Source organism: Pseudomonas sp. CCC3.1 (genome assembly GCF_034347405.1).
GTDB lineage: Bacteria > Pseudomonadota > Gammaproteobacteria > Pseudomonadales > Pseudomonadaceae > Aquipseudomonas.
In genome coordinates this window covers 3904948-4135633 of sequence record NZ_CP133778.1, presented here as the reverse complement: position 1 = coordinate 4135633, position 230686 = coordinate 3904948, and the positions used below count along the sequence as shown (strand labels likewise).

Below are 230686 nucleotides of genomic sequence, written 5' to 3'. Positions count from 1 at the left end.
GAGTAGGTCAGCAGGTAAGTCAACGATGACGTCTCCACTTCCATCTGTAGGATTTTGACATTTCACGTTCCAGCGCTGAGCTTCGATCATAATATTTTCCACGATTTGGTCTTGGTAGGAACGATTCATTATGCTCGCGATGCCTAAGCCGGTTGAAGCGTGATAATCACTGCCGTCTGCTTTTGGCCGATTTTCTGCCTCTCCCGAAGTGCTGCAACATACGCTTTGGTCAGCGCCATTACCCATCAGCATTTTCCAGAAAGCGAAAGCTGCCATCACTCCGTTTCGATGAGTCAAAACAAGCGTCCTGCTCGAAGTTGGCTCAGCATTGGTCACCACTCAGATCTCTCTTGAATTTGAGGCAAATGACCTTAATATGATCTTATCTTGCCATCATCGTTTTCAATCATGGATGTTTCTCGGGGATAGGTCGAAATGGCAGAACCAGAAGACGCTAAGCCCGCGATTGGGCGCTTTAACACGAATGATGAGACGAAGCGGATCGTATGGACACAGACCGCTGGTCATTGCGAACTGTGCGGCACAGATCTAACGTTCGACTATCGTGCCGGCAAGCCAATGAAATGGGGCGAAGTGGCGCATATCCTACCCGCCAGTCCCAAGGGGCCTCGGGGACGCGCGGATCATGATGCTGAGGCGCACACGAACGATACTGCTAACCTGATGCTCCTGTGCCCAGGCTGTCATGACAAAATTGATCGTGACGCAGACGGTTATCCTGAAAATGATTTGAGTGGTTTACACCAAGCATACCTAGAGCGCATCCGAATCGCCGCAACGACCCCTGATGGTGGCAGAGCGATTCCTCTCATTGTTCAGAGTCAGCATTTCCAGACGATCAACGATATTCCCGTTCGCGATCTATTGACTGCGATGTCTGCGGAGGGATTAACCGCCTTCGATCAAGGCATCAAAATTGCCTTCCCTGCGCCCGGACCGCGCGGCAGGGACGCTGCCTATTGGCAGAACGTCAAAGACAGCATCCAGTATGAGCTGGAGCAGCAACTCAAGCGTCGGGGCGGCACCTATGGCGACTCGCCCGCGCTAGCAGTAGTAGGCTTGGCCGATATCCCAGCTTTGATGATGTTGGGCCAGAGCATCGGCGATCGTTCCAAACGCTTAATCTTCTCTTTTCACCGCGAGCATCTTTTGCGCTGGCCCGATCAGTGTGCTGAGCCGCCCAGTTTTCTGTTCACGCCTCCACCCAACGGCGATGGTCCACTGGCGTTGGTGCTCTCCATTTCTGCACAAGTTCCAGTTCGCGACGTGACCGACGCTCTACCCGGTGCATGTATTGCAGAGCTGTCGATCCCTGAACCAAGCTACGCGATGGTACAGAACCGTCGGGTGATTCATGCCTTTCGCGACGCACTCCAAATACGACTGAGTCAGCTTGATGCTCTGACTCCTGATCCTATCCACGTCTTCGCTGCCATTCCTGCGGCACTGGCCATCGAGTTTGGCGCGTTGCTCACAACGCAGCATCAACATACGTACCTGATCTTCGATCGGGACAAAGAAAACCAAGATCGGTTTACGCAAACACTGCAATTGGGCTCGGTGGCCCAGGAGGCTATGTAAATGCTTTTGAGCAACGAACAGACCAAGCGCAGCAGTTGGGAATATTTTCTGCTTCGCGCCGCGCGGGAAATCTCGCTGTCGGAGGCGCAGTACGAAAAAATCAACGACCGCTACTCCCAACTGGAAAAAATCCTTTCGGCTTCTGACAATCCGTTGCTCGCTGAGGCCCATATCTTCGTTCAGGGCTCAATGCGGCTGAAAACCACCATCAAGCCAATTCCCGGCGCGCCTGCGGATCTGGACACCATTGATGCGGACGCGATTATCTGGCTCCCTCACGCTCAAGGCGCTGGTGCGAAGGAAGTTCTAGAGGCGATTGAACAGCGTTTTAGAGAAGGCTCCCGCGTTCAGGAGGAAGTTAAGCAACTACGTCGTGGTATTCGGATCGTTTATGCCGACGAAAATCCAGGTTTCCACATTGATGTCACACCTGCCCGCGCGATCAACGGAAATGGCGAAGCAAACGGCGAGGGTAAGCTGGAGGTTCCGGATCGGATCACAGGGTGGAAAGCAAGCAGCCCTATTCCTTACTCGAATTGGTTGCAGGTTGCTTCGGCCCAGAAAATCTCTATGGAAAGCTTGGCAATTGCCAAAAGCCAGCGAATGCTTGATGCCGCGACACAAGATCCTTTGCCGCATTATCAGGACTACATCGATCTAGATCCCCTGCGTGCGACCATAAAGCTGCTTAAGCGGCATCGCGATGAATGGGCCATCAAAACAAGGAGCGCTGATACTCGCCCCATATCTGCTGTTATCACCACTTTGGCCACTCACGCGTACCTAGATGTCGTGAAGGAGTCCCAGTCGAAGCCTTTGGCACCGCTCGATGCAATTTTGGAAATCGTTCGCAGAATGCCGCAGCACATCGCGCAAAGAGGTAGCGATTTCTTTGTCTGCAACCCTGCCGATAATGGCGAAAACTTTGCAGAGAAGTGGAATCGACCGGGTGAGGGGCAAGGCTATCGTCAATCATTTGCCAAGTGGCATGCGGACGCCAGTGCATCTGTGTCATTGGGTTTGGAAAGTTTTGAATCCAACGATTCCTTTGCCGAGGCAGTGAAAAAGAATTTCGGTATTGCACCGGCACTCATTACGGTAGTGAACAATGAGATCCCTGCGAATTGGACGATGCCCGGCCGACCGGATGGCACTACTCGAAACTCTGCTTCGATGGGTTCGCTCTTCGGAGGGGCCAGCGGTGGCGGAACCTCTCAGTCGAGCGTAAAGCCAGTTGGACGCCTTGGCTGATCCTATTAAGACGCCATTGCAGCGCGGAATCGCGGCACTGCGAAACACCCTAGGTCAGGATGCGGCCGATGCATTGCTCCAGCCCGCACCCATGCGGGCTGACGAAGCGGCGTGCTTTCACTTCCCCTTGCCCATCGATTACACGGGGCAGGAGCGGCGACTGCGTATAGGTTTCCCCTCCAACTTTCCCCGTGGGCTCTTGCGGCTGAACGTCGAACCTTCTCCATGGCTGGTTTGGCCGCATGCCACCAAGTCGGGGCTTTGTCTTCATGGCTTTCAGGAGCGCCCCATTATGGGCTCCCCGGAGGTCGTGGTAGAGGACAGCCTTGCGCGCTTGGCCCAGATCGTTTCGTTGTCCAAAATGGGATCAAGCCAGACAACGCGCGATATCGAATTTCAGAATGAGATCACTACCTACTGGTCTTTTCAGCACGGTCAGTCATTCCAGAACCTCTTACTTTTGGATCGACCTCAGACCGCCTCGCAGTTGTTTGCTCTCAGCGATCCGCGCCGGGCTGTGCCATCCGGTCAGGAAACGGTTTGGCTAGCATCGAACATAGCTGCACTCAAAGGGCATTACCGACGGGTTGTCGGGCGCTCCGCTGTCATTCGCGCGGCCGAAACTCCCGGTTTTTACGTCAAGCTTCAGACTTATCCGGATATCCGCACCCCGGATCCAGAAGATTTATTGCTGTGGCTAACGCCACACCTTCAACCAGACGATGCCGAGCAATTGCTGGCATGGTTTGAGCTGCATGGAACGTTGGCGAGTCGATGGATTGTCCTGGAGCTTCCTGGGGGGACGGATGCTCCAACTTATTGCCTCAATGTGCGCTCGCTTGGCGTACAGCAAGAGCGGGGGGCAAAGTTTGGCTTGCGCACAGCGCGCCGCCGGCCAGCCATAGCAAATGCACATCCTCCGGCACTCGTCCGCGCAACTGCCCTAGACGTGCTTGATCGTGCGTCCATTCTGTCCCGCGATATAAGCGGCACAGCAAAGCACCTTGAAAATGCTCGGGTCGTTTGTGTTGGCGTTGGCTCGTTAGGCAGTGCGGTGGCAATACAGTTGGCACGCTCCGGTGTCGGCCACCTTACCCTCATCGATCCTGACACTTTGGTGTCAGCCAATCTGGGTAGGCACGTTCTGGGAGCGGATAGCCTAGGGAGGCTGAAAGCCTCAGCGTTGAGGGACAAGATTCTGTTAGATCTTCCGACTACAGAATGCACCGCTTATTCGACTTTTGCAGAAGTAGTGATGAGCAGCAAACCAGAAGTGTTCGATAACGCAGATCTTGTCGTGATTACGACAGCAGACTGGCAGTCGGAGGTCACTGTATGGCGAGCCAAATCCAGCGGCGTTTCTTGGGGACTTTTACAAGCCTGGAGCGAACCTTATACCCAGGTGGGCCACGCACTATTCGCACCAGCCGGTATCTTTGATGGCCGTCATTTATTCACGGACATCGGCGATTTTCTTCATAAGTTTACAGAGTGGCCGGGAGGAGGTGTGGTTCCACTGCCCGCGTGTGGGGAGAGCTTTATTCCAGGCGGGTCGCTGGGTATGACCAATATTGCCTCTATGGTGTCGCACACGGCTTTACGCGCATTGACCGGCAACATCGGCACTGCATCTTGGGTCAGCAGCATCTACAGGCCTGAAGATGTGCCGAGCCTAGGAGGCCAATACCATGGGCCCAAGCTGCCAGAGGGGGCGCAGCAACTCTTACTCGAGCGCGGATGGCCGGAACATAGGGATGAAACTGTATGACGGATATCGCTTGGCGCTGGAGATGGGCGGAGGTGGATTCCGAGCTATTGGTGTCGCAAGCTGTCGCGGACATCTTGGATAGTCATCGGCAGGGCCTTTTTGGCGTGGAGCGAGGGGGACAGTTATTCGTCAGCCCGGTTAATCCGAAAGGGTTGCTGCTGGCCTTGGCCACGTTGCCTCATTGCGCCGATCGGTCAGGCTGGTCTTGGCTAGAGTTGGATGCGGAGCGGTGCCGTCAGGAGATCCAAGCTGCCAACGAACAAGGGTTACGTCTGGTGGGCTATTGGCATACGCATCCCCAATCTGTCCCGGTGATTTCTCCGGCAGACATAGGAAGTTTTTTCAGATTTGCTGCGCGTTATACGCAGGATCTGCCGCACCCAATAGCCATTATCGTTGGCAAGTCCGAAAAACCAGAAGGCATCAAGGCGTGGTCGTTCAGGGGCGGCAGATATGTTGAGGCAACTTGGCTTAGATAAGCTTCAAGTCGGTGCCGTGGGAGGCACGTCAGCGGTTACCTTTACCCGCAAGCATTAGCGCGAAGAGCTCTGCCTGAAAGCGAGCATCATCCAAGGCGTTATGGTTCGGTTCGCTGAGTGGCTTCAGCGCAGCGGTCATCTTGGATGATTTTGTTTCCTGCCAGCTGCAACCTACAGCTCCCATGAAGTAGGCCTTCATGTCGATAGCGGTAAATCCAAAGGGGTTGGTTTCCAAGTATTTGTGGAAGTAGTAGTTGACGAATGACCAGTCAAACGGTGCATTGAGTCCTACGAAAATGACCTTCTGTCCCGTTTGGCAGCATGATTTCAGCCATTCACCAAATGTCAGCATCGCCTGTTGCGGAGTGAGTCCTTCGCGCTCCAGCTTCTCCAGACTCAGCCCCGATACTGCCAGTGCTTCTGGGTCGTGTTTTGGACTGTCAGGTCGTAGTTCAAGATAGATGGACGTGGCAGGTTGATCTACAAGGCAAGCTCCAATGGAAAGCAGACTGTATTCGCCTGGTATAGGTCCAGAAGTCTCGACGTCGACGGAAACATAAAGCTCATCAGGGTTCATGTTATTTCCTTTTCGTGTAATTGCCAGATCAAGCTCGTAACCATGTGACGGTGGAAAGGCGGCAAAGCCATTGACCCATTTCGCTGTTATCCGGCGTTCGAGCAGCGGCAGTGCATGCCTCCCGGGGAATTGTACGTTCCTTTGGTCAGCTCTGCGTCCGAGCATAATGATGTGTGTCATTCTCATAATGTCGGATGAGGGCTCGGAAGATTATGAGCGAGCGTTGGGCAGTCAAGTGCCAGAATACTGAGGACGGCACTGGCGACATCATCCGCTAGTTAGCAGGGTATGGACAGTTGGCGAAACCACCGAAATTAGTGCTTTGTAGCGCTATTTAACTGTGTCCATGGCGACGAGATATTTTTTAAAAATTAGGGCATCAGTGTCCATTCAGAAAGTGTTCGACGCGTCACCTGAAGGATTTGAGAACAAATGCGAGTTTTCAGAAAACAACGCTACTAAACGTGGCGATTGGGGAATTACGCTTCATTTGACCACCTTTTTGCATTGCAAATGATTGGGCTGTATCAGAACAACAACGCTACGAGCGCAGTTGATGTAGTACGTCATCCAATCCTTCACGGCCACGGTTGATCCAATCGGGAAAGGCAACGGAGCCCCTTTTGATGGTGCATCACCCTGAAACGCTGCCCAAAACTCATCTTTGCTGTTTTGATAGCAATGCTTAGACGTTGGGCAGCATGAGCTAAAAGGCTTTCGGTAGAGTAAGTGGAGGGGGGTATGGTCGAGGTCATTGGAGTCGGTCACCGGTCGTATGCGAAAGGTGAAATAAAGCGCCAGAAATTCAAACGATCCTATTCATAGGCCTTTGCGTCTCCTAAAAACGCTTACTACGACCCTCAGGAAAAGCGCCAAATGCTCTAATAGCGCAGGGAAGCTATGCATTGATATTTCTCCTTCATTTGAGTGTCTATTGGGGAATTGCACCGTACCTGACCACCTGTTTGCATCAGCACTGACCAGTCGTTTGCATTGGATGTGACCAGCCGTTTGCATTGGACTTGACCAAAAGCTTCTATCAGACTGTAGGTACGCATCGGTGTTAAGGGGGGTATGAAATAGTCGGTCGATTGTCGGAATGCCCAGCCTGAGATCATTTAAAACAACTTTACGGGCGGCATTACCTGTCGCGTGCCGTCGAGTATGCACTTCCAACCCCATGTCCTGAGCGCGGACATCTTCTTGAACTCTTCAATCAGGTCAACCGTGATGTCACCAACATCCGTCCTCAGCGCAAATTGCGGGCGCATAGCATGCATAACGTCCACCCCCATATCCCCGCCAAGCAGTTTGAGCATGACTTTTGCGCGTGGCTTCCACGGCAGGCATTTACCGCGCCGTTGCGGATGCTGGTAAACCATCGTGTTTAGATGGGCTGACGCGTGGATGTAGTCAGTGCTAGTCATACATACCTGCAAGTGACCAGGCGCTCCCAGAGGTAGCACGTTCATAGCAAGCCAATCGATCAGGCCGACGGCAACACCTCGTGCCTGTAGCTCCATCGCTAGCATTAGAAGGACTCTGTGCAGAGAGCTCGTCGCTTTCATCGCGAAGGCTCGCTTACCCAGATGATCCGCTTCTATTACCAAAGCCATCAGTGCTGACAGGGAATCAAGACTCGCTCTACGTTCGAGTTTTTCGAGCAAAAGCTGAGTAGTTGGTTCGCGTCGTGGACTGTCCCAAAAAATGTCGCTGCCATCGCCGAACAGTACCAGCTGGATCTCTGTGCTTAGCGACCTGAAGTAGTCGTCGCAATCAATTCTTTCTTTCTTGATGACCTGCCTCATCAACGCCCACAGCGGATGATGCAAATCCCGTGTCGATCCTGGTGCCAATAGCTCAACCCTGTTCAAGGTCTTGGCCTTGGGCGTAATTAGATTTTGTTCATACCTCGACCACTTGCTTCGGTAATGCCGGATCGTGCCGTTGGTATTTCTTCGAAATGACTCTGGTTCAAAATGAAGCTCTAGAGCGTAGGAAGTTTTGAGCCCTGTTCTCTGCCTCAACCCTTCAAACCAATAACTGAGAGAGAGCATTTCGACGGTATTGCTCCTGGGATTACTATTTTCCGGAATGTCCTCGCGCAAGCTATCTGCGAAGTCCGAATAGATTTGTTCAATTCTTTTAAAATCAGACATTTGAAAATCCTTGGCTGACTTCTGTACCGTAAAAAATGTAGAAGTCTTACGGCTGGAGCGCAAGGAGACGGTTTATTACTATTAACTGTGACCGAACCGGACATTAAGTGCGATGCGTGAACCCGACCAGATCCAAATCCTAGCGTCCGAGTTAGAGCTCGACCTCAAGCATCGGTATGGCCTGATGGTGGGTGGAAGCGCGCTGTGGAGAGAACTGGGGTAGCATTGAATTCAAAGCGTCTCGTGGAATAGACCGAAACACCGTCATGACCTTAGGAGAGTGCGAATGGCTAGCGCGACGTCAGAACGAGATCATCACCGGCGCTACAGGAACGGGAAAAACCTGGCTCGCCTGCGCACTTGGCAACCAGGCTTGTCGTCTCGGACGACCAACGCTGTATCGCACCGCCACCAAGCTTTTTGAAGAAATATCGTTTTCTTATGCCGACCACACCATGCCGAAGCTGCGCCGACAATTGATACGCGCGGAGTTGCTGATTATCGATGATCTAGGTATCGGGGGCATCGATGATCAGTTAGGCCCGTTTCTCCTGGACGTAATCGACCAGCAGTCACAAAACGGATCATTGTTGATCACTAGCCAGTATCCAAAAGAGAAGTGGTACGACTTGTTCTACGACCCAACGATTGCCGATGCGATTCTTGACCGAATCGTCCACAAGTCTCACGTCATCGAATTAAAAGGAGAATCGATGCAGCGGGGTAAAAAGCCTAAACGCAATTAGGAAATTCCTGCACGAGTCTCGGATGGTCAACGGGCGTGCAACTGGTCAGATCGGATGCAGATAGTTGGTCAAATGAAATGCAATCGCTGGTTTTTATAAGACTTCTTTCAAATGTAGTCGAGTCCATTTGCCGGGCTGCGTCTGATCGAGACTTAGCTGCTAACTTTTCTATCACAACGGTTAGGGCCACCTTGAACACTACCAACGGAGAGTTCTATAGGCTCGCCTTCGCGCTGCTATCCGAACTGATAGAACCATTGGCAAGCTCCTTGCTGGCGATCAGCTTTGAGCAAAAGCGTCCACTCACCGGGTGAATGAGGTATGCGTTTCCCTCACTGCGGATACTTGTCAATTTTTCGTCTTGTCGAGGCTCATGGGGTGCCTTAATGCAGAGGATGTAGGGGAAGAGAGTCTTGAATCTTCCCAATGTAACCGGTCAGCCAAATCACCTGGCGGAGAAGCTGTTATCGCTGCTACGATGCGGAAACATTGTCATTGTGATGGGTAATCCGCCAGAACGACTTCATCTCCAGATTTCTTCAGGCCCATGATTTGATAGGCGCTTCGACGTCCGCCTGATTCCATTCCCGGCGACCCCACAGGCATTCCGGGCGCAGCAGCGCCGATCAGATCCGAGCGTTTGGTGAGTTCTGCAATCTGCTCCACTGGCACGTGACCGTCAACAAACCTGCCGTTTACCACACCTGTGTGGCATGACCCGAGGTTGGCAGGTACACCCAGTTTTTCTTTCACGGCACTCATGTTTTCTTCTTCATGATCCCTCACGGTGTAACCTTTATCCTTTAAATAAGAAATCCACTTGGTGCAGCAACTACAGTTCGGATCTCGATACACATCTATCGATTTTCCGGCATCGGCCCGCAGTTCGGCAGAGAAACCTATCGCCATAGCAATCGATGCAGCAAGGCCGGCATTTTTGAAGAGGTTGAGGGGCATGGCGATTGTGACTCTTGGGGAGGTGAAGGGCATTTTTAAAAGCTTTGGCGGTGACGTTGGCAAAAATCAGATGTCACTGCAAATCTAGTATGTAACTAGATATAAAGGGGTCTAACCTAAGATTTTACAACGTATTCATCCTTTGTCCTGAAATTTCAGGGAGCCGCACGTGCCCGCTTTGGCCAGACCGTCTTAGGAAAAATAAGGCTGAACGTCGTGATGGTTCCTAGCATGCTTTCAACCGCGACACGCCCCCCATGCAGGCTCATGATCGAGCGGACGATCGCGAGTCCCAACCCTGTCCCCCCTTGCTGACGAGCACGGCTGGCATGAACCCGGTAGAAACGATCAAAAACGCGAGGCAGGTGAACTGCTTCAATGCCCTCACCTAAATTGCGTACGTCAAGGCACACTTCGTCCCCGCGCATGTCCAGGGAAATAGTGATGGCGCTGCCGGGGACGCCGTGTCTAATGGCGTTGGACAGCAAGTTTGAGATGGCTCGCTGAATCATGAGCCGATCTCCTTGGGTCTGTGCTGTGCCCTCAACCAATAACTCCATATCTTTCTCGTCGGCTGCCAGTGAGAACAGTTCAGCAACCTTTTCGGCCTCTTCTTTCAAATCAATGGTGGTAAAGGCAATCGGTGCCTGCGGTTGGCTGACACTTGCGAGGAAAAGCATCTGAGACACCATGCGCGACAGTCGCTCAAGTTCTTCTGTACAGGATTCAAGAACCCGTTTGTACTCTGCTGGCGGGCGCTCCCTAGATAAGGTGACTTGCGCTTTGCCCATGAGGTTGTTCATTGGAGATCGAAGTTCGTGGGCCAAGTCGTCTGAAAACTGGGCGAGCTGTTGCACATCTCCATCCAGCCGGTGAAGCATGAAATTGACGGCATGGGCCAAGTCCCGCAACTCATCCGGCAGATTGGTCACTTTCATTCGATGGGAAAGATCCCTCGCGGATACGCGCTCAGCCACCTTGCGAAAAGCTCGGAGTGGTTTTAATCCACGATGGACAATTAACCAAGCGCACCCGCCCACCAGCAGCAGGATAAAAGGTAACGCGATGATCGTGGATTTGACGTAAGCGTTGAGGAGTGCGGCATCGCTCTTTCTATCAAGCGACAGCATGACCAGGACGGTTTGATCGTTTTTAAGCCTTACCAGTTTATGAGCCATCAAAACCTCAAACCCCTCGGGCGATTTGAATTGCTCAAAATCAGGAGAACCTAAGCTCGCTATGACCCGTGGAAGCTCCAGGTTTTCGTTGTTTCCAAGGTTCAATAAACGCCTTCGAGGAACGCTTGAATCCAGGATAGTCAGGGTAAAGTTATCGTGCCCGATGATCTGATCGCGAAGATTATGTGGATGCAGCACGATATCGGCTGCAGTGATCGAACTCTCAGCCAAGCTGTGTTCGATCTGCTGAAGCTTTTCCCCTAGCCCGTCCTTCGCGCGTAGATCAAGCTGATGTGCGATGGTGGCATAGGCAAACGCCGCCATTACCAGCACCAAGAAAGCGCTCATTGCCGTGACCGTTAACCCTAACCTCATGGACAGGCGTGTCGGCCTCATTCGCGAGCTTCCAGTACATAGCCGACACCACGTAGGGTGTGGATCAGCTTGTGCTCGAAGGGGTCGTCAATCTTTGCGCGAAGCCGTCGAATCGAAACCTCAACCACATTGGTGTCGCAATCGAAATTCATGTCCCACACAAGTGAGATGATTTGGGTACGCGACATTACCTCTCCGCTATGACGCATCAGCAGGTGAAGGAGAGCAAATTCCTTCGTCGTCAGATCGATTCGTTGGGTGCCTCGAAAGGCTCTATGGCGCCCCTGATCCAACTCAAGATCGCCGACGCGTAACACTTCTGGTAAGCCAGTTTGCTCACTGCGGCGCATGAGGGTGCGAACCCGTGCAAGGAGCTCAGGAAACTCAAAAGGCTTTACCAGATAATCGTCTGCGCCCATCTCCAATCCCCTAACTTTCTCATCAAGGCGACCTCTGGCGGTGACCATCATCACTCTCGTATTATTGGTCTTCCGGAGTTGTGACAGTACTTCCCAGCCCTCCATTTCGGGCAAGTTAACATCCAGTATCACAATGTCATATGCTTGATGTTGTGCCAGGTGTAGCCCATCTAGACCCGTGTTTGCAATATCGACAATATAGCCGCTCTCCGTTAAACCTTGGTGCATGTACTCGGCAGTTTTCGGCTCGTCCTCTACAACAAGGATTCGCATATCATTGATTCCCGTCTTAATGTCGGTTACTTAAATACGCTGTTATTTTCATATATATGCGCTATTTGAATTAGTTTTCACAGTCCGTTCATCTCAGAGTATTCTCAACGCTGTAGTAGCTACAGGGTCAAGCTTTTCTCGATAAATACCAAGCTCATAGCCCTTATGGCGACGATTTGTCGCAGTGTTTTTCTGGGTCTGATTGCCTAAAAAAAGCAAGTTCTAAGTTATTGCAATTTATGTCGGACTGAATCGCCCCTAGTTTCGTAGACACCTCCAAGCCTTAAAATGAGGCCCATTAGGAGGTGCCATGAGCAACCAGCGTTATCCCGAAGAATTCAAAATCCAGGCGGTCAAGCAAGTGACCGAAAAGCAGCTTCCTGTCTCGGAGGTGGCTGCACGATTGGGTGTGTCCGTGCACAGCCTCTATGCCTGGGTTAAGCGCTACACCAAGCCCCAGGAACAGCGCGTCGAGGAGGATGATCAGAGCGCTGAGGTTCGTCGTCTACGTGCCGAGCTGAAACGGGTGACGGAGGAGCGAGACATCTTAAAAAAGGCCGCCGCGTACTTTGCCAAGGAGTGCGGCTGAAGTACGCCTTTATTAAGCAGCAAGCGGGTCATTACGCGATTCGACGCCTTTGCCTGACACTCAAGGTTCATCCCAGCGGCTATTACGCGTGGCTATCAGAACCAAAATCTGCGCGGGCCAAGGACGATCAGCGACTGCTTGGGTTGATCAAACACTCCTGGCTGGAAAGCGGTGGTGTTTATGGCTATCGCAAGATCCATGATGACCTGCGAGAGGTTGGAGAGAGCTGTGGCCGTCACCGGGTGGCTAGGTTGATGCGCCTTGAAGGGCTACGTTCTCAGACTGGGTATCGACGAAGGCCGGGGAAATATGGCGGTAAACCAGCCGTTGCCTCACCGAACTTACTGAAGCGCCAATTCGATGTCAGAGAACCCAACAAAGTCTGGGTCACAGACATTACCTACATCCGAACATATGAAGGCTGGCTGTATTTGGCCGTGGTGCTCGATCTGTTTTCACGCCAGATCATTGGTTGGTCAATGAAGTCGCAGATGACCAGCGACGTCGCCATTGATGCACTGCTGATGGCGGTTTGGAGACGCAAGCCGAAGCAAGAGGTGATGATCCACTCGGATCAAGGAAGTCAGTACAGTAGCTCAGACTGGCGAAGCTTCTTGAAAGCTAACAACCTGGTAGCCAGCATGAGTCGTCGAGGTAACTGCCACGACAATGCTGTGGCGGAGAGCTTTTTCCAGTTGCTAAAGCGGGAACGGATCAAGCGTAAAATCTACACTACACGCCAGGATGCTCGGGATGATGTGTTCGATTACATCGAGATGTTTTACAACCCAAAACGACGCCACAGTTTCAACAATCAGCTGTCACCGGTAGAGTTTGAAAAGCGTTACGCAGCGAGCCTGGAGAGTGTCTAGGAAACCCGGGGCGATTCACTCATAACGACACGATGACCGCGTAATTACAATCCCGACAGAATCCCGCCTAGACCTTTTGATTTCGCCTGAGTCGCCTTATGATCAAAATCAGTAGCAATCTACCACTTGAAACGTAGCCACCGTTTAGCATGGCGCTTAAAACTCAGCATTCGTAAAGTCGTTATTTTATCCTATACCTGACCAAAATATGATTTTTTCTAAAAGTCGGCGAACAGAATACTTAATTAAGCTATATTTAGGAAACACGTAGCTCCATAGCAGGGCAAGTGTGCGTCCTCTACGTTACGGAAGGAGAAGTATGTGGCATCTAATCACTCTCATGGCGCTGCAGCGCTAAGTGAAGGTCACCAGAAAAAGCTAGTCATGGCACTGGCCTTGACAGGCAGCTTCATGATTGCTGAAGTGATCGGAGCATGGATTACTGGCAGCTTAGCATTGCTGTCCGACGCGTCGCATATGCTTACAGATACTGCCGCCCTGATGATTTCGTTGATTGCGCTTCAAATAGCCAAGCGGCCAGCAGATCAGAAACGAACTTTTGGCTATGCTCGCCTGGAAATTTTAGCATCTACATTCAACGCCCTATTGCTCTTCATGGTGGCTATTTACATTTTGTACGAAGCTTATCAACGCTTCCTAATACCTTCTGAGATCGCAACCGGCGCGATGATGTGGATCGCTATTGGGGGCCTTGTTGTAAATCTGATATCGATGCGCTTGCTCTCCTCAGCGAGTAATGAAAGTCTGAATGTCAAGGGAGCCTATCTCGAAGTTTGGAGCGACATGCTTGGGTCATTGGGCGTGATAATTGCCGCACTTATAATCCGGTTTACGGGTTGGAGTTGGATCGATACGGTCGTCGCCGTAGCGATCGGAGTATGGGTGCTGCCGCGCACTTGGCAGCTAATGCGCGAGAGTTTGGGAATCCTTATGGAAGGGGTTCCTGGCGGCCTCAACATTAAGGAGATCGAGTCGACGATTCTACGTGTCGATGGTGTCACAGACGTTCATGATCTACATGTTTGGGCTGTAAGTAGCGGTCGCAACGTACTGACGTCGCACGTTGTAGTTCGCGACTCAGTAGATCGAGATGCTGCGCTAGCAGATGTAATCAATGCGGTAAGTCATGCGTTCGACATTCACCATTGCACAATTCAAATGGAGAATACGGACTTCCATAAGGACACTCCAATTCCTCCACACTAGTCAACCTAGAAAAATTAAATCGTAGGATTAATATTGAAGGCGTCAGCACCAAAAATTTAGATTAATTTTGGCTCATTACTTAGCGTCGAGAGACAGGTCAATTAAAAATTATTTTATTGTCACGTTGCGTTAGCAACAATGCCACCAGCTGAAGGTTACAAAACTAAAATATTGGCACGTTAACCAGGAATATAATTTTTACTCGGATCGATTGATGCCAAATCACAATGGAACTGACCAAAAAAATATCCAGCGGCTCTCGAGCAGAATAGTCTGGTGCATCCGCCAGTCGTGGCAGTGCTCAACTACCTGATTCATCAAAGCTATGCTGCACCAATAATTTAAATCGCCACAACTTTCAGTGGCCTTGCGATCAAATTAAAAATTTGTAATTTTTCGCCAAAACCCACTATTTCGCGTTAATATTCGAGCATCCTGAGTTGATCACGGCGTATTGATATAGGTAGAAATCACCACATGCCAAGCACGCAGAGAAACTTTAAACTGGCCTTAAATCACGATCAGGGAGAGCTCGGCCCCCTCCTTACTCACACCTTGAGATAAGTTATGCGCGTACTAGTTGTGGAAGACGAGATTAAAACCGCGGAATATATTCAGCAGGGTCTATCCGAAAGCGGGTACGTCGTAGACATTGTACACAATGGTGTTGATGCTCTTCACTTGTTCAATACGATTGTTTATTCGCTCGTACTCCTAGATGTGAACCTCCCGGGCATCGATGGTTGGGACCTCTTGGAAACTATCAGAAAAACTAGCCGGGTTCGCATCATCATGCTGACTGCCCGCGGACGCATTAATGACAAGCTTAGGGGCTTGGATGGTGGTGCAGATGATTATCTCGTCAAGCCCTTTGAGTTCCCCGAATTGCTTGCTCGCATCCGGTCACTGCAAAGGCGTGGCGATGAGCTTGTCGAGAAGAGCACACTTATAGTTGCGGATTTGGAATTGGATTCCTTGCGCCATAGAGTATGCCGAGGAGCGACACGCATTGATCTCACCACAAAGGAATTTGCTCTCCTGCACCTACTAATGAGCAGAACAGGCGAAGCGCTTGCCCGTTCGCAAATAATCTCGTTGGTCTGGGACGTAAATTTTGACTGCGATACTAACGTCATTGATGTCGCCATCCGGAGATTGCGCTCAAAAATTGATGATCCATTTGAGACCAAGCTCATACACACACTTCGAGGCGTCGGATACGTGTTGGAGGAGCGTACATGAGGCCTTTCAGCCTCGCTGTGAAGGTGGGATTCAAAGTTGGACTGATGAGTGCGGCGTTGCTGCTTCTTTTCGCCACCTTCGGTTATCTGATGGTGAGCCAAGCTCTTGAGAGAAACGCCCGAACCGACCTCGAAGTGAAAATGGCAGGCATGGCTCACAACCTTTCCGCAATCACTGCTATTTCTGGTGTAAATGCAGACGCCCACCAGCTTGTTGACTTGGTCATGGGGCATAACAATCTTTACGTCAGCATCTTCGAATCGACACAAACTCTAACTCCATTGCTCTCGATAGGCTCGAAGCAAGTCAACATGGAAGTGCACAAATTCCAGCCTACCGAACAGGCGGAGCAGCGAGAGTGGCGCGACTCGACGGGCCGCCCGCTAATGAGCGCCTCACGAGTCATGCGCTTAGGCGATGGAACCGAAGTTAGTGTATTCATGACCATGGACCAGTCATCTAACCATGCCCTTCTTGATGCGTTGCTCACCTGGGCATTAATGGTGTCGCCTCTTATTCTCATGCTGATCTTGGCAATTGGGTGGTGGACTGTACGCAGAGGACTGCTCCCCCTCACCAAGTTCCTGAAGGTCGCCTCAAGGATTTCCACCGAGAGCCTTGAGCATCGCCTTCCAACAAAGGGGATGCCGGCAGAACTTAAGAATCTCGCCGATGGAATTAACATCATGCTGATGCGTTTAGACGACGGAGTTCAGCAGCTTTCGCAGTTCTCTGACGACCTTGCTCACGAACTGCGGGCACCACTGTCTAACCTGATGGGTAAAGCTCAGGTCGCGTTAACTCGGGAACGATCCCTCCCTGAGTATAGAGAGGTCCTAGAGTCGTGCACTGAAGAGCTACATCGCATGAGCCGGATGGTTTCCGACATGCTATTCCTAGCCCAAGTCAGCCACCCAGCGTCAATGGTAGAGTTCGAAAGCGTATCTCTAATCGACGAAACTCAGCGGGTCTGCGATCTGTTCAGCATTTCGGCCGAAGAAGGTGAGATACAGCTCCAGATCGCAGGAAGTGGAGACGTGGTGCATGGTAATCAGATAATGATTCAGCGAGCCGTCTCGAACCTGGTCTCGAACGCGATCCGCTACTGCCCTCGTGGTCGGACGGTTTACGTGAAGGTTCAACGTGGTGCTGACGGCGCTACATTGAGTGTTGGCAATCCGGGACGTGGGATCGCCAAGGAACACCACGCGCATTTGTTCGAGCGATTTTACCGGGTGGACAAAAGTCGAGCACGAAGCGAGGGTGGCACCGGTCTTGGCTTAGCTATCGTTCAGTCAATCATGATTTTGCATCAGGGTTCGGCAAGCGTGGAAGTTACGGATCAGAATTTCACTTGGTTTCACCTTAACTTCCCCGAAGTTCAAATGAAACAACAAGAAATGAAGCCAGCTTAGCTCCGTGTAACGAAGAAGGCCCGGTTATAGATGGGCCCCCTTCGCTCTAGGTGCAGGCGCGAATGCCTGAGACGTAGCCGACGCGTGGGTGCTCAAGGACTCACTGACGTTATGCGAGAAAAAACTCTATCGCCAGAATCCTCACATGGCGCGTAGAAAACCGGCGGGTCTCTGAACTTCAGACCGAATAATTCGCAACCGTTGCTTTTGCATAGCGCTCAACGATCAGAGACCCCGCTACACTCTGCAGAATTTGAAATGCTTCGAACTGTAAGTCGATCTCGACGGCATGAGGCCGCACCTTCTCTCTTGCACCTTCCCCCGGAATATGCGGCGGAGATCGTAAATTCATCGAAAAAAATCAATTGATCTCCCCCGCGACCGCGTCGCGCGCCCTAATGTAAAATGAAAGCTCACTTAGCTGTAAATTGAGTCTTGATGCATGGGCGAAAATCAAAGACTTCTGCCACTCAGGGCTCTAAAACGAACATGATTAGCTCCTTGGCAAGCAAGAAAAGCCTCCAGTGTTAATGCACCGGATATCAAAATTGAAAATTAATAAAAGCCCCAGCTCTTCATCGTCTTTTGTTATCGCCTGGAAGACTTAAACCTTCTCGCCAAGCGTAAAATTACGAAATTGTAATTATTAACTCATCTTGCCGTTAGCTTCGTAATCCTAGACTAGTAACCAACAAAGGATGCTATCAAGGCAGACCTAGTGAATATCGAGGCTTCAATGAAATTCGTAAAATACTTCTCTATTGGCAGCCTGCTAATTGGGCTTACAGGTTTCGCGTTTGCTGAAGATGGTTTCGAGCGAACTAAGCAGTTCAAGGAAAACTTCCGAGCCGAACAGGCTCGCTTGTGGGGCCCTGACTCCTCGGAGCAAGGTAAACAGAAAGTTGCTCAAGAAAAGCAGGAAGAGCGTCAGGAGCAAGCCGACAACTAATAGGCGGTTAGATGTAAAATGACGATTTGTATCGACGAAAAGCCAGATTAATATCTGGCTTTTTCTTACATTTAGTGTTAGCTATTCCAGCGGTGATAGACGGAACTACTCAGATACAGAGATCATCTCTAAGACTTATTGTTCTTATAAATCTGAAATAACGTCACGCTTTGAGTATGTCCTTCATCGGATGATCATTTTCGATTAGAGCCCGCTACGCCATCTGCTGCAAAATCTTCACTATCTTGGCCCAGTATTCTCCCAACGACAAAGAAGCAGTAGGCTTGCGTTCGTTTCGGTAACTCTTACGCAACCTAGGCCTGTAGGCAGATCAGCATTGCTGTCGCGCAAACGCCTGGAAAGATAGAAAAAGCTGTTGCGAGGCCACTCATCAGGATCTTTGATGTTTTCGGACATTCCCCTACTATAAAACTCAGAAGAATACGAACGACGGCCAGGATAGATCAGGGCACCCGATTGAGCCGACTGTGCTTTGAACCAGGCGTCAACCACATCTCGCTGGTTTTGAGGGCGTTCGTCTAGTACTCCAGCGTAAATGATACCTGCGCCCACAATTGGCAGCAGGAAAGCGCTCGCTGCAGCAGCCCGGCTGGTATAAAGGCCGACTTCACTGATTCGCCCTGCAAGAAGCAGCGCCCAGGCGGGTAGAGCCGGGAGCAGATAGGTCCAGAGAATGTTGCCAGAGAACGTGAAGAAGAGAGGCGTGGCCAATGCCCAGAGCCACATATAAGCCTCGAAACGCCGCATCGATGCTCTTCTGCGAATCATTAGAGGCAGGAAAAATGCCCAAGGCAACAGCGACAGACCGAGCTGGATCCAGATGGTGCCATATGGCTTGGCATGTGCACTGCCATATAGGTCCCCAGCCCAATCACTAATTACATATCGGCTCCAGTGTTCACCAACAAAAAAATATTCCATGAACCCAGGCGTCTTTATTTCGGCCGCGACATACCAAGGCACAGAAATACCGAGCATGAGAATAATCCCGGTTACCCACGGAAGCATCATCATCCGATTCCATTCTTTGTGGATGACGATCCAGGCGAATGCCGGCATGCCCATCAACACCAGTGTCAGTGGTCCCTTAGCGAGTAAGCCCAAGCCCAGACCTAAGAACATCAGATAGGCATCCGCTTTGCCTGCACACTTCATCCAACGCCAAAAACCATAGCTAGCAAGCAGTATAGAGAACGACAGAACAGGGTCAGTCAGTACAACACCACTGGATACCAGGCCCAGTGTTGTGCTTGAGAAGATGATGGCTCCCCAAATGCCAGCCCTGCGCGACATCTCCTGGGTCGCGAGCTTAATGATGATAAAGCAGCTTGCTAGGTGAAGTAGCCAAGCTGGAAATCGGGCAGCGAATTCGTTGATACCGAATAACTTCATGCTCGCTGCCTGAGTCCAGAAAGACAGTGGCGGCTTACCCCAAAACGGTACTCCATAATCGAACATTGGGGTAATCCAGTCATTCAGTTCGACCATCTTGCGTGCCATTTCGGCATAGCGTGCTTCGGACGTATCCATCAGGGGATATGCTCCCAGCCCCAGAAGACGTAAAAGCAGAATCGAGATTAGGATCCACAGAAGTATCCGCTCGTTTTTCAAGTTCAGCATTTCTTACTCTCGATCGAGGAAACCGGAGGGTGAATAGTCACGGGGGTTGCTTTGTTATTGCTCTTCAAAAAATAAAGCGGTCGGCGTTTGACTTCCGCGAGCGTCACACCCAAGTACTCGCCCACCATGGCAACCCCCAAGCACATAAATGAAGTCATTCCGAGCAGCAAGTGATGGATGTCGAAGGAGCCTGCCACGAGCGCTGCGAGCAGGAAACAGATACTGGAGACGAAGAAGCCGAAGCTAATGAGGCTGAATATACGCAGCGGCTTTCGAGAGAAACTGAGAACACTTTCAATGGCTAGATTGAACAGCCCAGCGGCGTTCCATTTGGTATTACCCGCATGACGAAAAGTGCGATTGTAGGGTAGCTCTATGGTACGAAAACCCACCCAGCCGATCAGGCTCTTAAGAATTCTGGAGCGTTCGTCTAGCGCTCTCAATGCAGCCAATGGCGCAGGGCCAATCAGACGGAAGTCACTGACATCCGCCGGGAGATCAACTTTCTCCACCAGTCGCTGCATGATCCAGTAGTAACTGCGCGCACTCATGCGCTTTAGCAAGGAATCGCCGGTTCGCAAGTCGCGTTGCATGTTCACAACGTCGTAACCCATCTGCCAGTGGTGCACCATGCTCGTAATGAGTTCAGGCGGGTCCTGCAGGTCCACGTCAATAAAGATCAATGCGCTACCGCGCGCGTGGTCGATGCCTGCACTTAACGCAGCCTCTTTGCCGAAGTTTCGGCTCAGGAACAGGCAGCGTACATCAGATCCATCCTGATAGTGGCGAAGTAAGTCTGCAGTACGGTCATTGCTTCCGTCGTCGATATAAAGAATCTCGCACGAGACAGGCAAACACCTTACGACGCGGGTGATGCGCTTGTGAAATTCGGGAATGGTTTGCTCTTCTTGAAAGCAGGGCACCACAATGGTTAACAAAGGATCAGGGCGTTCGGAAAGCCGATGTAATGTCTGCATGATTGAATGTCCAGAAACGGTGTGCGATGAATCCGAGCGCAGTTAGGATTAACGTCACCAATATCTGGGATATAAACGGTGACAGGTCAATTTTAATTAAGACCCACATGCCCATTCCATTACCGAGGTTTGTCGCCAACGAAATCAGCAAAAACCTAATGGGTTGAAGCTTACAATCTCCCTTCGCTATAAAGCAGAGCCTTTTATTACCAACATAGCTAACAAACGCGCCTAAGACGCCTCCGCTAACGCTGGCCAACACTGGATCAGCAAACCCGCTCGCGACCAGTGCAAGGAAAACAGAGTAATGCACTCCCGTTGCAATAGATCCGACCCCTAGATAACGAATAAATAACGCTACAATAGGCAAGTTTTTATTTTCCATCTGCGAAGCTTAAGGAGTTCAAAGTGAAAAAAAATTGAAAATTACATGTGATTTCAGAGCTGAATAACTTCAACATGACTCGAAAATTACAATTTTGAAAAAAACGGACAATCCATATCACAAGTATAGATACCCCACATTACCCTGCTGCGAGTTGAATGGGTGACCACATAGTAAGTTTGTCTGTCGCAGAGATTATTTAGTGCAGAGAGACTGGGAATCACAATTGTACGCTTCTAGGCTTTCCCACATACCACAAGCTTCCAATTTACTCCACAGGTCGAAGTCTTAGAAATACACTGCCCCAATCATTCGGCCTCGCCAATTTTAGCCGTCTTAATATCAAAATATTCAACAGGTTAAGTACCAAAAGCTCACTCTGAGCAAGCTGCGATCAGGTTAACCTAGGGAAAGTTACTATTGCTGAGCCATCAGGAGGGTCAACCAGATGTTATGAGCTCGATCGTTCTGAATGCAGGTGTTCCAACCAAGTATATTGGCTATAACGTATTAAGGCTTGAGGGCGAGTAGCACCATCGGTGCAACAATGTTTGCCTAGTACCACTCCAGGCGCCTTAAAAAACGCCAGGCATTGCCTGGCGCTTATTAAATGCCTAGCCATTCAAAAAATTCAGCTTTTGTTATTCGGGCATTGCGAGAATACAGAATAGCGAATCGTCTTGAGTTCACCCTGGGGGTCTTCGTAGCTCATCAATCGTGAATAAATCTGGCAAGTACGAGGGTCCTGGGATTGACGTACGAATTTCTCTACATCAATCTTCATACCGTATTTATAGTCGACAATCTCTGGCATAGGCTTGTTATTTTTTTTCGCGTAGGCAGCCACGGCACTTTGGTGCTCCTGGATGTATTCCATCTGCTTCTTCTCGGAAAAAGTAGTGGCTTGCGAAGTCATAGAGCAAAAAACAAGTGCAGCTGCAACAATAAGCTTTTTCATAAGTTTCTCTCGATATCAATGTCACTGGAAGCAACCTTATCAATTCATAGGCATCACCGGCATGACGGAAAACTTACAATTTTGAAAGGTGAAATATCGACCCTATAAAAACGAAAAAGCCCACAACTGTTGTTGTGGGCTTTTGTTTATCGGCTATCAGCTTTCTGCTTCATCGCCGTCATCATCCTTGCGGTGTGCCCATTGATACAGAGCAGGCAACACCAGCAAGGTAAGTGCGGTGGAGGACAAGATACCGCCGATCACCACTGTAGCCAGCGGCCGCTGAACCTCTGCACCGGTACCGGTTGCCAGTGCCATAGGTATGAATCCCAGGGATGCAACAAGGGCAGTCATCAGCACTGGCCGTAATCGAGTCAATGCGCCTTCATCAACTGCGTGACGTAGGGTACGCCCTTCCTCACGTAGTCCGCGGATAAAGGAAATCATTACCAAACCGTTCAACACAGCTACACCGGAAAGCGCAATGAATCCGACCCCTGCCGAGATCGACAGCGGGATATCCCGCAGCCAAAGCGCGACTACGCCACCCGTGAGTGCGAATGGGATCCCGGTGAAGACCAGCATGCCATCCTTGAGGTTGTTGAACATCAAGAACAACAACGTCATGACCAACAGCAAAGCTACCGGAACAACTACCTGCAGACGTTTGGCTGCTGACTGCAGTTGCTCGAACTGACCACCCCACGTGGTCCAGTAGCCAGCGGGAATCTCCACGCCGGTTGCCAGAGCACTGCTCGCTTCTTCAACAAACGAACCCAGGTCACGCCCCCGAACGTTTGCGCTGACCACAACAACACGCTTACCGTTCTCTCGGCTTATCTGGTTCGGACCTAGCTGCAGATCCAGGCTAGCCACTTGGGACAGCGGAATGAAGCCGATTTGATTCGCCCCTTGTGCCGCATTCGGCGGCACGGGAATCAGCAAGCCGGACAACCCCGCTACATCTGTACGCAGTGTTTCAGATAGACGTACCACCATATCGAAGCGGCGATCGCCCTCATAAAGCGTGCCGGCCTGACGACCACCTACTGCGATTGCAATCGCATCTTGCACTGCGCCGATGTTCAGGCTGTAACGTGCTGCCTTCTCCCGATCAATATTGATGGTAAGTACAGGCAGGCCTGTAGTCTGCTCTACCTTCACCTCCGAAGACCCCTGGACACCCTTTAATGCAGTGGCTATCTTCGCTGCTGTTCGATTTAGAACGTCCATGTCATCGCCGAACACCTTGACGGCCACGTCACTGCGGACACCCGAAATGAGTTCGTTGAAGCGCAGTTGAATAGGTTGGGACAACTCATAGTTGCTGCCAGGCACACTTGCTGCAGCTTTCTGAACTTCAGCAATTAGCTCTTCACGCGATCGATTGGGATCTGGCCACTGGTCTTTCGGCTTCAGCATCACGTAAGCGTCTGAGATATTCGGCGGCATTGGATCGGAAGCAATTTCCGCTGTGCCGGTACGGGCAAACATTCGCTCGACCTCAGGCACCTGCTCAATGACGGCTTTTTCCAAGCGCTGCTGCATGTCTACGGACTGAGTCAAGCTAGTCCCCGGTACTCGTAAAGCCTGCAGCGCAAAATCCCCTTCACTCAGACTCGGAATGAACTCACTGCCCATTCGGCTCGCGAGCACACCACTTAGAACGACCAAGGCTAGGGCGGCGGAAAATGCGATGCTTCTATGCTTAAGCACCCACTGCAGAACGGGAGCGTAACGCTGCCGTGCAATACGCATCACCATCCCCTCTTCTTCCTTGACCTTGCCTGTGACGAACATGGCAATTGCCGCAGGAACAAAGGTTACGGAGAGAATCATCGCGCCGACAAGTGCCATCACCACGGTAAATGCCATGGGGTGGAACATTTTTCCTTCGACACCGGTGAGTGCAAAGATCGGCAAATACACAACCATGATAATCAGCTGACCGAAGATCAAGGGGCGGCGAGCTTCCCGTGCAGCTGCAAAAACCTCGTGAAAGCGCTCGGCTTTGGTGAGCATCCGCCCATGCTTGTTTTGTGCATGAGCCAGCCGCCTGATTGCGTTCTCGACAATCACTACCGCCCCATCAACAATGATGCCAAAGTCGAGTGCGCCAAGGCTCATCAAGTTGGCACTGACCTTGTTGTTGAACATGCCTGTAAACGTGAACAACATGGACAACGGGATCACCATGGCAGTGATCAGTGCCGCACGGATGTTACCGAGGAACAGGAACAAGATAACGATTACAAGAATCGCCCCTTCAATCAGGTTCCTCTTCACTGTCGATATGGCTTTTTCAACCAAATTGGTACGGTCGTAGACGGTAACGGCAACAACGCCCTTGGGTAGGGTACGGTTAATGTCAGCCAGTTTGGCTGCAACAGCTTGAGATACTGTCCGGCTGTTTTCGCCGATCAGCATGAACACCGTACCCAATACAACCTCTCGACCGTTCTCAGTAGCAGCTCCAGAGCGCAGCTCTTTCCCGATGCTGACTTCAGCGACATTGCTGACTCGAATCGGCACGCCATCGACACTGGTAATCACAATATTGGCGATATCTTCGATACTGCCTACCTGGCCGGGTGCGCGGATGAGCAACTGCTCACCGCTGCGCTCGACGTAACCGGCGCCAACGTTGGCGTTGTTGCTTTCCAACGCAGCGACCAGATCATTAAGAGTCAGCTTGTAAGTGGCCAGACGTTTCGGATCCGGAGCAATCAGGTACTGCTTGGCATAGCCACCAATGGTGTTGATCTCGGCCACACCCCGGACGTTGCGCAATTGTGGCTTGATTATCCAATCCTGGATCACGCGCAAATCAGTTGGTGTATAGGCCGTACCATCCTCTTTGACAGCGCCTTTCTCAGTCTCGACAGTCCACAGGAAGATCTCGCCGAGACCCGTTGATACAGGCCCCATCACTGCGTCTACGCCATCCGGCAACTGCTCCTTCGCTACCTGCAGTCGCTCGTTGACCTGTTGCCTAGCGAAGAAGATGTCGGTGCCGTCTTCAAAAATGACGGTGACCTGAGATAGTCCAGAGCGAGAAAGGGAACGAGTCTGCTGAAGGCCCGGCAAGCCAGCCATTGCCGTTTCAACTGGAAAGGTAATTCGCTGTTCGGTTTCCAACGGAGAGTAACCAGGAGCAGCAGTGTTGACCTGAACCTGTACGTTGGTAATATCTGGTACTGCATCAATAGGCAGCTTTTGATAGCTGTAGACACCGATACCGGCCATGATCAGCACGGCTATCATTACAACGATGCGCTGCTCAATGGCGAATCTTATGAGACGTTCAAACATGTGGAATGATCCTGTCAGTTCGCATCAGTGACTGTGCTCGGCACTAGCCTTGCCGAGCTCGGACTTGAGCGTGAAGCTGCCACTGGCTGCCACTTGGGCGCCGGATTGGAGGCCTTCGGTTATTTCCACATAGCCACCTGCACGGCGACCAAGCGTTACCGTGCGAGTGTCAAATCCCTCAGTGGTCCTGACGAATACCGCAGGCTTTTCCTCAACGGTCTGCACTGCGGATTCTGGAACGGCTACGGCCACCCGATCAGTCTGTGAAGTGACCGCGATGCTTACGAAAAGGCCTGGTCGCCAGGCTCCATTAGGATTGGTCAGCGTGACGCGAACGGTCGCTGCACGGTTCTGCTCACCCAGGAGGCTGCCTACATAACCAACCTTGCCGTCCACCTCAGCCTTCATGTCAGGCGAAGAAACCTTTACCGCACGGCCTGTCACAACCTTCCCCAAATCGCCCGGAGGAACTGCGAAGGTTGCCCACACCTGATTGAGGTCTGAAAGAATGAAAGCGTTGGTTGCCTCGCTGACAACCTCACCGACGGTCAGGTGCTTCTCCACGACAACTGCGTCGAAGGGCGCGCGAAGCTCGTAGCGGTTACCGCCGGCAGAATTGACCGATGCCCCGATAGCTCCGACCTTTTGCTTAGCATTGGCCAAGGATATATCTGCCTCTTGCAACCCTTGACGAGCCTGGAGGTAATCCTGTTCGGCGGAGATTTTGTCCTGCCACAACTGTTTCTCGCGGTCAAAGGTCAAACGTGCCAGTTCTACACGTCGTTGAGCGGCTTGTTGCTCACTGCGTAGATCGGAGATCTGTTGACTCGCAATCACCGCAAGGACTTGCCCCTTCTTAACCGACTCTCCGAGGTTGGCCTGAACGCTTTCTACAACGCCAGGTACGCGAGGCACGACATGCGCTGTATGGTCCTCGTCAAACCGTATCTCGCCAGGAAAAGTCACGACAGTGCTAAGTTCACGGGGAGCCGCAGCTTCGAGGACGACACCGGCAGCCTTGATCTGCTCAGCGCTAAGCGTCATCTTGCCTTCTTCCTCCTCTCCCTTTTCGCTGTCGCTGTGGCCCTCCTCACCGTGGCCATCATCCCCCCCCTCTTCAGCGGGTGCTGCGGCAATCTTCTTATGCTCATGGCCGTCCTCAGCGCCGTGTTCGGCATTACTGGCTGGCGGCTGCTCAGAACTAGAGTTCCAGGCGAAGCTGCCAAATCCAAGGGCTGCCACAGCGGCTACCGCCAGTGCGATCTTACGTTTGTTGTCCATTGTTACTCCTGCTGATCGTAGGTAGCGGCTTATTCAAAGACGCGTACCGAGGAAAATGTCTAGGCGTTCAGCGAAAACTGGCATTCGATCCGACGTCGCCATAAACCCTTTCCACCTGCGCACGCGCATTGGTTGCAGCCGCCAACGAGTCGAGGTACTGGCCACGAGCGACTATCAAGGTGCGCTGCGCATCCAGCACTTCGATGAAGCCGAATTTGCCCATCTCAAATCCACGCGTTGCGGTATCCACGGCCAGTTGAGCTGAAGGCAGAATCGTCTTGTCGTAAGACTCGACCTCTTGCATGGCGGTAGCCCACTGGTTAACTGCGGTTTGGGTTTCGGAGCGTAGCCTTAGCTCTACAGCGTTTCGTTGGTCTCGGGCCTGATCTGCGCGGCGAGAAGCGGAAAGAATGTTGCCCTGATTACGATCAAAGAGCGGCAAAGGCATCGACAGCCCCACGAGGTTGACCCGCTCGCGAACAGACCGGTCATATTGGCTACCCACACTCACAGTGAGATTCGGGATACGTTGGGCCTTTTCCGACCCGAGTGAGGCATCGCTCTTGTCTATTTGAGCAAGCGCCTGTCGCATCTCTGCAGTTTGATCAAGCTTCGCCAATAATTCTGCGGCCTGCGGCGGAATGCCGGGAGATAGGTTTGGCGAGTCCAGACGATCAAATGCAGTAGCCGAGCTGCCTATTACCTGGGCCAATTGCTGGTAAGCCGTTGACTTCGCTGTTTCAGCGCGCCTTACCTGTAACTTGGCTTCAGCCAACTGCACCTGGGCGCGCGTAGCCTCCACCGGTGAGGACTTACCGGCGCGCACCCGACCATCGACTATGCGCAGACCGCGTTCGGTGAGCTCCAAAGATTGTTTTGCCAGGTTCAAGCCTGTCTGAGCCCTTAAGGCGGCGTAGAAAAACTGGACAACATCCGCACGAAGACTATTGACTCGTCGGTCCAGCTCTAGCTGCGCGACGGTTTGACCGTAGGTGGCAACTTCGATACGAGCACTTCGTTTGCCACCCAACTCTAAAGGCTGACTAAGGGTGACTGTGGTCGTGCTTGTATTACGACGGGTGTCTTCCACGTCATACGAAATTTCAGGATTAGGGATGAGTCCCGCTTGCTTGCGAACTCCTTCCGAGATGCCGATTTCCTGACGCGCAGCTGCAAGATCGGGGTTAGCATCCATTGCAGTGGAAAGCGCTTCGGCCAGGCTAATACTCTGAGCAAATGCGGCTGGCACGATCGCTCCTGAAAGGAGCGTACAGAATGCAATGGCTCTCAAGGGAAAGACAAAGACAGAGGTTTTAGATAAAACGTTGTGATTATACCAGGGCACTTTATGGTCCTCGTGCACAAACTTTGATAAAGCTTGGCGAGAACGTATTTACAGCCGCCAAGCTCCACTGGATCAGGTGATGGCACTCTAATCAGCGATCGCTATCAGTGGGGTGGCTGTAAAATTACAATTTCGTTAGAAAGTACGTTCGACATTAAAATTTCCCGCCCAGTTGCGCGCGGGACAAGCTATTGAGTAAATCAGTCCGCAGCTACAAAACGTCCTTAAATACGACAGATAACAATTAGATTGCCAAATTGTAATTTTTCTATCACCAATCCGTTATCTTTGATCTGCAACTATCATGTCAGGTCCTACGCAGGTGCCCGGCCGGGCCACAAAAAAAATATAGCCGTGTCGGTAAATCAAAATAAAAGCTGCCGTAATCAAAGGGGCATCAAATGAAAATTAAAGTACCGTTGTGTGTGTTGGCAGCTTCTGCTTTTTCCATAAGCTATACAGCTATAGCAAACGCGGAAGATAAGTCATCAGAAGGTTTTATTGACGGTAGCAGCCTCACTGTTTTAAACCGAAACTTCTATTTCAATCGTGATAATCGCAGCTCTTCTGCGCCAACGTTCAATAGCGGCAAGGGAAACACCAACGGATATTCTGAAGCTTGGGCGCATGCGATAATTTCTAAATTCAACTCGGGCTTCACCCAAGGCACCGTCGGCTTTGGTTTAGATGCCTTCGCTATGATCGGCCTCAAGCTCGATACAGGCGATGGCCGTAACGGCGGCCGAAGCTCCTTCGATGTGTTGCCAGTTGATGGAAAGGGCCAGGCCCGTGATGAATACACGAAGGTTGGGGGGGCTGCCAAAGTCCGCCTGTTCGATACCGTAGTGAAATTGGGTGATGTCTTCCCAGCGACACCAGTCGTTGCATCAGGAGACGCACGTCTACTGCCAGAAAGCTTCCGCGGTGTAACGGTTGAAAACACCAGCATGCAAGGCCTCACCCTGCAGGGTGGCAGACTACACGCGATGAGCCAACCAGTATCCAGCGACCTGAACGATAACTTCGTGACCTTCTATGGCGGCCCAGTCAACTCGCCTTGGATCGGTTACGGTGGCGGCGATTACAAGGTCAACGACAGTGTTACTGTAAGTCTCTATGCCAGCCAGCTAAAAGATGTATGGAATCAATACTACGCCGGGACAAGCGTCTCCTACCCGCTTAGCAATGATTTGACCCTGATCAGCGGCTTTAATTACTATAAAGCTGTTGACGAAGGCAAGAAGCGTTTGGGTGAGTTCGATAATAATATCTGGAGCGCCAAGCTCGGCGTCAGGTATGGTGCACACACCCTCGCACTGTCGCATCAGCGTAACAATGGCGATGACGATTTCGACTATTTACGTCAATCAGACTCGATATTCGTCGACAACTCAATTCAGTACAGCGATTTCAACTCGCCAAAAGAACGCTCTTGGATGCTGCGCTACGACCTAAACATGACCGACTACGGTATTCCAGGCCTTTCGTTCATGACTCGCTATGCCAAAGGCTCTGGCGCGGACTACTCTAATGCCAATCAGTTTTACATGCGTACCGATGACAATGGCAATCCGCTCACCAATCAAAAACGTTGGGAGCGTGACATTGAGGTTAAATACGTAGTGCAAACAGGAGCTGCCAAAGACCTTTCTTTGAGATTGCGCCAAGCAAATACACGAGCAACTGCTTTCGAATCGGATTTGGATGAAGTGCGCCTGATCGTTGAATACCCACTTTCGGTACTATAAGCTATTGCGTTGCTCTGCTACTCCTCCAGCCGAAACTTCTGAAAAGCAAATCGCTAGTTCAACGAATTCACCTTGAGTTGCTTAAATGCTCCTTTGGTAAAAGGTGAATATTTTACGCCCTTCGGGGCGTTTTTTTTTACTAAAATTCCAATACCTGTTCAAGGATGTGCATGGCATCCCGATGGAGTTCATGGCTGCACCAGTGGCCCACGTCCTCAACGTGAGAGTCGACCCCATCATCTGAACGGAACAGAGCGACCACGACAAATAGAACAACCCAATATTTCATAAGGTAAATTCACCTAATGGGGGAGGGTCCGCAATTGACAAACCCAGATGGCGACACATTAAACTGCGAGGTTATCAAGCGTATTGCTTAACAATTACAAGTCCGTTATTTAAGCCACGGACAGTTAGTTTTGATTTACCATTCCCCCCAATGATGACTGCGCACTTGCGTGGTTAAAACTGCTGAGTAATATCGAGACAAAATCCAATGCGAATTCTGGTAATTGAGGATGAAGTAAAAACTGCTGAATATGTACGCCAGGGCCTCACTGAGTGCGGATATGTAGTGGATTGCGTACATACCGGCTCTGACGGGCTATTTCTGGCCAAGCAGCACATGTACGAACTCATTATTCTAGATATCAATCTTCCAGAGATGGATGGCTGGCAAGTTCTAGAACTATTACGACGGAAAGATTGCTCTTCGCGTATTATGATGCTCACTGCCCGCAGCCGACTAATCGATAAAGTCAGAGGTTTGGAGAATGGAGCTGATGACTACCTAATTAAACCCTTCGAATTCCCCGAATTGCTTGCTCGAGTTCGCGCATTGATGCGTAGGTCGGATAGTGCTGCATCTGTAGAAATCATTCGCGTAGCTGACCTTGAGTTGGATCAAAGCCGCCACAGAGCGTTCAGAGATGGTCAGCGTATAGACTTAACAACAAAGGAGTTTGCTCTGCTGCACTATCTAATGCGGAATACGGGCATTGTTCTGAGCCGCACACAAATCATATCCCAAGTGTGGGATATGAATTTTGACTGCGACACTAATGTCGTTGAGGTTTCCATAAGAAGACTTAGAGCCAAGATGGACGACCCTTTTGAGAGTAAGTTAATTCACACACTTAGAGGCGTGGGATATGTTCTAGAAAAACGCTAGATTTACATTATTAAAAATAATGAACGTGCGAATAATATTTGATGCCTTCAAATAATGCCCCGTTCAAAATCTTTGGTAGCAATATAAAGCGCTCAAATTCAGACTATTAAAAGTGTTCGTTCAGGAGGGTGTTTTTAGCAGAGCAGTCAGGAAAGCCTTAAATTTTAATATGTCGCCAAATTCATGCTCCCAAGTGGCGCTCCGCAGATTTACTACTTTGAGATTGACATCATCGAAATGGCGCCGCCATAGGGCAATTACTTGTCGAATACTGCAGAGAAAATCTTACTGCCGCCTTGTTGTTGGTCTTGTAAAGACCTGTAAGCCTTCAGCCACTTCCCGGCCTCCCGCTCAGCTCTTGTTCTCTCGAACAGCATCTGGGCGTGAGACTCAAGTGCTAACTCAAAGCGCTTCTTAAGATCAATGTTTTCTTGTTTTATCTCTTCAATTTTTTTGGCAGCCTCACCACGTTGAGGCAATTTTCTTTTTCCATTTTTTAAAACTATATCCCTCACTTAATAATATTTAGTATTTGATCGAGCTATGAGGGATCGAGACCTACCAGTCTCGTCGTCTACGGCGGACAACGTGAATTCTACCTTGGCTTTGCGCTGCATTTCTAAATTTTTATGATTACGGGGCACGTTGTTTACCAGCCTCTCAAAAGCCTTGCTTATAATATCAAACTCGTCAATAGAGCGTTTTCGAAAATTAGTCATTGATATTAAATTGCCGCCTATTCCGACTAATTACCCAAAGACAAAATCCTTATAGTTTTTCGCCTGTTCAGCCTGTTTACGGATAACAGCGAATGAAGATTCACTCTTAGGCATATCCGAAGTCAAGAAATTCGAATATTCTGAATATCGATATTTCCAGAATGATAAATGGCTTCTGTTAATAATAAAACATTGACATCCTAAACATACGCTAAGCTGCTGAGCTTTATAATTAGGTGCTCTACCTATCGGGGGCCTTCTTCCGCATACCCGATGTCACTGCATCTGCGAATCATCTAGAGGAAGACCAGTGGCGTGCGGTGCGAACCAGATAACCAATCCTTTTTCAAACAAAAAAGTGTCTAACATCAGCCCATCCTTGGGCCTTATTTTGACCCTTTTGCTATCGTGGATACCACATAAAGCGTTAACCAAAGTAGGAGAAAATCCTCTTCTAACAACAAACTTTGACTGGCGGGAGGAGGCCGCCATAACAACCACTGTCGAGTCCGCGACTAGACAATAGGCGCGTCCAGGAAAGTAAAATCCAACCTAATCTGTTGCCGCTGACCGAAAACTGACCCATTGGGTCAGTTTTCAATCGGCGCCAACATACGACAATTTCGCGGGCATCCGACAGAGCTTCGGCGGCACGTTTGAAATCTGACATCAGAAAGCTCCTCGGTAAGGAGCCACGAGACTTAAGCGAACTTGGGTCTGATCGTCGACTTGCGCCTCAGGTAGAGGGGAGCGTACATCTGGTGACTGGCTGATTTGGGAGCCGGCACTGATATCCTAGGGCGGTGATTTTCCAAGCGCTTTTTCGAGAACCACACCTGTGATGTCTTTTTTTTGCGAAGGTCCAGCTCTCCCATTTTGTAAACACCGCGAGAGGTGCGATATACAACAGCACTTTCTTGAGTTGCTATGCCTTGGAAGCAAATAATTTGGTCCAGGTCCTCCAAACTCCATCTGCCGGAACGGGTCAGGGCTGGTGGGCACAGCATCTGCACGTGACTGATGACAACGTCAGGAGCAGCATTCATATAGTACTGAAGTTCATACGCACAGCTGACCATCGCAGCGCGATCACTCATCTCTGTCTGGGCTGAGGTAATGGTGATAAGAAATCCCACCCCCTCTAGTTCACAGTGTGTCCTAGTGAAAACTTTACGTTCTGCAGGGTCAAGTATGTATATCAATTGCCAACCCATTCCCGATTCAGTCCGTGCCGCTCGTACACTCACAGTGGAAAAATATTCGGTATCGCAGGACTCATCTCGACTGCGTTGTGAGTGTTTGAGGATTTGTAGAACGTTCCTGGAAGGATGAGGATTCCAAGCTTACGCGCTATATATGCATTTTATACCCCCACGATGTGATGCGTCAAAGCATGGCTTTATTCTCTCTTTTGTGAGTACACGGAAGAGAGATGGATTATTTGGAGGCTTTGGGGCAGGTCATAAGGGAAGTCCGGGTTGCTGCTGGGCTCAGTCGAGAGGGCTGTGCACAAGTCCTAAATCGAGATCATCTTGCCAAGGTCGAACAAGGACGCCTGGCCATTTCTGTTCTCAAACTCTATTCTTTATGCGAATGCCTAGGCATCTCCCTCAGCCTTGTGCTTATGGCTGTGGAGGCGCGCATGGTTGGTATCGACCTTGAAGCCTATCGGCATCAGCAAGAACGTGATTTAAACCGACTTGTCGGAGCTGGCCTGCTGAGTAGTGTTATCAATCATGGTGCGAGCCGCGGGGTACGTGGAAAGCGGGCAGAAGATAATCGTTTGGCCATCCAGACTTTGCAAACCGAAGGATTAGCAAAAATGGAGATCGTTCGTAGACTGGGTGTCAGTCGCGCCACAGTCGACCGTTATTGGCTGAAGCGATAAGCGACCAAACACTCCCGAGGGGGTTGTAATTTTAAAAATATTCCAAACATTCCCATTACGCTGGAGCTTAGTTTGCATAAGCTCCAAACGCTTACTAAACGGTCAATCACGTTCGAAGGCTCTGACCTATTTCATCCTTCAGTACCAGTGGCTTCAGAAAGCTCGCTCAAAGCGCCCACATTGTTTTTGAAAGCTGCTGCAAACACTGAGCGATTTTTAGCCATGTAGATGCTCACATCCTCTGCGTGTTTCTCAGATAGCCCCGGTACATGCTTCATCAGTGTGTCCGTCAGCAGCTCCGCCAGCTCAAGCATTTGATCATGCGCATCAGCGAGTTTGCGATCCACAAAAGTAGTCTCCAGGTCTCGGGTACTGCGATAAAGAGTCTCAACTGCCATTTTGGCCTCGTCGTCTGTCTGTCCAGCGTGTATGAGAAAGCATTTGTTCAAATCAAATGCTGGCCGATGAATCTTGCGAACTGTTGCGCTAAAGCCCTACGAGCTAACTAGGCAGGGTGGCAAAAGCGAAAACTAGGCAGGATAATTGGTTTCGAAGGACAATATTTCTCCATCTGGATACTTAAGCTGCTGATACTACGACAGTTTTAGATGCAGCTACCCCGACCAATGGCCTATCTAGGCAGTCCGCTAGTCCGCAAAACAATGTACAAACGCTCCAGATCTCGGCTGCTGCGGTATACCACTTCGACGGCCATTTACCACCTCATATGCCTTCACGATAAGTTATCTTGCGATTACTGTATTTATATACAGCGAAAAGCATAAGCCAATCGCCGGGCTTTGAATAGCGACTTTTTTACTCTAGTGCACGTGACGTGTCTAATAGCGGCTGGCCACCTTCTCACTGGCGATGGGTGGCCTTTTTTCTGCATGCAGAAAGCGTCACGTTCATCGCGGATGATCCGTTTTAATCGATTCAAGGAGCTGCATCGTGAGAGTAAACAAGGCTGAGAAGCTACGTCGCCGGGTACATGAACTGGCCGAATCGATGGGCAATCTGTTCGTTGAAACCTTCCACTACCTGGCGTTGTTCGCCATAGGTGCCGTCACGGCCTGGGCGGCGGTGATGGAATTTCTGCAGATGGTGGAGAAGGGCAACATCTCCATCGATGACATCTTGCTGCTGTTTATCTACCTCGAACTGGGCGCGATGGTCGGGATTTATTTCAAGACCAACCACATGCCCGTGCGTTTCCTGATTTACGTGGCGATCACGGCATTGACCCGCTTGCTGATTTCCAATGTGTCGCACCACAATCCGCCGGACATGGGTGTGGTCTATCTGACGGGGGCGATTCTGCTGTTGGCGTTTGCGATTCTGGTAGTGCGGTATGCGTCGTCGCAGTTTCCGTCTGTGAAAATCGAGAACCCGCACCGCAAGACCGGCGCCGGTTCTGGCGAACACCCTGAAGTGGAGAAGGGCGAGTTGTAATCCCGCACTTTGTGGACAGAAAAGGGGCGAGCTTACCGACGTAAGCCTGCCCCTTTTTAGTGCGCAGGATTATTTCATCGACCATTTCACCGTGAACATGACGTTGCGAGGGTCGCCAAAGATGTTGGCCCCGGCCGGGTTGCTGATGCTCTGGTAGTAACGTTTGTCGAAGACGTTGTTCATGTTGGCCTGCAATTTAACGTTGTCGCTCAGGCGGTAGTAGGTCATGAGGTCTGCAATGCTGTACCCGCCTTGTTTGACGTCGAAGCGTGTGTAGGTGCTGCTTTGGGTGCGGAAGGCACCACCTACGGTCCACTTTTCCAGGTCGCCGGGCAGTTGATAGCTGGTTGAGACCTTGAACAGGTTGTACGGGCTGTCACTGTCGAAACGATCGCCTTTTTGCGCTGTGCCGCTGGGTTGCATGTATTCGGCGGCGGCATAGGTATAGCCTGCTGAGGCCTGCCAGCCTTGGGCCAACTCTCCCGAAAGCTCCATTTCAAGCCCGCGTGTACGAACTTCGCCACTGGCTTCATAACAGCCGTTGAGGTCGGCGCAGGGCACCGATTGCGGCAGGTTTTCCTGGTTTAACTGGAACAACGCGAAGCTGGCGTTCAATGCGCCCTCGAAATACTGCGCCTTGATCCCGGCTTCGTAGTTGGTCCCGGTGACGGGCGGGAGCAGGCTCTGTGAGACGTTTTTATATTCCTGCGGCTGAAAGATGCGGGTCCAACTGGCGTACACCGAGTAGGTGTCGTTGAGGTCGAAAATCAGCCCGGCATAGGGCGTGACTTCACGGGTAGCCTTGTAATCGGCGCCGAAGCCATAAAGGCCGACTGCGGTATTTTGCTGATATTCGTACCAGTCAAGGCGCGACCCAAGGATCAGTTTAAGGTCGTCGCGCAGGTTGAAGCGCAACGCAGCGTAGGTGCTGGATTGATCGACCTTGCCTTTGCGTGACCAGTCGTAGGTGATCTGCGGTTTTGGTACGTCCTGGTAATGGAAGTTGAGCGGGTCGACCACGTAGTTGTAGTCGTCGCCGGGGCCGCCGCCAGGGCCGTCGTCGGTGTCTTCTCTGCGGTAGCTGGCGCCAATCACCAGTTCGTGTGTGGCCCCAAACAGGCTGAATGGGCCGCTGGCATAGCCGTCGATGCTTTTTTGCGTGTGCTCATAACTGTAGCGACCGACGTTGAGTTGCAAGTTGTCGGTGTTGTCCAAGCGGTAGAAACTGCTGCCGAGCATTTCCAGATTGCTCTTGAGCCACGTGGTGTTGACCTTGAGTTTCCAATCGTTGTCGAAACGATGCTCGATCTCTGCAAACACGCTTTTGTTCGCTTTGTCCCAATAGGTCCAGTCGGGGCTGAAACGCGCTGAGCGATGCAGGGGTAAAAAGCTGCCACTGATATGCGTTGGCAAGCCGTTCCAGTCAGCGCCGGGGTTGTCTTCGCGATTGTAGTAACCACCCAGCGTCAGCGTGGTGGCGTCTGACAGGTCGAATTCGGTGATGCCGTAGAGCAATTGGCGTTTGCTGCTGTAGGCATCAATAAAGCTGTCTTTGTCTTGATAGGCCGCGACCACACGGCCGCGAATGCTGCCGGATTCATTGAGCTTGCCGCTGGCGTCAATCTCGCTCCGGTAGTTGTCCCAGGTGCCCGCACCTACGGTAAACGAGACTTGTGGTGCAACGGTCGGGCGTTTGCGTACCAGGTTCAGGGTGCCGGATGGGTTCCCTGAACCGACCATCAGGCCTGATGCGCCGCGCACCACCTCTACCCGGTCAAACATGGCGAGTGTGGCGGTGCCCAAGGTGTCGCTGTCATAACCGATGGGCAGGCCATCAATCATGATGTTGTCGATAGCTGAGCCGCGTGAGTAGAACTCGGGGCGCTCGCCGCCAGTTTTGCGTAAGGTCAGGCCGGGGGTGTAGTTAGAAATATCCTCCAATGTCTGCATGTTCTGATCGTCCATGCGTTGGCGAGTGACCACGGTGACAGATTGCGGAGTTTCACGGGCCGAGGTTTGAAACTTGGTGGCACTGCTCATGGTGCCGGTGGTGTAGGAACCGGTGTTTTCAGTGGTCTCGCCCAAGCCTTGAGCGAGGACGCTGGTGGCGCCCAATTGCAGGATGCCGCTCGCGGGCATTTTTTCCAGGGTGAGGGTGCCGTTAGGCGTCACCCGCAATTGCAGGCTGCTGCCCGCCAACGCCTGATACACCGCGGCTTCGGCACTCAATTCTCCACGCACCGCAGCGCTGGTTTTGCCTCGGACCAAGGCGGGGTCTGCGACGACGCCGCGGCCACTTTGGCGAGCGATCTGGCGCAGTGTTTGCTCCAGAGCACCGGGAGCAATGTCGTAGTGCTGCACAGATTCAGCGGCAGTGGACGTGACGGCAAACAGCGCTGTGCTACTGGCGCAAAACGTCAGTGCAACGGCCATGGCCAGGTTCGTGGGCCGCAGGAATATCGGACGCATGGTGAAGGAGTTCCTCGCTGAAATGGATGGGCATTTCCTGGTATGTCCAGCGAGATGAAAAATGTCCTCACTCGGTCTGCTGTTTTTGTCGATTTATTTACGGCACATCAATCAGCGTGACGGGGCCGAAGCGGGAAACGCTGATCGGCAGCACTTGCGCCAGTGATTGCAGGGCCCGGTCACTGTGATCGAGCGGGAATACGCCGAACACCCGCAGTCGGGCCGCCGCTGTCGAGACCCTGATCAGGCCGTAGCGATAAGGGCGCAAGGCTTCGATCACTGCGCCCAGCGATTCATCTTCGACTTCCAGCAGGCCGTTGACCCAGGCATCAAGACGCGACGAGTCATCGGGCAGCGGAAAAAGGGCCGTGTCTGAGAAGCGCAGCGCGTGGCCATCGGTAATCACGACATGCTGGCCACTCAATGTGCGTACTTGCACGCTGTGTTGCTGCACGCCAACCAGGCTGAATTGATCCGTTTGCCGCACGCTAAAGCGGGTGCCCAGTGCGCGGACGCTACCTTGGTCAGTCCACACCTCGAGTGGGCGACTCGGGTCGGCGGCCACTTGGATACTCAATTCGCCGTGTTTGAGGCGCACACGGCGCAGGTCCGTACTGAAATTAATGTCGACCGTGGTGCGGGCGTTCAATGTCAACTGACTGCCATCACTGAGGGTGATGTGTTTGCGTTCGCCGGTGCCGGTGGAGACATCGCTGAACAAACTGTCGAGTGGCATGCGCCGCTGAAGCACGAGAGTACTGCTTAAGCCGAGTAACAGCATCAGTGCCGAGCCATTGCGCAATAGTCTGCGGCGCTCTAGGGAAATGCCCGATGAACGCAGAACGCGTGTGGCAGCGCCTGCACTTCCCGGCGCTTCACGCTCAGCTTGAGCCACTTGGTTGAAGGGTGAAGACAAAGCATGGTTGAGTGATTCCCATGCTTGCCGATGGCCGGGATCAGCGCCAAGCCAGCGCTCAAACGCGCTCTTATCGCTGGGTTGGGCATTGCCGGAATCGAGGAAGACCATCCAGTCGATGGCTTCTTTTACCGTTGAGGGCAGCCCGGTGTGAGCCCGGTCGGTCAACGCTCCAGCCCCATCTGCACCACGTAACATTGCGTCAGCGCGCGTTTTATCCAGCGTTCAACACTGGCGGCGGAGGTCTTGAGTTGCACGGCTATTTGCTGGTGGGTCAAACCTTCCAGACGATTAAGCAAGAACGCATGTCGCACCCTGATCGGCAAGCCGTCGAGCATGGCGTCTATCGCTTCAAGCGCTTCTCGCAGCAACGCAAACTCTTCTTCTGACGGCGTGACGTTGTCAGGCAAGCTGGCGAGTGCATCGAGGTAGGCGCGCTCCAGTTCGTTACGGCGCCAGAAGGTATACAGCACGCGTTTGGCGATCAGGCACAAGAATGCACGAGGCTCGTTGATCTGCTCCACTTGGTTGGATTTCAAGGTCCGCAGAAACGTATCGTGGGTCAGGTCAGCGGCATCGGCCTGACAGTCCAGGCGTCTGCGTAACCAACTCTGAAGCCAGTGATGGTTTTCGGCATACAGAAGATGGAAGGGGTCCTGCAAGGGACCGCGCAGATCTGACATGCGACTAATACACTAATGGTAATTGTTCGCATTCTTGTCTTTTGTGGTCTTTTTTGCAATAGCCGCTCGATGGGCTAATCGCGGCCCACAAAAAAGGGCGGGCTTACCGAAGTAAGTCCGCCCCTTTTTAGTGTGCCTTGGGCGCTGAATCAGCTATTGAGTGCAGCCTGTTCTTTTTCCAGAAACTCTTCTTCGAGCAAGGCGTCGGCACTGGTTTTGTGCTCCTTCTCTCCGAACCCCTCAACGGGCAGTTTAGCGGTGTGTTTGCCACGCAGCTTGCCGAACAAATGCTCCAGAGCGTGCTCCAGTTTGGTCGCAGCGCCTTCAACGGCGAGTGTCAGTTCATTAGCGTCGTTGGATACCAGAATCGGTTGGTGACCTTTTGGACGAGCCTCCATTTTGCAGCGTTTGTCTTTTGGACCGGACTTGCCGCCATTCTCATCGGTGACATGCACGATGACTCGAGTCAGGTCTAACAAGTAACGCTCGAGCGTAACTTCAACTGTAGCTGTCACCCAATTCTGGGTGCGTGCGTCAACAGCGATGTTTTTATCGGAAAAGACTTCAGTTTGCATAATGCTTCCCTTATCTAGCGTGCTCGTGTGAGTTCTGACGGCCTCGCGACTCAAAGGTTCATCGTCAGCGCTCACCTACAGTGTTTGAGCCGATGAGCAAATATTTCAAGCACTATTTTCAGGAAAAATCATCCGCCCTGATCGGCGTCAGTCTTTGGCAAGGACAAAAGCCCGCGTGTGCGGGCCATGGCCGAGTTATATCAAAATGCAACAGAGGTCTGGACATACAAGGTGCGAGGCTCGCCCACGTATTTACCCTTGTTGTTGTCGTCAAACGAGCGGGTGTAGTACTCGTGGTTGAGGATGTTTTTGACCCCGACAGCGACGTTCAAGTCAGACAATTGATGGCCAAAATCGTAGCCAACGCGGGTGTTGAACAGCATGTAGCCGGGGATCAGGCCGGTGCTGCCGTCAGCGCTTTCGGCGCGGGTGTTGGCGTTGTCAGCGAACTGGTTGCTCTGGAAGGTGCTGTCCAGATTGGCCTTCCATGGGCCTTGAGTGTAAGCAACGCCAAGGCTGCCTTTGTTTTTCGAGGAGAACGGCACACGATTGCCTTTGTTCGGCCCATCTTCGCGGATGGTCGCGTCAACATAGGCGTAGGTGGCGTATACGTCGAAACCGGCCAGAACCGGGCTCAAACCTTCCAGCGCATAGTTGACGCTGGCTTCAATGCCTTGATGGCGGGTTTTGCCCCGGGCGATCACGGTGTCGGTGGTCTGGTTGCTGTCGTATTGATTGTTAAAGTTGATCAAAAATGCGCCGATCTCCGCGCGCAGGTTGCCATTGTCGTAACGCGTGCCGAGTTCCCAGGTGCGGGCTTTTTCAGGTTTTACTTCGCCACCGGTGACCCGGTTAGGCATCTGGCTGTATTGCACGCTGCCGAACGAGCCTTCGGTGTTGGCGTAAATATTCCAGCTGTCAGTGACGTGGTACATCACGTTGAGTGCTGGCAACGGCGTGTTGTAGTCGCCTTTGTATTTCACGTGGGTCAGCAGGTTGGTTTGCTGCTGTTCGATCATTTCGTAGCGAATGCCGGGGGTGAATGTCCACTTGCCGATGTCAATTTTGTCGTCGATGAAGAAGGCATGTGCTTCAGTGGCGCCACGGGTGTCACGGTCGTTGCGGCTGCTGGTGGTTGGCAGTTGGTTGTCCGCGATTGGCGTACGGTAGCGCAACTCGTGCCCGGCTTCGTTGATGTAGCGATACCCCACGCCCACTTCGTGCACGCTGTTGCCCAAGTCGAAGCCTTGGGCCAGACGCGTTTCAACGCCGCGTACCCAGTATTCGCGCGGTGACAGCGAGAGGAAGGTGCCCTGATCCAGGTAACCGCTACGCAGGGTTTTGGTGAAGAAACTGTTTACCGTGAACTCGCGACGGTCTTCCTGGTAGCGATAACCAAAATTGACCAACGTACGGCGACCCCAGAACTTGTCGTTCGGGCGGGTCGATTGATACGGGTCGGCCTTGTAGGCCGCTGTGCTCAGGCCTCCGGGCATTTGGGCTTCGCCATCGTAGTACTGGGCCATGGCGTTAAAACTGTTGGCCTCGTCGAGTTGATAGTTGCCCTTGAGGATCAGGTCATCGATGCGCGTGTCGCTGTGCTCGCGCCAGTCGCTACCGCGGGTGCCGGAGTACAGCAGAGCGCCACCCAGGCCATTGTCGGCGGTGCCGCCAGCCAGCAGGTTGGCGGTTTTCTTGAAGCCATCTTGCGTTGAAGACGGGCTGGTTTCGGTTTGTACGCCCAGTTTGACTGTCGGTTCAACGGGAATCGCACGAGTCACAAAGTTGACGATGCCGCCCACGTTTTGCGGGCCATAACGCACCGCACCACCGCCGCGCACCACATCCACCGCGTCCATGTTGCCCATGCTCACCGGGGCAAAAGACAGCTGAGGCTGACCATACGGGGCGAACGGCACCGGGATGCCGTCCATCAACACCGTCGAACGCGTGGCCAGACGCGGGTTGAGTCCGCGTATGCCGAAGTTGAGGGCCATGTCATGGCTGCCGGTGCCATTGTTCTCCGGCGCGTTGACTCCGGGGATGCGGTTGAGCACCTCGCGGGCAGACGTAGCGCCCTGGCGTTCGAACTCTTCGCGGCGGATCACGTCACGTGCGCCCGGGTGTTCGAACACATTGATTTGCTCGGCATCGCCCAGCCAGTCACCGACCACACTGGAGGCGCCCAACTCGATACTTTGCGGGGCGTCGGCGGCGGGTGCCGGTTGCAGGCTGAATGCTCCTTCACCTTCCGCGCGGGCTTGCAGGCCGGTGCCTTCGAGCAACGTTTGCAGGCCTTGCTCGGGGTTGAAGTGACCTTCCAGGCCGTGGCTTTGAATGCCACTGGCAGCAGCCGAGCTGAACGAAATCAGCACGCCGGCTTCACGTCCGAACTGATTCAGCGCGTTCTCCAGTGAAGAGGGCGCGATGTGATAGCTCTTGGTATCCGTCTGGGCGACGGCGTTGAAACTTAAACTGGCACCCAGTAACAAACTGGCCAAAGACGTGAGACGGAACGGCTGAGCGGGCATGAAAAGGTCCTGAGAAGGGAGAGAATCGAAGTGGCTTACCTTCTCTGTCACGCCAGATTTGAAAACAGCTCACGTTCTCTGAAATAAACACAATCTTTGTAGGAGCGAGCTTGCCTCGCGATCTTTTAAAAGATCAAAAGATCGCGAGGCAAGCTCGCTCCTACAGGGGGTTACGCCCGCGCTTCTACTGTCACCCAGTACCGGGTGAAGCGTTTGATTCGCACCGGCAAGCTGACTTCAAGCATGTTTAGAATTCGCTCGCTGTCGTTCACTGGGTACGTGCCGGAGATCAGCAGCTCAGCGACTGTCGGGTCGCAATTGAGCTGGCCACGGCGATAGCGTCCCAGCTCGGCCAGAAAATCATCAAGGCGCATGTGTGCGGCCACCAGCATGCCGTCAGTCCAGGCACTGCTATTGGCGTCCAGCGCATGCGCAGGGTTCCAGGCCAGGCGATTGAAGCTCAATTGTTGATGGGCCTGCACCCACAGCGGGCTCCCGGTATGGGTCGCGGGTGTGAGCGCGACTCGGCCATCAAACACCGCCAGTTCTGTGCGGTTGTTAAATTGGCGCACGTTCAAGCGCGCGCCCTGCGGCTGCAACATACCGTCTGCGGTGAGCACCTGCATGGGGCGGGTATCTTGCGCAGCGGTCAGGTGCATCTCGCCTTCGAGCAAGCGAATGACCCGCTGCTGGGCGTCAAACGTCACATCAACCGAGCTTGCGGTGTTGAGCTGGATTTGGCTGCCATCCTGCAACTGCACTTTACGTCGCTGGCCCATCGGGCTGCTGTAATCGGCCAACAACGGGGTGATCGGCAGTTGATCGCGCAGGCCGTAAGTCAGTGCAGAGCCCGCACCCAACAACAGCAGCACCTTGAGGGCGTGACGCCGGCTGCTGCTTTTCGGCGCGTTCAGTGCGGCATGGGCCAAAGGCGATGACAAACCGCGCAAGCGCTGATTAACCCGCTGAATGTGCTCCCACGCTCGCTGGTGTTCGCTGTGGGCCTGTAGCCAATGCTCCCACGCTTGCTGACGACGCGGGCTGAGCGCGCCGTCCTGCATTTCGACCAACCAGCTCACGGCTTGCTCGGCAACGCCCGGCGCAATATCTGGCGGGTTATTAAACGCGCCGTTCACAGGGCGAAGTAGCAGCGCAGGGCTGCCTTGTTCAAATGGCGTTTGACCGTGGCAATCGAAATGCCCAATTGTGCGCCGATTTCGGCGTAGCTCAGGCCATCGACCTGTGCCAGCAAAAAGGCCCGCTTGACCGGGGAGGGCAGGCCGTCGAGCAATTGGTCCAGCTCCATCAGGGTTTGCAGGATGATGGCCTTGTCTTCTTCGGACGGCACCAGCGGCTCGGGCAGATCAGCCAGTGCCTGCACGTACGCACGTTCCAGATCCTGGCGCCGATAGTGGTTAAACAGCACGCGTTTGGCGACGACGGTCAAGAACGCCCTGGGCTCGGCAATGGTGGGCGTCTCGCGGCCGGTCAACAGTCGCATGAAGGTGTCTTGAGCCAGATCGGCAGCACTCTGCGGGCAGCCCAGCTTGCTCCGCAACCAGCCCGTGAGCCAGCTGTGATGGTCTAGATACAGAACCTCGACGGTGTTTGGCTGCGGCAACGACCACTCCAGCTGCGTTGAGAACGCTTTAGAGAACAAGAATTGTTCGCATTGTAAGGGTGAGTGATTGCATTGAGCAATCGCCGCTGATCAAAGGATTCAGCACAACCCGTCATCTCGTTTTGCTTATGAGAATATTTATCATTAATATCCTGTTACTTTTCTGACTGACGCATCGACGCCCATGACCCCTCCCGAATACAAGGATGGCCCTGGCAGTGAATCGCGCCATGGACGTGCGCATTTTCTGCAGGTGTTTTTATCCCAGCGCCCGCAAATGGAAGCGTTGGTGAGCCGTCGCGTGGGCTGTCGGGCCACGGCGGCTGATCTGGTTCAGGATTTATTTCTGCGGTTCTGGCGGCGGCCCCTGGTCCAGGTCGAGGAGCTGGGCACTTACTTATTGCGCTGTGCGGGCAATATTGCGATTGACCACTTGCGCAGCGAAGGCACCCGAGATCGGGTCAACCAATATTGGCAGTCCGAACCTGATGCTCAATGCAGCGAGCCTCAGGCAGCACTGGAGGCGGGTAATGATTTGCGTCAGGTAGAAGCGGCCTTGCGTCGCCTGCCTGAGCGCACGCGGCATATCTTTTTGCTCAATCGCATTCACGGTCGTACCTATGCCGACATCGCCAAGGTCATGGGCGTGTCCCAAAGTGCTGTCGAAAAACATATGATGCGCGCCCTAGAGGCCTGCAAGGCCAGCTTGCGTGAGCCGCCAGGGACAGCATTGTGACCCATCATTCGACTATTCAGGTGACACCCGAGCAGGAGCGCACGGCGCTGCAATGGCTGAGCGTGCTGCACGATCAGCCAGACAGTGGTGACCAGGCCACCTTCAGCCGCTGGCTGCAAGCCGACCCTGCCCATGCGCAGGCTTACGCCCAGGCGCAAGTGGTGTGGGAATTGAGCGAAGTGGCTGGCAGCACCTTGGCCGACGAAGACGCGCTGGTGTTGCAGCGCTACCTCTCGCAGATGAACGTGAGCCGTCGCAGTCGCATCGCGCGCTGGTCCAGCGGGTTGGCAGTGGCGGCGTGTCTGCTGCTGACGGTCGGCGTGTTTGCGGGCTGGCAACCGATGCGCTGGGTGAATGACCTGGGTGCCGATTACGTCAGTGCGCCGGGGCAAGTGCGCACGTTGACCCTGGCCGATAAATCCGAAGTCACGCTGGGTGCGGACAGCGCCATCGCGGTCAATTTCAACGGCATTGAGCGCCATGTCGAGTTGCGCCGTGGCGTGGCGTTCTTTCATGTCACCCACACGGGTCAGCCGTTTGTGGTGGATGCCGACGGCGGCGAAGCGCGGGTACTGGGCACTGAATTTGAAGTCCGCTTGCAGCCGGGCGGCGCGCAGGTCACGGTGTTGTCCGGACGGGTCGGGGTCAAGGCTGACAAAGATGCGCCGCAGCAGATTCTCACCGCCGATCAACAAGTGGCCTACTCCTCTGGCGTGGCAGAGACCGTGCAGCGCGTCGACAGCCTCGCACAGTTGGGTTGGCGCACAGGCTGGCTGACGTACTACAAAACGCCGCTGGTTGACGTTGTGGCCGACCTCAAGCGCTATTACCCAGGCCAGATTGTGTTGTTGAACACTCAATTGGGGGATCGGCGCATCAGCGGCAGTTTCCCCAGCCAGGACCCGCAAGCGGTCATCAACTCACTGCAAGGCGTACTGGGGTTTGAGCAGCACAGCCTGTTGGGGCGGGTGATTGTTCTGCGTTAGTTTTTTTGCTCTCAGGGGCTTTAAATTTTCAAATAAAAATTATTTTTCAATCTCAGGTGAGGTAAACCACGCGCTCATCCGTGTAGTGCTTGAAAATGCGAAAAATTCGCATTCCGTACAGGTCACACACAGGTCATGAGCATGAAGTCCAGGGCAAAGTCGGCGGCAGGCGGTTTGGTAAAGCAGTGGTTGGGCGCGTCGGCGCTGATGATGGCGGGCCTGGCGCTAAGCCCGCTGAGCGTGGCGTTGGCTGAAGGTTCTGCCCAGCAGCAATCAGTGGCCCTGTTTGACTTCAATATGCCGGCTAAAGCGTTGCCTCAAGCACTCAACGATTTCAGCCGGGTGACGGGTTTGAGCGTGGTCTACACCGACGAAGCGCCCTTTGGCCTGCAAGCCCCGGCGGTCAAGGGCCGTATGAGTGCTGACCAAGCCTTGCAGCAATTATTGGCGCAGTCGGGTTTTAACATCCGCCGCATCGACGGTAAAACCTTTGCTCTCGAACCCCAACCGACCGAGGGTGCCTTGAACCTGGGCGCCACCAGCATTACGTCGCAGCTGCAAAACGACACCACCTATCAACCACCGGCCACGACTTCCGTGATGCGCGGCACAGGCTCGTCGATGGAAGTCCCGCAAACCATCAACGTGGTGCCCGCGCAGGTGATTCGCGATCAGGCACCGCGCAATCTGGATGATGCGCTGAACAATATCAGCGGCATTACGCAGGGCAACACGCTGGGCAGCACCCAGGACTCGGTCATGAAGCGCGGTTTTGGTGACAACCGCGATGGTTCGATCATGCGTGATGGCATGCCGATCGTGCAGGGGCGGGCGCTCAATGCCACGGCTGAGCGAGTCGAAGTGCTCAAAGGCCCGGCCTCGTTGCTGTACGGTATTCAAGACCCTGGTGGCGTGGTCAACGTGGTCAGCAAAAAGCCCCAATTGCAGCAGTACAACGCGCTGACTGTTCGTGGCTCGAGTTATGGCTCAGGCAAGAACGGCAGCGGCGGCAGCCTCGACAGCACCGGCCCGATTGGGGATTCGGGGCTGGCTTACCGGATGATCATCGACCACGAAGACGAAGATTACTGGCGCAACTTTGGCGTGCATCGCGAGACGATGGTGGCCCCGTCGCTGGCCTGGTATGGCGACAACACCCAAGTCTTGCTGGCGTACGAACACCGTGAATTTCTGTCGCCGTTTGACCGCGGCACCGCGATCAACCCCGCGACCAATCATCCGTTGGACATCCCGGCCACGCGCCGTCTGGACGAGCCGTTCAACAACATGGAAGGGCGTTCGGACCTGTACCGCTTTGAAGTCGATCATGACCTCAACGACGACTGGAAAGCCCACTTCGGGTATAGCTGGAACCGCGAAACCTACGACGCCAGCCAAGTGCGCGTCACAGCCGTTAACTCGGATGGTACGTTGACTCGCAAAATGGACGGCACCAAAGGCGCCCTCACCACCGACCGTTTCTCTACTGTCAGCCTGCAAGGCAAGGTTCAGGCGGCGGGAATGCAACACGACCTCGTATTCGGTTTTGATGACGAATACCGCAAAATTTACCGCGCCGAGTTGATTCGTCAGAACAGCACGTCCACGTTCAGCTACCTCAACCCGGTGTACGGCAATGAAGTGGCCGGCACGACTGTCAGCGCCAGCGACAGCAACCAGACCGATCTACTGCGCAGCGACTCATTGTTTGCCCAAGACTCCATCCACCTCACCGATCAATGGATTCTGGTGGCGGGTGCGCGGTTTCAGAAATACGACCAACTGGCCGGTAAAGGTATTCCGTTCACCGCTAACACCGACACCAATGGCGTGAAATGGGTACCGCGTGCCGGTCTGGTGTACCGCTACACCGATGAGCTGTCGTTCTACGGCAGCTACACCGAGTCGTTCAAGCCAAACTCCAGCATCGCCCCGCTGGATGGCGGCATGGTGCTGGATTCGGCCATTGCCCCTGAGCAGTCCAAAGCCTGGGAATTGGGCGCCAAGCTTGATATTCCGGGGCGCATCACTGGCACGGTGGCGTTGTACGACATTAAAAAGCGCAACGTGCTGGTGTCGACCACTGTGGGCGAAGACACCGTGTACTCGACGGCGGGTCAGGTTCGTTCACGCGGACTTGAGCTGGATGTCAGCGGTCAGTTGAGCGACAACTGGAGCCTGATCGGCAGCTATGCCTACACCGATGCCGAAGTGACCAAAGACACCACCTACCAAGGCATGCGCTTGCAGAACGTGGCCAAAAACAGTGGCTCGGTCTCGGCGGTGTATGACTTCGGCAATATCATCGGCGGTGACAAACTGCGCGTCGGCGCGGGCGCACGTTATGTGGGCGAACGGGCAGGTGATGCCCTGAACGATTTCGACCTGCCGGCCTACACCGTGGCGGATGCCTTTGCCACCTACGACACCCACATCGAAGGGCAGAAGGTCAAATTCCAGTTCAACGTGAAAAACCTGTTTGACCGCACCTACTACACCTCGGCGGCCAGCCGAACCTTCGTCTCGATAGGCGATTCGCGCCAGTTCACGTTCTCCAGCACCTTGGAGTTTTAACGTAGCGTCGGTGCTGTTACATAAGGAGGGGATATTAATATCCTCTCTTTAAAAACGGTATTTTAATGGGGGAGGTTTAGTCGGTTTTTGTGAGTAAATATTTAATGTGTGCAAATTGTTTCGTGAGTTGGATATTCAATTCCGGTGCGTCTAAGGTGACTATTTATGGAGTGATGATTAATTTATAAGGAAATTTATCTGTGTTGGATGAAAGTGATTTGGATGAAAAGTCTGCTGACGATTTTGTGAGAGTTCGTATGAATAAGTCTGCTCGCCTGTCAACGGGTTGGTCTTTTTCTAAGCAGAGTCAATATAAGTATATTGGTGGCCCCAGTGTGATTGTGGACGCGGGAAAACTGAAGCTAATACAGTACTTTAAATGGGTCGGACAGACGATTCACAATGATATTGTTGTCTGTGACGGTTCGGCGCTAGAGGGCAAGCATAGCCGTCTTTTACGCAACGCTACGGGGATGCCTAATTCCAGTTTTGCGGCAGCGAAGTATGGAGACACCCTATACCTTTTTTATGTGAACGATGATTATCAGCTCAGAGGCCTTGAAGTATATGGGGTCAACGACTGGGGCGTTATACCAGATCTGAAAATTGCGGCTAATGATCGTCCCGCTCTTGCTGTGTTTAATGATGCTCTTTTTATGATTTTTCAAGGTAATACAGAGGGTGAGGTCTGGTATAAGATTTTCGATAGCAATGGTTGGGGTAATCACATAAGAATTACCGGAATTCAAATGAGTTTTTCACCCAGCTTGGCTGTTTTCGAAAATAAACTGTACTGCGCATTTCGTGGGTTTAATGATAGTTGGATCTGGACAATGGTCTATGAAAACGGTCAGTGGTCGCCCCATCAAAAAACTAGCATGACGGCAGAAGGTCCTCCTTCTCTGTGTGTCCATAATGGCACCTTGTATTGCGCCTATGTGGCAGCTGGTACGGACAAACTATGCATTTCACACCGGCAGCTAGGTGAGTGGGTTGGACATGATATTTTGGTAGGACAACGCTCTTCGCATGAGCCTGCACTGGTCAGTTTTAATAATAAATTGCACTATTTTTATTTGAATAATCGAGTTATGAACTGCACGACCCATTCGGGTATTTAAGTGGCACGTTAACAGTGATTGGCTCGCACCAGAATGATGGGCCATTGCAAGTACTGTTGTTTTCAGGCGCTGTACGGCATGTATCTGCGCTCAGTTATGCGGCGTTGAAAACAGCCTCGCCTAATCTTCGCTCGAAAACAATTCGTACAGACCCTAACGTAACGCCAATCGGTATTCCCCCGGCGTGGCGCCCATGGCTTGCTTGAACCGATTGGTGAAATGGCTGGCGCTGGCAAAACCACACGTCAGGGCAATGTCCCCCAGCGCCAGTGAACCGCTGCGCAGCAACTCACGGGCCCGGCTCATTCGCCGGGCCAGCACGTATTGGTGAGGCGGTACGCCGAAGCTTTCACGAAACATCCGCGCAAAGTGATACGGCGACAGCGCGCATTGCGCGGCCAGTTGCCCGATGCTGATCGGCTCGGCCAGCGAGTGTTCGATATGCTCGACCAATTGGCGACGTTGCCAGGCCGCCAAGCCGCCTTTGAGTTGTAGCCCGTCGCGCATGCCCACCTGACTCAACAGCGCATGGTCAAGCACGGCGCTGGCCAGGCTGCTGGTCAGCAAACGCTCGCCCGGTTCGCTCCAGTTCATGTTGATCAACTGATGAAAGCGCAGGCTTTGCTGCTCGTCGTCTTGAAACGTGATCTCGCGCAGTTGCAGGGTGCGGGGTTCGCGGTCGAGCAACGTGATGCAGCCCAGTGCGAATTGCTCCTGACTGACATACACGTGGGCCAGCCGGATTTCACCGTTAATGATCCACGAGGACTCATGCTCGGCTGGCAGCACGCAGAGTTTGCCGGGTGCGCCCCTGGCCCCCGGTTTTTCGCGGCGAAAGGTACCGGTGCCGCCCGAGATGTAGCACGACAAGGTGTGGTGAGTCGGCGCCTCGTAGAAACGCGCGTCATGATGGTTGCTCCACAACGCCGCAGCCATGCCGTCACCCAGTTCGGCGCAGTGCTCCAGTCGGGCGTTGGGCGAGCTGCCCATGGCTTGAAAGACTTGCAGGTTGTGCAGTGTGTGCATGATCAGATCTCCAACGTTTTGCATCCTACTCCGTCGCGCGCCGCCTGCCAGCCCCGTTCAAACAAAAGCGCAAGAATCTGCAAGTGCAGCCATGCGCCAGCCCGCACACTGAACGTCATTGACTGGAGTGCGCCATGAACCTGTTTTTATATGCGTTAACGGTACTGATCTGGGGTACCACCTGGATTGCCCTCAAACTGCAACTGGGCGTTGTTGCGATTCCGGTGTCGATTGTTTATCGCTTCGGCCTGGCGGCGTTGGTGCTGTTTGCCTTGTTGTTGCTCAGTCGTCGACTGCAAGTCATGAACCGGCGCGGCCACCTGATTTGTCTGGCTCAGGGCCTGTGCCTGTTCTGCGTGAACTTCATGTGCTTTTTAACCGCCAGCCAGTGGGTGCCCACGGGGCTGATCGCGGTGGTGTTTTCCACCGCCACACTATGGAACGCCCTGAATGCGCGGGTGTTCTTCAAACAGAAAATCGCCCGAAACGTGATCGCCGGGGGCGGCTTGGGGCTGCTCGGGTTGGCACTGCTGTTCTGGCCTGAATTGAGCGGGCACACCGCAACCCCTGAAACCCTGCTGGGATTGGGGTTGGCCCTGATCGGCACGATGTGTTTCTCGGCGGGGAACATGTTGTCTAGCCTGCAACAAAAAGCCGGGCTCAAACCACTGACCACCAATGCCTGGGGCATGTTGTATGGCGCGAGCATGCTGGCGTTGTACTGCGCGTTTAACGGCATCCCGTTCAACATGGAATGGAACACGCGCTACATCGGTTCGTTGCTGTACCTGGTGATTCCGGGTTCGGTGATTGGCTTTACCGCGTACCTGACCCTGGTCGGGCGCATGGGCCCGGAGCGCGCGGCGTATTGCACCGTGTTGTTCCCGCTGGTGGCGCTTAACGTGTCTGCTTTTGTTGAGGGATACCAGTGGACGGCACCCGCCTTGGCCGGATTGGTGCTGGTGATGCTGGGCAACGTACTGGTGTTTCGTAAGCCCAAGCCCGTGCCGATGACGGCCAAACTGGCTTGAGCAAATCCTGTAGCTGCTGCCGAAGGCTGCGATGGGTTGCGCAGCGACCCTGTTGTTGAAGGTCCTTCGGCCCTTATCGCAGCCTGCGGCAGCGGCTACAGATTTCGACTGGTTTAGCCTTTGTAGACCTGAGGATTGACCAGATCTTGCGGGCGCTCACCGAGCAAGGCGCTGCGCAGGTTGTCCAGCGCACGATTGGCCATGGCCTCGCGGGTTTCGTGGGTCGCCGAACCAATGTGTGGCAAGGTCACGGCGTTTTTCAACGCAAACAACGGTGACTCGGCCAGCGGTTCCTTCTCGTACACATCCAGGCCAGCGCCGCGAATCGTGTTGTTTTGCAACGCTTCAATCAGCGCCGCTTCGTCCACCACCGGACCCCGCGAGATGTTGACCAAAATCGCGCTTTTCTTCATCAGGTTCAGTTCGCGATGGCTGATCAGGTGTTTGGTTTTCTCGCTCAACGGCACCACCAGGCACACAAAGTCCGCCTCGGCCAGCAACTGATCCAGCGTGCGGAACTGCGCGCCCAGTTCTTGCTCAAGTTCAGTCTTGCGGCTGTTGCCGCTGTACAGAATCGGCATGTTGAAACCCAGACGGCCACGACGGGCGACGGCGGCACCAATGTTGCCCATGCCAACAATGCCCAGGGTTTTGCCATGCACATCGGTGCCAAACAACGCAGGCCCCACGCTGGCCTTCCATTCCCCGGCTTTGGTCCAGGCATCAAGCTCAGCAACGCGGCGGGCACTGCTCATGATCAGCGTAAAGCCCAGGTCGGCGGTGCTTTCAGTCAGTACGTCGGGGGTGTTGGTGAGCATGATCCCGCGCTCGTTGAAGTAGTCGACGTCGTAGTTGTCGTAACCCACCGACACGCTGGACACCACTTCGAGGTGTTCGGCGTTTTCCAACTGCTGGCGACCCAATTTGCGGCCTACGCCGATCAAACCATGGGCGTGGGGCAGCGCCTCATCGAACTGGGCGTTGATGTCGCCCAGCTTGGGGTCCGGCACGATGACGTTGAAGTCCTGTTGCAGGCGCTTGACCATTTCTGGTGTGACGCGGCTAAAGGCTAGTACGGTTTTCTTTGCAGTAGAAAGGCTCATCGGAACAAGGCTCGTCGGCTGTCGGGAATGTAAGCACGCTAACATTCATTACCAACTTTTGCAGCGCCCTAGCGTTTTCAGAGTGCACTGAAGCGCTGCGCCAGGCCCTGCTCGGCAAATTGCTCGATGATGAAATCGACAAATGCGCGGGTCTTGCCGGGCAGTAATTTGTGTTCGGCGTAGTAGATCGAAATGATCCCATCGTCGACATACCAGTCAGGCAGCACGCGCACCAGTTCGCCGCTGCGCAGGTAGGGCACGGCGAACGGCATGCTCACCAGTGCGACCCCCAGGCCTTGGGACGCGGCGACGCAGGCGGCTTGCGAGTCGCTCATGGTCATTCGCGCTTTGAGGCTCAAGGGCGCGTGTTCACGGGTGCGGCTGGTCAATTGCCACGTGCGTACACGACCGGTTTGCGGGGAGCGGATCAAGATGCCATCACCGTGCTCCAGGTCTGCGGGCGTCAGGAGGGCCGGGTGTTGTGAAAGGTAATCGCCAGAGGCCACTAACACGCGATGGGCGGGCGTGAGCCTGCGTGCGACGACGCCCTGCGGCAGCTCGAAGCCGCCGCCAATGGCGGCATCAAACCCTTGGCCGATCAGGTCCACCTGGCGGTTATCAAAGTGCCAGTCGGGCGTGATCGACGGGTAACGGCGCAAAAACTCGCCCAGCAGCGGCACGACATACATCACCCCAGTGAGCACGCCCATGCTGACTTTGAGCGTGCCGACGGGGCGACCTTCGGCGCTGGCCAAGTTGGCTACCGCGTTCTGAATCGTCGTCAGGCTGGGTCCTACTTCGGCCAAAAACACCTTGCCGGCTTCAGTCAGGGTCAGGCGGCGGGTGCTTCGCTGGAACAAGCGAACACCGACCCGAGCCTCAAGCTTGGCCACGCTTTTACCTACGGCGGCAGGGGTCAGGCCCAGTCGCCGGGCGGCTTGCGCAAAGCTGCCGACTTCGGCGCTACGAACGAAGCATTCGATACTGCTAAAGCTTTCCATGAGGGCCACTCACAACTTTTAGTTGACACAGACTATAGCAATCACGGTCTACCCGGCTGGGTGGCCGAGGTCGATACTCGCTCCATCGACAAGGCAATCTCGCCTGACAACATTGGAGCAACTCATGAGCACAGCAAACCTTCACGGCAAAGTCGCTTTGATTCAGGGCGGCTCACGCGGCATCGGTGCCGCCATCGTCAAACGTCTGGCGGCACAAGGCGCGAGCGTTGCCTTTACCTTTGTCAGTTCGGCCAACAAAGCCCAAGACCTGCAAAACAGCCTGATTGCCAGCGGCAGTAAAGCCTTGGCCATTCAGGCTGACAGCGCCGATGCCCAAGCAATTCGTGACGCTGTTGATGCCACCGTCAACGCGTTCGGGCGTCTGGATATTCTGGTCAACAACGCGGGCGTACTGGCCGTTGGGCCACTGGAAGATTTCAGCCTGGAAGACTTTGATCGCACCTTGGCTATCAATGTGCGCAGCGTATTCGTGGCCACCCAGGCGGCGGCTAAATACATGACCGAAGGCGGGCGCATCATCAACATCGGCAGCACCAATGCCGAGCGCATGCCATTTGCTGGCGGCGGGCCATATGCCATGAGCAAATCGGCGCTGGTGGGCCTGACCAAAGGCCTGGCTCGCGACTTGGGCCCGCGGGGCATCACCATCAACAACGTACAGCCGGGCCCGGTGGACACGGACATGAACCCGGCGTCGGGCGATTTTGCCGACAGCCTGATCCCATTGATGGCCATCGGCCGATATGGCAAAGCAGAAGAAATCGCCAGCTTTGTCGCTTACCTGGCCGGGCCGGAAGCGGGCTACATCACCGGGGCCAGCCTGACGGCGGATGGCGGCTTTAGCGCCTGATGACCTGTGAGTGCGATCTCGTAGCAGTTGCCGAGCTTGCGAGGCTACGTCCGGCTGCGCAGCAGTCGTAAAGTCAGGCACTGCCGGGTGTCAGTTAAACCCTGCACTTAGGGTTTTACGACTGCTTCGCAATCGGACGTAGCCTCGCAAGCTCGGCAACTGCTACGAAATCGGCTTGCAGCACACCCTAGAGTCTGCGCGATTGTTTTTCAGCTATACGTCGCCAATTCCGCCTGATGAGCCGCCAACAGTTCTGGCAGGGAGCTGCGCAAGTACTCGACCCAGGTTTTGATCTTGGCATCCAGGTACTGGCGCGACGGGTAGATGGCGTACAGGTTCAGTTCTTGCGAACGGTAGGTGGGCAACATGCGCACCAATGTGCCGTTGCGCAGGCCGTCGATGGCGGCATACAGCGGCAGCACGCCGACGCCCATGCCGCTGGTGATCGCGGTGCGCATCGCATCCGCCGAGTTGACTAAAAACGGCGATGAGTTGATCAAGACCATTTCCTGGCCCTCAGGCCCTTCAAATACCCATTTATCCAGGGCAATCACCGGGCTTACCAGGCGCAGGCAGGCATGGTTGAGCAGGTCGCTGGGCTTGGTCGCGCAGCCGTGGGCTTTCACGTAGTCGGGCGAGGCGCAGACGATGCTGTAGGTAATGCCCAGACGCTGTGACACAAAGCCCGAGTCCGGCAGTTCGGAGGCCAGCACGATAGAAACGTCGTAGCCCTCGTTAAGCAAATCCGGCACGCGGTTGGCCAAGGTCAGGTCGAAGGTCACGTCCGGGTGGGTCTTGCGATAACAGGCAATGGCGTCGATCACAAAGTGATGCCCGATGCCGGTCATGGTGTGGACTTTGAGCTGGCCTGCCGGGCGCGAGTGCGCATCGCTGGCTTCGGCCTCGGCTTCTTCCACATAAGCCAGAATTTGCTCACAACGCTGCAAGTAACGTTTGCCGGCTTCGGTCAGGGCAATACGTCGGGTGGTGCGGTTGAGCAAGCGGGTTTGCAGGTGCGCCTCAAGGTTGGAGACCGCGCGCGAGACGTTAGCGGTGGTGGTGTCCAGCATGGCAGCGGCAGCCGTGAAACTTCCGGCTTCGGCTACGCAACTGAAGGCGCGCATGTTTTGCAAAGTGTCCATGGAGTGCTCTCAAGGGGCGGTATAGGGGACAACAACAAAGGGGCAGCAGTAAATTGTGACACGAAGTTTCAGCGTTTACAGGCAGGTTTGCATTCGACCAACGGATTATCCCAAGAACGGTAATAAAGATTCACAGTAATGCCAGCTTATCGTTGCGCTTGCCAAGCCATAGACTTCTCTATCTCAAGCCTTCCCCCCTATGTCAGGAATTTGCAGCAGTGCAGCGTCGCATCAGCAGAGAGCTTAAAGCCCTCAGTGTTCTGGCTTTATCGTTGGCATTAAATGGTTGTATCGGTTTTGGTGGCATTGCACCCAAAGGTGAAATGCTCAATGCCAATGCGTTGGCCACTGACGAGGCGATTAAAAGCGCCGCGCAAGACGCAAACTGGCCAAAGGCCCAGTGGTGGCACGCTTATGGCGATCCACAACTGGACAGTTGGATCAATCTGGCTGTTCAGGGTAGCCCAACCATGGCCATTGCCGCCGCCCGTGTTCGTCAGGCCAAGGCCATGGCGGGTGTCGCGGAGTCTGCCGAATCGCTGCAGGTTAATGGCACTTCGACGCTTAAACGCCATCGCTGGCCATCGGACCAATTCTATGGCCCCGGTGATCTGGACAGCGCTAACACGTGGGACAACAACGCCCAGTTAGGCTTCAGCTTTGCCCTCGACCTGTGGGGTCGCGAAAGCAACACCACCGAGCAGGCGGTGGATATGGCGCACATGAGCGTCGCGCAAGCGCGTCAGGCGCAACTTGAATTGCAGAACAACGTGATTCGCACCTATATCCAGTTGTCGCTGCATTACGCGCAACTCGACATCATCGAATCGACCCTGCACCAGCAAGAGCAAATTCGTGATTTGGCCCAGCGTCGACTGGACGGTGGCATCGGCACCCATCTTGAAGTCAGCCAAGCGCAAGCCCCGCTGCCCGAAACCCATCGCCAGATCGACGCACTGGAAGAAGAAATCGCCCTGACACGTAACCAGCTGGCTGCGCTGGCGGGTAAAGGTCCGGGGGAGGGTGCGCGTCTCAAGCGTCCAACGCTGGCGCTGAACACGGCACTCAAATTGCCCTCAACCCTGCCAGCCCAACTGCTCGGCCAGCGTCCAGACGTGGTCGCCAGTCGTTGGGAAGTCGCCGCTCAAGCGCGTGGCATAGACGTCGCCCATGCGGGTTTTTACCCGAATGTCGATTTGGTCGGCAGCATCGGCTTCATGGCCACTGGCGGGACGGCGCTGGGCTTTTTGACTGCGCAAAAAATGAGCTACAACGTGGGGCCGGCGATTTCCTTGCCGATCTTTGATGGCGGTCGCCTGCGTTCAGAGTTGGGCGCGGCCTCGGGTGGCTATGACCTGGCAGTGGCCAAGTACAACCAGACGCTGGTGGATGCGCTCAAAAGCATCTCTGACCAACTGATCAAGCGTGAGTCGATGGACAAGCAGCACGTGTTCGCTGCCGAGTCGGTGGCGGCTGCGCAGAAAACCTACGACATCGCCATGATCGCCTACCAGCGTGGCTTGACCGACTACCTCAACGTGCTCAATGCGCAAACCTTGCTATTGCGTCAGCAAAACGTGCAGCAGCAGGTCGAGGCGGCGCGACTGAGTGCTCACGCTGAGTTGGTAACGGCGCTGGGTGGCGGCCTGGAAGCGGGCAGCGATGTGCCCAAAGACGACCGTTATGTGCCGAACAAACCGCCAGCGGTCATGAGCCTTTTTGACCACTGATGGATAGCTCCTACGTAGAGTTTCAGCCCATTTTGAGAGCCTGTAGATGAACCATTTACCTGCCCCGGTACGCTGGCTGTATTCGCTGGAATGGCGCCGAGGCTTTTTTGACTGGGCGCGCAGCGATGGCGTGACCTGGGTTCATATTTTCAAAGTATTGATCGCAGCGTTCCTGACCTTATGGCTCGCCATGCGCCTGGAACTGCCGCAACCGCGCACGGCGATGATCACCGTGTTCATCGTGATGCAGCCACAAAGTGGCCAGGTATTCGCCAAAAGCTTTTATCGGTTTTTGGGCACCCTGACGGGCTCGGCGGTGATGGTGGCGCTGATTGCGCTGTTTGCCCAAAACACCGTGCTGTTTCTGGGGTCACTGGCGATTTGGGTCGGCATCTGCTCGGCCGGTGCCGCCCGCTGCCGAAACTTTCGCGCGTATGGCTTCGTTCTGGCCGGTTACACCGCCGCGATGGTCGGCCTGCCTGCACTGGCACACCCGGACGGCGCGTTCATGGCCGCCGTGTGGCGGGTGCTGGAAATCTCGCTGGGTATCTTGTGTTCCACCGTGGTCAGCGCCGCCATCTTGCCGAAAACGGCGGGGGCAGCGATGCACGACGCACTGTACAAACGCTTTGGCGTGTTTGCAGGCTTTGTTGCAGAAGGCCTGCGCGGGCAGTCGACACAAGAAGCCTATGAAGCCAGCAACGTGCGCTTTATTGGCGAGAGCGTGGGCCTGGAAGGCATGCGCAGCGTGACCGTCTTCGAAGACCCGCACATGCGTCGTCGCAGTGGTCGCCTGAGCCGCCTCAACAGCGAGTTCATGGCCGTGACCACGCGTTTCAACGCCTTGCATCAACTGCTTGCGCGGCTGCGCACGCGGGGCGTGGAACCTGTCATCTCGCTGGTTGAGCCAGAGATGCAATTGCTGGCGCAACTGCTCGATCCGTACAACGGGCGCTCCCTGACCGATAAAGACGCCGTTGTATTGGCCGAGCAACTGGCCGCGTTCAAGGATCGTCTGCCAGGGCATGTGCGTGCGCTGCGCGTCAGTTTTCTCGAAAGCCAGCCCAGCGACACGGATTTCCTGGACTTCAACACCGCCTTTGAACTGCTGTTCCGCTTTGTGGACGATTTGCACAACTACGCGCTGACCCATGCGTCGCTGGCCGACCACACGCACGAACGTGAGCGTTGGGACCAACCCTTTATCTCGCAGACCAACTGGTGGTCGGCGGCGGCCTCAGGGATTCGGGCGGCGTTTATCCTGGTGGTACTGGGTACCTACTGGGTGATGACGGCCTGGCCGAGCGGCGCCACCATGACTTTGATCGCGGCAGCCACGGTCGGCCTGTCGGCGGCCACGCCCAATCCCAAACGCATGGCGTTTCAAATGGCCTGCGGGACGTTCATCGGGGCGATCGTGGGCTTTGTCGAAATGTTCTTCGTGCTACCGCACATCGACGGCTTCCCGTTGCTGTGCCTGGTGTTGACCCCAGTCATCGTCTTTGGCTCGTTCCTGACCTCGCGGGCCAACTACGTGGGGGTTGGCCTGGGCTTGCTGATCTTTTTCAGCACCGGTTCGGTGCCCGACAACCTGACTATTTACAACCCGTACCAGTTCATCAACGACTACATCGCCATGGTGCTGGGCATGCTGGTGTGCGCGGCGGCGGGGGCAATCATCCTGCCGCCCAACAGCCGCTGGCTGTGGAGCCGTCTGGAACAAGACTTGCGTGAACAAGTGGTGTACGCCATCAGCGGCAAGTTGCGTGGTTTGAGCTCTAGCCTCGAAAGCCGTACCCGTGACCTCATGCACCAGGCGTATGGCTTGGCCACGGGGCAGCCCAAAGTGCAGCGTGAACTGTTGCGCTGGATGTTCGTGGTGCTGGAAGTGGGGCACGCGATCATCGAATTGCGCAAAGAACAGGCGATTTTGCCGGTGCACCCGGCGTATGCCGAATCCCAGCCGTGGCGTCAGGCCATTCGGGTGATGGGCCGCTCGCTGGTGCGCTTGTTTATCGCCCCCAGCGAAAACAACCTCGAACGTGCGTTGATCGCCGTCGATCACGCTATCAGCCGAGTCCAGGCCACCGATGAACCCTTTGCCCGCAACTTCGACACCTCGGCGTTGGTACGGGTGCAAAGCTACCTGCACTTTATTCGTTCTTCACTGCTCGACCCGCAATCGCCGCTGGCGGCTTACGCCCAGCCGCAAGGACTTGAAAATGCCTCGTGAAATCGCCTTCCACGGCGTCTACATGCCCACCATGACCCTGATGTTCTTTATCGCGGCGGGGTTGGCGTGGGGCTTTGACCGACTGTTTTCCGGCTACGACCTGTACCGCTTCTTCTGGCACCCGGCGCTGTTGCGCTTGAGCCTGTTTGCCTGTCTTTTTGGCGCCATGGCGCTCACTGTTTACCGTTGAGACTGATCCGATGAAAAAGTTCTTCAGCCTGCTCGCCACCTTGCTGGTTTTGGCCCTTGCGATAGGGATCGGCCGCACCCTTTGGGAGCATTACATGAACACCCCGTGGACCCGTGATGGCCGGGTACGGGCTGACATCATCAACGTTGCTGCTGACGTGAACGGCTACGTGGTCAACGTGCCGGTCAAAGACAACCAATTGGTGAAAAAGGGCGATGTGCTGCTCGAAATCGACCCTGAGCACTACGTCATTGCCGTGAAACAAGCCGAATCGCTGGTGGCTTCACGCAAGTCCACCTGGGAAATGCGCAAAGTAAACGCCCGTCGCCGGGCCGACATGGACAACCTGGTGATCTCACGTGAAAACCGTGATGACGCGAGCAACATTGCCGACTCGGCACTGGCTGATTACCAGCACGCACAGGCCCAACTGGACGCAGCCAAACTCAACCTCAAACGTACCAAAGTGCTGGCCACGGTCGACGGCTACGTGACCAACCTCAACGTGCATCCGGGTGACTATGCGCGGGTTGGTGATCCGAAAATGGCCGTGATCGACATGAACTCGTTCTGGGTGTACGGCTTCTTCGAAGAAACCAAACTGCCGCACGTCCGTGTGGGTGACAAAGCAGAGCTGCAAATGATGAGCGGTGAAGTCTTGAAAGGCCACGTAGAAAGCATCTCGCGCGGTATCTACGACCGCGACAACCCCGAGAGCCGCGAACTGGTGGCAGACGTCAACCCGACATTCAACTGGGTGCGTTTGGCCCAGCGGGTACCCGTGCGTATCCACATCGATGAAATCCCTGAGGGTTACTTGTTGGCGGCAGGCACCACCTGCACCGTGATCGTGCAGCAGGACGATAAGTAATTCTGTAGCCGCTGCCGAAGGCTGCGATCTGGCGCGAAGCGGCAGCGCTTCTAAGGTTTCGCGTACATATCCATTTGATTTATTACGGCTTTTTACGGGTTTCGCCCTTACGGCGAGTTCCTTTTGGCAAACAGCCCCAAAAGGAACCAAAAGGTCCTTGCCCTACCATACGGCCGAGCTCGCTTAGGCTCGCCCGGTGCCCTCACTCCGGCACTGTTATGGGGGCACGCTGCGACGGGCCATCCTTGGCCCGGCGCAGCTCTCCCGGCATCCATGCCGGTCGACCCCCATAACAGCACCTGCGTTCAGCCTCCTGTGAGGGGCCTTTGAGTTGTTCATGCCATCGCGTGGCGGCAGACGTAATTTTCAGGTCAAAAGCGTAGCCAGCGTTCGCCGCGAACTGCTTGTGATCTGGCTTTTGATCTTGATCTACCTGCGACTTCGGGAGGCCGAGTGCAGGTTTCGCGTAGTGGGTTGACCGGCATGGATGCCGGGAGAGCCGTGTTGGGCCATGGATGGCCCGTCACGGCGTGCTCACGGAGCTAACCTGCGCGAGGGAACCTTCGCGAAGCGAAGGCCGTACGTGGGAGCAAGGCCTTTTTGGGAACTTTTGTGGCTGCTTGACAAAAGTGCCTCGCCGTAAGGGCGAAACCCGTAAAAAGCCGTAATAAATCAAATGGATATGTACGCGAAACCTTAAAAGCGCTGCCGCTACGCGGCAGATCGCAGCCTGCGGCAGCGGCTACATACCCCGCACGTATCAGCGCATCAGCAAAACGTCTCATGCAAATGACGCCACACCACCTTCCCATGGGCATCACGCTCAAACACCACCGTAGCCCGACGATCATTCTTCGGCGCATCAGGCCGCTCTTGCAACTCGCGATAACTGACCACCGCACCGTGCTCATACAAGGCAAGCCCCTCGAACTCGCTGAGCGTAATCTTCAACCCCGGGCGCATCCCCCGCAGTGGCTCAAACAACCTCTCCAAACCCTCCAGATCCAACACTGAACCACTGGGCGTAATCATCGAAAATTGCGCTGAAAAACGCCTCAGCAACGTTGGCAAAACACCAGGATTTTCCCCGCTAAACCAACGCTCAATCTCGGCAAGCGTTTCAGTCACAAGGCCAAAGTAGCTTGAATAAGCAGTCATCACAGTTTCCATATCAGGGCGCCAGCCAGGCCAGCACGCGTGGGGTATCGAAGCGTAATACGGGGACAAGCGGCACCCGCGTCAAAAGCATAGGGCAAAGGCGTGTTGCCCATGCGCAGCATGCCACGCGATCAACAGCGTACAAGCCCTTGAGCAAACCGGACAGGGTGTTGCGATCTTGCCGGACTGGCTAATTGAAGACGACTTGCAGGCAGGCAGATGGGTGCACCTGTAACTGACTCGCCAAAGGGTTTATGCCTTATATCCAGGTACACGGCACTTACCGCTTAAAGTTCGGGTGTTTATCGAGTTTATGAAGGTGTATGGCTAAATAGTTAGCACCCTCTACTAAAGTTATAACTACATTGTTTTTCTGATTTTATTAAAAAATATATAAGCGGTGGCGGTGTGCGTTGTATGTGCGTTAAATGATAACGCTATGTGTGTTGCATTATCATAGGATGGTTTTCTATGTGATGTCCGTGTTAATTCTGTGTGTATCACATGCCCATCAAATGTGTAGGTTAACAAGGTGCTCTTCAGGGCGATCCCCTGCGTTTTGATATTGTCAGCCGTGAGGCTAATATTGGTCCTGCCTGTTGGCGATGCAGCGGGTATGCATGAACTTGGAAGTTGTCCACCTGACCGTTGTATTTAACTCGCGCTGTATAGGTGTGTGCCATGGTTAACGAATGGATTCGTAGAGTGTTTTTAGTGTTGTCTTCATACGAGAGATCATACTCGTGTCGCCTGAATGCCACGGTTTCAGGCCCTGTGGCGGCTTTACTGCCCGTATTTTCCCTTTGGTCTTTACAGGCCTTCTCAGCATTCAGCTCAGCACCTAACAGGCCAATAGCGGCACTGTGCAGTGACCAGACACGACACCTGGAACTGCGTGAAGAAACCGGTGTGGGTTGAGTTAATAAGCACTTGGCAATCTTGCTAAAACAATAATCCCTTTTAATTCTCGGCCGTTAATACGGCCGTTGAGGCGTCTTGCGCTCTTTTTTATATCGCGCACACAAGGCCCTTCAAACTGTCGAATAGAGTAGGTGTGAGATGAGCAATATAGTGATTGTCGATAAGGCAACGGGCGTGAAGTCAGAGCAGGCCTTGGGCTCTGTCAGTCTTAAAGGGACGAGCATTGTAAAACTGCCCTTTGGGCCTGACAGTGTTCAGTCGTTTCAACAGTCTGGAAACAACCTGATCATCACGCTCAAGTCGGGAGAGACGGTCACTGTTCAGAACTTCTTTGTGGTGGGCAGCGACGGTTCCGCTAACCAGCTTGTGATGGAGGGCAGTAACGGCGCCTTGCTGTTGGGCCAATATTCATCCCCGTATTCGGGTTTTACATTCAGCCAAATTTCCAGCCTCGACGATTTGACCTTGGCGGCTGCTGCTGGCGGCAGTAACTCCATCCCGAGTTGGGTCCTGTGGGGGCTCGGCCTCCTGGCCGTGGGTGGCGCAGCTGCTGCAATCGGTGGCGGCGGTGGCGGTGGTGGTCATCACTCAGATGGTGGCGACACAACAGCCCCGGGTGCCCCGACCAACCTTGCCGTGAGCAACGACGGCCTGTCAGTCATCGGCCGAGGCGAGGCGGGTGCCAGAGTCACCGTCAAAGATGCGGCTGGCAATGTGGTCGGCACAGGCACCGTGGGCTCTGACGGTAACTTTCAGGTTCCTCTGAACACGCCGAAAACCAACGGCGAAACCCTCGATGTCACCTTGACCGATGCCGCAGGCAACCAATCGCCACCTGGCAGCGTCGTTGCCGGTGATACCACGGCCCCCGACGCGCCCAGCGATCTGGCCGTTAGCACTGACGGCCTGACCGTCAGCGGCAAGGGCGAGCCGGGCTCGACCGTGACCATCAAAGATTCAGCGGGCAATGTGATCGGTACAGGCACCGTGGGTGCTGACGGCACATTCAGCGTTACCCTCGACGCCCCGCAAAAAAATGGTGAAACCCTCGATGTCACCTTGACCGATGCGGCTGGCAACGTATCACCGGTCAGCAGCGTGGACGCAGGTGACACAACAGCCCCCGATGCGCCTACCAACCTCGCCCTGTCGAGCTCGGACGGCGTGACCTTTAGCGGCAAAGGCGAGCCTGGCACCCAGGTCAAAGTCAAAGACGCTTTGGGCAACGTGATCGGGACCGGCACTGTGGGTGAGGACGGTAATTTCAGCGTTACCCTGAACGCACCTCGCACCGCAGGCGACCAGCTAAACACGACCCTGACCGATGCCGCGCAGAATGAATCCCTTCCGGGCAGTTTTATCGTCATTGGCCCAGTGGAGGAAGAAGACATCACCCCTCCAGAACCGCCCACAGACCTTGCCGTCAGCAATAACGGCCTGCTGCTCAGCGGCAAAGGCGAGCCTAATGCCAGCGTGGAAGTCAAAGACATCAATGGCAACGTAATTGGTACGGGCACCGTGGGTGCCGACGGCACCTTCGAAGTCAGCCTTGATCCACCTCAGGTCAACGGCGAAGTTCTTGAAGTTACATTGACCGATGCTGCCAACAACGTCTCCGACCCGGCGAGCGTAACGGCGCCCGATATCGACGAAACTGACGCTGACGCTGACGCTGACGCCGATGCCGATGCCGATGCTGATGCTGATGCCGACGCAGATGCCGATGCTGATGCTGACGCTGACGCTGATGCTGATGCTGATGCTGATGCTGACGCTGATGCTGATGCTGACGCCGACGCTGACGCTGACGCTGACGCTGACGCTGACGCTGACGCTGACGCTGATGCCGATGCCGACGCCGACGCTGATGCTGATGCTGACGCTGACGCCGATGCCGATGCCGATGCCGATGCCGACGCCGATGCTGACGCCGACGCTGACGCCGACGCCGACGCTGATGCGGACGCCGATGCTGACGCCGACGCCGACGCCGACGCCGATGCCGATGCCGATGCCGATGCTGATGCTGACGCCGATGCCGATGCTGATGCTGATGCTGACGCCGATGCCGATGCCGATGCCGATGCCGATGCCGATGCTGACGCAGATGCCGATGCGGACGCTGATGCTGATGCTGATGCTGATGCTGATGCCGACGCGGATGCTGATGCTGATGCTGATGCTGATGCTGATGCTGATGCTGATGCCGACGCGGATGCGGATGCCGACGCCGATGCTGACGCCGACGCGGATGCCGATGCTGACGCCGATGCTGACGCCGACGCCGATGCGGATGCCGATGCTGACGCCGATGCCGATGCCGATGCCGATGCTGATGCCGACGCCGACGCCGACGCCGATGCGGACGCTGATGCTGATGCCGATGCCGATGCTGACGCTGACGCTGACGCCGATGCCGATGCCGATGCCGATGCCGATGCCGATGCCGATGCCGACGCGGATGCCGACGCGGATGCCGACGCCGATGCTGACGCCGATGCCGATGCCGATGCCGATGCCGATGCCGACGCGGATGCCGATGCCGACGCCGACGCCGACGCCGACGCTGACGCGGATGCCGATGCCGATGCCGATGCCGATGCTGATGCCGACGCCGACGCCGACGCCGATGCGGATGCTGACGCCGACGCAGATGCCGATGCCGATGCCGACGCGGATGCTGACGCAGATGCCGATGCCGATGCCGATGCCGACGCTGATGCCGACGCGGATGCCGACGCTGACGCTGACGCTGACGCTGACGCGGATGCCGATGCCGATGCTGATGCCGACGCCGATGCTGATGCCGATGCCGATGCCGATGCCGATGCCGATGCGGATGCGGATGCGGATGCGGATGCGGATGCTGATGCCGACGCCGACGCCGACGCCGACGCCGATGCCGATGCTGATGCGGACGCCGATGCCGATGCCGACGCGGATGCCGATGCTGACGCCGACGCCGACGCCGACGCCGACGCCGACGCCGATGCTGATGCTGATGCTGATGCTGATGCCGACGCCGACGCTGATGCGGACGCCGATGCTGACGCCGACGCCGACGCCGACGCCGATGCCGATGCCGATGCCGATGCTGATGCTGACGCCGATGCCGATGCCGATGCCGATGCTGACGCAGATGCCGACGCCGATGCTGATGCTGATGCCGACGCCGACGCCGACGCCGACGCCGACGCCGATGCGGACGCTGATGCTGATGCCGATGCCGATGCTGACGCTGACGCTGACGCTGACGCTGACGCTGACGCTGACGCTGACGCTGACGCTGACGCTGACGCTGACGCTGATGCCGACGCTGACGCTGACGCGGATGCTGACGCCGACGCCGACGCCGACGCCGACGCCGACGCCGACGCTGATGCGGACGCCGACGCTGATGCGGACGCCGACGCCGACGCCGACGCCGATGCCGACGCGGATGCTGACGCAGATGCTGACGCCGATGCCGATGCCGATGCCGATGCCGATGCCGATGCGGATGCTGATGCCGATGCCGATGCCGATGCCGATGCCGATGCCGACGCGGATGCTGATGCCGACGCCGACGCCGACGCCGACGCGGACGCGGATGCCGATGCTGACGCAGATGCCGACGCCGATGCCGATGCCGATGCCGATGCTGACGCCGATGCTGATGCTGATGCTGATGCTGATGCTGATGCTGATGCTGATGCCGACGCTGATGCGGACGCCGATGCTGACGCCGACGCCGACGCCGACGCCGACGCCGACGCCGATGCCGATGCTGATGCTGACGCTGACGCCGATGCCGATGCCGATGCCGATGCCGATGCCGATGCTGACGCCGATGCCGACGCCGATGCTGATGCTGATGCCGACGCCGACGCCGATGCGGACGCTGATGCTGATGCTGATGCCGATGCCGATGCCGATGCTGACGCTGACGCTGACGCTGACGCTGACGCTGATGCCGACGCTGACGCTGACGCGGATGCTGACGCCGACGCCGACGCCGACGCCGACGCCGACGCCGACGCTGATGCGGACGCCGACGCTGATGCGGACGCCGACGCCGACGCCGACGCCGATGCCGACGCGGATGCTGACGCAGATGCTGACGCCGATGCCGATGCCGATGCCGATGCGGATGCTGATGCCGATGCCGATGCCGACGCCGACGCCGACGCCGACGCCGACGCTGACGCTGACGCTGACGCCGATGCCGATGCCGATGCCGATGCCGACGCCGACGCTGATGCGGATGCGGATGCTGACGCGGATGCCGATGCTGATGCGGATGCGGACGCCGATGCCGATGCCGATGCGGATGCTGATGCGGATGCTGATGCGGATGCGGATGCTGATGCGGATGCTGACGCTGACGCTGACGCTGACGCTGACGCTGACGCTGACGCTGACGCTGACGCTGACGCTGACGCCGATGCTGACGCCGATGCCGATGCCGATGCTGATGCCGACGCCGATGCGGACGCCGATGCCGATGCCGATGCGGATGCTGATGCTGATGCTGATGCTGATGCGGATGCTGATGCGGATGCGGATGCTGATGCCGATGCCGATGCGGACGCTGATGCTGACGCCGACGCCGACGCCGACGCCGACGCCGACGCGGATGCCGATGCTGATGCTGATGCTGATGCTGATGCTGATGCTGATGCTGATGCTGATGCCGACGCAGATGCCGATGCGGACGCTGATGCTGATGCTGATGCTGATGCCGATGCTGACGCCGACGCCGACGCCGACGCCGACGCTGATGCCGATGCCGATGCGGACGCTGATGCGGATGCGGATGCTGACGCCGATGCCGATGCCGATGCCGATGCGGATGCGGATGCGGATGCGGATGCTGACGCGGATGCCGATGCCGATGCCGATGCCGATGCGGACGCTGATGCCGATGCCGATGCCGACGCAGATGCTGATGCCGACGCTGATGCGGATGCCGATGCCGACGCCGATGCGGATGCGGATGCTGACGCGGATGCCGATGCCGATGCCGACGCTGATGCCGACGCTGATGCCGATGCCGATGCCGATGCGGATGCTGATGCCGACGCCGATGCCGATGCCGACTCGGACCCAGTCGCTTACGACGATCTTGTTAAGGTCGATATAACGCTCAAGCCAGTAACCTCGACTGAGCCGTTACTCGATATGAGGGTGTTTACGCTGTTGGAGGTCATCGGCCTCCCTATCATCAGCCAACCTACTAAAGCGCAGACGTTCACTGTCGAGAGTGGTTCTAGCGGCACTTTGAATCTGAACTTCACTGAAGGTAATTTGGTTTCGCTCTTCAAGGGCGGGATTAGCGCGACGCTTGAAGTCAGCGATGGCAAAGGTGGGTGGATTGGGGTTGAGCAAGGCAAGATTGGCGCAGGCTTGCTTGATCTGTTGGGGCTGTTTGGTTCAAGTGGTTCAGCGCAGATCAAAGACCTGCCAGCCGGTGAGTATCGTTTTACGCTCAAACTTGATCCGAGCCTGGTCTCAGTGGGGACCTCGGCAGCAGTGACATTGAACTTGACCAATGACAGCTTGACCGAGTTCACCGGTGAAGCGGGGGGGCCAATCGTGGGCAATGTCGTGACTGACATTGGTGTTGGTGGTGAAACCGACAATCCGGGTACGGGTGGGCCGGTCAAGGTTCAGGTCCAGGTCAATGGTGAGTTTGTCGATGCCGGTGCTGAAGGGGCAGGTACTGTGTTGCAAGGTCTCTACGGCACGCTGACCATCGATGTTAACGGCGGCTACACGTACGTTTCGAACGGCAATCCTGCGGGCATCGGCAAGGTAGATGCCTTTGAATATCAACTGATCAATGCAGAAGGCGGGACATCCAAGGCAAACCTGTATGTGCGCATCGACAGCCCAGGCTCGACTATTGTCTGGAACGACGATAATCCTGCAGAGCCAGGGGTGATTACGCCAGTTGCTAACGATGACGTGGGCTCAGCACAGATCCACCTGGTCCCTCTGGTCGGGGCGCAGGAGTCCTTGGCTGACGTGGTCTACGCGGCACCTTTTATTGGCCAAACAACGCATGTCGGTACCACTCACACGGTGGCTGCGAACACCACGGCAACCTTTGTGCTCAACAACGTCTCCACGGGCGCGCTACTGAGTGGCACAACGTATGTGTTGCAGAAGTTGGTCGGAACCCAATGGGTGGATCAGACCCCCGCTGCGGGGACGACTCATACCTACTCAGGCATGAGTGCTGGTGATTATCGCGTTAAGGGGCAGACATTTGCCGTGTTGGGAGGAGGCTCAGTAACGATTACTGAAAAAGTGACCACCACCTTCCTGAACCAGCTGGTTCCGGGTGAGAAAGTACCTGCCACCGGCAACGTACTGACTGACACCAGCTTGTCCGGCTCGGACACACTCGGTTCTCCGTTAACGGTGCTCAGTGTCAAAGATGCGGGCGGTTCGTATGTGGCGGCGCAGGTGGCAGGTACTGCAATCGCTGGCATCTACGGTACGTTGCTGCTGTTTGCTGATGGCAAATACATCTACACACTGAATGCCAATCTGACAGAGGACAAGGTGGGCCAGGTGGATCACTTCACCTACAAACTCACCTCCCCGAGCGGTGATAGCGACACGGCTGAGCTGTATATCCGCCTTGAATCTCCAGAGCGTCCATTGTTCTGGGACGATTCAAATCCGGGAGCCCCTGGCTCGTCGACACCGGTGGTGGCTGCACTGTCCGTCGAAGAACATTCAACGGCTGTAGATGACAGTGCCGCTACCGATGGCCATGCCACGGGTGATCACAGCGACCATACGGTCGTTGCCGATACCGAGTTCACCCACGTCGACAACGTCGCGGGTGTGGATGGGTTGCTGTGGGAGGGTGGTGATGCCGCCATCAACCTCACGGACCTGATCGGCAAGGTCAGCGGGATCGACACCATCGACCTGAACACTGTCAGTGCGGTTGATCTGACCTTGAGCCTCGAAGATTTGGTCTCCCTCACGGGGCCTGAGTCGGAGCGGCTGATGATCCAGGGCGATGATCAGGACAGTGTTCATCTGACCGGCAATTGGTCATCGGGTGTGAGCCAGGTAGAGAACGGTCTGGAGTATGTGATCTACACCAGCCAGGAAGATCCGACTCATCAACTGTGGATCCAGAACGGGATCAGTGTGGTGTAACGCGGCAGTGCACGACCGGGCCGCAAGGCCCGGTTTCCTTCACACACGGCATTGCGATGGTGGATCGTTACGGGGTTGAGTAACGGTTCATCGTTGTATGCATCGCCAAGTGAATAGCGTGCAGGTGAATTCCCCAACGCTGTTTCGCAGAGTGAGCTCTTCAGGGGCTTAACACTCTTCAGGGGGTTGAAGTGGGGCAAAACAGACTGGTCAAACAGTTATCGGTAATGGTTTTGGCTGTTGCAGTCAGCGCGCCATCGATTGAGAAGGTTATGGCCGCCGTATTTTCAGACGACGCCGAACGCGTCGATATCATCAGCTCAAATGATTTGGGCAAGCATTTACCCGGTGGGCCAATGGGCGTCAGCGCCCCGGTTGCACCGCAGCATGTGATACCGAATGCCATCGACATGACACGGGCTATTCAGTTAGCCGTGGAGTGGCACCCAGCCATCTCCGAGGCCATCGGTAAGCTTTATCAGCAAAACCAGAACGTGATCATTGCCCGCTCCGGTTATTACCCGCAGATCAGCGGCGGGCTCAGTTCGGGCTACGACAGTGGCCTGACCGGCAATGGCGAAAGCCAGTCCTTCAGTTTGTCGATGTCGCAGATGCTGTATGACTTCGGCAAGGTGTCCAGCTCAGTAGACAGCGCCCTGGCACGCGTCAGCGCCAGCCAGGCGGGGATTTTGCTGTCGATTGATCAAGTCACGCGCGAAACCTCATTCACAGTGATCGAGTTGCAACGCTCGCAACGTTTGGTTGCCTTGGCTCACGATCAGGTCGAAGGGGTGTCGTCCATTGCGGGGCTTGCGAAAAAACGCAGTGAAATGGGCGCCAGCACCCGTTCCGATTTGATCCAGGCACGGGCACGGGTCGAGGCCGCAGTGGCCACGCAATTGCAATACATGGCGCAATTCGATCGCTGGCGCAGTGCACTGAGCAGTCTGCTTGGCGCGCAATCGTCGGTGAGCGTCACTCCCGGTTTTCCCCAGAGCCTTGAGCATGCCTGTCAGGGCGCGGTCCCGGATCAGGCCATTACCCCGTCGTTGCTGATTGCTCAGGCGCAACAAGTCGATGCGCTGGCACAGATTGCTCAGGCGCGGGCCGAAGCGTTACCGACGTTGTCGCTGGATCCCTCGGTGACGCACTACCTGGACAACAACGACAGCAACGTTGAGGGCGGACGCGACCGGATGCGTTACGGGGTGTTCGTCAATATGAAAATGCCGATCTATCAGGGGGGCGCAATCAACGCCCGTAAATCGGCCGCCGAACAGGCGCTGCGCACGGCGCAAGCCGCCAATGACGCCGCTCGCCTCTCTGTGCGCCAGGGCCTGCTGGAAGCCCGCGACCAGATATCGAGCCTTACGCAGCGCCTGTCCACCCTGGACTTTCGTGAGCGCAGCATCTCCGAAACCCGTGATTTATACCGACAGCAGTACCTCGAACTGGGCACGCGACCTTTGCTCGACTTGCTCAATGCCGAGCAAGAAATTCATCAGGCGCGCATGGACCGGGAAAACACCGCCTCGGACCTGCGTCGCCTGAACATCGACTGCCTCTACAACACCGGCGGATTGCGCACAGCTTTCCACATTGAAAACAGTGCCATACAAGGTGTGGAGATTCGGCCATGAATGATGCCGTAAAACTCGAAGATGACCTGCAAGAGGCCGCGCACGAGCCCTTGAAACCCTCGGCTGATCTGGATTATGACGTGTGGCTCGACGCCATTTTGAGGGTGGCCCGGCATTACCGGCTGGAGTGCTCGGCACAGAGTGTGCGGCTCGCCGTGCAATGGACAGACGGCGTCACTGTGGAGGAAGTGGTGCGTCAAATGGCTCGCCAGGCCGGCTTAAGTTGTGTGATGGCCGACTTCACCTCGTCGACACTGATGCAACGGCAAATGCCGCTGGTGCTGCAATTCGATGACGGTCAGGTGGGCGTGCTGCAAACCTTGGGCGACGGCGATGACGTGGGCATCGCTTACAGCGGTGATGGCGGGTTGCAAAGCCGTATCTCTCGCCAGGAGCTGATCGATCATGCGCGCAAAACCCTGATTCTTCGCCCGATGCGCGCCGTGCGCGATGCGCGCGTTGACGACTACATCAAGTCGTATGAGAAAAACTGGTTCACAAGCATCGTCCTGCGTGACTTGCGCCCTTATAGCTACGTGATGTTGGCGTCGCTGGTCACCAGCGTGCTGGGGCTGGCCGGGGTGTTGTTCTCCATGCAAGTCTACGACCGGGTGATTCCGGCCGAGTCGATGCCCACTCTGTATGTATTGTTTGGCGGCGTGATGTTGGCGCTGCTGTTTGATTTCATCATGCGCATTACCCGCGTGCGGATTACCGACATGCTCGGCAAACGTGCCGACATGCGCGTCTCCGACCTGGTGTTCGGGCACGCGATTCGCCTGCGTAACAGCGCACGCCCCAAGTCCACCGGGTCGTTTATTTCACAGCTCAAAGAGCTTGAACAAGTGCGCGACCTCATTACCTCCAGCACGGCGACGGCCTTGGCTGACTTGCCATTTTTTCTGCTGTTTCTGGTGATTTTCTGGTTTATCGCGGGGCCTTTGGTGGCCGTGCCGCTGGTCGCTGTGGTGTTGATGGTGTTGCCGGGCCTGATGTCGCAAAAAAAGCTGGCCCACCTGGCGAACCTGTCGATGCGTGAAAGCTCGTTGCGCAGTGCCATGCTGGTCGAAACCGTGCAGGGGCTGGATGACATCAAGTCGCTGCAAGCCGAGCAGCGCTTTCAGCAACAGTGGAACCAATACAACGCGAGCTGCGCCGATGCCAACTTGCGCTTGCGCATGCTCACCAACTCGCTGATGTCGTGGAGCAACACAGTGCAAGGCTCGGTGTTTGCGGTGGTTGTGGTGTGCGGCGCGCCGATGGTGATGGCCAGCGACATGACCACCGGTAGTCTGGTGGCGGCCTCGATCTTGTCCTCGCGCATGATGGCGCCCATGTCGCAGCTCACCCAAGTGTTGACCCGCTGGCAGCAGGCCAAAGTGGCGCTGCAAAGCCTGAACCGGATCATGGCATTGCCGGTCGACCATGCCGAAGGCAGCAAACGTGTGCACTTGCCGGTCGTGCGCGGCGATTACGTGCTCAATCAGGCGGCCTTTCAGTATTCCGAAGATTCCAGCGCCCCGGCGTTGGTAGTGGCCGACCTGAAAATCAAACCGGGTGAACGCATCGCCGTGCTCGGGCGCAATGGCGCGGGCAAATCGACTTTGCTCCAGGCCCTGGCGGGGATGATGGACCTGCAAGCGGGCAGCATCAGTCTGGACGGCGTTTCGCTGCCGCACATCGACCCGGCAGACGTTCGTCGGGACGTTGGACTGCTGACCCAGAACTCCCGTTTGTTTCACGGCACCCTGCGCGACAACCTGATCATGGGCGCCCCGCACGCCTCTGACACCGAAATCCTGCACGCGCTGGCGCTCACCGGCGCTGCGGATTTTGTCAGCAAATTTCCCAACGGGATGGACCACTTGATCCTTGAAGGCGGCCTCGGGCTGTCGGGGGGGCAGCGTCAATCGTTGTTGCTGTCGCGCCTGATCATTCGCCAGCCGCATATCGTGCTGCTGGACGAACCCACGGCCTCGTTGGACGAAGCCACCGAGCGTGCCTTGATCCAGAACCTCGACAAATGGGCCGCCCAGCGCACGCTGATCATCGCGACCCACCGGATGAGCGTCTTGAGCCTGGTCAACCGGATCATTGTTGTCGACAACGGCCGGATCGTGGTCGACGACAGCAAGGAAAACGCAATTGCTCGGCTATCCAAGCCTGCGCGAGCGTCTTAATGAACAGGCTAATCGCGGATACCGCTGTGTGTGAGGACACGTCCCATGGATAACCACAATCAACCGCCGCCGACCCCAGAGCGCAAGCCGGGCGGGCGCAAAAAAATCCCGCTGCTGGCCCGTGAAGACGAGAGCACGCTGCCTTATCACGATGGCGTGGACGACAACACCGTGGTGCGTTCGACGCGGGTCGTCTGGTGCGTATTTGCCCTGCTGGCCGCGTTTGGCGTATGGGCTTACGTGTTCGAAATCGATGAGGTTTCGACCGGCAGCGGCAAAGTCATCCCGACCTCACGCGAACAAATCATCCAGTCTCTGGAGGGCGGTATCGTCACCGCGTTGAACGTGAGCGAGGGCGACATCGTCAAGAGCGGGCAAACCCTGGCCAAACTCGACCCGACCAAAACCGAATCGAACTTCGATGAAAGTGCCGCCAAATACCGGGCCTCCCTGGCCAGCGTGGCGCGACTGCAAGCCGAAGTGAACAGCAAGCCGCTGGCCTTTCCTGAAGAACTTGCCGCTTACCCGGCGCTGATCCGGGCCGAAACCGACCTCTACACAACGCGCCGCAAAGGGTTGGAAGAATCCCTGGCGGGCGTGCGCTCCTCTTTGGCACTGGTGCGCAGCGAACTCGACATCACCGAAAACCTGGCAAAAGTCGGTGCGGCGAGCAACGTCGAAGTCCTGCGTCTGAAACGTCAAAAGGCCGAACTGGAACTGAAACTGACCCAGTCGCGTTCCGAATACATGGTGCATGCCGGAGAAGAACTAGCCAAAGCCAACGCCGACGTCGAGACCCTCTCATCCGTCATGCGCGGGCGCTCAGACTCCGTCACCCGCCTGACCTTGAAGTCCCCGGTACGCGGCATTGTCAAAGGCATCGAAGTCACCACCATTGGCGGCATCATCCCGCCCAACGGACGACTCATGCAAATCGTGCCATTAGACGAACAACTCCTCATCGAAGCGCGCATCTCCCCGCGCGACATCGCCTTCATCCACCCGGACCAAGTCGCCAAAGTCAAAATCACCGCCTACGACTACGCCATCTACGGCGGCATGGACGGCAAAGTCGTCACCATCTCCCCCGACACCATCCAGGACGAAGCCAAACCGGAAGTCTTCTACTACCGCGTCTTCATCCGCACCGACGCCGACGTACTCAAAAACAAAGCCGGAAAAACCTTCTCCATCGTCCCCGGCATGATCGCCTCCGTCGACATCAAAACCGGTCGAAAAACAGTACTCGACTACCTCGTCAAACCCATGAACCGAGCAAAAGAAGCACTGCGTGAAAGATAGCTTTTGATCTGGCTTGTGATCTGGTTGTTGATCTGGTTGTTGATCTGGTTGTTGATCTGGCTGTTGACCTTGACCTACCTGCGACTTCGGGAGGCCGGAACGAGGGAGCCTTAAAAGCGCTGCCGCTGCGCGGCAGATCGCAGCCTTCGGCAGCGACTACACGTACATTTCAATACCCCCGGGAGGGTAAAAAAATGCGCCAACCAACCACTTGGCTATTGCTGCTAAGCCTACTCTTCAGCGCAACAGCAAAAGGCCTCGAACCAGATCCCCTCACCACCCCCTTGCCCTGGAACACCCCGGCAAACAAAGCCACCTGCACCGACCCGACATCCGCCCTGTGGGTCACCTTCGCCCAAGGCCAGGCATGCATCCGCTACTTCGCCGGAGCCCCGCTGAACCATGTACCCGTCGTCATCGTAATGTTCCATGGCGACCGCAACATCGAAATGCACCGCTCCCCTGAAACCATCCGCGACAACACCTTGGCCGCCAACGATCAACAAGCCGTCGCACTGAGCAAACGCGCAGGCATCCCCGTTGTCATTGTGGCGCGACCGGGCACCTACGGCTCCAGCGGCAACCACGGGCAGCGCCGCCAAATTCAAGAGTTCACCGCCCTCAACGCCGCGCTCGATGCTTTACGCCAGCGCTACGGTATCGGCCAATTTGTATTGCTGGGCCACAGTGGCGGCGCAACTGTCGCTGCGGCCTTACTCACCTTGGGGCGTACGGACGTGAAATGCGCCGTGATGACCTCCGGTGCATTCGCCCTGGTACAGCGCGCTCAGATGATTCGTCAAAGCAAAGGCCTGCCCTCAAGACCTGGGCGCGACACCAACGGGCTGTTGCACCCCTACGACCCGGGACAACACGTCGACGGCATTGTCGCGGCCCCTGCACGGCAGTTGTTTGTGATTGGCAACACTGAAGATCAAGTCGCACCGTTTGTGCTTCAGGAAGGTTTTTACACATCGCTGATTCGTGCGGGCCACACAGCCAAACTGGTCAAAGCCGACGCCGTGGGCCCTGCGTTCCACCAATTACGCAACGACATTGGCCTAAAAACAGCCGCGGCCTGCGCCCAATAAGCGACTGTTATCCCAACTGTAGGAGCGAGCTTGCCTCGCGATCTTTTAAACGTTCAAAAGATCGTGAGACAAGTTCGCGCTTTCAACCCGTCGCCAACTCCGGTTGCCCAGCCGCCTTCAACCATTCACTCACTTGCGAAAGGCCGGTCCCGCCTGAGCTTTTGACCAAGACCCAATCCCCTGGAAAAAACCATTGTTCGGGTGTGCGCATCAACGCCTCATTCAGTGCCTTAGCGTTTTCGAACCACTGGACCGGCAGCTCATTGCGCAATGCCATGTAAAGCCCATGCATCAACGGGCCGCACAGCACAACGTGGCGGGGCGCGGCCATGCGCAGCGGCTGCGCCAGCTCCAGGTGATAGCGCTGGGCATCGGGGCCGAGTTCCAGCATGTCTCCCAGCACCAGCACGCGATGCCTTGAGGCAACGGGCAAGTCAGCGATCGATTGCAAGGCCGCACGCATGGAGCCGGGGTTAGCGTTGTAGGCGTCGTTGATGAGCTGGAAATGGCCGCCGGGGCACTTGAACGACAGGATATTGCCGCGTCCTTCTACCGGTTCGAACGTCTTGAGCGCGGCCAGCGCCTGTTGTGGCTCCAGGCCTGCGGCGAACAGCGACGCCAACACGGCCAGAGCGTTCAGCACCATGTGTCGGCCCCGCGCGCGCAGGGCGAAACTGAGGATGTGCGAGCCGCGTTGCGCCCTCACATTCACCTGATCGGCCTCGCTGTTCCACTCAAGCAGGCGCAGGTCGGCGTCGGGGTGTTCGCCAAAGCTGATCACCTGCAAATGAGCGGCCTGTGCGGCCTGGGCAAACACCTCGTAATACGGCATGTCGCGGCAGAGCACCGCTTGCCCGCCAGGCGCCATGGAGCGGAAGATCGCACTTTTTTTGCGCGCCAGATTTTCCAGTGTCCCGTGGTATTCCAAGTGCGCTGGGGCTATCCCGGTGACGATGGCGATGTGTGGGCGAACCAGTTCTGAGTTGATGGGCATGCGCCCGACGGCCATTTCCAGCACCCAAAACCTGGCCGGGTCGGTCATGCTGGCCATGTTCCAGGCAATGCCGTGGGGCAGGTTGGCATTGCCTTCGGTTTCACCCACCGGACCCCAGTGTTTCAAGGCGTGGGCAAGCATGGCGACCACGGTGGTTTTGCCGAAGCTGCCGGTGACACCGAAGACCTGACCCGCAAACTGCTGCCGTGCATGGCGGCCCATTTGCAGCATGGCTTCAAGGGTGTCGGCGACTTGCAGCACCGGCAAACCGCTGTCCAGATAAGGCGTGGGGTCTACGCAGAGAAAGGCCGATGGACGCCGATCAGGGCTTGCTTGCGCCCAGCGTCGTGCCGATTGCGCCTCGTTTGGACCTACCTTGGAAGGATGCCGGCTGAGCATGCGTTGTGGTTTGAAAAACGGCATTGAGGGTGCCAAACCGCTTGCGACCCAATCTGGCGCAGGCGGTCTGGCCCACGTCCCCTGCGTGACCTGCGCCAGGGTGGCCGCATTCCACAGGCTGGCGCCGTCAGTCTCTGATGGCGCTTCGCACTGTACCGGCAGGCTGACCTGCGGCGCGCCGTCCAACAGGTAGCGGTGATAGGCAACCAACCCGGACAGGTAGTGTTCTACGTCGTCGATGCGCACGCGAAACGCGTGGTGGCGAATGAAGAACGCGCCAGTGATACGGGCCGGATTGCGGAAGTACATGGCCAGTTCGGGCCAGAAATAACCGTTGAGCAAATAGCGGGCGCGGTGGTGCAAGGCCCGGTAGAACGCGTGCAGATCGACATCCTTGAGCAAATGTTGCAACGCGGGTTGCTGCGCGATGCGCTCCAGCATTTGCTGGGCGGCCATCATCAGTTCGAGCAGCGTCGGAAAGGTGGTGATCCGCTGCTGGACGAAACCCAGGTAGCCCAAGATGTTGTTCAACCCGAAACGGAAATACTTTTCGTCAGGGCGAAAGCGGGTCAATTCGTTTACACAGTAGCTGAGCCAGTGATCATGCTCGCGCCAGTGTTCCTTGAGGATGAAGTGATCGAAGGCTTTTTCGACCACGTCGAGCCAGCGCTCATTGCCGCTCAGGGCATAAAGGCGAATCAAGCCGAATGCGGCTTCGCCATCGTAATAAATAATCCGGAACGCTTCTTTGAGGCTCAAGTCGTGGGCGTTCAACACATGCACGAACGCGCCACTGGTGGCGTCCTGCATCCAGGCCATGCCGTTGGCCAGGGCTTCCAGCAGGGGCAGGTAGTGGCGGGTTGCAGTCACTTCGCTGTACTTGACCAGCGCCAACAGGCACACGGCATTGCCGCCCAGCTTGATCTCATTGCCTTCATCCACCAAAAAGGCGGCCTGGCTGCCGTCTGGCAGTACGTAGTGCTTGATCAGCGTGTGGGTCAGGTAGTCCAGCGATCGCAGGATGGCAGCTTTCAGTGTGTCGTCGCCTGTCAGCGCCCACGCCTCGATCATTGAGTAGGTGGTACTGGCGTGACGCAGCGTGTTGTAGGCATTGATAGGGCGGTCAAAGCACGGGAAGTAGCCGTAGATAAACTGCCCGCTGTCTTGCACCTGGCGACTTAGATAACCCGAAGACGTCACGATTTTTGCCCGCACCTCGTCGGGTTCCAGGGCTGCCAGCGTACGCCAGCCCGTTTCGGGGCCTGTGCTGTTGAGCGGGTGGGCGACGGCGTCTTCTGCGCAGAAAACCCCAGCAGTATCAAATAGATAGACGTTGGTCTCAGGGTGCACCTGGGCATTGGCGAGCGCACTCAGGGCGTTGCTGCCGACAAACCGGCGTTTGGCGTAAATGGAAAAATTGCCGCTGTTAAATGTGGCGTGCACAACGTTGTTGCCGCCATACAGGATGGCGTTGGCGTTCAGTTCCTGCTCGGTGAGGGCGACTTGCAGGGCGCTGTCAAAGGCAATGCCGCGCCTGAAATAATTGCGTTTGTAGCGTTTCAGGCGTTCGTTCAGCGCTTCCCATGTGATGGGGCTCACGTTGATGGCTCGTTCGACGCGCAACCAGCACTGTATTGCTTCACTGCCTTGCCGGGCGCAGAGAAGCCGGTGTTTTTTCTGGATCTCCAGCGTGCCCGCGTTCCAGGCAGTTTCAAAGCTCTGCGCACTGACATGCACGACGTGGGCACGTTGTGTGGTGTCACTGATTGAAAAAAACAGTGTGCAGGGCTGAGCCGTGTCCTCAGAGGCCACCGGTCCATGTGAGTCTTGGCTCAGATGAGCATGGCAAGCGAGCAGTTGCTGATTTAAAGACATAGTCGATCCATCAATGATAAACACTGAAAAAAACCTTAACGCTGCATGTGCCCGTATAAAACATTCGCGTTCCACGTGAAAGCGCGCTGTTTATAGGTGGCAACTAGTCTGAAAGTATTAATGCTATATATCTAACTATTAAGTTAGGCAGGTGCACTTTCTTTCACGCGCAGTTTAGATGGCGCGCTGGATTCGTTTTCATAGTCGTGAAGATGATCTCTTATCAGCTTGCGGATGACTTGAGAAATAGTAAGGTCGGTTTCCTCAGACAGATTTTCCAGTTTTTGCTTGGTCTCTGAGTCAATGAGTATGGTGAGGCGCGTTGTTTTGGTTGGCATTTTCTTATCCCTTAATCGGACACGGTCTCAACTGCCGTGTGCAGTACATCTGAAATATAGCCGCTCTTTTAATGCAATGATGACTATTTAATATCACTTTTAAAATCGTGATTCAAATGTATTGTTCGCGTAAGTGGTATGCCAAAAAAGAATATGCGTAATGGCATGTCTGCCGCAGCGCTGTCATTGGGAGGATTTAACAAGCGAGGTATTGAACGGGTGGGTGGCCTGTCTTGCATGATGAACAGACAGGCTTTGTTATTCAGGCGGGGCGATCCAGGCCAAATCGCTTCATCAGGATTTTTTGCAGCAGGGCCCTTGGCAGCAAGGCGGCCAGCAGCGGCATAGCGCGACTGCCGTTGCCGTATCTCAACAGCCGTGGCGTGTTGCGACGTTTTACTGCATTGAGTACCGCAGCGGCAAATGCGGTGGCGGGCGTGGGGTTGTCTTGCGAGGCTTTGGCGCGTGCACGAATACCTTCTCGCATCGGCCACCAGGCAGAGTTTTCGCCAATCAGTTGTTCTGCCTGAGCACTGGCATGTTTAGCGAATGAGGTGTCGATGGCGCCGGGCTGAACCTCCATGACGCGAATCGCAAAGGGTGCCAGTTCCATGCGCATCGCTTCGGTCAGCGCATGAACCGCTGCTTTCGAGGCGCAGTAGGCGCCTGCAAAGGGCGTTACCAACACCCCGGACACGCTGCCGATATTCACCACCAACCCGTGATTGCTGCGCAGAGGTTCAAACAGTGCTTGGGTGATGCCGACCACTGAAAACACGTTGGTTGAAAATTGCTGTGCGAGGCCCTCAACGCCGCCGTCGAGCAGCGGCCCCATTGCGCCATAACCGGCATTATTAATCAGTACATCCAACCCTTTGTCATGCTGCTTGAGACGAGCACTCAGCCGATCCACACCCAGGCTGTCATTAACGTCCAGTTGAACAGCGACGAAACCAGCAGCCTTGAGCAGAGCCACATCAGCCGGCTGACGGGCTGTTGCCCACACCTCGTAACCGGCTTGTTTGAAGGCATTGGCCAGCGCACGGCCAATGCCACTGGAACAACCGGTAATGAGAGCGATGGGCATAACAGATCCTTGAGCAGTTTTTAAAAAACTGAAAATACGTGTTCGTTACGCACTCTACAAGCCAAGGGTTACATTTGAAAATAACTCGGCCCGAGTCGTGTTTATGTTTCAGCTATTGTTGTTTTTAATTCTTAAAAAGGAGTGTTGAGATGAGTCATGTTATTAAACGGATGTTTCAAATTAATGTGCCAGACATAAAGCCTGGAGAAAATTTTGAAGTGCGTGTGGGTATCGAAACGACGGGAGACTATGAAACAGAAGAGGCCAAGCTTGAGATAATTTTGGCGCCGGGCACCCGAGTTAAAAATATTGTCACGCCCTATCTTCGTTACGGTTTTAGATTGCACGAGAATCAGCGTGATGGTTTTACGTATTTTTATGGCCAACACCGAGAAGACTCCTGGAAGCCCATCACCTATGTAAGGCTGGTTGCCGACGAGGACTTGAAAAACGCTGGGCTCAGGCCCATTGGCGAATTTACTTATTACACCTGGCAAGGAATAAAAGGCGTAAGCATCCCGATTATTGCCAACGTGATAACAACTTCCGAAGTGGCCGTGCCGGTAAATAGCAAGGTGGTGGCGACGTGGAAAGATTTAACAACGGGAGGGTGGGTGTACAGTTACGAGATTGATTTTGACATTGCACTTGAGCATGCGCCGATTGAGACATGGGAGGTTTCATGTGTGCTTCCCAAGGGGACTCAACTGTATAAAAAGCCTTGGGCAGAAACGACGTTCGATCAAACGAGCGGTTTGTTTAAAATGTTTAAACCGGCTGTCAAACAGTTAAAAGAGGAGGGATCGACCATTTCAATTGCATTTCAATTGCTGTATCCCGCCGCGCTGGGGCAACACCCTTCGTTAGAAACGTTAAATGCCCTGAAGGGCAGTTACACCCACACGCGTTAGGGTTTCTGTCAGTTTGAAAAATTGCCTTGCAGGTGCTCAGCCCTGAACTCCAGGTTTTGTGCACGATAGCCGCTGCGCAGAGGCGGCATCGGCAAGCAGTCTTGCCAGGATGCGCCAGCTTGCAGCTCGCCGGGCCCACGATAGCGGGGAGCGCTGTATTGGTTATCGGCCAGGTTAACCGTGTCCCCCGGAGCATAGGCCGCGATTCGCCAACCGAGTTCGGTCAATGGCACTTTATTGTGGTTTGTCAGGGTCAATTGCAGTGGGCGGTCTGCGGGGCAGTGTGCGGGGTCATAGACGATCCGCAACTCCAGACGCGCCAACTGCTCGGCCTCACGCTTGTCCAGCCAGGCCACCGATGCGGCCACTATCGCCAGCCCGATCACGGCTGCCAACGACACCGGCAACGCCTTGCCCGGGTAGCGCAGCAACAGCACGAGCCAAGCGATGATCAGTAAAACGCCGATAAACATGGACATGCCTCTACTCGGGAGCCTCATCGCGCAAGAAAACCAGCAGATCGGGCTTGGACTGTTCGGCGCTGTAGCGGTAGCCCTGCGCGTCAAACTGCTTAAGGTCCGCGGGGTTGTTGATGCGTTCCTTGATCACAAAACGGCTCATCATGCCGCGTGCTTTTTTGGCGTAGAAGCTGATGATTTTGTGCTGACCGTTTTTCATGTCCTTGAATTCAGTATTGATGATGCGGGCGTTCAGTGCGGACTTTTTTACCGCCGAAAAATACTCATTGGACGCCAGATTCAGCAACACGTCATCGCCTTGCTCAGCCAGGGCTTCATTCAACCATTCACTGATCCGTGTGCCCCAGAATGCGTACAAATCCTTGCCACGGGCATTGGCCAGCTTGGTGCCCATTTCCAGACGATACGGCTGCATCAAGTCCAGCGGGCGCAACAGGCCATATAAGCCGGAGAGCATGCGCAGATGCGTTTGGGCGTAGTCAAAGTCAGCTTCGCTGAAATCCACGGCATTCAGGCCGGTGTACACATCGCCTTTGAACGCCAGCAGTGCCTGCTTGGCATTGTCGGGGGTGAAGTCCGGTGTCCAGCTGCCGAAACGGGCGGCATTAAGGCCCGAGAGCTTGTCGGACAGGTGCATCAGCTCGCCAATCTGTTGCGGGCTTAACTCGCGCAATTGCTCTATCAGCACCTGGGAGTGGTCCAGGTATTGCGGCAGCGTGAAACGCGCAGTGGCCGGCGGCGTCTCGTAGTCGAGGGTTTTAGCGGGTGAAATCACCATCAGCATGAGGTCGTCTCCTTTAAGCGTCGTGGGATTCTAGGCGCTGGCGCGATTTGACTCCACCTATGGTGGTGATAGGACTGTGGGCGCGGGCTTGGCTACGGCAAATCAGAGCGGTCCCGTTGCTTTCATCGCTGGCAAGCCAGCTCCCGTAGTGTGCGGGTATAGTGCCGTCAGTTATTACAAGGAGAAGGATCTGTGCGCATTGCTCTTTTTCTGTCGGCCTGGCTGGTGTGTCTGGGAGCCGTGGCCGCGCCCAATGCCCCGGCGACGCTGGACCGCAGCACCTGGCCCGAGCAATTGATCAGCCCCGCTCTATTCGATGTCGCTTCGCGCGCCGAAATCCTCACGTTTGCCCATGCTTTGCTGGCCACGGAGGGGCTGGATGAATACGCCCTCAAGCAGCGCCTTGGTCTCAAGATCATCAACATGGGCGCCATCGATACCGTTCGTCAGCGCCTGTGGCAGCGTCTGTTGGTCAATTACAACCTTGCCCAGCAAAGCTGCGATCAAGACGCCTCGTTCTGCTATTACGTCGACGACATGAGCAGCTTGCGTGAACAAGCGGGCAAGTTCGAGATCGCGGACGACTCTTTCTATGTGAAGTGGGCTGAGCCGAGCGCTGCGTTTCATCGTCGTTACCTGGATGAGCAATTGCGTCTGGCGGCGCTTTCGCCGCAAATCAGCAGTGAAATCGAGCTGCTGAACGATCAGGAGTTCAACGGCGATGACATGAAAGACCGGCTGTTTATGCTGACCTTTGACAGCGGCCCGTCGGCAACAGGCACCACCACCGATTGGCTCACCGATTACCTGCGCAAGCAGTCTATGAGCGCGACCTTTTTTGTCTTGGGTAACAGTCTGCAAGCGCGGCTCGATAAAAGCTCCGAGCAGGCGGTGAAGGCGTTGTACAAGGGGCAATGTGTGGGCATGCAGGGCTGGGAATACCGCGCGCACAGCCATTGGAAAAACTGGGAAGACTCGGTGCTGCGCAGCACCGCCTTGGTCAAACAGGTCGTGCCGGACAACTCTGTGCTTTTGTTCAGACCGCCCTATGGGCAGCGTCGGGCAGACAGCGGGGCGTTTTTCAAGTCTCAGGGGTTGCAGGTGGCATTGTGGAACATTGATTCGCAAGACCTCGTCGCCAGCCTGAGCGCCGAGCAGTCGGCGCACCGGGTATTAAGCCTGATGCTGCTGTGGCGCCATGGCGTGATTGCGTTTCATGATACTCAGGACAAAGTACGTACGGCTTTGCCCTGGCTGTTAAAGGCCACGGCGCAGAGTGGTTTGGGGTGGGAGGATTGTGCGGCGTTGGGCACTCAGTAAGCAGAGCGCCCGCCCGGATGCGGACGGACGCTTTCAGCGTGGCGCTTACAGCAGGCGCAAGGCTAATTCGGAGCCTGCGCGCAGGTATTCAACTTGCGACACGACAGCATCTTTGACGATGGCTTCACCGGTATCGGTCAGCTTGGCATTTTTCGCATCTATAACGGACAACTGTAAAAGCTGCATGGCGACATCCATCGCTTTTTGAAAGGCAGTGATGTTGTTGTGCTGGCCAAACTCTCGAATGACTGTCTCCATGCGAGCATCGGCGTTGTCGCGAATCTGCCGGTATTCAGTAACAGAAACACTGCCATCCTTGTAAATCTCGAGCAGCATTTGTTCCAGGCTTTTTGAGATAGGGGTCATACGGCTTCCTCTGGCTTGAGCATTAAGTGGACGCAGGTCGTATTGGCCAGTGCGTAACGGAAGCTTAGTGCTGCCAAAAAGAATGCAGGGTAGGTACCGTCCTTGCTGAAAGTAAGATGGGTCCGACCTTCATGGGTGAGGTTTCGAGGCGATTTTTATGCGCCTGCACCTTGAGTTGGGGGGGTATCAAAAGGCATAGCGTTGTGTCAGGTAACTTCTGAGCCTAGTGGCAATTTGGCGTGTCGCCAAGGCTATTCGTCAGTCAGAAAAATAAATCAGCCAAACTGCAAAAAATCTTTTTTTTGTCACACGTTTTGGAGTATTACGAAGACAGACCGCCGAAACCTGCGACACAGGTGGCGTCTTCCAAGACCCATCGGGCAGGGCACTCATCTGACAGAAAAAGATGGGTTCGGCAGTCACTTCGAGGCGCAGCACTGTTGTGGTATTGCGTCGAATGGCTCCCACAAAGGTGACCGAGTATGGATGATCACGGACGCACTCCTTCTTCCAACCAGCCAATCCTTTATGTACTCGATACCAATGTTCTGATTCACGATCCAAACGCTTTGCTTAACTTCGAGGAACACCACGTCACCATCCCGATGACGGTGCTCGAAGAACTCGACAAGCTCAAAACCGGCAAGCTACTGGTGGCAGCGGAGTGCCGCCAGGCGATTCGTTTGATTGATCAGACTTTGGGCGCGGCATCGCCAGAAGACGTTGAAAAGGGCGTGCCGATCCAGCGCGGAAAAAGTGGGCCCAAGGGCTTTCTCTCAATCCTGATGAACAAGCGCAGAGAGCCTAACGCGCTGCTGCCCGAAAACCTCAACGACAACATCATCATCAATCAACTGATTGATCTGCACGCCCGCGACCCGAGCTTGCACGTGGTGCTGGTGACCAAAGACATCAACATGCGGCTCAAAGCACGAGCCTGCGGCGTTGAGTCCGAGGACTACAGCACTGACCAACTGGTTGACGACGTGTCGATGCTGTCACGCGGCTACCACACCATGACCGGTTCGTTCTGGGACCGCGTCAGCAAGGTCGAAACCCGGCAGGGGCATGGCCGCACCTGGCATCAGGTGCAAATGAACGAAAACCTGCCAACGGTGCACATCAACGAATTCATCATCGATGAACAGGGGTTTGTCGGCTGGGTCAAAGAGGTGCGCAAGGACCACCTGCTGATTCTCGACATGCATCAGGAGCCTTTGCTGCATCAGGAAGCCTGGGGGTTAAAACCACGGGACATTTATCAAGGGCTGGCGCTGTTCGCCTTGCTCGATCCGGATATTCATCTGGTCAACCTGTCGGGTGCGGCGGGTTCGGGCAAAACCATTCTGGCGCTGGCCGCTGCCATTGAACAAACCATGGTCAGCAAGCGCTACCGGCGGATCATCTGTACCCGCAGCGTGCAAGGGCTGGACCAGGAAATCGGCTTCTTGCCCGGCACCGAAGCCGAGAAGATGGAGCCTTGGCTGGGGGCGATCACCGACAACCTCGAAGCCCTGCACATGGAGGACGAAAACACCCACGGCAGCGTTGATTACATCCTTAGCAAAGTGCCATTGCAGTTCAAGTCGCTGAACTACATCCGGGGACGTAGCTTCCAGCAAAGCCTGATCTTGATTGATGAGTGTCAGAACCTCACGCCGCACCAGATGAAAACCATCATCACCCGTGCGGGCGCAGGCTCTAAAGTGGTGTGCCTGGGCAACCTGGCACAAATTGATACGCCTTACCTGTCGGCTACCAGTTCGGGGCTGACCTACCTGACGGAGCGTTTCAAAGACTTCCCCAACGGCGTGCACATCGCCCTGCAAGGCGTGCCTCGTTCGATCCTGGCCGAGTACGCGGAATCGCATCTTTAAGTCTCTTCACATGACCCTGACCCGGGCGGCCTTGAGCCGCCCGGTGACCTTCGCGCACGTGGGCAAAATTGACCCTCGGGTTTACACTGGCGGCTCCTGTCTGGAGAACTCCCTGTGCTGACCCATTTAGATTCCCAAGGCCGCGCCAACATGGTCGATGTCACCGATAAAGCGGTCACATCCCGTGAGGCGGTGGCACAAGCTTTGGTACGCATGCGTGCTGAAACCCTTGACATGATCGTCAATGGCGGCCACCCCAAGGGTGACGTGTTCGCCGTGGCACGGATCGCCGGGATTCAGGCCGCGAAAAAAACCTCGGACTTAATCCCGCTGTGCCATCCGCTGATGCTCACCAGCGTCAAACTGGAACTCAGCGCCCAAGGCACCGACGCGGTCTTGATCGTCGCGCGCTGCAAACTGTCCGGCCAGACCGGCGTCGAGATGGAAGCCCTGACCGCCGCCAGCGTTGCGGCCCTGACTATTTACGACATGTGCAAGGCGGTCGACCGCGGTATGACCATCGAAAGCGTGCGCGTGTTGGAAAAACTCGGGGGCAAGAGCGGGCACTTTCAGGTAGACGCGTCATGAATATCACCGTGCTGTTCTTTGCCCGTTATCGTGAAGCGTTGAACTTGGACAGCCTTTTGGTGGAAGGGCAGTTCACCTCCGTTAATCAGTTGCGTCAGGACTTGTTGCGAGGTGGCGAGGAATGGCAGGTGCTGGCCGAGCCCAATCTGATGTGTGCGCGCAATCAAGCGCTGTGCAAACTCGACGAGCCGCTGACCGACGGCGACGAGGTCGCGTTTTTCCCACCGGTGACCGGAGGCTGACCATGGCGATTCGGGTGCAAGTGGCCGCCTTTGATCCGGGCGCTGAAGTCAACGCGCTGCACGCAGCCAACCTGGGCGTGGGCGCGGTCGTGAGTTTTGTGGGTTACGTGCGCGACTTTAATGACGGACGCGAAGTAGCGGGCATGTTTTTGGAGCACGCTGCGGGCATGACCGAAAAAGCCTTGGACAAAATCGTGGTCGAAGCGCAGCAGCGCTGGCCATTACTGAACCTAGAAGTGCTGCACCGGGTCGGTGCGCTGGAGCCCGGCGAGCCGATCGTGTTTGTCGGTGTGGCCAGCGCCCATCGACAGGCGGCATTCGACGCCTGTGCCTTTGTGATGGACTACTTGAAAACCCGCGCCCCGTTCTGGAAGAAAGAACAGACCGCAGATGGCCCGCGTTGGGTGGAAGGGCGGGCCAGCGATGAGGCTGCGGCGGATCGTTGGGCCTAACGAGTACCCTGTACGAAATGTATCTGCGCTCGGTTATGCGGCGCTGAAAACAGGCTTAAAGACCTTACTACCCTGTAGTCGTTGCCGTAGGCTGCGATGGGTTGCGAAGCGACCCTGTTTTTAAACGACAAAGCACAAACCGATACATTTCTCCGACATATTTCAGAAGCCTCCTACAGAATCGGTTCCTGTTCATCCGTTAGCGTTCCTCTCTTTATTTCAGGGAGGATTCACGGATGTCCACATTGGCCCGTCACAACCACTTTAGCCTCTCGATCAACGGTGCCAATCAAGACCTTCAGGTGCTGGCGTTCACTGGCCATGAAGCAATCAGCAGGCCGTTTGCCTTTGACCTTGAACTGGTCAGCGACCGCTCTGATCTCGACCTGGAAACGCTGCTGCATCAGCCCGCTTTTCTGGCATTCGATGCGCAGGGCAATGGCGTCCACGGGCAGATCTCGAGCATAGGCCTCAGCAGCCCTGGCACGCGCCTGACCCGCTACCGTTTGACGCTGGAGCCGCAGTTGGCCTATTTGGCCCATCGCACCAACCAGCGCATTTTCCAGCGCCTGACCGTGCAGCAAATCATCGAAGAGATCCTGGAAGAGCACGGCATTCTCGGCAATGCCTACACCTTCAATTCGTTCTCGTCTTACGCGCCACGGGAATACTGCGTGCAGTACGGCGAGTCTGATCTGCGCTTTATCCAGCGCCTGTGTTTTGAAGAAGGTTTCCACTTCTGCTTTCGACATTCGCCTGACGGCCACCATTTGGTGTTTGGCGATAAACAGCAAGCATTTACCTCGCTCAAACGCCCGACGCCGTACGTGCAAGGTGCAGGCATGGTGGCCGAAGAACCGTCGATCAACCGCTTTGAACTGCGCCTGCAAGCCCGGACCAATCGCACGGCTCGCCGCGATTATGACTTTCAAAATGCCAGCCGCATGCTGGAGGTCGTTAGCCGCTCAGACCTCAACGAGCGCGCACTTGAAAACTACACCTACCCCGGTCTCTTTACCGAAACTGCGCAAGGTCAGCAGCAAAGCCAGCGCGCGCTGGAGCATCACCAAACCGGCTATCGCCAGGCGCGTGGTTGCAGCAATCAGCCGACCCTGAGCACGGGTCACGTTTTGGCAATGACCGAGCATGCCAACGCGACGTTCAACACGGGCTGGCTACTGACTGAAGTCACCCACACAGGCAAACAGCCCCAAGTGCTGGAAGAACAGGGCGGCAGCACGCAACCGACCGCATCTGATGGCTTTACCCAAGGCTATCGCAACACCTTTCTCGCAATCCCCGAAGACGTGACCTACCGCCCGCAGGAAGTCTTCGCCAAACCGCGCATCCTCGGCAGCCAAACCGCTCGCGTCACCGGACCCGTGGGTGAAGACATCCATTGCGATGAGTTCGGCCGGGTCCGGGTTAAATTTCATTGGGACCGCAGCGCCATCAATGACGACCAGAGCAGTTGCTGGCTGCGCGTCTCATCGAGTTGGGCGGGCGACAGCCATGGCGGCGTGACCATCCCCCGCGTGGGCATGGAAGTGCTGGTGGCCTACCTCAATGGCGACCCGGACCAACCAGTTATTTACGGTTGCCTGGCCAACAGCCTCAACCCGACGCCTATTCAACTGCCAGCCAACAAAACCCAAAGCGTACTGCGCAGCCGCAGCACCCCCGGTGGCAACGGCTACAACGAACTGCGCATCGAAGACCGCACAGGCCAGGAGCAGATCTACCTCCACGCCCAGCGCGACCTGCAACAACACATCAAAAACGACAGCCGCTTGCAAGTCGATGGCAAACGCGAAGAAACCATCACAGGTAATAGCGTCTCGGTGCTCAACGCTGAAGAACAACGCACCGTCAGCAGCGATCGCAAAGTCCAGATCAACGCCAACGACCACCTGGTCGTCGCAGTCAGCAGCCACACCCTGGTGGGCGGCGCGCTAATAGCCGAAGCGGGGATGCAAGTTCATATCAAAGCGGGCGCGCGGGTGAACCTGCAAGCCGGGGCCAACATCACCCTTAAGGCGGGCGGGCAACACCTGCTCATTGGCGCGGCGGGGATCTACGCCAGTTGCCCGATCCTGCTCGGCGGTTTGCCTTTGCCGGGCATGCCAGCGGTGCCGTTGTTGCCGGGGGAAGTGGCGGCCATGCAGAGCTTACCGATGCAACCTTCAACGCAAATGCTGGCTTTGATTGAAGGCAAATCCTCGTGCCCGCAGTGCGAAGCGCTCGCGCAAAGCCATGATCAGGAGAGTGCTCATGCTGACGTTTGAAACATTGCCCAATGACCTGCCTTGGCAGGGAAATGCCTATTTGCTGCTCGACGGAGTGAGCGTGAACAACCTGCTGGCCAAGACCTGCGAATGGTTTGGTACGCCGGATCTGCAATTGCTGTACGCCAATACCCTGCTGGCACCTTGCAGCGAAGTGTCGCCTTGCCTGATCACCCTCAATGGGCCGAATACCCGAGGCCTTAGCCATTACTTCGCCCATGCCGCCCAAGAATGGGGCTATTTGATTTTCAGCGAGGCGAGTGCCTTCGAGGTTATGGCTCATTTGCGCGTATTGCTCGACGCTCAATACCAGCCTCAAGGCCAAAAAGTGTGGTTGCGAGTGGCCGACCCGGCAGTGATGCAGGCTGTTTTGAGCTATGCCGCAACGACGCAAAAGGCTGAGGTATTCGGCCCGATTGACCACGTGGTTCTGCCAGATGTGATCAACAACACGTGGCAACACCACACCCGCCTTGGCGATGTACAGCGCCCGTTGCCTCAACAACCGTATGTCTTGTGCGAGGCTCAGCAAGCCATGCTCGATGAAGTGAGTTTTCGCAGCACCCTCAAGGTGCTTGAAAGTCATGTGCGGGAAAAATTCCCAGGTTATGGGGCGCAATGGTCAATCGAGGCCCGCTGGCAGTGGATGCGTGAGCGTGCGAGCCAGGCTTACGCATCAGGTTTCACCAGCCATCAGGACATTTGTCTCTACACCAACGTCTTCCTGTTACTGGGCGACGACGCGCTACAGCAGCACAGCGATATCGCCAGCTTGATCAATCAGTCCTCAACGTTTACGCCTTCACAGCGCATCGAAAAAGCGGCCGAACTGGCGTACTCGCGCAGTGCTGCGTTCAAGGGGAGTCTCGTATGAGCAACCCAAACCACATCGACCTGAGCCGCAGCGACGCCAAGTCAGCCTTGGGCGTTTGCCCGTTACGCCAAGCCAAAGTACAGCTGTTACCGCTGCGCTATGGATTGGTCGAGCGGCTTGACCCAGCGGCTGTGCTGGCGATGCCCTACCAACCCACTTCACACCCGCTGGGTATTCGCTTGCTGCGTGACGGTTGGTTGTACGTGATTGACAACACCAGCGGCTATTTGCACGAGTACCGCGTCCAGAAAGGCGAGGTTACTCAGTTTGTATGGCAGGGCACTGAAGCCAGCCAGGACCAGCGTCAAGGCATGGACACGCAAAAAACCTTGCTGTTCTCGCGTTCAGCCACCTTGCATATTACTTATAGCGAAGTGCAATGGACGGCCTACAAATGCTCAAAAATGATCGGCAGTTGTGATGAGCGTGATCACTTTATGCAAGTTGTCGACCTGAGCAAGGCTGATTGCGTCAAAGGCGGGCCGCATCTGCTCACCGAGGCGCAAGCCAAACAGTGGCTGGCCGAAGTCGCCGAGCCTTCTACACAGGAAGTAGCCATCGAAGGCATGCACCCAGCAGAAACGCAGGACTATGAGTGGGAAGACCAGCCGCAGTTCCAAAAGACCCACATGGCGGCGGTCAAACGCCACATGCTCGCGGCCTATGAACACGACCATTTGTATCTGGTGTTTAACGACACGTTAGGCGTGATGCGAGACTTGGCCCAGGAACAAGACACGGTCGTGGGTTGGATCGATGAATGGGTGGCCAAGGAGAAGCAGGAACTTAAATACCTGGTGGGCAGCTACATCGAAACCCTGATGGTGCTTAACGACCAAAGCGCGCCAAGTGCAGGTGTCAGCGCCAAGCTGTTTGAAAAAACCACAGAGCAGCAACGTGAGTCGATCTACGACTACTTGAATGCGCGCAACACGCTTAAAGGCATGCCAAGCAGCGCCAGCCCGGAAAAAGCCTCCTACCCAGGGCACGGCTTCGACGCCAGCAACCGGCTTGCACGACAATCAATGAACGATAAAAAACACGCCATGCACGAAGCGCTTGGCGAGCCGCTGTACGACGAACTGAAAGACGACATCGAAGCCCTGCAAGACCACGGCGACGCAGCGCTGCAAGGTCGAGGCCTAGGCTCACGGGGTATCCATGACTTGGTGCGGCATCAGGAAATGACCGCCTACCTTGAAGCCGAGCGGGTGCATATCAAGCGCTGGACTGCGCGTTTGGATCGCCTCACAGCCGATCGCACGCAGTTATTTACCCAGGGCGAGTTGCACCGCAGCTTGTGGTACTTCGACCCCCAGCGCGAAGACCAACTGCAGGCCGCACTGGTCGCTGAACACAACTGCGTACGCGACCTGTGCCGAACCGATGAAAGCCTGCAAGCGGTGGGCGAGTATTTTCACGCGCACCCGTATTACATCTTGCCCGCGTTTGGCAGTCGGCTGGACTGGACGTTTATCAACAGCAAAGCGGGTGATGTGATCAAGTGGCTGGATGACAACCGTAACGCCCAGGAAACCATTGCCACTGCCCAAGGGCGCTTGGTTGAGGTGCAAAAACTGCTGGGGCGACATTGGGCAAACAGCCTGGCGCTGAGCCCGCAGGCAATGATCAACAGCCAATTGGTGCAAGCCGCTTACTCCCCGGCAGCAGCCCTGCGCACAGAGCAATGGCTGGTCATACTGCAAAGCAATCTAAATAGCCCGACCCTCAACGCTCACTTGAATGAACTCAACACCTACAGCAACCGAGCGCATCGCTTGGCGGGGTTGATTGCGCTTGAGCATGAGGGCGCCATTTTACGCGTGGCCAGTGCACAGGAAGTACAGCAATTCAGTACCCGCGTTGCCAATCTGAATGTACTGCTGAAGAACGAAGACACGTACAAGCACAACGCCAAAGTGTCGATTAAAGACAGCAAGCGCCGCATGCTCAGTGACGAACAGCGGCAGACAGCTCGCTATAACGCAGATCGCTACCACCAATTACAGATGAATACCCAAAAAGAGCGTTGGGCGTTGGTCAAGAAAATTCAAAGCAGCCTTACTGTGACTGCCAGTGAGTCGGCAGGGTTTATTGGGGTGAAACTTAAACTTGCTCCGCAGCAGCAAGCTTATTTGAACGAAGAGATAGACCGGTTGCGCTCAGGGATTAAAGGTGGATATGGCGAAGGGCGTGCGGGTGTAACAGCGTTTAAGGGAGGGTTGTTGCCGTTAGCGTTAATGCTGTGGCAAGCGCAGACATTGGGGGAGGCTTGGAGGGAGTGGGATCGACATACATCGGAGGGTACAGTTGGATTTAAAGAACGGGTTATTTTCTTTGGTGCTATAGGAGGTGCTGCCTCGTCTGCGTTATCTGTTTATCAGGGTGTGCATATTTCTCTTGTCGATAAAGCATTTAAGGTTGTTCATCTGAGTAGTGGGAATGCCAATGGGATGTTGCTGGCTGTAAAGCTTGGGAAGTTGGGGCTGGGGCTTGGAGTGCTTATTGCACCTTTGGCTTTTTTCGGGGCAGTAGGTACGTCGTTAAGCAATATTAATAAGTGGGTGACAGCTATCCGTACTGGGAGTTCTGGAGAGAGGGCTGGTGCATTTATAGCCTTGGCAGGAGATACAGGTAATACCGCAGTGGTAGGAATGGCTTGGATTAATATGGCCGCGGAGTTGCGTTTGGTTTTTGAGTCACTTGATAAAGGGGCGCGGGCGTTAAATACAGCCTGGGCTTTGGGAGGGGCTCGTTTTTTGAGTTACTCCGCAAAACTGACACCGTGGGGCTTGGGTCTTATGGCTCTGAGCTTAGGCGGGGAGGCTATTTATAACTACAACAATCTCGATGATCACCAGCGTTGGTTAATGAAGTGCTGCTGGGGGAATGATGAGCAAGGATGGGATTGGCCACTGCATGCTCAATACTTAGCAGAGGCAACGCTGCGTCCTGTAATCACTGATGAAGGTATCACTCAATATCCTGATGAGTTGGACAGGTCTCGGACTTTGATGTTGATTTTTCCAGGTGTGACTAGGCAACGTTTGGCTGAGCACCCTATTAGATTTACTGCACAATTTAAGCGTGATAGTACCGCCGCCATTCTCGATGTGGGCGAAGTGGTACTTAATCGTTTACGCCTGGTTCGGAATAACCCCCTTACCTTGCAGTTGAATTTACCTTATGACTGGTGTGGTACTCAGTCATTAATGCTGATGCGTCTCTCGGTGCAGCCCGAGTTGGCAGTTAGCCCTCTCAAGTCTGAAGAGTTATTTCTGCACTACCGTATTCCTCTGGATGTTGGGAATATTAATCTACCAATCAAAGGTGTGGAAGGTGTTGCACATATTGGAAGCATGGACGGGTATGAACTGAAGTCGGAGCATTTTAATGAATGAACCAAAGTACAACCGACTACCTCATGCCGGAGATTTTGAGATTGAAAGCGGAAAGGAGGCTTTTTACCTATCACCTAAACCGTTACCGACGGGGTCTGCCGCATTTACAGGTCAGCGAATGCATCGCGAGGTTAATGATGTGTTCTTGGATTTTGCTCATGGTGTTAGCGGCTTGGAATTTGCTGTGCGAGCCTCGGTTGGATCGATTGTTTTCATGGCGATTTTCTTTGCTTTATGTAATTTGTTTGCGGCAGGAACATCCTTTTATTATGGATGGCCATTCTGGAGTAATCTTATTGAAAATATAAAAAATCCCATAATGTGGGGTTTTACGGCCGTACATATACTCATCGCAGGAATGCCCCTATACAAAACCATCCACCAAATAACCTCCGTCCCTCCTGTCCGCTTCAACCGCCAACGTCGCGAAGTGGCCTATGTTCGCCAAAAAGGTGAATCTCCGCTAATTGTCCCATGGGAAGAAGTGATCGCCTGTGTCACGGCTGGCACTGTAGTTAACCAATACGCCGTTATGCACAACTATTCGCTGATGATAGGGCTGCGCGACAGTTGCAGTGGCGAAGTTGTGTGGTTGACCCTTAACGTGGGCCATTTAAGTTTGGCGGTCAGCGAGTGGGAGGCGTTGCGGGTATATATGGAAGAAGGGCCACAGGCTTTGCCGGAACCTTTATTAATGGACGAAGAGTTTCAAGAGGGCACCGTGGCGTACTTTCATATGTGCCGCGGAGTCTACCGGGAAATGCATTCGTGGCCGGTGTATGCGTTTGGCTTTTTAACCATTCAGTTTTGCAGCGGCTGGACCTTGCCGTGCCGGTTTTCGGAGTGGATTTACACTCGCCCGAAAGCCGCTTTCTCTGACTCCATTCGCGAATGGTCAAAACCCTTGCCCGCTGAACAACACGCCAAACCCAGTGCCGAACTGCTGCAACAAAGCGCTGAACTGCGCCAGGCCTTGAGTGAAGGCCAGAGTTTGTTTGATTACTACAACGTTAAGTTTTCAGAGCCAGAAATCGCCGCGGGCATTGAGTCTCCTTAGGGATACCCGCCTACCTAAATAAAAGTAAAGTATTTAATAAATAAGAGGTTGTCATGGGTGGTAGTTCGTCGGGGTTGATTGAAGGTTGTTGCGGGTTTATAGATTTCACCTGTGGATGTTGCGGGCTTATTTGGCAATCCACGTATACAGAAGTTTATAAGATTTTGGATGGCGAGCATGTGTCATGTGATAAATGTAAAAACAACGTGCGGCCCAACACTAATGAGAATAGGCGGATAAAATATGCACTATTCAGGCATTCATTTATTTGGTGTTTTTGGGTGGTGTGTGGGTTGGTTTGGTTGTTAGTGGTTGGCGCTATATTTGAATGGGTGAGCTATATGGCGGGGTTCGTTGTTCTATCAATCAGCATTTTTCTGGTGTGGTGTACAAAGGTGAGCTACGAAGGAGGGAAAGTGTTTGATATAACGCTAGACGTTTTTTGAAAGAGTAGGGCGCCTTGGGTAAGAGGTTGGAGTTTATTTGATATATCTATCGAAGTATCCTACGTGATTTATAGATAGAGACTGCATTTTTGCTTGTTTGGTTCGTATTTACTTGCTGGCTTAAATTAGGGTATGGAAATTGTATGGATCCTGTACGCGAGAGTGGGCAATGTCAGTTGGGTCAGAGCGTGTCGTCGGAGGGCGGTGAAGAATTGTACGTTGTATCTATTACCAAATTTTTATTGTTGTATGTGATGACCCTTGGCGGGTACATGATGTATTGGTCGTATCGGAACTGGAAGTTTTATAGCTGTGTTTCTGAAACAGATATCATGCCGGTCATGCGTGGGATTTTTTGGCCATTTTTTGTTTTTTCACTGCTTGCGCGTATTAAGGATGCGTCGAGTGTGAAAGGGGATCAATGTCATTGGTCTCCTGAGGTCAGAGGGCTGTTGATTTTTTCGCTTGTGTTGGTGTCGTGGACGTTAGGTTTTATTCTGAATGAGCCAGACGATAATATAGTTGCATTTGTGACGGGTGCGATAGTTATTACCGTAGGTGCCTATTTGTTTGTGGGTGTTCAGCGTGTGGTTAATCAATTAACTAATGATCCGCAAGGCAGTGGCAATAGCGAAGTTACAGGGGTGAACATGATCTGGATAATTATCGGAGGTGTATATTGGGTCGCTATGACTTGGGGTACATTTGCTGTAGGAATCTGAGTTGCTAACTATACTCAGGGAAGTAACGTGATCTGTTTCTGAATTTGGCTATCCGGCTCTTTCAGTTAGATCCGGTTTTCCGACTTTACGATCGCTTCGCAATCGGACGTAGCCTCGCGGAACTCGGCAACTGCTACAGGTTCTGTAGCCGCTGCCGAAGGCTGCGATAAGGGCCGCAGGGCCCTTCAAAATTAAACAGTCTCACCCGAATCAAACGGCTTGCGCACCGCTCTCACCACCGGGCGCAGCAGTTCAGTCGGTGGTGTTTCGCAGCTGATTTTACGGCCCAGCAAGGTTTCGATGGACGGCAACTGGTACGAGTCGTCTTCACCGGCAAAGCTGATGGACACACCACTCGCGCCTGCGCGGCCTGTACGGCCAATGCGGTGCACGTAGTCATCGGGCACTTCGGGCAGGGTGAAGTTGATCACGTGGCTGATGCCGTCGATGTGGATGCCGCGCCCGGCAACGTCGGTCGCGACCAGTACGCGTATCTTGCCTTCGCGGAAGCCTTCGAGGGTTTTGATGCGTTTGTGCTGCGGTACGTCGCCCGACAGTTGGGCGGCGTTGATGCCGTCTCGCACCAGGCGCTCTTCGATGCGGCGTACTTCGTCTTTGCGGTTGGCGAATACGATGACGCGTTCCCAGCCGTTGTCGTTTACCAGGTTGAACAGCAATTTGTATTTGTCAGCACCCGCGACCGCATACACGTGTTGCTCAACCAGTTCGTTGGCAACGTTCTGCGCTTCGATTTCGACGATGGCCGGGTCGGTGGTCCATTGTTTGGCCAGGTTCATCACGTCTTCGGTGAAGGTCGCGGAGAACAGCAGCGTTTGACGCTCTGCTTTTGGCGGGGTCTGACGAATGATCTGACGCACTTGCGGGATGAAGCCCATGTCGAGCATGCGGTCAGCTTCGTCCAGCACCATCACTTCGACCATGTCCAGGTGCACGTCGCCACGCTGGTTGAAGTCCAGCAGACGGCCTGGTGTGGCCACTAGAATGTCGCAATGACGCGCTTCCAGTTGTTTGAGCTGTTTGTCGAAGTCCATGCCGCCTACAAACGTCATGACGTTGAGGTCGGTGTACTTGGTCAGGTCGGCAGCGTCTTTGGCAATCTGCACCACCAGTTCGCGGGTTGGCGCGATGATCAGTGCCCGCGGCTCGCCCATGTAGCGCTCTTTGGGCGGCGGGGTCTGGGTCAACTGGCTGATGATCGAGATCAGGAACGCAGCGGTTTTGCCGGTGCCGGTTTGGGCGCGGCCAATGGCGTCGCGTCCGCTCAGGGTATAGCCCAGCACTTGTGCCTGAATCGGCGTGCAATACGGGAAACCCAGGTCCTGGATGGCGTGCATCAGTTCAGGAGTGAGCTTGAAATCGTGAAAGCGGGTTTTGCCTTCTTGCGGCTCAACCACAAAATCTTCGAGTTTCCAGGGAATGACTGGCGGTTTGGGGGCCGCTTCACGCCGTGGTTTTGCAGCTTTTGGTTTTTCGATCCGCGCAGGTTCTGGCGCGGGCGAGGCTGCGGGCGAGGTCACCGCGGCTTGCGCAGGAGCAGAACGGCCAGGCTGTTGCGCGTCGGTTCGCGGGCTGGGGCTGCTGGGAGGTGTCATGGACGCTGGCGCGAGCGGCTCAGCCTCGCTTTTACCGAATATTTTTTTGAGTGCTTTGAGCACGGTCATCTCATCAGTTGGTTTAGGAGTGTACGCCGGGCAGTGTAATGCAAGTCGCGTGCTCGGCGTAGTTAACGGCGGGATGTTTCGTTTTTAGCGCAGGCGCTCGGTCAGCCAAGCACCGATGTCACGGATTTCCTCAGGTAACACTTCGTGCCCCATTGGGTATTCCTGCCATGTAACGCGCACATCCAAACGCTTCAAGTGCTCATACGCGGTACGGCCCATAGCGTTTTGCACGACATCGTCATATTGGCCATGCAGACAATAGGCCGGTGTCCGCTCCTGACTGGCGGACAATTGCATTTCATTACTGAAGGTTGGAGCGTAGGTGGAGAGGGCAAGTACGCCACCCAATGCTCCCTTCCATTTTAGATAGGCGGTATGGAGCACCACGGCGCCGCCTTGGGAAAAACCGGCGAGAAAAATTCGGCTGGCGTCTATTCCGGCGCTCCTCTGTTTTTCGATCAGCTCAATGACCGTTTTTGCCGACTCGTTCAGCTCCTCCTCACTGATCGAACGGGCCGGGCTCATGGCCTTGATGTCGTACCAGCTGGGCATGGCATATCCGCCATTAATGGTCACTGCCCGGGTCGGTGCCTGAGGCAAAACAAAGCGTGTGGTGAGTAGCGTTTCTTGAAGTGCTTCGGCCACCGGGAGGAAGTCATAACGATCGGCGCCCAAGCCGTGAAGCCAGATAACACAAGCGTCTGCGGTCTTTTTGGGTTGAATGATCAGAGGTTCGGTCATGGGTGCTCCATCGTTGGGCGTTCGTGTTGAGTGCGCGCGCGATAAGGGTGCGCGTTCGTTTGAAAGTTACAGAAGATGTCGCCTGCTTGAACGTTTCTGCCCGAAAACTCCGCTTAATCGCTTAATTCGCCGCAGTGGTACGGGCTTTGCTATGTGGACAGGGACGTTAGCAGGTTCACCTTCGGCGGTAACACTAACAGGCAACTGTCGGATGGGGGACAGCAAAATCAGACAGATGAAGTTAGACAAGGAATTCAACAGCTCACGTGAGCGCTTCGGTTTGAGGAGTCGTGCGATACACCTATCGCTCAAGGCTTATGCCGCTTGACCCAACAAAAAGCCAACACGGGTCAACAGTGCCTCACAAGGGGGCGGCGGGTCTTGTTCAAACACAAAAAAAGCAGCACTGGAGGTTTGAATGAAGCAGTTGAAATCCACCCTGGCCCTGGCCACCGCAGCAGTCGTTTTGAGCGTTACAGGTTTTGCTCATGCCGGCGCGACATTGGATGGCGTAAAAAAGAAGGGTTTTGTGCAGTGTGGCGTCAGTGATGGCTTACCGGGTTTTTCGGTTCCTGACAAAGACGGCAAAATTCTGGGGATCGATGCTGATGTTTGCCGCGCCGTAGCCGCTGCTGTGTTTGGCGACGCGACCAAGGTCAAGTTCAGCCAGTTGAACGCCAAAGAGCGTTTTACCGCGCTGCAATCGGGCGAAGTTGACGTGCTGTCGCGCAACACCACCTGGACCAGCTCTCGCGATGCGGGCATGGGCCTGGTGTTTGCTGGCGTGACGTATTACGACGGCGTTGGCTTTTTGGTCAACAACAAACTGGGCGTTAAAAGCGCCAAGGAACTGGATGGCGCGACCATCTGCATTCAGGCCGGGACGACCACCGAACTCAACGTCTCGGACTACTTCCGCGCTAATAATCTGAAATACACCCCGATCACGTTCGATACCTCTGATGAAAGCGCCAAGTCGCTGGAAAGCGGGCGTTGCGACGTGCTGACCTCCGACAAATCGCAGCTTTATGCACAGCGCAGCAAGCTGGCCAGCCCGAACGACTACGTGGTGTTGCCGGAAACCATCTCTAAAGAACCGCTGGGTCCAGTGGTGCGCAAGGGCGATGAAGACTGGTTCAGCATCGTCAAGTGGACGCTGTTCGCCATGCTCAACGCTGAAGAGGCGGGCATTACCTCTAAAAACGTTGTGGCTGAAGCCAAATCGACCAAAAACCCTGACGTTGCCCGTTTGCTGGGTGCTGATGGTGAATACGGTAAAGACCTGAAACTGCCGAAGGACTGGGTCGTTCAGATCGTCAGCCAAGTCGGTAACTACGGCGAAGTCTTCGAGAAAAACCTCGGAAAGAACACCCCGCTGGCCATCGATCGTGGCCTGAACGCCCTGTGGAACAACGGCGGCATTCAATACGCACCCCCTGTTCGCTGATAGCCCTGTCACCCGGTGGGCCAACCACCGGGTGAAGTTTTGATTCTTTTTTTCAGGGGCACTTCATGCAGACTAAAGTCGGCGCACCCAAGCAGAGGCTGAGCCTCAGCGATCCACGTGTGCGTGCGTGGTTATTTCAGATCATCACCGTCGGGTTGGTGGTCTTTATGGGTTGGTATCTGTTCAACAATACTCAGACCAACCTGCAACACCGAGGCATTACGTCCGGTTTTGACTTTCTTGATCGCAGTGCAGGTTTTGGTATTGCGCAGCATTTGATTGATTACACCGAGTCCGACAGCTATGCGCGGGTCTTTGTGATCGGGCTACTGAACACCTTGCTGGTGTCGGTCATCGGTATCGTACTGGCGACCATTCTGGGTTTTATCATCGGTGTCGCTCGGCTTTCGTCGAACTGGATGATCAACAAGCTGGCGACGGTGTATGTCGAGATTTTTCGCAACATCCCGCCACTGCTGCAAATCCTGTTCTGGTACTTCGCGGTCTTTCTGACCATGCCGGGGCCACGCAACAGTCACAACTTCGGCAACACCTTTTATATGAGCAGCCGTGGCCTGAACATGCCGGCTGCCATTGGCACCGACGCCTTCTGGCCGTTTGTGATCAGTGTGGTGCTGGCGATTGTCGCGGTGGTGGTGATGGCGCGCTGGGCCAACAAACGCTTTGAGGCGACCGGCGTACCGTTTCATAAATTCTGGGCCGGGCTGGGCTTGCTGCTGGTGATTCCTGGGGCATGCGCGCTGATTTTTGGCGCGCCGGTGCATTGGGAAATGCCAGAGCTCAAGGGTTTCAACTTTGTCGGTGGCTGGGTGCTGATCCCGGAACTGCTGGCGCTGACCATTGCACTGACGGTGTATACGGCGGCGTTTATTTCCGAAATCGTGCGCTCGGGCATCAAGTCGGTCAGCCACGGCCAGACCGAAGCGGCCCGCTCACTGGGGCTGCGCCCTGGGCCGACGCTGCGCAAGGTCATCATCCCGCAAGCACTGCGGGTGATTATCCCGCCGCTGACCAGCCAATACCTCAACCTGGTGAAAAACTCGTCGCTGGCGGCGGGCATCGGGTATCCGGAAATGGTTTCACTGTTTGCCGGCACGGTACTGAACCAGACCGGGCAAGCGATTGAAGTCATCGCCATCACCATGAGCGTTTACCTGGCGATCAGCATCAGCATTTCGCTGCTGATGAACTGGTACAACACGCGCATTGCGCTGATCGAGCGATGAGGACGCGACTATGACGACTCATGTTTTCAAACCTGACATGCCGCCGCCGGGTAACCGCGTCGGTATCGTCGCCTGGGCTCGGGCCAATCTGTTTTCCAGTTGGCTCAATACTTTGCTGACGCTGTTTGCCTTTTATCTGGTCTGGCTGATTGTGCCGCCACTGCTGAGCTGGGCGATATTTGACGCCAACTGGGTGGGCAGCACTCGGGCCGACTGCACCAAGGATGGCGCCTGCTGGGTGTTCATCCAACAACGTTTCGGTCAGTTCATGTACGGCTATTACCCGCGTGATTTGCGCTGGCGGGTCGATCTGACGGTGTGGCTGGCAGTCATTGGCATCGCGCCGCTGTTTATTGCGCGCTTCAAGCACAAGGCCATTTACGGACTGAGCTTTTTGGTGGTGTACCCGATTCTGGCGTACAGCCTGTTGCATGGCGGCTACTGGGGCCTGAGCAACGTCGCGACCAGCCAATGGGGCGGCTTGATGCTGACGCTGGTGATTGCCACCGTGGGCATTGCGGGCGCATTGCCGCTGGGTATCTTGCTGGCGCTGGGGCGACGTTCGGACATGCCGGCGATTCGCGTGGTGTGCGTGACCTTCATTGAGTTCTGGCGCGGCGTGCCGTTGATCACGGTGCTGTTTATGTCGTCGGTGATGCTGCCGTTGTTTCTGCCCGAGGGCATGAACTTCGACAAGCTGCTGCGGGCCTTGATCGGGGTGATTCTGTTCCAGTCGGCGTATGTGGCTGAAGTGGTGCGCGGCGGTTTGCAGGCCATTCCCAAAGGCCAGTACGAAGCGGCTGCCGCGATGGGCCTGGGTTACTGGCGCAGCATGGGGCTGGTGATCTTGCCGCAAGCCTTGAAGCTGGTGATCCCCGGCATCGTGAACACCTTTATTGCCCTGTTCAAGGACACGAGCCTGGTGATCATCATCGGCCTGTTCGACCTGCTCAACAGCGTCAAGCAAGCGGCTGCGGACCCGACATGGCTCGGCATGGCGACCGAAGGCTATGTGTTTGCGGCCTTGGTGTTCTGGATTTTCTGTTTTGGTATGTCCCGCTACTCCATACATCTGGAGCGCAAGCTGGACACTGGCCACAAGCGTTAGTAGGAGTTCGACATGAGTGAAGCAATCAAAAAGCCTGCTAGCCCTGAAGGCATTATTCAGATGCAGGGCGTTAACAAGTGGTATGGCCAGTTCCACGTGCTCAAGGACATCAACCTGAACGTGCAGCCCGGCGAGCGGATTGTGTTGTGCGGGCCTTCGGGCTCGGGTAAGTCGACCACTATTCGTTGCCTTAATCGCCTCGAAGAGCACCAGCAAGGGCGCATTGTGGTCGATGGTGTGGAGTTGACCAACGACATCAAACAGATCGAAACCGTGCGCCGCGAAGTCGGCATGGTGTTTCAGCACTTCAACCTGTTTCCGCATCTGACCATTTTGCAAAACTGCACGTTGGCACCGATGTGGGTGCGCAAGATGCCCAAGCGCCAGGCCGAAGAAATTGCCATGCACTATTTGGAACGCGTGCGTATTCCGGAGCAGGCACACAAGTTTCCGGGGCAGTTGTCCGGTGGTCAGCAACAGCGTGTGGCGATAGCCCGGGCGCTGTGCATGAAACCCAAAATCATGCTGTTCGACGAACCGACCTCAGCGCTTGATCCGGAAATGGTCAAAGAAGTGCTCGACACCATGATTGGTTTGGCCGAAGACGGCATGACCATGCTCTGCGTGACTCACGAGATGGGCTTTGCCCGTACGGTGGCTAATCGGGTGATCTTTATGGACAAGGGTGAAATCGTCGAGCAAGCGGCACCGAATGACTTCTTCGACAACCCGCAAAATGATCGGACCAAACTGTTCCTGAATCAGATTTTGCATTGATTTAATCGGACGCAGACCATCTATGCCCTTATAGGTGCGTAATGCCAGTCAGTTAAGCGAACGCTGTTTTGAATGCAGCGAGAAACCTGTGGGAGTCTGGCTTGCCAGCGATGCAGGCGATGCGGTTTGTCTGCTGCACCTCGTCGATCCAATCGCTGGCAAGCCAGGCTCCCACAGGGGATGTGCGTTAACTGACAGGCATTAGGGATTTTTGCGTCGAATGCGCTCCATCTCGTCCGCCATGACTCGCTTGGCATCCTCTATCAGTTCATCACCCGCTTGGGCATAACGCTCAGCGCTGGGTGCATCGAATTCGACCTCAGCACATTCGCTGCATGCATGGCCCGACAGGTTCTGCACGCTGCGGGTCAACTGTTTGAAACTCACACTAAAATCGCGTCCCTTGAACGGGTGAATGGCGTTGGGCGCGCCGCAGGTGTAGCAATCATGTTTGCTCATCAATCTTTTTCCTTGAAGGCAATCACTGGCGGCCCTCCACGGCACCGAGTCGGCGTACGTCATCCTGAATGAACGGGAGGGTGTAGTGATAAGGGGCTACTTAGCTATTTAAGTTGGCCCTTTAATCTGTAGTTGATTGCTCTTGCGCAAGGCGCTGACTAACATGTCGGAAAATTCATCCTATGATTGGATGAAAAGGCGAATTCTATGACAGACGTTTCTCCGCTGATAAAACGCTCGCTGGTCGATCAGGCCCTTGAGCAACTGCGTGCCCGCATCAACAGCGGTACTTGGGAGGTGGGCCAGCGCCTGCCGACCGAACCCGAGCTGGCGACGCAACTGAACATCAGCCGTAACACGGTGCGTGAAGCCATGCGGGTGTTGGCGTTTGCCGGCTTGATTGATATTCGCCAGGGCGATGGCAGTTATCTGCGCGGGCGTATCGATCCGATGGACACGCTGCGTGCACTGTCATCCTGTTCTCTGGAGCAGGGCCGCGAGATGCGCCATATCCTGGAAGTCGAAGCCGTTGGCCTGGCCGCCCTGCGTCGCACCGATGAAGACTTGCGGCTCCTGCATCAAGCGCTCGACGTCAGTGGTCAGCATTACCACGGCGAACTCGATACCTATATTTGCTGTGACTTGCTGTTTCATCAGCGCTTGATTGATGCCGCGCATAACCCGGCCTTGAGCGAGTTATATCGCTACAGCGCCAGTGTTTTTACCCATCATTTGCGCAACACCCTGGATGTTCAGCCGCGGCGTCAGCAGGTGTTTGATCTGCACGTCCAATTGCTGGAAGCCGTCGAACAACAAGACCCGCAACGGGCTATGGCGCTTTGCCGGACGTTGATCAATGAACCTTGAGCCGGAGAAGGCCATGCACCATCCCTCGACCGAAGCTGTTCGCCATTTGGATGAACTGGACGAACTGCTGATCGACGCTGAAGTTGACGACGAGCAGGTGCCACAGACTCCACCGGTCGTGCTGCGTCCGTGGTTGCTGCTGTTGGGGCTGGTGCTGGTGGCCCTGAACCTGCGTCCGGCATTGTCGAGCGTGGCGCCGTTACTCGGCGAAGTATCGGACCGCTTGGGATTATCAGCCGCGCAAGCCGGTTTACTGACCACATTGCCAGTGCTGTGCCTGGGGGTGTTTGCACCGTTGGCGCCGATTCTGGCTCGACGCTTCGGGACTGAGCGGGTGGTACTCGGGATTCTCCTGACGCTGGGCGGTGGGATTGTGTTGCGCAGTTGCCTGGGCGAAGTCGGGCTGTTTGCCGGGAGCATTTTGGCGGGCGCCAGTATTGGGGTGATCGGCGTATTGGTGCCGGGCATTATCAAGCGTGATTTTGCCGGGCATGCCGGAACCATGACGGGTGTCTACACCATGGCGTTGTGTCTGGGGGCTGCACTGGCGGCGGGCGCAACGGTGCCGTTGAGCCATTACCTGGGTGACAGTTGGGCATTAGGTCTGGGGTTTTGGGCATTGCCTGCCGTACTGGCGGTCATTTTCTGGCTGCCGCAGGTGGGCAAGCGTCATGGCGCACACAACGTGGCCTACCGGGTGCGTGGCCTGCTGCGTGATCCGCTGGCCTGGCAAGTGACCTTCTACATGGGGTTGCAATCTTCGTTGTCCTACATCGTTTTCGGTTGGTTGCCTTCAATCCTGATTGGCCGGGGCCTGACCCCGACCCAAGCCGGGCTGGTGATGTCGGGCTCGGTGATTGTGCAGTTGGCCACGGCGCTGAGTGCGCCCTGGCTGGCGACGCGCGGCAAAGATCAACGACTGGCAATTGTGCTGGTCATGGGCATGACGTTGGCAGGCCTGTTTGGTTGTCTGTATGCCCCGCTGGAGGGCTTGTGGGGCTGGGCGATTGTGTTGGGTCTCGGGCAGGGCGGGGCTTTCAGCCTGGCGTTAACTTTGATTGTGCTGCGTTCGCGCGATGCCCATGTGGCCGCCAACCTGTCGGGCATGGCTCAAGGCATTGGTTACACCGTGGCCTCGCTGGGCCCTCTGGCCGTGGGTGTGGTGCATGAAGTGACCGGCGGTTGGAATGCGCTGGGCTGGATTTTTGCGGTGATTGGTCTGTGTGCCATCGTTGCCGGTCTTGGGGCCGGGCGGGCGCTGTATGTGAATGTGCAGAGCGAGAAGATTTAAAGCACATAGTGTTTCGGCTCATTGCAGATTATCGTGCACGGATCAATAACCGCACGGACCTCGCCATGAGCCAAGACCATCAAGCGTTGATTACTCGCTTCTACCAGGCTTTTCAGCAATTGGATGCACACGCCATGGGCGAGTGTTACACCGACGACGTCGTGTTCAGCGATCCGGTATTTGGCGAACTGCGTGGTCATGAAGCCACCGATATGTGGCGCATGCTGACGTCACGGGCCAAGGATTTCAGCCTGACGTTTGATCAGGTTCAGGCCGACACCCAACGCGGCAGTGCGCATTGGGTGGCGACCTATTTGTTCAGCCAGACCGGTAATGTCGTGATCAACGACATTCAGGCCCGCTTTGTGTTTCGCGACGGCAAAATTTGCGAGCACCACGACCACTTCGACCTGTGGCGCTGGTCGCGTCAGGCATTGGGCACTAAAGGTTTATTACTGGGGTGGACACCGCTGGTGCAAAACGCCATTCGGGCTCAGGCGAAAAAAGGCCTCAAAGCCTTTCAGGCGGGGCGTTAAGGATTAAGTGTGACAAGGTTGAGCGAATCCTCAGAGGCCACGGCTCAAGTGGCCAAACCCTGGTTTGTGTATTTGGTGCGTGCGGCCAATGGCTCGCTCTATTGCGGGATCAGCGATGACCCGGTGCGACGTTTTGCCAAGCATCAAACCGGCAAGGGCGCGCGTTTCTTCGCCTCAAGCCCAGCCGTAGCCCTGGTGTATATCGAGTCCTGGCCGGATAAAGGCGAAGCGCTGCGTCAGGAAAGGCTGATTAAAAAGCTTAAAAAAAGCGCTAAAGAGTGTCTGGTGCAAAGCCAGATGGCGCACTTAGAAGTGAGCTGACCGGGTTTTCAAGTGCGCTATGCTGCCCGCTCACTTACGTCTGGCGGATTACTGAATGTCTGAGTTGATACTTCATCATTACGCAACGTCCCCTTTTGCCCATAAAGCTCGCCTGCTGCTGGGCTTCAAGGGGCTTTCGTGGCACTCAGTACACATCCCGGCGATGATGCCAAAACCTGATTTGCTGGCCTTGACCGGTGGTTATCGCAAAACACCGGTGCTGCAAGTGGGAGCGGACATTTATTGCGACACGGCGTTGATTGCCCGGCGCCTGGAGCAAGAAAAATCGGCGCCGGTGTTGTTTCCTCTCGACAAACAACTGGTGGTCAGTGCGTTTGCGGCGTGGGCTGATTCGGTGGTGTTTCAGCATGCCGTGAGTTTGGTGTTTCAGCCTGAATCAGTGGCTGTGCGTTTTGCCAGACTGCCGCCAGAAGGGGTCAAGGCGTTCATGGCGGATCGCGCGGGCTTGTTCAGCGGTGGCAGTGCGACCCGTTTGCCGCTGGAGCAAGCCAAGTTGCAATGGCCAGTGATCATGGCGCGACTTGAGCAGCAATTGCAGCACGCACAGGGTGACTACCTGTTTGGTGAACCTTCGATTGCCGACTTTGCACTGGCACACCCGCTGTGGTTCCTGAAAGCCACGCCGGTCACGGCGCCACTGGTTGATGCGTATCCGGCGGTGGCGGCCTGGTTGGCACGGGTGCTGGATGTGGGGCAGGGCGCACCGATCGACATGACCCCCGAGCAGGCGCTGGACGTTGCCAAAAAGGCTGAGCCCGTTGATTTACCTGAATTCGATCAACATTGCGGGTTGATTCAAGGTCAGCGTGTGAGCGTTGCTGCGACCGACTACGGCGTCGATCCGGTGGAAGGTGAGTTGGTGCACGTGGGCGCCGAAGCCGTAGTCGTGCGCCGGGAAGACCCGCGAGTGGGCGCTGTGCATGTGCACTTTCCACGTATCGGGTTTCGCATTGACGCGGTGGGCCAAATAACACCGTAGGAACTGCCGCAGCCTACGGGTGATGTTGTTCACTCAAGCGCTGCACACAACTCAACTGTAGGAGCGAGCTTGCCTCGCGATCTTTTAAACGATCAAAAGATCGCGAGGCAAGCTCGCTCCTACGGGGTCCGCTTTTGCTTAAATGAACAGCATTGCCAGCCTGCGGGGGTTATTTCAACGCCGCCAAGATCGCATCCGGGTTGAAATCCCTGAGCAATGTGCCGTTTACGTCCAGTATCGGAATCCCGCGGCCACCCAGCGCCTCATAGGCCTGACGGGCGGCAGCATCCTTGTCGATATCAAATTCCTTGAACGGGATGCCTTTCTGGTCCAGAAAACGCCGCGTGGCCTTGCAGTAGCCGCACCACTCGGTGGCATACAGCACCACCCGGGCGCTGGCTCGGGTTTGCTCTGACACGGCGCCTGAGGGGTTAAGCACCCGCTCGATCTTGCCCCAGTTCTGAAAGACGACCACAACCACCAGCACAAACAGGACTTTCTTCAGGATGCCGTTCAGCATTATTTGTTGCGCTTGAGCTGGTCGAGCAATTGGGTCGGCAGGCCTTTGATGACGAGCGTACCGGCTTCTTCGTCAAACTCCACCTTGGAGCCCAGCAGGTGGGCTTCAAAGCTGATAGACAAGCCTTCAGCGCGCCCTGTGAAGCGGCGGAACTGGTTCAGGGTGCGTTTGTCAGCCGGGATCTCAGGCGACAGGCCGTAGTCTTTGTTGCGGATGTGGTCGTAAAACGCTTTTGGGCGTTCTTCGTCGATCAGTTCGGACAATTCTTCCAGACCCATCGGTTCACCGATCTTGGCCTGACTGCTGGCGTAATCGACCAAGGTCTTGGTTTTCTCGCGGGCAGATTCTTCGGGCAGGTCTTCGCTTTCAACAAAATCACTGAAGGCCTTGAGCAGCGTGCGGGTTTCGCCGGGGCCGTCGACGCCTTCCTGGCAGCCGATAAAGTCGCGGAAGTACTCCGAGACCTTTTTGCCGTTCTTGCCTTTGATAAACGAAATGTACTGCTTGGATTGCTTGTTGTTCTGCCACTCGGAGAGGTTGATGCGCGCGGCCAGGTGCAATTGGCCCAGATCCAGGTGGCGCGAAGGCGTTACGTCCAGTTCCGAGTTGACCGCTACGCCGTCGCTGTGGTGCAGCAGCGCGATGGCCAGGTAGTCAGTCATGCCTTGCTGGTAATGCGCGAACAGCACGTGACCGCCCACCGACAGGTTGGATTCTTCCATCAGTTTTTGCAGGTGTTCAACGGCGACACGGCTGAAGGCGGTGAAATCGGTGCCGCCGTCCAGGTACTCCTTGAGCCAGCCGCTGAAAGGATGCGCGCCGGACTCGGCGTGGAAAAAGCCCCAGGCTTTACCTTGTTTGGCGTTATAGCTTTCGTTCAGGTCTGCGAGCATGTTCTCGATGGCTTGAGACTCGGCCAATTCGCAGTCTCGGGCGTGGAGAACAGCGGGCGTACCGTCGGGTTTTTTATCAATCAAGTGGACGATGCAATGACGGATCGGCATGGGCTTCTCGGCGAAAAATGAGCGGGGAGGGCGCGCGCCCGGAAAAGCGCCAAGTGTACCGCACCTGAGCGCCTGAGCAGTCTTCGTACCGGGTTTAGGGCGATGAGGGGCGGGGTAGAGGGATTTTTTACACGTTTAAGGCGATAAACCTGACCAAATGGCTAGGTAGAGGCGGATATTTAGCCGTCTCTGTGCTAGTTTTGCCCGGTCTTGCGCTGGGTAACGGCGTAAAGCATGCATTCAGCCTGTGTCAGGTCGAACCAAACTCCGTTTTAGCACTCTACATCCGCGATTCGTCGTGAAAGCAAACGGGCGTGCCAGACCCTCGATTTCTGGCTCGATAGCTGACCTTGCACGTTGCAAACCAAATGAATTTGATAGGGAAGGAATATCTCAATGGCTATTACTAAAGACCAACTGATCGCTGATCTGGCTGAAACTGTAGACGCACCGAAAACTACCACGCGTGCTCTGCTGGACCAACTGGGTCAAATCGTTGCTGATCAGCTGGAAAATGGCGGCGAAATCACTCTGCCAGGTATTGGCAAACTGAAAGTGACCGAGCGTCCTGCCCGTACTGGCCGTAACCCTTCGACTGGCGCTGCCATCGAAATCGCTGCCAAAAAAGTTATCAAGCTCGTTGTGGCTAAAGGCCTGACTGACGCTGTTAACAAGTAAGAACGCATTAAAAAAACCGCGCTTCGGAGTGATCCGAAGCGCGGTTTTTTTTATGCGCGAAAATCCTTTGTAGGAGCGAGCTTACCTCGCGATCTTTTGATCTTCTAAAAGATCGCGAGGCAAGCTCGCTCCTACAGTGGGGAAGGATTACTTCCAGTTTTTCTCGCGCCACATCTGCTGCTGGTCTTTGTCGTGGAAGGTCCAGGCCACAAAGCGGCTTTGCTTGTTGCCCTGAGACATTTCGACGACCTGGCTTTCGCGCGCACCGGCTTTTTTCAGCGCTGTTTGAATGGCCGGCAAGTTGGAGGCCTTGGACACCAGCACGCTGAACCACAGCACCTGACGGCCTACCTGCACGCTTTCACGTATCAGTTGGGTCACGAAGCGTTGCTCGCCGCCTTCGCACCACAGTTCGGCCGCCTGGCCACCAAAATTCAGAACCGGCAGTTTGCGCTTGGGGTCAGCCTTGCCCAGTGCACGCCATTTGCGCTCGCTGCCGCGTGTGGCTTCGTCCAGCGAAGCGTGGAACGGCGGGTTGCACATCGTCAGGTCGAATCGCTCGCTGCTCTCCAGGATGTCCAGCAGGATCTTCTGGGGATTAGGTTGCAGGCGCAGGCTGATGGCTTTGTTCAAGCTGTTGGACTGCACAATCGCCTTGGCGGCTTTAACCGCTGTCGGGTCGACTTCAGTGCCGAGGAACTGCCAGCGGTATTCGCTGTGGCCGATCAGCGGGTAGACGCAGTTGGCGCCCATGCCGATGTCCAGCACGCGCACGCTGGAGCCGCGCGGAATCTCGCCATCGTTCATGTTGGCCAGCAAGTCCGCCAGGAAGTGCACGTAATCGGCGCGGCCCGGCACTGGCGGGCACAGGTAGTCAGCCGGAATGTCCCAGTGCGCAATCCCGTAGAACGCCTTGAGCAGGGCGCGGTTGAACACGCGCACGGCACTTGGGTTGGCGAAGTCGATGCTCTCTTTGCCGTACGGGTTGATGATCACAAACTCAGCCAGTTCCGGGCAGACCGAAATCAGTTGAGGAAAGTCGTAACGGCCCTGATGGCGGTTGCGCGGGTGCAGGCTAGGCTTGACGCGCGGCTCGACCGGGGTGCTCTCGCTGGCAGTCTTGGGCTTGTGGCGTGTGGCTTTGGAAGTACGTGGGGTTGTCATGTTCAATTCATTCCACAAAAGCAATCGCGGGCAAGGCCGCCCCAGCAGGGTTAAACCCTGCGGGAGCGTCCTTGCCCGCGATCAGGTGCGCAGCGTTTTTACAGGCTGGAAATCCGCGCGTGCTGGTCAGCCAATTTGCTCAAGGCCTGTTCGGCCTCGGCCAATTTGGCGCGTTCCTTGTCGATGACTTCAGCCGGGGCCTTGTCAACGAAAGCGGCGTTCGACAGTTTTCCGCCTACGCGGGCCACTTCGCCGTGCAAACGCTGGATTTCCTTGTCCAGGCGCGCCAACTCTGCATCTTTGTCGATCAGGCCCGCCATGGGCACCAGCACTTCCATCTCGCCAACCAGAGCGGTAGCAGACAGTGGTGCTTCGGCGCCGTCTTGCAGCACGGTGATCGATTCGAGTTTAGCCAGCTTTTTCAGCAAGGCATCGTTCTCGGTCAAACGGCGCTGGTCTTCGCTGCTGACGTTTTTCAGGTACAGCTGCAACGGTTTGCCCGGGCCGATGTTCATTTCGCCACGGATGTTGCGCGTGCCGAGCATCAAGCCCTTGAGCCATTCGATGTCGTCTTCGGCGGCCTGGTCGATGCGCGCTTCGTTCGCCACTGGCCACGGTTGCAGCATGATGGTCTTGCCTTCAACACCGGCCAGCGGCGCGATGCGCTGCCAGATTTCTTCGGTGATGAACGGCATGAACGGGTGCGCCAGGCGCAAGGCCACTTCCAGAACCCGAACCAGCGTGCGACGAGTGCCACGCTGACGTTCAACCGGTGCGTTTTCGTCCCACAGCACAGGCTTGGACAGTTCCAGGTACCAATCGCAATACTGGTTCCAGATGAACTCGTACAGGGCTTGTGCGGCCAGGTCGAAGCGGAACTGGTCGAGGTGACGGGTCACTTCGGCTTCGGTGCGTTGCAACTGCGAGATGATCCAGCGATCAGCCAACGACAGTTCGTAGGCTTCGCCGTTCTGGCCGCAGTCTTCGCCCTTGTCCAGCACGTAGCGTGCGGCGTTCCAGATCTTGTTGCAGAAGTTGCGATAGCCTTCAACGCGGCCCATGTCGAACTTGATGTCGCGGCCGGTGGAGGCCAGCGAGCAGAACGTGAAGCGCAGGGCGTCGGTGCCGTAGCTGGCGATGCCGTCTGCGAACTCGTCACGGGTCTGCTTCTCGATCTTCTTCAGCAGTTTTGGCTGCATCAGGCCGCTGGTGCGTTTGGCCACCAGGTCTTCGAGTTCGATACCGTCGATGATGTCCAGCGGGTCCAGGACGTTGCCCTTGGACTTGGACATTTTCTGGCCCTGACCATCACGTACCAGGCCGTGCACATACACGGTCTTGAACGGAACTTGCGGGGTGCCGTCTTCGTTCTTCACCAAATGCATGGTGAGCATGATCATCCGGGCAACCCAGAAGAAAATGATGTCGAAGCCGGTTACCAGCACGTCAGTGGAGTGGAAGGTCTTCAGCGCTTCGGTCTTTTCTGGCCAGCCCAAGGTGGAGAATGTCCACAGGCCCGAACTGAACCAGGTGTCGAGCACGTCGTTGTCTTGCTGCAAGGCAACGTCCGGGCCCAGGTTGTGCTTGGCGCGGACTTCGGCTTCGTCGCGGCCTACGTAGACCTTGCCCGACTCGTCGTACCAGGCCGGAATCCGGTGGCCCCACCACAGTTGACGGCTGATGCACCAGTCCTGGATGTCGCGCATCCACGAGAAGTACATGTTTTCGTACTGTTTTGGCACGAACGCGATGCGGCCGTCTTCGACAGCGGCGATGGCAGGTTCTGCCAGTGGCTTGGTCGACACGTACCACTGGTCAGTCAGCCACGGCTCGATGACGGTGCCCGAGCGGTCGCCTTTCGGCACTTTCAGTGCGTGGTCATCGACGCTGACCAGCAGCCCGGCTTCGTCAAAGTCGGCAACGATTTGCTTGCGCGCCTCGAAACGGTCCAGGCCCGCGTATTTGGCGGGCAGGGTACCGTCGACGGATTCATTCAGCGTGCCATCCAGGTTGAATACCTGAGCGGCAGGCAAAACGGCTGCGTTTTTGTCGAAGATGTTCAGCAGCGGCAGGTTGTGGCGCTTGCCGACTTCGTAGTCGTTGAAATCGTGAGCCGGGGTGATTTTCACGCAGCCGGTGCCGAATTCAGGGTCGCAGTAGTCGTCCGCGATGATCGGGATGCGGCGGCCAATCAACGGCAGCTCAACGAATTTGCCGATCAGGGCTTTATAGCGTTCGTCTTCCGGGTTTACCGCGACAGCCGCGTCACCGAGCATGGTTTCGGGGCGGGTCGTTGCAACGACCAGGTAGTCCAGACCTTCAGCGGTCTTGGCGCCATCAGCCAGCGGGTAGCGCAGGTTCCACAGAAAACCCTTCTCGTCGTGGTTTTCCACTTCAAGATCGGAAATGGCGGTGTGCAGCTTGGTGTCCCAGTTGACCAGGCGCTTGCCGCGATAGATCAGGCCGTCTTCGTGCAGACGTACAAAGGCTTCTTTCACCGCGTCCGACAGGCCGTCGTCCATGGTGAAGCGCTCGCGGCTCCAGTCTACGGACGAACCGAGGCGACGGATCTGACGGCTGATGTTGCCGCCCGATTGCTCTTTCCATTCCCAGATCTTGTCGAGGAATTTTTCGCGACCCAAGTCGTGGCGGTTCAGACCCTGTGCTTCGATCTGACGCTCAACCAGCATTTGGGTGGCGATACCGGCGTGGTCGGTGCCCGGCTGCCACAGGGTGTTGCGACCCTGCATGCGGCGGAAACGGATCAAGGCATCCATGATCGCGTTGTTAAAACCGTGACCCATGTGCAGGCTGCCGGTGACGTTCGGCGGCGGGATCATGATGGTGTACGGGTCGCCCGCGCCTTGCGGGGCAAAATAGTTCTCTTCTTCCCAGGTTTTGTACCAGGAAGTTTCAATGGCGTGCGGCTGGTAGGTCTTATCCATGCGCGGCGGGACCCTATTGGCATTAATTCAGGAAAGCCGGCAAGTATAGCGGGGCGGGACGCTGAGGGCGAGGTGTGCGCTGCTTTATGTAGCCGCTGCCGCAGGCTGCGATGGAGCGCGTAACGGTCCCGATGTTTTGAAGGCACTGCGGGCCTTATCGCAGCCTGCGGCAGCGGCTACAGGGTTTGCGTGTGCCGTTAGCTTTGATGCTGGGCGAGCAGGCGCTCCATATGCGCATCAAGGCGGCGCTTGATCTCGGTTTCGATGTGCGGGGCGAAGTCGTTGATCACGTCTTGCATGATCGCTTGCGCGGCTGTACGCAGTTCTTTGTCCAGGTGCACCAGCAGCGCGTCCGGGGCCTTTTCGGCTTTGGGCGCTGGAGCAATGCCGACCAACGGTATTTGCGCGGGTTCGGGTTCGGGGGCGTCGTCGATGACTTCGGACAACAACGGAATCTGTGCGCCACTGTCGCCAACCATCTCAGTCAGCAGCGGCGGTTGCAGGTCATCGTCGCCGAGCAGTTGGCGAATGGACTCGAGATCGTCAAGCAGGTGTGCGGCTTTTTGCGGCGAGTTGGAGGTATCCATCGTGTGCTCAGAGTCGTTGTAACTTGTGGTCTTGCAGAGGATAGCCGTGTTCACGGTAGAAGCGGAAACTCTCCCGTGCGGCCAGTCGAACGGCGGGGTCTTCGACCACAACTTCGGCCACGCGGGCGAAGCGTTTGAAGAATTCAGGGACTTTAAGGTCCAGGTTGATCAGCAAATCCTGATGGCTGGCCGGGGCATCAGTGAGGCCCATGACAATCACGCCATCCGGTTGGTCTTCGGTGTTGCTGTGGGGCACGAAACTTTCGCCCTTGAAGCGCCACAGGCGTTCGTCCAGGTCTTGGCGTTGAGCTGCGTCGCTGCAATGCAGGTAGACGCGATGTCCAAGGCGCCAGGCTTTTTCGGTGAGCTTGCAGGCGAAGTCCAGCCGCGCCGAGGGTTCTGCGCTGGGCAGGATATAAAAGTCGACCTTGGTCAGCTCTTCATTTAATTCTGAAGTCATTGCGGTTCCTGAATCGGGGCTGCGCCGCCGTTGAGCAGCGCAGCCATCGATTGTCAGCTTCAAGCGTTGGCGCGGTCCAGCAGGTACTGCGTCAGCAGGGGTACAGGGCGGCCACTGGCGCCTTTGTCCTTGCCGCCGCTGACCCATGCGGTGCCAGCGATGTCCAGGTGCGCCCAGTGGTAGGCCTTGGCAAAGCGCGACAGGAAGCAACCTGCCGTGATAGCGCCGCCTTTAGGGCCTCCAATGTTGGCCATGTCGGCGAATGGGCTGTCCAGTTGCTCTTGGTATTCGTCGAACAACGGCAATTGCCAGGCGCGGTCGTCGGCTTGTTTGCCGGCGTCTAGCAGTTGGCCGATCAGTTCGTCGTTGTTGCCCATCAGGCCCGAGGTGTGAGCGCCCAGCGCGACCATGCACGCGCCGGTCAGGGTGGCGATGTCGATCACCGCTTGTGGCTTGAAGCGCTCGGCGTAGGTCAGGGCATCGCACAGCACCAGACGGCCTTCGGCGTCGGTGTTGAGGATTTCAACGGTTTGACCGCTCATGGTGGTCACGATGTCGCCCGGCCGTGCTGCGCCGCCGCTTGGCATGTTCTCGGCGCAGGCCAGGATGCACACCAGGTTGATCGGCAGTTTGAGCTCAAGTACCGCACGCAGGGTGCCGAACACGCTGGCTGCGCCACCCATGTCGTACTTCATTTCGTCCATGCCGGCGCCCGGCTTGAGGCTGATGCCGCCGGTGTCAAAGGTGATGCCTTTGCCGACCAGTACAAACGGTTTCTCGGATTTCTTGCCGCCTGCGTAGTTCATCACGATCAGACGTGGCGGCTGGTCGCTGCCCTGGCCGACCGCGTAGAACGCGCCCATGCCCAGTTCCTTGATCTTCTTCTCGTCAAGAATCTCGACTTTCAGGCCTTTGAATTCCTTGCCCAGTTCCTTGGCTTGTTCGGCCAGGAAAATCGGGTGGCAGATGTTTGGCGGCAGGTTGCCCAGGTCACGGGTGAACGCCATGCCGCTGGCAATGGCGTGTGCGTGGGTCACTGCGCGCTGAACTTCAGCCTGGGCTGCCTTGATGGTCAGCAGGGTGATTTTCTTCAGAGCGCGAGGTTCGGCTTTCTGGCTTTTGAAACGGTCGAAGGTGTATTCGCCGTCAACCAGGGTTTCAGCCAGCAAGCGGGTTTTGCTGTAGCTGTCGCGACCCTTGACCACCAATTCGTCGAGTGCGAATACAGCATCGCTGCCGCCCAGACCTTTGAGAACGCTCAGCGCGCCGCTGATGATCTTGCGAAAAGGGCGGTCACCCAGTTCTTCGTCTTTACCCGCGCCCAGTAACAGCACGCGTTCGGCTTTGATGTTTGGCAGGTTGTGCAGCAACAGGCTTTGGCCGGTTTTGCCGGCGATGTCGCCACGCTTGAGCACGGCGCTTATGGCGCCACCGGTGAGCTCGTCGATGGCTTTAGCAGTAGGGCCGAGTTTGCGGCCTTCGCTGATTGCAACCACGAGAGTGGCCGTTTTCAACGTTTCTGGGCTGACGCTTTTTACAACCAGTTCCATGTCCGGGTCCCTGAATCAAATGGTCAACGTGCGCACAAACGGTGCTGTTTGCTTGCTTGAAAGATGAAGCGCTTCACCTGGGATTCAGGCGGGCGCCAAGGCGGGCAGTTTGAACCTCGTCGGCCGAGCCTGACAACCCTCGATCAGCGCTTTAAAGCCTTGGGTTTGCATGCGCAGTGACAGGCGCGGTCATTCACAGGATAATGCGCCATCTTTTTAAACGGCTAGGCTCATCTGTATGAGCGTGTGCCGACTCGTTATGCCGTTTGTTTGGCCGCCTTAGCCTGACGACCCCTGGAGTGTCTGGTTTGATCGTCTTCCGTTATCTATCCCGCGAAGTCCTGCTTACATTGAGCGCTGTCAGCGCTGTGCTGCTGGTCATCATCATGAGCGGTCGTTTCATCAAATATCTGGCTCAGGCTGCCTCTGGCGCTCTGGATCCAAGCTCATTGTTCATCATCATGGGCTTTCGTCTGCCGGGCTTTATGCAGTTGATCCTGCCTTTGGGGCTGTTTCTGGGCATTCTGCTGTCGTACGGACGCATGTACCTCGAAAGCGAGATGACGGTGTTGTCGGCCACGGGCATGAGTCAACAGCGTTTGCTGGCCATTACCCTGTTCCCGGCCACTATTGTGGCGCTGATCGTTGCCTGGTTGAGCCTGAGCCTTGCGCCACAGGGCGCGACTCAGTTTCAGCTGCTGCTTAACAAGCAAAGTGCCCTGACCGAGTTCGATACCCTGGAACCGGGTCGTTTTCAGGCCTTGAACGATGGTTCTCGAGTGACTTACACCGAAGAACTGACGAATGACCGTTCTCATTTGGGGGGGGTGTTTATCAGTCAAAAGAACCTCAGCCAAGATGCCAAGGACCGCAGCATTTCGATTCTGGTCGCTGCAAAAGGGCGCCAGGAAGTGCGCCCGGACGGCAGCCGCTGGTTGATTCTGGACGACGGCTACCGTTATGACGGTAATCCTGGGTTAGCGGACTACCGTGCCATCAAGTACGACACCTATGGTGTACTGCTGCCCAAGCCTGACGTCAGTAATGAAGTGACAGATCGCGATGCGATGCCCACCAGCAGCCTTGTGGGTAGCAGCGACATGCGCGCGATTGCTGAGTTGCAGTGGCGTATTTCCATGCCGCTGCTGGTCTTTATCGTGACGCTGATTGCCGTCCCGCTGTCTCGCGTCAACCCGCGTCAAGGGCGCTTCCTCAAGCTGTTGCCCGCCATCCTTCTTTATTTGGGCTATGTGACCGCCTTGATCCTGGTACGTGGCGCCCTTGAAAAAGGCAATATTTCACCGACGCTGGGTCTGTGGTGGGTGCATGGTCTGTTCTTGATCATTGGTCTGCTGTTGTTTTACTGGGAGCCGTTGCGCTTGAAATTGGCGAGTCGCCGCAGCGTGAAGGAGCTGGCTCATGGTTAAGCTCGATCGCTATATTGGCAAAAGTGTGCTTTTAGCGATCCTGGCCGTATCCGGGATCATTCTAGGGCTGGCGACGCTGTTCGCCTTCATTGATGAGATGAAGAGCATCTCCAGCAGCTACACGATGATGGATGTGCTCAGTTTTGTTGTGCTGACAGCCCCGCGCCGCCTCTATGAGATGCTGCCGGTCGCGGCGCTGATTGGCTGTCTGATTGGCTTGGGCAGTCTGGCGAGCAACAGCGAATTGACCATCATGCGTGCGGCGGGTGTGTCCACCAGTCGTATCGTCTGGGCGGTCATGAAGCCCATGCTGGTCTTGATGCTGGCCGGTATTTTGATGGGTGAGTACTTGGCGCCTGCCACCGAATCTGTGGCTCAAGCTAACCGTGCGCTGGCGCAGGGCGGTGGTGATGCGCAAAGCTCCAAGCATGGTATGTGGCACCGCGAGGGTGATGAATTCATCCACATTAACGCGGTACAGCCTGATGGCAAATTGCTGGGCGTGACCCGTTATCGCTTTGATAAGGAGCGTCACCTGCTGTCTGCGAGTTTTGCCAAGAAGGCCAGCTTCGAACAGGATCACTGGCAACTGGGCGACGTGGCGACCACGGTTTTCCATGATCGCAGCACTGAAATCATTAAAACGCCTGAGGAACGCTGGGACGTTTCCCTGAGTCCAGAATTGCTCAGCACCGTGGTCATGGCGCCAGATTCGCTATCGATCTCCGGTCTGTGGGGCTACATCCACTATTTGAAAGACCAGGGTCTGAGTAATGGCCGTTACTGGTTGGCATTTTGGGTCAAGGTGTTGCAGCCACTGGTGACCGCGGCACTGGTGTTGATGGCGATTTCTTTCATCTTCGGGCCGTTGCGTTCTGTTACTTTGGGGCAGCGAGTGTTTACCGGTGTGCTGGTAGGGTTTTCGTTCAAAATCGCCCAGGACCTGCTGGGGCCCGCCAGTCTGGTGTTTGGCTTCTCGCCGTTGTTTGCAGTACTGCTGCCGGCAGGTATCTGTGCCTTGGCCGGGGCCTGGCTGTTGCGTCGAGCCGGTTGATCAACTGCCGTTGAGCTGATCAAAGGCCTCTATCTCAGGATAGGGGCTTTTTTGTGGGAGGCCATTGGCCTGTGAACGTGACGCTTGGCTCAGGGATCAGGTACAATTCCCGGCTATTTTTCGGCGGGCAGTCTGCCTGCGACTTTTTTTGAGTGTTGACCCGTGAGTGATTTGAGTCATATCCGCAATTTCTCCATCATCGCCCACATTGACCATGGCAAGTCGACGCTGGCCGATCGTTTCATTCAGATGTGCGGTGGTTTGACTGCCCGCGAAATGGAAGCCCAGGTACTGGATTCCATGGACCTGGAGCGTGAGCGTGGGATTACCATCAAGGCCCACAGCGTCACCTTGTACTACACGGCCAAAGACGGCATTACCTACCAGCTGAACTTCATTGACACCCCTGGCCACGTTGACTTCACCTATGAAGTCAGCCGTTCTCTGGCGGCCTGTGAAGGTGCACTGCTGGTGGTCGATGCGGGGCAGGGCGTAGAAGCCCAGTCCGTAGCCAACTGCTACACCGCCATTGAGCAAGGCCTTGAAGTGATGCCGGTCTTGAACAAGATCGACCTGCCGCAGGCTGATCCGGACCGTGTCAAAGAAGAAATCGAAAAGATCATTGGCATCGATGCCACTGATGCCGTGACGTGCAGTGCCAAGACCGGCCTGGGCGTAGACGAGGTGCTTGAGCGCCTGGTGCACACCATTCCTGCGCCAACCGGCAACATCGAAGATCCGCTGCAAGCGTTGATCATCGACTCCTGGTTCGACAACTACCTGGGCGTTGTGTCCCTGGTTCGCGTGCGCCATGGCCGCGTGAAAAAGGGCGACAAGATCCTGGTTAAATCCACCGGCAAGGTTCACCTGGTGGACAGCGTCGGCGTATTCAACCCGAAACACACCGCCACCACCGACCTTAAAGCCGGTGAAGTAGGCTTCATCATTGCGGGTATCAAGGACATTCACGGCGCGCCAGTGGGCGACACCCTGACCTTGAACTCGACCCCCGATGTTGACGTGTTGCCAGGTTTCAAACGCATTCAGCCCCAGGTTTACGCAGGCCTGTTCCCGGTCAGCTCCGATGATTTCGAAGATTTCCGTGACGCGCTGCAAAAGCTGACGCTCAACGACTCGTCGCTGCAATACACCCCGGAAAGCTCTGACGCACTGGGCTTCGGCTTTCGTTGCGGCTTCCTGGGCATGCTGCACATGGAAATCATCCAGGAGCGCCTGGAGCGCGAGTACGACCTGGACCTGATCACCACGGCGCCGACCGTAATTTTTGAGCTGCTGCTCAAAACCGGTGAGACCATTTATGTCGACAACCCGTCCAAGCTGCCGGACCTGTCGGCGATCGAGGATATGCGCGAGCCGATCGTGCGTGCCAATATCCTTGTGCCTCAAGAGCACCTGGGTAACGTCATAACCCTGTGTATTGAAAAACGTGGCGTACAGCACGACATGTTGTTCCTGGGTACTCAGGTACAAGTGACCTACGATTTGCCGATGAACGAAGTGGTTCTGGACTTCTTCGACCGTCTCAAATCCACCAGTCGCGGCTATGCTTCGCTCGATTACCACTTCGACCGTTATCAGTCGGCTAATCTGGTGAAGCTGGATGTGCTGATCAACGGTGACAAGGTAGATGCCTTGGCCCTTATCGTGCACAAGGAAAACGCGCACTACAAAGGTCGGCAGTTGACCGAGAAGATGAAAGAACTGATTCCGCGCCAGATGTTCGACGTCGCGATCCAGGCCGCCATTGGCGGGCAGATCATTGCGCGGACCTCTGTCAAGGCACTCAGAAAGAACGTGCTGGCCAAATGCTACGGTGGTGACGTTAGCCGTAAGCGCAAGCTGTTGGAAAAGCAAAAGGCCGGTAAAAAACGCATGAAGCAAGTAGGCAACGTGGAAATTCCACAAGAAGCCTTCCTTGCGGTGCTCAGGTTGGATAGCTAGGTCCTATGTCACTAAATTTCCCGCTGTTGCTGGTCATTGCTGTTGCCGTCTGCGGTTTGCTGGCGCTGCTCGATTTGGTCTTCCTGGCACCACGCCGGCGCAAGGCCATTGCCAACTATCAAGCCACTGTTCCGACGGCTGATATGCAGGTAATCGAAAAGCTCAACAAGGAACCGTTGCTGGTTGAATACGGCAAGTCGTTCTTCCCGGTGTTGTTCATTGTGCTGGTGCTGCGTTCGTTTCTGGTTGAGCCGTTCCAGATTCCGTCCGGCTCGATGAAGCCGACACTGGATGTGGGCGACTTCATTTTGGTGAACAAGTTTTCGTACGGAATCCGCTTGCCGGTGGTCGACACGAAAATCATCGAAGTGGGTGATCCGCAGCGCGGGGATGTGATGGTCTTTCGCTACCCAAGCGACCCGACAGTCAACTACATCAAACGTGTAGTGGGCCTGCCGGGCGACAAGATTCGCTACACCAGCGACAAGCATTTGTACGTCAACGACCAACTGGTTGCCGAGCAACTGGTAGGCGCCGAGCCCGGCACATTGGGCAGCGCCGAGTTGTACAAAGAGAAGCTGGGTGAAGTCGAACACATGATCCGCAAGGAAATGAGCCGCTACCGCGCGCCGCCTGATAACGAGTGGACGGTTCCGGCTGGTCACTACTTCATGATGGGCGACAACCGCGACAATTCAAACGACAGCCGTTACTGGGATGATCCGAACATTCCCAAAGACGAGTTGGGCATGGTTCCCGACAAGAACATTGTCGGCAAGGCCTTCGCTGTTTGGATGAGCTGGCCAGAACCCAAGATGAGCCATCTGCCGAATTTCTCGCGGGTGGGTCTGATCAAGTAGCCAAGACGGCGCTGTTAATAACAGCGCCGAATGCTTTTCAGGCGTCCACATAAATGGGGCGTTTGACGGTTCTTACGACCGTCTGCCGTCTCGGGCAGATCGGTCAACAGTATTCAGGATGTGGATTTGAACAAAGCGTTAAGTGTGACGGCGGCGAACAGCCTGTTCCCTGTCCATTTGCTATGCGATAAACGAGCATCACTGATCCCTAATATCGGTCCGGTGGTGACATTCGGCCACGAACTCAGCGTGGGTAAATCGTGAGTTTTTCTTTAAATCGTTTAGAGCGTCAGCTCGGCTATACCTTCAAGGACCAGGAACTGATGGTTCTGGCCCTGACACACCGCAGTTTCGCGGGTCGCAATAACGAGCGCCTTGAGTTCCTGGGTGACGCTATCCTTAACTTTGTTGCCGGTGAAGCGTTGTTTGATCGCTTCCCGTTGGCCCGTGAAGGCCAGTTGTCGCGCTTGCGTGCGCGCTTGGTGAAGGGCGAAACCCTGGCCGTATTGGCCCGTGGTTTTGAGCTTGGCGAATATTTGCGCCTGGGTTCGGGCGAGTTGAAGAGCGGCGGTTTTCGTCGCGAGTCGATCCTGGCCGATGCGCTTGAAGCGCTGATTGGCGCCATTTACCTGGACGCGGGCATGGAAACTGCTCGCGACCGCGTATTGGCCTGGCTGGCCAGCGAGTTCGAGACCCTGACCCTGGTCGACACCAATAAAGATCCAAAGACCCGTCTGCAAGAGTTCTTGCAGTCGCGCGCCTGTGAATTGCCACGTTACGAAGTGGTGGATATTCAAGGTGAACCGCATTGCCGCACATTCTTCGTTGAGTGCGAGATTGCCCTATTGAATGAAAAAAGCCGGGGCCAGGGTGTGAGCCGTCGCATTGCCGAACAGGTAGCGGCCGCCGCAGCACTGATTGCCCTTGGCGTGGAGAATGGCCATGACTGATTCAACTGAAACTCGCTGTGGCTATGTCGCCATTGTTGGTCGACCAAACGTGGGTAAATCCACACTGCTGAACCACATCCTGGGTCAAAAGCTGGCGATCACCTCGCGCAAGCCGCAGACCACTCGCCACAACATGCTGGGCATCAAGACCGAAGGCAACGTGCAAGCGGTCTACGTTGATACCCCGGGCATGCACAAGGGCGGCGAAAAGGCCCTGAACCGTTACATGAACAAAACGGCCTCGGCAGCGTTGAAAGACGTCGACGTGGTGATCTTTGTCGTGGACCGCACCAAGTGGACCGACGAAGACCAGATGGTGCTTGAGCGCGTTCAGTACGTGACCGGCCCGCTGATCGTTGCGCTGAACAAGACTGACCGTATCGAAGACAAGGCAGAGCTGATGCCGCACCTGAGCTGGCTTCAGGAGCAACTGCCGAACGCCCAGATCATCCCGATCTCTGCTCAGCATGGCCACAACCTCGACGCCCTTGAGCGCGTGATTGCGGATCATCTGCCGGAGAACGAGCACTTCTTCCCGGAAGACCAGATCACCGACCGCAGCAGCCGCTTCCTGGCCGCTGAGCTGGTACGTGAAAAGATCATGCGCCAAATGGGTGCAGAGCTGCCGTACCAGATCACCGTTGAGATCGAAGAGTTCAAGCAGCAGGGCAAGACCTTGCACATTCACGCGCTGATTCTGGTTGAGCGTGACGGCCAGAAAAAAATCATCATTGGCGACAAGGGCGAGCGTATCAAGCGCATCGGCACCGAAGCGCGCAAAGACATGGAGCTGCTGTTCGACTCCAAAATCATGCTCAACCTGTGGGTCAAGGTTAAAGGCGGCTGGTCCGACGACGAACGCGCCCTGCGTTCGCTGGGCTATGGCGACCTGTAACAGGTCGTAATACCCCCTGTGGGAGCGGGCTTGCTCGCGATAGCATCAACTCGGTATGCCTGACGTGCCGAGGTGTTTGTATCGCGAGCAAGCCCGCTCCCACATTGGTCTGTCGCTGTTTTCGCGGGCGGTGTTAACCACCAGAGATACTTGACTCCCATGTCCAGCAAAACCATCGTCCCTCAACTCGCTTACGTCCTGCACAGTCGCCCTTATCGTGAAACCAGTGCGCTGGTGGATTTCATCACGCCTCAAGGTCGGTTGCGTGCCGTGCTGCGCAGTGCGCGGGGCAAGGCGGGCAGCCTGGCTCGGCCTTTTGTGCCGCTGGAAATCGAGTTCCATGGCCGTGGTGAGTTGAAAAACGTCGGCCGCATGGAAAGCGCAGGTATCTCCACCTGGCTCAATGGCGAAGCCCTGTTCAGCGGGCTCTACCTCAACGAGTTGCTGGTTCGCCTGCTACCCGCTGAAGACCCACACCCCGCCGTGTTTGATCACTACGCTGCAACGCTATTGGCGCTCGCCGAAGGGCGACCGCTAGAGCCTTTGCTGCGCGCGTTCGAATGGCGTCTGCTGGACGATCTGGGCTACAGCTTCTCGCTGACCCAAGACATTCACGGTGAGCCGGTAGAAGCCGATGGCTTGTATCGCTTGCAGGTGGATGCGGGGCTTGAGCGCGTCTGGCTCTTGCAGCCGGGTCTGTTCAAGGGGGCCGAGTTGCAGGCCATGTCTGAGGCGGACTGGACGGCTGATGGCGCCTTGTCGTCCGCCAAACGTCTGATGCGCCAGGCGTTGGCGGTTCATTTGGCCGGTAAGCCATTGGCCAGTCGTGAGTTATTTCGCAAGCCCTGAATAGATCGGTATGCTGTGCGCCGAATCTTCAACTCTTCAGGAGAGCCCACGTGACCACAAGCAATCGCATTCTTCTCGGCGTGAATATCGACCACGTAGCTACGCTGCGTCAGGCGCGCGGCACGCGTTACCCAGATCCGGTCAAGGCGGCTCTGGACGCGGAAGAGGCGGGCGCCGACGGCATCACCGTGCACTTGCGCGAAGACCGTCGCCATATTCAAGAGCGCGATGTGTTGCTGCTTAAAGAGGTGCTGCAAACGCGCATGAACTTCGAAATGGGTGTGACCGAAGAGATGATGGTGTTTGCCGAGCGCATTCGCCCGGCGCACATCTGTCTGGTGCCGGAAACCCGCCAAGAGTTGACCACCGAAGGCGGTCTGGATGTCGCGGGGCAAGAAGCGCGGATCAAGGCGGCTGTTGAGCGACTGGCCAAAATCGGTTGTGAAGTCTCGCTGTTTATCGACGCCGACGAACGACAGATCGAAGCCTCGCGCCGTGTCGGTGCCCCTGCAATTGAGCTGCACACCGGGCGTTATGCTGACGCGCAAACGCCGACCGAAGTGGCGCAAGAGCTGAAGCGTGTGGCAGATGGCGTGGCATTTGGCTTGGCGCAAGGCCTGATTGTTAACGCCGGCCATGGTTTGCACTACCACAACGTCGAAGCCGTGGCGGCGATTAAAGGCATCAATGAGCTGAACATTGGCCATGCCTTGGTGGCGCATGCGCTGTTCGTGGGCTTCAAGTCGGCGGTATCCGAGATGAAAGCGCTGATTCTCGCAGCCTCAAAGGCTTAAGACGTATGCCCAACCTGTAGGAGCGAGCTTGTCTCGCGATCTTTTCAAAGGTCAAAAGATCGCGAGGCAAGCTCGCTCCTACAACTGCGGCTCTTCTTTGGGCTTGGTTTTGTCGATGCCGGGGATGTGCAGTTGGCCGTCAGCCACTTGGTCGCCTTCAAGCTGCGGCTGTGTGGCCCACGTCAGGATGTCGTAGTAACGACGGATGTTGGCCACAAAGTGCACAGGCTCGCCGCCTCGGGCGTAGCCGTAACGGGTTTTGCTGTACCACTGCTTCTGCGCAAGGCGAGGCAGCATTTTCTTCACGTCCAGCCACTTGTTCGGGTTAAGGCCTTCTTTTACCGCCAGTTTGCGCGCGTCATCCAAGTGCCCGGTGCCCACGTTATAGGCGGCCAGCGCAAACCAGGTGCGGTCTGGCTCTTGAATATCATCGTCTAGCTGTTCCTTGATGTAGGCCAGGTATTTGGCACCGCCCTGGATGCTTTGCTTGGGATCCAGCCGGTTAGACACGCCCATCGCCTGCGCTGTGTTCTGGGTCAGCATCATCAGCCCGCGAACCCCGGTTTTAGAGGTAACGGCAGGTTGCCACAACGACTCTTGATACCCCATGGCGGCTAGCAGGCGCCAATCAACCTGTTCCTTTTTGGCGGCTTCCTTGAAGAACTTTTCGTACTTGGGCAGGCGCTGTTGCAGGTGCTGGGCAAAGGTGTAGGCGCCGACGTAGCCCAGTACGTCCACGTGCCCGTAATAGCGGTCTTTCAAGCGCTGCAAGGTGCCGTTTTTCTCGACCTTGTCGAGGTACGTATTGATTTCGTTGAGCAGGCTGTTGTCTTCACCGGCCACCACGGCCCAGCGCTGGCTGCGGGCGTCGCCCAAATCAAAGGCTACGCGCACGTTAGGGAAGTACACCTGGTTCATGGCCACTTCGTTGGAGTCGACCAGGGTCAGATCAATCTGCCCTTCATCGACCATGCGCAGCAAGTCGACGACTTCAACGGCGTCGGACTCGTCGTATTCAATGCCAGGGAATTGCTTTTTGAGTTCGGCAAGCTGTTCGGCGTGCGAGCTGCCTTTCAGGACGGTGATGCGCTTGCCGACCAGATCAGCCGCTGTGGTTGGGCGCGATTGCCCGTTGCGATAAATGATCTGGGGCGTAACTTCGAGGTAGGGATGAGAAAACTTGGCTTGTTTGAGGCGGTTATCGCTGCTGACCAGACCGGCAGCAGCTAACACCGGGCCGTCAGGTTGGCCCAGCTTGCTGAACAGGTCGTCCAGATTGTCAGCGGTTTCGATTTCGAGCTTTACACCCAGATCGTCGGCAAAGCGCTTTACCAGCTCATATTCAAAGCCGGTCTCGCCGTTGCGATCCTCGAAATAGGTGGCGGGGCTGTTACGGGTGATCACCCGCAGTACTCCATCCTCCTTTACGCGCTCAAGGGTGCTGGGTTTTTCAACGCAGGCACCGAGCATCAGGAAGAGTCCGGTTGCGAGTAGCCACTTGGCCCCACGCTGGCGGAATGCAGTTAGAGAAAACATCCGCGCAGTATACGCAAAGCAGCACGGGTGCCATATCTCGACAATTTGTGGGCATTCTGATAACTGCCGCGAAAATCGCTGAAACCCTTATGGAATGGGGGTTTAAGGGGTGGCTATAGATCGCGACCGACCATCCGTTAATCGGCTGATAGCCATAAAGAATAAGGCTTTGGTCGATTAACGACGTTCGGCGTGTGTCTAGTGTGCCGTTTCGGGTGCCGTGACCGATGGTTTAGGCTAGAATGCCTGGCCTCAAAGCACACCCCTCCCGAGGCTGTCCCGAAGATGTTGATCCTGCGCGGCGCTCCTGCCCTTTCTGCCTTTCGCCACAGCAAACTCCTTGCACAACTGAGCCTCAAGGTTCCAGGTGTCAGTGGTTTGTATGCTGAATTCGCCCACTTTGCCGATGTAACCGGCGATCTGACCAGCGATGAACAGCAGGTACTGGCTCGTCTCCTGAAGTACGGCCCAAGCGTGCCGGTCCAAGAGCCAAGTGGCCGACTGTTTTTGGTGTTGCCGCGGTTTGGCACCATTTCTCCTTGGTCGAGCAAGGCCAGCGACATTGCCCGTAACTGTGGCCTGGCTAAAATCCAGCGCCTGGAACGCGGCATTGCCTTCTATGTGGCCGGTCAGTTCAGCGATGCTGATGCTCAATTGATTGCGTCGGTCTTGCATGACCGCATGACGCAAATCGTCCTGGGCAACCTTGAGCAGGCTGCCGGTCTGTTCAGCCATGCCGAACCGAAGCCGTTGACGGCTATCGATGTGTTGGGTGGCGGTCGCGCAGCGCTGGAAAAAGCCAACGTTGAGTTGGGCCTGGCGCTGGCAGAAGACGAAATCGACTACCTGGTCAATGCCTTCAATGGTCTGGATCGCAACCCGCACGACATCGAACTGATGATGTTTGCCCAAGCGAACTCCGAGCATTGCCGCCACAAGATCTTCAACGCCAGTTGGGACATCGACGGCCAAAGCCAGGAAAAAAGCCTGTTTGGCATGATCAAAAACACCTACGTGATGCACAGCGAAGGCGTTCTGTCGGCTTACAAAGACAACGCTTCGGTGATCGTCGGTAGCGTGGCCGGGCGTTTCTTCCCGAACCCTGAAACCCGCCAGTACGGCGCGGTGCAGGAGCCTGTGCACATCCTGATGAAGGTTGAGACGCACAACCACCCAACCGCCATTGCCCCGTTCCCGGGTGCAGCGACCGGTTCTGGCGGCGAGATTCGTGACGAGGGCGCAACCGGCCGTGGCGCCAAGCCAAAGGCGGGTTTGACCGGTTTCACAGTGTCCAACCTGCAAATCCCGGGCTTTGAACAGCCGTGGGAAGTGCCGTACGGCAAGCCTGAGCGCATCGTGACAGCGCTGGACATCATGATTGAAGGCCCGCTGGGTGGCGCGGCGTTCAACAACGAGTTCGGCCGTCCAGCCCTGACGGGCTACTTCCGTACGTTCGAGCAGTCCATCACCACCCCGCATGGTGATGAAGTGCGCGGTTACCACAAGCCCATCATGTTGGCGGGCGGCATGGGTAACATCCGCGCCGAGCACGTACAAAAAGCCGAAATCACCGTAGGCGCCAAGCTGATCGTGCTGGGTGGCCCGGCCATGTTGATCGGCCTGGGCGGCGGTGCTGCCTCCTCCATGGCCACCGGCGCAAGCTCGGCAGACCTGGACTTCGCTTCGGTACAGCGCGAAAACCCGGAAATGGAACGCCGCTGCCAGGAAGTCATCGACCGTTGCTGGCAACTGGGTGACAAAAACCCGATCAGCTTCATTCACGACGTGGGTGCGGGCGGTCTGTCCAACGCCTTCCCTGAGCTGGTCAACGACGGCGACCGTGGTGGCCGTTTCGAACTGCGCAACATTCCAAATGACGAGCCGGGCATGGCCCCGCACGAAATCTGGAGTAACGAATCCCAGGAACGTTACGTTCTGGCGGTCAGCGCCGAAGACTTCGAGCGCTTCCAGGCGATCTGTGAACGCGAGCGTTGCCCGTTTGCCGTTGTGGGCGAGGCGACTGCCGAGCCACAACTGACCGTCACCGACAGCCATTTCGGCAACAGCCCAGTGGACATGCCACTGGAAGTGTTGCTGGGCAAGGCGCCGCGCATGCACCGTTCGGTGGTTCGTGAAGCTGAGATGGGCGATGACTTTGATCCGGCAGCCCTCAACATCGGCGAGTGCATCGAGCGCGTTCTGCACCACCCGGCGGTGGCCAGCAAAAGCTTCCTGATCACCATTGGCGATCGCACCATTACCGGTCTGGTTGCCCGTGATCAAATGGTTGGCCCGTGGCAGGTTCCGGTCGCTGACGTTGCTGTCACCGCCACCAGCTTTGACGTATACACCGGCGAAGCCATGGCCATGGGCGAGCGCACTCCGCTGGCCCTGCTGGATGCTCCGGCATCGGGCCGTATGGCCATCGGCGAAACCCTGACCAACATCGCGGCCTCGCGCATTGGCAAAATGTCTGACATCAAACTGTCGGCCAACTGGATGTCGGCGGCTGGCCACCCAGGTGAAGACGCGCGTCTGTACGACACCGTTAAAGCCGTCGGCATGGAGCTGTGCCCTGAGCTGGGCATCACTATCCCAGTGGGCAAAGACTCGATGTCGATGCAAACCCGCTGGAGCGATGAAGGCACAGACAAGAGCGTGACTTCGCCGCTGTCGCTGATCGTGACCGGCTTTGCTCCAGTGCTTGATATTCGCCAGACCCTGACCCCGGAACTGCGCATGGACAAGGGCCTGACCGATCTGATCCTGATCGATCTGGGCCGTGGCCAAAACCGCATGGGCGCTTCGATTCTGGCTCAGACCCACGGCAAGCTAGGCAAACACGCGCCGGACGTTGATGACGCAGAAGACCTCAAAGCCTTCTTCGCAGTCATCCAGGGCCTGAATGCTGACGGTCATCTGTTGGCTTATCACGACCGTTCCGATGGCGGTTTGCTGACCACTGTGATGGAAATGGCGTTTGCCGGTCACTGCGGTCTGAACCTGATCCTCGATTGCCTGGCCGACAGCGTCGGTGAATTGCCAGCGGTCCTGTTCAACGAAGAACTGGGTGCCGTGATTCAGGTACGTCAGGACGCGACCGCTGACGTGCTCGCACAGTTCAGCGCTGCGGGTCTGAGTGAATGCGTCGACGTGATTGGTCAGCCGCTGAACAACAGCGAAGTCACCATCAGCTTCAACGGCGAAAAAGTCTTTGCTGGCCAGCGCGGCGAGCTGCAACGCCAGTGGGCTGAAACCAGCTTCCAGATTCAGCGTATGCGTGACAACGCAGACTGCGCACAGCAAGAGTTCGACGTGCTGCTGGAAGAAGACAACCCGGGCCTGACCGCTCAGTTGAGCTTTGACGTCAACGCCAGCATCAGCGCGCCGTACATCAAAAAAGGCATTCGCCCACAAGTTGCCGTACTGCGTGAGCAGGGCGTCAACGGTCAGGTTGAAATGGCGGCGGCGTTTGACCGTGCCGGTTTCAATGCGATCGACGTGCACATGAGCGACATTCTGGCCGGCCGTGTCGACCTGAATGAGTTCAAAGGTCTGGTGGCATGCGGTGGTTTCTCTTACGGCGACGTACTGGGTGCCGGTGAAGGCTGGGCCAAGTCGGCCTTGTTCAACGCCCGTGCACGTGATGCGTTCCAAGGCTTCTTCGAACGTACCGACAGCTTCAGCCTGGGTGTGTGCAACGGTTGCCAGATGATGTCCAACCTCAGCGAACTGATTCCGGGTAGCGAGTTGTGGCCACACTTTGTGCGTAACCGCTCCGAGCAGTTCGAAGCCCGTGTTGCCATGGTTCAAGTGCAAGAGTCGAACTCGATCTTCCTGCAAGGCATGGCCGGTTCGCGCATGCCAATCGCCATTGCTCACGGTGAAGGCCACGCTGAATTCGCCAGCCCTGAAGCGCTGTTGCAAGCCGATCTGTCGGGCACCGTTGCCCTGCGTTTCGTCGACAACCACGGCAAGGTTACCGAGAACTATCCGGCCAACCCGAACGGCTCGCCGCGCGGCATTACCGGCCTCACCAGCCGCGATGGCCGTGTGACGATCATGATGCCGCACCCGGAGCGTGTGTTCCGCGCGGTGCAGAACTCGTGGCGTCCTGAAGAGTGGAACGAAGATGCGCCATGGTTGCGCATGTTCCGTAACGCTCGTGTTTGGGTCGATTAAGGCATGTACAAACTCAGCTTTTTCGTTCCGCCAAGCCATGTCGACGAGGTCAAAAGTGCTGTATTTGCCGCCGGTGGCGGTCGAATCGGCACCTATGACCACTGCGCCTGGCAGACCATGGGGCAGGGCCAGTTTCGCGCACTGGACGGCAGCCAGCCGTTCATTGGGCAAACCGGTCAGGTCGAGTACGTGGGGGAATGGAAAGTTGAGCTGGTCGTTGCTGACGAGTTGATTCAGGCCGTGGTGGCTGCGCTCAAGCACAGCCACCCGTATGAAACACCTGCGTATGAGGTGTGGCGTCTGGCTGATCTTTAGCCTGGCGTTGCACAAAAAAGCCCGCTGACCCTTATGGGGGCAGCGGGCTTTTTTGTGTGCGGTCTTTTTTGCGGGTTACGGGCGTATCTCAACCATCGTGCCGTCTTTGACCATGTTCCAGACTTCGCGCATTTCGTAGTTTTTCATCGCGATACACCCATCGGTCCAATCCAGGGTGTGGAACAGTTCTTCCGGGTTGTCTTCGGAGTCCGGTGTGCCGTGAATCATGATCATTGAACCCGGGTTCACACCTTCGCGCCGTGCAGTCGCGGCGTCGCTGATGTTGGGGTAGTTGATGTGCATCGCCAGATTGAACTTGTCGCTTTTCTTGCGCCAGTCCACCCAGTAAAGCCCTTCGGGCGTGCGCTTGTCGCCTTCGCGCATTTTTGGCCCTTTAGGTTGTTTGCCCAATGAGATGCGGTAGGTCTTGATGGCTTTTCCATCGCTGATCAGCTCCAGCTTGCGGGCTGATTTGAGCACCAGAATCTTGTCGACGCGTTTGCTGTCTCCGGCGCGCGGTAACGCTGCTGGCGATTTAAGCACCTGATCTTTATCGACGGATTTGCCGTTGATTGTCATGACGACAGCGGCTTGGCAAGTAACAGCAAACGACAAGCAAAGGGCAGCAAGCAACCAACGCATTAGAAGGGTATTCCTGAGGTACGAGGCAAACGACATTATTGTGGGTGTTTAATCAACTCTGCCGGCGGCAGCACAGCTTCGCTGCGCACAGGGTAGGTCTGTGCCGGGCGATCAGAAAAAAAGCATTCTAGGGTACGGCTGACGGTGCGAAAAGCTAACTCGGACCAAGGGATGTCGGCCTCTTCAAACAAGCGCACTTCCAGGCTTTCTTCGCCAGCCGCAAAGTCGAGGCTTTGCAGTTCGGCGCGGTAGAAAATGTGCACCTGATTGATGTGCGGAACATCGATCAGGGTATAGATAGCCAGTTGTTCAACTTGAGCGCAGGCTTCTTCGAGGGTTTCGCGGCGAGCGGCTTGCTCGACAGTCTCGCCGTTTTCCATAAACCCTGCGGGCAGCGTCCAGTAGCCTTTGCGCGGTTCAATGGCGCGTCGGCACAACAGCACTTGCGTGCCCCAAGTAGGCAGGCAGCCCGCGACGATATTCGGGTTTTGATAATGAATGGTGTGGCAGTGGTCGCAGACATAACGCAGGCGAGAATCGCCTTGCGGGATATGTTGACTGACAGTGTTGCCGCACTGGCTGCAAAATTTCATGCTGTGCTCTCTGGTTCTGGCGCCTATCTTGGGGCTGGGGCAGGATTACGGCAAGCTCCACTTTGCCCCTGCGACAGCGTGGGGCTTGGGGGAGCCGGGCAATTTGGTGCATGATGCCCGATAAGTGACGGATCGAGATGACCTATGCTGGACGAGCTACTTAGCCGTATGAGTCGCTACACCCCGCGGACGCTGGAAACAGAACGCAGCTTTCCGGAGGCCGCGGTACTGTTGCCGGTGACGCGCAGTGACAAGCCCGAACTGATTTTGACCCTGCGCGCCAGCGGGTTGTCGACGCATGGTGGCGAAGTGGCCTTCCCCGGTGGACGGCGCGACCCTGAAGACCCAGACCTGGTGTTTACCGCTCTGCGTGAAGCCGAAGAAGAAATTGGCTTGCCGCCGGGTTTGGTCGAAGTCATTGGCCCGCTCAGTCCTTTGATTTCATTACACGGTATTTGTGTCACGCCTTATGTCGGGCTGGTACCGGACTATGTTGAGTATTTGGCCAACGATGCCGAGATCGCTGCGGTGTTCAGCGTACCGCTTGATTTTTTCCGTCAGGACCCGCGTGAGCACACCCACCGCATCGACTATCAAGGGCGCAGTTGGTATGTGCCCAGCTACCGTTTTGGCGTGTACAAGATCTGGGGCCTGACGGCGATCATGATCGTTGAGCTGATGAACCTGCTGTACGACGACGTCGACATCAACCTGCACACCCCACCCGAACGTTTCATCAATATATAGAGCTGTCAGCAGACAGCCACGCCTGCCTTGAGGACATCAGCATGAAATATCGCTTGGGCGATTCGCACGTCGAAACGCATCCCGACAGTTGGGCGGCTCCCAACGCCACCTTGATCGGCAAGGTGCGTCTGGAAGAAGGCGCCAGCGTCTGGTTCAACGCTGTGTTGCGCGGTGATAACGAACTGATCCTGATCGGCAAAGACAGCAACGTCCAGGATGGCGCAGTGATGCACACCGACATGGGCTACCCGCTGACGCTGGGCACCGGCGTGACCATCGGCCATAACGCCATGTTGCACGGCTGCACGGTCGGTGATTACAGCCTGATCGGCATTAATGCGGTGATTCTCAATGGCGCCAAAATTGGCAAACATTGCATCATCGGCGCCAATTCGCTGATCGGTGAAGGCAAGGTGATTCCTGATGGGTCGCTGGTCATGGGTTCGCCGGGAAAAGTGGTCCGGGAACTGACCGATGAGCAGAAAAAAATGCTCGAAGCCAGCGCCGCGAATTACGTGAAAAACGGCCAGCGCTATGCGCGTGACCTCGCGGAGCAAGACAGTGAGTGAGGTTGAACGCCCAGTTGCCTCGCCGTGCGTGAACATTTGCGCGCTGGACGACGATGATGTCTGTACCGGTTGCCAGCGCACCGTGGCTGAAATCACCCGTTGGAGCCGCATGACCAACCCTGAGCGTCGCGAAGTACTGGCTTTGTGTCATGAACGCGCGAAGTCCAGCGGCGTGATGTGGGTGTTGGGCAACCAACCCTAAAGGTGTAGGAGCGAGCTTGCCTCGCGATCTTTTGATCTTAAAAAGATCACGATGCAAGCCGGCGTTCTACAAAAAAAGCATGACTCAAGTACCCTGTGCGCCTTATTTAGAGGTGTCGCCTGCTCCCATGCTGTTTCTGATCGCTTACATCGCCAGCGTTGTGCTGATTAACTACGCGTTTTCCACGGCCCCGCACCTGGACATCATCTGGTCCGCCTGGGGCGGCCTGGTCTTCGTGCTGCGCGACATGGTGCAAACCCGCTTCGGGCACGGTGCCATTTTGGCCATGCTGGCCGCGCTGGTGCTGTCGTATGTCACCTCCGATCCTTCCATCGCCCTGGCCAGTGCCACGGCCTTTGCGGTGTCCGAGTGCATTGACTGGCTGGTGTTCAGCATCACCAAGCGCCCTCTGCATGACCGCCTGTGGATCAGCTCGGCGCTGAGCATTCCGATTGATACCTTTATCTTCTTCGGCATGATCGACGCCTTTACCCCCGGCGTGATCATCACCGCGATGGCTTCAAAATTTGCCGGTGTGACCTGTGTGTGGCTGGCCATGGCCTGGCGGTTGCGCAAAGCCAACCAAGCTAAAGCCTGACACGCTGGATCATGTAAAATGCTGGCCTTTCTTCCCAGCAGGCGCGAGCGTTGCGAGCGCCTTCGATGATTTGCTTCCTTGAGGACCTGAAATGACCCGTATCGGAACTCCACTGTCGCCGACCGCGACCCGCGTATTGCTGTGTGGCTGCGGCGAGCTGGGTAAAGAAGTCGTCATCGAATTGCAGCGCTTGGGCGTTGAAGTGATTGCCGTTGATCGCTATGCCAATGCGCCGGCCATGCAGGTTGCGCACCGCAGCCACGTGATCAACATGTTGGACGGCGCGGCACTGCGCGCTGTCATCGAACTGGAAAAACCTCACTACATCGTCCCGGAAATCGAAGCCATCGCCACTGCGACCCTGGTCGAGCTGGAAGCTGAAGGTTTCACCGTCATCCCGACGGCCCGTGCAACGTCGCTGACCATGAACCGCGAAGGTATTCGTCGCTTGGCGGCAGAAGAACTGGACCTGCCTACCTCGCCATACCACTTTGCTGACACCTTCGAGGACTACAGCAAGGCCGTGCAGGACCTGGGCTTCCCGTGTGTCGTCAAGCCAGTGATGAGCTCCTCGGGCAAAGGTCAGAGCCTGTTGCGCAGCACTGACGACGTACAAAAAGCCTGGGATTACGCACAAGAAGGCGGCCGTGCGGGCAAAGGTCGGGTCATCATCGAAGGGTTTATCGACTTCGACTACGAAATCACCTTGCTCACCGTGCGCCACATTGGCGGCACCACGTTCTGCGCGCCAGTCGGCCATCGTCAAGAGAAGGGCGATTATCAGGAATCCTGGCAGCCGCAAGCCATGAGCCCGATTGCGCTGGCTGAGTCCGAGCGCGTGGCCAAGGCCGTCACCGAAGCACTGGGCGGGCGTGGCCTGTTTGGCGTTGAACTGTTCATCAAAGGTGATCAAGTGTGGTTCAGCGAAGTGTCGCCACGCCCGCATGACACGGGTCTGGTGACGCTGATCTCGCAAGACTTGTCGCAATTTGCACTGCATGCCCGCGCCATTCTGGGCTTGCCGATTCCGCTGATCCGTCAGTTTGGCCCATCGGCTTCGGCTGTGATTCTGGTCGAAGGCCAGTCGACCCAGACCGCCTTCTCCAACCTCGGCGCTGCCTTGAGCGAGCCGGACACCGCATTGCGTTTGTTTGGCAAGCCTGAGGTCAATGGCCAACGTCGCATGGGCGTTGCCCTGGCCCGTGACGAGTCGATTGAAGCTGCGCGCGCCAAAGCGACCCGCGCCTCCAAAGCGGTTGTCGTAGAGCTGTAATAGGCAATGCCCCGTCGTCGCTGCCGAGGCACGAAGGCTGCGAGCTTTTAATCGTTAAGAGCTCGCAGCCTTCGTGCCTCGGCAGCGACTACACATCCCCGATCAAGCGACCTTGTTCAGGTCCGCTTCTCTGGTTTCCTTCAAGCACAGCACAGCGATCAAGCTGAGCACGGCTGCGCCTGATACATACCCGCCCACCCAGCTCAAACCGCCCATCGCCACCAGCTTCTGAGCGAAGAACGGTGCGGCCGAAGCGCCCACAATGCCGCCCAGGTTATAGGCCGCAGACGCACCGGTGTAGCGCACGCGGGTCGGGAACAGTTCGGGGAGCAGGGCGCCCATAGGGGCGAATGTCACTCCCATCAGAAACAGCTCAATGCACAGGAACAACGCCACCCCCCAGGTCGAGCCTTGGGTGAGCAGGGGTTCCATCAGAAAGCCCGACAAAATCGCCAATACACCGCCGACAATCAGCACGGGCTTGCGCCCGTAGCGATCACTGGCCCAGGCCGACAGGGGTGTGGCCGCTGCCATGAACAACACGGCAAAGCACAGCAGGCCGAGGAATGTTTCGCGGGTATAGCCCAGGGTTGAAACGCCGTAGCTCAACGAAAACACCGTCGAGATGTAGAACAGCGCATAGCACACCACCATCGAGGCGGCGCCGAGCAGCATCGGTGCCCAATATTGGGCAAAGAGCTCAAGGATGGGCATTTTCACCCGCTCGTGCTGCGCCACAGCCTTGGCGAACACTGGGGTTTCTTCCAGCTTCAAGCGGACATACAGGCCGACCATCACCAGTGCCGCGCTCAGCAGGAACGGAATCCGCCAGCCCCACGAGCGGAACTGCTCGTCGCTGAGGGTCATGGCCAGTATCAGGAACAAGCCGTTGGCGGCCAGAAAACCGATGGATGGACCCAGCTGCGGGAACATGCCGAACCAGGCGCGCTTGCCTTTCGGAGCGTTCTCGGTGGCCAGCAATGCCGCGCCGCCCCATTCACCACCGAGTCCCAGGCCCTGGCCGAAGCGCAACACGCACAGCAGAATCGGGGCCCAGGCACCAATCGTCGCGTAGCCCGGCAGCACGCCGATCAAGGTGGTGCACACGCCCATCAATAGCAGGGAGGCGACCAGAGTGGATTTGCGTCCGACCCGGTCACCGAAATGGCCGAATAGAAATGAGCCCAGCGGACGTGCAAGAAAGGCGATCCCAAAGGTCAGGAAGGCCGACAGCATTTGCGCTGTGCCGGAGGTTTGCGGGAAAAATACCGGGCCAATGACCAATGCAGCCGCAGTGGCATACACATAGAAGTCGTAGAACTCGATGGCAGTGCCAATAAAACTGGCCGTCGCGACGCGGGTTGCGGAATTGACCGGCTTGTCGGACGAGGCTTCGCTGTAAGTGGTGCTGGTGGTCATGCGCATATCCCTGACAGTTATGAGCTTCTGGGTCGGATCAGCCTTTGCGGCCACCTGTACCCGAGCAATTTTTATGGTCGTTGAGCCCTAGGGATAAGGGCAGGTGCAAACGCCGTTCGGGATGGGAACATGCGCTGATGATGCATAAAGCAACCCGTCAACAGCGCTAAGTGCGGGTAGCACGCGTGTCGACGAGGCTTGGATAAGCGCAAGGATTATAGGGAGGCCTGTTCGAATGTAACAAGACCTTACGCGGTGATTAAACCGCGGGCTTGACGCTGTCGTGCCAGATCAGGACGCGGCTCACTCGGTTCTCTTCGGTCGCGAGAATTTCCAGGCGGTAGCGACCTATCTTCAGGCAGACGGTGCTTTCTGGAATGGTTTCCAGTGCTTCCGTGACCAACCCGTTAAGGGTTTTCGGGCCATCGCTGGGCAGGTGCCAGCCCAGGCTTTTATTCAACTCGCGGATGGACGCAGCGCCATCCACCACAAAGCGGCCGTCTGGGAGCGGCTCGATATGAGGGTTGTCGAGATTTTGCTCGTTTTCGAATTCGCCGACGATTTCTTCAAGAATGTCTTCGAGGGTCACGATGCCCAGTACTTCGCCGTATTCGTCAACCACAACGCCCATTCGGCGCTGCTGTTTGTGGAAATTGAGCAGTTGCAGTTGCAGCGGGGTGCTTTCGGGGACGAAGTACGGCTCGTGGCAGACCGCCAGCAACGCTTCTTTGGTCAGGCTGGCATCGGGCAGCATGTGCTGGATATGCCGGGTATTGAGGATGGCCTCGACCTGGTTGATGTCGTTATGAAAAACCGGCAGGCGGGTGCGTTTGGTGAGGCGCAATTGCTCGATCAACTCGTCAATGGAGTCATCCAGGTTGAGCCCTTCCACTTCGCTGCGCGGAATCAGGATGTCGTTGACGGTGATGTTGTCCAGCGCATGAATGCCCGAGAGCAGAGTAGGGCGGCTATTGCTCTGCTCAACGTCGCCCTCAGGGGGTTCGCTGTGAGTCTGCAAAGGTTCGTCGCGCTGTACCCTGATGGCCTTCTTGCGCGAAGTCTTGCCAATAAAAAAACCCAGTCCCAGAAACAGCAGTGCCAAGACTGCGAGCATTGGCCCGTGGGGCAAGCTATCCATTTTTATCGCCCGTCAGATATGCAGAATGTATTCGCGAACCAGTTTGCTGCCAAAGTACGCCAGCATTAACAGGCAGAAACCGGCCAGCGTCCAGCGAATGGCTTTGTGTCCGCGCCAGCCGAGGTGATTGCGTCCCCACAGCAGCACGCTAAAGACCACCCAGGCGAGGCAGGCTAGCAAGGTTTTGTGAACCAAATGCTGCGCAAACAGGTTGCCGAGAAATACCCAGCCGGAAATCAACGACAGAGACAGCAGCGACCAGCCGGCCCAAAGGAAGCCAAACAGCAGGCTTTCCATGGTTTGCAGCGGCGGGAAGTTTTTGATCAGGCCTTTTGGGTGCTTGTGCTTGAGTTGGTAGTTCTGCAACGACAGCAGCAAGGCCTGGAACACGGCAATGGTGAACATGCCGTAGGCCAGAATCGACAGCAGGATGTGCAGCAGGATCCCTGGCTCTTCATTGACGATCTGGACGGTGCCGGCTGGTGCGAACTCGGATAACAGCACCGTGAGCATGCCCAGCGGATAGAGAAGCAGCAGCAGGTTTTCGACCGGTATGCGTGCGCAGGCAATGAGCGTCACGATAATCACCGCCACGGCAATCAGGCTGGCTGCGCTGAAAAAGTCCAGTTCAAGCCCGGCAGGGGTCAGCAAGTGCGTATACAGGCTCGCGGCGTGGACGATGACGGCGAGGATACCGAGCGTTACCAGCAGGCGTTTGTTTGCCTTGGTGCCCTGACGCAGGCAAGAGCCTTGATAGAAGGTCGCAGCGGCATACAAGCAGGCGGCGGCGAGACTGGGTAGCAAACTGGGTGACAAGGGGAGCATAAATCCTGTTAGGCAAGCCCGAAAGGGCTGAGTTTGGCATACAACCGCCTGTACACGAAAGACCACTTAAGCGACGGCAAGGTGTGCGCCGCGCCCAGTCTTCGCTATAATCCGCGACCTGCCCACGCCGCAGGCTCGCCGAGCATCAGTTTTACACGGGCTGGGCCGCAATAACCCCGGTCTACTTTGGGCCTGAAAGGATCGCGCATGTTTGAAAATTTAACCGATCGTCTCTCGCAGACGCTGCGCCATGTCACCGGCAAGGCCAAGCTGACCGAGGACAACATCAAAGACACCCTGCGTGAAGTGCGCATGGCGTTGCTGGAAGCCGATGTGGCTTTGCCAGTGGTCAAAGACTTCGTCAACTCGGTCAAAGAGCGCGCGGTCGGCACAGAAGTGTCGCGCAGCCTGACGCCGGGTCAGGCATTTGTGAAAATTGTTCAGGCTGAACTCGAAAGCCTGATGGGCGCTGCCAACGAGGACTTGATCCTCAATGTCACGCCGCCTGCTGTCGTTTTAATGGCCGGTTTGCAGGGGGCGGGTAAAACCACCACCGCTGGCAAGCTGGCGCGCTTCCTTAAAGAGCGCAAAAAGAAGACCGTGATGGTGGTCTCGGTCGACGTTTATCGTCCGGCCGCGATCAAGCAACTGGAAACCCTGGCGGGCGAAGTGGGCGTTACGTTCTTCCCGTCCGATATCAGCCAGAAACCAGTGGCCATCGCGCAAGCGGCTATTAATGAAGCCAAGCTCAAGTTTATTGATGTCGTAATCGTCGATACCGCCGGTCGTTTGCACATCGACGCCGAGATGATGACCGAGATCCAGGAACTGCATGCGGCGGTCAAGCCTGCAGAAACCCTGTTCGTGGTTGATGCCATGACCGGCCAGGACGCCGCCAACACGGCCAAGGCCTTTGGTGATGCGCTGCCGTTGACCGGTGTGATTCTGACCAAGGTCGATGGTGATGCCCGTGGCGGTGCGGCACTGTCCGTGCGCTCGATCACTGGCAAGCCAATCAAGTTCATCGGTATGGGCGAGAAGAGCGACGCGCTCGAACCGTTCCACCCGGATCGTATTGCGTCGCGTATCTTGGGCATGGGCGACGTGCTCAGCCTTATCGAGCAAGCCGAACAGACGCTCGATAAAGACAAAGCCGACAAACTGGCTAAAAAGCTCAAAAAAGGTAAAGGCTTCGACCTCGAAGACTTCCGCGACCAACTGCAACAGATGAAGAACATGGGCGGCCTTGGCGGTCTCATGGACAAACTGCCGAATATGGGTGGTGTGAATCTGGCGCAAATGGGCAATGCCCAGGGCGCAGCAGAAAAGCAGTTCAAGCAAATGGAAGCCATCATCAACTCCATGACTCCGGCCGAGCGTCGTGACCCTGATCTGATCAGCGGTTCGCGCAAGCGTCGTATTGCCATGGGTTCCGGTACGCAGGTGCAGGACATCGGTCGCTTGATCAAGCAGCACAAGCAGATGCAAAAGATGATGAAAAAATTCTCTGCCAAAGGCGGAATGGCGAAAATGATGCGCGGCATGGGCTCAATGATGCCCGGCGGCGGCATGCCAAAAATGTAAATTACCCGCCCGCACGCTTGCGTGCGGGTAACTCGCAGCCCTGCGAGACACCCGGCAAACCCGCGCTGTGCGGGAGCTGACCTGCCGTCATTCGTGGCGGCCTTATAGCAAATCTACATGGCACGCCGATAGGCGCCAGAAAAAGACATTTGCAAAAGTCCGGATATTCCTTAGAATATGCGGCCTTTCGGGCACCTATGCCCGCTGTGCATTTAGATTTGCAGCACCGACTACAGGAACGATGTTCACATGCTAACAATCCGTCTTGCCCTTGGCGGCTCCAAAAAGCGCCCGTTTTACCACTTGACCGTTACCGATAGCCGTAACCCACGTGACGGTTCCCACAAGGAACAAATTGGCTTCTTCAACCCGGTTGCTCGTGGTCAAGAAGTTCGTTTCTCCGTTAAAGAAGACCGCCTCGCCTACTGGCTGAGCGTTGGTGCTCAACTGTCTGAGCGTGTTGCTCAGCTGGTTAAAGAAAACGCTAAGGCTGCGGCCTGAGCAATATGAGCGTGACGCCTGAAACTGCTGATGATTTGATCGTTATCGGCAAAATCTACTCCATTCACGGCGTGCGCGGCGAAGTGAAGGTTTATTCCTTTACGGATCCAATTGATAACCTGTTGGACTACAAAAAGCTGACGCTTCGGCGCGGCAATGATGTACGACAGGCAGAGCTGGTCAGTGGCCGTTCTCATAACGGCAAGTTTCTGGTCGTGAAGCTCAAGGGTCTTGATGATCGTGATGAAGCAGGTCTTCTTCGCGAATTTGAGATCTGCGTGCCGCGCAACCTGTTTCCTGAACTGACCGAAGGCGAGTACTACTGGTACCAGCTGCAGGGTCTTAAAGTGACCAACCTCGAAGGGCAATTGCTCGGCAAGGTTGTTGATCTGATGGAAACTGGCTCGAACGATGTCATGGAAGTCAAACCTTGCCCAGGTAGCCTGGACGATCGTGATCGCTTGTTGCCCTATACAGAGCAATGCGTGTTGAGCATCGACCTGCAAGCGGGCGAGATGAAGGTGGATTGGGATGCGGACTTCTAAGCGTGGCTAAATTGCGCGTAGAAGTGATCAGTTTGTTTCCCGAAATGTTTTCCGCCATCAGCGACTACGGCATCACTAGTCGTGCGGTGAAACAAGGGCTCTTGCAGCTCACCTGTTGGAATCCGCGAGACTACACAACGGACCGACATCACACTGTGGACGATCGCCCATTTGGCGGTGGTCCGGGCATGGTGATGAAGATCAAGCCTCTGGAAGATGCACTGGTTCAGGCCAGAGAAGCAGCCGGAGAGGCGGCGAAGGTTATTTACCTGTCGCCCCAAGGCCGTCAACTGAATCAGTCGGCGGTACGCGAGCTGGCGAATGAGGAAGCATTAATCCTCATTGCAGGTCGCTATGAAGGCATCGACGAGCGTTTTATAAACACTTATGTCGATGAAGAGTGGTCGATTGGTGACTATGTACTTTCCGGTGGCGAGCTGCCGGCGATGGTTCTGATTGATGCGGTTACACGACTGCTGCCCGGAGCTTTAGGGCATGCGGACTCCGCTGAGGAAGATTCCTTTACGGATGGTCTGCTGGATTGCCCGCACTACACCCGACCGGAGGTGTATGCGGATCAGCGTGTTCCCGACGTATTGCTAAGTGGCAATCATGCACACATCCGGCGTTGGCGTTTACAGCAGTCCCTTGGGCGGACCTTTGAACGACGCGCCGATCTTCTGGAAAGCCGCTCGCTTTCTGGAGAAGAGAAGAAGCTGCTCGAGGAATACATCCTCGCGCGGGACGATAGTTAACAACGTATCGATGGTAGATCAGACGATCTACCTTAGGAGCACAGCATGACTAACAAAATCATCCTTGCACTCGAAGCAGAGCAGATGACCAAAGAGATCCCTCCTTTTGCCCCGGGCGACACCATTGTCGTTCAGGTGAAAGTGAAGGAAGGCGATCGTTCGCGTCTGCAAGCTTTCGAAGGTGTAGTGATTGCCAAGCGTAACCGTGGCGTGAACAGTGCTTTCACTGTTCGTAAAATCTCCAACGGTGTTGGCGTAGAGCGTACTTTCCAGACCTACAGCCCGCAAATCGACAGCATGGCTGTGAAGCGTCGCGGTGACGTTCGTAAAGCCAAGCTGTACTACCTGCGTGACCTGTCCGGTAAAGCAGCTCGCATCAAGGAAAAACTGGCTTAAGTCCAGCTTCCCGATGCAGAAAAAAGCAGCCTTCGGGCTGCTTTTTTGTTGTCTGAAATTTGTCAGACCTTTGTCCAGTTGTAGGTAGTTAAAAAGCATGACTTCGCGTGAGCAAGAGATTCAGCGCCGTACCGAACTGTCCGTCACCCGCATCACCAAAGCCGTATTCCCCTCGACCACCAACCACCACAACACTCTGTTTGGCGGCACTGCGCTGGCCTGGATGGACGAAGTCTCGTTCATCGCGGCGACCCGTTTTTGCCGCTTGCCGTTGGTCACCGTTTCGACCGATCGCATCGACTTCAACCACCCGATTGCAGCGGGCTCGATTGTCGAGTTGATTGGCCGCGTGGTTAAAGTGGGCAATACCAGTCTCAAGGTAGAAGTCGAGGTGTATGTCGAAAGCATGAGCAACGATGGCCGTGAACTGGCGATCCAGGGAGTGTTCAGTTTTGTTGCCATTGACGACGACAAGCGCCCGGTGCCGGTGTTGCCAGGGTTTTAAAGCCTTGAAGCTGTAGCCGCGATGCGGGCCGCAGCATCGCCGTCCGTAGCAGTTGTCGAGCTTTGCGAGGCTACGTCCGGTTGCGCAGCAGCCGTAAACCATTCGAACTGGTTTACCAGAGCACGATCAAAGGGGCATTCAGCCGTCCTGCCTGATCAACGCCAACAACGTCCACCCCGTTCCCGGTTTTAACTCGCTCTCAGGTGTTACCACATGCACCCAGCCCGTGCTGTCGCGGGCAAACAGCAGGGTGGCACGTTTGCCGTGCAGTTTCAGGTAGTCCTCCCAGGTGAAGTTGTCGGTCAGGGTGGTGCTGTACATCTCGGCGCCCTGGCTCAATTCGCTGGCCAACTGTCCATAGGTCAGCGCCGGATTACCCAGCGCGAGCCCGCGGTACTCATGGCTGGCGCGGTGTTTGTCGGAGCGACGGTTGTCCTGAACGTTGGCCAAGGCAAACACGCGCCGAGGTCCGAACTCATGAAGAAAGCGCACAGCCGCCAACGTGTTCAGCTCGCCAGAAGCCGACAAGGCGAGTAAATGCCCCAGTCCCACCAAATCAAGGTGCGTCTCGGCATGTTGTGAAGCCGGATTCCCAAAGTAAGTGGGTAAATTGTCCATGCGCGCTGCACGGATGTTTTCCCAGTTGGAGTCGGTCAGCACCACGCGGCTGCCCAATTGTTGCAGTGCTTTGCCGATGACTCGGGCCGGGCCGTTGGCACCCACGATCAAAAAACCGCTGGGCGCAGGTTCTGCCACCTTAAGCAAACGGGCCAGCGGGCGGGCTGTGGCGCTTTGCAGCACCACGGTGCCAATGATCACTGCAAAGGTGAGCGGCACCAGCAGCAGCGCACCTTCATGGCCTGCTTCGTTGAGTCGAATCGCAAAAATCGCCGACACGGCAGCGGCAACGATCCCTCGCGGCGCAATCCAGGCCAGCAATGCGCGTTCACGCCAGTTCAGTTTTGAGCCGAAGGTCGAGAGCAGGACGTTCAACGGGCGGGCAATCAGTTGAATAATCAGCAACAACACCAGCACCGCAGGCCCGAGGCCGATCATGGCGTTCAAGTCCAGACGCGCCGCCAGCAGAATGAACAGGCCGGAAATCAAAAAAATGCTCAGGTTTTCTTTGAAGTGCAGGATGTTGCGCACATCCACGCCTTTCATGTTGGCCATCCACATGCCCATCAGCGTCACCGCCAGCAGGCCGGACTCGTGCATCACCTGATTGGCGGCAATAAAAATCCCCAGGACGCCCGCCAGCGTCGCCAGGCTTTGCAGGTATTCCGGTAGCCACTGCTTGCGCACGATATGGCCCATGATCCAGCCGCCGATAACGCCAAACAGGCTGCCGCACATAATGACCCCGGCAAAGGTCAGCAAGCTTTGGCTCAGGCCGTTATCGTTGGCCCGGGCAATGATAAAGCTATAAACCACCACCGCGAGCAGAGCGCCAATCGGGTCGATGACGATGCCTTCCCAGCGCAGGATGTTGGCAATCGATGCTTTGGGCCGCACCACGCGCAGCATCGGCACAATCACCGTTGGCCCGGTGACCAGGGTCAGGGTGCCAAACAGCAATGCCAGCAGCCAGTCAAAGCCCAGCAGCCAATGCGTGGCCAGGGTAATCACTGCCCAGGTCGAGAGTGCGCCGATGGTCACCAGTCGATGCACGACGCTGCCGATTTCACGCCACTCGGACAGGTGCAGGGTCAGGCTGCCTTCAAACAGAATCAACGCCACGGCCAGAGAAACCAGCGGCATCAACAGGGGGCCGAACAGTGCTTGCGGGTCCAGCCAGCCTAAAACCGGCCCGACCAATATCCCGGTCAGCAGCAAAAACAGAATAGCGGGCAACTTGAGGCGCCAGGCCAGCCATTGAGAGCCGAGGGCTGCAATGCCAATACCGCCGAAGGACAGCAGAATCTGTTGTTCGGTCATAGTGCAATCCTGTAAGAACGAAGGGTTTATGGCATCAGCTGGCTATGAAAGACTAGCGGTCGATTTTTCAGTTCACATTTTATTTATGCGCGGCTTGCGGGCCGTGCTGTACGAGTGCCAATGCCTGCTATCGACAATCCTCTCATCGACCGTTTTCTGGATGCCTTGTGGCTGGAAAAAGGCCTGTCGGACAACACCCGCGATGCCTATCGCAGTGATTTGGCCCTGTTCAATGGCTGGTTGCAGGAGCGCGGCATTGAACTGGTTGATGCCGGGCGTGACCTTATCCTCGATCATTTGGCCTGGCGTCTTGATCAGGCCTATAAACCGCGTTCGACCGCGCGTTTCTTGTCCGGGGCACGTGGTTTCTATCGTTATTTGCTGCGTGAAAAGCTGATTGCCGTCGACCCGACCTTGCAAGTCGATATGCCGCAGTTGGGCAGGCCGTTGCCCAAGTCGCTGTCAGAGGCTGATGTAGAAGCGTTACTCGCTGCCCCGGACCTGAGCGATGCTATCGGTCAGCGTGACCGCGCCATGCTTGAAGTGCTGTATGCCTGCGGTCTGCGGGTGACCGAGTTGATCAGCCTGACCCTGGAACAGGTCAATCTGCGGCAGGGTGTGTTGCGGGTCATGGGCAAAGGCAGTAAGGAGCGGTTGGTGCCGATGGGGGAGGAGGCGATTGTCTGGGTCGAGCGTTACATGCGTGATGCTCGCCATGAGTTATTGAATGGCCGCCCCAGCGATGTGTTGTTTCCCAGTCAGCGTGGTGAGCAAATGACCCGCCAGACCTTCTGGCACCGGATCAAGCATCAGGCCAAGGTGGCCGGGATCGACAAGTCGTTGTCCCCGCACACCTTGCGTCACGCCTTCGCCACCCACTTGCTCAACCACGGTGCCGACTTGCGCGTGGTGCAAATGCTGCTGGGGCACAGCGACTTGTCCACGACGCAGATTTATACCCATGTGGCGCGGGCTCGTCTGCAAGACCTGCACGCCCTTCATCACCCCCGCGGTTAAGACAGATGACACACGGCCAGAGTCGGTCTTGCGGGCCATCTGTGGTAGGCTTTGCCGGTTTCGAAAGCGAGCCGCCAAAACCCTTTTTAGATCCGGGTATTCAGGTTTGGCCGTTTGTCCGCCTTCAGGAGTTCACATGCGCTTGATCCACATGTTTGCCGCCGCAGCTATTGCGTTGGTCAGTACCTTTTCTTTCGCCGACACCGGTGCCGAACAAGCCATTCGCAAAAGCCTTGAAACACTGCAACTGGATGTTCCGGTCGAGAGCATCAGCGCCAGCCCGCTGGCCGGCCTGTACGAAGTCAAACTCAAGGGCAGCCGCGTGCTGTACGCCAGTGCCGATGGCCAATTCATCGTCCAAGGCTACGTGTTCCAGCTCAAGGACGGCAAGCCGGTCAACCTGACCGAAAAAGCTGAGCGTTCCGGCGTCGCCAAGTTGATCAACGGTATTCCGGTGGCTGAAACCGTGGTTTACCCGGCGATTGGCGAAACCAAATCACACATCACCGTCTTTACCGACACCACGTGCCCGTATTGCCACAAATTGCACGGCGAAATCCCGGCATTGAACAAAATGGGCATCGAAGTGCGCTATGTTGCGTTCCCGCGTCAGGGCCTAGGCTCGCCGGGTGACCAGCAACTGCAAGCGGTCTGGTGTTCCGCGGACAAGAAAAGCGCCATGGACAAAATGACTGACGGCAAAACGGTTGATGCACCAAAATGTGCCAACCCGGTGGCCAAGCAGTTTGCTTTGGGCCAGTCGATTGGCGTGAATGGCACGCCGGCCATCGTTTTGGCCGATGGCCAGGTGATTCCGGGTTACCAGCCTGCTGAGCAGGTTGGCAAGCTGGCACTCAGTGTTAAATAATCGCGCGTCGTTACGCTAAGCCGGTAACGATCATGGCCGGGCAGCTCAACTGCCCGGCTATTAATAGAGAACCGTGGCAATCCACGGTTGTTTTTCACGGCCGACCTTGAGTCGGCCGTTTTATGGGGAGTTCAGCGTGAATCCGGTCAAAGTAGGTATCTGTGGGCTCGGGACCGTCGGTGGCGGCACCTTCAACGTACTAAAGCGTAACGCCGAGGAGATTGCCCGCCGTGCCGGGCGTGGTATCCAGGTTGCGCAAATTGCCATGCGTACGCCAAACCCTCAGTGCGACATTACCGGTACCCCCATTACCAACGATGTATTCGCTGTTGCGACCAACCCTGAAATTGACATCGTTATCGAGCTGATTGGCGGCTACACCATCGCCCGCGAACTGGTGCTCAAAGCCATCGAAAACGGCAAGCACGTCGTCACGGCCAACAAGGCGCTGATTGCTGTTCACGGCAACGAAATCTTCGCCAAGGCGCAAGAGAAAGGTGTGATCGTGGCGTTCGAAGCAGCCGTTGCTGGCGGTATCCCGGTGATCAAGGCCATTCGTGAAGGCCTGTCTGCAAACCGCATCAACTGGGTGGCGGGCATCATCAACGGTACTGGTAACTTCATCCTCACCGAAATGCGCGAAAAGGGTCGTACGTTTGAAGACGTGCTGGCTGAAGCGCAAGCGTTGGGCTACGCCGAAGCCGACCCGACGTTCGACGTTGAAGGTATCGATGCCGCGCACAAACTGACAATTCTGGCGTCGATTGCCTTTGGCATTCCGTTGCAGTTCGACAAGGCTTACACCGAAGGCATCACCAAACTGACCACTGCTGACGTGAACTACGCCGAAGCGCTGGGCTACCGCATCAAGCACCTGGGCGTTGCGCGCAGCACGGCCAGCGGTATCGAATTGCGGGTTCACCCGACCTTGATCCCGGCTGATCGCCTGATTGCCAACGTCAACGGCGTGATGAATGCCGTGATGGTCAATGGCGATGCGGCAGGTTCGACACTGTTCTACGGCGCTGGCGCTGGCATGGAGCCTACGGCGTCCTCGGTCGTTGCTGACCTGGTGGACGTGGTGCGTGCCATGACCTCCGACCCTGAGAACCGCGTGCCGCACTTGGCTTTCCAGTCGGACTCACTTTCTGATCACCCGATTCTGCCGATCGAAGCGTGCGAAAGTGCTTACTACCTGCGCATCCAGGCCAAGGATCATCCGGGCGTATTGGCCCAAGTGGCCAGCATCTTGTCGGAGCGCGGTATCAACATCGAATCGATCATGCAGAAAGAAGTCGAAGAGCATGACGGTCTGGTGCCAATGATCCTGCTGACTCACCGTGTACTGGAACAGCACATGAACGATGCCATTACCGCGCTGGAAGCCTTGCAAGGCGTGGTTGGCCCAGTTGTTCGCATCCGCGTGGAAAGTCTTAATTAATGAAGCAGCTGTAAGCGGTAAGCTGCAAGCCGCAAGTTAAAAACCACTCTGTCTTTACTTGTCGCTCGCAGCTGAACCGCTTACCGCTCAAACCCAAGGTTTGAAAAAAAATGCGCTATATCAGCACCCGTGGCCAAGCACCGGCCCTGAATTTTGAAGATGTCCTGTTGGCCGGTCTGGCCAGTGATGGCGGTTTGTACGTTCCTGAAAACCTGCCGCGCTTTACGCAAGAAGAAATCGCTTCCTGGGCGGGTCTGCCGTACCACGAGCTGGCATTCCGGGTGATGCGCCCGTTTGTTACCGGCAGCATTCCTGATGCCGATTTCAAAAAAATTCTGGAAGAAACCTACGCAGCTTTTGCCCACAGCTCGGTTGCCCCGCTGCGCCAGCTCAAGGGCAATGAGTGGGTGCTTGAGCTGTTCCACGGCCCTACGCTGGCGTTCAAGGACTTTGCTCTGCAGTTGCTGGGTCGCTTGCTGGATTACGTACTGGCCAAGCGTGGCGAGCGCGTAGTGATCGTTGGTGCGACGTCGGGTGATACCGGCTCGGCTGCGATTGAAGGCTGCAAGCATTGCGAAAACGTGGATATTTTCATCCTGCATCCGCATAACCGGGTGTCGGAAGTCCAGCGTCGCCAAATGACCACGCTGTTCGGTGACAACATCCATAACATCGCCATCGAAGGCAACTTCGATGACTGCCAGGAAATGGTCAAGGCCAGCTTCGCTGACCAGGGCTTCCTCAAGGGCACGCGACTGGTTGCCGTGAACTCGATCAACTGGGCGCGGATCATGGCCCAGATCGTTTACTACTTCCACGCAGCCCTGCAATTGGGTGGCCCGCACCGTTCAGTGTCGTTCTCGGTGCCAACCGGCAACTTCGGCGATATTTTTGCGGGCTACCTGGCACGCAACATGGGCCTGCCGATCAACCAGTTGATCGTTGCCACCAACCGCAACGACATCTTGCACCGCTTCATGAGCGGCAATCAGTACGCCAAAGACACTCTGCACGCGACCTTGTCGCCGTCGATGGACATCATGGTTTCCTCGAACTTCGAACGCCTGCTGTTCGACCTGCACGGGCGCAATGGCGCGGCGGTTGCCGGCCTGATGGATGCGTTCAAGCAAACCGGCAATTTCAGCGTTGAAGAAGACCGCTGGACCGAAGCGCGTCGCTTGTTCGACTCGCTGGCTGTCAATGACGAGCAAACGTGCGAAACCATTGCCCAGGTGTTCGCTGAAACGGGCGAAGTGCTGGATCCGCACACTGCCATTGGCGTTAAGGCGGCTCGCGAGTGCCGTCGTAGCCTGGATACCCCGATGGTGATCCTGGGAACGGCGCATCCGGTCAAATTCCCGGAGGCCGTTGAAAAAGCAGGCGTAGGAAAAGCGTTAGAGCTGCCTGCTCACCTTTCGGATTTGTTTGAAAGGGAAGAGCGTTACACCGTGTTGGCCAATGACCTGAAAGCCGTACAGGCCTTTGTGAGTCAGCATGGCAATCGCGGAAAGGCACTTTAAAGGTCTTTTTCTTACGCATTTTGAAGCCCGTCATCTGACGGGCTTTTTTGTGGCTGCATGGCAAACTTGTTCCCTTTTCGCCTCCTTATGCTGGCGAGCGGTCGGTCAAGGAGGCTGTCATGTCACGTTTTAACCGCGTGCTGAAATCAGGGATGTTCTTCGCACTGTTAATCGGTCTGGTGAGCGTTAGCGCCGTCTCCCATGCTGCGCAAGGCCTGCCTTTCAAACTCCCCAAAAGCTTCATCGAACTCCCCCCTTTAAAGATTGATCGTGAACAACAGCAATGGCTGGAAACGCGTGGGCCGTTGCGCGTGGGCATCAGCTTGGGCGGTTACGCGCCGATGGACACCGTCACCGATCGCAATCGTTATCAGGGCATCAGCGCCGACTACCTCAGCCTTGTGCGTGACAAGTTGGGGGCGGCGGTTCAAGTGCTGGGGTTCAGCAAGCGCGACCAGGCGGTGGCGGCGCTGCTCTCGGGCAAGATCGACATTCTGGCCAGTGCCAACGGCTATGAGCGCGGCATTGAAGGCATGATCTTTTCCACGGAGTACATGGTGGATCGTTCAGTCATTGTGGGGCGAGGAGATGACTCCGCAGCAGGCCAAGAGTGGAGCGGCAAGAAAGTCGGCTTTCTGGAGGGGGAAGTCGATGAGTGGGTGGCCGATGCGTTTTACCCCAACAGCGAGATCATTCTGACGCCGACGTTGCACAGTGCACTGGAGGCGCTGTCTGAGGGGGATATTGATGCGCTGGTGGGTAATGAGGTCATTATTCGGGCCTTTAAAACTGCCAAGTCCTACGCGGGTGTGCACATCGTGGGTGACAGCGCATTGCCGGTGTCCGGTTTTACCTTTGCCACCCGGCGCGATGATCCTCAGTTGTTGGCGTTGATTGATCGAGCACTGAGCAGCCTGGATGACGCCGTTGAGCAGTTGATCCTTTCACGCTGGACAACCGGGCCAGGTGGCATCGAGCAGCGCATTAAGCTGCTGCCCAAGGAACAAGCCTGGATAAAGCAAAATCCGGTGGTCATTGTCGCCTCTCAGCAATATCCGCCGTACATCTTTAAAAAGGCTGGAGAAGGTTGGGATGGGCTGAGCGTGGATATTCTGGCGCGTATCTCTCGCATGACCGGTTTGCAGTTTGTGCACCAGGAGAGTTTTTCCACCGTACAAACCCTGGAAATGCTCAAAAGCGGCAAAGCGCAGATGAACACAACCTTGTCCAAAAATGCCGAGCGTCAGGCGTTTCTAAACTTTACGTATTCTTATGGTGGGGCGCCTTGGGTCTTCGTGGTGAGCATCAATGATTTCCAGCTGAGCTCCCTGGCTCATCTCTCAGGCCAGGTATTGGCGTTGCCGGCCAAACATGCACTCGAACCCATGATTCGCCGTGATTATCCCGAGATCACCTTACGCATGGTCGAGAACTACACCCAGGCGCGCCAACTGGTTGAGCGCGGTGATGCGATTGCCACCATTCAGAATGAAACCCAGGCGTATCTCCATCCGACAAAACGCTTGAAAGTCGGGCGAAGCGTTGATGGCCGATGGTCTTCAGACAACTTCTCAGTCTCGACCCAGTCTCCAGAACTGCTCGATATCCTGAACAAAGGGTTGGAGGCGTTGCCGGTGGCTGACATGCAGGCAATGCGGATCAAATGGCTGCATGAGACTGGCAAGGAGCCCGCTGAGTCAGCAGGGCTCTCTGCGCCGTGGGTGTACGCCATCATGGCCGCGGTCATTGCCCTGGGCGGGATGCTGGTGGTGTGGAACCGGCGTTTGGCAACACGGTTGCGATTTGGACAACAGGTCGAAAGCAGTTTGCGCGAGCACCAGGGGTTTCAGCAACGCTGCTTTGATGCGATCCCCTGCCCGGTTTTTGTGAAGGGGCTTGAAGCGCAAATGATCACCTGTAATCGCACTTACGAAGAGTATTTTTCGACTCGTCTCGAACTGATTTGCGGACGCGTCATGACTGAGTCGGATTTTTTCCCCGCTGGCGTTGCCGAGCAATTCCACACCGAAATCATGTCGGTTCTTCGTAATCGAAAGCCTTTCTATCAAAAGCGCAGCGAGCCATTCAAAACCGTCAATGGCGAGGTGTATTGCTGGATAGTGCCTTTTTACGCGGATTGCGGTCATTTAGAGGGCGTGGTTGGGGGCTGGTTTGATCTTTCGGTGCAGAAAAAGTGGGGGGGAGGCGCACAGAGTGGCATTTTTTGATTTGAAAAATCTTACGTTTTTTTAAGAATTGTCTTATGTCGATTCTTAGGCAATCGCACTAGAGTTGATCCCCTTGCCGATAGTGTGCGCAATACTCCAAAGGTCCGTGATGCGCTCAATGAAAGTTTTGATTCTTGAAGACAATCCCTTTCAACTCATGGTGTTGCACCAGATGCTCAATGCCTTTCGCATTTTTGATGTTCTGGCTGCTGAAAGCATTGAGTCCGCCCGCAGCTCGATAGCTAATCGAGGGGGGATCGATGTTGCTATTTGTGATCTGTATCTGGATGGTTTGTCCGGGCTGGATCTGATTCGAGAACTGGCCATCAAACGTGAGGCGCAGGCGCTGATTATTCTAAGTTGCGCCGCACCGCACATTATAGAAAGGGCGGTGCGCACCGCTCGTCAGGAAGGGCTCGAGGTCTTGGGGTACTTGCCAAAACCGGTGACGATCAATGGGCTAGGGCAGTTGCTCGACGCGTACAACGTACGTGCCGACGCTGAAAGTGCGAATAGATTGCACGTGGCAGGGAACCTTTAGCGGGTTGCCTGTGTCAGATTTTTCATCAACAGGATCAAGTCTATTGCTCCGATACTTGTAGCCTGTTGAGCAGGTCATCATGACCTTGTTAAACCCCGAGTTGACTCCCCACTTCTCGGGGTTTTTTTTGTGTTTTTTTTGTCACGGCGCAGGCGCATCCGGTACGGGGTCTTCAGCTTTCTGGCTGGGGTCTATCCAGAAAGTTTCTGGTGACGTCTGCGGTTCGTGAGCCAAGTTACCCAGCACGGTATTAATGCTGGCAATGACGTGTTGCCCTTCCGGTGTTTTTGAGCAGCCTACGTAAATAGGCTGATAAGGCGGGGCGCCCTGGATGGGGTAAAAAACCAGCGCTGTGGACGACAGACCGTGTTGTTTGGCTTTTGCCTGAATTTCAGGCCAATAGCCCAGCAGCGTTTGCAAACGGCCAGCCTGCTGCATTTGTAACAGGCTGCCCAGCGCATCGTTGCCGTAATGAATAAAGAATTGACTCGCAGGGCCATGAGACAACTGGTCATCGATCCATGTGCCGTAACTGCGTTTGGCAACGATGCCGAGCTTCACTGACTGCGAATTAAGCATGGCCAACAGATCGACGGACTCATCGTGTACAAACGGGGCGATCAACGGTTGATCCTGACGACGAATCACAAGGCCGTTACTGTGCAAGCCGATGATCGGGCTGGAGTAGGCAATTCGCAGGGCGCGGTCGGGGTTCCACACCAGCATTGGGTCGCAACTCAGCTGTGAGCCTTCAAGCATCTGCATTGACCTTGCACGATTGACCCGCATGATGACGTGCTGATATTGCGGCATATTGGCCATCAACACGGGCAGCAGTTGGTCAATGATGCCTCGGCCTTTTTGTGGGCCATCATGCATCGTCAGTGGCGGCAGGTCTCGCACCAGCCAAATGAGCTTCTCTGCTGCCAAACTGTCCGAGGCCCAGAAAAGTAAGGCTGATGTGATCAAGCCTGCCCACATACCGGATCTGGTCCAGCGACTAGTCATTGTGCTGGTCTCCTTGGGCAGTCATTAAAAAGGGCGCACGCGTTAAATCGCGCCTGCGAGCTTCAAGTTGTTGATGGCCGTGACGTCGTAGCCTAGATCACCCAAGACCTCATGATTATGAGCGCCCAGTTCAGGCCCCACCCAATCGGCTGAGCCAGGGGTATCGGAAAGCTTTGGCACGATGCCCGGCATTTTGAAGTCTTTGCCATCAGGCAGTTTGGCTTGCAGAAACATTTCGCGGGCTAAAAACTGTGGGTCGCTGAACATGTCTTCAGCCGAAAAAATGCGGCTGGCGGGGACTTGCGCCGTGTTCAGGTGTTCGAGCACCGTCTCCAGCGGGAGTGCGGCTACCCAACGGTCTATGACGCCATACAGCTCATCACGACGCAGGTCCCGGCCATCGTTAGTGGCCAATGCCGGGTCGTTGGCCAGGTCTTCACGGCCAATGATGAGCATGAAGCGTTTGAAAATGGCGTCGCCGTTCGCTCCGATCTGCACGTGTTTGCCGTCCACGCTGGTGTGAATCGAAGAGGGCGTGATGCCCGGCATGATATTGCCCGTACGTTCGCGAATAAAACCAAACACATCGAACTCGGGCACCATGCTTTCCATCATGGCGAAAATGGCTTCGTACAGCGCCACATCAACCACCTGGCCCAGGCCGCCATTCACTTCGCGATGACGCAGCGCCATCAAGGCACCGATCACGCCCCACAGCGCGGCAATCGAATCGCCAATTGAAATACCGGTGCGCACCGGAGGCCGGTCTTCGAAGCCAGTGATATAGCGCAGCCCGCCCATGGATTCACCGACCGCGCCGAACCCCGGCTGGTCTTTCATCGGCCCTGTCTGACCAAAGCCGGACAGGCGCACCATCACCAGTTTCGGGTTGAGAGCGTGCAGAACATCCCAGCCCAGGCCGAGTTTTTCCAGCACGCCGGGGCGGAAGTTTTCAATCAGAATGTCGGCTTCAGCCAACAGTTGCTTGAGGATGTGCAGGCCATCCGGGTGCTTGAGGTTCAGCGTCAGGGATTTCTTGTTGCGCGCCTGGACGAACCACCACAGCGACGTACCTTCGTACAGTTTGCGCCATTTGCGCAGCGGATCTCCGCCGTCAGGTGATTCCACCTTGATGACATCCGCGCCAAATTCGGCGCAAATCCGCGATGCAAAAGGACCTGCGATCAGCGTGCCCAGTTCGATAACTTTGAGGCCTGAAAGAGGTTTGGTGGCGAGCGGCATGCGGAGTCCTTGTGCAGAGCGAGCGAGTACAGCGTTTTAACACAAAAAAAGCCGCAGTCGCTGCCGCAGGCTGCGAAGGGTTGCGCAGCAACCCGTTTTCTTCAAGCCTGCGCGGATCCCCTCGCAGTCAGTGTGTTTTGCATACGGCACCCAGTGACCGGCGGATCGGTTAGACTTGCGGCCTTTCTCCGTATCAAGAAGCCCGTTCATGGCCCAGCCGTCCACGACCTACAAGTTTGAACTCAACCTCACCGATCTCGATCGTGGGGTCTATGAAACCGTCAAGCAGACCATTGCCCGTCACCCTTCGGAAACTGAAGAGCGCATGACCGTTCGCCTGCTGGCCTACGCCTTCTGGTACAACGAGCAGCTGTCATTTGGTCGTGGTCTTTCAGATGTAAACGAGCCAGCGCTGTGGGAAAAAAGCCTGGATGACCGTGTTCTGCACTGGATCGAAGTCGGCCAGCCCGATGCCGACCGCCTGACCTGGTGCTCGCGCCGCACCGAACGCACCAGCCTGCTGGCGTATGGCAGCTTGCGTGTGTGGGAAGGCAAAGTCATCCCTGCGATCAAAACCCTGAAAAACGTCAACATTGCGGCCGTTCCACAAGACATTCTGGAAGTCTTGGCCAAAGACATGCCGCGCGTTATCAAGTGGGACGTGATGATCAGCGAAGGCACTATTTTTGTGACCGACGACCGTGGTCAACACGAAGTGCAATTGCAGTGGCTGGCCGGCGAACGCGGCTAATTCCTTTTACATATCCCGCTTATAGAGACTCTCCACCCGCTTATGCGCATCGAACCTCGTCCACTGCCCGAAACCCTGCCTTTTTTGGGCGAAATGCCGACATTGCTGACGCGGCTTTACGCAGCACGTGGCGTGCAATCACAAGCTGAACTGGACAAAAGCCTGGCGCGGCTGATTCCGTACCAGCAGCTCAAGGGCATCGATGCCGCAGTGGATTTGCTGGTGGTGGCGCTTGAACAGCGCCAGCGCATTCTGATCGTCGGGGACTTTGACGCCGACGGCGCCACGGCCAGCACTGTGGGCATGCTGGGGCTGCGCTTGTTGGGCGCGGCCCATGTCGACTACCTGGTGCCCAACCGTTTCGAGTACGGCTACGGCCTGACCCCGGAAATCGTCGAAGTCGCATTGACCCGCCAGCCGCAGTTGTTGATCACCGTCGACAACGGTATCTCCAGTGTCGAAGGCGTGGCAGCGGCGAAAAAAGCCGGGCTAAGTGTATTGGTCACCGACCACCACTTGCCGGGCAACGAACTGCCAGCGGCGGATGCCATCGTCAACCCCAATCAGCCGGGCTGCGAATTTGCGAGCAAGGCGCTGGCCGGGGTAGGGGTCATCTTTTACGTCCTGATCGCCTTGCGCGCACGTTTGAACAGCCTGGGCTGGTATCAAAACAGCAAAGCCCCAAACATTGCCGAACTGCTGGACCTGGTGGCATTGGGCAGCGTGGCGGACGTGGTGCCGCTGGACGCCAACAACCGGATTCTGGTGCATCAAGGGCTTGAGCGGATTCGTGCCGGGCGTGCGCGGCCGGGGCTCAAGGCCATCCTTGAAGTCGCCAAGCGTGATCATTCGCGTATCACCTCAACCGACCTGGGGTTTATTCTCGGGCCGCGCTTGAATGCTGCCGGGCGTCTGGACGACATGAGCCTGGGCATCGAATGCCTGCTCACCGATGACGCGAACGCGGCGCGCGCCATGGCCGCCCAGCTCGACGAAATGAACCAGGACCGAAAATCCATTGAGCAAGGCATGCAGCGTGAAGCGCTGGCCCAGCTCAAGGACCTGACGCTAGACAGCATGCCGTTTGGTCTGTGCCTGTTCGATCCTGAGTGGCATCAGGGCGTTATCGGGATTCTGGCTTCGCGCCTCAAAGAACGTTACTTCCGTCCGACCTTCGCCTTTGCCGATGCGGGCGAGGGCATGCTCAAAGGTTCCGGGCGTTCAGTGCCGGGTTTCCACATCCGCGATGCGCTAAGCGTGGTCGCGGCACAACACCCGGACCTGATCAGCAAATACGGCGGCCACGCCATGGCGGCTGGCTTGACCTTGCCCGAGGCCAACTTCGCGCTGTTTTCCCAAGCATTTGATGCCGAAGTCAGGCGCCAGTTGCGTGAAGAAGACCTGACAGGGCGGCTATTGTCTGACGGCAGCCTGGCGGTCGAAGAGTTTCACCTTGAACTCGCGCGCGCCCTGCGAAATGCCGGGCCATGGGGGCAACATTTCCCTGAGCCGCTGTTTCATGGCGTGTTCCAGTTGGTTGAGCAGCGCATCGTGGGCGAGCGGCACTTGAAAGTGGTGCTGAAAACCGAGTGCGGCAGCGTAAAACTGGACGGCATCGCCTTCGGGATTGACCGGGAAGTGTGGCCCAATCCGACGATTCGTTGGGTTGAACTGGCCTACAAACTCGACCTCAACGAATTTCGCGGCAACGAAACTGTGCAACTGATGATCGCTCACATCGAACCGCGCTAGCACCTCTGTCTGTAGGAGCGAGCTTGTCTCGCGATCTTTTGATCTTTTAAAAGATCGCGAGGCAAGCTCGCTCCTGCGCAGGTTAAACATCCTCATTTGAACCCCACCTCACCCAGCGTTGTCGACTAGGCTGATACAAGTGCCTGGAGCCTACCCACTGGAATTAGAGGTGACCCATGAGTCTGCTGCTCGAACCCTATACCCTGCGCCAACTGACCCTTCTCAACCGCATCGCGGTCTCGCCGATGTGCCAGTACTCCAGCGTCGACGGGCTGGCCAATGACTGGCATTTAGTTCACTTGGGCAGCCGTGCCATTGGCGGCGCTGGCTTGATCTTTACCGAAGCCACCGCCGTGACCCCCGACGGCCGTATCACCGCCCAAGACCTTGGGCTGTGGAACGATGCACAGATAGAACCCCTGCAACGCATCACCCGCTTTATTCGCGCTCAGGGCGCTGTGGCCGGTATTCAACTGGCGCATGCCGGGCGCAAGGCCAGCACGTATCGCCCTTGGCTGGGCAAACACGGCAGCGTCAAAGTGGATGAGGGCGGCTGGGTACCCGTCGGGCCTTCACCGATTGCCTTCGACCCTCAGCACACTGCGCCGACACAACTGGACGAAGGGCAGATTCAGGCAGTCATTCAAGCCTTTGTCGACGCCGCCAAGCGGGCGCTGGAAGCGGGCTTCTCCGTGGTTGAAGTGCACGCCGCACACGGTTACTTGCTGCATCAATTTTTGTCACCGTTGAGTAACCAACGGCTCGACCAATACGGCGGCTCCTTTGAGAATCGCATTCGTCTGGTGCTGCAAGTGACAGAAGCGGTGCGCGAAGTGTGGCCACAAGAGCTGCCTCTGTTTGTCCGGGTCTCGGCTACCGACTGGGTGGAAGACGGTTGGAACCCTGACGAAACGGTTGAGCTGGCGCGGCGCCTGAAAGCGCTGGGCGTTGACCTGATTGATGTCTCTTCAGGCGGCACGGCGGCCTCGGCGGAGATCCCGGTAGGGCCGGGCTATCAAACCCGATTTGCCGAGCGTGTGCGCAAAGAGTCGGGTATCGCCACTGGCACGGTCGGGATGATTACCGAGCCTGCGCAAGCCGAGCATATTTTGCGCACCGGTCAGGCGGACCTGATTTTGCTGGCCCGTGAACTCTTGCGCGACCCGTATTGGGCGTTGCACGCAGACGATGACCTGGGCGGAAAACAAGCCACGTGGCCTGCCCAGTACCAACGCGCCACTCACCGTGACCAGCCGATTCATGAATCGGACCTGCGCGACTGAGTGGCCATACTGACCCACCTGAACCCGAAACGAGGAGGTTGCTTATGAACACCCGCGGATTGCTCGACCAGTTGCTTAAGTCCGGCCAGGAAATGCTGGAGAAAAAAACCGGCGCACAAAGTGGTGCCTCCGGTACCAGTACCAATAAAGGTGGTTTGGGCGACTTGCTGGGGTCTGGCGGGTTGGGCGGCCTGCTGTCGGGAGCAGGAGGTGGCGCTATGGCCGCCAGCGTGTTGGGCCTGTTGCTGGGCAGTAAACGTGGGCGTAAGTATGGCGGCCAGGCGCTGACGTATGGCGGCCTGGCCGCCTTGGGCGTGCTGGCTTACAAGGCCTACGGCAATTGGCAGGCAAATCAGGGCAAGGCGCCACAAAACGAGCCGCAAACCATTGATCGGGTGCCGCCAGTTCAGGTCGAAGAGCACAGTCAGGCCATCCTTAAAGCGCTGGTGGCTGCGGCCAAGGCTGATGGGCATATCGATGACACAGAGCGCCAATTGATCGATGGCGAGCTGAGCAAGCTCAAACACGATCCGAACTTACAAGCATGGCTGCAAGCCGAACTGAACAAACCGCTCGACCCTGCCGAAGTCGCCCGTGCTGCGAGCACACCGGAAATAGCCGCTGAAATGTACATCGCCAGCCTGATTCTGGTGGATGAAGAAAAGTTCGGTGAACGGGCGTATCTGGAGGAATTGGCCAAGCAACTGAAGCTTGATCCTGGCTTCAAGGCTGAGCTGGAAAGGCAGGTTAATGAGGCCAAGATTGCAGGTTGAAGTGCACGTGAAACGCGTAGCAGCTGCCGAAGGCTGCGTCCGATTGCGAAGCGATCGTAAAAGCTCAGTGCTCGATATTTCTGGCACACCGCGCAGCCAGGGTTTACGACGACTACGTCGCCGGACGTAGCCTTCGGCAACTGCTACGCGTTTGTTTGGCGATGCATCCAGCAATCTCCTACTGATTTAGTGCGTATTTGTATGTAGGTTTTTTTACTAAATGCTGTGAGAACTGTCTCAACGTCCGTGAGAATCATTGCTGGCCCTCGGCTATACTCCTCCATCATTTGAATGGCCCCCCGAGGATTGACTGTGAAGAACTGGACGTTGCGCCAACGCATTTTGGCGAGCTTTGCGGTGATCATCGCCATCATGCTGTTGATGGTTGTCGCGTCTTACTCGCGCTTGCTTTCGATTGAAACGAGCGAAGAGACAGTACGAACCGACTCGATTCCCGGGGTTTATTACAGCTCGATGATTCGCAGTGCCTGGGTCGACAGCTATGTCTTGACCCTGCAACTGGTTGGCTCATCCACCCAGCGTGATCTGACAAGTGAAGACCGCAAGCTCTATGCCAGCTACGAAGAGCGGCTGAACCACGAGTTGGATAATTACCGCACCACCATATTCGATGATGAAGACCGTGCCGCGTTTGATGAGTTTGAACGCATCCACGTCCAATACGGCAAGGCGTTGTCGGACGTTCTCGAGCTTTATCAAAACAAGAAAACTGAGGAGGCCGACGCGATGGTCTCTCAGCACCTGGCACCGTTGTGGATGGACGGGCGCAAGCAGCTCAACACGATTATTGACACCAACCGCACCGCCGCCAATCACGCATCAGAGGTCATTGCCGATGCGGTCATGACTGCAAAAATCAGCATGCTGGTTTCGTTGGCCATTGCCGTGCTGGCGGCCGCACTCTGTGGTTACCTGTTGCTGCAAGCCATCATGTCGCCGATGCAGCGTATCGTTGCGATTCTTGAAACCATGCGTTCAGGCGACTTGAGCCTGCGTCTGAATCTTGAACGCAAGGACGAGTTCGGCGCCGTTGAAACCGGCTTCAACGACATGATGGCCGAGTTGACCTCGCTGGTGTCCCAGGCCCAGCGTTCCTCGGTGCAGGTCACGACTTCAGTGACTGAAATCGCCGCCACCTCAAAACAGCAACAAGCCACTGCCACTGAAACAGCCGCGACCACCACGGAAATTGGCGCGACCTCGCGCGAGATCGCTGCGACCTCCCGTGACCTGGTGCGCACCATGACTGAAGTGACATCGGCCGCTGATCAGGCGTCGATTCTGGCCGGTTCCGGGCAGCAAGGTCTGGCCCGCATGGAAGAGACCATGCACCAAGTCATGGGCGCAGCCGATCTGGTCAACGCCAAGCTGGCGATTCTCAATGAAAAGGCCGGCAACATTAACCAAGTGGTCGTGACCATCGTTAAAGTGGCCGACCAGACCAACCTGTTGTCGCTCAACGCCGCCATCGAAGCTGAAAAAGCCGGTGAATATGGCCGTGGTTTCGCCGTGGTCGCCACCGAAGTCCGCCGTCTGGCTGACCAGACCGCTGTTGCCACTTACGACATCGAGCAAATGGTGCGTGAAATTCAGTCGGCAGTGTCTGCGGGCGTGATGGGCATGGACAAGTTCTCGGAAGAAGTGCGCCGAGGCATGTCCGAAGTGACTCAAGTGGGCGAGCAACTGTCGCAAATCATCCATCAGGTTCAGGCCCTGGCGCCGCGCGTGCTGATGGTTAATGAGGGGATGCAGGCCCAAGCCACCGGCGCCGAACAGATTAACCTGGCGCTGGTGCAGTTGGGTGATGCCAGCAGTCAGACCGTTGAGTCCTTGCGTCAGGCCAGTTTCGCGATCGACGAACTCAGTCAGGTTGCTGTTGGACTGCGCAGCGGCGTTTCGCGTTTCAAAGTCTGATGATCGAGCCTCTAGTCAAACGTGCAGGCGCAGTGGCGCCAAGCAATCGCCTGTTCCTGGTGTTTTACATCGGTGATGAGCGCTATGCCTTGCCCGCCACCGATGTGCTTGAAGTGTTGCCGCGTTTACCGCTCAAGCCGATTGCCCAGGCGCCTGCCTGGGTGGCCGGGGTGTTTGCGCACCGCGGCCAGATGGTGCCGGTGATTGACGTCAGCGCCATGACTTTTGGCCACGCGGCAGCGGCTCGAACAAGTACCCGTCTGGTGCTGGTCGATTTTCGAGGGAAACGGCTGGGGCTGATGCTTGAGCAGGCCAGCGATACCTTGCGCTGCAACCCTGATGACTTCCAGCCGTATGGCCTGGATAACCGCGACGCGCCTTATTTGGGCCCGGTGCGCAAAGACTCGCATGGCCTGTTGCAGTGGATCCGCGTTGATGACCTGCTGAGCCCTGCGGTGTGTGCGCTGCTGTTTCCTGCACCCCCGGATGACGCCTTCACGCAGGGGCCCGCATGAGTGACGATCAACGGTTCTTCGACTTTCTGAAACAACGCATTGGTCTGGATGTGGCGTCAGTCGGTCCGGCGATTATCGAGCGCGCTGTTCGTCAGCGTTGCACGGCGTTGCACATGACCGACAGCGATCATTACTGGCAGCGGCTGCTCAGCTCGCACGATGAACAGCAAGCGCTGATCGAGTCGGTCATCGTGCCCGAGACCTGGTTTTTTCGTTACCCCGAATCGTTTGCCACGTTGGGCCGACTGGCCAGAAAGCGTTTGGCCGAGGTGGGCACGCGCCGCATCCTGCGGATCTTGAGCCTGCCGTGCTCGACGGGCGAAGAACCGTACTCGATTGCTATGGCCTTGTTTGATGCCGGTTTTGCCGGGCATCAGTTCAAGGTCGAAGCCCTGGATGTCAGCCCGCTGTCGGTCGAGCGCGCTCAGGCGGCGGTGTATGGCAAAAACTCATTTCGTGGCGAGCAAACCGATTTTCGCGAGCGCTATTTCAGTGCTGTAAATGATGGCTATCAGCTGGCGGAGCGGGTGCGCGAGCAGGTCAGTTTTCATGTCGGCAACTTGCTCGATCCGGCGCTGGTGGTTAATCACGTGCCCTATGATTTTGTGTTTTGCCGCAACCTGCTGATCTACTTTGATCTGAAAACCCAGCAGCAGGCACTGGATGTACTTAAACGTTTAACCCGCGACGATGGCGTGCTGTTCATCGGCCCGGCCGAGGGCAGCCTGCTGGCCCGCTTGGGGATGCGTTCGATTTGTGCGCCACAGTCGTTTGCCTTTAGTCACAGCCACGAGCCGTTGCCTGCTGCGCGCCCGGCGCTGGCTGAGTTCAAACCGCTGACGCGTCCACTGCCACCGACATCCCCGCCGGCGATCCGGCCTTTTGCCCCGCGCCCGCAAACGGCAGCGCCAGCGCCACAGAAACCGCGCCCGGCCACTGCTGGGGCGAGCGCCTTGCTGGAACAGATTGCGACCTTGGCCAATGAAGGCAAAAGCAGTGATGCCCGGCAGGCCTGTGAACAGTTCTTGCAGGTGCATGGCCCGCAGGCACAAGTGTTTTATTGGTTGGGTTTGCTCAGCGATGTCGAAGCTCAGACCGCCCAGGCCCAGAGTTTTTATCGCAAGGCGCTGTACCTGGAACCCCAGCATTCAGAAGCGCTGGTACACCTGGCGGCTTTATTGGCTTCGCAAGGGGATGCGGCAGGTGCCCAGCGCTTGCAAGAGCGTGCTGCCCGTCACGAGCGTTCCGTTCACAGTGAGCGTAAACAATGAGCGGTTTTACAGCCCAAAGCTTGATTCATGACGACGCCCAAGCCATTGACGATTGCTGGAATCGCATCGGCATTTATGGGGATAAATCCTGCCCGCTGTTGCCCGAGCATATTCATTGCCGCAACTGCGCGGTGTATTCGGCCGCCGCGACGCGCTTGCTGGATCGCTACTCCTTTGATCAAGAGCACGATGAGCTCTCTGCCCCGCAAGAGTTCGAGCGAAAAGTCGCGACGCGTTCGCTGGTGGTTTTCCGTTTGGGCGGCGAGTGGCTGGGCCTGAACACCGGCTGCCTGGACGAAGTCGCGCGCTTGCAAGCTATTCACTCGCTGCCACATCAGCGTTCTCGGGCATTGCAAGGCGTGGCCAATGTGCGTGGCGCGCTGGTGCCGTGCCTGTCACTGGTTGACCTGTTGGGGCTGGACCCGACCGTCACGCTAACCACTTCGCAACGCGTCATGCCGCGCATGCTGATCGTGGCTGCGCACGGCGGCCCTGTGGTGTTGCCGGTGGATGAGGTGGACGGTGTTCATAACATTGAAGAACGAGTTCTAAACAGCGCCTCGCTCTCGGGTGAACATGCCGGTGCCAAATACACCCGGGGTGTACTGCCGTGGAAAAATCGCAGCCTGCGCTGGCTGGATGAAGAACAACTGCTGAGCGCCATTTCGCGGAGCCTGACATGACCCCCGAACAAATGCGTGACGCCTCGTTGCTTGAGCTGTTCAGCCTTGAGGCCGAGGCCCAGACCCAGGTTCTGAGTGCCGGTCTGCTGGCGCTGGAGCGCAATCCGACGCAGGCCGATCAGCTAGAAGCGTGCATGCGCGCTGCCCATTCGCTCAAAGGCGCAGCGAGAATCGTCGGGGTCGATGCCGGGGTCAGCGTCGCCCACGTCATGGAGGATTGCCTGGTCAGTGCTCAAGAAGGGCGCTTGCGCCTGCATCCTGAGCACATTGATGCGTTATTGCAGGGCACCGATTTGTTGATGCGCATTGCCACCCCCGGCAGTGAGCATGTAGGCCCGGCTGATATTGATGCCTATGTCGCGCACCTGAACGCGTTGCTTGACCCCTCTGCAATGGTGACGCCACGGTTCGCGCCACCGGCATTCGACGTCTCACAATTGTTGCTGGCGCCGGAGTCTGTGGTGCCTGCGCCGTTGCTCGAACCTGAGCCGCCCGTGCAGCCCGAGCCTGCGCCTGAACCCGTGCGTCGTCCTCAGCGCCTGACGGAGAGCGGCGAGCGGGTGTTGCGCGTGACCGCCGAGCGACTCAACAGCCTGCTCGATCTGTCCAGCAAATCGCTGGTTGAGACCCAGCGGCTCAAGCCCTACTTGATGGCTTTGCATCGGCTCAAGCGGATTCAAAGCACCGGCTTGCGCGCCTTGGACACCCTGGGCGAACAGCTCAAAGCCGTGGGCTTGAGCCATGACGTCGAGGAGGCCTTGACCGAGGCCCGGCGAGCACTGGCCGAGTCGCAGCACCTGTTGAGCGAACAGACCGCAGAGCTGGACGAGTTTGGTTGGCAGACCGGGCAACGTGCGCAATTGCTGTATGACACGGCACTGGCTTGTCGCATGCGCCCGTTTGCCGATGTCCTGGTCGGCCAGGAACGCATGGTTCGCGATTTGGGGCGTGTCCTGGGCAAGCAGATTCGCCTGGAAATCGAAGGTGAAAAAACCCAGGTTGATCGCGATGTACTGGAAAAACTTGAAGCGCCGCTGACTCACTTGTTGCGCAATGCCGTTGACCACGGCATTGAATCGCCAGAACAGCGCCTGCTGGCGGGCAAACCGGCAGAAGGCACCATTCGGCTGCGCGTGTCGCACCAAGCGGGTTTGCTGGCGCTGGAACTCAGCGATGACGGCGCCGGTGTCGATTTGGCGCGTTTGCGACGCACCATCGTCGAGCGTCAGTTGTCGACCGCCGAGACAGTGGCGCAATTGAGTGAAGAAGAACTGCTGACCTTCCTCTTTCTGCCGGGTTTCAGCCTGCGCGACACCGTGACCGAAGTCTCCGGCCGTGGCGTGGGGCTGGATGCGGTGCAGCACATGGTGCGCCTGCTGCGCGGCGCGATTGTGCTGGAACAGACCTCGGGGCAGGGCAGCCGCTTCCAACTCGAAGTACCGCTGACCTTGTCCGTGGTCCGCAGCCTGGTGGTTGAAGTGGCCGATGAGGCGTACGCCTTCCCGCTGGCGCACATCGAACGCATGCGCGACTTGCTGCCGGATGACATCGTGCAGGTCGAAGGCCGTCAGCATTTCTGGCACGAAGGCCGGCATGTGGGGCTGGTTGCGGCCAGCCAGTTGCTGCAACGCCCGCCCAGCCAGAGCGATGATGAAACCCTCAAAGTGGTGGTGATTCGTGAGCGCGACGCCGTGTATGGCGTGGCCGTTGAGCGCTTCATCGGCGAGCGGACGTTAGTGGTGTTGCCCCTCGACCCGCGTCTGGGCAAGGTGCAAGACATCTCGGCCGGGGCCTTGCTCGACGATGGCTCGCCGGTACTGATCGTGGACGTCGAAGACATGCTGCGCTCGGTGGACAAACTGCTCAACACCGGGCGTCTGGAGCGTATCGATCGGCGCAACCGGCACACGGCTGAACTGACCCGCAAACGCATTCTGGTGGTTGATGACTCGCTGACCGTGCGCGAGTTGCAGCGCAAACTGCTGATCAATCGCGGCTATGAAGTGGCTGTGGCGGTTGACGGCATGGACGGCTGGAACGCCCTGCGGGCCGAACACTTCGACCTGTTGATTACCGACATCGACATGCCGCGCATGGATGGCATTGAACTGGTCACGTTGTTGCGCCGTGACAACCGTTTGCAATCGATGCCAGTGATGGTGGTGTCTTACAAAGATCGCGAAGAAGACCGTCGACGTGGCCTGGATGCAGGGGCCGACTATTATCTAGCCAAAGCCAGTTTCCATGACGACGCTTTGCTGGATGCTGTGGTTGAACTTATTGGTGGAGCCCAAACATGAGAATCGCCATCGTCAACGATATGCCCATGGCGGTTGAAGCCTTGCGTCGGGCGCTGGCGTTTGAGCCCGCTCACCAGGTGATCTGGGTTGCCCGCGACGGAGAAGAAGCGGTACGCCTCTGCGCTGAAGAGAAGCCGGACCTGATTTTGATGGACCTGATCATGCCGGTGATGAACGGGGTAGAGGCCACGCGCCGGATCATGGCTGAAACCCCGTGTGCCATTGTGATTGTGACCGTGGACCGCGAGCAGAATATGAACCGCGTGTTCGAAGCCATGGGGGTTGGCGCGCTGGATGTGGTCGACACGCCAGCGCTGGGTGCGGGCAATGCCAGAGAGGCCGCGGCGCCGTTACTGCGCAAAATTCTCAACGTGGGCTGGCTGATGGACCAAGGCAACAAACGGGTAAAACCCGTGGCTGCGCAACCGCGTGAATTGTCTGCCCAACGCGGTCTGGTGGCGATTGGCTCATCGGCGGGCGGCCCGGCAGCGCTTGAAGCATTGCTCAAAGGGTTGCCGAGAAACTTTCAGGCGGCCATCGTGCTGGTGCAGCACGTTGACCAAGTGTTCGCGGCGGGCATGGCCGAATGGCTCGGTTCATCGTGCGGGCTGGATGTGCGATTGGCCCGTGACGGCGAGACACCGCAGGCAGGGGTGGTGCTGCTGGCAGGCACCAACCACCACATTCGGCTATTGAAAAACGGCACATTGGCCTATACAGCAGAGCCGGTGAACGAGATTTATCGGCCCTCGATCGATGTGTTTTTTGAAAGTGTTGCCCGGTACTGGAATGGTGACGCCGTCGGTGTGCTATTAACCGGCATGGGGCGAGATGGGGCGCAAGGGCTCAAACTCATGCGTCAGCAAGGTTTCCTGACCATCGCCCAGGACCAGCAAAGCAGCTCAGTGTATGGCATGCCCAAAGCAGCAGCGGCCATTGATGCAGCCGTTGAGATCCGTCCTTTAGACAAGATTGCGCCACGCTTGCTGGAGATATTTGCCAAATGACTCGCAAAATCCAGCAGAACTGGCTTGAAGGCAGTAATTCAGGTGAACGCGCATGAGCGATTTACAGTTGGACGACGTTAAAACAGACGAAAACGCCGCCATGGTGTTGCTGGTCGACGATCAGGCCATGATCGGAGAAGCCGTGCGCCGTGGCTTGGCGCTTGAGCAAAACATAGATTTTCACTTTTGTGCGGACCCGCATCAGGCGATTGCTCAAGCCATTCGGATCAAGCCGACAGTGATTTTGCAAGACCTGGTCATGCCGGGTCTGGACGGGCTGACGTTGGTGCGCGAATACCGTAATCACCCGGCCACCCAGAACATCCCGATCATCGTGCTTTCCACCAAAGAAGACCCGCTGATCAAAAGCGCGGCGTTTTCGGCGGGGGCCAATGATTATCTGGTCAAACTGCCCGATAACATCGAACTGGTGGCGCGCATTCGCTATCACTCGCGGTCCTACATGACGTTGTTGCAGCGTGATGCGGCCTACCGTGCGTTGCGGGTCAGTCAGCAGCAGTTGCTGGACACCAATCTGGTGCTGCAACGGTTGATGAACTCGGATGGTTTGACCGGGTTGTCCAATCGTCGGCACTTTGACGAATACCTGGAGCTTGAGTGGCGTCGCGCCTTGCGTGAGCAGACCCAGTTATCGTTGCTGATGATTGATGTCGACTACTTCAAATCCTTCAACGACACCTTTGGTCATCTGGACGGCGACGAAGCGTTGCGCAAAGTGGCCTCGGCCATTCGTGATGCGAGCAGTCGACCGTCTGATTTGCCCGCGCGTTATGGCGGAGAAGAGTTTGCCATTGTGCTGCCTAACACCTCGCAAGGCGGGGCTCGCTTGGTGGCGGAAAAACTGCGCATGGCGGTGGAAGGGCTGAAAATTCCACATATTCAGCCAGCCGAAGGCAGCAGCCTGACCATCAGTATTGGGTTGTCGACCCTCACCCCGCAGCAAAATGGCAGTTCACGCCAATTGATCTCGGCGGCGGACAAGGGGCTTTATCTGGCCAAGCACAATGGGCGTAATCAGGTCGGGATTGAGTAGCGACGCACACGCCACGCAATGCGGAGTTGCCGATGAACAAAGGCTGCAATCTTTTGAGTTTTACTTTAAAAGCAAAAGATCGCAGCCTTCGGTAGTTACTGTCGGATGACTTGTTTTTGTCTTTTGTATAAGCGAAAGAAATAAATAAGCAGGGTAAAAGTTATGCCGAAGCCGAAGCCTTTGATTAAGCCGTCAGGACCAAAAAAGAAGGCGGCGACAGCGGCAATTCCAATAATGCAAAAAGTGGTAACGACTTCAACTAAAAGAAAAAAATCCACAGCCTCTAAATCGCTCGAATCTTTTAAGATTAAGTTTATCGATAGTCTGGTCAAGATTAAGCCAATGATCACGCCCGAAAAGCTAAATACCGTCAGTGCATAGAATAAGCTTTGGTCCTTGGTGTCTAGTGTTAGCCAGAGGGAACTTGAGAGTGTCAGGCTGAAGAAAATAAAAGCCAAAGATTTTGGTAGTGTGTTTTTTATGGTTTTTAGCAATAATCCACCGCCGATAATAATGGAAATTAAATACAGTGAAAAGGCTATCATTGAACTGCCAAGCCAAGACAAAAAATCAGGTAATTTCAAGAGATATTTGTACTGATACAGTAGCCCAATAGCGTACATGAGGATGATTGATTCAAATAAATTTCCAGTTAGAAAACCATAAAAAGCCGTTGGGTTTCGTTGGTAAGCGTTGAACAGTCTACTCAGTGAAAGTAGGTGGATGTGTTGTTTGGGTTTAAATAAAACTTGGGTGTGTTTCAGGTCGTGATGAGCATAAAAAAGCTGAATGGATCGGCACAGAATGATCATTAAGAAAATGGCCATTGCTGTGTACGGCGATCGCCAAAAGCTCAAAACATAGCTTGCAAAAAGTAGCAGAGTAAAAGGCAGTAGAAGGCGCAGTGTCAAAAAGCTAAAGGCTATGATTGCGAAGTTTGCATTTTCTCCTGTCAAGGTTAAATGGATTCGATTGTAAGTCGGACGGAACGTAGACTTTAAACAGCCTGTGCCAATAGCGTCCAAGGTAAATGCAGCCACTAAAAAACACCAAGTTGATGTAAAAAAGTCTTGGTAAGATAAATAGAAGCCTATTAGGAAGCTTATGGCACTCGCCAGTTTAAGCATAAAACCCACCAGCATGGTTTTACCAATGCCGATATAGAAACATAAGGCGGCTCCAGCGTAAAACTCTAGTGAGGCAGAAATAGTTAGCTGTAATAATAGTGCTATTTCTAATGCATAAGCACCTAGCTGTGGGTTGGTCGCGATGAGAGCAAGTTCCAGTATGGTGACTGCCATGGCAATACCGCAATACATTGCGTCTGAGCGGCCAATGAGTTGGGTGGCCTTCATCGTGAGAGTATCTTGTATGTTGTCCCAGGCTCGGGTGCTAGCTGTTGGTATAAAAATGCTGGGGCTGAAGCTCTGCCGTAAAATAACAAGCTGGTATAAAAAGATTCTAAGTCGTAGGGCACTATTATAGAGTGCCCTTTTTTCGGTTGTTCAGTCGTGTACATGGCGCCGGGAAGCGCGTGCACGTTTTGGGCGTCTTCGTACTCTAGAAGCTCAGCGTAAAAGGGAGTATTCAATGTTGCAACAGCGCGTTTAAATAATGCATGAGCGCCCTTTGCTATATTGTTGTAATGACGTGCTCGCAAGGGGAACTGCTCAAAAACTAGAGTCAGCGCGTGGCCTTGGTCAAAAGCCAATATATAAGGAGTTGAGCTGATGTGTGGTCCCCCGCAAAAAATGAAGCTTTCAGGCAGTGATTGTTGAATAGTATGCCCCCAATGAATAGCGGCACATACGTGACTGCTATAGATTGATATACCTATCAGGTCTGGCTTCCAAAGAATGAGATCGTCGAGTTGTTCTATATTAGAGCTTTCAAGGTTGGAATAATCAAATATCGTTATGGTTTTTTTCTGTTTTATGCTTTTCTTGATGTACGCAGATATATTCTGCAAGCCTAGTGGCATTATTCTCTGCGGTCCTTCCTCATAAGGAAGGGCGACTAACGCTGTTTTTAACTCAGGCGTATGCTTTTCAGAGTTGTTCTTGAACGCTTGAGAAGTCGACAATACTTTGTTCATAACTTTTACCATCGCCATTTAGAAAAGGTGCAGTAAAAAATGTAGGGTATTGATCAATAATTCGCTGAGCTTCAATCGGTTTGGTGAGTGCGTTTAAAAAAGTCTTCTTGTTTATTTTTAATAAGTGATTGCCGTTATGGAAAAAACAGAATCCTAGGTTTGAATACGAAAAAACGTCATTTTTTAAACTGATGCACATTGCACGTCTCCTTGTGCGAACCTTGCCAGATCAAGGTTCGCATCGCAGATGAATTAGAACTCTGGAGATGTCTTTCCACCGACAGCATCATAATCAGTTTCTACAAGTGCTGTAAGGGTTTCAATCTCTGAGGCTGAGTCTTCGAGTATTTCAATATCATTCTCTGTCGTCATAGTGGAACACTCCTGAACAGTAGGTGAGAAGTAAATGAACGCGCTTGAATACTTAATGTATCTAGCGTGTATGTTTTTATAGTTCTGTGAGCCTTGAATGTCAATTGAGCAGTTTGTTGTCGGTAGTTGATTTTATTTTTCTTGTTGTAGGTTGTTTCTCATTTTTGTGTGGGAGGTATTTTGCTAAGTGCTACTTCTTGTTTTTAATTTATTGATAGATAAGGTTTTGTTGAAGGTACTGTGATTCTTGTCGGATGTTGGTTTTTTAGATTTGTTTTTTAAAAAAAAGACACTGTTTTTCTCAAATCGGACGGGCGGTTTGTTTTTGATGAGTTTTTCATTGTTTTCGTTGTTAGATACGGACTAATTGCAAGCCCGCCAGCTTGAGCTAAAGAAGCCGAGGGACCAAAGAGCTACCCCAAAACCGTGTAGGAGAGTGGTTGCGCACAAGCAGGTCGGCTGTTCCCAAGCGGCCGTTACCGCAACAACGAATAGGCGTTCAAATCAACAGCCACCCCCCGCCAGGCGGGCTGCTGCCGACCAACGTTTCCGGTATACTCCCCGGCTTTGTAAAAATCGCCTACGAGTGCCGCCAGCCATGGAAATCAACCCGATCCTTAACAGCATCAAGGACCTGTCAGAGCGCTCCGAAACTATTCGGGGGTATCTTTGACTACGATCAAAAGCATGAGCGTCTGATCGAAGTCAATCGCGAGCTTGAAGATCCAAGTGTCTGGAACAACCCTTCGTACGCCCAGGAACTGGGTCGCGAGCGCGCTCAACTGGCGCAAATCGTCGAAACCCTGGATGAGATGCACACGGGCCTGGCCGATGCCAAGGACCTGCTGTTGATGTCCGCCGAGGAAGAAGACCAGGGCGCTGTCGATGACGTCGCTGCTGAAGTCGAACGTCTGCGCGAAGCCCTTGAAAAACTCGAATTCCGCCGCATGTTCAGCGGTGAAATGGACGCCAATAACGCTTACCTGGACATTCAGGCAGGCTCCGGCGGTACCGAAGCGCAAGACTGGGCCAATATCCTGTTGCGGATGTATTTGCGTTGGGCTGACAAGCGCGGCTTCGATGCCACCATCATGGAACTGTCTGCCGGTGAAGTGGCCGGTATCAAAGGCGCAACCGTTCATATCAAAGGCGAATACGCATTTGGTTGGTTGCGCACCGAGATTGGCGTCCATCGTCTGGTTCGCAAAAGCCCGTACGATTCGGGCAACCGTCGTCACACCTCGTTCTCGGCTGTGTTCGTTTCGCCAGAAATCGACGACAACATCGAAATCGACATCAACCCTTCAGACCTGCGGATCGATACCTATCGCTCCTCCGGTGCGGGTGGTCAACACGTAAACACCACTGACTCGGCCGTGCGGATTACCCACGTTCCGACGAACACCGTGGTGAGCTGCCAGAACGAACGTTCTCAGCATGCGAACAAAGACACCGCGATGAAAATGTTGCGGGCACGTCTTTACGAGCAAGAAGTACAGAAGCGCAACGCGGCATCCCAAGCCCTGGAAGAGACCAAGTCTGACATCGGCTGGGGTCACCAGATCCGCTCGTACGTACTCGACGCCTCGCGTATCAAGGATTTGCGTACCAATATCGAGCGCAGCGATTGCGACAAAGTGCTCGACGGCGACATCGACGAATACCTGATCGCCAGCCTGAAACAAGGCTTGTAAGGCGCGCAACAACCGTAAGTGCGAAGCCTGTGCGATGCCCCGAGGGCGCGCTGAAGGCCCGCCACCCCCCGTCGCGAGGCGGGGGCAACGAACCTGTGATGGAATTTTTAAGACATGAGCGACCAACAACTCGACCCGCAAGACCTGCAACAGGAAGAAAACACCCTGATCGCCCTGCGCAAGGAAAAACTTGCAGCCGAGCGCGCCAAGGGCAATGCCTTCCCGAATGACTTCCGTCGCGACAACTACTGCGAAGATCTGCAGAAGAAGTACGCCGACAAGACCAAGGAAGAGCTGGCTGAGGCGGCTATCCCGGTCAAGGTTGCTGGTCGCATCATGCTTAATCGTGGCTCGTTCATGGTGATTCAGGACATGACCGGTCGCATCCAGGTCTACGTCAACCGTAAAACCCTGCCAGAAGAAACCCTGGCCGCCGTCAAAACCTGGGACCTGGGCGACATCATCGCTGCAGAAGGCACCCTGGCCCGTTCCGGCAAAGGCGACCTGTACGTTGAAATGACCAACGTGCGTCTGCTGACCAAATCCCTGCGCCCGCTGCCAGACAAGCACCACGGCCTGACTGACACCGAGCAGCGCTATCGCCAGCGTTACGTTGACCTGATCGTTAACGAAGACGTGCGCCACACCTTCCGTGTGCGCTCGCAGGTGATTGCCCACATCCGCAACTTCCTGATGGCGCGTGACTTCCTGGAAGTCGAAACGCCAATGCTGCAAACCATTCCGGGCGGCGCGGCAGCCAAGCCGTTCGAAACCCACCACAACGCGCTGGACATGGAAATGTTCCTGCGGATCGCGCCTGAGCTGTACCTCAAGCGTCTGGTGGTGGGCGGCTTTGAAAAAGTGTTCGAGATCAACCGCAACTTCCGTAACGAAGGCGTTTCGACGCGTCACAACCCAGAATTCACCATGTTGGAGTTCTATCAGGCTTACGCCGATTACGAAGACAACATGGACCTGACCGAAGAGCTGTTCCGCGAACTGGCGCAACTGGTTCTGGGCACGACTGACGTGCCGTACGGCGACAAGGTCTTCCACTTCGGCGAACCGTTCGTGCGTCTGTCGGTGTTCGACTCGATCCTCAAGTACAACCCTGAGCTGACCGCTGACGACCTGAACGACATCGACAAGGCACGTGCCATCGCCAAGAAAGCTGGCGCCAAAGTGCTGGGCTTTGAAGGTCTGGGCAAGTTGCAGGTGATGATTTTCGAAGAGCTGGTCGAGCACAAGCTGGAGCAGCCGCACTTCATTACCCAGTACCCGTTTGAAGTGTCGCCGCTGGCCCGTCGTAACGATGACAACCCGAACGTCACTGACCGCTTTGAGCTGTTCATCGGTGGTCGTGAAATCGCTAACGCCTATTCCGAGTTGAACGACGCGGAAGACCAGGCTGAGCGCTTCATGGCTCAGGTGGCTGACAAGGACGCGGGCGACGACGAAGCCATGCACTACGACGCCGACTTCGTTCGTGCCCTGGAATACGGCATGCCGCCCACCGCCGGTGAAGGTATCGGTATCGACCGTCTGGTGATGCTGCTGACCAACTCCCCGTCGATTCGCGACGTGATCCTGTTCCCGCACATGCGCCCACAAGCGTAACGATGCAGCCTAAAAAACCGCCGATTCAGGCGGTTTTTTATTGCCTGCAGTTCACGCATTCGTAGCAGCTGTCGAGCTTGCGAGGCTGCGTCCGGCGGCGCAGCCGTCGTAAAACCAGTTAACGCGGTGTGCCAGATAAAGCGCATTCTCTGGTTTTACGATCGCTTCGCAATCGGACGTAGCCTGCGGCAACTGCTACGCAATCGACGTAACACGCAACATTGAAGTGCACCAGCATGCCAAAGTGTTGACGGCGATTATCAGTCAGATGGAAGATCAGGCCCTACTCAATGTGCTGGCCGCTCTTACAGAAGGATGCAGGCATGAAAGCTTGGCGTGTAATGCTGATGGCATTGTCGTTTTTGATGTTGAACGGTTGCCTGGTGACCTTTAAAGAAGCCCCGATCGTTGCCCAACCGGCGCCCAAACAAGTGCTGGGTAAATGGACCAGCAAGGATGCCTGGGGGCAGGCGCGTAATCTGAACATCCGCGCCATCGACAAAACGCGCTATGAGGCGGTGGTGTATCCCAAGGGCGAGCCCAAGTCTCGCGAGCGTTACACCTTTATCGTTGCCCGGCATGGCAGCCGTTGGTATGCCTCGGCGGCGTTGCCTGCCAAATTGGGCGGCAATTACACGCTTAACGGCTTTGAGGTGAACGACAATGGCGAATTGGTGGTTTACGACCTGGACCTTGATCAGATCAAGCAAGCGGTCGGCCAGTCGGCCTTGAGCGGTGATCCAGTCGAAACGGCTGAAGGGGCGGGCGTACAGATCAAGAGTCCATCAGCTACAGTTTTTGCATACCTCGACGATCCGGCCAATTCGGATGTGTTTGTCGAAGTGGCCCGCTACCAGCGCGCGGCCAAGTAAACCCATTTATTCGAGGAACTGCGGGTGGACGATTACCAGCGCACGATACGCACGTTGTCAGACCGTATTGTGCTGGCACAAACTCCGATCCGCGTGTTGGATGCGGTGAAGTGGGATGACAGCATTCGTCAGGGGTTTCTCAAGGCCAAGGGCAAGGAAATGCCGGCGGTCAATCGCGACTACTACCTGGGTCGGCCATTAGCCTTTGACTCCAATGCGGTGAAATCCGAGTTTCAGCACATCGAGCGCGACATCACCCGGCAACTGGGGCAGTTCAACCCGGTCGGGCAGATTATGCGCCGCATGTGCAAGGAATACCGAATGGTGGTGCGCATGCTGGAAGCGCGTGGCACTGAAGACTTCGGGCTGATTTCCCAGGAACTGTATGGCGCGGCATCCGACGCATTCCATGCCGGTGATCCGACCTTGGCCGATCTGGGGCTGATGATGTCCGACTACCTGGACAACATCGATGGGCGCGGCGACCTCAAGGACGAAGCCAAAAACCTGACCGCCAAAGATGCCGTGAACATGCTGCAAGGCCGTCTGAACAAAGTGTTTGGCGAGTGCGAAGAAACCATTCGGGTATTTGAGTCTGATGGCATCGTCGCAGACGCAGCGGCAGGCGCCGACTACATCAAAATCCGCACCGACGCGATGTTCAACGAGCGGGACGTGCGGGCGCTGGAGGTTCACGAAGGGCTGGTGCACGTGGGCACCACGCTTAATGGCCTGAATCAGCCGATTTGTACCTTCCTGTCCAAAGGCCCGCCATCCTCGACCGTGACCCAGGAAGGGCTGGCGATCTTGATGGAAATCATCACCTTTGCCTCCTACCCGAGCCGCCTGCGCAAGCTGACCAACCGTACCCGCGCGATCCATATGGTCGAACAGGGCGCGGACTTCATGCAGGTGTATCAGTTCTTCCGCGAGCAAGGGTTCGAAATGCCGGAAAGTTATGGCAACGCGAGCCGGGTTTTCCGTGGATCGGTGCCAAATGGTCTGCCATTCACCAAAGACTTGTCCTACCTCAAGGGCTTCATCATGGTTTACAACTATATTCAGTTGGCCGTGCGCAAAGGCAAGCTTGAACAGGTACCGCTGTTGTTCTGTGGTAAGACCACCCTTGAAGACATGCGTACTCTGCGTCAACTGGTCGATGAAGGCTTGGTGGTTGCACCCAAGTACTTGCCTGACCAGTTCCGGGACATGAACGCGTTGTCGGCATGGATGTGCTTCTCCAACTTCCTCAATCACCTGAGCCTGGACCGGATCGAAGCGGACTACTCGAACATTTTGTAAACCACCTTTCAGCGGGAGCTGGCTTGCCAGCGATGGTCTCGATTCGGCGTGCAGCATCGCTGGCAAGCCAGCTCCCACAAAAATAAACGAGTCATAAAAATGAAAACCCTGGCTGCACTCTGCCTGCTGTTAACCCTCAGCGGATGCAGCTCGTTGCTGTTTTATCCCGAACCCGGCCAGCCGATCACGCCGACTGCGGCAGGTCTGTCTTATAAAGACGTGAGCCTCACTGCCGCCGATGGCACGCAACTGCATGGCTGGTGGTTATCGGCCAAGGCTGGCGTGCCGCTCAAGGGCACCGTGTTGCACCTGCATGGCAATGGCGGGAACCTGGCGTATCACTTGGGCGCTGTCGCCTGGTTGCCCGAGCAGGGGTATCAGGTGCTGATGCTCGACTATCGCGGATATGGCCTGTCGCAAGGCTCCCCCGGTTTGCCTGCGGTGTATCAAGACATCGATGCCGCGTTCGATTGGTTGCAGCGCCAGCCACAGGTTAAGGATCAGCCACTGATTGTGCTGGGGCAAAGCCTGGGCGGGGCGATGGGGGTTCATTATCTGAGCCTGCACCCGGCGCAGCGGGCCCGGCTCAAGGCGGTGATACTCGATGGCGTACCCGCCAGTTACCGCGAAGTGGGGCAGTTTGCCTTGAGCACGTCGTGGCTGACCTGGCCGCTGCAAGTGCCGCTGTCGTGGCTGGTGCCCGACGCCGACAGTGCCGTGTATGCGATGCCAGAAATGGGCGGGGTGCCGATGCTGATCTTCCACAGCCTGGATGACCCGATCGTGCCACTGTCCAATGGCATCCGCCTGTATCAGGCCGCGCCGCCTCCCAAGGTGCTGCAATTGACCCGAGGCGGCCATGTGCAGACCTTTGCCGACCCCACCTGGCGCCAGGTGATGCTGCGCTATCTGGATGACCCGCAGCATTTCAATGGCGTACGGCGACTGGGTGAAATCCCCAATTACCCGGCCCCCTAATTCGAATAAAGCGATACAACCCGAGAGCCCGCAATGAGTGAAGAGCGTAACGCTATCCCCCTGATCATCACCGGTGTTTGCAGCATCATCGGTACCGTCGGTTGCCTGTGGTATTACGGCTACTTGCATTTCGCCAAGCCTGAAGACGCACTGTTGCTCAGTGACTACACCATGCTCAAAACCATCCCCGGCGAAGACTACAAAGTGTCGCTGGCCCCGGCCAAGGAAGTGGCGCAATGCATTGACGGGGTTATCGTGCTGTTTGATACCGAGCAAAAAGGGCTGACGGGGGTATTGGTCAATAACAGAAAGCAGGCCGTTCGGTGTATAGCTCAGGAAACCGCGAAACGTATTCAATAAAAACAGGGGAGCATAAAGCTCCCCCTGTTTTTTAACGTTTTGTTGCAGGCACCCAAAGTACTTCGCTGGAGGCCTGCCCGGGCGCCCAGTCTTCGGTATACGAGGTATGAGATTGCAAGCAGCGCCAGTCACTGCCTTTGTGGCTCACCACGTCGCCTGTCGCATAAAGACTATTAAGTTTCCAGGCCGGATGATCTCCGCCGCCTTGATCCGCCTCGGTTTTAACACTGAGCACATTACTGGGCACAGACCACTGCGCACGCTGATCGAGCGCTGCCACAAAATAGCGGTATTCAGTGTCAGGGATAAGGCTCGCGTCTTCATATGAAGTCTGGGCGGCACTCACTCGGCTGACTTCTCGCCCATCGCGAAAAATCACGTAATGCGTAATGGGTGAGGGACCATTGGAGACGCCCCACATCAGGCTTACGGTGTTTGCCGTTTCTTTCATGCTGTGCAAGGTTTTCGGGGCTGTGGGGTGCGCGTCTTCTCCCCCTTCACCCAATGTGTGGGCTTGAATAGCGGGGCTCGGATTAGAGCTTTTTCCGAGTTCATCAATAGCGCTGATGAAGTAGGTGTATTGCGTATCTGGTTTAACGCTGTTGTCGGTCCACTCAAGCAGAGGCGCTGTGACGTCCACTGACGTAACGCCATTGCGCATAATGCGATAGACAGAAATTGGATGCGTCCCGGTGGATGCTTTCCAGGTTAATGTGATGTGCTTGTCTGCGACATCGCTGGCAGTGAGGTCAGCAGGCGTAGTCGGACGTTCACCGCCTCCTTCATCGGCAATGAAGTCTAGGTCCAACACTTGATAGAACGCATTTTCAGTATTCGCTACTTCCCATACAGCCAGCAAAACATGATAGCCCTCACGCAGTGGCAGAGGTACTGCATGGGTAGTGGGATTGGACGGCACCATCGCGTCACCATGCTCCCAAAAAGGCTTGAGGTTGATTTGGACGAAGTAAAAGGGGTCCGGGTCAAATTGGTCCCGTGCTAATGCTTTCTGCGGGTCCCAACCTTGTTTCGTGATGAAGTAATTCCATCGACGGGTCACATGGGCCGCCGAGAAATTCCAGGAAATGTCCAGTACCTCACCCGCACGCACTTCATGTTTTCGCCAATGAGTGCCGGGCTGATCGAGCATTTTTCCTGTGCTCTGGTTTGCGCTGGCAATCTTTCCATCAGGGGGCGGCGGCAAGTTGGGAATGTCTGATGGGGCATAGGCATCTGTGAGTAGTCCGGCAGTTGCAGGAAAAAACTTACCGCATTCGCGTTGATTCAAAGCCCCTTCATCCAGGTCGCCCGCTTCCCAAGCAAAGTAGGCACGTGAAGCTGGCGAAAAAACGTGGCCGTGGCGCGGCTGTTTACTTCTGCTGATGACATGATTGGCTCGAACTTTTGACATGGTAGGCCTCAGGTGTAAAAGAGCGTGAGAGTGTTAACTGGGGAATCAGGTGCGCTGCCAAAGCGACGTAGCTTTATCCGGCGTCCAGAACTCGATAGCGGTGTGCTGCATCACACAGTGGTATGCCTGCCCCAGATAGGTGACGGTTGTGTTATCGGCATACCAGGTTGCGTTTTTCCACTCTCGCTCGCCTTCGCTATTACCCGCCGTGCGTACAGGCAGAAAGGCACTTAAATCAGAGTTATTACCTAAGCTGTCTCGGGCCAATATTTGATAGTTATAAAGCGTATCGGGTTTCAGGTTCCTGTCTGTGAAGGGGGGGGCATCGTTTTCACCGGCGGGTTTGCCGTCTCGGTATAGCCAATACTTCACAATAGGGTTCGGCCCTGAAGACGGTCCCCAATCCAAAGCAATATCATGGGCCGTTTGAGCGATCGACTTGAACTCACGCGGCGTTGTAGGTCTTTGTGGCACAGGGTTTTCACCGTCAGAGAGATAACCGTATCGCGTAATAAACTCCCAATTGTAAGCAGGGCCTGATTTAGGATGACCGCCATCCCAGTTAATGGACCATGTCATAAGTCCTTTAATTGGAAGACTGGCGGCTTCCAGTCGTGCCAGTGCCTGAGTAACAGACTGCGGATCAATAACATAGCCATTGTTCCCGCCATCATTATTACTGGGTAAACCCATCACAAATTTATCGTGGGGAATTTTAATGTAGCCGCGCGTGCCAGTAACGATGCTTTCGGTCAGGAAATAAAGGAAATCTTCTTTTACCGCATCGTCGTTTTGCCTGAGGTAGCCATATCCATCTACCGTAACACCGTCAGCGGCCTGATTATAAAATTGGGGGGCGATAAAATCATATTCACCTTCCAGTGAGGTGATGTAAGGCGCGTAACTGTTGCCCATGCGCAAATAGGGAAATTCGGGGGCCATACTAATAATGAAATGTTTGCCCTGATCCCGGTAATAAGACTTCACCCGTTTGAGGGCCGCCGGAATCACCGTCTGATTATCTTTGGCAATAATGGCGGCTTGTTCCAAATCAATGTCAAGGCCATCGAACCCATACGTTTCTACCAGAAATATAATTCGCTCGACCAGCGCATCCTCATCCGAGTTGGCCAGTTCAATATGGGCATCTGCACCGCCCAGGGAGATGAGTACGGCACGGCCCTGTGAATTCAATACGCCTACTTGCCGACGAAACTCCTCGTCGGTTTCGTTATACGGTTTGAAGGTAGGGATTGGGTCTGAACTGCCGGTCGCAACTTTCATGAAAGCGACGGCTATCACGTTGTAGTGCTCGGGTATCTCCGTCAGGGCCAGATTTTTAAAGAAACCTTGTTGATAACCGCTTCCGCTCCATTCGCCTTCAGCCCAGTTATGCCAAAAGCCCATGACAATTTTTTTATTACTGATGTCGGGCATTTCAGAGGCGGCGAGTTGGTAAGAGATGGACTTACTTTTCAACGTGGGCATATTAATATCTCAATAGTGATGTATTGATAGGCGGCGTCGGAGTACGCAAGCGTTTGTAGCCAGGCCGTGAGGGGGGATATCTGTGTGGTATTTAGACGGGTTTACAGCGCGGCGGCTACTGTCAAAAATTACAGTTTGTTAGTGTGTTTTAGAATAAAAACCTAACGTTTAAATATTTAATTCTGAAAGCCCGATCGGGGGCGTTTTGGGGGGCGTTAAACTAAAAAGCCCTGCCTGAGAGAGCTCAGGCAGGGCTTTTGGTATAGCGCTACAGATTTACTGAATCGACGAACGCGGCGCTACTGGCTGGTTGTCGTTCGAGATGGTCACTTCAACGCGACGGTTCTGAGCACGGCCAGAATCAGTAGCGTTGCTGGCTACCGGGTATTCCTTGCCATAGCCCTGAGCCACGATACGGCTTGGGTCTACGCCTGCTTTAACCAGTGCAGTACGCACGGCGTTGGCACGGCGCTCAGACAGGGTCTGGTTGAACGCAGCCGAACCGACGCTGTCGGTGTAACCCTCAACAATCACCTTGCGATCCGGGTTCTGGATCAGGTAGTTGGCCAAGGTGTTGATGTTGTTGCGAGCGTTGGGCTGCAGGTCGGATTTACCGAACTGGAACAACACGTCACCAAAGGTCACCAGGGTGCCGCGTTCGGTTTGCTTGGCGTTCATGCCGCGCAGTTGCTTGATCTGAGCGTCACGAGCGTCCAGCAGTGCTTGGGCACGATCGGAGCCAGCGCTTTTCAGCTGGTTTTCAGCCGTGCGCAGGGCGATGGTTTGCTTGGCCAGTTCAACACGTTGGTTGGTCAGGTAAGCCAGTTGGTCGACCTTGGAGTCGTCTTCCTTGTTCAGGTAGGCCTTTTCAGCCTTGTCCAGCCACTCGCCAGCATCTTTGGTTTCCAGAGCGGCAACTTTAGTGGCTTCAGGGTTGGTTTGCAGGGCCGAGTAGTTGGTCTTGGCGTTTTCCAGGTTGACGTTTGGCTGGTGCGAGCACGCTGCCAAGCCAACGCTCAGAGCCAACAGGGCAGGGATCAATACTGTATTGCGCATAATAGTTAGTCCTTTCTATCGATTAGGAATGCTGTGTCGCCCGTTGCGATCAAAGAGGGGCGGCTATTACTGCAGGCCGCGCATGCCTTCCTGACGCAGTTGCTGAACGGCTTTCTGAGCATCCTGAACGGCCTTCTCGGCTTTAGCGGCTTGGGCTTTACGTTCTGCTACACGAGCGTCCCACTCAGCTTGTTCGGACAAGCGACGGGCTTCGTCATATTTTTTGTCATGCATGGCCAGCTCGGCTTGTTTGAGCTTGTCTTGGGCAGACTTCATTTCCACTGGAGCGTATTCGGTACCGCCAGCGCTGATGGCGTTGTTCACGGCCGACTGCGTCACAGCGTATTGCTCGGACGGCGGGTTGCCGGCACATCCAGCTAAAACGAAGCTGGCACCGATCGCCAGTGCAGCCAGTTTCAGCCCGCGCAGGCGAGGTGAGGTGGTTTTGACAGTGCGGGTCATCATGGTCTTCAACTCCATTAGGAAACTCCTTAAAAACAGCCTATCCATCACAACGTTCGCGTTACCTGGAGTGTTGGACACAGGTTCGAGCAGTGATGGTTAAAGGCTGTGACCTGAACGAATTTTGAATAGTTCAAAAAAAAAGATGGCTAATTGCCTAAAACTTTTCTGACTGATTGGTCAGGGAAAATTGCAGGTTTGCGTCGCACACGTCTTGCCACAGACCGCCGTTGCAACGCACTCTTGGGGCAAGAGCTACCCCCAGAATCTGCTGGAGAAATTGCTGATGTCCGATATTGATGCACGCTTGCGCGATGATGTTCACCTGCTGGGTGAGCTGTTGGGTAATACGATTCGTGACCAATACGGCGAAGCATTTCTCGCCAAAATCGAACGGATCCGCCAAGGCGCCAAGGATGACCGGCGTGGCACAACTGGCGCGGAGTTGAGCGCCATTCTGGATGCCCTGAGCGATGACGAAGTGTTACCCGTGGCGCGGGCGTTCAACCAGTTTTTGAACCTGGCCAACATCGCCGAGCAATACCAGTTGATTCACCGTCGCGACGATGACGAGCCGCAGCCTTTCGAATCTCAAGTGTTGCCGACCTTGCTGGCGCGACTGTTGGCTGAAGGCCATGGCGGCGAGTCGCTGGCGCGCCAACTCAGCCGTCTCGATATTGAACTGGTGCTGACTGCGCACCCGACCGAGGTCACGCGTCGCACCCTGATCCAGAAATACGATGCGATTGCCGAGCAACTCGCGGCCCAAGACCATCGCGATTTGACCCTGGCCGAGAAGTCGCGAATCGAGCAACGCTTGCAGCGGCTGATCGCTGAAGCCTGGCACACCGAAGAAATCCGCCGCACCCGACCCACGCCCGTAGACGAGGCCAAGTGGGGGTTTGCGGTCATTGAACATTCACTCTGGCAAGCCGTGCCGAACATGATGCGCACCACCGACGCGGCCCTGTATGCCGCCACTGGCCTGCATTTACCGTTGGAAGCCGCGCCGATTCGATTTGCTTCCTGGATGGGCGGCGACCGCGATGGCAACCCGAATGTCACAGCCAGCGTGACCCGTGAGGTGCTATTGCTGGCGCGCTGGATGGCGGCCGATTTGTACCTGCGCGACATTGATAAGCTCGCCGCCGATTTGTCGATGCAGCAGGCTACACCGGCGCTGCTGGCAGTGGCGGGGGAGAGCGTCGAACCCTATCGGGCGGTGCTCAAGCAATTGCGTGAACGCCTGCGCATCACCCGTGCCTGGGCGCAGAGCTCCTTAAGCAGCGCACAGCCTGCCCCCGAGGGTGTGTTGCGCGACAACCAGGACCTGCTGGCGCCCTTGAAACTGTGTTATGACTCGCTGCACGCCTGTGGCATGGGCGTGATTGCGGATGGCCCGCTGCTCGATTGCCTGCGTCGGGCCGTGACGTTTGGCCTGTTTCTGGTACGCCTCGATGTGCGACAGGATGCGTCCCGCCACACCTCGGCCATGACCGAAATCACCGATTATCTGGGCCTGGGTCGCTATGAAGACTGGGACGAAGATGCGCGTCTGATCTTCCTGATGCGCGAATTGAACAACCGGCGGCCGCTGTTGCCGGGTTACTTCAAACCCGCCGCCGAGACCGCCGAAGTGTTGGCCACCTGCCGCGAAGTGGCGGCTGCACCGGGCGCTTCGCTGGGGTCTTACGTGATCTCGATGGCGGGTTCTGCTTCTGACGTACTGGCCGTGCAATTGCTGCTTAAAGAGGCCGGACTTGAGCGTCCGATGCGCGTGGTGCCGTTGTTTGAAACCCTCGCTGACCTCGACAATGCCGGGCCTGTGATTGAGCGTCTTTTGCTGCTGCCGGGCTATCGCGCACGCTTGCATGGGCCGCAGGAAGTGATGATCGGCTACTCCGATTCGGCCAAGGATGCGGGCACCACCGCCGCGGCCTGGGCGCAGTACCGGGCGCAGGAAAACCTGGTCAATATCTGTCGGGAACAGCAAGTCGAACTGCTGCTGTTTCACGGCCGTGGTGGCACCGTGGGGCGTGGCGGCGGCCCGGCCCACGAGGCCATTCTGTCGCAGCCGCCGGGCTCGGTGGCCGGGCGTTTCCGCACCACCGAACAAGGCGAGATGATTCGCTTCAAATTCGGCCTGCCGGACATCGCCGAGCAGAACCTCAACCTGTACCTGTCGGCAGTGCTCGAAGCCACTTTGCTGCCGCCACCCCTTCCAGAGCCTGGCTGGCGGGTGCTGATGGACGAACTGGCCGCCGACGGGGTCAAGGCGTACCGTGCCGTGGTGCGTGATAACCCGCAGTTCGTCGAATATTTCCGTCAATCCACCCCGGAACAAGAGCTGGGCCGTTTGCCGTTGGGCAGTCGTCCGGCCAAGCGTCGGGCAGGAGGGATTGAAAGTTTGCGTGCGATTCCGTGGATCTTCGGCTGGACCCAAACCCGTCTGATGTTGCCTGCCTGGCTCGGTTGGGAAACCGCTCTAAGTCAGGCGCTTGAGCGGGGTGAAGGCGAGCAGCTGGCGCAAATGCGCGAGCAGTGGCCATTTTTCCGAACTCGAATCGACATGCTGGAAATGGTCCTGGCCAAAGCCGATGCCGATATTGCCCGGCTCTATGACGAGCGTTTGGTGACCCCGGAACTGCTGCCTTTGGGTGCGCAGTTACGCGACTTATTGTCGCAGGCGTGCGAGGTGGTATTGGGTTTGACCGGCCAGTCGCAACTGATGGCGCACAGCCCCGATACCCTGGAGTTCATTCGCTTGCGCAACACCTACCTTGACCCGCTGCACCTGTTGCAGGCCGAGCTTCTGGCGCGTTCGCGGCGTCAGCAAGCGGCCCAGGACAGCCCTCTGGAACAGGCGTTGCTGGTCACTGTGGCCGGGATCGCGGCGGGCTTGCGTAACACGGGCTAAGTGCCGGGGTCGGTCATCTGCCGCGTCAAGGTGCGTGACAACGAGCCTTTTTGGTGCTCGATCACGCGTTGGCGCGGCAGTTTGTGACGGGGTTGCGACCTGTGACACCCGGTCGCAAGGGCGGGTTTACCACTGATTATTCCTACTTTGGCCTGCTTGTGTGGTCCGGGCCCGCTGTGTATCTTGATCAGCCCTTGGCCATTTATGCGGCCATCACCCGATTTTGAGATTGGCCCAAAGAGGCGAGTCTGTTGTCACTTAAATAAAAAATTGAGGAGCACATCGATGCGCGTCATTCTGCTGGGAGCTCCCGGGGCCGGTAAAGGTACTCAGGCAAAGTTCATCACTGAAAAATTTGGCATCCCGCAAATCTCCACTGGCGATATGTTGCGTGCAGCCGTGAAGGCCGGCACCGAGCTGGGTCTGATCGCTAAAGGCGTGATGGACAGCGGTGGTCTGGTTTCTGACGATTTGATCATCAATCTGGTTAAAGAGCGTATCGCTCAGCCAGACTGCGTTAACGGTTTCCTGTTTGACGGCTTCCCACGCACCATTCCTCAAGCTGAGGCGCTGGTAAAAAATGGCGTTGAGCTGGATCACGTGCTGGAAATCGCCGTTGAAGACGAAGAAATCGTTCAGCGCATTGCTGGCCGTCGTGTGCACGAAGCGTCGGGCCGCGTTTACCACACCGTCTACAACCCGCCAAAGGTTGAAGGCAAAGACGATGTGACTGGCGAAGACCTGGTGCAGCGCAAAGACGACACCGAAGAAACCGTTCGTCACCGTCTGTCGGTTTACCACTCGCAAACCAAGCCGCTGGTGGACTTCTACCAGCAGCTGGCAGCTGCCCAAGGCAAGCCGAAGTACAGCCACGTTGAAGGCGTTGGCTCGGTTGAATCGATCACTGCCAAAGTGCTTGAAGCACTGAGCTGATAACTCGATTTTGACGTTTGACAACAGCCCGCTTGCGGGCTGTTGTTGTTTATACTGCTGCACTTTTTTCAATTCTGATTCTGACGGGAACACCGATGAGCACCTTGCTGGCCCTGGATACCGCGACTGAAGCTTGCTCTGTTGCCTTGCTGCACGATGGCAAGGTCACGAGCCACTACGAGGTGATCCCGCGCCTGCATGCGCAAAAGCTGTTACCGATGATTAAAGAACTGCTGGCCCAGGCCGGGGTTGAGCTGTCGGCGGTCGACGCGATTGCCTTTGGTCGCGGGCCGGGTGCCTTTACCGGCGTGCGTATCGCCATTGGTGTGGTGCAGGGCTTGGCCTTTGCGCTGGAGCGCCCGGTATTGCCGATCTCCAACCTGGCCGTCCTGGCTCAGCGCGCTTATCGCGAGCACGGCGCGACCCAAGTGGCCTCTGCCATTGATGCGCGCATGGACGAAGTGTACTGGGGCTGCTACCGCGAGCAGGCCGGTGAAATGTGCCTGCAAGGCGCTGAAGCCGTATTGCCGCCTGAAACCGCTGGTTTGCCGGTCGGTGCCAGCGGTGAATGGTTTGGCGCGGGCACGGGCTGGGGGTACGCCGAGCGCTTGAGCGTCAAGCCGTATGCTCTGGACGCAGGCATGTTGCCGCACGCAGAAGACTTGCTGACCCTGGCACGCTTTGCCTGGGAACGAGGCGAAGCCATCCCCGCCGACGACGCCCAGCCGGTGTACCTGCGCGACAAAGTCGCGGCGACCAAAGCCGAACGTAACCTCATATAGCCCCTTGTAGGAGCGAGCTTGCCTCGCGATCTTTTAAAAGATCAAAAGATCGCGAGGCAAGGATTTTGCTGGCTATTTGCTTAGTCGGGCCAACGTCGCTAAATTGCCCATATCGCTACAGAGCATGCAGCCATGCGCATAGACGGCTTTTCCTCTCAGTCCTACCCCATCAAGCGCAAGCCCCGCAAAGGCAAGGTGCAGGTTGATGAGTCGGTGGATGACAGCGAATCCGAGTCTGAACGTGCGCCGCAAGCCGCTCGCCCAGCGCCTTCCGGCGAACGTATCAGCCAATTGCCAGTGCGTTCGCAAGACATGATCTTCCAGCGCGGCATGAGCAAAAACGCTGCCAGCGCCTTGGCCAGCTACCTGACGACCGCCGGTTTTGTCGATTGGGAAATAGAAGTGCTGGGGCTGGACCTGTACATTTGACGGCATGACTGACGCCCACCTCCCGTATTACCTCGGTTGCCCGTCCTGGAGTGAAAACGCCTGGCGCGAAGGCCTGTACCCGCAGAATGCCCACTCAACGGAATTTCTGAGCCTGTACGCGCAGGTCTTCAATGCTGTCGAAGGCAACACCACGTTCTACGCCAATCCCAAACCGGTGACTGTCGAGCGCTGGGCGCACAGCCTGCCTGAACATTTTCGCTTCACCGCCAAGTTTCCGCGTGAGATCAGCCACGGCGGCGATTTGCGCGAGCAAACGCAAGCCGTCGATGACTTCCTGCAGCTATTAAGGCCGTTAGGAGTGCGTGTAGCGCCCTTTTGGCTACAACTGCCTGCGAGTTTTGGCCCACAGCGTCTGGCCGAGCTGGTGAGCTTTATAGACACTCTGGAGCGCCCGTTGGCCGTTGAAGTGCGTCATCCGGAGTTCTTTGCCAAGGGCGATGCCGAGCGTTTGCTCAATCGCTTGTTGAGGGAGCGCGGGGTCGAGCGCATTTGCCTGGATCCTCGGGCGCTGTTCAGTTGCACCTCCCGCGATCCGGCCGTCCTGCACGCGCAATCGAAAAAACCTAAAGTGCCACCGCGCCCTGCAGCGTTCACCCAGTTTCCGCAAGTGCGCTTTATCGGCCGTCCGGAGCTGGAAGCCAATGACCCTTACCTGAAACCCTGGGTTGAAAAAGTAGCGGGCTGGATCGAGGAAGGGCGTACGCCCTATGTGTTTTTGCACACCCCGGACAATCATCGGGCGCCGGAGTTGGCGCGCCGGTTTCATCAGCAGTTGAGCGAGCGCTTGCCGGGGTTACCCGCTCTGGTTGAGCTGCATCAGCCGCACACCAGCGAGCAACTGGGGCTGCTTTAAGCCGCCATCCGCAGGTTGTTGATGACCAATGGGCGGGCCCAGGCCAGGTCGAAGTCCATCGCGTGTTGCTGTTCAATCAAGGTGATGGCGTCAAACGGCTCGGCGGGTTTGTCGAGCAAGTCCATTTCAAATTCGGCAATCGGCAGGTGCAAGGGACGCGGCTCAGGAGCAGGCCCGGGCGTCGGCAGCGGATGACCTTGCGCCATCACCAACGGGCGAATCCATGTGTCGTTGAAGTCCTGCTGGTGTTGCTGTTGCGTGATTTCTTCGGGCGGGAAGGGTGGCGCTGTCGGCGGCAGCAAATCGAGCTCGAATTCGGCAATCGGCAAAAACAGCGCTTCAGGCGGCTTTAGCTCGGTGTCCTGCACCTCGCAATGGCGCTGAGTCACGATATGGCTCAGCAGGTCGCTGCCACCCGTGGGCTCGGCGTTTTCATCAACGGGGGCGGCGGGCATGTCGATGGCCGCATAGTCTTCAGTCGAGGCCTGCTCTGCCATCGCCTGGGCATAGAAGTCCTTCCACAGGTGATTGACGCTGCCTGTGATCTGAGAATTGTGTCGGCCAAAGTCGCCAATAGGCGCAATAAAGCCGATGGATGTGGAATGAATGTCTGACATAGCTCTCGGTCGACGCCCAGCTCTGGCAAAATGCCGGATATTTCATTTATCGGCAGCGTTTGCCGATCATTAAATTTTTGAGCGTGTTTTTAGATGAGTGAGCAAGCAGCAGGCAGTCGTATCAACGTCGAGGCATTGGAGGAGGCGTATCAGGCCTTGGCCGAGCAATGGGCTGAGCGCCTGGGGCTGCCTTTGGCCGAGCCTGAGGCCGAGGCTGACTTTGCATTGCAGGTCGGGCCTCAGGGTTTGCAACTGCAACAGCTTGGCCCGGAGGCTCCCGGCCCGGTGCGGGTCGACTTTGTTGAAGGCGGCGCGGCCCACCGTCGACTATTTGGTGGCGGCACCGGGCAGATGATTGCCAAGGCGGTCGGTATTCAGCAAGGCGTGCGCCCACGCGTGCTGGACGCCACGGCAGGGTTGGGCAAGGACGCATTCGTGCTGGCGAGCCTGGGCTGTGAGATGAGTCTGGTCGAGCGCCAACCCTTGATCGGCGCCTTGCTGGAAGACGGTCTGGCCCGGGGGCTGGAAGACTTTGACGTGGCGCCGATTGTGTCGCGCATGCGCTTGCTTAAAGGCAACTCGATTGAAGTGATGCGTCATTGGGAGGGCGAGGCACCGCAAGTGATCTACCTCGACCCGATGTTCCCGCATCGTGAGAAAACTGCCCTGGTGAAGAAAGAAATGCGCCTGTTCCGGCCGCTGGTCGGGGATGACAACGACGCGCCCGCCTTGCTGGAAGCAGCACTGGCGCTGGCGACCCATCGAGTGGTCGTCAAGCGCCCGCGCAAGGCACCGTGTATTGCCGGGCCAAAACCGAGCCATGCACTGGACGGTAAATCGAGCCGCTACGACATTTACCCGAAGAAAGCACTGAAGCCCTGATCAACTGAGCTTTTGCAGGTAAGCGGGCAGGGGCTGCTCGGGTAGCACCGACAATACTTTGAGTTTCTGCAACATCCGCTGCCGAGCCCGTTGCAGGTGTTCACGCAGGTTGAGTGCGGCGGCGTCGAAGGCACCATGCAACAAGAGTTCGAGAATCAGTCGATGCTCAGCCAGCATGGCCGGGTCGGCGCCAATGCCCAGCAAGCGGTAGAAAATCCGGCTGATGATCATCGGGCTCTGGCCCTGGCGAATCAGCATGGCGATCTTGCGATTGCGCAGGCCCGCCAGGCAGTGCTGATGCAAGTCCTGCTCGATCTGCTCGATAGCTTCCAGGCTGCACAGCGTGGCGTTTTGTGCCGCCAGCACGCGCTGCAACATGGCTTCGAGCATTTCACGATCAAGGTTTGGCGCGCTCTGGCGCAAGGCTTCGGGTTCCAGGCAGGCGCGCAGTTCGTAGTCCTCGGTGACTTCCCGTGCAGTCAATGGCCCAGCCAGCCATTGGGAGTAGGGCTCTTTTTCCACCAGGCCCCGATCACGCAGGCGCATCAGCGCCTCACGCACCACGGCGCGGCTGACGCCAAAGTGGTCAGCGGCCGCCTGTTCGTCCAGCCGGTAGTGGCCAAACACAATGCAGGTGGACAAGGCTGAGCCGATTTCCTCGACAATCCGCTCCCCCAGCGGCCGTGTGTCCACCAACTCTGCGTCGTCATTGAGCCCCAGATGCGCGTGGGTCAGCGGCAGGCGCTGTGGCTCCAGGTCGACGCCTTCGGGGTTGATCAGGTAGCCGCGGCCATTGAAGCGGCAGATCAGGCCCTCGTCATGCAGCAGGTCCAGCGCCTTGCGCACCGGCACGCGGCTGGTGCCGAACAGGTCGGCCAAGGGCGCTTCGAGCAAAACCAGGCCGTGGCGGGCGGTCCCGTTGATGATGGCTTCACGCAACACCTGGTGAATCATCGCGTAACGGGAGGCCGAGGCGGACACTGCTTTCATCGGTTTCTCTGGGCACATAAAAAGGAAGCCGGGGATTCTCTCATAGTTGTGTCTGTCACTCAGCGCCACATCCGCGGCACTTTTTGGGGGCCTATAAGGGCATCGTGTTACTTATATGCACCAAAATGTATCTATTTGTAAAAGATACATTATTTGCTTGGTTGCTCCTTGCAACCTTCAGGCCCGCTTTTCGAAATCACGCCACACCCCCTATTCCGCACTTCTTAGCGATAAGCCCATTTTCCGTAACCGGTTGCTGCACGAACTGGCATGAAAGCTGCCTCTGTAAAAATGTACATTTTATTAATTGGTACATTTGATAAAGCGCATCGTGCTGTCAATTGATCGTTAAGGAGACACGTTATGGCTAAAGACATCCTGTGTGCGTTTGGCGTCGACGTTGATGCCGTCGCCGGTTGGCTCGGTTCCTACGGTGGCGAAGACTCGCCAGACGACATCTCCCGTGGCCTGTTTGCCGGTGAAGTCGGCGCGCCCCGTCTGCTGAAATTGTTTGAGCGCTATGGCCTGCGCACCACTTGGTTTATCCCCGGCCATTCGATGGAAACCTTTCCTGAACAGATGAAGGCCGTGGCTGACGCCGGTCACGAAATTGGCGTACACGGCTACAGCCACGAAAACCCCATCGCCATGACCGCTGAACAGGAAGAAATCGTCCTCGATAAATCCATCGAGCTGATCACCCAGGTCACTGGCAAACGTCCTACGGGTTACGTCGCACCGTGGTGGGAGTTCAGCAAGGTCACCAACGAATTGCTGCTGAAAAAGGGCATCAAGTACGACCACAGCCTGATGCACAACGACTTCCACCCCTACTACGTACGTAAAGGTGACAGCTGGACCAAGATTGATTACAGCCAACACCCCGATACGTGGATGAAACCGTTGGTACGCGGTGAAGAAACGGCGCTGGTAGAGATCCCGGCCAATTGGTACCTCGACGACCTGCCGCCAATGATGTTCATCAAAAAAGCCCCCAACAGCCACGGCTTCGTCAACCCGCGCCACCTGGAAGAAATGTGGCGTGATCAGTTCGACTGGGTGTACCGCGAGCATGAACACGCGGTGTTCACCATGACCATCCATCCCGACGTCTCCGGCCGCCCGCAAGTGCTGCTGATGCTTGAGCGCCTGATCGAACACATCCAGGGCCATGCCGGGGTGCGCTTCGTCACCTTCGACGAGATCGCCGACGACTTTGTCAGCCGTAACCCACGTACCTGATCCACACGCTTGCTCCTGCCGGGGCCAACTCACCTTCCGAGGCGCGATTCATGTCTATTTACGACAAGCTTGATCTGACTGGCTGGAAACCCCAGCAATTGACGTCCCAGGAGGTGCGTTTTGCCACCCGGATTGCGTTTTTCGCCTGGGTGTTCGCGGTGTACGACTTCATTTTGTTCGGGACCTTGTTGCCGGAGATCGGCAAGCACTTTGGTTGGAATGAGGTCGAGCAAGCGCAAATTGCAACGTGGGTGGCGGTGGGCACGGCGGTGGTCGCATTGGCCATCGGCCCGATTGTCGACAAGTTGGGGCGTCGCACCGGGATTATCTTCACCGTGGCCGGTTCTGCGTTGTGCTCGGCGCTGACCGCCCTCGGTGGGTCGTGGGGCAAGTCACCGCTGATTCTGATCCGTTCACTGGCGGGCCTGGGGTATGCCGAAGAAACCGTCAACGCCACCTATTTGAGTGAGCTGTACGGCGCTTCCCAAGACCCGAAACTGACCAAGCGTCGCGGCTTCATCTACAGCCTGGTGCAGGGTGGCTGGCCGGTGGGGGCGTTGATCGCCGCCGGTTTGACCGCCATCTTGTTGCCGGTCATCGGTTGGCAAGGTTGCTTTATTTTCGCCGCGATCCCGGCCATCGTGATCGCGATCATGGCGCGCAAGCTCAAAGAAAGCCCGCAGTTCCAGATCCACCAGCGCATCAGCGCGCTGCGTAACAGCGGTGCGGTGAGCGAGGCGCAAAATGTCGCCCAGACCTATGGCGTTGACTACGACGAACACAGCAAGGCGGGCCTCAAGGCTGCGTTCCGTGGCCCGGCCCGTCGCGCCACGCTGGTGATCGGTGCCGCGCTGCTGCTCAACTGGGCGGCGATCCAGGTGTTCAGCGTGCTCGGCACGTCGGTGATCGTCAGCGTGCACCACATTTCCTTCGAAAATTCGCTGATCATCCTCGTTCTGTCCAACCTGGTGGGCTATTGCGGCTACCTGAGCCACGGCTGGCTGGGGGACAAGATCGGCCGCCGCAATGTGATTGGCCTGGGTTGGATGCTCGGCGGCCTGTCATTCGCCGGGATGCTTTTTGGCCCGAGCAACATGGCGATGGTGGTCGGGTTGTACAGCTTGGGCTTGTTCTTCCTGATTGGCCCGTATTCGGCGGCGCTGTTCTTTATCAGTGAAAGCTTCCCGACCAGCATCCGCGCCACTGGCGGCGCGATTATTCACGCCATGGGGCCGATTGGCGCGGTGGTCGCAGGCTTTGGCGCGACCCAAGTGTTGTCCGCCGGCAGCGATTGGCAGACCGCCGCGCTGTGGTTTGGCGCCGTGCCGTGCTTCCTGTCTGGGATCTTGATGTTTGCTGCGCGCCATGTGCGCCCGGAAACCGTTCAATAAGGAGAGTTTCATGAGCCGTAAAGTTGCTTTGATCACTGGCGCCGCCAGCGGCATCGGCCAAGCGCTGGCCGTGGCCTATGCGCGCCATGGCGTGGCGGTGGTCGGCGGGTATTACCCGGCTGACCCCCATGACCCGCAGACCACCGTTACCCAGGTGGAGGCGGCGGGTGGCGAGTGTCTGATGCTGGAGCTGGATGTGGGCGACAGCGCCTCGGTTGACGCGTTGGCCGAGCAGGCGGTGAAGCATTTTGGGCGCCTGGATTATGCAGTTGCCAATGCCGGGTTGTTGCGGCGCGCGCCGTTGCTGGAAATGACCGATGCGCTGTGGGACGAGATGCTCAATGTCGACCTGACCGGGGTCATGCGCACCTTCCGCGCGGCGACCCGGTACATGGGCGAGGGTGGAGCGCTGGTTGCCATTTCATCCATCGCCGGTGGCGTGTACGGCTGGCAGGAACACAGCCATTACGCAGCGGCCAAGGCTGGCGTGCCAGGGTTGTGCCGGTCGCTGGCGGTGGAGTTGGCGGCCAAGGGCATTCGTTGCAATGCGGTGATCCCGGGGTTGATCGAGACGCCGCAGTCGCTGGATGCGAAGAACTCGCTGGGGCCGGAAGGCTTGGCCAAAGCGGCGCGCGCGATTCCATTGGGCCGGGTAGGGCGGGCGGATGAAGTGGCGTCACTGGTGCAGTTTTTGACCAGTGATGCGTCGAGCTATCTGACCGGGCAGAGCATTGTGATTGACGGCGGCCTTACAGTCCGCTGGCCCGACTGACTTATACGACCTGGAAATGTGGGAACGGTATTTAACAGGAGAATTTCATATGCCCCAACTCGTCAACCGCCGCGCCGTGATCACTGGCGCGGGCAGTGGCATCGGTGCCGCTATCGCCCGAGCCTACGCGGTCGAAGGCGCACGCCTGGTATTGGCTGACCGCAACGCCGCCAGCCTCGCCGAAACGGCGATTACTTGCCGCAACTTCGGCGCTGAAGTGCTCGAATGTGTGGCCGATGTCGGTACCGTCGAAGGCGCACAGGCCAGTGTTGATCACTGCGTCGAACACTTCGGCGGCATTGATATTCTGGTCAACAACGCCGGGATGCTCACCCAGGCGCGCTGTGTGAACCTGTCTATCGAGATGTGGAACGACATGCTGCGCGTTGACCTCACCAGCGTCTTCGTCGCCAGCCAGCGCGCCTTGCCGCACATGCTGGCGCAACGCTGGGGGCGGATCATCAACGTCGCCTCGCAACTGGGCATCAAGGGCGGCGCCGAGCTGACCCATTACGCGGCAGCCAAGGCCGGGGTGATCGGTTTTACCAAGTCATTGGCCCTGGAAGTGTCCAAAGACAATGTGCTGGTCAACGCCATCGCGCCGGGGCCCATCGAAACGCCACTGGTGGGCGGTATCAGCGACACCTGGAAGCGCGCCAAGGCCGCCGAACTGCCGCTGGGCCGCTTCGGTCTGGCGGATGAAGTGGCACCCGTGGCCGTGCTGCTGGCCAGCGAACCCGGTGGCAATCTGTTCGTGGGTCAGACCCTTGGCCCGAACTCCGGCGACGTCATGCCATGAACGAGGTGTAACCATGTGCGGACTCTGTGGTCTGTTGGGCGAAGACCTGCATTGGAGCGACCCGTTGGGCGATGAATTGCCAAGGCGTCGCGAGCGCCTGCGCCGGATAGCTGCGATCAACCAAGTGCTGGCGGTGTTCCGGCTCAAGGTCGAAGACTTTCAGGGCGCGTCCTACTTGCTGCTCGGCCCGACCGGCAAGCAAGCATTGGCCAGTGGCCTGGATCAGCTGTGGCAGGAAGCCGAGAGCATGCTCGGTCGCCCGCTGGACCCGCTTGATCCGCGGGTGCTCGATCATCTGGAACACACCTTGTTGCAGGAGTCAGGCACATGAGCATCGCCCTCAACGTCATCACCGGCTTTCTTGGCAGCGGCAAAACCACGTTGCTCAAGCGTCTGTTGCAAGGCGAAAGCCTGGGCGACACTGCGTTGTTGATCAATGAGTTCGGGGATGTGGGCATCGACCACTTGCTGGTGGAAGAGGTCGCGCCCGACACCGTGCTGCTTCCCGGCGGCTGTGTGTGCTGCTCCATCCGTGGCGAACTGAAAGATGCGCTGCTCGGGCTGCTGCAACGCCGCGAGCGGGGCCAGGTTCCGCCGTTCAAACGGGTCATTCTGGAAACCACCGGTCTTGCTGACCCGGCGCCGATTCTTGCCACCTTGAACAACGACGTGCAACTGCGCGGGCGTTTTCATATTGGCCTGGTGATCACCCTGGTTGACGCCAGCCACGCAGCCCTGCAAGAGCGTCTGCACCCGGAATGGCTGGCCCAGGTAGCGGCGGCAGATCGCCTGCTGCTGAGCAAGACCGATGTGGCGGGCGACTGTGATGCGTTGCGCGCGCACCTGCACAGGCTCAACGCCGGTACGCCGATCCGCGATACCCATGACATCCGCAGTGGTGATCAACTGTTGCTCGGTGAAGGCTTGCGCAGTGCCGAACCCAGCGTGGAAGTCAGTCGCTGGAAACTCCACCAAACCCCCACGGCCACCCACGGCGCTGCGCAGGTGTGCAGCCTGACGTTCGATCAGCCGCTGGACTGGGTGGGGTTCGGGGTGTGGTTGTCGATGCTGTTAAGATGCCACGGCGAACGAATTCTCCGCGTCAAAGGACTGCTTAACGTGAACGCCAGTAACGCTCCTATCGCCATTCATGGCGTGCAGCATTGCCTGCATGCCCCGGTCCACCTGTCTGCCTGGCCGGGCACCGATCGACAGTCGCGCCTTGTGTTTATCGTGCGCGGCCTTGACCCGGCGCTGCTGCGGCGCTCTTTCGACGTGTTCTCGCGCAGATTCGCAGCATGATCACATTACGGGTGCTCGGCACGTCTGTGACCTTGCTCGAATGCTTGCGGGTGCGCGCTGAACAAGAGTTGGGGATTCGCCTGGTGTACCAGGTTCATGATGTCGAACAGGCCCAGCGCATTGCGGTGATGCACCCTGAGCGTTACGACCTGTACGACCAATGGTTCCACAACGTCGACTTTGTGTGGCCGGCCAGGGCCATCCAGCCCATCGACACCCGGCGCATTGCCTTGTGGCATGAGATCAACGACCTGCCCAAACGCGGTCGGCTCTCGGCCACAGACAAACTGGGCAGCGGCAGCGTGCCCTGCGAGCGTTTGTTCGTGCAGCACGATGGCAGCCTTGGCAGCACCGTCACTGAGCGCATCAGCATGCTGCCCTTGACGCACAACGGCGACAGCTTCGCCTACCGCCCCGAACGCATGCCCGAAGGTTTTTGTCGTGACAACGAAAGCTGGGGCTGGCTGTTGGACCCCGCGTGGAGCGGGCGTACGGCGCTGCAAAGCGACGCCGCCATCGGTGCGCTGGATGCAGCGCTGGCCGTGCAGGGGGCGGGGCTGGTCAAGTTCAATGACGTCGGCAACATGAGCATCGAAGAGATCGATGCGTTGGCTGACATCCTCGTGCGTAAACAGAAAGAAGGGCACTTTGCGGCGTTCTGGTCGGACGATGAAGTGGCCGCGCAATTGATGCTCAGCCCGAGCATTGATATTCAGAGCTTGTGGTCGCCGACCTTGATGCGCTTGCACCGTGCCGGGGTCAAATACCGGCTGGCGGTGCCGCGCGAGGGTTATCGCGCCTGGTTTGGCGGCTTGTCATTGTCGCGCCATGCCAAGGGCCCGGTGCTGGACGCGGCCTACGCTTACCTCAACTGGTGGCTGTCAGGCTGGCCAGGTGCCGTTATGGCCCGCCAGGGTTACTACATTGGCAACCCGGCACGCACCCGCGACCACCTGAGCACTGCCGAATGGGATTACTGGTACGCCGGCAAGCCTGCACGCGAAGCGCTGATGGGCAGTGACGGCGTACCGCTGATCGACATTGGCGAAGTGCGCGACGGCGGCTCCTACGAACAGCGCATGGGCCATATTGCCGTTTGGAACTCCGTGATGGACGAACACAACTACCTGGTACGGCGCTGGAGCGACTTTATGCGCGCCCGATGACGGTGTTCAATCCGGTCGATAAGCCCGCATAAACACGCTCACCACTTCCTGCACATGCGCGTCGGACTCTTGCGGCGTCAGTACCCCGCCATAGCCGTACAACAAGCGAAAGTTGGGCGACCCCTTGAGCATGCAAAAAAAGTGCTCCGCCGCGTAATGCGGTCGCTCAATGCTCAGTGCTCCCGTTTGATGAATCTTGTTCAGCAGGCGTTCCATCTCGTGCACCACCCGCTCCGGCCCGGCCTCGAAGAATATCTGTGAGAGCTTCGGGTCCTGGCTGCCAAGGGTCACCATCAGCCGATGCAGGTTCAGCGACTCCTCGCTGTTGATCAGCATCTGAAAGCCACGGCCAATGTTCAACAGCACCGTTTCAATGGGCACGCCGCCGGGCAACTCAAAAAACAAGTCCGGTAACTGTTCTGAGCATTTGGCCAGGATCGCCGAGGAGAACAGCGTCTCTTTGTCGGTGAAGTGGCTGTAGACCGTCAGTTTTGATACCCCGGCCAAGCTCGCGACCGCGTCCATGCTGGTACTGGCATAGCCCTTGGTCAAAAACAGGGATTTGGCCGCATCGAGGATGGACTGGCGTTTTGCCATGTCTTTGGGGCGCCCGAGGGCATTGGGGGATAAAGGATTGTCGGACATTTCCGTTTATTACTGGACTGGTGAGTTTGGTATTAATAACATGCCGCCCAGTATAAATATTCCAAGCCCTATTAGCGAAAGGTCATCTCCATGTTGCGCCATGCCTTGCCCCGCGCTTTACCTGTGTGTCTGGTGTTTTTGTTATCGGCCTGCGGGCAGGAAAAACCTGCTCAAGTCACGATCAGCCCGGCCATGGTGGTTCAACCGCAGCCTTCGGCGCTGGCGTCGCAAAGCTACCCTGGCGAGGTGCGGGCACGTTTTGACCCGCAACTGGCATTTCGTATCGCTGGCAAAGTGACTAAACGTCTGGTTGATGAAGGTGAGCGGGTCAAGGCTAACCAGCCACTGGCTGAACTCGACCCGCAAGACGTGCGTCTGCAATTGGAAGCCACCCGTGCTCAGGTCGCGGCTGGGCAAGCCAACTTGAATCTGGTGCGCGCCGAGCGTGACCGCTACAAAACCTTGCTCGACCGACAAATGGTCAGCCGTTCGCAGTTCGATAACGCCGAAAACCTCTATCGCTCCGGCGAAGCCAAGCTCCAGCAACTGAAGGCAGAACAGGACGTGGCCAGCAATCAGGCCAGTTATGCAGTACTGCGAGCACCGCAAGACGGCGTGATCGCTCAACGCCAGGTGGAAGTCGGGCAGGTGGTCGGCGCCGGGCAAACGGTGTTTACCCTGGCCGCCGATGGCGAGCGTGAGGTGTTGATCAGCTTGCCGGAACAAGCCTTTGGCCGCTTCAAGATTGGTTTGCCGGTCTCGGTAGAGCTGTGGTCGCAACCGGGTCAGCGCTTCAGCGGACGGATTCGTGAGCTGTCACCTTCGGCTGATCCAAAGTCGCGGACCTTTGCGGCCCGTATCGCTTTCGAAGAGGGCAAAGTGCCTGCTGAACTGGGGCAAAGTGCCCGAGTCTTTATTCCCGGTGAGGGCGTCGCTCCGTTGTCGGTGCCGTTGTCGGCCTTGAGCGCAGAAAATGGTGCGACCTACGTGTGGCGCGTTGGCCAGGGCAACAAGCTGGAGCAGGTGCCTGTGCGGGTCGGGCCGTTTGGCGAAAACAGCGTGCCGGTGCTCGAAGGCCTCAAGGCCAATGACTGGATTGTGTCGGCAGGCGTGCACGTGTTGCATCAAGGGCAGGAGGTGCGACCGATTGATCGCTCCAACCGAACGATCAATGTGGCGGTGAAGGAGTAATCCCGATGGGTTTTAACCTTTCCGCCTGGGCACTGCGCAATCGCCAGATCGTCCTGTTTTTGATGCTGTTGCTGGCTATTGTCGGCGCGCTTTCCTATACCAAATTAGGCCAAAGCGAAGACCCGCCGTTTACCTTCAAAGCCATGGTCATTCGTACGCTGTGGCCGGGTGCCACTGCCGAAGAAGTCTCGCGTCAGGTGACCGAGCGCATCGAAAAGAAACTGATGGAAACCGGCGAGTACGAGCGCATTGTCTCGTTCTCGCGCCCTGGCGAGTCGCAAGTGACCTTTATGGCCCGCGATTCGATGGATTCCTCCAAAGTGCCTGAGCTGTGGTATCAGGTGCGCAAGAAAATCAGCGACATTCGCCAGACCATGCCGCCCGATATTCAAGGGCCGTTTTTCAACGATGAGTTCGGCACCACGTTTGGCAATATCTACAGCCTGAGTGGTGATGGTTACGACTACGCGGTGCTTAAGGACTACGCCGACCGCATCCAGATCCAGCTGCAACGGGTCAAGGATGTCGGCAAAGTGGAGTTACTGGGCCTGCAAGACGAAAAAATCTGGATCGAGCTTTCCAACCTCAAGCTGGCGACCCTTGGCTTGCCGCTGGCGGCGGTGCAACAAGCCCTTCAAGAGCAGAATGCGGTGTCGACGGCGGGCTTCTTCGAGACCCCGACCGAGCGTGTGCAATTGCGTGTCAGCGGTAATTTCAAAACCGTCGAAGAGATTGAACGTTTTCCGATTCGGGTCGGGGAGCGCACATTGCGCATCAGCGATGTTGCCGATGTGCGCCGTGGTTTTACCGATCCGCCTGCGCCGCGCATGCGTTTTATGGGCCAGGACTCGATTGGTCTGGCGGTCGCGATGAAGGACGGCGGCGACATTCTGGTGCTGGGCAAGGCGCTGGAAACCGAGTTTGAGCGGTTGCAGAAAAATCTCCCGGTCGGGATGCATTTGTCCAAAGTTTCAGACCAACCGGCGGCGGTGAAAACCAGTGTCGGAGAATTCGTCCAAGTGCTGGTGGAAGCCCTGGCGATTGTATTGCTGGTGAGCTTTTTCTCCCTCGGTGTGCGCACCGGGATGGTGGTGGCGCTGACCATTCCGCTGGTGCTGGCGATGACTTTTGCGGCCATGCATTACTTCGGTATCGGCCTGCACAAGATCTCGCTGGGCGCACTGGTGCTGGCGCTGGGGTTGCTGGTGGACGACGCGATCATTGCCGTGGAAATGATGGCGATCAAAATGGAGCAAGGCTACGACCGGCTCAAGGCGGCCAGTTTCGCCTGGACCAGTACGGCGTTTCCGATGCTGACCGGGACGCTGATTACGGCTGCCGGTTTTCTGCCGATTGCCATGGCGCAGTCGAGTACGGGGGAGTACACCCGCTCGATTTTCCAGGTAGTGACCATTGCGCTGGTGGCGTCATGGATCGCCGCGGTGGTGTTTGTGCCGTACCTGGGTGCGTTGCTGTTACCGGATCTGGCGAAGATTCATGCCGCTAAACACGGCACTGGTGACGGTGCGCCGGACCCTTATGGCACGCCGTTTTATCAGCGGGTTCGACGGCTGGTGGAGTGGTGCGTGCGCCGCCGCAAAACCGTGATTGCGCTGACAGTGTTGCTGTTTTTGGGTTCGGTGGTGCTGTTCAAGTTTGTTCCGCAGCAGTTCTTTCCGGCGTCGAGTCGACTGGAGTTGATGGTCGATTTGAAACTGGCCGAAGGCGCATCGCTGAGTAACACCACGGAACAGGTTAAACAGCTCGAAAACCTGCTTAAGGATCACCCTGGCATCGAGAACTACGTGGCCTATGCGGGCACCGGTTCGCCGCGCTTTTACTTGCCGCTGGACCAGCAATTGCCGGCCGCCAGCTTTGCCCAGTTTGTGGTGCTGGCCAAGACCATCGAAGACCGCGAAAGCCTGCGGACCTGGTTGATTGATACCTTGGACCAGCAATTTCCGACCGTTCGTGCACGGGTTACGCGCCTGGAAAATGGTCCGCCGGTTGGCTATCCGGTGCAGTTCCGGGTCACCGGCGAGCACATCGAACAGGTTCGGGCTCTGGCGCGAAAAGTGGCAGCCAAGGTGCGCGAAAACCCGCACGTGGTCAACGTGCACCTGGACTGGGAGGAGCCGAGCAAAGTGGTGTACCTCAATGTCGATCAGGATCGGGCGCGGGCGCTGGGCGTGAGCACGGCTAACCTGTCGCGCTTTCTGCAAAGTACCTTGCTGGGTTCCACGGTCAGCCAGTACCGCGAAGACAACGAGTTGATCGAAATCCTGTTGCGCGGCACCTCGCAGGAACGCACCGAACTGTCGTTGCTGCCGAGCTTGTCGGTGCCGACGGACAATGGCCAAAGCGTCGCCTTGTCGCAAATCGCGACCCTGGAATATGGCTTTGAAGAAGGCATCATTTGGCACCGCAATCGTCTGCCTACTGTGACGGTGCGAGCGGATATTTACGGCAAGGAACAACCTGCGACCTTGGTGCAACAGATTCTTCCGACGCTGGAAGACGTTCGTGCGCAATTGCCTGACGGTTATCTGTTGGAAGTGGGCGGTACGGTTGAAGATTCCGCGCGCGGACAGGACTCGGTGAAAGCCGGTGTGCCGTTGTTTATCGTGGTGGTGCTGACGTTGCTGATGGTGCAACTGCGCAGCTTCTCGCGCATGGCCATGGTGTTCTTGACCGCGCCGCTGGGCTTGATCGGGGTGACCTTGTTCTTGCTGGTGTTCGGCAAACCCTTTGGTTTTGTGGCGATGCTTGGCACGATTGCCTTGTCCGGGATGATCATGCGCAACTCGGTGATCCTGGTGGACCAGATCGAGCAGGACAGAGCGTCGGGGCTGGATGCGTGGCAGGCCATTATTGAAGCGACGGTACGTCGGTTCCGGCCGATTGTGCTGACCGCGTTGGCGGCGGTGCTGGCGATGATCCCGTTGTCACGCAGCGTGTTCTTCGGGCCAATGGCGGTGGCGATCATGGGGGGGCTGATCGTGGCCACGGCGCTGACCTTGCTGTTCTTGCCGGCGCTGTATGCGGCGTGGTTCAAGGTGAAGAAGGTCTAACGCAACCGCTTTGTGTAAGACCGAGCTTGCCTCGCGATTTTTTGACCTTTTAAAAGATCGCGAGGCAGGGTGCGGCTTACAGCGCCCCAAATACCTTTTTCGCCAAGCTGGTTGCTGCTGCGGCCGGGTTTTGGCGGATGCTTTCTTCTTGTTTACCGATCATTTCAAACAAGCCATCCAGGGCTTTTTCCGTCACGTAGCTTTCGATGTTGGCGCTTTTTGCGTCGACCACACCGAATGAGGCGGCTTGGCCTGCAAAGCTGTTGTATTGCTGCGCCAGACCCACTTTGTCGGTCGCCTGTTTGACGATAGGCAGGAACTTGGCGCGTATCTGCTCACGGCTGCTTTTGTTCAGGTACTGCGTGGCTGAATCCTGACCGCCGGTCAAAATGCCTTTGGCATCCGACACACTCATGTTTTTCACGGCATTCACCAGCAAGGCTTGCGCCTGAGGCACCGCCGCTTCTGCGGCTTTGTTCATGCTGGTTTCCAGTTCGTCGACCTGCGCTCCCATGCCAAATTGCTTCATCTTTTTCGCGACTTTGCCGAGGTTGCCCGGCAATTCGATTTTGACTTCGGGGTTGTTGCTGAAACCACCGGGCGTGCCCAGTTGTTTCACAGCGATTTGCGCACCTTGGGTCAGGGCATCTTTAAGGCCACCAGTGGCGTCTTTTTGCGACAGATCGCTCAACGACAACGCCAAGGCGTTAGCCGAAATAAGCAGACCCGCGCAGAAACCAGCGAATCGAAGAGTAGAGCGCAGCATGGGAGCTTCCTTGATCTGGGGAGTTAAATTAACGAACTTGATCTACACGTAAACGGATGGGTTGCAGGGTTTTGGCATTAAGGTCAACGCTGTTGCGCTCAGTGCTGATAAACAACAATTTGCCGTCTTCTTCAATTCGCGCGCTTACGGCGTAGGTGTGGCCCGGTTTGACCTCGGCCGGGTCGTACGTCAGGTGGAACGGCAGCGGCACCTGGCCTTTGACCGGGCCACTTTGCTTGGCCAGGGTAATGGCGGGTGCATCGGCCAGCGATACATCCTGCAAGCTCACTTCAAGTGTAGCGGTCGGTGGGAGGGCGATGCGTTGCAGGTAATACACTTCGCCATTAAGCGTGGCTTGCGGGGTGGAGTTCATCGAACTGCAGGCTCCGAGCAGGGCTGTAAGGCTGAGTAAAAGGATTTTTTTCATGAGAGAAACTCCGTTTTTATCTCTGAGAAGAGGCGTCATGCAGAAGAGATTGAGAGGAGTCTAACAATGAAGTTCGATTTGGGCGGCATTGTCTGGTTTGAATGTGCTTAACAGCGAGGAAATCCTTACTGCCGAGATAGCCGGCAGTAAGGTAAAGGCAGGTTCTAAGTCAGTGCTTAGAGAGGAGTGTAGATCGATAGCTTGAAGCGGTCGGTTTCAATCGTGATCACAGGCTTGTCTTCGTTCTGCTGGGCGCAGGTGTCACCAGGAGCACCGAAGCTGCCGGTGGCTGGTTTGATGCCATTGCCGCCGTGAACGCCGCCGTTACCGATGGTTGGCTTGATACCATTGCCGCCGTGAACGCCGCCGTTGCCGGTGGTTGGCTTGATACCGTTGCCGCCGTGAACGCCGCCGTTGTCGGTGGCTGGATTGATGCCGTTGCCGCCGTGAACGCCGCCGTTGTCGGTGGCTGGCTTGATGCCGTTGCCGCCATGAACGCCGCCGTTGTCGGTGGCTGGCTTGATGCCGTTGCCGCCATGAACGCCGCCGTTGTCGGTGGCTGGCTTGATGCCGTTGCCGCCATGAACGCCGCCGTTACCGGTGGTTGGCTTGATGTCGCTGCCGCCGTGAACGCCGCCGTTGTCGGTGGCTGGCTTGATGCCGTTACCGCCATGAACGCCGCCGGTGTTGTTCTGCTGTGTCATTTGAGATGTCCTTATCTGCTGGTTATTAGCGTGTATGTTGTGCCGAAAAAGTCGGCACAACCCCTAGGCTAGCGGTAGTTTGGACACTCAAATCAGGTCAGGACGCTTCCATTGATCTTCAGGGATATGTCCTGACCCAGCTTGTAACTTATCCTGCATTTTCCGGCTGATCGGCAGCGTCTTCACTGCGGTGCAACGCGACCTGACGGATAGACAGGCGAATCTCGGCGGACAATACGCGTTTGGCTGCGCCTTCGGCCAGTTCGCCGAGTAGTTCGTGGTAGCTCAACTTGCCGTTCTCATCACGGCGCAGCACGTCTTGTTCAAGCAATGTTTCGATGAAGTGACGGAACAGGCTCTTGTCGAAGAACTCCGGGGCGTTGAGCCCGTGCAGGATCGACAGGCGCTGAGCCATCATGGTGCACAGATCTTCCAGCTCTTCGCTGCTCAAGGTGTTCTGGCCGCTGTTGAGCAGCAGCGAGATGGCCATGTAGAAGCGTTGCAGGGTTTGCGCAATGCTTTTGGACAGCAGCGTCAGCAGTACAAAGTGCCGCGAGCTCGGCGCCGGGCGCAGGTAGATGTCATTTTCGAAACGCAACAAACCTTGTTCGACAAAGGCTTCGAGCCATTGATCGACCACGCCATCCAGCTCATCCAGCGACCAGCGGATAAACAGTTCCGATTGCAGGTACGGGTACAGCGCGCGGGTGTAGCGCAGGATTTGCTCGCGGGTCATGCGCGACGAGCTTTGGAAGAAGCTGGCGAGCAACGCTGGCAGCGCAAAAATATGCAGCACGTTGTTGCGGTAGTACGTCATCAACACCGCGTTTTGCTCATCCAGATAGAGGATTTTGCCCAACGCATCGCTTTGCTCAGAGAGCAGGTCCATGTCTTTGACGTGTTCAATCAACGCTCGGCCATCACCCTCCGGCAAGGTGGTGTGCGGCGAGTAAGGCACGCGGCGCAACAGGGCCAGGTACAAATCCAGCACCCGAGCCATCGCCCGATCATCCAGTGCCAGCTTGCTGGTCGACAGCAAGGCCAGGGCCACGAGGTTGACCGGGTTGATCGCGGCAGCTTCGTTGAGGTGTTGGGCGACTTTCTCACCCAGGCGGTTGGTGGTGGCGTTCAACCATTGCGGCCGGTACAGCGGCGCCAGTTCTTGCTGGCGCCAGTTGGGTTGTTCCTGATCAAGGAAGTCAGCCAGTTTGATCGGCTCGCCGAAGTTGACCGCGACCTGGCCAAATTTCTGCTTGAGGGCGCCGATGACTTTGAAAATGTCGAAAATCGATTCTTTCTTCTTGCTCGCCCCGCGCAGTTCGCCCAGGTAGGTGCGGCCTTCGAGTACGCGCTCGTAGCCGATGTACACCGGCACGAACACAATCGGTGTGCGTGATGAACGCAAGAAGCTGCGCAGGGTGATGGCCAGCATCCCGGTTTTGGGTTGCAGCATGCGCCCGGTACGCGAGCGGCCGCCTTCAACGAAGTACTCCACCGGGAAGCCTTTGGTGAACAAGGTATGCAGGTATTCGTTGAACACCGAGGTGTACAGCGGGTTGCCCTTGAACGTGCGGCGCATGAAGAAGGCACCGCCACGGCGCAGCAAGCGGCCGATGACCGGCATGTTGAGGTTGATCCCGGCGGCGATGTGCGGCGGGGTCAGGCCGTTGCGAAACAGCAGGTAAGACAGCAGCAGGTAGTCGATATGGCTGCGGTGACACGGCACGTAGATGATTTCGTTGCCCTGCGCGACGTTCTGCACCCCCTCGATGTGATTGACTTTGACCCCGTCGTAAATCTTGTTCCAGAACCAGCTCAGGATCACTTCAAAAAAGCGGATGGCGGTGTAGGTGTAATCCGAGGCAATTTCATTGGCGTAACGCAGTGCCTGGGCTTTGGCTTTTTCCGGGGTGATATTTTCGCGCTCAGCCTCATCGAGAATTGCCTGGCGAACGGAAGGCTCATTGACCAGGCCTTTGACCAAATTGCGACGGTGCGACAGGTCGGGGCCAATGGTTGAGGTTTTGAGGTTACGAAAGTGCACACGCAAAATACGTTGCGCCATGCGCACGGTGCGTTCGTGACCTTTATTGAGGTCGATCAACTCACGCAAGTGAATAGGCGCAGAGAATTGCACACGGGTTTTGCGACCCAGGATTAGGATGCGCAACAGGCGTCGCAGACGCCCGGTGACCGCCCAGCTGTCGGCAAACAGCAGCTTCCAGGGGCTGGACTCGCTGTCGGGTGACTGACCCCAGAACACGCTGACCGGAATGATTTGTGCATCCTCGGAGGGGGTGTGGGTCAAACCATCAACCAGACGGGTCAAGGTCGGGGGCGCGCCGCGTTTGTCCTGACGGCCCAGCCAATCGGGCTCGGGGGTCAGGTAGAAGAACGCTGCGGGCTCGGTCATGGCCCCTACGGCAACGGGCAACACCGGGCGGGGCAGGCCCACTTTGGTGCACTCGGTATCGACCACCGCCAGTTCGGTGATCGACGGCGATTGCAGGACGTAGAACACCGGCCTGCTGCGGTCCAGGCTCAGAGACAGGGAAGACTGATTAATAGTCTCCGAACGCACCCACAGGTACAGCAAGCGACGCAGGGCGCCAAAGACGAGACGGTGGAATGGGGAGCGGGTCATACGGCTTCTGCGTTAGTGGATTAAAACGAGTGTTTACTCGGCCCGGTAGTGTGCCGTATCTCTGGAAATTCGGCAAAAAAGCGGCGAACTAATATTGATTGAGTGTTCTTCGCGCTGACTTATACTCGGGGCTCTTTCGCCATACTGCGTAAGACCGAGTATTAGAGAGTTAAGTTCGAGCGACAGTTCTTAGCGGGCTAACCAATAAGCCCATTCAAAAATAAAAAAGGGGGAAGGATCTATGAGCACACGTTTGACAGGCAATGTGAAATGGTTCAACGACGCCAAAGGCTACGGTTTTATTCAGTGTGAAGAGGGGGGCGACGTATTTGTGCATTACCGCGCTATTCGCGGTGAAGGCCATCGCTCTCTGGCTGAAGGCCAGCAGGTCGAATACACCCGCGTGACGGGTGATAAAGGGTTTCAGGCTGAAGATGTGGTAGGTCTGTAACTATAAACCGTGTAGGAGCGAGCTTGCCTCGCGATCTTTTGATCGTTTAAAAAGATCGCGAGACAAGCTCGCTCCTACAGAGTTTTGCGGTGTGAATCAGGAACCGGTTCGCCAGGTGATTTCTTCTTCACCGTCTGCGCTGATGCGGATCCAGTTGTCAGCGGTTTCCTCGCCTTCCTCTTCGACCCAAGTGCCCGGCGCGCAGCGGACTTCTACGTTCAAGGCCTTGAAGGCATCACGGGCGCAGGCGATGTCGTCGTCCCACGGCGTTTGGTCGCTTTCCAGGTACAGGCTGTTCCATTTGCCCACCGCTTTTGGCATCCAGGTCACCGGGACGTTACCCGCGGTGCATTTCCATACCTGGCCTTTTTGCTTCCATTCCGAGCACGTACCCAACACGGTGGACAGCCAGTCGGCGACTTCTTTGTAGGTGACAGATTCTTTTAGGTAAATCTCGATATCGGGTTGGCGCATGGATGTCCTCACTGCGTGTCTGAAAAATCCATTCGCGGATTAGTCGGGCCTGCCGCGCGTGCCGCAGGCCGTAAAAGGGTTATTGAAGCACGAAGTAATCGTAGCGCATGGACACCGTCACGATTAACGGCTCTGGATGCTCGATGACCTGAGCCCGACGCTCGGCGCTGGCGCGCCAGCCGTGCGGGGTCATGGCCAGCAGGTTGGCGCGGTCTTGCGGCGCGCTCAAACTGAGGGTGAATTCCAGTGTTTCGCTGTGTTGCAACTGCATGCCTTCGGGCACCAGCGCCAAGTGCTTGTCGTCTGCGTAATCGCGCACTTCGTCGTATAGGCGTTCGCGCAACTCCATCAAGTGACCACGCGTTGGGCCGACACGCATCAGGCCGCCGCCAGGGCTGAGCAGGCGCTTGGCTTCGAGCCAGTCCAGCGGGCTGAATACGCTGGCCAAAAACTGGCAACTGGCGTCGGCCAATGGCACGCGAGCCATGCTGGCGATTAACCAGGTCAGGTTCGGGTTGCGCTTGCAGGCGCGCTTCACCGCCTCGCGGGAGATGTCCAGCGCGTAGCCGTCGGCATCCGGCAAGGCGTCGGCGATTTGCGCCGTGTAGTAACCCTCGCCACAACCGATGTCGAGCCAACGTTGCGGGGCTCGTTCGGCGGCCAGTTCGGCCAAGCGCTTGGCCACTGGTGCGTAATGGCCGGCGTTGAGGAAATCGCGGCGGGCTTCAACCATGGCCTGGTTGTCGCCAGGGTCACGGCTGTTTTTGTGCTGCACCGGCAACAGGTTCAGATAGCCCTGACGGGCGCGATCAAAGCGATGGCCTGCGGGGCAGACCACGCCGTTGTCGACTGCCGTGAGCGGTTCCGAGCAGATAGGGCACGCGAGCATCAGGCGAGCAACTTGATCAGGGTTTGGTAGTAAATCTCGGTCAGCACGTCGAGATCGCTGGCCAGTACCCGTTCGTTGACCTGGTGAATGGTCGCGTTGACCGGGCCCAGTTCAACCACTTGCGTGCCCAGGGTGGCGATAAAGCGTCCATCCGAAGTGCCGCCGCTGGTGGAGGCTTTGGTTTCGCGGCCTGTCACGTGCTTGATGCTCGACGACACGGCGTCCAGCAGGGCGCCCGGCTCGGTCAGGAATGGCAGGCCAGACAGCGCCCACTCGATGTGCCAGTCCAGGCCATGCTTGTCGAGAATATCGGCGACACGTTTCTGCAACCCTTCAACGGTGGACTCGGTCGAGAAGCGGAAGTTGAACACCGCCACCAGATCACCGGGGATCACGTTGGTCGCGCCGGTACCGGAATTGAGGTTGGAAATCTGGAAGCTGGTCGGTGGGAAGAAGGCGTTGCCGTTGTCCCAATGCTCAGCCGCCAGCTCAGTCAGCGCCGGAGCTGCGAGGTGGATCGGGTTCTTGGCCAGGTGCGGGTAGGCCACGTGGCCTTGAACGCCGCGTACGGTGAGTTTGGCGCCCAGCGAGCCGCGACGGCCATTTTTGACCACGTCACCGACCAGCGAAGTGCTCGACGGCTCGCCGACGATGCACCAGTCCAGACGCTCATTACGCGCTGCGAAGCGCTCAACCACGGCTTTGGTGCCGTGATGGGCCGGGCCTTCTTCGTCGCTGGTGATCAGAAATGCGACCGAACCCTTGTGGTCCGGGTAGTCCGCGACGAAGCGCTCGGCAGCGACCAGCATGGCCGCGAGGCTGCCTTTCATATCGGCAGCGCCACGTCCGCAGAGCATGCCGTGTTCGTCGATCAATGCATCAAACGGGTCGTTTTGCCAGGCTTGCACCGGGCCGGTCGGTACCACGTCGGTGTGGCCGGCGAAGCACAGCACCGGGCCTTCGTGTTTGCCGTGGGTGGCCCAAAAGTTGTCGACGTCTTCGATGCGCATCGGTTCCAGCTTGAAGCCGGCATCGCCCAGGCGCTGCATCATCAGCTTCTGGCAGTCAGCGTCGATCGGCGTCACGGAAGGGCGACGGATCAGATCGCAGGCAAGTTGCAGGGTCGGCGAAAGGTCGGCGTGGGCCGTCATGGTAGAGACTCCGAAGCGGGACAGGTGGCGCGGCACAAAAGGGCGGTTATCTTAAAGCAAAACGGCGGCCAGAGGCCGCCGTTTAGTCGTTGCTGTCAATTTATGCCGTCGGTTGTTGCTCTAGCGCCTGCTCAGGTTTTGGCAGCGAAGAGGTAAAGGCCATGATCAGCGCTGCCAGGTACGGCAGTGATTGCACCAGCAACATCACCACCCAGAAGCGCATGTCGTTGCTTGGCAAGCCGTGCACGACGAAGATCCCGAGTGCGGCGCCCCAGAGCAGCAGCATGATGAAGACTTCTTCGCGTGCTTCCGAGATAGCGACCCAAAAGCCATGGTTGTCGGCGTTTTTAGGGGTGCGGAAGAACGGAATGCTGGTGGTGAAAAACCCGTACAGCACCGCTTTGGCGATGGTATGCGACAACGCCAGACCCGCCAGGGCGGCGGCAAACGCGTCCTTGAGGTTAACCCCCACGGTGCGGCGGTAGAGGAAGATGATCTTGCCGACCTTGAACACAAACAGTGCCAAAGGCGGGATAGCGAAGATCAGCAACGGCGGGTCGACCCGCGTCGGCACAATAATCATCGCCGCGGACCACAACAGGGCGCCCACGGTGAAGAAGATATTCATGCCGTCAGCCACCCACGGCAGCCAGCCCGCGAGGAAGTGATAGCGCTGGCCACGGGTCAGTTCCGTGTCTTTGCCCAGCAGCAGGCTGGACGTGTGACGCTTGATGATCTGAATCGCCCCGTAGGCCCAGCGGAATCGCTGTTTCTTGAAGTCGATAAAGGTATCGGGCATCAGGCCTTTGCCGTAGCTGTTTTGGGAGTAGGCAGCGGAATACCCTTTTTCGAACACCCGCAGACCTAGCTCAGCGTCTTCACAGATACACCAGTCGGCCCAACCCAGTTCTTCGAGCACGGAACGGCGAGTCATGGTCATGGTGCCGTGCTGAATGATCGCGTCTCGGTCATTGCGGGTGACCATGCCTATGTGGAAGAACCCTTTGTATTCCGAGTAGCAGAGCTTTTTGAAGGTACTTTCGCTCTGGTCGCGGTAGTCCTGCGGGGACTGCACGATGGCGATTTTCGGGTCGGCAAAGTGCGGCACCATGTGCTTGAGCCAGTTGCGATCGACGCAGTAATCGGAGTCGATCACGGCGATCACTTCGGCATCCGGCGCGGTGTGCGGGATCAGGTAGTTCAGCGCGCCGCCCTTGAAACCGGCCAAGGGCGCGACGTGGAAGAATTTGAAGCGTGGGCCCAAGGTGGCGCAATAGTCACGCACCGGCTCCCAGACGGCCGGGTCTTTGGTGTTGTTGTCGATCAGCAACACTTCGAAATCCGGGTAGTCGAGGTTGGCCAGCGCATCGAGGGTCTGTTTGACCATCTCCGGTGGCTCGTTGTAGCACGGCACATGGATCGAGACTTTAGGTCTGTAGGCATCATCGCTTTCGACCGGTAAAAACTCCCGTCGGCGTTTGCGAACCCATACCGCTTCGGCGAGTTCATGGGCCTCGGTGAGTAACACAATAAACACTCCGAGTGCGCCCAGCCCAAGCAGGAAACCCACGGTCAGGCTGAACCAGGTGCTGTATTGCTGACTGTAGTCGTAGCCGATCCACACCAGGGCAGAGCCGCACAGGAATGCGGTAAATGTCAGGAACGTGCGACCACGCTGGCGCAAGGCCGAGCCGTCAATCAGCAGCAAGGCCAGCGACAGCAAGCCCATCACCACCGAGCCAATGGCCAGCACGCGCCACTGCGGAATGGCCACAACCGGGCCTTCGAAGTTGAACTTCTGCTGGCGGGCCGCGTTGTATACGCCCCAGTAGGCGCCCACAGAACCTTCATCGCTGGCTTTCCACGGCTGGTCGAAGGCTTCGATCACGAAGTAGTTGTAGCCGCGACGGTTGAGGGTGTTCACCAGCGTGCGCAGGTAAATCGCCTGGTCTGCGGGCGTCGCGTCTGCGCCACCGCGCATGCGGCCGTTACTCGGCCAGCCCACTTCGGAGAGCAGCAGCGGTTTTTTCGGGAACATCTTTTTCAGGTCGCGGGCGCGTTCCAGAACGAACTGGCCGGCCTTGTCCATCGGGATAAATTCCCAGTAGGGCAGAATGTGCGCGGCAATCAGGTCAACGTGTTTGGCCAGTTGCGGGTATTTCTCCCAGATGTGCCATTGCTCGGACGTCGTCACGGGCACTTTGACGGCTGCGCGAACGCGGTCCAGCAACACGATCAGTTCTTCAGGCGTGATCTCTTCGCGGAACAGGGCTTCGTTGCCCACCACAACACGCACCACGCTGCGCGAGTGATTGGCCAGTTCGATGGCCTTTTGGATTTCGCGTTCATTGCGCGCTTGATCGGGGCTGATCCAGATCCCGAGCGTGACCCGCAAACCGAACTCTTCCGCCAGTTTGGGAATATTGCCCAAGGTGCCGTCGACCGAGTAGGTCCGAATGTTGTCGGTCAGCTTGCTCAATATTTCCAGGTCGCGACGCATTTCATCGTCGGTCGGGTACTGGTCTTTCTGCGGGTATTGGCCTTGCTGAAACGGCGAATACGAAAAGCCAGAAATTTGATCTGGCCAGTTGGGAGCAGAAACCGGGCGGTTAATCAGCGCCCAGAAACCAGTGAATAGGGCAGCGATGGCCAGCACCACCACCAGGTTGAGTCCAAATTTACGCGATGACATAACTATTTCGGGTTCCAAAGGGAGTGGAACGAAGATCGGTCGGCAGGAGCTACAGCGGCGCGCATCCTACACTTCTCTCTGACCAGACGTACAGCGCACGGAATCAGGTCGGGCTTAGGTTTGCGGTAGTAGACTTAGGCTACTTCTTTAATTCTTGTGGCTCTTATCTTGTTACTTTGTGAGTCATTAAAGCAGGCTTGGTCGCATAGAGCGTACGAAAGATACTAAACGACACGCCTGACCCCTATAATGCGCGCCGGTTTTTGGGGTGTTGGCGATGAGTACAGAAGATCCGCGGTTTGCCGGTGTAGCCCGGTTATATGGCTTGGAAGGCCTGGAACGACTGCGTGCGGCGCACGTGGCGATCGTCGGTGTGGGTGGCGTTGGGTCATGGGCGGCCGAGGCGATTGCCCGCTGTGGCGTGGGAGAAATCTCGCTGTTTGACCTGGATGACGTCTGTGTCAGCAACAGCAACCGTCAGTTGCATGCCTTGAGCTCGACCATTGGTCGGGACAAGGTCGAAGTGATGGCTGAGCGTCTGCGCCAGATCAACCCGGACTGCATCGTGCACGAGGTCGCTGATTTCGTGACTCGCGAAACCATGGCCGAGTACATCACCCCCAACATTGATTGCGTGATTGACTGCATCGACAGCGTGAATGCCAAAGCGGCGCTGATTGCCTGGTGCAAACGACGCAAGATCCAGATCATCACCACCGGCGGTGCGGGCGGGCAGATAGACCCGACGCTGATTCAGGTTTGCGACTTGAACCGCACCTTTAATGACCCGCTGGCTTCGAAAGTGCGTTCGACCCTGCGCCGCGACTATGGTTTTTCGCGCACCGTGACCCGTCATTACAGCGTGCCCTGCGTGTTCTCGACCGAACAACTGCGCTATCCCAAGCCAGATGGCAGCATTTGCTTACAAAAGAGTTTTGTCGGGGACGGGGTGAAACTCGATTGTGCCGGTGGTTTTGGCGCCGTGATGATGGTCACGGCCACCTTCGGTATGGTCGCGGCCACCAAGGCCGTGGACAAGATCGTTGCGGGTGTGCGCCGGCCTTCGGAGAAGGTCAAGGCCAAACCCTGAGCTGTAGGAGCGAGCTTGTCTCGCGATCTTTTGATGTTAAAGGCAAAAGATCGCGAGGCAAGCTCGCTCCTACCGGGTTAGTGTTGAGCAGACAACTCACGCATCCGTTGCAACACCGCATTCAGCCCATTGCTGCGCGAAGGCGAGAGTTGGCGGCTCAGGCCCAACTGGTTAAACCAGTCAGGCAGGTCCACGTGTTGCAATGCTTCGCTGGATAACCCATTGACCCGCGCCAGCAATAACGCCACCAGCCCACGAATCAATCGCGCATCGCTGCTGGCAGCAAATTGCCAGTGGCCGTCTTTTAACTCGCCCACCAACCACACTTGGCTTTCACAGCCATGCACGCGATTGGCGTCGATTTTGTCGGCATCGCTCAGTTCTGGCAGACGTTGGCCCCATTGCATCAGCAAACGTGCGCGCTGTTCCCAACTGGCACAGTGCTCAAAACTGTCGAGGGCATCTTGGGCGTCAGCAGGCAGGGTCATTGCAGCAACTCCAGTGCCTGGTCGAGGGCATCGAAAAAGCGCTGCACATCGTCAGAGTCGTTGTACAACGCCAGCGACACGCGAATCGCTCCCGCCAACCCCAGACTTTTCAGCAGTGGCATGGCGCAGTGATGCCCGGCCCGCACGGCGATGCCTTGCTCGGTCAGCAGGTGGGCCAAGTCGGCGTTGTGCACGCCTTCAACCACAAAACTCACCAGCGCCAGCTGCGGCGAGCCGAGTAGACGAATGCCTTGGCGTTGTTGCAAACCGTCAACCAAAAGTCGGTGCAGCGCGGTTTCGTGGGCGTCGACGGCTGCCTGGTCGAGGCTGCTCAAATAGCTGAGGGTCGCGCCCAGGCCGATCACGCTGGCAATTGGTGGCGTGCCAGCTTCAAAGCCCAGCGGTGCCGGGCGAAACGTGGCGTGCTGGTAGTCGGCGTCTTGCACCATCTCACCGCCAAACTGCCAGTGTTGCAGGCCGGCCAGCGCCGCATAACGGCCAAACAGCACGCCCAAACCATCAGGGCCATACAGTTTGTGGCTGGAAAAAACATAGAAGTCGCAGCCCAGTGCGTGTACGTCCTGACGGCCGTGAACCACGCCTTGGGCGCCATCGACCACGGTCAGCGCGTTGTGCGCTTTGGCCAGTGCCAGCAATTCAGGCAGCGGCTGCCACACACCGAGCACGTTGGATAGCTGGCTGACGGCCAGCAGGCGGGTGCGCGGAGTGATCAGGCGCGCGGCTGCGTCGAGGTCAATTACCCCGTCGGCATTCAGTGGCAGCACCACCAGCGTCAGTTGTTTGCGTTTTGCAAGCTGTTGCCACGGCAACAAGTTGGCGTGGTGTTCCAGGGCGCTGATGACTATTTCATCGCCCGGAGTGAATTGGTGTTCCAGCCCGTAAGCCAGAAGATTGAGTGCCGACGTGGCACCGTGGGTGAAGACAATTTGCCCGCAGTCGGCCGCGTTGAGCCATTGGGCGACTTTGTTGCGGCTGTTTTCAAACGCCTGGGTCGCGTGGGCGCCCGGGAGGTGTTGGGCCCGGTGCACATTGGCGGCCCCACTGGCGTAGTAATGCGTCAGTGCGTCGAGCAGGGCTTGGGGTTTTTGCGTGGTTGCTGCGTTGTCCAGATAAGTCTGGTCCTGGCGTTGCAAGGCGGCGATGGCCGGAAAGTCAGCGCGCCACGGAGAAGGCAAAAGCATGGTGTTCAAGGCTCTGTTGACGAGGCCGGCGGTGGCCGGCCCCATCAGTGGCAGACAAACGCTTAGTTGTGAGCGTGCAGCGCTTCGTTCAGCTCGATGGCCGACTTGTGGGTTTTACATTCCACAGCGCCGGTTTCCGAGTTGCGACGGAACAACAGATCAGGCTGGCCAGCCAGGTCGCGGGCTTTAACCACTTTGACCAGTTGGTTGTTTTCGTCCAGCAGTGCCACTTTGGTGCCAGCGGTGACGTACAGGCCGGATTCAACGGTGTTGCGGTCGCCCAACGGGATACCGATACCGGCATTGGCGCCGATCAGGCAGCCTTCGCCCACCTTGATCACGATGTTGCCGCCGCCCGACAGGGTGCCCATGGTCGAGCAACCGCCGCCCAGGTCCGAACCCTTGCCGACGAAAACGCCTGCCGATACGCGGCCTTCGATCATGCCCGGGCCTTCGGTGCCCGCGTTGAAGTTGACGAAACCTTCGTGCATGACGGTGGTGCCTTCGCCGATGTAAGCGCCCAGACGGATACGCGCGCTGTCAGCGATACGCACGCCAGCCGGTACCACGTAGTCGGTCATTTTCGGGAACTTGTCGACCGAGAAGACTTCCAGCAAGTCGCCGCGCAGACGGGCTTCGAGTTGACGCTCAGCCAGCTCGCTCAGGTCGATGGCGCCTTGGCTGGTCCATGCCACGTTTGGCAGCAGCGGGAACACGCCTGCCAGGCTCAGGCCGTGCGGTTTGACCAGGCGGTGCGACAGCAGGTGCAGCTTCAGGTAAGCCTCAGGGGTTGACGTCAGCGCAGCATCTTCGGCCAGCAGCGTGGCAACCAGTGGCTTGTGGCTTTCGGCCAGACGGGTCAGCAGCGCGGCTTGAGCAGCGTCTACCGATTTGACAGCTTCAGCCAGTTGCGCGGCTTGTGCGGTGGTAAAGGTGATTGCCTGATTGCCTCCGGTGTAGCCCAGGATCGGCGCGATTGCAGCGATCAGCTCGGCCGACGGGTTAATCAGAGGTTGGGCGTAAAACACTTCCAGCCATGCGCCTTGACGATTTTGAGTACCGACACCGAAGGCCGCGCTGAACAGGGTAGTAGACATGCAATTACCTCTTACAAAAATGAATGGGCGGGCTTTAGCCATTGGGCTTAGAGAAGGGCCGCCGCATAAAGATCAGGTTTAAAGCCAATCAGGGTTTTGTCACCGAGATCGAGCACCGGGCGCTTGATCATCGAGGGTTGGGCGAGCATCAGCTCAATGGCTTTCGCTTGGTCTAGATCGGCTTTTTGTTCGTCTTCGAGTTTGCGAAAGGTTGTGCCGGCGCGATTCAGCACCACTTGCCAGCCGTGCTCGTTGCACCACTGGGTGAGGTGTTCTCGGTCGATACCACTGGTTTTGTAATCATGAAAGTCGTAACGCATTGCATGGTCATCTAGCCAGGTGCGAGCCTTTTTCATGGTGTCGCAGGCTTTGATGCCGAAAAGGTGCAACGTTTTGCTTGAATCGGTCACTGAATTGCCCCTCCTTTGGAGATGCCTGGAAATATGCGGTTGCGGATTATGCCATGTGCGAAGCGCTTGAGCGCGGGCTGCCTGCAACCTTGGCAGGTTGTTGTGACATGTCGTCGCATTGAGACTTTTGTTCAGGCTCTACTTTGGCAATTTGTAGCTACTATGAGGCGCAATGCGAAATTGTTGCTAGCTGTGTTTGATTAATAGCTGTTTAGTTAAAACTGATTGTTTGGGAATTCTGTAGATATGCAAACCGCCTATACCGTACTCATCCTGCTGATGTTGGTGGGAGTCTCGCGTTTATTGGGGCGTGTGATCCCGTTACCTCTGCCTTTGGTGCAAATTGCGGCGGGTGCCGTGTTGGCATGGCCCACCTTGGGCCTGCACGTTGCGCTGGACCCTGAGTTGTTCCTGTTTCTATTTTTGCCACCGCTGTTGTTCTCTGATGGCTGGCGTATGCCCAAGCGTGAGTTCTGGCGCTTGCGCGGGCCGATTCTGACCTTGGCCGTGGGCCTTGTGCTGTTCACGGTCGTGGGGGCGGGGTACTTCATTCACTGGCTCTTGCCGACGATCCCTTTGCCGGTGGCTTTTGCTCTGGCGGCCGTGCTGTCGCCAACTGACGCGGTGGCGGTGTCGGCCATTTCACAGAACCGTTTGCCCGGCCCGTTGATGCATATGCTTCAGGGCGAGGCCTTGATGAATGACGCGTCGGGCCTGGTGACCTTCAAATTTGCCTTGGCCGCTGCCGTCACGGGCATTTTTTCGCTGGCCAATGCCAGCCTGACATTTGTGCTGGTGGCCTGTGGTGGCTTGGCTATCGGTGTGGCCCTGAGCTGGCTGGTAGGGCGCATGCGCGCCTGGATGATTGCCCGCGGTTGGGATGACCCGGCGACGCACGTAGTGTTTATGTTGTTGCTGCCATTTGCCGCTTACGTGCTGGCCGAGCGTCTGGGCGCTTCTGGCATTTTGTCGGCGGTGGCGGCGGGGATGATGCAAAGCTGGCTGGATTTGTTGCCGCGTCAAACCAGCACCCGCCTGCTCAACCGCAGTGTGTGGGGGCTGCTGGAGTTCGCGTTTAATGGCCTGATCTTCTTGCTGTTGGGCCTGCAACTGCCCGACATCATCAAGGCAGTTGTCAGCCACGAAACCACGCTCTGGCCTACCTTGTTGTACCGCTGCCTGGATGTGGTGGCGATTTTCCTGGTGCTGCTGGCGTTGCGTTTTATCTGGGTGCAAAGCATTTGGCGCTTGTCTGGCCTGTTGCGTCGCTGGCGGGGCAAGGGCGAGTTGACCCTGGTGCCGACTGCCCGTTCCTGCTGGTTGTTGACGGTCGGTGGCGTGCGCGGTGCCGTGACCTTGGCCGGTGTCATGTCGGTGCCGTTGTTTATCAGCCAAGGCGTGGACTTCCCTGAGCGTGATCTGCTGATTTTCATTGCGGCCGGAGTGATTTTGCTGTCGTTGGTGGCCGCGTGTATTGCCTTGCCCCTGTTGTTGCGCGGCATTCCCAAGAGCCCGGACGATGCCATGCGCAAAGAAGTGCGCGACGCCTGGCGACGCACTGCCGAGGCCGCCATTCATGCGCTTGAAGCTGAAGAAGTGGTAGAACCGGCCAGCCCGCAAGACGCTGCGCAGGCAGCATTGGCGGCCGAATTGAAGGCGCGGATCATGTCGGAATATCGGCATCAGCTTGAAGTCTTCAATGACTCTGCGGAAGCTCAGGCGCTGGCCTCACAAATGGACCTGCTGGAGAGCCGATTGCGGCTCAAGGCGCTCAGGGCGCAGCGACTGGAGTTGTATAACCTGCGTCGTCACCATGAGATTGGAGACGATGTGCTCAGCGAAATTTTGCGCGATCTGGACTTGAGTGAAGCGAATCTGGGGGCGGTGAAATAAGCCCTGAATGATGACTCAAGGGTGTTGTTTATCCTTGAGTCATGACTGATGGCATGAGCGCTGTTTATAGCGGGTAAAGCCATTTAATTAATTTAATATCGCCGTCGCTAATATCTGAGTTCTCTGAGGTAGACCAGTCGCCATCGGTAAGTTCATTCTCGACTTCGTAGTGCATGATGGACTTTACGTCATAGGGGGTTTTGAAAAAGTCTCTGCCAGGCACTTTTCTCAGGACGTTATGGTAGATTTCCTTACGGGTCCATTTTTGGTGTTTTCTGTAAAACTCATAAACTTTTGGTTTGTTCCAAGGAATGCCTGCGTCTGGATGTTGATGTTCATGGCTTAAACCCAAGGCATGCCCGAACTCGTGCTTTGTTGAGGTTATTAAATAGTCGATGGAGGTGTTGGTTGTCAGATTCATGGTGGCTTCGTCGTCGGAGAACGCAAGGCTGTCTGTCCCTATAGCCGAGTAGAAGCCACCCTCAGGGTTTGTAGTGATACGTATGTCGCCCTGCTTGCCCTTTACGAAAACGATCGACAGGTTGATGTACGGTTGCCAGGCAAGTGCGGCTGTTTCTATGATTCTTTGCACTCTGATTGGAGTGTCGTCTATAAAGGCAACTTTTAATAACTTGTAGGGTGACCACTGTTTTCCGATCGGAGAGACTGCCTTGAGTAGCGATCTTCTGGGGCGGTTGTTAGCGTTGTTCGGGTTTTCCTTGATTGCACATTGATAGCAAGTTTCCGGGTCGCTGTGTTGCAAGATGGTGCACTTTGGTTTTGGGATCATAAATAACTTCCTGTTTAGGGTTGTTGGTAAGTTATTTAGAAGGTTAGACGGTGTTTAAGTGCTTTGATTAAAGTGGTTTGTTTGATTTTGTTACATGCAGTATTTAATAACGTGGCCCCACTCTATTGCAGAGTGAGGCTCGTAAGAAAGTTACTGTTTTCGGGTGATGAACGCCTTGATTCGTTCCGCCGCTTCTACGCATTCAACTAAAGGTGCAACCAAGGCCATGCGCACACGCCCTGCGCCCGGGTTGAAGCCGTCAACTTCACGTGACAGGTACGAACCCGGCACCACGGTCACGTGCTCTTCGGCGAACAGGTCGCGACAGAACTCGGCGTCATCGCCTTCTACCTTCGGCCACAGGTAAAAACCGCCATCCGGACGCTGTACGTCGAGTACCGGGCTCAGGATGTTCAGCACTGTATCGAACTTCTCGCGATACAAATCGCGGTTGGTGCGTACGTGCTCTTCATCGTTCCAGGCGGCAATGCTGGCCAGTTGGGTTTGAACCGGCATGGCGCAACCGTGGTAGGTGCGGTACAGCAGGAAAGCCTTGAGAATCTCGGCATCACCGGCCACAAAGCCCGAACGCAGCCCCGGCAGGTTGGAGCGCTTGGACAGGCTGTGGAAGACCACGCAACGCTTGAAGTCTTCGCGGCCCAGCGCGACGCAGGCGCTGAGCAGGCCCACGGGCGGCGTTTGCTCGTCGAAGTAGAGCTCGCTGTAGCATTCGTCAGAGGCGATGACGAAGTCATGTTCGTCGGCCAGGGCGATCAGCTTTTTCAGCGTTTCAAGCGGGATCAGGGCGCCGGTCGGGTTGCCGGGAGAGCACAGGAACAGAATCTGGCAGCGCTTCCAGATGTCAGCCGGGACGGCGTCAAAGTCCGGGTTAAACCCATGTTCGGCCAGGCACGGCAGGTAGTGCGGCTTGGCACCGGCCAGAAACGCGGCGCCTTCGTAGATCTGGTAGAACGGGTTCGGGCTCACAACCAGTGCGTCATCGCCGCGATTGACCACGGTTTGGGTGAAGGCGAACAGCGCTTCACGGGTGCCGTTGACCGGCAGGATGTTGCGCGCCGGGTCGAGCCAGCCAGCCGGCACGTTGAAACGGCGTGTGGCCCAGCCTGCAATGGCTTCGCGCAAGGCGGGGATGCCGAGCGTGGTCGGGTAGACCGCCATCTGGTCAAGGTTGTCCGCTAGGGCTTTGGCCACGAAATCGGGAGAGCGGTGTTTAGGTTCGCCAATCGACAACGCAATCGGGCGCTTGTCGGCGTTGGGCTGCACGCTACCCAGCAGGGCGCGCAGTTTTTCGAACGGGTAAGGCTGCAACTGGTTTAGAGCGTTGTTCATTGGGGGCGGGTCTCACTCGGCGGCTAGATGCTCAGGCGCCAGGTTTCTGGGGTTGAGTCTTTGTTGACCGTTAGTTGCTCGACGATGGCTTCCTGCAAACGGATGCACAGTTGCGGGTCAGACAAGGGCTGGTTGTTTTCGTCGGTGATGAAGAAGACGTCTTCGACGCGCTCGCCCAGGGTAGCGATCTTGGCGTTTTGCAACGACAGGTCGAACTCCAGGAAAATCATCCCGATGCGGGCCAGCAGGCCAGGGCGGTCGGGGGCGCTGAGTTCCAGCACAGTGACCGGGCGCTGGGCGTCGTTGTGGATCGTCACCTGCGGCGCGAAGGCAAAGTGTTTGAGCTGGCGCGGCACCCGGCGCTGGATGATGTTCGGGTAGTCGTCCGGGTTGCGCAGGGCTTCGGTCAGGCCTTTGCGGATTTTTTCGATGCGTTCCGGGTTGTTGCCGATCGAGCCGCCGTCGTTGTCGAGCACGATGTAGGTGTCGAGGGTGAACTGGCTGCTGGAGGTGATGATGCGTGCGTCATGGATGTTGAGGTTGAGCTGGTCCATGGCTGCCACGGTCACGGCGAAAAAATCGTGCTGGTCGGGTGCATAAATGAAAATCTGCGTGCCACCCTCGAAATCGCGTTGGGTGGTTTCCTTGATCAGGACCAGCGGGCCGCCATCGGCAGGTTGCTGCAGTATGGCTTCGGTGTGCCAGGCCACGTCGGCCGAGGTGTGGCGAAGGAAGTAGTCATCGCCCAACTGCGACCAGAGCTGCTCCACATCGTCCTGATCGTTGCCGTTGCGCACCAGCACGTCCAGCGCGGCACTTTGGGTCTGGCGAATCTGCTCTTCGCGATCCACCGGGTTTTCCAGGCCGCGGCGCAAGGCGCGCTTGGTCTCGGTGTAGAGCTGGCGCAACAGGCTGGCGCGCCATGAATTCCACAGCGTCGGGTTGGTGGCGTTGATGTCGGCCACGGTCAATACGTAGAGATAGTCGAGGTGGGTCTCATCGACCACGGTCTGTGCGAAGTCGTGAATCACTTGCGGGTCGGACAGGTCCTTGCGCTGGGCAGTGGTCGACATCACCAGATGGTTTTGCACCAGCCACACGATCAGGCGGGTATCCCAGACCGGCAGTTGATGGCGAATGCAGAAGGCCTCGGCATCCACCGCGCCAATCTCGGAGTGGTCGCCGTGGCGGCCTTTGCCAATGTCGTGGTACAGCCCGGCCAGGTAGATCAGTTCCGGTTTCGGCAGCTTGGCCATCAGTTTGCTGGCCAGCGGGAATTTCTCGGAAACCTGGGTGTACTGCAATTTGCGCAGGTGCTTGATCAGGTTCAGGGTGTGCGCGTCGACCGTGTAGATGTGGAACAGGTCGTGCTGCATTTGCCCGACGATAAAACCGAATTCTGGCAAGTAGCGTCCGAGAATGCCGTAGCGATTCATTCGGCGCAGGTTGCGATGGATGCCGATTTTGCACTTGAACAGCTCGATAAACAGGCTGGTATTGCGAATGTCGTTGCGAAAGTCGTCGTCGATCAGGTGGCGGTGTTCGCGCAGCAAACGAATAGTGTCGGCCCGCACGCCTTTGATTTCTGGCTGCTGGGCCATCAGCAGGAAAATTTCGAGCATGGCAAATGGCGTGCGCTTGAACACGTTGTTGCTGGTGGCTTCTATATAGCCGTCATGCAGTTGAAAACGCGAGTTGATCGGTGTCGGCGGCGCTTCGTCTTCGGGAGCCAGAATCACTTCTTCGAAGTGCTGGATGATCAGGTCGCTGAGCTGGGCAATGCTCATGACCACCCGGTAGTACTGCTGCATGAAGTTTTCGATGGTCTGCTTGGTGTCTTCGCCGGCAAAGCCGAGGAGTTCGGCAATGCTGCGCTGATGGTCAAACAGCAAACGGTCTTCGGAGCGCCCGGCGAGCATGTGCAGGGCGTAGCGCACCTTCCATAGAAATTCCTGGGAGGAGGCCAGCAGGGCGTGTTCGCTTTCGACCAGAAAGCCTTCACCTGCCAACGCGCGCAAATTCAGGGTGCCGTACTGGCGACGGGCTACCCACAAAATGGTCTGGATGTCGCGCAGCCCGCCGGGCGAGCCTTTGACGTTGGGTTCCAGGTTGTATTCCGTGTCGTTGTACTTGTGATGCCGGGCTTTTTGTTCGGCATGCTTGGCCAGGAAAAAGTCTTTGCTGGGCCACATGTGTTCGGTGCTGGTGACCTCCAGCATGCGCTGACGCAAGCGTTCAGGCCCCGCAATGGTGCGGCTTTCCATCAGGTTGGTGATGACGGTCAGGTCGGCGCGGGCTTGCTCTGCGCATTCGTCGACGGAACGTACGCTCTGACCTACTTCGAGACCGATGTCCCAAAGCAGTGTCAGAAACCGCTCGATAGAGTCGCGAAAAATCTCGTGATCAGCGTTATCGAGCAGGATCAACAAGTCGATGTCGGAGTAGGGGTGCAGCTCGCCGCGGCCATAACCGCCAACGGCGACCAAGGCGATATCGGCCTGATCGCTCCAGCTGAACTGCTCCCACGCCTGTTGCAGGATGTTATCGACGAACCAGGCACGGTCTTCGATCAGGCGGCGAATATCGCGGCCTTTGCGAAAACGTTCGTCAAGCACTTCACGTGCCTGGCGGATCGCCTTTTTGAAAGCGGCAATCGGGCTTGCCTTTAATGCCAATTCGGCCTGGAACTGGCCGCGGTCAAAGAGTTCGGGATCCACCTGCGGCATCGATTGGCTTTCCTGTCGTGAGATTTTTTCTATTTAGTGGCTGGCATTAAGCAACTATCAGGCCGATACGCGCGGGATGGTGTCATCACTGCGCAGGGTGAAAATCTCGTAGCCGGTGTCAGTAACCAGCAAGGTGTGCTCCCACTGAGCAGACAGCTTGCGGTCCTTGGTGATTGCCGTCCAGCCATCGCCCAGCACCTTGGTGTCGGCTTTGCCCTGGTTGATCATGGGCTCGATGGTGAAGGTCATGCCTGCTTTAAGCTCCATGCCGGTGCCTGCACGGCCGTAGTGCAGGATTTGCGGTTCTTCGTGGAAGACCTTGCCAATGCCGTGTCCGCAGAACTCGCGAACCACCGAGAAACCGTTCTTTTCGGCGTGCTTCTGGATCACCTCACCGATATCGCCCAGGCGGCAGCCGGGTTTTACGATTTCGATGGCCTTGTACATGCACTCTTGAGTCACTTGCGACAGGCGCTCAGCCCAGACCGGTACTTTGCCGACGTGGAACATGCGGCTGGTGTCGCCGTGATAGCCGTCTTTAATAACGGTAACGTCGATGTTCAGCGTGTCGCCGTCTTTGAGCGCCTTATCACCTGGAATGCCGTGGCAAACCACATGATTGATCGACGTGCAGATCGACTTGGGGAAACCTTTGTAATTGAGCGGCGCAGGAATCGCCTGTTGCACATTGACAATATAGTCATGGCAAATGCGGTCCAGCTCTTCAGTGGTCACACCAGGTTTTACGTGTTCGGCGATCATTTCCAGCACATCGGCGGCCAGTTTGCCGGCGATACGCATCTTTGCGATGTCCTCGGGGGTTTTGAGGGTGACGGTCATACAGGCTCTCTTCGCGCGTTAGCGCTCATCATCAGGATTGCGGGTGTGTGACGAGGCATTACAGTTACACACCGCCATAAAAACGCGATTCTAACAGACGGTCGGCCTTAAACATGAGCCTTGCGCCATCGCTTCTATTAATAGAGTGGGGCATTCTGGCGTTATTCCAAGCCCCGTGTAAAACGCAGGCGGGGTAAATGGGCCTTGATTTATTCTGCATTTGACCTGGTTTTTGACCTGGTTTTTGACCTGCAGGTTTTTGATCTTGATCTATCTGCCTCGGGAGGCCGAGTGTAGGTTTCGTGGAGTGGGTCGACCGGCATGGATGCCGGCGCGGCGTGCCCACGGAGCGGGACCGGAGCGAAGCGATGGTCGTACGCAGGGGCAAGGACTTTTTGGGTGCGTTTGGGGCTATTTGCCAAAAGTGCCTCGCCGTAAGGGCGAAACCCGTAAAAAGCCTTTATGCATCAAATGGATATGTACATAAAAGCACTGCCGCTCGCGCGCCAGATCGCAGCCTGCGGCAGCGACTACAAGTCGTTGTTAAAAAGTGCCGTTGAGTACAGCTCTCCCGGCATCCATAACAGCACCTGCGCTTGGCCTGCTGTGAGGGGCCTGAGTGTTGTCTGGGATGTTTCGGTGGCGGCAGTAGCATTGTTCGACAGGCGAATCTGGTGGTGTTTGATTGAGCGAGTCTGGCGTAAACCCTTGCAGAGCAAGGGCTTGGCAATAAAGTCCGAATTCGCGCTTCGTTTTTTACGCACCTTGTGGTATAAAATGCGCCGCTTTGCGGGTATAGCCCGCAGAGCACAAACCCACACACGTATCGACACGATGACCTGGGTGCCTTCAGCTTGAAGCTGCTGGTTGGTCGTTGGGATACGTGGAGGCCTAACCCGACTTATTAAGGAACTACCATGTCCCAAGTCAACATGCGCGATATGCTGAAGGCCGGTGTGCACTTCGGTCACCAAACCCGTTACTGGAACCCGAAGATGGGTAAATACATCTTTGGCGCGCGTAACAAGATCCACATCATCAACCTTGAAAAAACCCTGCCAATGTTCAACGAAGCTCTGACTTTCGTAGAGCGTCTGGCCCAGGGCAAAAACAAGATTCTGTTCGTCGGCACCAAGCGTTCCGCTGGCAAGATCGTTGCTGAAGAAGCAGCACGTTGCGGTTCGCCGTACGTGGATCACCGCTGGTTGGGCGGCATGCTCACCAACTTCAAAACCATCCGTGCTTCCATCAAGCGTCTGCGTGACCTTGAAGTTCAAGCAGAAGACGGCACTTTCGCTAAGCTGACCAAGAAAGAGGCGCTGATGCGCACTCGCGATCTGGAAAAGCTGGATCGTAGCCTGGGTGGTATCAAGGACATGGGCGGTCTGCCAGACGCTCTGTTCGTTATCGACGTTGACCACGAGCGTATCGCGATCACCGAAGCTAACAAGTTGGGTATCCCGGTTATCGGCGTTGTCGATACCAACAGCAGCCCAGAAGGCGTTGACTACATCATCCCAGGTAACGATGACGCAATCCGCGCCATCCAGCTGTACATGGGCGCGATGGCTGATGCTGTTATCCGTGGTCGTAACCACGTTGCTGGCGGCACCGACGTTTTCGTCGAAGAAGCTCCAGCTGCAGCGGTAGTTGAAGGCTGAGTAGCTAACGCCTAGCGTTTACTCAGTGCGCAAAAAGGGGGCTTGGCCCCCTTTTTGCCACCTCGAAATCCATTTATTGGACATGTTCCCGTCGTTGCTGTATCAGATTGCGGCTGGCAGGGAGCCTCGAGGCAGGCTTCACACGAATTTGAACGCCCGTTCGGTCGGGTGGAATGGTTGAAAACCTATCCAAGAGGAATTTTGAAATGGCAGAGATTACTGCAGCGTTGGTTAAAGAACTGCGTGAGCGTACTGGCGAAGGCATGATGGATTGCAAGAAGGCCTTGACCAAGGCTGGCGGCGACATCGAAAAAGCCATCGACGACATGCGTGCTTCTGGCGCCATCAAGGCTGCCAAGAAAGCAGGCAACGTTGCTGCTGAAGGCGCAATCGCCCTGAAGGAAGACGGTAAATCCGCAGTTCTGCTGGAAGTGAACTCGCAGACTGACTTCCTGGCTCTGCAGGACGACTTCAAAGCATTCGTTGCTGCCAGCGTTGAAAAAGCATTCGCTGACAAGCTGACGACTGTTGAGCCTCTGATCGAAGCTCAAGAAGCTGCTCGCCTGGTTCTGGTAGGCAAAGTTGGCGAAAACGTCAACATCCGTCGCCTGGCTCGCGTTGAAGGTGATGTGGTTGGCGGTTACCTGCACGGCAACAAGATCGGTGTAGTCGTTGCTCTGAAAGGCGGCAACGTTGAGTTGGCCAAAGACATCGCTATGCACGTTGCTGCAAGCAACCCAGAGTTCCTGCTGCCTTCGGAAGTTTCTGACGAAGCGATCGAGCGCGAAAAAGCGGTGTTCCTGAGCCTCAATGCTGACAAAATCGCCGGCAAGCCAGAAAACATCGTTGAAAACATGATCAAAGGCCGTATCAGCAAGTTCCTGGCTGAAGCCAGCCTGGTTGAGCAAGCTTTCGTTAAGAACCCGGAAATCAAAGTTGGCGAACTGGCCAAGAAAGCCGGTGCTGAAATCGTTTCTTTCACTTACTACAAAGTAGGCGAAGGCATCGAGAAGCCAGTCGACAACTTCGCTGAAGAAGTTGCTGCTCAGCTGGCTGCAGCCAAGCAATAAGACAGTTTTAAACTGTCGCCCCGAAGAGGCTGCCCGCTCACGCGCGCAGCCTCTTTTCAAATGGGAGAGGGTTTTACCTTCTCTTGCGGAACCGATTGATGAAGTCGTGTTCCGATGGTGCTGCTGTGCAGCGCCACGCTAGAGTAAGCGCGGGCTGAAAGTGGCCTCGCACAGATTTTTTTAAAAACGCGGCAGGAGAGATTCGCAATGGCTCAGCAGGGCAGTGGTTATCAAGCTCGCTATAAACGCATTCTACTCAAGCTAAGCGGCGAAGCCCTGATGGGCTCTGAAGAGTTCGGGATCGATCCCAAAGTGCTCGACCGCATGGCGCTGGAAGTGGGCCAATTGGTCGGCATCGGCGTTCAGGTAGGTCTGGTGATTGGTGGTGGCAACCTGTTCCGTGGTGCTGCGCTGAGTGCAGCAGGCATGGATCGTGTCACTGGCGACCATATGGGCATGCTGGCAACTGTGATGAACGCCTTGGCCATGCGCGACGCGCTGGAACGTGCCAATATCTCTGCCATCGTAATGTCGGCTATTTCCATGGTGGGCGTGACCGATCATTACGATCGTCGTAAGGCAATGCGTCACTTGAATGCCAAGGACGTGGTGATTTTTGCAGCGGGTACCGGTAATCCGTTCTTTACCACTGACTCGGCGGCTTGCTTGCGTGCCATTGAAATCGACGCTGATGTGGTGCTCAAGGCGACCAAGGTTGACGGCGTGTATACCGCAGATCCATTTAAAGACCCGCATGCCGAGAAGTTCGATCATCTGACTTACGATGAAGTGCTGGATCGCAAACTGGGTGTTATGGACCTGACGGCTATCTGCCTGTGCCGTGACCACAAAATGCCATTGCGCGTATTTAATATGAACAAGCCCGGCGCCCTGCTTAATATTGTCCATGGCGGCGCTGAAGGGACTCTGATCGAGGAAGGTCAACAATGATCAACGAAATCAAAAAAGACGCTCAAGAGCGCATGCGCAAATCGCTGGAATCGCTGGCCCATGCCTTTGGCCAGATCCGTACCGGCAAGGCGCACCCAAGTATTTTGGGCAGCGTGATGGTGCCTTACTACGGCGCTGACACCCCGTTGAGCAGTGTTGCCAACGTCACCGTTAAAGATTCGCGCACCCTGCAAGTTGTGGCCTTTGAGCGCAACATGCTGGCTGCTGTCGACAAGGCTATCCAGAGCGCTGGTTTGAACCTCAATCCGACCAACCTGGGCGAATTGTTGTTGATCTCCATGCCGGCCTTGACTGAAGAAACCCGTAAAGGTTTCACCAAACAAGCCCGTAGCGCCGCTGAAGACGCGCGTGTTGCCGTTCGCAACATCCGTCGCGATGCGTTGAGCGAGCTGAAAAAACTGGTTAAAGACAAAGAAATCAGCGAAGACGAAGAGCGTCGCGCCGCTGCTGATATTCAGAAGCTGACCGACAAGGCCGAGGCCGACATTGATGCGGCTACCAAGCAGAAAGAAGCGGACCTGATGGCCGTATAAGGGTCTGGGCGTTTTATGGAAAAGACCAAGCAGACAGAGCCATCATCGGTGCCGCGACATGTCGCGATCATCATGGATGGTAATAATCGCTGGGCGAAAAAACGCTTTATGCCGGGTGTTGCCGGGCATAAAGCGGGAGTGGATGCTGTTCGTGCAGTGATTGAGGTGTGTGCCAAGGCCAAGGTCGAAGTGCTCACTTTATTCGCGTTCTCCAGTGAAAACTGGCAGCGCCCTGCGGCTGAAGTCAGCGCCTTGATGGATTTGTTCTTTCGGGCGTTGCGTCGTGAGGCCAAGCGCCTCAATGAAAACAACATCAGCTTGCGGATCATCGGTGATCGCTCACGTTTCCATCCTGACTTGCAGGCGGCGATGCGTGAGGCGGAACAGATGACGGCAGGGCCTGATCGCTTTGTCCTGCAAATCGCCGCTAACTACGGCGGTCAGTGGGACATTGCACAGGCTGCGCAACGGCTGGCGCGTGAAGTACAGGCAGGGCATTTGCAGCCTGAAGACATTACGCCGGGCCTGTTGCAAACCTGTCTGGTCACGGGCGACTTGCCCTTGCCTGATTTGTGCATCCGCACAGGCGGCGAGCATCGCATCAGCAACTTCTTGCTGTGGCAGCTGGCCTACTCTGAGTTGTACTTCTCCGACCTGTTCTGGCCGGACTTCAAACACGAAGCCATGCGTAATGCATTGGCTGATTTCGCTTCTCGCCAGCGTCGTTTCGGTAAAACGAGCGAGCAGGTTGAGGCTGGAGCCCGGATTTAATGCTTAAGCAACGCATCATTACTGCACTTATATTGCTACCCATCGCCTTGTGCGGCTTTTTCCTGCTTGAAGGGGCTGGATTTGCGCTCTTTATCGGTCTGGTCGTGACCCTTGGAGCCTGGGAATGGGCGCGTCTGGCGGGCTTCGAGGCTCAGATCGCGCGGGTTGCCTTTGCCGTGGTAGTGGCTTTGCTGCTGTTTGGGTTGTACGTTTTTCCCGATCTGGCGCCGTGGGTGCTGGGGGCGGCTGTGTTGTGGTGGGCAGCAGCGACCTGGTTGGTGCTGACCTTCCCGCAATCGGCTGAGCGTTGGTCGGCGACCTCGACCCGGCTCGTTATCGGTCTGCTGATTTTGCTGCCGGCCTGGCAAGGCCTGGTGCTGATCAAGGCCATGCCGCTGGGCAATTGGCTGATCATGGCCGTTATGGTGTTGGTGTGGGGCGCTGATATTGGCGCTTACTTCTCGGGACGAAAATTCGGCAAGCGCAAACTTGCACCTAAAGTCAGTCCAGGCAAAAGCTGGGAAGGGGTTTTTGGTGGTCTGCTGCTGAGCTTGTTGATCACGGCTGTTGTAGGTTTTACACGCGGCTGGAGCGCCTCCGAGATGTGTGCGGCGCTATTCGGTGCAGCGATGATTGTGTTGATTTCGGTGGTGGGCGACCTCACGGAAAGCATGTTCAAGCGTCAGGCCGGTATTAAAGACAGCAGCAACCTGCTGCCAGGGCATGGCGGCGTTCTGGATCGCATCGACAGTTTGACTGCGGCGATCCCTGTATTTGCTGTACTGCTCTGGATTGCGGCGTCATGAGTCGTCCACAACAGATTACGGTTTTGGGGGCTACAGGCTCGATAGGTCTGAGCACTCTGGATGTTATTGCACGTCACCCTGATCGCTACCAGGTCTTTGGTTTGAGCGGTTACAGCCGTCTCGCCGAGTTGTTGGCT

Annotated in this window: 199 protein-coding genes and 2 pseudogenes (2 of these 201 running past the window's edge); 121 read left to right on the top strand and 80 right to left on the bottom strand. The window is 56.3% G+C overall.

Annotated elements, in window-relative coordinates:
- Nucleotides 1–339, bottom strand: the 5' portion of a protein-coding gene (locus tag RHM56_RS18160; RefSeq protein ID WP_322234669.1) for an AbrB/MazE/SpoVT family DNA-binding domain-containing protein. It extends 99 nt beyond the left edge of the window; 339 of the gene's 438 nt are visible here — the first part of the coding sequence; it begins with the start codon at nt 337–339; its stop codon lies beyond the left edge, outside the window.
- Nucleotides 340–435: 96 nt separating this feature from the next.
- On the opposite strand from RHM56_RS18160, the gene RHM56_RS18155 reads away from it, so the two are divergent.
- Genes RHM56_RS18155 through RHM56_RS18140 form a run of 4 tightly spaced genes read left to right on the top strand, consistent with a single transcriptional unit; the run spans nt 436 to nt 5100 of the window.
- Nucleotides 436–1602 (top strand): SAVED domain-containing protein, encoded by a 1167-nt coding sequence (locus RHM56_RS18155; protein ID WP_322234667.1) that lies wholly within the window; start codon nt 436–438, stop codon nt 1600–1602.
- On the top strand, nt 1603–2853 hold the full coding sequence (locus tag RHM56_RS18150; protein ID WP_198822260.1) for a nucleotidyltransferase: 1251 nt from the start codon (nt 1603–1605) through the stop codon (nt 2851–2853).
- Nucleotides 2837–4621: a ThiF family adenylyltransferase gene (locus RHM56_RS18145; RefSeq protein WP_153328934.1), complete on the top strand. Its 1785-nt coding sequence runs from the start codon at nt 2837–2839 to the stop codon at nt 4619–4621. The genes RHM56_RS18150 and RHM56_RS18145 overlap by 17 nt, the downstream gene beginning before the upstream one ends.
- On the top strand, nt 4618–5100 hold the full coding sequence (locus tag RHM56_RS18140) for a Mov34/MPN/PAD-1 family protein (RefSeq protein ID WP_153328936.1): 483 nt from the start codon (nt 4618–4620) through the stop codon (nt 5098–5100). Before RHM56_RS18145 ends, RHM56_RS18140 begins: the two co-directional genes overlap by 4 nt.
- Nucleotides 5101–5128: 28 nt before the next feature.
- On the opposite strand, the gene RHM56_RS18135 is transcribed toward RHM56_RS18140, so the two are convergent.
- Both RHM56_RS18135 and RHM56_RS18130 read right to left on the bottom strand, forming a co-directional pair.
- Nucleotides 5129–5677, bottom strand: coding sequence for a 3'-5' exonuclease (locus RHM56_RS18135; RefSeq protein WP_153328938.1), 549 nt, complete (start codon nt 5675–5677; stop codon nt 5129–5131).
- 1118 nt (nt 5678–6795) lie between these two features.
- Complete coding sequence (locus RHM56_RS18130; protein WP_198822264.1) at nt 6796–7836, bottom strand: hypothetical protein; 1041 nt, start codon at nt 7834–7836, stop codon at nt 6796–6798.
- A 191-nt stretch (nt 7837–8027) separates the two neighbouring features.
- Here RHM56_RS18130 and RHM56_RS18125 point away from each other — a divergent pair, with 191 nt between their 5' ends.
- Complete coding sequence (locus RHM56_RS18125) at nt 8028–8582, top strand: ATP-binding protein (RefSeq protein WP_322234664.1); 555 nt, start codon at nt 8028–8030, stop codon at nt 8580–8582.
- A gap of 492 nt (nt 8583–9074) precedes the next feature.
- Here the strand turns inward: RHM56_RS18125 and RHM56_RS18120 are convergent, their stop codons facing one another.
- From RHM56_RS18120 to RHM56_RS18110, 3 genes are all read right to left on the bottom strand, one after another.
- Nucleotides 9075–9539: a DUF411 domain-containing protein gene (locus tag RHM56_RS18120; protein ID WP_153326417.1), complete on the bottom strand. Its 465-nt coding sequence runs from the start codon at nt 9537–9539 to the stop codon at nt 9075–9077.
- Between the two features lie 155 nt (nt 9540–9694).
- Nucleotides 9695–11113, bottom strand: coding sequence for a heavy metal sensor histidine kinase (locus RHM56_RS18115; RefSeq protein ID WP_153326419.1), 1419 nt, complete (start codon nt 11111–11113; stop codon nt 9695–9697).
- Nucleotides 11110–11784: a heavy metal response regulator transcription factor gene (locus RHM56_RS18110; protein ID WP_153326421.1), complete on the bottom strand. Its 675-nt coding sequence runs from the start codon at nt 11782–11784 to the stop codon at nt 11110–11112. Before RHM56_RS18110 ends, RHM56_RS18115 begins: the two co-directional genes overlap by 4 nt.
- Before the next feature lie 310 nt (nt 11785–12094).
- Here RHM56_RS18110 and RHM56_RS18105 point away from each other — a divergent pair.
- The 5 genes from RHM56_RS18105 (at nt 12095) to RHM56_RS18085 (ending at nt 18078) form a co-directional block, all read left to right on the top strand.
- Nucleotides 12095–13245 (top strand): IS3 family transposase gene (locus tag RHM56_RS18105; RefSeq protein WP_104502081.1). Its coding sequence is split into 2 segments (ribosomal slippage): nt 12095–12329 and nt 12329–13245, totalling 1152 coding nucleotides; the frame shifts between segments, so codons are not numbered across the junction.
- 321 nt (nt 13246–13566) lie between these two features.
- Nucleotides 13567–14472 (top strand): cation diffusion facilitator family transporter, encoded by a 906-nt coding sequence (locus RHM56_RS18100; protein WP_026136732.1) that lies wholly within the window; start codon nt 13567–13569, stop codon nt 14470–14472.
- Between the two features lie 567 nt (nt 14473–15039).
- Nucleotides 15040–15714 carry a heavy metal response regulator transcription factor gene (locus RHM56_RS18095; RefSeq protein ID WP_017736210.1) on the top strand — a complete coding sequence of 225 codons (675 nt, stop codon included), beginning with the start codon at nt 15040–15042 and terminating at the stop codon, nt 15712–15714.
- Nucleotides 15711–17129 (top strand): heavy metal sensor histidine kinase, encoded by a 1419-nt coding sequence (locus RHM56_RS18090; protein WP_090409099.1) that lies wholly within the window; start codon nt 15711–15713, stop codon nt 17127–17129. The genes RHM56_RS18095 and RHM56_RS18090 overlap by 4 nt, the downstream gene beginning before the upstream one ends.
- A 736-nt stretch (nt 17130–17865) precedes the next feature.
- Nucleotides 17866–18078: a hypothetical protein gene (locus RHM56_RS18085; RefSeq protein ID WP_322234660.1), complete on the top strand. Its 213-nt coding sequence runs from the start codon at nt 17866–17868 to the stop codon at nt 18076–18078.
- A gap of 240 nt (nt 18079–18318) precedes the next feature.
- On the opposite strand, the gene RHM56_RS18080 is transcribed toward RHM56_RS18085, so the two are convergent.
- The 7 genes from RHM56_RS18080 to RHM56_RS18050 form a co-directional block, all read right to left on the bottom strand.
- Nucleotides 18319–19719: an ArnT family glycosyltransferase gene (locus RHM56_RS18080; RefSeq protein WP_153326453.1), complete on the bottom strand. Its 1401-nt coding sequence runs from the start codon at nt 19717–19719 to the stop codon at nt 18319–18321.
- Nucleotides 19713–20696 (bottom strand): glycosyltransferase family 2 protein, encoded by a 984-nt coding sequence (locus tag RHM56_RS18075; protein ID WP_090409093.1) that lies wholly within the window; start codon nt 20694–20696, stop codon nt 19713–19715. Before RHM56_RS18075 ends, RHM56_RS18080 begins: the two co-directional genes overlap by 7 nt.
- Nucleotides 20662–21081, bottom strand: coding sequence for a GtrA family protein (locus RHM56_RS18070; RefSeq protein WP_090409089.1), 420 nt, complete (start codon nt 21079–21081; stop codon nt 20662–20664). The genes RHM56_RS18075 and RHM56_RS18070 overlap by 35 nt, the downstream gene beginning before the upstream one ends.
- 631 nt (nt 21082–21712) lie before the next feature.
- Entirely contained in the window at nt 21713–22039 is a 327-nt protein-coding gene (locus RHM56_RS18065; RefSeq protein WP_017736204.1) for a DUF2790 domain-containing protein, read from the bottom strand.
- A gap of 156 nt (nt 22040–22195) precedes the next feature.
- The gene (locus RHM56_RS18060) at nt 22196–25351 is read right to left on the bottom strand and encodes a CusA/CzcA family heavy metal efflux RND transporter (protein ID WP_153326455.1); all 3156 of its coding nucleotides are present in this window, start codon (nt 25349–25351) and stop codon (nt 22196–22198) included.
- A gap of 24 nt (nt 25352–25375) precedes the next feature.
- Nucleotides 25376–26632 (bottom strand): efflux RND transporter periplasmic adaptor subunit, encoded by a 1257-nt coding sequence (locus RHM56_RS18055; protein ID WP_090409085.1) that lies wholly within the window; start codon nt 26630–26632, stop codon nt 25376–25378.
- Nucleotides 26633–26699: 67 nt separating this feature from the next.
- Nucleotides 26700–27977, bottom strand: a complete 1278-nt coding sequence (locus tag RHM56_RS18050; RefSeq protein ID WP_090409082.1) for a TolC family protein — start codon at nt 27975–27977, stop codon at nt 26700–26702.
- A 401-nt stretch (nt 27978–28378) separates the two neighbouring features.
- Between RHM56_RS18050 and RHM56_RS18045 the strand changes: the two genes are divergently transcribed.
- On the top strand, nt 28379–29725 hold the full coding sequence (locus RHM56_RS18045; protein WP_026136728.1) for an OprD family porin: 1347 nt from the start codon (nt 28379–28381) through the stop codon (nt 29723–29725).
- 139 nt (nt 29726–29864) lie between these two features.
- Here RHM56_RS18045 and RHM56_RS18040 read toward each other — a convergent pair whose 3' ends face one another.
- The gene (locus RHM56_RS18040; RefSeq protein ID WP_322234655.1) at nt 29865–30014 is read right to left on the bottom strand and encodes a hypothetical protein; all 150 of its coding nucleotides are present in this window, start codon (nt 30012–30014) and stop codon (nt 29865–29867) included.
- Nucleotides 30015–30221: 207 nt separating this feature from the next.
- Here RHM56_RS18040 and RHM56_RS18035 point away from each other — a divergent pair, with 207 nt between their 5' ends.
- Entirely contained in the window at nt 30222–30896 is a 675-nt protein-coding gene (locus tag RHM56_RS18035) for a heavy metal response regulator transcription factor (RefSeq protein WP_017736199.1), read from the top strand.
- A 257-nt stretch (nt 30897–31153) separates the two neighbouring features.
- Here the strand turns inward: RHM56_RS18035 and RHM56_RS18030 are convergent, their stop codons facing one another.
- Both RHM56_RS18030 and RHM56_RS18025 read right to left on the bottom strand, forming a co-directional pair.
- A complete protein-coding gene (locus RHM56_RS18030; RefSeq protein ID WP_153326457.1) occupies nt 31154–31375 on the bottom strand; it encodes a hypothetical protein in 222 nt (73 codons plus the stop codon).
- Nucleotides 31376–32316: 941 nt separating this feature from the next.
- Nucleotides 32317–32712 carry a hypothetical protein gene (locus tag RHM56_RS18025; protein WP_233099368.1) on the bottom strand — a complete coding sequence of 132 codons (396 nt, stop codon included), beginning with the start codon at nt 32710–32712 and terminating at the stop codon, nt 32317–32319.
- A gap of 335 nt (nt 32713–33047) precedes the next feature.
- Between RHM56_RS18025 and RHM56_RS18020 the strand changes: the two genes are divergently transcribed.
- Nucleotides 33048–33503 carry a helix-turn-helix domain-containing protein gene (locus tag RHM56_RS18020; RefSeq protein WP_017736196.1) on the top strand — a complete coding sequence of 152 codons (456 nt, stop codon included), beginning with the start codon at nt 33048–33050 and terminating at the stop codon, nt 33501–33503.
- 131 nt (nt 33504–33634) lie between these two features.
- On the opposite strand, the gene RHM56_RS18015 is transcribed toward RHM56_RS18020, so the two are convergent.
- Nucleotides 33635–33901, bottom strand: coding sequence for a YebG family protein (locus RHM56_RS18015; protein WP_026136726.1), 267 nt, complete (start codon nt 33899–33901; stop codon nt 33635–33637).
- A 553-nt stretch (nt 33902–34454) separates the two neighbouring features.
- Between RHM56_RS18015 and RHM56_RS18010 the strand changes: the two genes are divergently transcribed.
- Nucleotides 34455–34955 (top strand): phosphate-starvation-inducible protein PsiE, encoded by a 501-nt coding sequence (locus RHM56_RS18010; RefSeq protein ID WP_019410844.1) that lies wholly within the window; start codon nt 34455–34457, stop codon nt 34953–34955.
- A gap of 69 nt (nt 34956–35024) precedes the next feature.
- Here the strand turns inward: RHM56_RS18010 and RHM56_RS18005 are convergent, their stop codons facing one another.
- The 7 genes from RHM56_RS18005 to RHM56_RS17975 all read right to left on the bottom strand — a co-directional run bounded on the left by RHM56_RS18005 (nt 35025) and on the right by RHM56_RS17975 (nt 43750).
- On the bottom strand, nt 35025–37424 hold the full coding sequence (locus RHM56_RS18005; protein ID WP_322234647.1) for a TonB-dependent siderophore receptor: 2400 nt from the start codon (nt 37422–37424) through the stop codon (nt 35025–35027).
- A 97-nt stretch (nt 37425–37521) separates the two neighbouring features.
- Nucleotides 37522–38508, bottom strand: a complete 987-nt coding sequence (locus RHM56_RS18000) for a FecR family protein (RefSeq protein ID WP_322234645.1) — start codon at nt 38506–38508, stop codon at nt 37522–37524.
- Nucleotides 38505–39023, bottom strand: a complete 519-nt coding sequence (locus RHM56_RS17995; RefSeq protein ID WP_322234643.1) for a sigma-70 family RNA polymerase sigma factor — start codon at nt 39021–39023, stop codon at nt 38505–38507. Before RHM56_RS17995 ends, RHM56_RS18000 begins: the two co-directional genes overlap by 4 nt.
- A 149-nt stretch (nt 39024–39172) precedes the next feature.
- Nucleotides 39173–39598 carry an HPF/RaiA family ribosome-associated protein gene (locus tag RHM56_RS17990; RefSeq protein WP_322234641.1) on the bottom strand — a complete coding sequence of 142 codons (426 nt, stop codon included), beginning with the start codon at nt 39596–39598 and terminating at the stop codon, nt 39173–39175.
- A 200-nt stretch (nt 39599–39798) separates the two neighbouring features.
- Nucleotides 39799–42129 carry a TonB-dependent Fe(3+) dicitrate receptor FecA gene (gene fecA / locus RHM56_RS17985; RefSeq protein WP_322234639.1) on the bottom strand — a complete coding sequence of 777 codons (2331 nt, stop codon included), beginning with the start codon at nt 42127–42129 and terminating at the stop codon, nt 39799–39801.
- 170 nt (nt 42130–42299) lie between these two features.
- Nucleotides 42300–43265 (bottom strand): FecR family protein, encoded by a 966-nt coding sequence (locus RHM56_RS17980; RefSeq protein ID WP_322234637.1) that lies wholly within the window; start codon nt 43263–43265, stop codon nt 42300–42302.
- A complete protein-coding gene (locus RHM56_RS17975) occupies nt 43262–43750 on the bottom strand; it encodes a sigma-70 family RNA polymerase sigma factor (protein WP_322234635.1) in 489 nt (162 codons plus the stop codon). Before RHM56_RS17975 ends, RHM56_RS17980 begins: the two co-directional genes overlap by 4 nt.
- Nucleotides 43751–43934: 184 nt before the next feature.
- Between RHM56_RS17975 and RHM56_RS17970 the strand changes: the two genes are divergently transcribed.
- The 4 genes from RHM56_RS17970 to RHM56_RS17955 all read left to right on the top strand — a co-directional run bounded on the left by RHM56_RS17970 (nt 43935) and on the right by RHM56_RS17955 (nt 49167).
- Nucleotides 43935–44486, top strand: a complete 552-nt coding sequence (locus RHM56_RS17970) for an RNA polymerase sigma factor (protein WP_322234634.1) — start codon at nt 43935–43937, stop codon at nt 44484–44486.
- Nucleotides 44483–45472 (top strand): FecR family protein, encoded by a 990-nt coding sequence (locus RHM56_RS17965; RefSeq protein ID WP_322234632.1) that lies wholly within the window; start codon nt 44483–44485, stop codon nt 45470–45472. The genes RHM56_RS17970 and RHM56_RS17965 overlap by 4 nt, the downstream gene beginning before the upstream one ends.
- 141 nt (nt 45473–45613) lie before the next feature.
- Complete coding sequence (locus RHM56_RS17960) at nt 45614–48046, top strand: TonB-dependent receptor (protein WP_322234630.1); 2433 nt, start codon at nt 45614–45616, stop codon at nt 48044–48046.
- Between the two features lie 200 nt (nt 48047–48246).
- Nucleotides 48247–49167: a hypothetical protein gene (locus RHM56_RS17955; protein ID WP_322234628.1), complete on the top strand. Its 921-nt coding sequence runs from the start codon at nt 48247–48249 to the stop codon at nt 49165–49167.
- A gap of 153 nt (nt 49168–49320) precedes the next feature.
- Here the strand turns inward: RHM56_RS17955 and RHM56_RS17950 are convergent, their stop codons facing one another.
- Nucleotides 49321–50193, bottom strand: a complete 873-nt coding sequence (locus tag RHM56_RS17950; RefSeq protein ID WP_322234626.1) for an AraC family transcriptional regulator — start codon at nt 50191–50193, stop codon at nt 49321–49323.
- A 134-nt stretch (nt 50194–50327) separates the two neighbouring features.
- On the opposite strand from RHM56_RS17950, the gene RHM56_RS17945 reads away from it, so the two are divergent.
- A complete protein-coding gene (locus tag RHM56_RS17945) occupies nt 50328–51224 on the top strand; it encodes a DMT family transporter (protein ID WP_322234624.1) in 897 nt (298 codons plus the stop codon).
- A gap of 113 nt (nt 51225–51337) precedes the next feature.
- Here the strand turns inward: RHM56_RS17945 and RHM56_RS17940 are convergent, their stop codons facing one another.
- Both RHM56_RS17940 and RHM56_RS17935 read right to left on the bottom strand, forming a co-directional pair.
- Nucleotides 51338–52327, bottom strand: a complete 990-nt coding sequence (locus tag RHM56_RS17940; RefSeq protein ID WP_322234622.1) for a D-glycerate dehydrogenase — start codon at nt 52325–52327, stop codon at nt 51338–51340.
- Nucleotides 52328–52404: 77 nt separating this feature from the next.
- On the bottom strand, nt 52405–53328 hold the full coding sequence (locus RHM56_RS17935; RefSeq protein ID WP_322234620.1) for a LysR family transcriptional regulator: 924 nt from the start codon (nt 53326–53328) through the stop codon (nt 52405–52407).
- 124 nt (nt 53329–53452) lie between these two features.
- Between RHM56_RS17935 and RHM56_RS17930 the strand changes: the two genes are divergently transcribed.
- Entirely contained in the window at nt 53453–54199 is a 747-nt protein-coding gene (locus RHM56_RS17930; protein ID WP_322234618.1) for a 3-oxoacyl-ACP reductase family protein, read from the top strand.
- Between the two features lie 209 nt (nt 54200–54408).
- Here RHM56_RS17930 and RHM56_RS17925 read toward each other — a convergent pair whose 3' ends face one another.
- Nucleotides 54409–55341: a LysR family transcriptional regulator gene (locus RHM56_RS17925; protein WP_322234616.1), complete on the bottom strand. Its 933-nt coding sequence runs from the start codon at nt 55339–55341 to the stop codon at nt 54409–54411.
- 218 nt (nt 55342–55559) lie between these two features.
- Between RHM56_RS17925 and RHM56_RS17920 the strand changes: the two genes are divergently transcribed.
- From RHM56_RS17920 to RHM56_RS17905, 4 genes are read left to right on the top strand one after another with little or no spacing between them, the layout of a single operon-like run.
- Nucleotides 55560–57071 carry an efflux transporter outer membrane subunit gene (locus tag RHM56_RS17920; protein ID WP_322234614.1) on the top strand — a complete coding sequence of 504 codons (1512 nt, stop codon included), beginning with the start codon at nt 55560–55562 and terminating at the stop codon, nt 57069–57071.
- A 46-nt stretch (nt 57072–57117) separates the two neighbouring features.
- The gene (locus tag RHM56_RS17915) at nt 57118–59304 is read left to right on the top strand and encodes an FUSC family protein (protein WP_322234612.1); all 2187 of its coding nucleotides are present in this window, start codon (nt 57118–57120) and stop codon (nt 59302–59304) included.
- Complete coding sequence (locus RHM56_RS17910; protein WP_016781859.1) at nt 59294–59494, top strand: DUF1656 domain-containing protein; 201 nt, start codon at nt 59294–59296, stop codon at nt 59492–59494. The genes RHM56_RS17915 and RHM56_RS17910 overlap by 11 nt, the downstream gene beginning before the upstream one ends.
- Nucleotides 59495–59504: 10 nt before the next feature.
- Entirely contained in the window at nt 59505–60365 is an 861-nt protein-coding gene (locus tag RHM56_RS17905) for an HlyD family secretion protein (protein ID WP_322234610.1), read from the top strand.
- A gap of 768 nt (nt 60366–61133) precedes the next feature.
- Here RHM56_RS17905 and RHM56_RS17900 read toward each other — a convergent pair.
- On the bottom strand, nt 61134–61523 hold the full coding sequence (locus tag RHM56_RS17900) for a DUF4440 domain-containing protein (RefSeq protein ID WP_322241805.1): 390 nt from the start codon (nt 61521–61523) through the stop codon (nt 61134–61136).
- A 139-nt stretch (nt 61524–61662) separates the two neighbouring features.
- Between RHM56_RS17900 and RHM56_RS17895 the strand changes: the two are divergent.
- From RHM56_RS17895 to RHM56_RS17870, 6 genes and pseudogenes are all read left to right on the top strand, one after another.
- Nucleotides 61663–61854 (top strand): annotated as a pseudogene (locus RHM56_RS17895) (LysR substrate-binding domain-containing protein); the annotation flags it as partial.
- 728 nt (nt 61855–62582) lie between these two features.
- Nucleotides 62583–69605: a BapA/Bap/LapF family large adhesin gene (locus tag RHM56_RS17890; RefSeq protein WP_322234608.1), complete on the top strand. Its 7023-nt coding sequence runs from the start codon at nt 62583–62585 to the stop codon at nt 69603–69605.
- A gap of 227 nt (nt 69606–69832) precedes the next feature.
- On the top strand, nt 69833–71245 hold the full coding sequence (locus tag RHM56_RS17885) for a TolC family outer membrane protein (protein ID WP_322241803.1): 1413 nt from the start codon (nt 69833–69835) through the stop codon (nt 71243–71245).
- Nucleotides 71242–73425 (top strand): type I secretion system permease/ATPase, encoded by a 2184-nt coding sequence (locus tag RHM56_RS17880; protein ID WP_322234605.1) that lies wholly within the window; start codon nt 71242–71244, stop codon nt 73423–73425. The genes RHM56_RS17885 and RHM56_RS17880 overlap by 4 nt, the downstream gene beginning before the upstream one ends.
- 45 nt (nt 73426–73470) lie before the next feature.
- A complete protein-coding gene (locus tag RHM56_RS17875) occupies nt 73471–74727 on the top strand; it encodes an HlyD family efflux transporter periplasmic adaptor subunit (RefSeq protein WP_322234603.1) in 1257 nt (418 codons plus the stop codon).
- A 194-nt stretch (nt 74728–74921) separates the two neighbouring features.
- Nucleotides 74922–75818 carry an alpha/beta hydrolase family protein gene (locus RHM56_RS17870; protein ID WP_322234601.1) on the top strand — a complete coding sequence of 299 codons (897 nt, stop codon included), beginning with the start codon at nt 74922–74924 and terminating at the stop codon, nt 75816–75818.
- Between the two features lie 82 nt (nt 75819–75900).
- Here RHM56_RS17870 and RHM56_RS17865 read toward each other — a convergent pair whose 3' ends face one another.
- From RHM56_RS17865 to RHM56_RS17855, 3 genes are all read right to left on the bottom strand, one after another.
- Nucleotides 75901–79086, bottom strand: coding sequence for a UDP-N-acetylmuramoyl-tripeptide--D-alanyl-D-alanine ligase (locus RHM56_RS17865; protein ID WP_322234599.1), 3186 nt, complete (start codon nt 79084–79086; stop codon nt 75901–75903).
- A gap of 143 nt (nt 79087–79229) precedes the next feature.
- Nucleotides 79230–79424 carry a ribbon-helix-helix domain-containing protein gene (locus RHM56_RS17860; RefSeq protein ID WP_322234598.1) on the bottom strand — a complete coding sequence of 65 codons (195 nt, stop codon included), beginning with the start codon at nt 79422–79424 and terminating at the stop codon, nt 79230–79232.
- A gap of 262 nt (nt 79425–79686) precedes the next feature.
- Nucleotides 79687–80511, bottom strand: a complete 825-nt coding sequence (locus RHM56_RS17855) for an SDR family oxidoreductase (RefSeq protein ID WP_322234595.1) — start codon at nt 80509–80511, stop codon at nt 79687–79689.
- A 149-nt stretch (nt 80512–80660) separates the two neighbouring features.
- On the opposite strand from RHM56_RS17855, the gene RHM56_RS17850 reads away from it, so the two are divergent.
- The gene (locus tag RHM56_RS17850) at nt 80661–81422 is read left to right on the top strand and encodes a hypothetical protein (protein ID WP_322234592.1); all 762 of its coding nucleotides are present in this window, start codon (nt 80661–80663) and stop codon (nt 81420–81422) included.
- 8 nt (nt 81423–81430) lie between these two features.
- Here the strand turns inward: RHM56_RS17850 and RHM56_RS17845 are convergent, their stop codons facing one another.
- Together RHM56_RS17845 and yaaA are read right to left on the bottom strand one after the other, a co-directional pair.
- Nucleotides 81431–81895, bottom strand: a complete 465-nt coding sequence (locus RHM56_RS17845; RefSeq protein ID WP_322241802.1) for a multidrug transporter — start codon at nt 81893–81895, stop codon at nt 81431–81433.
- A 10-nt stretch (nt 81896–81905) separates the two neighbouring features.
- Nucleotides 81906–82685 carry a peroxide stress protein YaaA gene (yaaA, locus tag RHM56_RS17840; protein ID WP_322234591.1) on the bottom strand — a complete coding sequence of 260 codons (780 nt, stop codon included), beginning with the start codon at nt 82683–82685 and terminating at the stop codon, nt 81906–81908.
- A gap of 192 nt (nt 82686–82877) precedes the next feature.
- Here yaaA and RHM56_RS17835 point away from each other — a divergent pair, with 192 nt between their 5' ends.
- A complete protein-coding gene (locus RHM56_RS17835; RefSeq protein WP_322234589.1) occupies nt 82878–84005 on the top strand; it encodes a polysaccharide deacetylase family protein in 1128 nt (375 codons plus the stop codon).
- 45 nt (nt 84006–84050) lie between these two features.
- On the opposite strand, the gene RHM56_RS17830 is transcribed toward RHM56_RS17835, so the two are convergent.
- Nucleotides 84051–84371, bottom strand: a complete 321-nt coding sequence (locus RHM56_RS17830; protein ID WP_322234587.1) for a hypothetical protein — start codon at nt 84369–84371, stop codon at nt 84051–84053.
- A 482-nt stretch (nt 84372–84853) separates the two neighbouring features.
- On the opposite strand from RHM56_RS17830, the gene RHM56_RS17825 reads away from it, so the two are divergent.
- From RHM56_RS17825 to RHM56_RS17785, 9 genes are all read left to right on the top strand, one after another.
- Entirely contained in the window at nt 84854–86248 is a 1395-nt protein-coding gene (locus RHM56_RS17825) for a PhoH family protein (protein WP_322234585.1), read from the top strand.
- Between the two features lie 114 nt (nt 86249–86362).
- On the top strand, nt 86363–86836 hold the full coding sequence (gene moaC / locus RHM56_RS17820) for a cyclic pyranopterin monophosphate synthase MoaC (protein ID WP_322234583.1): 474 nt from the start codon (nt 86363–86365) through the stop codon (nt 86834–86836).
- Nucleotides 86833–87078 carry a MoaD/ThiS family protein gene (locus RHM56_RS17815; protein ID WP_322234581.1) on the top strand — a complete coding sequence of 82 codons (246 nt, stop codon included), beginning with the start codon at nt 86833–86835 and terminating at the stop codon, nt 87076–87078. The genes moaC and RHM56_RS17815 overlap by 4 nt, the downstream gene beginning before the upstream one ends.
- A 2-nt stretch (nt 87079–87080) precedes the next feature.
- The gene (gene moaE, locus RHM56_RS17810) at nt 87081–87530 is read left to right on the top strand and encodes a molybdopterin synthase catalytic subunit MoaE (RefSeq protein WP_322234578.1); all 450 of its coding nucleotides are present in this window, start codon (nt 87081–87083) and stop codon (nt 87528–87530) included.
- Between the two features lie 236 nt (nt 87531–87766).
- Nucleotides 87767–89815, top strand: a complete 2049-nt coding sequence (locus tag RHM56_RS17805) for a type VI secretion system tip protein VgrG (RefSeq protein WP_322234575.1) — start codon at nt 87767–87769, stop codon at nt 89813–89815.
- Nucleotides 89802–90689, top strand: coding sequence for a DUF4123 domain-containing protein (locus tag RHM56_RS17800; RefSeq protein WP_322234572.1), 888 nt, complete (start codon nt 89802–89804; stop codon nt 90687–90689). Before RHM56_RS17805 ends, RHM56_RS17800 begins: the two co-directional genes overlap by 14 nt.
- Nucleotides 90686–94090, top strand: coding sequence for a toxin VasX (locus RHM56_RS17795; RefSeq protein ID WP_322234569.1), 3405 nt, complete (start codon nt 90686–90688; stop codon nt 94088–94090). Before RHM56_RS17800 ends, RHM56_RS17795 begins: the two co-directional genes overlap by 4 nt.
- Nucleotides 94083–95147 carry a DUF6708 domain-containing protein gene (locus RHM56_RS17790; protein ID WP_322234566.1) on the top strand — a complete coding sequence of 355 codons (1065 nt, stop codon included), beginning with the start codon at nt 94083–94085 and terminating at the stop codon, nt 95145–95147. The genes RHM56_RS17795 and RHM56_RS17790 overlap by 8 nt, the downstream gene beginning before the upstream one ends.
- Before the next feature lie 589 nt (nt 95148–95736).
- Nucleotides 95737–96315, top strand: coding sequence for a hypothetical protein (locus RHM56_RS17785; RefSeq protein WP_322234563.1), 579 nt, complete (start codon nt 95737–95739; stop codon nt 96313–96315).
- A gap of 191 nt (nt 96316–96506) precedes the next feature.
- Here the strand turns inward: RHM56_RS17785 and rhlB are convergent, their stop codons facing one another.
- Together rhlB and RHM56_RS17775 are read right to left on the bottom strand one after the other, a co-directional pair.
- Complete coding sequence (rhlB, locus tag RHM56_RS17780; RefSeq protein WP_322234561.1) at nt 96507–97997, bottom strand: ATP-dependent RNA helicase RhlB; 1491 nt, start codon at nt 97995–97997, stop codon at nt 96507–96509.
- An 84-nt stretch (nt 97998–98081) separates the two neighbouring features.
- Nucleotides 98082–98738, bottom strand: coding sequence for an alpha/beta hydrolase (locus RHM56_RS17775; protein WP_322234559.1), 657 nt, complete (start codon nt 98736–98738; stop codon nt 98082–98084).
- Between the two features lie 418 nt (nt 98739–99156).
- On the opposite strand from RHM56_RS17775, the gene RHM56_RS17770 reads away from it, so the two are divergent.
- From RHM56_RS17770 to RHM56_RS17755, 4 genes are all read left to right on the top strand, one after another.
- Nucleotides 99157–100185 carry an amino acid ABC transporter substrate-binding protein gene (locus tag RHM56_RS17770; protein ID WP_322234557.1) on the top strand — a complete coding sequence of 343 codons (1029 nt, stop codon included), beginning with the start codon at nt 99157–99159 and terminating at the stop codon, nt 100183–100185.
- A gap of 65 nt (nt 100186–100250) precedes the next feature.
- Nucleotides 100251–101432 (top strand): amino acid ABC transporter permease, encoded by a 1182-nt coding sequence (locus tag RHM56_RS17765; RefSeq protein WP_322234555.1) that lies wholly within the window; start codon nt 100251–100253, stop codon nt 101430–101432.
- 10 nt (nt 101433–101442) lie between these two features.
- A complete protein-coding gene (locus RHM56_RS17760; protein WP_322234553.1) occupies nt 101443–102540 on the top strand; it encodes an amino acid ABC transporter permease in 1098 nt (365 codons plus the stop codon).
- A 12-nt stretch (nt 102541–102552) separates the two neighbouring features.
- Nucleotides 102553–103317, top strand: a complete 765-nt coding sequence (locus RHM56_RS17755; protein ID WP_019412133.1) for an amino acid ABC transporter ATP-binding protein — start codon at nt 102553–102555, stop codon at nt 103315–103317.
- Nucleotides 103318–103518: 201 nt separating this feature from the next.
- Here the strand turns inward: RHM56_RS17755 and RHM56_RS17750 are convergent, their stop codons facing one another.
- The gene (locus RHM56_RS17750; protein ID WP_322234551.1) at nt 103519–103776 is read right to left on the bottom strand and encodes a hypothetical protein; all 258 of its coding nucleotides are present in this window, start codon (nt 103774–103776) and stop codon (nt 103519–103521) included.
- Nucleotides 103777–103983: 207 nt separating this feature from the next.
- Here RHM56_RS17750 and RHM56_RS17745 point away from each other — a divergent pair, with 207 nt between their 5' ends.
- The 5 genes from RHM56_RS17745 to RHM56_RS17725 all read left to right on the top strand — a co-directional run bounded on the left by RHM56_RS17745 (nt 103984) and on the right by RHM56_RS17725 (nt 107791).
- Nucleotides 103984–104643, top strand: a complete 660-nt coding sequence (locus RHM56_RS17745; RefSeq protein ID WP_322234549.1) for a FadR/GntR family transcriptional regulator — start codon at nt 103984–103986, stop codon at nt 104641–104643.
- Entirely contained in the window at nt 104633–105934 is a 1302-nt protein-coding gene (locus RHM56_RS17740; protein ID WP_416194862.1) for a CynX/NimT family MFS transporter, read from the top strand. Before RHM56_RS17745 ends, RHM56_RS17740 begins: the two co-directional genes overlap by 11 nt.
- Nucleotides 105935–105999: 65 nt before the next feature.
- Nucleotides 106000–106470, top strand: a complete 471-nt coding sequence (locus RHM56_RS17735) for a nuclear transport factor 2 family protein (RefSeq protein ID WP_322234545.1) — start codon at nt 106000–106002, stop codon at nt 106468–106470.
- A gap of 9 nt (nt 106471–106479) precedes the next feature.
- Complete coding sequence (locus tag RHM56_RS17730) at nt 106480–106791, top strand: GIY-YIG nuclease family protein (RefSeq protein ID WP_322234543.1); 312 nt, start codon at nt 106480–106482, stop codon at nt 106789–106791.
- A gap of 55 nt (nt 106792–106846) precedes the next feature.
- Nucleotides 106847–107791, top strand: coding sequence for a glutathione S-transferase family protein (locus tag RHM56_RS17725; RefSeq protein ID WP_322234542.1), 945 nt, complete (start codon nt 106847–106849; stop codon nt 107789–107791).
- Nucleotides 107792–107960: 169 nt separating this feature from the next.
- On the opposite strand, the gene RHM56_RS17720 is transcribed toward RHM56_RS17725, so the two are convergent.
- Nucleotides 107961–108311, bottom strand: a complete 351-nt coding sequence (locus RHM56_RS17720) for a glutaredoxin family protein (RefSeq protein ID WP_322234540.1) — start codon at nt 108309–108311, stop codon at nt 107961–107963.
- Nucleotides 108311–109315, bottom strand: coding sequence for a nucleoid-associated protein YejK (gene yejK / locus RHM56_RS17715; protein ID WP_322234538.1), 1005 nt, complete (start codon nt 109313–109315; stop codon nt 108311–108313). Before yejK ends, RHM56_RS17720 begins: the two co-directional genes overlap by 1 nt.
- A gap of 396 nt (nt 109316–109711) precedes the next feature.
- Here yejK and RHM56_RS17710 point away from each other — a divergent pair, with 396 nt between their 5' ends.
- Nucleotides 109712–109993, top strand: coding sequence for an HU family DNA-binding protein (locus tag RHM56_RS17710; protein ID WP_322234535.1), 282 nt, complete (start codon nt 109712–109714; stop codon nt 109991–109993).
- Nucleotides 109994–110140: 147 nt separating this feature from the next.
- Here RHM56_RS17710 and rlmF read toward each other — a convergent pair whose 3' ends face one another.
- The 5 genes from rlmF to RHM56_RS17685 form a co-directional block, all read right to left on the bottom strand.
- Nucleotides 110141–111157, bottom strand: coding sequence for a 23S rRNA (adenine(1618)-N(6))-methyltransferase RlmF (gene rlmF, locus RHM56_RS17705; protein ID WP_322234534.1), 1017 nt, complete (start codon nt 111155–111157; stop codon nt 110141–110143).
- 98 nt (nt 111158–111255) lie between these two features.
- Complete coding sequence (locus RHM56_RS17700) at nt 111256–114102, bottom strand: valine--tRNA ligase (protein ID WP_322234533.1); 2847 nt, start codon at nt 114100–114102, stop codon at nt 111256–111258.
- A 197-nt stretch (nt 114103–114299) separates the two neighbouring features.
- Entirely contained in the window at nt 114300–114689 is a 390-nt protein-coding gene (locus tag RHM56_RS17695; RefSeq protein ID WP_322234531.1) for a DNA polymerase III subunit chi, read from the bottom strand.
- A 7-nt stretch (nt 114690–114696) separates the two neighbouring features.
- The gene (locus RHM56_RS17690; protein WP_026014382.1) at nt 114697–115125 is read right to left on the bottom strand and encodes a DNA polymerase III subunit chi; all 429 of its coding nucleotides are present in this window, start codon (nt 115123–115125) and stop codon (nt 114697–114699) included.
- An 83-nt stretch (nt 115126–115208) separates the two neighbouring features.
- The gene (locus RHM56_RS17685; protein ID WP_322234529.1) at nt 115209–116699 is read right to left on the bottom strand and encodes a leucyl aminopeptidase; all 1491 of its coding nucleotides are present in this window, start codon (nt 116697–116699) and stop codon (nt 115209–115211) included.
- A 308-nt stretch (nt 116700–117007) separates the two neighbouring features.
- On the opposite strand from RHM56_RS17685, the gene lptF reads away from it, so the two are divergent.
- The 8 genes from lptF (at nt 117008) to pdxJ (ending at nt 125490) form a co-directional block, all read left to right on the top strand.
- Nucleotides 117008–118126, top strand: a complete 1119-nt coding sequence (gene lptF / locus RHM56_RS17680; protein ID WP_322241801.1) for an LPS export ABC transporter permease LptF — start codon at nt 117008–117010, stop codon at nt 118124–118126.
- Complete coding sequence (lptG, locus tag RHM56_RS17675; RefSeq protein WP_322234527.1) at nt 118119–119180, top strand: LPS export ABC transporter permease LptG; 1062 nt, start codon at nt 118119–118121, stop codon at nt 119178–119180. The genes lptF and lptG overlap by 8 nt, the downstream gene beginning before the upstream one ends.
- 162 nt (nt 119181–119342) lie before the next feature.
- Nucleotides 119343–121142 carry a translation elongation factor 4 gene (gene lepA, locus RHM56_RS17670; protein WP_322234525.1) on the top strand — a complete coding sequence of 600 codons (1800 nt, stop codon included), beginning with the start codon at nt 119343–119345 and terminating at the stop codon, nt 121140–121142.
- 5 nt (nt 121143–121147) lie between these two features.
- Nucleotides 121148–122002 carry a signal peptidase I gene (gene lepB / locus RHM56_RS17665; protein WP_322234523.1) on the top strand — a complete coding sequence of 285 codons (855 nt, stop codon included), beginning with the start codon at nt 121148–121150 and terminating at the stop codon, nt 122000–122002.
- Between the two features lie 260 nt (nt 122003–122262).
- Nucleotides 122263–122952, top strand: coding sequence for a ribonuclease III (gene rnc, locus RHM56_RS17660; RefSeq protein WP_322234521.1), 690 nt, complete (start codon nt 122263–122265; stop codon nt 122950–122952).
- A complete protein-coding gene (gene era / locus RHM56_RS17655) occupies nt 122945–123847 on the top strand; it encodes a GTPase Era (protein ID WP_322234519.1) in 903 nt (300 codons plus the stop codon). The genes rnc and era overlap by 8 nt, the downstream gene beginning before the upstream one ends.
- Before the next feature lie 159 nt (nt 123848–124006).
- The gene (recO, locus tag RHM56_RS17650; RefSeq protein WP_322234517.1) at nt 124007–124696 is read left to right on the top strand and encodes a DNA repair protein RecO; all 690 of its coding nucleotides are present in this window, start codon (nt 124007–124009) and stop codon (nt 124694–124696) included.
- 50 nt (nt 124697–124746) lie between these two features.
- The gene (pdxJ, locus tag RHM56_RS17645) at nt 124747–125490 is read left to right on the top strand and encodes a pyridoxine 5'-phosphate synthase (RefSeq protein WP_322234515.1); all 744 of its coding nucleotides are present in this window, start codon (nt 124747–124749) and stop codon (nt 125488–125490) included.
- Nucleotides 125491–125568: 78 nt separating this feature from the next.
- Here the strand turns inward: pdxJ and mltF are convergent, their stop codons facing one another.
- Complete coding sequence (gene mltF, locus RHM56_RS17640) at nt 125569–127026, bottom strand: membrane-bound lytic murein transglycosylase MltF (protein WP_322234513.1); 1458 nt, start codon at nt 127024–127026, stop codon at nt 125569–125571.
- 285 nt (nt 127027–127311) lie between these two features.
- Between mltF and purL the strand changes: the two genes are divergently transcribed.
- Together purL and RHM56_RS17630 are read left to right on the top strand one after the other, a co-directional pair.
- On the top strand, nt 127312–131208 hold the full coding sequence (gene purL, locus RHM56_RS17635; RefSeq protein ID WP_322234511.1) for a phosphoribosylformylglycinamidine synthase: 3897 nt from the start codon (nt 127312–127314) through the stop codon (nt 131206–131208).
- A 3-nt stretch (nt 131209–131211) separates the two neighbouring features.
- Complete coding sequence (locus tag RHM56_RS17630; protein ID WP_322234509.1) at nt 131212–131523, top strand: YqfO family protein; 312 nt, start codon at nt 131212–131214, stop codon at nt 131521–131523.
- Between the two features lie 75 nt (nt 131524–131598).
- On the opposite strand, the gene RHM56_RS17625 is transcribed toward RHM56_RS17630, so the two are convergent.
- Together RHM56_RS17625 and RHM56_RS17620 are read right to left on the bottom strand one after the other, a co-directional pair.
- On the bottom strand, nt 131599–132165 hold the full coding sequence (locus RHM56_RS17625; RefSeq protein WP_322234506.1) for a L,D-transpeptidase family protein: 567 nt from the start codon (nt 132163–132165) through the stop codon (nt 131599–131601).
- A 35-nt stretch (nt 132166–132200) separates the two neighbouring features.
- Nucleotides 132201–132758, bottom strand: coding sequence for an NUDIX hydrolase (locus RHM56_RS17620; protein WP_322234503.1), 558 nt, complete (start codon nt 132756–132758; stop codon nt 132201–132203).
- Between the two features lie 144 nt (nt 132759–132902).
- Between RHM56_RS17620 and RHM56_RS17615 the strand changes: the two genes are divergently transcribed.
- From RHM56_RS17615 to purT, 5 genes are all read left to right on the top strand, one after another.
- Nucleotides 132903–133505, top strand: a complete 603-nt coding sequence (locus tag RHM56_RS17615) for a CoA pyrophosphatase (RefSeq protein WP_322234500.1) — start codon at nt 132903–132905, stop codon at nt 133503–133505.
- A 41-nt stretch (nt 133506–133546) separates the two neighbouring features.
- Nucleotides 133547–134074 (top strand): gamma carbonic anhydrase family protein, encoded by a 528-nt coding sequence (locus tag RHM56_RS17610; RefSeq protein WP_322234498.1) that lies wholly within the window; start codon nt 133547–133549, stop codon nt 134072–134074.
- Nucleotides 134067–134276 carry a DUF1289 domain-containing protein gene (locus tag RHM56_RS17605; protein WP_322234496.1) on the top strand — a complete coding sequence of 70 codons (210 nt, stop codon included), beginning with the start codon at nt 134067–134069 and terminating at the stop codon, nt 134274–134276. The genes RHM56_RS17610 and RHM56_RS17605 overlap by 8 nt, the downstream gene beginning before the upstream one ends.
- 127 nt (nt 134277–134403) lie before the next feature.
- Complete coding sequence (locus RHM56_RS17600; protein WP_322234494.1) at nt 134404–134874, top strand: VUT family protein; 471 nt, start codon at nt 134404–134406, stop codon at nt 134872–134874.
- A gap of 91 nt (nt 134875–134965) precedes the next feature.
- Nucleotides 134966–136147, top strand: a complete 1182-nt coding sequence (gene purT / locus RHM56_RS17595) for a formate-dependent phosphoribosylglycinamide formyltransferase (protein ID WP_322234492.1) — start codon at nt 134966–134968, stop codon at nt 136145–136147.
- 102 nt (nt 136148–136249) lie between these two features.
- On the opposite strand, the gene RHM56_RS17590 is transcribed toward purT, so the two are convergent.
- The 3 genes and pseudogenes from RHM56_RS17590 to RHM56_RS17580 all read right to left on the bottom strand — a co-directional run bounded on the left by RHM56_RS17590 (nt 136250) and on the right by RHM56_RS17580 (nt 139529).
- Complete coding sequence (locus RHM56_RS17590; protein ID WP_322234489.1) at nt 136250–137566, bottom strand: MFS transporter; 1317 nt, start codon at nt 137564–137566, stop codon at nt 136250–136252.
- A 259-nt stretch (nt 137567–137825) separates the two neighbouring features.
- Nucleotides 137826–138680 (bottom strand): annotated as a pseudogene (locus tag RHM56_RS17585) (transporter associated domain-containing protein); the annotation flags it as partial.
- A 36-nt stretch (nt 138681–138716) separates the two neighbouring features.
- Nucleotides 138717–139529, bottom strand: coding sequence for a cytochrome C assembly family protein (locus RHM56_RS17580; protein WP_322234487.1), 813 nt, complete (start codon nt 139527–139529; stop codon nt 138717–138719).
- Nucleotides 139530–139736: 207 nt separating this feature from the next.
- Between RHM56_RS17580 and ffh the strand changes: the two genes are divergently transcribed.
- The 6 genes from ffh to RHM56_RS17550 all read left to right on the top strand — a co-directional run bounded on the left by ffh (nt 139737) and on the right by RHM56_RS17550 (nt 143815).
- The gene (gene ffh / locus RHM56_RS17575) at nt 139737–141113 is read left to right on the top strand and encodes a signal recognition particle protein (protein WP_322234485.1); all 1377 of its coding nucleotides are present in this window, start codon (nt 139737–139739) and stop codon (nt 141111–141113) included.
- A 249-nt stretch (nt 141114–141362) separates the two neighbouring features.
- Nucleotides 141363–141614, top strand: coding sequence for a 30S ribosomal protein S16 (rpsP, locus tag RHM56_RS17570; protein ID WP_019411651.1), 252 nt, complete (start codon nt 141363–141365; stop codon nt 141612–141614).
- 5 nt (nt 141615–141619) lie between these two features.
- A complete protein-coding gene (gene rimM / locus RHM56_RS17565; protein WP_019411650.1) occupies nt 141620–142159 on the top strand; it encodes a ribosome maturation factor RimM in 540 nt (179 codons plus the stop codon).
- A 2-nt stretch (nt 142160–142161) separates the two neighbouring features.
- Entirely contained in the window at nt 142162–142914 is a 753-nt protein-coding gene (gene trmD, locus RHM56_RS17560; RefSeq protein ID WP_026014324.1) for a tRNA (guanosine(37)-N1)-methyltransferase TrmD, read from the top strand.
- A gap of 45 nt (nt 142915–142959) precedes the next feature.
- Nucleotides 142960–143310, top strand: a complete 351-nt coding sequence (gene rplS, locus RHM56_RS17555) for a 50S ribosomal protein L19 (protein ID WP_003440273.1) — start codon at nt 142960–142962, stop codon at nt 143308–143310.
- A gap of 97 nt (nt 143311–143407) precedes the next feature.
- Nucleotides 143408–143815 (top strand): acyl-CoA thioesterase, encoded by a 408-nt coding sequence (locus RHM56_RS17550; RefSeq protein ID WP_322234482.1) that lies wholly within the window; start codon nt 143408–143410, stop codon nt 143813–143815.
- Nucleotides 143816–143953: 138 nt separating this feature from the next.
- Here RHM56_RS17550 and RHM56_RS17545 read toward each other — a convergent pair whose 3' ends face one another.
- Nucleotides 143954–145753 (bottom strand): sodium:proton antiporter, encoded by a 1800-nt coding sequence (locus RHM56_RS17545; protein WP_322234480.1) that lies wholly within the window; start codon nt 145751–145753, stop codon nt 143954–143956.
- Between the two features lie 120 nt (nt 145754–145873).
- On the opposite strand from RHM56_RS17545, the gene xerD reads away from it, so the two are divergent.
- From xerD to RHM56_RS17515, 6 genes are all read left to right on the top strand, one after another.
- Nucleotides 145874–146770 carry a site-specific tyrosine recombinase XerD gene (gene xerD / locus RHM56_RS17540; protein WP_322234478.1) on the top strand — a complete coding sequence of 299 codons (897 nt, stop codon included), beginning with the start codon at nt 145874–145876 and terminating at the stop codon, nt 146768–146770.
- Nucleotides 146771–146906: 136 nt separating this feature from the next.
- The gene (locus RHM56_RS17535; RefSeq protein ID WP_322234476.1) at nt 146907–147638 is read left to right on the top strand and encodes a thioredoxin fold domain-containing protein; all 732 of its coding nucleotides are present in this window, start codon (nt 146907–146909) and stop codon (nt 147636–147638) included.
- A gap of 136 nt (nt 147639–147774) precedes the next feature.
- The gene (locus RHM56_RS17530) at nt 147775–149079 is read left to right on the top strand and encodes a homoserine dehydrogenase (protein WP_019411644.1); all 1305 of its coding nucleotides are present in this window, start codon (nt 147775–147777) and stop codon (nt 149077–149079) included.
- A gap of 110 nt (nt 149080–149189) precedes the next feature.
- Nucleotides 149190–150599 (top strand): threonine synthase, encoded by a 1410-nt coding sequence (thrC, locus tag RHM56_RS17525; protein ID WP_026014323.1) that lies wholly within the window; start codon nt 149190–149192, stop codon nt 150597–150599.
- 119 nt (nt 150600–150718) lie between these two features.
- Nucleotides 150719–152827, top strand: a complete 2109-nt coding sequence (locus tag RHM56_RS17520) for a transporter substrate-binding domain-containing protein (protein WP_322234474.1) — start codon at nt 150719–150721, stop codon at nt 152825–152827.
- Nucleotides 152828–152945: 118 nt separating this feature from the next.
- Entirely contained in the window at nt 152946–153368 is a 423-nt protein-coding gene (locus RHM56_RS17515) for a response regulator (RefSeq protein ID WP_322234473.1), read from the top strand.
- 141 nt (nt 153369–153509) lie between these two features.
- Here the strand turns inward: RHM56_RS17515 and RHM56_RS17510 are convergent, their stop codons facing one another.
- Nucleotides 153510–154376, bottom strand: a complete 867-nt coding sequence (locus RHM56_RS17510) for a TIGR02285 family protein (RefSeq protein WP_322234470.1) — start codon at nt 154374–154376, stop codon at nt 153510–153512.
- A gap of 42 nt (nt 154377–154418) precedes the next feature.
- Entirely contained in the window at nt 154419–155618 is a 1200-nt protein-coding gene (locus tag RHM56_RS17505; protein ID WP_322234468.1) for a CaiB/BaiF CoA-transferase family protein, read from the bottom strand.
- A gap of 208 nt (nt 155619–155826) precedes the next feature.
- On the opposite strand from RHM56_RS17505, the gene RHM56_RS17500 reads away from it, so the two are divergent.
- The 11 genes from RHM56_RS17500 (at nt 155827) to RHM56_RS17450 (ending at nt 168942) form a co-directional block, all read left to right on the top strand.
- Nucleotides 155827–156369, top strand: a complete 543-nt coding sequence (locus RHM56_RS17500) for a YaeQ family protein (protein WP_322234465.1) — start codon at nt 155827–155829, stop codon at nt 156367–156369.
- 42 nt (nt 156370–156411) lie between these two features.
- Nucleotides 156412–158121 carry a single-stranded-DNA-specific exonuclease RecJ gene (recJ, locus tag RHM56_RS17495; protein WP_322234462.1) on the top strand — a complete coding sequence of 570 codons (1710 nt, stop codon included), beginning with the start codon at nt 156412–156414 and terminating at the stop codon, nt 158119–158121.
- A 176-nt stretch (nt 158122–158297) separates the two neighbouring features.
- Nucleotides 158298–159404: an NADH:flavin oxidoreductase/NADH oxidase gene (locus tag RHM56_RS17490; RefSeq protein ID WP_322234460.1), complete on the top strand. Its 1107-nt coding sequence runs from the start codon at nt 158298–158300 to the stop codon at nt 159402–159404.
- Nucleotides 159405–159448: 44 nt separating this feature from the next.
- Nucleotides 159449–160177, top strand: a complete 729-nt coding sequence (locus RHM56_RS17485; RefSeq protein ID WP_322234458.1) for a tellurite resistance TerB family protein — start codon at nt 159449–159451, stop codon at nt 160175–160177.
- Nucleotides 160178–160489: 312 nt separating this feature from the next.
- On the top strand, nt 160490–162112 hold the full coding sequence (locus RHM56_RS17480; protein WP_322234456.1) for a methyl-accepting chemotaxis protein: 1623 nt from the start codon (nt 160490–160492) through the stop codon (nt 162110–162112).
- Complete coding sequence (locus RHM56_RS17475; RefSeq protein WP_322234453.1) at nt 162112–162627, top strand: chemotaxis protein CheW; 516 nt, start codon at nt 162112–162114, stop codon at nt 162625–162627. Before RHM56_RS17480 ends, RHM56_RS17475 begins: the two co-directional genes overlap by 1 nt.
- On the top strand, nt 162624–163898 hold the full coding sequence (locus RHM56_RS17470; protein ID WP_322234450.1) for a CheR family methyltransferase: 1275 nt from the start codon (nt 162624–162626) through the stop codon (nt 163896–163898). The genes RHM56_RS17475 and RHM56_RS17470 overlap by 4 nt, the downstream gene beginning before the upstream one ends.
- A complete protein-coding gene (locus tag RHM56_RS17465; RefSeq protein WP_322234447.1) occupies nt 163895–164581 on the top strand; it encodes a chemotaxis protein CheW in 687 nt (228 codons plus the stop codon). Before RHM56_RS17470 ends, RHM56_RS17465 begins: the two co-directional genes overlap by 4 nt.
- Nucleotides 164578–166881, top strand: coding sequence for a hybrid sensor histidine kinase/response regulator (locus tag RHM56_RS17460; protein WP_322234444.1), 2304 nt, complete (start codon nt 164578–164580; stop codon nt 166879–166881). The genes RHM56_RS17465 and RHM56_RS17460 overlap by 4 nt, the downstream gene beginning before the upstream one ends.
- Entirely contained in the window at nt 166878–167888 is a 1011-nt protein-coding gene (locus tag RHM56_RS17455; RefSeq protein ID WP_322234441.1) for a chemotaxis response regulator protein-glutamate methylesterase, read from the top strand. Before RHM56_RS17460 ends, RHM56_RS17455 begins: the two co-directional genes overlap by 4 nt.
- Nucleotides 167889–167940: 52 nt before the next feature.
- Nucleotides 167941–168942, top strand: coding sequence for a PleD family two-component system response regulator (locus RHM56_RS17450; RefSeq protein ID WP_322234439.1), 1002 nt, complete (start codon nt 167941–167943; stop codon nt 168940–168942).
- A 95-nt stretch (nt 168943–169037) separates the two neighbouring features.
- Here the strand turns inward: RHM56_RS17450 and RHM56_RS17445 are convergent, their stop codons facing one another.
- From RHM56_RS17445 to RHM56_RS17435, 3 genes are read right to left on the bottom strand one after another with little or no spacing between them, the layout of a single operon-like run.
- Nucleotides 169038–170297, bottom strand: coding sequence for a hypothetical protein (locus RHM56_RS17445; RefSeq protein ID WP_322234437.1), 1260 nt, complete (start codon nt 170295–170297; stop codon nt 169038–169040).
- Nucleotides 170294–171037: a hypothetical protein gene (locus tag RHM56_RS17440; protein WP_322234434.1), complete on the bottom strand. Its 744-nt coding sequence runs from the start codon at nt 171035–171037 to the stop codon at nt 170294–170296. Before RHM56_RS17440 ends, RHM56_RS17445 begins: the two co-directional genes overlap by 4 nt.
- Nucleotides 170991–171236: a hypothetical protein gene (locus tag RHM56_RS17435; protein WP_322234431.1), complete on the bottom strand. Its 246-nt coding sequence runs from the start codon at nt 171234–171236 to the stop codon at nt 170991–170993. Before RHM56_RS17435 ends, RHM56_RS17440 begins: the two co-directional genes overlap by 47 nt.
- A 771-nt stretch (nt 171237–172007) precedes the next feature.
- On the opposite strand from RHM56_RS17435, the gene prfB reads away from it, so the two are divergent.
- The 6 genes from prfB (at nt 172008) to RHM56_RS17405 (ending at nt 178232) form a co-directional block, all read left to right on the top strand.
- Nucleotides 172008–173103 (top strand): peptide chain release factor 2 gene (gene prfB / locus RHM56_RS17430; RefSeq protein WP_322234429.1). Its coding sequence is split into 2 segments (ribosomal slippage): nt 172008–172079 and nt 172081–173103, totalling 1095 coding nucleotides; the frame shifts between segments, so codons are not numbered across the junction.
- 114 nt (nt 173104–173217) lie between these two features.
- Nucleotides 173218–174720 (top strand): lysine--tRNA ligase, encoded by a 1503-nt coding sequence (lysS, locus tag RHM56_RS17425; RefSeq protein ID WP_322234427.1) that lies wholly within the window; start codon nt 173218–173220, stop codon nt 174718–174720.
- Nucleotides 174721–175043: 323 nt separating this feature from the next.
- On the top strand, nt 175044–175592 hold the full coding sequence (locus RHM56_RS17420; RefSeq protein WP_322234424.1) for a hypothetical protein: 549 nt from the start codon (nt 175044–175046) through the stop codon (nt 175590–175592).
- Between the two features lie 24 nt (nt 175593–175616).
- Nucleotides 175617–176894, top strand: coding sequence for a flavohemoglobin expression-modulating QEGLA motif protein (locus tag RHM56_RS17415; RefSeq protein WP_322234422.1), 1278 nt, complete (start codon nt 175617–175619; stop codon nt 176892–176894).
- Between the two features lie 99 nt (nt 176895–176993).
- Nucleotides 176994–177872, top strand: coding sequence for an alpha/beta hydrolase (locus RHM56_RS17410; RefSeq protein ID WP_322234419.1), 879 nt, complete (start codon nt 176994–176996; stop codon nt 177870–177872).
- Nucleotides 177873–177905: 33 nt separating this feature from the next.
- Nucleotides 177906–178232, top strand: a complete 327-nt coding sequence (locus RHM56_RS17405) for a hypothetical protein (protein WP_322234416.1) — start codon at nt 177906–177908, stop codon at nt 178230–178232.
- Between the two features lie 31 nt (nt 178233–178263).
- Here the strand turns inward: RHM56_RS17405 and RHM56_RS17400 are convergent, their stop codons facing one another.
- The 4 genes from RHM56_RS17400 to RHM56_RS17385 all read right to left on the bottom strand — a co-directional run bounded on the left by RHM56_RS17400 (nt 178264) and on the right by RHM56_RS17385 (nt 182667).
- Nucleotides 178264–179643: a lytic polysaccharide monooxygenase gene (locus RHM56_RS17400; RefSeq protein ID WP_322234414.1), complete on the bottom strand. Its 1380-nt coding sequence runs from the start codon at nt 179641–179643 to the stop codon at nt 178264–178266.
- A 45-nt stretch (nt 179644–179688) separates the two neighbouring features.
- Nucleotides 179689–181131: a glycosyl hydrolase family 18 protein gene (locus RHM56_RS17395; protein ID WP_322234411.1), complete on the bottom strand. Its 1443-nt coding sequence runs from the start codon at nt 181129–181131 to the stop codon at nt 179689–179691.
- Nucleotides 181132–181407: 276 nt separating this feature from the next.
- Nucleotides 181408–182187: an OmpA family protein gene (locus RHM56_RS17390; protein WP_322234408.1), complete on the bottom strand. Its 780-nt coding sequence runs from the start codon at nt 182185–182187 to the stop codon at nt 181408–181410.
- Between the two features lie 66 nt (nt 182188–182253).
- Nucleotides 182254–182667 (bottom strand): DUF4398 domain-containing protein, encoded by a 414-nt coding sequence (locus RHM56_RS17385; RefSeq protein WP_416194861.1) that lies wholly within the window; start codon nt 182665–182667, stop codon nt 182254–182256.
- A gap of 268 nt (nt 182668–182935) precedes the next feature.
- Here RHM56_RS17385 and ppc point away from each other — a divergent pair, with 268 nt between their 5' ends.
- From ppc to RHM56_RS17360, 5 genes are all read left to right on the top strand, one after another.
- A complete protein-coding gene (gene ppc / locus RHM56_RS17380; protein ID WP_322234405.1) occupies nt 182936–185566 on the top strand; it encodes a phosphoenolpyruvate carboxylase in 2631 nt (876 codons plus the stop codon).
- Between the two features lie 285 nt (nt 185567–185851).
- Nucleotides 185852–186499 (top strand): adenylate kinase, encoded by a 648-nt coding sequence (gene adk, locus RHM56_RS17375; RefSeq protein ID WP_322234402.1) that lies wholly within the window; start codon nt 185852–185854, stop codon nt 186497–186499.
- A gap of 95 nt (nt 186500–186594) precedes the next feature.
- Nucleotides 186595–187281, top strand: a complete 687-nt coding sequence (gene tsaB, locus RHM56_RS17370) for a tRNA (adenosine(37)-N6)-threonylcarbamoyltransferase complex dimerization subunit type 1 TsaB (protein WP_322234400.1) — start codon at nt 186595–186597, stop codon at nt 187279–187281.
- 132 nt (nt 187282–187413) lie between these two features.
- Complete coding sequence (locus RHM56_RS17365; RefSeq protein ID WP_322234397.1) at nt 187414–187710, top strand: hypothetical protein; 297 nt, start codon at nt 187414–187416, stop codon at nt 187708–187710.
- Between the two features lie 4 nt (nt 187711–187714).
- Entirely contained in the window at nt 187715–188584 is an 870-nt protein-coding gene (locus RHM56_RS17360; RefSeq protein WP_322234394.1) for a DUF72 domain-containing protein, read from the top strand.
- Here RHM56_RS17360 and RHM56_RS17355 read toward each other — a convergent pair.
- A complete protein-coding gene (locus tag RHM56_RS17355; protein WP_322234391.1) occupies nt 188581–189201 on the bottom strand; it encodes an energy transducer TonB in 621 nt (206 codons plus the stop codon). The two genes, RHM56_RS17360 and RHM56_RS17355, sit on opposite strands and share 4 nt — an antisense overlap.
- 93 nt (nt 189202–189294) lie before the next feature.
- On the opposite strand from RHM56_RS17355, the gene RHM56_RS17350 reads away from it, so the two are divergent.
- On the top strand, nt 189295–190083 hold the full coding sequence (locus RHM56_RS17350; protein ID WP_322234389.1) for a class I SAM-dependent methyltransferase: 789 nt from the start codon (nt 189295–189297) through the stop codon (nt 190081–190083).
- Here the strand turns inward: RHM56_RS17350 and RHM56_RS17345 are convergent, their stop codons facing one another.
- Nucleotides 190084–191073: a GntR family transcriptional regulator gene (locus tag RHM56_RS17345; protein WP_322234387.1), complete on the bottom strand. Its 990-nt coding sequence runs from the start codon at nt 191071–191073 to the stop codon at nt 190084–190086. It lies immediately after the preceding gene.
- Nucleotides 191074–191436: 363 nt separating this feature from the next.
- On the opposite strand from RHM56_RS17345, the gene RHM56_RS17340 reads away from it, so the two are divergent.
- From RHM56_RS17340 to RHM56_RS17310, 7 genes are read left to right on the top strand one after another with little or no spacing between them, the layout of a single operon-like run.
- Complete coding sequence (locus RHM56_RS17340; RefSeq protein WP_106115735.1) at nt 191437–192315, top strand: polysaccharide deacetylase family protein; 879 nt, start codon at nt 191437–191439, stop codon at nt 192313–192315.
- Between the two features lie 50 nt (nt 192316–192365).
- Entirely contained in the window at nt 192366–193706 is a 1341-nt protein-coding gene (locus RHM56_RS17335) for an MFS transporter (RefSeq protein WP_322234385.1), read from the top strand.
- Between the two features lie 10 nt (nt 193707–193716).
- On the top strand, nt 193717–194478 hold the full coding sequence (locus RHM56_RS17330) for an SDR family NAD(P)-dependent oxidoreductase (protein WP_322234383.1): 762 nt from the start codon (nt 193717–193719) through the stop codon (nt 194476–194478).
- Nucleotides 194479–194527: 49 nt separating this feature from the next.
- The gene (locus RHM56_RS17325) at nt 194528–195277 is read left to right on the top strand and encodes an SDR family NAD(P)-dependent oxidoreductase (RefSeq protein WP_322234381.1); all 750 of its coding nucleotides are present in this window, start codon (nt 194528–194530) and stop codon (nt 195275–195277) included.
- A 13-nt stretch (nt 195278–195290) separates the two neighbouring features.
- Nucleotides 195291–195608: a hypothetical protein gene (locus RHM56_RS17320; RefSeq protein WP_322234379.1), complete on the top strand. Its 318-nt coding sequence runs from the start codon at nt 195291–195293 to the stop codon at nt 195606–195608.
- Nucleotides 195605–196579 (top strand): GTP-binding protein, encoded by a 975-nt coding sequence (locus RHM56_RS17315; protein ID WP_322234376.1) that lies wholly within the window; start codon nt 195605–195607, stop codon nt 196577–196579. The genes RHM56_RS17320 and RHM56_RS17315 overlap by 4 nt, the downstream gene beginning before the upstream one ends.
- The gene (locus RHM56_RS17310; RefSeq protein WP_322234373.1) at nt 196576–197745 is read left to right on the top strand and encodes an ABC transporter substrate-binding protein; all 1170 of its coding nucleotides are present in this window, start codon (nt 196576–196578) and stop codon (nt 197743–197745) included. The genes RHM56_RS17315 and RHM56_RS17310 overlap by 4 nt, the downstream gene beginning before the upstream one ends.
- Nucleotides 197746–197751: 6 nt before the next feature.
- On the opposite strand, the gene RHM56_RS17305 is transcribed toward RHM56_RS17310, so the two are convergent.
- The gene (locus RHM56_RS17305) at nt 197752–198390 is read right to left on the bottom strand and encodes a TetR/AcrR family transcriptional regulator (RefSeq protein WP_322234371.1); all 639 of its coding nucleotides are present in this window, start codon (nt 198388–198390) and stop codon (nt 197752–197754) included.
- Nucleotides 198391–198480: 90 nt separating this feature from the next.
- Between RHM56_RS17305 and RHM56_RS17300 the strand changes: the two genes are divergently transcribed.
- Both RHM56_RS17300 and RHM56_RS17295 read left to right on the top strand, forming a co-directional pair.
- Entirely contained in the window at nt 198481–199581 is a 1101-nt protein-coding gene (locus tag RHM56_RS17300) for an efflux RND transporter periplasmic adaptor subunit (protein ID WP_322234369.1), read from the top strand.
- 5 nt (nt 199582–199586) lie between these two features.
- The gene (locus tag RHM56_RS17295) at nt 199587–202652 is read left to right on the top strand and encodes an efflux RND transporter permease subunit (RefSeq protein ID WP_322234366.1); all 3066 of its coding nucleotides are present in this window, start codon (nt 199587–199589) and stop codon (nt 202650–202652) included.
- Nucleotides 202653–202728: 76 nt separating this feature from the next.
- Here RHM56_RS17295 and RHM56_RS17290 read toward each other — a convergent pair whose 3' ends face one another.
- From RHM56_RS17290 to plsB, 4 genes are all read right to left on the bottom strand, one after another.
- On the bottom strand, nt 202729–203418 hold the full coding sequence (locus RHM56_RS17290; RefSeq protein WP_322234363.1) for a DUF4197 domain-containing protein: 690 nt from the start codon (nt 203416–203418) through the stop codon (nt 202729–202731).
- A gap of 28 nt (nt 203419–203446) precedes the next feature.
- The gene (locus RHM56_RS17285) at nt 203447–203845 is read right to left on the bottom strand and encodes a YbaY family lipoprotein (protein WP_322234361.1); all 399 of its coding nucleotides are present in this window, start codon (nt 203843–203845) and stop codon (nt 203447–203449) included.
- A 176-nt stretch (nt 203846–204021) separates the two neighbouring features.
- Nucleotides 204022–204549: a hypothetical protein gene (locus RHM56_RS17280; RefSeq protein ID WP_322234359.1), complete on the bottom strand. Its 528-nt coding sequence runs from the start codon at nt 204547–204549 to the stop codon at nt 204022–204024.
- 148 nt (nt 204550–204697) lie between these two features.
- Entirely contained in the window at nt 204698–207193 is a 2496-nt protein-coding gene (plsB, locus tag RHM56_RS17275) for a glycerol-3-phosphate 1-O-acyltransferase PlsB (RefSeq protein WP_322234356.1), read from the bottom strand.
- Nucleotides 207194–207434: 241 nt separating this feature from the next.
- Between plsB and RHM56_RS17270 the strand changes: the two genes are divergently transcribed.
- Complete coding sequence (locus RHM56_RS17270; protein WP_322234354.1) at nt 207435–207644, top strand: cold-shock protein; 210 nt, start codon at nt 207435–207437, stop codon at nt 207642–207644.
- 96 nt (nt 207645–207740) lie between these two features.
- On the opposite strand, the gene RHM56_RS17265 is transcribed toward RHM56_RS17270, so the two are convergent.
- The 4 genes from RHM56_RS17265 to RHM56_RS17250 form a co-directional block, all read right to left on the bottom strand.
- A complete protein-coding gene (locus RHM56_RS17265; RefSeq protein ID WP_322234351.1) occupies nt 207741–208118 on the bottom strand; it encodes a hypothetical protein in 378 nt (125 codons plus the stop codon).
- Nucleotides 208119–208197: 79 nt separating this feature from the next.
- Complete coding sequence (locus RHM56_RS17260; RefSeq protein ID WP_322234349.1) at nt 208198–209007, bottom strand: putative RNA methyltransferase; 810 nt, start codon at nt 209005–209007, stop codon at nt 208198–208200.
- Complete coding sequence (gene dapE / locus RHM56_RS17255) at nt 209007–210158, bottom strand: succinyl-diaminopimelate desuccinylase (RefSeq protein ID WP_019411605.1); 1152 nt, start codon at nt 210156–210158, stop codon at nt 209007–209009. Before dapE ends, RHM56_RS17260 begins: the two co-directional genes overlap by 1 nt.
- A gap of 100 nt (nt 210159–210258) precedes the next feature.
- A complete protein-coding gene (locus RHM56_RS17250) occupies nt 210259–212850 on the bottom strand; it encodes a glycosyltransferase (protein ID WP_322234346.1) in 2592 nt (863 codons plus the stop codon).
- A 277-nt stretch (nt 212851–213127) separates the two neighbouring features.
- On the opposite strand from RHM56_RS17250, the gene tcdA reads away from it, so the two are divergent.
- Nucleotides 213128–213940, top strand: a complete 813-nt coding sequence (gene tcdA / locus RHM56_RS17245; RefSeq protein ID WP_322234342.1) for a tRNA cyclic N6-threonylcarbamoyladenosine(37) synthase TcdA — start codon at nt 213128–213130, stop codon at nt 213938–213940.
- 77 nt (nt 213941–214017) lie between these two features.
- Here the strand turns inward: tcdA and RHM56_RS17240 are convergent, their stop codons facing one another.
- The 4 genes from RHM56_RS17240 to RHM56_RS17225 all read right to left on the bottom strand — a co-directional run bounded on the left by RHM56_RS17240 (nt 214018) and on the right by RHM56_RS17225 (nt 217137).
- The gene (locus RHM56_RS17240) at nt 214018–214428 is read right to left on the bottom strand and encodes a SufE family protein (protein ID WP_322234338.1); all 411 of its coding nucleotides are present in this window, start codon (nt 214426–214428) and stop codon (nt 214018–214020) included.
- Nucleotides 214425–215630, bottom strand: a complete 1206-nt coding sequence (locus RHM56_RS17235) for a cysteine desulfurase (RefSeq protein ID WP_322234335.1) — start codon at nt 215628–215630, stop codon at nt 214425–214427. The genes RHM56_RS17240 and RHM56_RS17235 overlap by 4 nt, the downstream gene beginning before the upstream one ends.
- A 62-nt stretch (nt 215631–215692) precedes the next feature.
- Nucleotides 215693–216727 carry a 2,3,4,5-tetrahydropyridine-2,6-dicarboxylate N-succinyltransferase gene (dapD, locus tag RHM56_RS17230; protein ID WP_322234332.1) on the bottom strand — a complete coding sequence of 345 codons (1035 nt, stop codon included), beginning with the start codon at nt 216725–216727 and terminating at the stop codon, nt 215693–215695.
- Between the two features lie 47 nt (nt 216728–216774).
- Nucleotides 216775–217137 (bottom strand): ArsC family reductase, encoded by a 363-nt coding sequence (locus RHM56_RS17225; RefSeq protein ID WP_322234329.1) that lies wholly within the window; start codon nt 217135–217137, stop codon nt 216775–216777.
- Between the two features lie 246 nt (nt 217138–217383).
- Between RHM56_RS17225 and RHM56_RS17220 the strand changes: the two genes are divergently transcribed.
- Complete coding sequence (locus tag RHM56_RS17220; RefSeq protein WP_322234326.1) at nt 217384–219030, top strand: Na+/H+ antiporter; 1647 nt, start codon at nt 217384–217386, stop codon at nt 219028–219030.
- Nucleotides 219031–219094: 64 nt separating this feature from the next.
- Here RHM56_RS17220 and RHM56_RS17215 read toward each other — a convergent pair whose 3' ends face one another.
- From RHM56_RS17215 to map, 4 genes are all read right to left on the bottom strand, one after another.
- Complete coding sequence (locus RHM56_RS17215) at nt 219095–219820, bottom strand: M12 family metallopeptidase (RefSeq protein WP_322234322.1); 726 nt, start codon at nt 219818–219820, stop codon at nt 219095–219097.
- A gap of 150 nt (nt 219821–219970) precedes the next feature.
- Nucleotides 219971–221170, bottom strand: a complete 1200-nt coding sequence (gene dapC, locus RHM56_RS17210) for a succinyldiaminopimelate transaminase (protein WP_322234319.1) — start codon at nt 221168–221170, stop codon at nt 219971–219973.
- A gap of 23 nt (nt 221171–221193) precedes the next feature.
- Nucleotides 221194–223896, bottom strand: coding sequence for a [protein-PII] uridylyltransferase (locus tag RHM56_RS17205; protein WP_322234316.1), 2703 nt, complete (start codon nt 223894–223896; stop codon nt 221194–221196).
- Between the two features lie 57 nt (nt 223897–223953).
- Complete coding sequence (map, locus tag RHM56_RS17200; RefSeq protein WP_322234313.1) at nt 223954–224736, bottom strand: type I methionyl aminopeptidase; 783 nt, start codon at nt 224734–224736, stop codon at nt 223954–223956.
- 462 nt (nt 224737–225198) lie between these two features.
- Between map and RHM56_RS17195 the strand changes: the two genes are divergently transcribed.
- From RHM56_RS17195 to ispC, 8 genes are all read left to right on the top strand, one after another.
- Nucleotides 225199–225594: a hypothetical protein gene (locus tag RHM56_RS17195; RefSeq protein WP_322234311.1), complete on the top strand. Its 396-nt coding sequence runs from the start codon at nt 225199–225201 to the stop codon at nt 225592–225594.
- A 59-nt stretch (nt 225595–225653) separates the two neighbouring features.
- Entirely contained in the window at nt 225654–226397 is a 744-nt protein-coding gene (gene rpsB / locus RHM56_RS17190; RefSeq protein WP_019411593.1) for a 30S ribosomal protein S2, read from the top strand.
- 206 nt (nt 226398–226603) lie between these two features.
- Nucleotides 226604–227467 carry a translation elongation factor Ts gene (gene tsf, locus RHM56_RS17185; protein WP_322234308.1) on the top strand — a complete coding sequence of 288 codons (864 nt, stop codon included), beginning with the start codon at nt 226604–226606 and terminating at the stop codon, nt 227465–227467.
- A 207-nt stretch (nt 227468–227674) separates the two neighbouring features.
- Nucleotides 227675–228418, top strand: coding sequence for a UMP kinase (gene pyrH, locus RHM56_RS17180; RefSeq protein WP_003440426.1), 744 nt, complete (start codon nt 227675–227677; stop codon nt 228416–228418).
- Nucleotides 228415–228972 carry a ribosome recycling factor gene (frr, locus tag RHM56_RS17175; protein ID WP_322234306.1) on the top strand — a complete coding sequence of 186 codons (558 nt, stop codon included), beginning with the start codon at nt 228415–228417 and terminating at the stop codon, nt 228970–228972. Before pyrH ends, frr begins: the two co-directional genes overlap by 4 nt.
- 15 nt (nt 228973–228987) lie before the next feature.
- Complete coding sequence (gene uppS, locus RHM56_RS17170; RefSeq protein ID WP_322234303.1) at nt 228988–229743, top strand: polyprenyl diphosphate synthase; 756 nt, start codon at nt 228988–228990, stop codon at nt 229741–229743.
- Complete coding sequence (locus RHM56_RS17165; RefSeq protein WP_322234300.1) at nt 229743–230549, top strand: phosphatidate cytidylyltransferase; 807 nt, start codon at nt 229743–229745, stop codon at nt 230547–230549. Before uppS ends, RHM56_RS17165 begins: the two co-directional genes overlap by 1 nt.
- Nucleotides 230546–230686 carry the beginning of a 1-deoxy-D-xylulose-5-phosphate reductoisomerase gene (gene ispC, locus RHM56_RS17160; RefSeq protein ID WP_322234298.1) on the top strand. 1047 nt of this gene lie beyond the right edge of the window, so only the first 141 of its 1188 coding nucleotides appear in the window; it begins with the start codon at nt 230546–230548; its stop codon lies beyond the right edge, outside the window. Before RHM56_RS17165 ends, ispC begins: the two co-directional genes overlap by 4 nt.

What these genes read in the sequence shown, in the direction of transcription:
- RHM56_RS18155 (WP_322234667.1), top strand. Translation starts at nt 436, where the DNA reads ATGGCAGAACCAGAAGACGCTAAGCCCGCGATTGGGCGCTTTAACACG.
- RHM56_RS18150 (WP_198822260.1), top strand. Translation starts at nt 1,603, where the DNA reads ATGCTTTTGAGCAACGAACAGACCAAGCGCAGCAGTTGGGAATATTTT.
- RHM56_RS18140 (WP_153328936.1), top strand. Translation starts at nt 4,618, where the DNA reads ATGACGGATATCGCTTGGCGCTGGAGATGGGCGGAGGTGGATTCCGAG.
- RHM56_RS18135 (WP_153328938.1), bottom strand. Translation starts at nt 5,677, where the DNA reads ATGAACCCTGATGAGCTTTATGTTTCCGTCGACGTCGAGACTTCTGGA.
- RHM56_RS18130 (WP_198822264.1), bottom strand. Translation starts at nt 7,836, where the DNA reads ATGTCTGATTTTAAAAGAATTGAACAAATCTATTCGGACTTCGCAGAT.
- RHM56_RS18120 (WP_153326417.1), bottom strand. Translation starts at nt 9,539, where the DNA reads ATGCCCCTCAACCTCTTCAAAAATGCCGGCCTTGCTGCATCGATTGCT.
- RHM56_RS18115 (WP_153326419.1), bottom strand. Translation starts at nt 11,113, where the DNA reads ATGAGGCCGACACGCCTGTCCATGAGGTTAGGGTTAACGGTCACGGCA.
- RHM56_RS18110 (WP_153326421.1), bottom strand. Translation starts at nt 11,784, where the DNA reads ATGCGAATCCTTGTTGTAGAGGACGAGCCGAAAACTGCCGAGTACATG.
- RHM56_RS18095 (WP_017736210.1), top strand. Translation starts at nt 15,040, where the DNA reads ATGCGCGTACTAGTTGTGGAAGACGAGATTAAAACCGCGGAATATATT.
- RHM56_RS18090 (WP_090409099.1), top strand. Translation starts at nt 15,711, where the DNA reads ATGAGGCCTTTCAGCCTCGCTGTGAAGGTGGGATTCAAAGTTGGACTG.
- RHM56_RS18085 (WP_322234660.1), top strand. Translation starts at nt 17,866, where the DNA reads ATGAAATTCGTAAAATACTTCTCTATTGGCAGCCTGCTAATTGGGCTT.
- RHM56_RS18080 (WP_153326453.1), bottom strand. Translation starts at nt 19,719, where the DNA reads ATGCTGAACTTGAAAAACGAGCGGATACTTCTGTGGATCCTAATCTCG.
- RHM56_RS18075 (WP_090409093.1), bottom strand. Translation starts at nt 20,696, where the DNA reads ATGCAGACATTACATCGGCTTTCCGAACGCCCTGATCCTTTGTTAACC.
- RHM56_RS18070 (WP_090409089.1), bottom strand. Translation starts at nt 21,081, where the DNA reads ATGGAAAATAAAAACTTGCCTATTGTAGCGTTATTTATTCGTTATCTA.
- RHM56_RS18065 (WP_017736204.1), bottom strand. Translation starts at nt 22,039, where the DNA reads ATGAAAAAGCTTATTGTTGCAGCTGCACTTGTTTTTTGCTCTATGACT.
- RHM56_RS18060 (WP_153326455.1), bottom strand. Translation starts at nt 25,351, where the DNA reads ATGTTTGAACGTCTCATAAGATTCGCCATTGAGCAGCGCATCGTTGTA.
- RHM56_RS18055 (WP_090409085.1), bottom strand. Translation starts at nt 26,632, where the DNA reads ATGGACAACAAACGTAAGATCGCACTGGCGGTAGCCGCTGTGGCAGCC.
- RHM56_RS18045 (WP_026136728.1), top strand. Translation starts at nt 28,379, where the DNA reads ATGAAAATTAAAGTACCGTTGTGTGTGTTGGCAGCTTCTGCTTTTTCC.
- RHM56_RS18040 (WP_322234655.1), bottom strand. Translation starts at nt 30,014, where the DNA reads ATGAAATATTGGGTTGTTCTATTTGTCGTGGTCGCTCTGTTCCGTTCA.
- RHM56_RS18035 (WP_017736199.1), top strand. Translation starts at nt 30,222, where the DNA reads ATGCGAATTCTGGTAATTGAGGATGAAGTAAAAACTGCTGAATATGTA.
- RHM56_RS18025 (WP_233099368.1), bottom strand. Translation starts at nt 32,712, where the DNA reads ATGAGTGATCGCGCTGCGATGGTCAGCTGTGCGTATGAACTTCAGTAC.
- RHM56_RS18020 (WP_017736196.1), top strand. Translation starts at nt 33,048, where the DNA reads ATGGATTATTTGGAGGCTTTGGGGCAGGTCATAAGGGAAGTCCGGGTT.
- RHM56_RS18015 (WP_026136726.1), bottom strand. Translation starts at nt 33,901, where the DNA reads ATGGCAGTTGAGACTCTTTATCGCAGTACCCGAGACCTGGAGACTACT.
- RHM56_RS18005 (WP_322234647.1), bottom strand. Translation starts at nt 37,424, where the DNA reads ATGCGTCCGATATTCCTGCGGCCCACGAACCTGGCCATGGCCGTTGCA.
- RHM56_RS17995 (WP_322234643.1), bottom strand. Translation starts at nt 39,023, where the DNA reads ATGTCAGATCTGCGCGGTCCCTTGCAGGACCCCTTCCATCTTCTGTAT.
- RHM56_RS17990 (WP_322234641.1), bottom strand. Translation starts at nt 39,598, where the DNA reads ATGCAAACTGAAGTCTTTTCCGATAAAAACATCGCTGTTGACGCACGC.
- fecA (WP_322234639.1), bottom strand. Translation starts at nt 42,129, where the DNA reads ATGCCCGCTCAGCCGTTCCGTCTCACGTCTTTGGCCAGTTTGTTACTG.
- RHM56_RS17970 (WP_322234634.1), top strand. Translation starts at nt 43,935, where the DNA reads ATGACCCCTCCCGAATACAAGGATGGCCCTGGCAGTGAATCGCGCCAT.
- RHM56_RS17960 (WP_322234630.1), top strand. Translation starts at nt 45,614, where the DNA reads ATGAAGTCCAGGGCAAAGTCGGCGGCAGGCGGTTTGGTAAAGCAGTGG.
- RHM56_RS17950 (WP_322234626.1), bottom strand. Translation starts at nt 50,193, where the DNA reads ATGCACACACTGCACAACCTGCAAGTCTTTCAAGCCATGGGCAGCTCG.
- RHM56_RS17945 (WP_322234624.1), top strand. Translation starts at nt 50,328, where the DNA reads ATGAACCTGTTTTTATATGCGTTAACGGTACTGATCTGGGGTACCACC.
- RHM56_RS17940 (WP_322234622.1), bottom strand. Translation starts at nt 52,327, where the DNA reads ATGAGCCTTTCTACTGCAAAGAAAACCGTACTAGCCTTTAGCCGCGTC.
- RHM56_RS17935 (WP_322234620.1), bottom strand. Translation starts at nt 53,328, where the DNA reads ATGGAAAGCTTTAGCAGTATCGAATGCTTCGTTCGTAGCGCCGAAGTC.
- RHM56_RS17930 (WP_322234618.1), top strand. Translation starts at nt 53,453, where the DNA reads ATGAGCACAGCAAACCTTCACGGCAAAGTCGCTTTGATTCAGGGCGGC.
- RHM56_RS17925 (WP_322234616.1), bottom strand. Translation starts at nt 55,341, where the DNA reads ATGGACACTTTGCAAAACATGCGCGCCTTCAGTTGCGTAGCCGAAGCC.
- RHM56_RS17915 (WP_322234612.1), top strand. Translation starts at nt 57,118, where the DNA reads ATGAACCATTTACCTGCCCCGGTACGCTGGCTGTATTCGCTGGAATGG.
- RHM56_RS17910 (WP_016781859.1), top strand. Translation starts at nt 59,294, where the DNA reads ATGCCTCGTGAAATCGCCTTCCACGGCGTCTACATGCCCACCATGACC.
- RHM56_RS17905 (WP_322234610.1), top strand. Translation starts at nt 59,505, where the DNA reads ATGAAAAAGTTCTTCAGCCTGCTCGCCACCTTGCTGGTTTTGGCCCTT.
- RHM56_RS17900 (WP_322241805.1), bottom strand. Translation starts at nt 61,523, where the DNA reads ATGACTGCTTATTCAAGCTACTTTGGCCTTGTGACTGAAACGCTTGCC.
- RHM56_RS17890 (WP_322234608.1), top strand. Translation starts at nt 62,583, where the DNA reads ATGAGCAATATAGTGATTGTCGATAAGGCAACGGGCGTGAAGTCAGAG.
- RHM56_RS17885 (WP_322241803.1), top strand. Translation starts at nt 69,833, where the DNA reads ATGGTTTTGGCTGTTGCAGTCAGCGCGCCATCGATTGAGAAGGTTATG.
- RHM56_RS17880 (WP_322234605.1), top strand. Translation starts at nt 71,242, where the DNA reads ATGAATGATGCCGTAAAACTCGAAGATGACCTGCAAGAGGCCGCGCAC.
- RHM56_RS17875 (WP_322234603.1), top strand. Translation starts at nt 73,471, where the DNA reads ATGGATAACCACAATCAACCGCCGCCGACCCCAGAGCGCAAGCCGGGC.
- RHM56_RS17870 (WP_322234601.1), top strand. Translation starts at nt 74,922, where the DNA reads ATGCGCCAACCAACCACTTGGCTATTGCTGCTAAGCCTACTCTTCAGC.
- RHM56_RS17865 (WP_322234599.1), bottom strand. Translation starts at nt 79,086, where the DNA reads ATGTCTTTAAATCAGCAACTGCTCGCTTGCCATGCTCATCTGAGCCAA.
- RHM56_RS17860 (WP_322234598.1), bottom strand. Translation starts at nt 79,424, where the DNA reads ATGCCAACCAAAACAACGCGCCTCACCATACTCATTGACTCAGAGACC.
- RHM56_RS17855 (WP_322234595.1), bottom strand. Translation starts at nt 80,511, where the DNA reads ATGCCCATCGCTCTCATTACCGGTTGTTCCAGTGGCATTGGCCGTGCG.
- RHM56_RS17850 (WP_322234592.1), top strand. Translation starts at nt 80,661, where the DNA reads ATGAGTCATGTTATTAAACGGATGTTTCAAATTAATGTGCCAGACATA.
- RHM56_RS17845 (WP_322241802.1), bottom strand. Translation starts at nt 81,895, where the DNA reads ATGTTTATCGGCGTTTTACTGATCATCGCTTGGCTCGTGCTGTTGCTG.
- yaaA (WP_322234591.1), bottom strand. Translation starts at nt 82,685, where the DNA reads ATGCTGATGGTGATTTCACCCGCTAAAACCCTCGACTACGAGACGCCG.
- RHM56_RS17830 (WP_322234587.1), bottom strand. Translation starts at nt 84,371, where the DNA reads ATGACCCCTATCTCAAAAAGCCTGGAACAAATGCTGCTCGAGATTTAC.
- RHM56_RS17825 (WP_322234585.1), top strand. Translation starts at nt 84,854, where the DNA reads ATGGATGATCACGGACGCACTCCTTCTTCCAACCAGCCAATCCTTTAT.
- RHM56_RS17815 (WP_322234581.1), top strand. Translation starts at nt 86,833, where the DNA reads ATGAATATCACCGTGCTGTTCTTTGCCCGTTATCGTGAAGCGTTGAAC.
- moaE (WP_322234578.1), top strand. Translation starts at nt 87,081, where the DNA reads ATGGCGATTCGGGTGCAAGTGGCCGCCTTTGATCCGGGCGCTGAAGTC.
- RHM56_RS17805 (WP_322234575.1), top strand. Translation starts at nt 87,767, where the DNA reads ATGTCCACATTGGCCCGTCACAACCACTTTAGCCTCTCGATCAACGGT.
- RHM56_RS17800 (WP_322234572.1), top strand. Translation starts at nt 89,802, where the DNA reads ATGCTGACGTTTGAAACATTGCCCAATGACCTGCCTTGGCAGGGAAAT.
- RHM56_RS17795 (WP_322234569.1), top strand. Translation starts at nt 90,686, where the DNA reads ATGAGCAACCCAAACCACATCGACCTGAGCCGCAGCGACGCCAAGTCA.
- RHM56_RS17790 (WP_322234566.1), top strand. Translation starts at nt 94,083, where the DNA reads ATGAATGAACCAAAGTACAACCGACTACCTCATGCCGGAGATTTTGAG.
- RHM56_RS17785 (WP_322234563.1), top strand. Translation starts at nt 95,737, where the DNA reads ATGGATCCTGTACGCGAGAGTGGGCAATGTCAGTTGGGTCAGAGCGTG.
- rhlB (WP_322234561.1), bottom strand. Translation starts at nt 97,997, where the DNA reads ATGACCGTGCTCAAAGCACTCAAAAAAATATTCGGTAAAAGCGAGGCT.
- RHM56_RS17775 (WP_322234559.1), bottom strand. Translation starts at nt 98,738, where the DNA reads ATGACCGAACCTCTGATCATTCAACCCAAAAAGACCGCAGACGCTTGT.
- RHM56_RS17770 (WP_322234557.1), top strand. Translation starts at nt 99,157, where the DNA reads ATGAAGCAGTTGAAATCCACCCTGGCCCTGGCCACCGCAGCAGTCGTT.
- RHM56_RS17765 (WP_322234555.1), top strand. Translation starts at nt 100,251, where the DNA reads ATGCAGACTAAAGTCGGCGCACCCAAGCAGAGGCTGAGCCTCAGCGAT.
- RHM56_RS17760 (WP_322234553.1), top strand. Translation starts at nt 101,443, where the DNA reads ATGACGACTCATGTTTTCAAACCTGACATGCCGCCGCCGGGTAACCGC.
- RHM56_RS17755 (WP_019412133.1), top strand. Translation starts at nt 102,553, where the DNA reads ATGAGTGAAGCAATCAAAAAGCCTGCTAGCCCTGAAGGCATTATTCAG.
- RHM56_RS17750 (WP_322234551.1), bottom strand. Translation starts at nt 103,776, where the DNA reads ATGAGCAAACATGATTGCTACACCTGCGGCGCGCCCAACGCCATTCAC.
- RHM56_RS17745 (WP_322234549.1), top strand. Translation starts at nt 103,984, where the DNA reads ATGACAGACGTTTCTCCGCTGATAAAACGCTCGCTGGTCGATCAGGCC.
- RHM56_RS17740 (WP_416194862.1), top strand. Translation starts at nt 104,633, where the DNA reads ATGAACCTTGAGCCGGAGAAGGCCATGCACCATCCCTCGACCGAAGCT.
- RHM56_RS17735 (WP_322234545.1), top strand. Translation starts at nt 106,000, where the DNA reads ATGAGCCAAGACCATCAAGCGTTGATTACTCGCTTCTACCAGGCTTTT.
- RHM56_RS17725 (WP_322234542.1), top strand. Translation starts at nt 106,847, where the DNA reads ATGTCTGAGTTGATACTTCATCATTACGCAACGTCCCCTTTTGCCCAT.
- RHM56_RS17720 (WP_322234540.1), bottom strand. Translation starts at nt 108,311, where the DNA reads ATGCTGAACGGCATCCTGAAGAAAGTCCTGTTTGTGCTGGTGGTTGTG.
- yejK (WP_322234538.1), bottom strand. Translation starts at nt 109,315, where the DNA reads ATGCCGATCCGTCATTGCATCGTCCACTTGATTGATAAAAAACCCGAC.
- RHM56_RS17710 (WP_322234535.1), top strand. Translation starts at nt 109,712, where the DNA reads ATGGCTATTACTAAAGACCAACTGATCGCTGATCTGGCTGAAACTGTA.
- rlmF (WP_322234534.1), bottom strand. Translation starts at nt 111,157, where the DNA reads ATGACAACCCCACGTACTTCCAAAGCCACACGCCACAAGCCCAAGACT.
- RHM56_RS17700 (WP_322234533.1), bottom strand. Translation starts at nt 114,102, where the DNA reads ATGGATAAGACCTACCAGCCGCACGCCATTGAAACTTCCTGGTACAAA.
- RHM56_RS17695 (WP_322234531.1), bottom strand. Translation starts at nt 114,689, where the DNA reads ATGGATACCTCCAACTCGCCGCAAAAAGCCGCACACCTGCTTGACGAT.
- RHM56_RS17685 (WP_322234529.1), bottom strand. Translation starts at nt 116,699, where the DNA reads ATGGAACTGGTTGTAAAAAGCGTCAGCCCAGAAACGTTGAAAACGGCC.
- lptG (WP_322234527.1), top strand. Translation starts at nt 118,119, where the DNA reads ATGGTTAAGCTCGATCGCTATATTGGCAAAAGTGTGCTTTTAGCGATC.
- lepB (WP_322234523.1), top strand. Translation starts at nt 121,148, where the DNA reads ATGTCACTAAATTTCCCGCTGTTGCTGGTCATTGCTGTTGCCGTCTGC.
- era (WP_322234519.1), top strand. Translation starts at nt 122,945, where the DNA reads ATGACTGATTCAACTGAAACTCGCTGTGGCTATGTCGCCATTGTTGGT.
- recO (WP_322234517.1), top strand. Translation starts at nt 124,007, where the DNA reads ATGTCCAGCAAAACCATCGTCCCTCAACTCGCTTACGTCCTGCACAGT.
- mltF (WP_322234513.1), bottom strand. Translation starts at nt 127,026, where the DNA reads ATGTTTTCTCTAACTGCATTCCGCCAGCGTGGGGCCAAGTGGCTACTC.
- purL (WP_322234511.1), top strand. Translation starts at nt 127,312, where the DNA reads ATGTTGATCCTGCGCGGCGCTCCTGCCCTTTCTGCCTTTCGCCACAGC.
- RHM56_RS17630 (WP_322234509.1), top strand. Translation starts at nt 131,212, where the DNA reads ATGTACAAACTCAGCTTTTTCGTTCCGCCAAGCCATGTCGACGAGGTC.
- RHM56_RS17625 (WP_322234506.1), bottom strand. Translation starts at nt 132,165, where the DNA reads ATGCGTTGGTTGCTTGCTGCCCTTTGCTTGTCGTTTGCTGTTACTTGC.
- RHM56_RS17620 (WP_322234503.1), bottom strand. Translation starts at nt 132,758, where the DNA reads ATGAAATTTTGCAGCCAGTGCGGCAACACTGTCAGTCAACATATCCCG.
- RHM56_RS17615 (WP_322234500.1), top strand. Translation starts at nt 132,903, where the DNA reads ATGCTGGACGAGCTACTTAGCCGTATGAGTCGCTACACCCCGCGGACG.
- RHM56_RS17610 (WP_322234498.1), top strand. Translation starts at nt 133,547, where the DNA reads ATGAAATATCGCTTGGGCGATTCGCACGTCGAAACGCATCCCGACAGT.
- RHM56_RS17600 (WP_322234494.1), top strand. Translation starts at nt 134,404, where the DNA reads ATGCTGTTTCTGATCGCTTACATCGCCAGCGTTGTGCTGATTAACTAC.
- purT (WP_322234492.1), top strand. Translation starts at nt 134,966, where the DNA reads ATGACCCGTATCGGAACTCCACTGTCGCCGACCGCGACCCGCGTATTG.
- RHM56_RS17590 (WP_322234489.1), bottom strand. Translation starts at nt 137,566, where the DNA reads ATGACCACCAGCACCACTTACAGCGAAGCCTCGTCCGACAAGCCGGTC.
- RHM56_RS17580 (WP_322234487.1), bottom strand. Translation starts at nt 139,529, where the DNA reads ATGCTCCCCTTGTCACCCAGTTTGCTACCCAGTCTCGCCGCCGCCTGC.
- ffh (WP_322234485.1), top strand. Translation starts at nt 139,737, where the DNA reads ATGTTTGAAAATTTAACCGATCGTCTCTCGCAGACGCTGCGCCATGTC.
- rpsP (WP_019411651.1), top strand. Translation starts at nt 141,363, where the DNA reads ATGCTAACAATCCGTCTTGCCCTTGGCGGCTCCAAAAAGCGCCCGTTT.
- rimM (WP_019411650.1), top strand. Translation starts at nt 141,620, where the DNA reads ATGAGCGTGACGCCTGAAACTGCTGATGATTTGATCGTTATCGGCAAA.
- rplS (WP_003440273.1), top strand. Translation starts at nt 142,960, where the DNA reads ATGACTAACAAAATCATCCTTGCACTCGAAGCAGAGCAGATGACCAAA.
- RHM56_RS17550 (WP_322234482.1), top strand. Translation starts at nt 143,408, where the DNA reads ATGACTTCGCGTGAGCAAGAGATTCAGCGCCGTACCGAACTGTCCGTC.
- RHM56_RS17545 (WP_322234480.1), bottom strand. Translation starts at nt 145,753, where the DNA reads ATGACCGAACAACAGATTCTGCTGTCCTTCGGCGGTATTGGCATTGCA.
- xerD (WP_322234478.1), top strand. Translation starts at nt 145,874, where the DNA reads ATGCCTGCTATCGACAATCCTCTCATCGACCGTTTTCTGGATGCCTTG.
- RHM56_RS17535 (WP_322234476.1), top strand. Translation starts at nt 146,907, where the DNA reads ATGCGCTTGATCCACATGTTTGCCGCCGCAGCTATTGCGTTGGTCAGT.
- thrC (WP_026014323.1), top strand. Translation starts at nt 149,190, where the DNA reads ATGCGCTATATCAGCACCCGTGGCCAAGCACCGGCCCTGAATTTTGAA.
- RHM56_RS17520 (WP_322234474.1), top strand. Translation starts at nt 150,719, where the DNA reads ATGTCACGTTTTAACCGCGTGCTGAAATCAGGGATGTTCTTCGCACTG.
- RHM56_RS17515 (WP_322234473.1), top strand. Translation starts at nt 152,946, where the DNA reads ATGAAAGTTTTGATTCTTGAAGACAATCCCTTTCAACTCATGGTGTTG.
- RHM56_RS17510 (WP_322234470.1), bottom strand. Translation starts at nt 154,376, where the DNA reads ATGACTAGTCGCTGGACCAGATCCGGTATGTGGGCAGGCTTGATCACA.
- RHM56_RS17505 (WP_322234468.1), bottom strand. Translation starts at nt 155,618, where the DNA reads ATGCCGCTCGCCACCAAACCTCTTTCAGGCCTCAAAGTTATCGAACTG.
- RHM56_RS17500 (WP_322234465.1), top strand. Translation starts at nt 155,827, where the DNA reads ATGGCCCAGCCGTCCACGACCTACAAGTTTGAACTCAACCTCACCGAT.
- recJ (WP_322234462.1), top strand. Translation starts at nt 156,412, where the DNA reads ATGCGCATCGAACCTCGTCCACTGCCCGAAACCCTGCCTTTTTTGGGC.
- RHM56_RS17490 (WP_322234460.1), top strand. Translation starts at nt 158,298, where the DNA reads ATGAGTCTGCTGCTCGAACCCTATACCCTGCGCCAACTGACCCTTCTC.
- RHM56_RS17485 (WP_322234458.1), top strand. Translation starts at nt 159,449, where the DNA reads ATGAACACCCGCGGATTGCTCGACCAGTTGCTTAAGTCCGGCCAGGAA.
- RHM56_RS17475 (WP_322234453.1), top strand. Translation starts at nt 162,112, where the DNA reads ATGATCGAGCCTCTAGTCAAACGTGCAGGCGCAGTGGCGCCAAGCAAT.
- RHM56_RS17470 (WP_322234450.1), top strand. Translation starts at nt 162,624, where the DNA reads ATGAGTGACGATCAACGGTTCTTCGACTTTCTGAAACAACGCATTGGT.
- RHM56_RS17465 (WP_322234447.1), top strand. Translation starts at nt 163,895, where the DNA reads ATGAGCGGTTTTACAGCCCAAAGCTTGATTCATGACGACGCCCAAGCC.
- RHM56_RS17460 (WP_322234444.1), top strand. Translation starts at nt 164,578, where the DNA reads ATGACCCCCGAACAAATGCGTGACGCCTCGTTGCTTGAGCTGTTCAGC.
- RHM56_RS17455 (WP_322234441.1), top strand. Translation starts at nt 166,878, where the DNA reads ATGAGAATCGCCATCGTCAACGATATGCCCATGGCGGTTGAAGCCTTG.
- RHM56_RS17450 (WP_322234439.1), top strand. Translation starts at nt 167,941, where the DNA reads ATGAGCGATTTACAGTTGGACGACGTTAAAACAGACGAAAACGCCGCC.
- RHM56_RS17445 (WP_322234437.1), bottom strand. Translation starts at nt 170,297, where the DNA reads ATGAAGGCCACCCAACTCATTGGCCGCTCAGACGCAATGTATTGCGGT.
- RHM56_RS17440 (WP_322234434.1), bottom strand. Translation starts at nt 171,037, where the DNA reads ATGAACAAAGTATTGTCGACTTCTCAAGCGTTCAAGAACAACTCTGAA.
- RHM56_RS17435 (WP_322234431.1), bottom strand. Translation starts at nt 171,236, where the DNA reads ATGTGCATCAGTTTAAAAAATGACGTTTTTTCGTATTCAAACCTAGGA.
- lysS (WP_322234427.1), top strand. Translation starts at nt 173,218, where the DNA reads ATGAGCGACCAACAACTCGACCCGCAAGACCTGCAACAGGAAGAAAAC.
- RHM56_RS17420 (WP_322234424.1), top strand. Translation starts at nt 175,044, where the DNA reads ATGAAAGCTTGGCGTGTAATGCTGATGGCATTGTCGTTTTTGATGTTG.
- RHM56_RS17410 (WP_322234419.1), top strand. Translation starts at nt 176,994, where the DNA reads ATGAAAACCCTGGCTGCACTCTGCCTGCTGTTAACCCTCAGCGGATGC.
- RHM56_RS17405 (WP_322234416.1), top strand. Translation starts at nt 177,906, where the DNA reads ATGAGTGAAGAGCGTAACGCTATCCCCCTGATCATCACCGGTGTTTGC.
- RHM56_RS17400 (WP_322234414.1), bottom strand. Translation starts at nt 179,643, where the DNA reads ATGTCAAAAGTTCGAGCCAATCATGTCATCAGCAGAAGTAAACAGCCG.
- RHM56_RS17395 (WP_322234411.1), bottom strand. Translation starts at nt 181,131, where the DNA reads ATGCCCACGTTGAAAAGTAAGTCCATCTCTTACCAACTCGCCGCCTCT.
- RHM56_RS17390 (WP_322234408.1), bottom strand. Translation starts at nt 182,187, where the DNA reads ATGCGCAATACAGTATTGATCCCTGCCCTGTTGGCTCTGAGCGTTGGC.
- RHM56_RS17385 (WP_416194861.1), bottom strand. Translation starts at nt 182,667, where the DNA reads ATGGAGTTGAAGACCATGATGACCCGCACTGTCAAAACCACCTCACCT.
- ppc (WP_322234405.1), top strand. Translation starts at nt 182,936, where the DNA reads ATGTCCGATATTGATGCACGCTTGCGCGATGATGTTCACCTGCTGGGT.
- adk (WP_322234402.1), top strand. Translation starts at nt 185,852, where the DNA reads ATGCGCGTCATTCTGCTGGGAGCTCCCGGGGCCGGTAAAGGTACTCAG.
- tsaB (WP_322234400.1), top strand. Translation starts at nt 186,595, where the DNA reads ATGAGCACCTTGCTGGCCCTGGATACCGCGACTGAAGCTTGCTCTGTT.
- RHM56_RS17365 (WP_322234397.1), top strand. Translation starts at nt 187,414, where the DNA reads ATGCGCATAGACGGCTTTTCCTCTCAGTCCTACCCCATCAAGCGCAAG.
- RHM56_RS17360 (WP_322234394.1), top strand. Translation starts at nt 187,715, where the DNA reads ATGACTGACGCCCACCTCCCGTATTACCTCGGTTGCCCGTCCTGGAGT.
- RHM56_RS17355 (WP_322234391.1), bottom strand. Translation starts at nt 189,201, where the DNA reads ATGTCAGACATTCATTCCACATCCATCGGCTTTATTGCGCCTATTGGC.
- RHM56_RS17350 (WP_322234389.1), top strand. Translation starts at nt 189,295, where the DNA reads ATGAGTGAGCAAGCAGCAGGCAGTCGTATCAACGTCGAGGCATTGGAG.
- RHM56_RS17345 (WP_322234387.1), bottom strand. Translation starts at nt 191,073, where the DNA reads ATGAAAGCAGTGTCCGCCTCGGCCTCCCGTTACGCGATGATTCACCAG.
- RHM56_RS17340 (WP_106115735.1), top strand. Translation starts at nt 191,437, where the DNA reads ATGGCTAAAGACATCCTGTGTGCGTTTGGCGTCGACGTTGATGCCGTC.
- RHM56_RS17335 (WP_322234385.1), top strand. Translation starts at nt 192,366, where the DNA reads ATGTCTATTTACGACAAGCTTGATCTGACTGGCTGGAAACCCCAGCAA.
- RHM56_RS17330 (WP_322234383.1), top strand. Translation starts at nt 193,717, where the DNA reads ATGAGCCGTAAAGTTGCTTTGATCACTGGCGCCGCCAGCGGCATCGGC.
- RHM56_RS17325 (WP_322234381.1), top strand. Translation starts at nt 194,528, where the DNA reads ATGCCCCAACTCGTCAACCGCCGCGCCGTGATCACTGGCGCGGGCAGT.
- RHM56_RS17320 (WP_322234379.1), top strand. Translation starts at nt 195,291, where the DNA reads ATGTGCGGACTCTGTGGTCTGTTGGGCGAAGACCTGCATTGGAGCGAC.
- RHM56_RS17315 (WP_322234376.1), top strand. Translation starts at nt 195,605, where the DNA reads ATGAGCATCGCCCTCAACGTCATCACCGGCTTTCTTGGCAGCGGCAAA.
- RHM56_RS17310 (WP_322234373.1), top strand. Translation starts at nt 196,576, where the DNA reads ATGATCACATTACGGGTGCTCGGCACGTCTGTGACCTTGCTCGAATGC.
- RHM56_RS17305 (WP_322234371.1), bottom strand. Translation starts at nt 198,390, where the DNA reads ATGTCCGACAATCCTTTATCCCCCAATGCCCTCGGGCGCCCCAAAGAC.
- RHM56_RS17300 (WP_322234369.1), top strand. Translation starts at nt 198,481, where the DNA reads ATGTTGCGCCATGCCTTGCCCCGCGCTTTACCTGTGTGTCTGGTGTTT.
- RHM56_RS17295 (WP_322234366.1), top strand. Translation starts at nt 199,587, where the DNA reads ATGGGTTTTAACCTTTCCGCCTGGGCACTGCGCAATCGCCAGATCGTC.
- RHM56_RS17290 (WP_322234363.1), bottom strand. Translation starts at nt 203,418, where the DNA reads ATGCTGCGCTCTACTCTTCGATTCGCTGGTTTCTGCGCGGGTCTGCTT.
- RHM56_RS17285 (WP_322234361.1), bottom strand. Translation starts at nt 203,845, where the DNA reads ATGAAAAAAATCCTTTTACTCAGCCTTACAGCCCTGCTCGGAGCCTGC.
- RHM56_RS17280 (WP_322234359.1), bottom strand. Translation starts at nt 204,549, where the DNA reads ATGACACAGCAGAACAACACCGGCGGCGTTCATGGCGGTAACGGCATC.
- plsB (WP_322234356.1), bottom strand. Translation starts at nt 207,193, where the DNA reads ATGACCCGCTCCCCATTCCACCGTCTCGTCTTTGGCGCCCTGCGTCGC.
- RHM56_RS17270 (WP_322234354.1), top strand. Translation starts at nt 207,435, where the DNA reads ATGAGCACACGTTTGACAGGCAATGTGAAATGGTTCAACGACGCCAAA.
- RHM56_RS17265 (WP_322234351.1), bottom strand. Translation starts at nt 208,118, where the DNA reads ATGCGCCAACCCGATATCGAGATTTACCTAAAAGAATCTGTCACCTAC.
- RHM56_RS17260 (WP_322234349.1), bottom strand. Translation starts at nt 209,007, where the DNA reads ATGCTCGCGTGCCCTATCTGCTCGGAACCGCTCACGGCAGTCGACAAC.
- dapE (WP_019411605.1), bottom strand. Translation starts at nt 210,158, where the DNA reads ATGACGGCCCACGCCGACCTTTCGCCGACCCTGCAACTTGCCTGCGAT.
- RHM56_RS17250 (WP_322234346.1), bottom strand. Translation starts at nt 212,850, where the DNA reads ATGTCATCGCGTAAATTTGGACTCAACCTGGTGGTGGTGCTGGCCATC.
- tcdA (WP_322234342.1), top strand. Translation starts at nt 213,128, where the DNA reads ATGAGTACAGAAGATCCGCGGTTTGCCGGTGTAGCCCGGTTATATGGC.
- RHM56_RS17240 (WP_322234338.1), bottom strand. Translation starts at nt 214,428, where the DNA reads ATGACCCTGCCTGCTGACGCCCAAGATGCCCTCGACAGTTTTGAGCAC.
- RHM56_RS17235 (WP_322234335.1), bottom strand. Translation starts at nt 215,630, where the DNA reads ATGCTTTTGCCTTCTCCGTGGCGCGCTGACTTTCCGGCCATCGCCGCC.
- dapD (WP_322234332.1), bottom strand. Translation starts at nt 216,727, where the DNA reads ATGTCTACTACCCTGTTCAGCGCGGCCTTCGGTGTCGGTACTCAAAAT.
- RHM56_RS17220 (WP_322234326.1), top strand. Translation starts at nt 217,384, where the DNA reads ATGCAAACCGCCTATACCGTACTCATCCTGCTGATGTTGGTGGGAGTC.
- RHM56_RS17215 (WP_322234322.1), bottom strand. Translation starts at nt 219,820, where the DNA reads ATGATCCCAAAACCAAAGTGCACCATCTTGCAACACAGCGACCCGGAA.
- dapC (WP_322234319.1), bottom strand. Translation starts at nt 221,170, where the DNA reads ATGAACAACGCTCTAAACCAGTTGCAGCCTTACCCGTTCGAAAAACTG.
- RHM56_RS17205 (WP_322234316.1), bottom strand. Translation starts at nt 223,896, where the DNA reads ATGCCGCAGGTGGATCCCGAACTCTTTGACCGCGGCCAGTTCCAGGCC.
- map (WP_322234313.1), bottom strand. Translation starts at nt 224,736, where the DNA reads ATGACCGTCACCCTCAAAACCCCCGAGGACATCGCAAAGATGCGTATC.
- RHM56_RS17195 (WP_322234311.1), top strand. Translation starts at nt 225,199, where the DNA reads ATGCATCAAATGGATATGTACATAAAAGCACTGCCGCTCGCGCGCCAG.
- rpsB (WP_019411593.1), top strand. Translation starts at nt 225,654, where the DNA reads ATGTCCCAAGTCAACATGCGCGATATGCTGAAGGCCGGTGTGCACTTC.
- tsf (WP_322234308.1), top strand. Translation starts at nt 226,604, where the DNA reads ATGGCAGAGATTACTGCAGCGTTGGTTAAAGAACTGCGTGAGCGTACT.
- pyrH (WP_003440426.1), top strand. Translation starts at nt 227,675, where the DNA reads ATGGCTCAGCAGGGCAGTGGTTATCAAGCTCGCTATAAACGCATTCTA.
- frr (WP_322234306.1), top strand. Translation starts at nt 228,415, where the DNA reads ATGATCAACGAAATCAAAAAAGACGCTCAAGAGCGCATGCGCAAATCG.
- uppS (WP_322234303.1), top strand. Translation starts at nt 228,988, where the DNA reads ATGGAAAAGACCAAGCAGACAGAGCCATCATCGGTGCCGCGACATGTC.
- RHM56_RS17165 (WP_322234300.1), top strand. Translation starts at nt 229,743, where the DNA reads ATGCTTAAGCAACGCATCATTACTGCACTTATATTGCTACCCATCGCC.